Annotated in this window: 217 protein-coding genes, 4 tRNA genes, 1 pseudogene and 4 riboswitches (2 of these 226 only partly in view); of the genes and pseudogenes, 92 read left to right on the top strand and 130 right to left on the bottom strand. The window is 71.2% G+C overall.

The annotated features are described in order from the left end of the window. The 3 genes from Q8791_RS02040 to Q8791_RS02050 form a co-directional block, all read right to left on the bottom strand. On the bottom strand, positions 1–1,753 hold the 5' portion of the coding sequence (locus Q8791_RS02040; RefSeq protein WP_330089831.1) for a PrsW family intramembrane metalloprotease. Its footprint begins 440 nt before the window's first position; 1,753 of the gene's 2,193 nt are visible here — the first part of the coding sequence; the start codon lies at positions 1,751–1,753; its stop codon lies beyond the left edge, outside the window. Between the two features lie 249 nt (positions 1,754–2,002). Next, positions 2,003–3,304 carry a methyltransferase family protein gene (locus Q8791_RS02045; protein WP_330089832.1) on the bottom strand — a complete coding sequence of 434 codons (1,302 nt, stop codon included), beginning with the start codon at positions 3,302–3,304 and terminating at the stop codon, positions 2,003–2,005. Further along, the gene (locus tag Q8791_RS02050; protein WP_330089833.1) at positions 3,301–4,266 is read right to left on the bottom strand and encodes a hypothetical protein; all 966 of its coding nucleotides are present in this window, start codon (positions 4,264–4,266) and stop codon (positions 3,301–3,303) included. The genes Q8791_RS02045 and Q8791_RS02050 overlap by 4 nt, the downstream gene beginning before the upstream one ends. Before the next feature lie 104 nt (positions 4,267–4,370). Here Q8791_RS02050 and Q8791_RS02055 point away from each other — a divergent pair, with 104 nt between their 5' ends. Further along, a complete protein-coding gene (locus Q8791_RS02055; protein ID WP_330089834.1) occupies positions 4,371–5,042 on the top strand; it encodes a TetR/AcrR family transcriptional regulator in 672 nt (223 codons plus the stop codon). After that, positions 5,039–5,575 (top strand): NUDIX hydrolase, encoded by a 537-nt coding sequence (locus Q8791_RS02060; protein WP_330089835.1) that lies wholly within the window; start codon positions 5,039–5,041, stop codon positions 5,573–5,575. The genes Q8791_RS02055 and Q8791_RS02060 overlap by 4 nt, the downstream gene beginning before the upstream one ends. A 30-nt stretch (positions 5,576–5,605) precedes the next feature. Here the strand turns inward: Q8791_RS02060 and Q8791_RS02065 are convergent, their stop codons facing one another. Continuing rightward, positions 5,606–6,139, bottom strand: coding sequence for a hypothetical protein (locus tag Q8791_RS02065; RefSeq protein ID WP_330089836.1), 534 nt, complete (start codon positions 6,137–6,139; stop codon positions 5,606–5,608). A 160-nt stretch (positions 6,140–6,299) separates the two neighbouring features. Further along, complete coding sequence (locus Q8791_RS02070) at positions 6,300–7,799, bottom strand: NAD(P)H-hydrate dehydratase (RefSeq protein ID WP_330089837.1); 1,500 nt, start codon at positions 7,797–7,799, stop codon at positions 6,300–6,302. Positions 7,800–7,953: 154 nt separating this feature from the next. Here Q8791_RS02070 and Q8791_RS02075 point away from each other — a divergent pair, with 154 nt between their 5' ends. Together Q8791_RS02075 and Q8791_RS02080 are read left to right on the top strand one after the other, a co-directional pair. After that, positions 7,954–8,913, top strand: a complete 960-nt coding sequence (locus Q8791_RS02075; protein ID WP_330089838.1) for a peptidoglycan recognition protein family protein — start codon at positions 7,954–7,956, stop codon at positions 8,911–8,913. Between the two features lie 185 nt (positions 8,914–9,098). After that, complete coding sequence (locus tag Q8791_RS02080) at positions 9,099–9,554, top strand: hypothetical protein (RefSeq protein ID WP_330089839.1); 456 nt, start codon at positions 9,099–9,101, stop codon at positions 9,552–9,554. A 119-nt stretch (positions 9,555–9,673) separates the two neighbouring features. Here Q8791_RS02080 and Q8791_RS02085 read toward each other — a convergent pair whose 3' ends face one another. Next, positions 9,674–10,438, bottom strand: a complete 765-nt coding sequence (locus Q8791_RS02085) for a DUF4352 domain-containing protein (RefSeq protein WP_330089840.1) — start codon at positions 10,436–10,438, stop codon at positions 9,674–9,676. 637 nt (positions 10,439–11,075) lie between these two features. Between Q8791_RS02085 and Q8791_RS02090 the strand changes: the two genes are divergently transcribed. The 9 genes from Q8791_RS02090 (at position 11,076) to Q8791_RS02130 (ending at position 17,491) form a co-directional block, all read left to right on the top strand. Then, the gene (locus Q8791_RS02090) at positions 11,076–11,663 is read left to right on the top strand and encodes a hypothetical protein (protein WP_330089841.1); all 588 of its coding nucleotides are present in this window, start codon (positions 11,076–11,078) and stop codon (positions 11,661–11,663) included. Positions 11,664–11,897: 234 nt separating this feature from the next. Beyond that, positions 11,898–12,260, top strand: coding sequence for a hypothetical protein (locus tag Q8791_RS02095; protein ID WP_330089842.1), 363 nt, complete (start codon positions 11,898–11,900; stop codon positions 12,258–12,260). Next, positions 12,253–12,678, top strand: coding sequence for a hypothetical protein (locus Q8791_RS02100; protein ID WP_330089843.1), 426 nt, complete (start codon positions 12,253–12,255; stop codon positions 12,676–12,678). The genes Q8791_RS02095 and Q8791_RS02100 overlap by 8 nt, the downstream gene beginning before the upstream one ends. A 75-nt stretch (positions 12,679–12,753) precedes the next feature. After that, positions 12,754–13,605 carry a sulfurtransferase gene (locus Q8791_RS02105; protein WP_330089844.1) on the top strand — a complete coding sequence of 284 codons (852 nt, stop codon included), beginning with the start codon at positions 12,754–12,756 and terminating at the stop codon, positions 13,603–13,605. 241 nt (positions 13,606–13,846) lie between these two features. Then, positions 13,847–14,452, top strand: coding sequence for a DUF4178 domain-containing protein (locus Q8791_RS02110; RefSeq protein ID WP_330089845.1), 606 nt, complete (start codon positions 13,847–13,849; stop codon positions 14,450–14,452). 7 nt (positions 14,453–14,459) lie between these two features. Further along, a complete protein-coding gene (locus Q8791_RS02115; RefSeq protein ID WP_330089846.1) occupies positions 14,460–14,993 on the top strand; it encodes a DUF2617 family protein in 534 nt (177 codons plus the stop codon). Further along, a complete protein-coding gene (locus Q8791_RS02120) occupies positions 14,990–15,355 on the top strand; it encodes a hypothetical protein (RefSeq protein WP_330089847.1) in 366 nt (121 codons plus the stop codon). The genes Q8791_RS02115 and Q8791_RS02120 overlap by 4 nt, the downstream gene beginning before the upstream one ends. A 71-nt stretch (positions 15,356–15,426) precedes the next feature. After that, positions 15,427–15,855, top strand: a complete 429-nt coding sequence (locus Q8791_RS02125; RefSeq protein ID WP_330089848.1) for a DUF350 domain-containing protein — start codon at positions 15,427–15,429, stop codon at positions 15,853–15,855. 70 nt (positions 15,856–15,925) lie between these two features. After that, on the top strand, positions 15,926–17,491 hold the full coding sequence (locus Q8791_RS02130) for a polyamine aminopropyltransferase (RefSeq protein WP_330089849.1): 1,566 nt from the start codon (positions 15,926–15,928) through the stop codon (positions 17,489–17,491). A gap of 536 nt (positions 17,492–18,027) precedes the next feature. On the opposite strand, the gene Q8791_RS02135 is transcribed toward Q8791_RS02130, so the two are convergent. The 6 genes from Q8791_RS02135 to Q8791_RS02160 form a co-directional block, all read right to left on the bottom strand. After that, the gene (locus tag Q8791_RS02135; RefSeq protein WP_330089850.1) at positions 18,028–19,452 is read right to left on the bottom strand and encodes an NAD(P)/FAD-dependent oxidoreductase; all 1,425 of its coding nucleotides are present in this window, start codon (positions 19,450–19,452) and stop codon (positions 18,028–18,030) included. 210 nt (positions 19,453–19,662) lie between these two features. Then, entirely contained in the window at positions 19,663–20,508 is an 846-nt protein-coding gene (locus tag Q8791_RS02140) for an ABC transporter permease (RefSeq protein ID WP_330089851.1), read from the bottom strand. Further along, positions 20,505–21,359, bottom strand: a complete 855-nt coding sequence (locus tag Q8791_RS02145; RefSeq protein ID WP_330089852.1) for an ABC transporter permease — start codon at positions 21,357–21,359, stop codon at positions 20,505–20,507. Before Q8791_RS02145 ends, Q8791_RS02140 begins: the two co-directional genes overlap by 4 nt. A 10-nt stretch (positions 21,360–21,369) precedes the next feature. Continuing rightward, a complete protein-coding gene (locus Q8791_RS02150; RefSeq protein WP_330089853.1) occupies positions 21,370–22,635 on the bottom strand; it encodes a polyamine ABC transporter substrate-binding protein in 1,266 nt (421 codons plus the stop codon). A gap of 247 nt (positions 22,636–22,882) precedes the next feature. After that, on the bottom strand, positions 22,883–24,037 hold the full coding sequence (locus Q8791_RS02155) for an ABC transporter ATP-binding protein (RefSeq protein WP_330089854.1): 1,155 nt from the start codon (positions 24,035–24,037) through the stop codon (positions 22,883–22,885). A 161-nt stretch (positions 24,038–24,198) separates the two neighbouring features. Continuing rightward, entirely contained in the window at positions 24,199–25,638 is a 1,440-nt protein-coding gene (locus Q8791_RS02160) for a gamma-aminobutyraldehyde dehydrogenase (protein ID WP_330089855.1), read from the bottom strand. Positions 25,639–25,876: 238 nt separating this feature from the next. Here Q8791_RS02160 and Q8791_RS02165 point away from each other — a divergent pair, with 238 nt between their 5' ends. Beyond that, entirely contained in the window at positions 25,877–27,253 is a 1,377-nt protein-coding gene (locus Q8791_RS02165) for an aspartate aminotransferase family protein (RefSeq protein ID WP_330089856.1), read from the top strand. Between the two features lie 67 nt (positions 27,254–27,320). Here Q8791_RS02165 and Q8791_RS02170 read toward each other — a convergent pair whose 3' ends face one another. After that, entirely contained in the window at positions 27,321–27,779 is a 459-nt protein-coding gene (locus tag Q8791_RS02170; protein WP_330089857.1) for a flavodoxin family protein, read from the bottom strand. Positions 27,780–27,964: 185 nt separating this feature from the next. On the opposite strand from Q8791_RS02170, the gene Q8791_RS02175 reads away from it, so the two are divergent. From Q8791_RS02175 to Q8791_RS02225, 11 genes are all read left to right on the top strand, one after another. Beyond that, positions 27,965–28,792 carry a hypothetical protein gene (locus Q8791_RS02175; RefSeq protein WP_330089858.1) on the top strand — a complete coding sequence of 276 codons (828 nt, stop codon included), beginning with the start codon at positions 27,965–27,967 and terminating at the stop codon, positions 28,790–28,792. Between the two features lie 386 nt (positions 28,793–29,178). After that, positions 29,179–30,021 (top strand): nitrilase-related carbon-nitrogen hydrolase, encoded by an 843-nt coding sequence (locus Q8791_RS02180; protein ID WP_330089859.1) that lies wholly within the window; start codon positions 29,179–29,181, stop codon positions 30,019–30,021. Positions 30,022–30,037: 16 nt separating this feature from the next. After that, on the top strand, positions 30,038–31,444 hold the full coding sequence (hydA, locus tag Q8791_RS02185; protein ID WP_330089860.1) for a dihydropyrimidinase: 1,407 nt from the start codon (positions 30,038–30,040) through the stop codon (positions 31,442–31,444). Between the two features lie 19 nt (positions 31,445–31,463). After that, positions 31,464–32,471 carry a TIGR03842 family LLM class F420-dependent oxidoreductase gene (locus tag Q8791_RS02190; RefSeq protein WP_330089861.1) on the top strand — a complete coding sequence of 336 codons (1,008 nt, stop codon included), beginning with the start codon at positions 31,464–31,466 and terminating at the stop codon, positions 32,469–32,471. A gap of 361 nt (positions 32,472–32,832) precedes the next feature. Continuing rightward, positions 32,833–34,428 (top strand): NCS1 family nucleobase:cation symporter-1, encoded by a 1,596-nt coding sequence (locus Q8791_RS02195; RefSeq protein WP_330089862.1) that lies wholly within the window; start codon positions 32,833–32,835, stop codon positions 34,426–34,428. A 457-nt stretch (positions 34,429–34,885) separates the two neighbouring features. After that, positions 34,886–35,194, top strand: coding sequence for a glycosyltransferase family protein (locus Q8791_RS02200; RefSeq protein WP_330089863.1), 309 nt, complete (start codon positions 34,886–34,888; stop codon positions 35,192–35,194). Next, positions 35,191–37,224 carry a glycerophosphotransferase gene (locus tag Q8791_RS02205; RefSeq protein ID WP_330089864.1) on the top strand — a complete coding sequence of 678 codons (2,034 nt, stop codon included), beginning with the start codon at positions 35,191–35,193 and terminating at the stop codon, positions 37,222–37,224. The genes Q8791_RS02200 and Q8791_RS02205 overlap by 4 nt, the downstream gene beginning before the upstream one ends. Positions 37,225–37,701: 477 nt before the next feature. Further along, positions 37,702–39,168, top strand: a complete 1,467-nt coding sequence (locus Q8791_RS02210; RefSeq protein WP_330089865.1) for a bifunctional cytidylyltransferase/SDR family oxidoreductase — start codon at positions 37,702–37,704, stop codon at positions 39,166–39,168. Beyond that, positions 39,165–41,243, top strand: coding sequence for a glycerophosphotransferase (locus tag Q8791_RS02215; protein WP_330089866.1), 2,079 nt, complete (start codon positions 39,165–39,167; stop codon positions 41,241–41,243). Before Q8791_RS02210 ends, Q8791_RS02215 begins: the two co-directional genes overlap by 4 nt. Positions 41,244–41,283: 40 nt before the next feature. Continuing rightward, complete coding sequence (locus tag Q8791_RS02220; RefSeq protein ID WP_330089867.1) at positions 41,284–44,019, top strand: CDP-glycerol glycerophosphotransferase family protein; 2,736 nt, start codon at positions 41,284–41,286, stop codon at positions 44,017–44,019. A 618-nt stretch (positions 44,020–44,637) separates the two neighbouring features. Beyond that, entirely contained in the window at positions 44,638–46,728 is a 2,091-nt protein-coding gene (locus Q8791_RS02225) for an acyltransferase family protein (RefSeq protein ID WP_330090132.1), read from the top strand. Positions 46,729–46,794: 66 nt separating this feature from the next. On the opposite strand, the gene Q8791_RS02230 is transcribed toward Q8791_RS02225, so the two are convergent. The 8 genes from Q8791_RS02230 to rplM form a co-directional block, all read right to left on the bottom strand. After that, positions 46,795–48,048, bottom strand: coding sequence for a DUF6716 putative glycosyltransferase (locus Q8791_RS02230; RefSeq protein ID WP_330089868.1), 1,254 nt, complete (start codon positions 48,046–48,048; stop codon positions 46,795–46,797). Beyond that, the gene (locus Q8791_RS02235; protein ID WP_330089869.1) at positions 48,038–48,268 is read right to left on the bottom strand and encodes a hypothetical protein; all 231 of its coding nucleotides are present in this window, start codon (positions 48,266–48,268) and stop codon (positions 48,038–48,040) included. The genes Q8791_RS02230 and Q8791_RS02235 overlap by 11 nt, the downstream gene beginning before the upstream one ends. A 402-nt stretch (positions 48,269–48,670) precedes the next feature. Beyond that, on the bottom strand, positions 48,671–49,435 hold the full coding sequence (locus Q8791_RS02240; protein ID WP_330089870.1) for a crotonase/enoyl-CoA hydratase family protein: 765 nt from the start codon (positions 49,433–49,435) through the stop codon (positions 48,671–48,673). Positions 49,436–49,444: 9 nt separating this feature from the next. Further along, the gene (locus tag Q8791_RS02245; RefSeq protein ID WP_330089871.1) at positions 49,445–50,218 is read right to left on the bottom strand and encodes an SDR family NAD(P)-dependent oxidoreductase; all 774 of its coding nucleotides are present in this window, start codon (positions 50,216–50,218) and stop codon (positions 49,445–49,447) included. Positions 50,219–50,320: 102 nt separating this feature from the next. Further along, entirely contained in the window at positions 50,321–51,349 is a 1,029-nt protein-coding gene (locus tag Q8791_RS02250) for an ROK family glucokinase (protein ID WP_330089872.1), read from the bottom strand. A gap of 144 nt (positions 51,350–51,493) precedes the next feature. Further along, the gene (glmM, locus tag Q8791_RS02255) at positions 51,494–52,834 is read right to left on the bottom strand and encodes a phosphoglucosamine mutase (protein ID WP_330089873.1); all 1,341 of its coding nucleotides are present in this window, start codon (positions 52,832–52,834) and stop codon (positions 51,494–51,496) included. A gap of 158 nt (positions 52,835–52,992) precedes the next feature. Further along, positions 52,993–53,502: a 30S ribosomal protein S9 gene (gene rpsI, locus Q8791_RS02260; protein WP_330089874.1), complete on the bottom strand. Its 510-nt coding sequence runs from the start codon at positions 53,500–53,502 to the stop codon at positions 52,993–52,995. Positions 53,503–53,539: 37 nt separating this feature from the next. After that, the gene (gene rplM, locus Q8791_RS02265) at positions 53,540–53,989 is read right to left on the bottom strand and encodes a 50S ribosomal protein L13 (protein ID WP_330089875.1); all 450 of its coding nucleotides are present in this window, start codon (positions 53,987–53,989) and stop codon (positions 53,540–53,542) included. Positions 53,990–55,448: 1,459 nt separating this feature from the next. Between rplM and Q8791_RS02270 the strand changes: the two genes are divergently transcribed. Further along, on the top strand, positions 55,449–56,288 hold the full coding sequence (locus Q8791_RS02270; protein ID WP_330089876.1) for a flagellar basal body-associated FliL family protein: 840 nt from the start codon (positions 55,449–55,451) through the stop codon (positions 56,286–56,288). Positions 56,289–56,748: 460 nt separating this feature from the next. Here Q8791_RS02270 and truA read toward each other — a convergent pair whose 3' ends face one another. The 41 genes from truA to rplJ all read right to left on the bottom strand — a co-directional run bounded on the left by truA (position 56,749) and on the right by rplJ (position 92,759). After that, a complete protein-coding gene (gene truA / locus Q8791_RS02275) occupies positions 56,749–57,609 on the bottom strand; it encodes a tRNA pseudouridine(38-40) synthase TruA (protein ID WP_330090133.1) in 861 nt (286 codons plus the stop codon). Positions 57,610–57,969: 360 nt separating this feature from the next. Next, positions 57,970–58,461, bottom strand: a complete 492-nt coding sequence (gene rplQ, locus Q8791_RS02280; protein ID WP_330089877.1) for a 50S ribosomal protein L17 — start codon at positions 58,459–58,461, stop codon at positions 57,970–57,972. Between the two features lie 70 nt (positions 58,462–58,531). Beyond that, on the bottom strand, positions 58,532–59,554 hold the full coding sequence (locus Q8791_RS02285; protein WP_267946670.1) for a DNA-directed RNA polymerase subunit alpha: 1,023 nt from the start codon (positions 59,552–59,554) through the stop codon (positions 58,532–58,534). Positions 59,555–59,738: 184 nt separating this feature from the next. Further along, positions 59,739–60,143 (bottom strand): 30S ribosomal protein S11, encoded by a 405-nt coding sequence (gene rpsK / locus Q8791_RS02290; RefSeq protein WP_053616319.1) that lies wholly within the window; start codon positions 60,141–60,143, stop codon positions 59,739–59,741. 65 nt (positions 60,144–60,208) lie between these two features. Continuing rightward, positions 60,209–60,589 (bottom strand): 30S ribosomal protein S13, encoded by a 381-nt coding sequence (rpsM, locus tag Q8791_RS02295; RefSeq protein WP_267946671.1) that lies wholly within the window; start codon positions 60,587–60,589, stop codon positions 60,209–60,211. Positions 60,590–60,804: 215 nt separating this feature from the next. Continuing rightward, positions 60,805–60,918 carry a 50S ribosomal protein L36 gene (rpmJ, locus tag Q8791_RS02300; RefSeq protein WP_082206327.1) on the bottom strand — a complete coding sequence of 38 codons (114 nt, stop codon included), beginning with the start codon at positions 60,916–60,918 and terminating at the stop codon, positions 60,805–60,807. Between the two features lie 54 nt (positions 60,919–60,972). After that, on the bottom strand, positions 60,973–61,194 hold the full coding sequence (gene infA / locus Q8791_RS02305) for a translation initiation factor IF-1 (RefSeq protein WP_013156135.1): 222 nt from the start codon (positions 61,192–61,194) through the stop codon (positions 60,973–60,975). Positions 61,195–61,601: 407 nt separating this feature from the next. Then, a complete protein-coding gene (locus Q8791_RS02310) occupies positions 61,602–62,066 on the bottom strand; it encodes a DUF1707 domain-containing protein (protein WP_330089878.1) in 465 nt (154 codons plus the stop codon). 68 nt (positions 62,067–62,134) lie between these two features. Next, positions 62,135–62,959, bottom strand: coding sequence for a type I methionyl aminopeptidase (gene map, locus Q8791_RS02315; RefSeq protein ID WP_330089879.1), 825 nt, complete (start codon positions 62,957–62,959; stop codon positions 62,135–62,137). Then, on the bottom strand, positions 62,959–63,624 hold the full coding sequence (locus Q8791_RS02320) for an adenylate kinase (RefSeq protein WP_330089880.1): 666 nt from the start codon (positions 63,622–63,624) through the stop codon (positions 62,959–62,961). The genes map and Q8791_RS02320 overlap by 1 nt, the downstream gene beginning before the upstream one ends. Next, positions 63,625–64,938 (bottom strand): preprotein translocase subunit SecY, encoded by a 1,314-nt coding sequence (gene secY / locus Q8791_RS02325; protein WP_330089881.1) that lies wholly within the window; start codon positions 64,936–64,938, stop codon positions 63,625–63,627. Positions 64,939–65,220: 282 nt separating this feature from the next. Next, positions 65,221–65,685 (bottom strand): 50S ribosomal protein L15, encoded by a 465-nt coding sequence (gene rplO / locus Q8791_RS02330; RefSeq protein ID WP_330089882.1) that lies wholly within the window; start codon positions 65,683–65,685, stop codon positions 65,221–65,223. Next, positions 65,682–65,867, bottom strand: coding sequence for a 50S ribosomal protein L30 (gene rpmD, locus Q8791_RS02335; RefSeq protein WP_073700506.1), 186 nt, complete (start codon positions 65,865–65,867; stop codon positions 65,682–65,684). Before rpmD ends, rplO begins: the two co-directional genes overlap by 4 nt. A 2-nt stretch (positions 65,868–65,869) precedes the next feature. Further along, positions 65,870–66,472 (bottom strand): 30S ribosomal protein S5, encoded by a 603-nt coding sequence (rpsE, locus tag Q8791_RS02340; protein WP_267946677.1) that lies wholly within the window; start codon positions 66,470–66,472, stop codon positions 65,870–65,872. Positions 66,473–66,521: 49 nt separating this feature from the next. Next, a complete protein-coding gene (gene rplR / locus Q8791_RS02345) occupies positions 66,522–66,902 on the bottom strand; it encodes a 50S ribosomal protein L18 (protein ID WP_330089883.1) in 381 nt (126 codons plus the stop codon). Between the two features lie 2 nt (positions 66,903–66,904). Then, on the bottom strand, positions 66,905–67,441 hold the full coding sequence (gene rplF / locus Q8791_RS02350; RefSeq protein ID WP_267946679.1) for a 50S ribosomal protein L6: 537 nt from the start codon (positions 67,439–67,441) through the stop codon (positions 66,905–66,907). Positions 67,442–67,457: 16 nt separating this feature from the next. Beyond that, the gene (rpsH, locus tag Q8791_RS02355; RefSeq protein ID WP_267946680.1) at positions 67,458–67,856 is read right to left on the bottom strand and encodes a 30S ribosomal protein S8; all 399 of its coding nucleotides are present in this window, start codon (positions 67,854–67,856) and stop codon (positions 67,458–67,460) included. 282 nt (positions 67,857–68,138) lie between these two features. Beyond that, positions 68,139–68,324 (bottom strand): type Z 30S ribosomal protein S14, encoded by a 186-nt coding sequence (locus tag Q8791_RS02360; protein WP_267946681.1) that lies wholly within the window; start codon positions 68,322–68,324, stop codon positions 68,139–68,141. Between the two features lie 13 nt (positions 68,325–68,337). After that, complete coding sequence (gene rplE, locus Q8791_RS02365; RefSeq protein ID WP_330089884.1) at positions 68,338–68,913, bottom strand: 50S ribosomal protein L5; 576 nt, start codon at positions 68,911–68,913, stop codon at positions 68,338–68,340. Further along, positions 68,913–69,218, bottom strand: coding sequence for a 50S ribosomal protein L24 (gene rplX / locus Q8791_RS02370; RefSeq protein ID WP_267946683.1), 306 nt, complete (start codon positions 69,216–69,218; stop codon positions 68,913–68,915). The genes rplE and rplX overlap by 1 nt, the downstream gene beginning before the upstream one ends. 3 nt (positions 69,219–69,221) lie before the next feature. After that, positions 69,222–69,590, bottom strand: coding sequence for a 50S ribosomal protein L14 (rplN, locus tag Q8791_RS02375; protein WP_013156121.1), 369 nt, complete (start codon positions 69,588–69,590; stop codon positions 69,222–69,224). A gap of 107 nt (positions 69,591–69,697) precedes the next feature. Continuing rightward, entirely contained in the window at positions 69,698–69,970 is a 273-nt protein-coding gene (gene rpsQ, locus Q8791_RS02380) for a 30S ribosomal protein S17 (RefSeq protein ID WP_267946684.1), read from the bottom strand. Next, positions 69,967–70,221, bottom strand: a complete 255-nt coding sequence (gene rpmC / locus Q8791_RS02385; protein ID WP_267946685.1) for a 50S ribosomal protein L29 — start codon at positions 70,219–70,221, stop codon at positions 69,967–69,969. Before rpmC ends, rpsQ begins: the two co-directional genes overlap by 4 nt. Further along, positions 70,221–70,634, bottom strand: coding sequence for a 50S ribosomal protein L16 (gene rplP / locus Q8791_RS02390; protein ID WP_330089885.1), 414 nt, complete (start codon positions 70,632–70,634; stop codon positions 70,221–70,223). The genes rpmC and rplP overlap by 1 nt, the downstream gene beginning before the upstream one ends. A 3-nt stretch (positions 70,635–70,637) precedes the next feature. Beyond that, a complete protein-coding gene (gene rpsC / locus Q8791_RS02395) occupies positions 70,638–71,444 on the bottom strand; it encodes a 30S ribosomal protein S3 (RefSeq protein WP_330089886.1) in 807 nt (268 codons plus the stop codon). Further along, positions 71,444–71,812 carry a 50S ribosomal protein L22 gene (gene rplV / locus Q8791_RS02400; protein ID WP_267950527.1) on the bottom strand — a complete coding sequence of 123 codons (369 nt, stop codon included), beginning with the start codon at positions 71,810–71,812 and terminating at the stop codon, positions 71,444–71,446. The genes rpsC and rplV overlap by 1 nt, the downstream gene beginning before the upstream one ends. 72 nt (positions 71,813–71,884) lie before the next feature. Then, entirely contained in the window at positions 71,885–72,163 is a 279-nt protein-coding gene (gene rpsS / locus Q8791_RS02405; RefSeq protein ID WP_053616300.1) for a 30S ribosomal protein S19, read from the bottom strand. A gap of 12 nt (positions 72,164–72,175) precedes the next feature. Next, entirely contained in the window at positions 72,176–73,015 is an 840-nt protein-coding gene (gene rplB / locus Q8791_RS02410; protein WP_330089887.1) for a 50S ribosomal protein L2, read from the bottom strand. Positions 73,016–73,072: 57 nt separating this feature from the next. Next, positions 73,073–73,363 carry a 50S ribosomal protein L23 gene (gene rplW, locus Q8791_RS02415; RefSeq protein ID WP_330089888.1) on the bottom strand — a complete coding sequence of 97 codons (291 nt, stop codon included), beginning with the start codon at positions 73,361–73,363 and terminating at the stop codon, positions 73,073–73,075. Beyond that, positions 73,360–74,031, bottom strand: a complete 672-nt coding sequence (gene rplD / locus Q8791_RS02420; RefSeq protein WP_330089889.1) for a 50S ribosomal protein L4 — start codon at positions 74,029–74,031, stop codon at positions 73,360–73,362. Before rplD ends, rplW begins: the two co-directional genes overlap by 4 nt. Before the next feature lie 3 nt (positions 74,032–74,034). After that, positions 74,035–74,685, bottom strand: coding sequence for a 50S ribosomal protein L3 (rplC, locus tag Q8791_RS02425; protein WP_330089890.1), 651 nt, complete (start codon positions 74,683–74,685; stop codon positions 74,035–74,037). 12 nt (positions 74,686–74,697) lie between these two features. Beyond that, positions 74,698–75,006 carry a 30S ribosomal protein S10 gene (gene rpsJ / locus Q8791_RS02430; protein WP_013156110.1) on the bottom strand — a complete coding sequence of 103 codons (309 nt, stop codon included), beginning with the start codon at positions 75,004–75,006 and terminating at the stop codon, positions 74,698–74,700. Between the two features lie 255 nt (positions 75,007–75,261). After that, positions 75,262–76,455, bottom strand: a complete 1,194-nt coding sequence (gene tuf, locus Q8791_RS02435; RefSeq protein ID WP_330089891.1) for an elongation factor Tu — start codon at positions 76,453–76,455, stop codon at positions 75,262–75,264. Between the two features lie 80 nt (positions 76,456–76,535). Next, the gene (gene fusA, locus Q8791_RS02440) at positions 76,536–78,650 is read right to left on the bottom strand and encodes an elongation factor G (protein WP_330089892.1); all 2,115 of its coding nucleotides are present in this window, start codon (positions 78,648–78,650) and stop codon (positions 76,536–76,538) included. Positions 78,651–78,695: 45 nt separating this feature from the next. Next, complete coding sequence (gene rpsG, locus Q8791_RS02445) at positions 78,696–79,166, bottom strand: 30S ribosomal protein S7 (RefSeq protein ID WP_267946694.1); 471 nt, start codon at positions 79,164–79,166, stop codon at positions 78,696–78,698. Between the two features lies 1 nt (position 79,167). Beyond that, positions 79,168–79,539, bottom strand: coding sequence for a 30S ribosomal protein S12 (gene rpsL / locus Q8791_RS02450; protein WP_014912437.1), 372 nt, complete (start codon positions 79,537–79,539; stop codon positions 79,168–79,170). Between the two features lie 467 nt (positions 79,540–80,006). Further along, positions 80,007–83,126, bottom strand: coding sequence for a hypothetical protein (locus Q8791_RS02455; protein WP_330089893.1), 3,120 nt, complete (start codon positions 83,124–83,126; stop codon positions 80,007–80,009). Positions 83,127–83,249: 123 nt separating this feature from the next. Then, on the bottom strand, positions 83,250–87,128 hold the full coding sequence (locus tag Q8791_RS02460) for a DNA-directed RNA polymerase subunit beta' (protein ID WP_330089894.1): 3,879 nt from the start codon (positions 87,126–87,128) through the stop codon (positions 83,250–83,252). Positions 87,129–87,162: 34 nt separating this feature from the next. Then, positions 87,163–90,630: a DNA-directed RNA polymerase subunit beta gene (gene rpoB, locus Q8791_RS02465; protein WP_330089895.1), complete on the bottom strand. Its 3,468-nt coding sequence runs from the start codon at positions 90,628–90,630 to the stop codon at positions 87,163–87,165. A 1,120-nt stretch (positions 90,631–91,750) separates the two neighbouring features. Next, on the bottom strand, positions 91,751–92,134 hold the full coding sequence (gene rplL, locus Q8791_RS02470; RefSeq protein ID WP_330089896.1) for a 50S ribosomal protein L7/L12: 384 nt from the start codon (positions 92,132–92,134) through the stop codon (positions 91,751–91,753). 97 nt (positions 92,135–92,231) lie between these two features. Continuing rightward, entirely contained in the window at positions 92,232–92,759 is a 528-nt protein-coding gene (gene rplJ / locus Q8791_RS02475) for a 50S ribosomal protein L10 (RefSeq protein WP_330089897.1), read from the bottom strand. Positions 92,760–93,327: 568 nt separating this feature from the next. Between rplJ and Q8791_RS02480 the strand changes: the two genes are divergently transcribed. Beyond that, the gene (locus Q8791_RS02480; protein ID WP_330089898.1) at positions 93,328–94,170 is read left to right on the top strand and encodes a LolA-like protein; all 843 of its coding nucleotides are present in this window, start codon (positions 93,328–93,330) and stop codon (positions 94,168–94,170) included. Positions 94,171–94,255: 85 nt separating this feature from the next. Here Q8791_RS02480 and rplA read toward each other — a convergent pair whose 3' ends face one another. The 5 genes from rplA to Q8791_RS02505 form a co-directional block, all read right to left on the bottom strand. Then, a complete protein-coding gene (gene rplA, locus Q8791_RS02485) occupies positions 94,256–94,933 on the bottom strand; it encodes a 50S ribosomal protein L1 (protein ID WP_330089899.1) in 678 nt (225 codons plus the stop codon). A 122-nt stretch (positions 94,934–95,055) separates the two neighbouring features. Then, positions 95,056–95,484, bottom strand: coding sequence for a 50S ribosomal protein L11 (rplK, locus tag Q8791_RS02490; RefSeq protein WP_330089900.1), 429 nt, complete (start codon positions 95,482–95,484; stop codon positions 95,056–95,058). 287 nt (positions 95,485–95,771) lie between these two features. Continuing rightward, a complete protein-coding gene (gene nusG, locus Q8791_RS02495; protein ID WP_330089901.1) occupies positions 95,772–96,584 on the bottom strand; it encodes a transcription termination/antitermination protein NusG in 813 nt (270 codons plus the stop codon). Positions 96,585–96,753: 169 nt separating this feature from the next. After that, positions 96,754–97,008 (bottom strand): preprotein translocase subunit SecE, encoded by a 255-nt coding sequence (gene secE / locus Q8791_RS02500; protein ID WP_330089902.1) that lies wholly within the window; start codon positions 97,006–97,008, stop codon positions 96,754–96,756. Positions 97,009–97,108: 100 nt separating this feature from the next. Then, positions 97,109–97,181: transfer RNA gene (locus tag Q8791_RS02505), tRNA-Trp, on the bottom strand. Positions 97,182–97,388: 207 nt separating this feature from the next. Between Q8791_RS02505 and Q8791_RS02510 the strand changes: the two genes are divergently transcribed. Both Q8791_RS02510 and Q8791_RS02515 read left to right on the top strand, forming a co-directional pair. Then, entirely contained in the window at positions 97,389–98,597 is a 1,209-nt protein-coding gene (locus Q8791_RS02510; RefSeq protein WP_330089903.1) for a pyridoxal phosphate-dependent aminotransferase, read from the top strand. A gap of 248 nt (positions 98,598–98,845) precedes the next feature. Further along, positions 98,846–99,919 (top strand): adenosine deaminase, encoded by a 1,074-nt coding sequence (locus Q8791_RS02515; RefSeq protein ID WP_330089904.1) that lies wholly within the window; start codon positions 98,846–98,848, stop codon positions 99,917–99,919. Here Q8791_RS02515 and Q8791_RS02520 read toward each other — a convergent pair. The 16 genes from Q8791_RS02520 to Q8791_RS02595 form a co-directional block, all read right to left on the bottom strand. Further along, positions 99,882–100,475 (bottom strand): TMEM165/GDT1 family protein, encoded by a 594-nt coding sequence (locus Q8791_RS02520; RefSeq protein WP_330089905.1) that lies wholly within the window; start codon positions 100,473–100,475, stop codon positions 99,882–99,884. The two genes, Q8791_RS02515 and Q8791_RS02520, sit on opposite strands and share 38 nt — an antisense overlap. 396 nt (positions 100,476–100,871) lie before the next feature. Next, complete coding sequence (locus Q8791_RS02525) at positions 100,872–101,981, bottom strand: UDP-N-acetylmuramate dehydrogenase (RefSeq protein ID WP_330089906.1); 1,110 nt, start codon at positions 101,979–101,981, stop codon at positions 100,872–100,874. A 27-nt stretch (positions 101,982–102,008) separates the two neighbouring features. After that, positions 102,009–102,434: a MaoC family dehydratase gene (locus Q8791_RS02530; RefSeq protein ID WP_330089907.1), complete on the bottom strand. Its 426-nt coding sequence runs from the start codon at positions 102,432–102,434 to the stop codon at positions 102,009–102,011. Between the two features lie 31 nt (positions 102,435–102,465). Beyond that, positions 102,466–102,909, bottom strand: a complete 444-nt coding sequence (locus tag Q8791_RS02535) for a MaoC family dehydratase N-terminal domain-containing protein (protein WP_330089908.1) — start codon at positions 102,907–102,909, stop codon at positions 102,466–102,468. Between the two features lie 134 nt (positions 102,910–103,043). Then, positions 103,044–103,208 (bottom strand): 50S ribosomal protein L33, encoded by a 165-nt coding sequence (gene rpmG, locus Q8791_RS02540; protein WP_013156089.1) that lies wholly within the window; start codon positions 103,206–103,208, stop codon positions 103,044–103,046. Positions 103,209–103,310: 102 nt separating this feature from the next. Further along, positions 103,311–103,386, bottom strand: a tRNA-Met gene (locus Q8791_RS02545). A gap of 100 nt (positions 103,387–103,486) precedes the next feature. Then, a tRNA-Thr gene (locus Q8791_RS02550) sits at positions 103,487–103,562 on the bottom strand. Between the two features lie 228 nt (positions 103,563–103,790). Next, positions 103,791–105,893 (bottom strand): AAA family ATPase, encoded by a 2,103-nt coding sequence (locus Q8791_RS02555; protein ID WP_407941940.1) that lies wholly within the window; start codon positions 105,891–105,893, stop codon positions 103,791–103,793. Between the two features lie 160 nt (positions 105,894–106,053). Then, a complete protein-coding gene (locus tag Q8791_RS02560; protein ID WP_330089909.1) occupies positions 106,054–110,724 on the bottom strand; it encodes an SbcC/MukB-like Walker B domain-containing protein in 4,671 nt (1,556 codons plus the stop codon). After that, the gene (locus Q8791_RS02565) at positions 110,678–112,060 is read right to left on the bottom strand and encodes a TIGR02678 family protein (RefSeq protein WP_330089910.1); all 1,383 of its coding nucleotides are present in this window, start codon (positions 112,058–112,060) and stop codon (positions 110,678–110,680) included. Before Q8791_RS02565 ends, Q8791_RS02560 begins: the two co-directional genes overlap by 47 nt. Beyond that, a complete protein-coding gene (locus Q8791_RS02570) occupies positions 112,060–113,157 on the bottom strand; it encodes a DUF2397 family protein (protein WP_330089911.1) in 1,098 nt (365 codons plus the stop codon). The genes Q8791_RS02565 and Q8791_RS02570 overlap by 1 nt, the downstream gene beginning before the upstream one ends. Before the next feature lie 202 nt (positions 113,158–113,359). Beyond that, positions 113,360–113,887: a hypothetical protein gene (locus tag Q8791_RS02575; protein WP_330089912.1), complete on the bottom strand. Its 528-nt coding sequence runs from the start codon at positions 113,885–113,887 to the stop codon at positions 113,360–113,362. A gap of 179 nt (positions 113,888–114,066) precedes the next feature. Beyond that, the gene (locus tag Q8791_RS02580) at positions 114,067–114,312 is read right to left on the bottom strand and encodes a hypothetical protein (RefSeq protein ID WP_330089913.1); all 246 of its coding nucleotides are present in this window, start codon (positions 114,310–114,312) and stop codon (positions 114,067–114,069) included. Between the two features lie 12 nt (positions 114,313–114,324). Then, entirely contained in the window at positions 114,325–114,579 is a 255-nt protein-coding gene (locus Q8791_RS02585) for a hypothetical protein (RefSeq protein WP_330089914.1), read from the bottom strand. A 12-nt stretch (positions 114,580–114,591) separates the two neighbouring features. Next, positions 114,592–114,843, bottom strand: coding sequence for a hypothetical protein (locus Q8791_RS02590; protein ID WP_330089915.1), 252 nt, complete (start codon positions 114,841–114,843; stop codon positions 114,592–114,594). A gap of 56 nt (positions 114,844–114,899) precedes the next feature. Beyond that, complete coding sequence (locus Q8791_RS02595) at positions 114,900–115,145, bottom strand: hypothetical protein (protein ID WP_330089916.1); 246 nt, start codon at positions 115,143–115,145, stop codon at positions 114,900–114,902. 1,125 nt (positions 115,146–116,270) lie between these two features. Between Q8791_RS02595 and Q8791_RS02600 the strand changes: the two genes are divergently transcribed. The 3 genes from Q8791_RS02600 to Q8791_RS02610 all read left to right on the top strand — a co-directional run bounded on the left by Q8791_RS02600 (position 116,271) and on the right by Q8791_RS02610 (position 119,468). Further along, entirely contained in the window at positions 116,271–117,386 is a 1,116-nt protein-coding gene (locus Q8791_RS02600; protein ID WP_330089917.1) for an MrcB family domain-containing protein, read from the top strand. Between the two features lie 729 nt (positions 117,387–118,115). Further along, positions 118,116–118,598 (top strand): TIR domain-containing protein, encoded by a 483-nt coding sequence (locus tag Q8791_RS02605; protein ID WP_330089918.1) that lies wholly within the window; start codon positions 118,116–118,118, stop codon positions 118,596–118,598. Between the two features lie 9 nt (positions 118,599–118,607). Next, complete coding sequence (locus tag Q8791_RS02610; RefSeq protein ID WP_330089919.1) at positions 118,608–119,468, top strand: HIT family protein; 861 nt, start codon at positions 118,608–118,610, stop codon at positions 119,466–119,468. Positions 119,469–119,497: 29 nt separating this feature from the next. On the opposite strand, the gene Q8791_RS02615 is transcribed toward Q8791_RS02610, so the two are convergent. Next, positions 119,498–119,929, bottom strand: coding sequence for an NUDIX hydrolase (locus Q8791_RS02615; RefSeq protein WP_330089920.1), 432 nt, complete (start codon positions 119,927–119,929; stop codon positions 119,498–119,500). After that, complete coding sequence (locus tag Q8791_RS02620) at positions 119,926–120,696, bottom strand: GntR family transcriptional regulator (protein ID WP_330089921.1); 771 nt, start codon at positions 120,694–120,696, stop codon at positions 119,926–119,928. Before Q8791_RS02620 ends, Q8791_RS02615 begins: the two co-directional genes overlap by 4 nt. Positions 120,697–120,925: 229 nt before the next feature. Between Q8791_RS02620 and Q8791_RS02625 the strand changes: the two genes are divergently transcribed. From Q8791_RS02625 to Q8791_RS02700, 16 genes are all read left to right on the top strand, one after another. Further along, a complete protein-coding gene (locus Q8791_RS02625; protein WP_330089922.1) occupies positions 120,926–121,201 on the top strand; it encodes a WhiB family transcriptional regulator in 276 nt (91 codons plus the stop codon). Positions 121,202–121,221: 20 nt separating this feature from the next. Then, positions 121,222–121,791 carry an NUDIX hydrolase gene (locus Q8791_RS02630; RefSeq protein WP_330089923.1) on the top strand — a complete coding sequence of 190 codons (570 nt, stop codon included), beginning with the start codon at positions 121,222–121,224 and terminating at the stop codon, positions 121,789–121,791. A 94-nt stretch (positions 121,792–121,885) separates the two neighbouring features. Next, positions 121,886–122,047: a hypothetical protein gene (locus tag Q8791_RS02635; RefSeq protein WP_330089924.1), complete on the top strand. Its 162-nt coding sequence runs from the start codon at positions 121,886–121,888 to the stop codon at positions 122,045–122,047. A 123-nt stretch (positions 122,048–122,170) separates the two neighbouring features. Then, positions 122,171–122,635, top strand: coding sequence for a transcriptional regulator (locus Q8791_RS02640; protein ID WP_330089925.1), 465 nt, complete (start codon positions 122,171–122,173; stop codon positions 122,633–122,635). Continuing rightward, positions 122,635–122,832 (top strand): hypothetical protein, encoded by a 198-nt coding sequence (locus Q8791_RS02645; protein WP_330089926.1) that lies wholly within the window; start codon positions 122,635–122,637, stop codon positions 122,830–122,832. Before Q8791_RS02640 ends, Q8791_RS02645 begins: the two co-directional genes overlap by 1 nt. After that, positions 122,829–123,251, top strand: a complete 423-nt coding sequence (locus Q8791_RS02650; protein WP_330089927.1) for a hypothetical protein — start codon at positions 122,829–122,831, stop codon at positions 123,249–123,251. Before Q8791_RS02645 ends, Q8791_RS02650 begins: the two co-directional genes overlap by 4 nt. A gap of 3 nt (positions 123,252–123,254) precedes the next feature. Continuing rightward, positions 123,255–123,461, top strand: coding sequence for a hypothetical protein (locus Q8791_RS02655; RefSeq protein WP_330089928.1), 207 nt, complete (start codon positions 123,255–123,257; stop codon positions 123,459–123,461). Next, a complete protein-coding gene (locus tag Q8791_RS02660; RefSeq protein ID WP_330089929.1) occupies positions 123,458–124,762 on the top strand; it encodes a hypothetical protein in 1,305 nt (434 codons plus the stop codon). The genes Q8791_RS02655 and Q8791_RS02660 overlap by 4 nt, the downstream gene beginning before the upstream one ends. Beyond that, the gene (locus tag Q8791_RS02665; protein ID WP_330089930.1) at positions 124,759–125,052 is read left to right on the top strand and encodes a hypothetical protein; all 294 of its coding nucleotides are present in this window, start codon (positions 124,759–124,761) and stop codon (positions 125,050–125,052) included. Before Q8791_RS02660 ends, Q8791_RS02665 begins: the two co-directional genes overlap by 4 nt. Next, complete coding sequence (locus tag Q8791_RS02670; protein ID WP_330089931.1) at positions 125,052–125,228, top strand: hypothetical protein; 177 nt, start codon at positions 125,052–125,054, stop codon at positions 125,226–125,228. Before Q8791_RS02665 ends, Q8791_RS02670 begins: the two co-directional genes overlap by 1 nt. An 83-nt stretch (positions 125,229–125,311) precedes the next feature. Then, a complete protein-coding gene (locus tag Q8791_RS02675; RefSeq protein WP_330089932.1) occupies positions 125,312–127,519 on the top strand; it encodes an FtsK/SpoIIIE domain-containing protein in 2,208 nt (735 codons plus the stop codon). A 261-nt stretch (positions 127,520–127,780) separates the two neighbouring features. Further along, the gene (locus Q8791_RS02680) at positions 127,781–128,197 is read left to right on the top strand and encodes an RRQRL motif-containing zinc-binding protein (protein ID WP_330089933.1); all 417 of its coding nucleotides are present in this window, start codon (positions 127,781–127,783) and stop codon (positions 128,195–128,197) included. Beyond that, positions 128,194–129,105, top strand: a complete 912-nt coding sequence (locus Q8791_RS02685) for a bifunctional DNA primase/polymerase (protein ID WP_330089934.1) — start codon at positions 128,194–128,196, stop codon at positions 129,103–129,105. The genes Q8791_RS02680 and Q8791_RS02685 overlap by 4 nt, the downstream gene beginning before the upstream one ends. After that, positions 129,102–130,607 carry a YfjI family protein gene (locus Q8791_RS02690; protein ID WP_330089935.1) on the top strand — a complete coding sequence of 502 codons (1,506 nt, stop codon included), beginning with the start codon at positions 129,102–129,104 and terminating at the stop codon, positions 130,605–130,607. The genes Q8791_RS02685 and Q8791_RS02690 overlap by 4 nt, the downstream gene beginning before the upstream one ends. Positions 130,608–130,655: 48 nt before the next feature. Further along, a complete protein-coding gene (locus Q8791_RS02695; protein WP_330089936.1) occupies positions 130,656–130,871 on the top strand; it encodes a helix-turn-helix transcriptional regulator in 216 nt (71 codons plus the stop codon). Then, positions 130,871–132,280 carry a tyrosine-type recombinase/integrase gene (locus Q8791_RS02700; protein ID WP_330089937.1) on the top strand — a complete coding sequence of 470 codons (1,410 nt, stop codon included), beginning with the start codon at positions 130,871–130,873 and terminating at the stop codon, positions 132,278–132,280. The genes Q8791_RS02695 and Q8791_RS02700 overlap by 1 nt, the downstream gene beginning before the upstream one ends. A gap of 112 nt (positions 132,281–132,392) precedes the next feature. Here Q8791_RS02700 and Q8791_RS02705 read toward each other — a convergent pair. After that, positions 132,393–132,474: transfer RNA gene (locus Q8791_RS02705), tRNA-Tyr, on the bottom strand. 237 nt (positions 132,475–132,711) lie between these two features. On the opposite strand from Q8791_RS02705, the gene Q8791_RS02710 reads away from it, so the two are divergent. Beyond that, positions 132,712–133,209, top strand: a complete 498-nt coding sequence (locus Q8791_RS02710) for a YajQ family cyclic di-GMP-binding protein (protein WP_330089938.1) — start codon at positions 132,712–132,714, stop codon at positions 133,207–133,209. A gap of 82 nt (positions 133,210–133,291) precedes the next feature. On the opposite strand, the gene Q8791_RS02715 is transcribed toward Q8791_RS02710, so the two are convergent. Then, positions 133,292–134,155 (bottom strand): M48 family metalloprotease, encoded by an 864-nt coding sequence (locus tag Q8791_RS02715; RefSeq protein WP_330089939.1) that lies wholly within the window; start codon positions 134,153–134,155, stop codon positions 133,292–133,294. A 496-nt stretch (positions 134,156–134,651) separates the two neighbouring features. On the opposite strand from Q8791_RS02715, the gene Q8791_RS02720 reads away from it, so the two are divergent. From Q8791_RS02720 to Q8791_RS02745, 6 genes are all read left to right on the top strand, one after another. After that, positions 134,652–136,502: a 2-oxoacid:acceptor oxidoreductase subunit alpha gene (locus Q8791_RS02720; protein WP_330089940.1), complete on the top strand. Its 1,851-nt coding sequence runs from the start codon at positions 134,652–134,654 to the stop codon at positions 136,500–136,502. A 70-nt stretch (positions 136,503–136,572) separates the two neighbouring features. Next, positions 136,573–137,559: a 2-oxoacid:ferredoxin oxidoreductase subunit beta gene (locus Q8791_RS02725; RefSeq protein ID WP_330090135.1), complete on the top strand. Its 987-nt coding sequence runs from the start codon at positions 136,573–136,575 to the stop codon at positions 137,557–137,559. An 88-nt stretch (positions 137,560–137,647) separates the two neighbouring features. Further along, a complete protein-coding gene (locus Q8791_RS02730; RefSeq protein ID WP_330089941.1) occupies positions 137,648–138,316 on the top strand; it encodes an SDR family oxidoreductase in 669 nt (222 codons plus the stop codon). Between the two features lie 196 nt (positions 138,317–138,512). Continuing rightward, positions 138,513–139,031 carry a hypothetical protein gene (locus Q8791_RS02735; protein WP_330089942.1) on the top strand — a complete coding sequence of 173 codons (519 nt, stop codon included), beginning with the start codon at positions 138,513–138,515 and terminating at the stop codon, positions 139,029–139,031. 329 nt (positions 139,032–139,360) lie between these two features. Then, a complete protein-coding gene (locus Q8791_RS02740) occupies positions 139,361–139,573 on the top strand; it encodes a hypothetical protein (RefSeq protein ID WP_330089943.1) in 213 nt (70 codons plus the stop codon). Positions 139,574–139,662: 89 nt separating this feature from the next. Then, the gene (locus Q8791_RS02745) at positions 139,663–139,875 is read left to right on the top strand and encodes a hypothetical protein (protein ID WP_330089944.1); all 213 of its coding nucleotides are present in this window, start codon (positions 139,663–139,665) and stop codon (positions 139,873–139,875) included. A gap of 176 nt (positions 139,876–140,051) precedes the next feature. Here the strand turns inward: Q8791_RS02745 and Q8791_RS02750 are convergent, their stop codons facing one another. Beyond that, positions 140,052–140,594, bottom strand: coding sequence for a GNAT family N-acetyltransferase (locus tag Q8791_RS02750; protein ID WP_330090136.1), 543 nt, complete (start codon positions 140,592–140,594; stop codon positions 140,052–140,054). Between the two features lie 304 nt (positions 140,595–140,898). Between Q8791_RS02750 and sigJ the strand changes: the two genes are divergently transcribed. Together sigJ and Q8791_RS02760 are read left to right on the top strand one after the other, a co-directional pair. Continuing rightward, entirely contained in the window at positions 140,899–141,807 is a 909-nt protein-coding gene (gene sigJ, locus Q8791_RS02755; RefSeq protein WP_330089945.1) for an RNA polymerase sigma factor SigJ, read from the top strand. 4 nt (positions 141,808–141,811) lie between these two features. Further along, positions 141,812–142,966, top strand: coding sequence for an FAD-dependent oxidoreductase (locus tag Q8791_RS02760; RefSeq protein WP_330089946.1), 1,155 nt, complete (start codon positions 141,812–141,814; stop codon positions 142,964–142,966). 43 nt (positions 142,967–143,009) lie between these two features. On the opposite strand, the gene Q8791_RS02765 is transcribed toward Q8791_RS02760, so the two are convergent. Further along, entirely contained in the window at positions 143,010–143,378 is a 369-nt protein-coding gene (locus Q8791_RS02765) for a VOC family protein (RefSeq protein WP_330089947.1), read from the bottom strand. A 161-nt stretch (positions 143,379–143,539) separates the two neighbouring features. Between Q8791_RS02765 and Q8791_RS02770 the strand changes: the two genes are divergently transcribed. Then, entirely contained in the window at positions 143,540–144,160 is a 621-nt protein-coding gene (locus tag Q8791_RS02770; protein ID WP_330089948.1) for a Uma2 family endonuclease, read from the top strand. Here the strand turns inward: Q8791_RS02770 and Q8791_RS02775 are convergent. Together Q8791_RS02775 and Q8791_RS02780 are read right to left on the bottom strand one after the other, a co-directional pair. After that, positions 144,142–144,828, bottom strand: coding sequence for a response regulator (locus tag Q8791_RS02775; protein ID WP_330089949.1), 687 nt, complete (start codon positions 144,826–144,828; stop codon positions 144,142–144,144). The genes Q8791_RS02770 and Q8791_RS02775 overlap by 19 nt on opposite strands. After that, complete coding sequence (locus Q8791_RS02780) at positions 144,825–146,486, bottom strand: sensor histidine kinase (protein WP_330089950.1); 1,662 nt, start codon at positions 146,484–146,486, stop codon at positions 144,825–144,827. Before Q8791_RS02780 ends, Q8791_RS02775 begins: the two co-directional genes overlap by 4 nt. A 210-nt stretch (positions 146,487–146,696) precedes the next feature. Here Q8791_RS02780 and Q8791_RS02785 point away from each other — a divergent pair, with 210 nt between their 5' ends. The 5 genes from Q8791_RS02785 (at position 146,697) to Q8791_RS02805 (ending at position 151,078) form a co-directional block, all read left to right on the top strand. Continuing rightward, positions 146,697–147,689 (top strand): Bug family tripartite tricarboxylate transporter substrate binding protein, encoded by a 993-nt coding sequence (locus Q8791_RS02785; protein ID WP_330089951.1) that lies wholly within the window; start codon positions 146,697–146,699, stop codon positions 147,687–147,689. Beyond that, a complete protein-coding gene (locus Q8791_RS02790) occupies positions 147,686–148,381 on the top strand; it encodes a tripartite tricarboxylate transporter TctB family protein (protein ID WP_330089952.1) in 696 nt (231 codons plus the stop codon). Before Q8791_RS02785 ends, Q8791_RS02790 begins: the two co-directional genes overlap by 4 nt. Beyond that, a complete protein-coding gene (locus Q8791_RS02795) occupies positions 148,381–149,937 on the top strand; it encodes a tripartite tricarboxylate transporter permease (protein ID WP_330089953.1) in 1,557 nt (518 codons plus the stop codon). Before Q8791_RS02790 ends, Q8791_RS02795 begins: the two co-directional genes overlap by 1 nt. 135 nt (positions 149,938–150,072) lie before the next feature. Next, positions 150,073–150,522 carry a helix-turn-helix domain-containing protein gene (locus Q8791_RS02800; RefSeq protein ID WP_330089954.1) on the top strand — a complete coding sequence of 150 codons (450 nt, stop codon included), beginning with the start codon at positions 150,073–150,075 and terminating at the stop codon, positions 150,520–150,522. A gap of 1 nt (position 150,523) precedes the next feature. After that, the gene (locus tag Q8791_RS02805; RefSeq protein WP_330089955.1) at positions 150,524–151,078 is read left to right on the top strand and encodes a PIN domain-containing protein; all 555 of its coding nucleotides are present in this window, start codon (positions 150,524–150,526) and stop codon (positions 151,076–151,078) included. Positions 151,079–151,245: 167 nt separating this feature from the next. Here Q8791_RS02805 and Q8791_RS02810 read toward each other — a convergent pair whose 3' ends face one another. The 3 genes from Q8791_RS02810 to Q8791_RS02820 all read right to left on the bottom strand — a co-directional run bounded on the left by Q8791_RS02810 (position 151,246) and on the right by Q8791_RS02820 (position 154,581). Continuing rightward, positions 151,246–152,382 carry a hypothetical protein gene (locus tag Q8791_RS02810; RefSeq protein WP_330089956.1) on the bottom strand — a complete coding sequence of 379 codons (1,137 nt, stop codon included), beginning with the start codon at positions 152,380–152,382 and terminating at the stop codon, positions 151,246–151,248. Positions 152,383–152,545: 163 nt separating this feature from the next. After that, a complete protein-coding gene (locus Q8791_RS02815; RefSeq protein ID WP_330089957.1) occupies positions 152,546–153,919 on the bottom strand; it encodes a sensor histidine kinase in 1,374 nt (457 codons plus the stop codon). Next, the gene (locus tag Q8791_RS02820; protein ID WP_330089958.1) at positions 153,916–154,581 is read right to left on the bottom strand and encodes a response regulator transcription factor; all 666 of its coding nucleotides are present in this window, start codon (positions 154,579–154,581) and stop codon (positions 153,916–153,918) included. Before Q8791_RS02820 ends, Q8791_RS02815 begins: the two co-directional genes overlap by 4 nt. Positions 154,582–154,742: 161 nt before the next feature. Between Q8791_RS02820 and Q8791_RS02825 the strand changes: the two genes are divergently transcribed. The 5 genes from Q8791_RS02825 (at position 154,743) to cobM (ending at position 159,824) form a co-directional block, all read left to right on the top strand. After that, positions 154,743–155,465, top strand: a complete 723-nt coding sequence (locus Q8791_RS02825; protein ID WP_330089959.1) for a PepSY domain-containing protein — start codon at positions 154,743–154,745, stop codon at positions 155,463–155,465. Positions 155,466–155,685: 220 nt separating this feature from the next. Beyond that, positions 155,686–155,888, top strand: a riboswitch (cobalamin riboswitch). 54 nt (positions 155,889–155,942) lie between these two features. After that, positions 155,943–156,884: a nitrite reductase gene (locus Q8791_RS02830; protein WP_330089960.1), complete on the top strand. Its 942-nt coding sequence runs from the start codon at positions 155,943–155,945 to the stop codon at positions 156,882–156,884. Further along, complete coding sequence (locus Q8791_RS02835) at positions 156,881–157,546, top strand: precorrin-8X methylmutase (protein ID WP_330089961.1); 666 nt, start codon at positions 156,881–156,883, stop codon at positions 157,544–157,546. Before Q8791_RS02830 ends, Q8791_RS02835 begins: the two co-directional genes overlap by 4 nt. After that, complete coding sequence (locus tag Q8791_RS02840; RefSeq protein WP_330089962.1) at positions 157,543–159,057, top strand: precorrin-2 C(20)-methyltransferase; 1,515 nt, start codon at positions 157,543–157,545, stop codon at positions 159,055–159,057. Before Q8791_RS02835 ends, Q8791_RS02840 begins: the two co-directional genes overlap by 4 nt. Beyond that, positions 159,042–159,824 carry a precorrin-4 C(11)-methyltransferase gene (cobM, locus tag Q8791_RS02845; RefSeq protein WP_330089963.1) on the top strand — a complete coding sequence of 261 codons (783 nt, stop codon included), beginning with the start codon at positions 159,042–159,044 and terminating at the stop codon, positions 159,822–159,824. The genes Q8791_RS02840 and cobM overlap by 16 nt, the downstream gene beginning before the upstream one ends. Here cobM and cbiE read toward each other — a convergent pair. Beyond that, complete coding sequence (gene cbiE, locus Q8791_RS02850) at positions 159,807–161,045, bottom strand: precorrin-6y C5,15-methyltransferase (decarboxylating) subunit CbiE (protein WP_330089964.1); 1,239 nt, start codon at positions 161,043–161,045, stop codon at positions 159,807–159,809. The genes cobM and cbiE overlap by 18 nt on opposite strands. A 56-nt stretch (positions 161,046–161,101) precedes the next feature. Then, positions 161,102–161,239, top strand: a riboswitch (cobalamin riboswitch). 27 nt (positions 161,240–161,266) lie between these two features. Here cbiE and Q8791_RS02855 point away from each other — a divergent pair. The 3 genes from Q8791_RS02855 to Q8791_RS02865 all read left to right on the top strand — a co-directional run bounded on the left by Q8791_RS02855 (position 161,267) and on the right by Q8791_RS02865 (position 166,421). Next, entirely contained in the window at positions 161,267–163,348 is a 2,082-nt protein-coding gene (locus Q8791_RS02855) for a VWA domain-containing protein (protein ID WP_407941941.1), read from the top strand. Beyond that, entirely contained in the window at positions 163,348–163,962 is a 615-nt protein-coding gene (gene cobO, locus Q8791_RS02860; RefSeq protein ID WP_330089965.1) for a cob(I)yrinic acid a,c-diamide adenosyltransferase, read from the top strand. Before Q8791_RS02855 ends, cobO begins: the two co-directional genes overlap by 1 nt. Before the next feature lie 77 nt (positions 163,963–164,039). Then, a complete protein-coding gene (locus Q8791_RS02865) occupies positions 164,040–166,421 on the top strand; it encodes a cobyrinate a,c-diamide synthase (protein ID WP_330090138.1) in 2,382 nt (793 codons plus the stop codon). 51 nt (positions 166,422–166,472) lie between these two features. Here Q8791_RS02865 and Q8791_RS02870 read toward each other — a convergent pair whose 3' ends face one another. The 8 genes and pseudogenes from Q8791_RS02870 to Q8791_RS02905 form a co-directional block, all read right to left on the bottom strand. Continuing rightward, positions 166,473–167,183, bottom strand: a complete 711-nt coding sequence (locus Q8791_RS02870) for a cobalt-precorrin-6A reductase (protein WP_330090139.1) — start codon at positions 167,181–167,183, stop codon at positions 166,473–166,475. Positions 167,184–167,405: 222 nt separating this feature from the next. Further along, positions 167,406–168,770: pseudogene (locus Q8791_RS02875) on the bottom strand (cobyric acid synthase); the annotation flags it as partial. Then, positions 168,767–169,492 carry a precorrin-6A synthase (deacetylating) gene (gene cobF, locus Q8791_RS02880; RefSeq protein ID WP_330089966.1) on the bottom strand — a complete coding sequence of 242 codons (726 nt, stop codon included), beginning with the start codon at positions 169,490–169,492 and terminating at the stop codon, positions 168,767–168,769. The pseudogene Q8791_RS02875 and the gene cobF, both read right to left, overlap by 4 nt. Then, on the bottom strand, positions 169,489–173,076 hold the full coding sequence (gene cobN, locus Q8791_RS02885; RefSeq protein ID WP_330089967.1) for a cobaltochelatase subunit CobN: 3,588 nt from the start codon (positions 173,074–173,076) through the stop codon (positions 169,489–169,491). The genes cobF and cobN overlap by 4 nt, the downstream gene beginning before the upstream one ends. Next, positions 173,060–173,223: riboswitch (cobalamin riboswitch) on the bottom strand. Its footprint overlaps the gene before it by 17 nt. Before the next feature lie 39 nt (positions 173,224–173,262). Beyond that, on the bottom strand, positions 173,263–174,081 hold the full coding sequence (locus Q8791_RS02890) for an ABC transporter ATP-binding protein (RefSeq protein ID WP_330089968.1): 819 nt from the start codon (positions 174,079–174,081) through the stop codon (positions 173,263–173,265). After that, a complete protein-coding gene (locus tag Q8791_RS02895; RefSeq protein WP_330089969.1) occupies positions 174,078–175,094 on the bottom strand; it encodes a FecCD family ABC transporter permease in 1,017 nt (338 codons plus the stop codon). The genes Q8791_RS02890 and Q8791_RS02895 overlap by 4 nt, the downstream gene beginning before the upstream one ends. Then, positions 175,091–176,149 (bottom strand): ABC transporter substrate-binding protein, encoded by a 1,059-nt coding sequence (locus Q8791_RS02900; protein WP_330089970.1) that lies wholly within the window; start codon positions 176,147–176,149, stop codon positions 175,091–175,093. Before Q8791_RS02900 ends, Q8791_RS02895 begins: the two co-directional genes overlap by 4 nt. Positions 176,150–176,209: 60 nt before the next feature. Beyond that, a riboswitch (cobalamin riboswitch) is annotated at positions 176,210–176,420 on the bottom strand. A 306-nt stretch (positions 176,421–176,726) separates the two neighbouring features. Next, positions 176,727–177,557 (bottom strand): helix-turn-helix transcriptional regulator, encoded by an 831-nt coding sequence (locus Q8791_RS02905; RefSeq protein WP_330089971.1) that lies wholly within the window; start codon positions 177,555–177,557, stop codon positions 176,727–176,729. Between the two features lie 103 nt (positions 177,558–177,660). On the opposite strand from Q8791_RS02905, the gene Q8791_RS02910 reads away from it, so the two are divergent. Beyond that, on the top strand, positions 177,661–177,984 hold the full coding sequence (locus Q8791_RS02910) for a putative quinol monooxygenase (protein ID WP_330089972.1): 324 nt from the start codon (positions 177,661–177,663) through the stop codon (positions 177,982–177,984). Positions 177,985–178,116: 132 nt separating this feature from the next. Further along, positions 178,117–179,145: an NAD-dependent epimerase/dehydratase family protein gene (locus tag Q8791_RS02915; protein ID WP_330089973.1), complete on the top strand. Its 1,029-nt coding sequence runs from the start codon at positions 178,117–178,119 to the stop codon at positions 179,143–179,145. 297 nt (positions 179,146–179,442) lie between these two features. Here the strand turns inward: Q8791_RS02915 and Q8791_RS02920 are convergent, their stop codons facing one another. After that, positions 179,443–182,217, bottom strand: coding sequence for a helix-turn-helix transcriptional regulator (locus tag Q8791_RS02920; protein WP_330089974.1), 2,775 nt, complete (start codon positions 182,215–182,217; stop codon positions 179,443–179,445). A 202-nt stretch (positions 182,218–182,419) separates the two neighbouring features. Between Q8791_RS02920 and Q8791_RS02925 the strand changes: the two genes are divergently transcribed. From Q8791_RS02925 to Q8791_RS02940, 4 genes are all read left to right on the top strand, one after another. Then, positions 182,420–182,806 carry a winged helix-turn-helix transcriptional regulator gene (locus tag Q8791_RS02925; RefSeq protein ID WP_330089975.1) on the top strand — a complete coding sequence of 129 codons (387 nt, stop codon included), beginning with the start codon at positions 182,420–182,422 and terminating at the stop codon, positions 182,804–182,806. A 519-nt stretch (positions 182,807–183,325) separates the two neighbouring features. Then, complete coding sequence (locus Q8791_RS02930) at positions 183,326–184,429, top strand: NAD(P)-dependent alcohol dehydrogenase (RefSeq protein WP_330089976.1); 1,104 nt, start codon at positions 183,326–183,328, stop codon at positions 184,427–184,429. A 77-nt stretch (positions 184,430–184,506) separates the two neighbouring features. Then, positions 184,507–185,589, top strand: coding sequence for an MBL fold metallo-hydrolase (locus Q8791_RS02935; protein WP_330089977.1), 1,083 nt, complete (start codon positions 184,507–184,509; stop codon positions 185,587–185,589). 237 nt (positions 185,590–185,826) lie between these two features. After that, complete coding sequence (locus tag Q8791_RS02940) at positions 185,827–186,333, top strand: DUF6924 domain-containing protein (protein WP_330089978.1); 507 nt, start codon at positions 185,827–185,829, stop codon at positions 186,331–186,333. Positions 186,334–186,457: 124 nt separating this feature from the next. Here Q8791_RS02940 and msrA read toward each other — a convergent pair whose 3' ends face one another. Continuing rightward, complete coding sequence (msrA, locus tag Q8791_RS02945) at positions 186,458–187,114, bottom strand: peptide-methionine (S)-S-oxide reductase MsrA (protein WP_330089979.1); 657 nt, start codon at positions 187,112–187,114, stop codon at positions 186,458–186,460. A 142-nt stretch (positions 187,115–187,256) separates the two neighbouring features. Here msrA and rarD point away from each other — a divergent pair, with 142 nt between their 5' ends. The 3 genes from rarD to Q8791_RS02960 all read left to right on the top strand — a co-directional run bounded on the left by rarD (position 187,257) and on the right by Q8791_RS02960 (position 190,788). Further along, the gene (gene rarD / locus Q8791_RS02950) at positions 187,257–188,222 is read left to right on the top strand and encodes an EamA family transporter RarD (RefSeq protein WP_330089980.1); all 966 of its coding nucleotides are present in this window, start codon (positions 187,257–187,259) and stop codon (positions 188,220–188,222) included. A 124-nt stretch (positions 188,223–188,346) separates the two neighbouring features. Beyond that, positions 188,347–189,288 carry a flagellar associated protein gene (locus Q8791_RS02955; protein ID WP_330089981.1) on the top strand — a complete coding sequence of 314 codons (942 nt, stop codon included), beginning with the start codon at positions 188,347–188,349 and terminating at the stop codon, positions 189,286–189,288. Between the two features lie 207 nt (positions 189,289–189,495). After that, a complete protein-coding gene (locus Q8791_RS02960; RefSeq protein ID WP_330089982.1) occupies positions 189,496–190,788 on the top strand; it encodes a hypothetical protein in 1,293 nt (430 codons plus the stop codon). Between the two features lie 166 nt (positions 190,789–190,954). Here the strand turns inward: Q8791_RS02960 and Q8791_RS02965 are convergent, their stop codons facing one another. From Q8791_RS02965 to Q8791_RS03045, 17 genes are all read right to left on the bottom strand, one after another. Continuing rightward, the gene (locus tag Q8791_RS02965; RefSeq protein WP_330089983.1) at positions 190,955–191,959 is read right to left on the bottom strand and encodes a polyprenyl synthetase family protein; all 1,005 of its coding nucleotides are present in this window, start codon (positions 191,957–191,959) and stop codon (positions 190,955–190,957) included. 217 nt (positions 191,960–192,176) lie between these two features. Continuing rightward, positions 192,177–193,817: an NADH-quinone oxidoreductase subunit NuoN gene (nuoN, locus tag Q8791_RS02970; protein WP_330090140.1), complete on the bottom strand. Its 1,641-nt coding sequence runs from the start codon at positions 193,815–193,817 to the stop codon at positions 192,177–192,179. Positions 193,818–193,825: 8 nt separating this feature from the next. Next, complete coding sequence (locus Q8791_RS02975; RefSeq protein WP_330089984.1) at positions 193,826–195,493, bottom strand: NADH-quinone oxidoreductase subunit M; 1,668 nt, start codon at positions 195,491–195,493, stop codon at positions 193,826–193,828. 3 nt (positions 195,494–195,496) lie between these two features. Next, the gene (gene nuoL, locus Q8791_RS02980) at positions 195,497–197,440 is read right to left on the bottom strand and encodes an NADH-quinone oxidoreductase subunit L (RefSeq protein WP_330090141.1); all 1,944 of its coding nucleotides are present in this window, start codon (positions 197,438–197,440) and stop codon (positions 195,497–195,499) included. Positions 197,441–197,454: 14 nt separating this feature from the next. After that, a complete protein-coding gene (gene nuoK, locus Q8791_RS02985; RefSeq protein WP_013156051.1) occupies positions 197,455–197,754 on the bottom strand; it encodes an NADH-quinone oxidoreductase subunit NuoK in 300 nt (99 codons plus the stop codon). After that, positions 197,742–198,734, bottom strand: coding sequence for an NADH-quinone oxidoreductase subunit J (locus Q8791_RS02990; RefSeq protein WP_330089985.1), 993 nt, complete (start codon positions 198,732–198,734; stop codon positions 197,742–197,744). Before Q8791_RS02990 ends, nuoK begins: the two co-directional genes overlap by 13 nt. Further along, entirely contained in the window at positions 198,731–199,282 is a 552-nt protein-coding gene (gene nuoI, locus Q8791_RS02995) for an NADH-quinone oxidoreductase subunit NuoI (protein WP_330089986.1), read from the bottom strand. The genes Q8791_RS02990 and nuoI overlap by 4 nt, the downstream gene beginning before the upstream one ends. Beyond that, a complete protein-coding gene (gene nuoH, locus Q8791_RS03000; protein ID WP_330089987.1) occupies positions 199,275–200,642 on the bottom strand; it encodes an NADH-quinone oxidoreductase subunit NuoH in 1,368 nt (455 codons plus the stop codon). The genes nuoI and nuoH overlap by 8 nt, the downstream gene beginning before the upstream one ends. Beyond that, a complete protein-coding gene (locus tag Q8791_RS03005) occupies positions 200,639–203,119 on the bottom strand; it encodes an NADH-quinone oxidoreductase subunit G (RefSeq protein WP_330089988.1) in 2,481 nt (826 codons plus the stop codon). Before Q8791_RS03005 ends, nuoH begins: the two co-directional genes overlap by 4 nt. Then, positions 203,116–204,435, bottom strand: coding sequence for an NADH-quinone oxidoreductase subunit NuoF (nuoF, locus tag Q8791_RS03010; protein ID WP_330089989.1), 1,320 nt, complete (start codon positions 204,433–204,435; stop codon positions 203,116–203,118). The genes Q8791_RS03005 and nuoF overlap by 4 nt, the downstream gene beginning before the upstream one ends. Then, the gene (nuoE, locus tag Q8791_RS03015; protein WP_330089990.1) at positions 204,432–205,175 is read right to left on the bottom strand and encodes an NADH-quinone oxidoreductase subunit NuoE; all 744 of its coding nucleotides are present in this window, start codon (positions 205,173–205,175) and stop codon (positions 204,432–204,434) included. Before nuoE ends, nuoF begins: the two co-directional genes overlap by 4 nt. Further along, positions 205,172–206,467, bottom strand: a complete 1,296-nt coding sequence (locus Q8791_RS03020; protein ID WP_330089991.1) for an NADH-quinone oxidoreductase subunit D — start codon at positions 206,465–206,467, stop codon at positions 205,172–205,174. The genes nuoE and Q8791_RS03020 overlap by 4 nt, the downstream gene beginning before the upstream one ends. A 43-nt stretch (positions 206,468–206,510) precedes the next feature. Next, on the bottom strand, positions 206,511–207,242 hold the full coding sequence (locus Q8791_RS03025) for an NADH-quinone oxidoreductase subunit C (protein WP_330089992.1): 732 nt from the start codon (positions 207,240–207,242) through the stop codon (positions 206,511–206,513). A 1-nt stretch (position 207,243) separates the two neighbouring features. Then, a complete protein-coding gene (locus Q8791_RS03030) occupies positions 207,244–207,789 on the bottom strand; it encodes a NuoB/complex I 20 kDa subunit family protein (protein ID WP_330089993.1) in 546 nt (181 codons plus the stop codon). 100 nt (positions 207,790–207,889) lie between these two features. Beyond that, entirely contained in the window at positions 207,890–208,249 is a 360-nt protein-coding gene (locus Q8791_RS03035) for an NADH-quinone oxidoreductase subunit A (protein ID WP_017601065.1), read from the bottom strand. A 201-nt stretch (positions 208,250–208,450) separates the two neighbouring features. Further along, on the bottom strand, positions 208,451–209,755 hold the full coding sequence (locus tag Q8791_RS03040) for a geranylgeranyl reductase family protein (RefSeq protein ID WP_330089994.1): 1,305 nt from the start codon (positions 209,753–209,755) through the stop codon (positions 208,451–208,453). A gap of 429 nt (positions 209,756–210,184) precedes the next feature. Continuing rightward, positions 210,185–210,895, bottom strand: a complete 711-nt coding sequence (locus tag Q8791_RS03045) for a demethylmenaquinone methyltransferase (protein WP_330089995.1) — start codon at positions 210,893–210,895, stop codon at positions 210,185–210,187. 341 nt (positions 210,896–211,236) lie between these two features. Between Q8791_RS03045 and Q8791_RS03050 the strand changes: the two genes are divergently transcribed. The 4 genes from Q8791_RS03050 (at position 211,237) to Q8791_RS03065 (ending at position 217,107) form a co-directional block, all read left to right on the top strand. Then, positions 211,237–211,944 carry a DUF6507 family protein gene (locus Q8791_RS03050; protein ID WP_330089996.1) on the top strand — a complete coding sequence of 236 codons (708 nt, stop codon included), beginning with the start codon at positions 211,237–211,239 and terminating at the stop codon, positions 211,942–211,944. Between the two features lie 98 nt (positions 211,945–212,042). Then, positions 212,043–215,288, top strand: a complete 3,246-nt coding sequence (locus Q8791_RS03055; protein WP_407941949.1) for a hypothetical protein — start codon at positions 212,043–212,045, stop codon at positions 215,286–215,288. After that, the gene (locus tag Q8791_RS03060; RefSeq protein WP_330089998.1) at positions 215,285–216,184 is read left to right on the top strand and encodes an immunity 49 family protein; all 900 of its coding nucleotides are present in this window, start codon (positions 215,285–215,287) and stop codon (positions 216,182–216,184) included. The genes Q8791_RS03055 and Q8791_RS03060 overlap by 4 nt, the downstream gene beginning before the upstream one ends. A 179-nt stretch (positions 216,185–216,363) precedes the next feature. Continuing rightward, a complete protein-coding gene (locus Q8791_RS03065; RefSeq protein WP_330089999.1) occupies positions 216,364–217,107 on the top strand; it encodes a hypothetical protein in 744 nt (247 codons plus the stop codon). Between the two features lie 118 nt (positions 217,108–217,225). On the opposite strand, the gene Q8791_RS03070 is transcribed toward Q8791_RS03065, so the two are convergent. Further along, complete coding sequence (locus Q8791_RS03070) at positions 217,226–217,576, bottom strand: MerR family DNA-binding transcriptional regulator (protein WP_407941942.1); 351 nt, start codon at positions 217,574–217,576, stop codon at positions 217,226–217,228. A gap of 10 nt (positions 217,577–217,586) precedes the next feature. After that, positions 217,587–218,111 (bottom strand): ATP-binding protein, encoded by a 525-nt coding sequence (locus Q8791_RS03075; protein ID WP_330090000.1) that lies wholly within the window; start codon positions 218,109–218,111, stop codon positions 217,587–217,589. Between the two features lie 180 nt (positions 218,112–218,291). Between Q8791_RS03075 and Q8791_RS03080 the strand changes: the two genes are divergently transcribed. Genes Q8791_RS03080 through Q8791_RS03090 form a run of 3 tightly spaced genes read left to right on the top strand, consistent with a single transcriptional unit; the run spans position 218,292 to position 219,488 of the window. Next, a complete protein-coding gene (locus Q8791_RS03080) occupies positions 218,292–219,119 on the top strand; it encodes a helix-turn-helix domain-containing protein (RefSeq protein ID WP_330090001.1) in 828 nt (275 codons plus the stop codon). Beyond that, positions 219,106–219,291, top strand: coding sequence for a DUF397 domain-containing protein (locus Q8791_RS03085; RefSeq protein ID WP_330090002.1), 186 nt, complete (start codon positions 219,106–219,108; stop codon positions 219,289–219,291). The genes Q8791_RS03080 and Q8791_RS03085 overlap by 14 nt, the downstream gene beginning before the upstream one ends. A gap of 23 nt (positions 219,292–219,314) precedes the next feature. Next, positions 219,315–219,488: a DUF397 domain-containing protein gene (locus Q8791_RS03090; RefSeq protein WP_330090003.1), complete on the top strand. Its 174-nt coding sequence runs from the start codon at positions 219,315–219,317 to the stop codon at positions 219,486–219,488. 132 nt (positions 219,489–219,620) lie between these two features. Here the strand turns inward: Q8791_RS03090 and Q8791_RS03095 are convergent, their stop codons facing one another. Further along, positions 219,621–220,430, bottom strand: a complete 810-nt coding sequence (locus Q8791_RS03095; protein ID WP_330090004.1) for a DUF1963 domain-containing protein — start codon at positions 220,428–220,430, stop codon at positions 219,621–219,623. Positions 220,431–220,752: 322 nt separating this feature from the next. Between Q8791_RS03095 and Q8791_RS03100 the strand changes: the two genes are divergently transcribed. Beyond that, positions 220,753–221,253 carry a hypothetical protein gene (locus Q8791_RS03100; protein WP_330090005.1) on the top strand — a complete coding sequence of 167 codons (501 nt, stop codon included), beginning with the start codon at positions 220,753–220,755 and terminating at the stop codon, positions 221,251–221,253. Next, complete coding sequence (locus Q8791_RS03105; RefSeq protein ID WP_330090006.1) at positions 221,250–221,726, top strand: ATP-binding protein; 477 nt, start codon at positions 221,250–221,252, stop codon at positions 221,724–221,726. Before Q8791_RS03100 ends, Q8791_RS03105 begins: the two co-directional genes overlap by 4 nt. Positions 221,727–221,882: 156 nt before the next feature. Here Q8791_RS03105 and Q8791_RS03110 read toward each other — a convergent pair whose 3' ends face one another. Then, positions 221,883–222,632, bottom strand: coding sequence for an alpha/beta fold hydrolase (locus Q8791_RS03110; protein ID WP_330090007.1), 750 nt, complete (start codon positions 222,630–222,632; stop codon positions 221,883–221,885). Positions 222,633–222,690: 58 nt separating this feature from the next. Between Q8791_RS03110 and Q8791_RS03115 the strand changes: the two genes are divergently transcribed. From Q8791_RS03115 to Q8791_RS03125, 3 genes are all read left to right on the top strand, one after another. Then, complete coding sequence (locus Q8791_RS03115) at positions 222,691–223,275, top strand: TetR/AcrR family transcriptional regulator (RefSeq protein WP_330090008.1); 585 nt, start codon at positions 222,691–222,693, stop codon at positions 223,273–223,275. 343 nt (positions 223,276–223,618) lie between these two features. Continuing rightward, complete coding sequence (locus Q8791_RS03120; RefSeq protein ID WP_330090009.1) at positions 223,619–223,918, top strand: hypothetical protein; 300 nt, start codon at positions 223,619–223,621, stop codon at positions 223,916–223,918. Between the two features lie 205 nt (positions 223,919–224,123). Next, positions 224,124–226,079, top strand: a complete 1,956-nt coding sequence (locus Q8791_RS03125; RefSeq protein ID WP_330090010.1) for a rhamnogalacturonan lyase — start codon at positions 224,124–224,126, stop codon at positions 226,077–226,079. Positions 226,080–226,233: 154 nt separating this feature from the next. On the opposite strand, the gene Q8791_RS03130 is transcribed toward Q8791_RS03125, so the two are convergent. From Q8791_RS03130 to Q8791_RS03145, 4 genes are all read right to left on the bottom strand, one after another. Then, positions 226,234–227,010, bottom strand: coding sequence for a DUF1963 domain-containing protein (locus tag Q8791_RS03130; protein WP_330090011.1), 777 nt, complete (start codon positions 227,008–227,010; stop codon positions 226,234–226,236). Between the two features lie 59 nt (positions 227,011–227,069). Continuing rightward, entirely contained in the window at positions 227,070–227,498 is a 429-nt protein-coding gene (locus Q8791_RS03135) for a hypothetical protein (protein WP_330090012.1), read from the bottom strand. Between the two features lie 41 nt (positions 227,499–227,539). Further along, positions 227,540–230,197, bottom strand: a complete 2,658-nt coding sequence (locus Q8791_RS03140) for a hypothetical protein (protein WP_330090013.1) — start codon at positions 230,195–230,197, stop codon at positions 227,540–227,542. Between the two features lie 247 nt (positions 230,198–230,444). Then, a protein-coding gene (locus Q8791_RS03145; protein ID WP_330090014.1) for a DUF6507 family protein crosses the window boundary here: on the bottom strand, positions 230,445–230,686 show its 3' portion. 106 nt of this gene lie beyond the right edge of the window; only the last 242 of its 348 coding nucleotides appear in the window; its start codon lies beyond the right edge, outside the window — the gene reads right to left on this strand; it ends in the stop codon at positions 230,445–230,447.

Genomic DNA, 230,686 nt, shown 5'->3' on the forward strand with positions numbered 1-230,686 from the left:
CCTGGGAGGGGTGGCTCCGCCAGGGGCGTCCGGCCGACCGGGCCTCCGCCATCGCGTTGGCCCTGCGCCGGCGGAGGAACCGCCACGTGTCGCAGAGGGCGGCGGGGCCGCGCCGGGCGGCGATCGCCGACACCGCGAACTCGTGGACGATCGTGGACAGCGTCGTGGCGAGCGTGACCGGCAGGTCCACCCAGGACAGTGCCAGCCGCCGGAAGACGGGGGCGATGTCCGCGGGGATCCGCACCCTCATCGCCACGGACCTGCCGCGCGCCCGGCGGCGCAGCCCCGCCAGCGGGGGCCGGCCGGGAAGGGGCGGGGTGGACTCGGCCGCGGTGCCGATCGTCCGGTAGTCCATGGCCACGGCGCACAGCAGGAGCGCGACCAGCAGCCACGGGGTGAGGACGCCGCCGCCGAGCAGGCCGTGCACGAACCCGGACACCGGGTGGAGGGCCGCGTTGGCCAGCACGGCGTTCAGGTTGAGGTGTTCGAGGAACGCGGCGGTGAACGCGACCGGGGGCAGCAGCCACAGCCACGCCCCGTAGCGGCGGCCGACGACGGCGAGCCCGACGGCCGCCCCGATCAGTCCGGTGGTGACGGCGTGGCCGGAGAAGACCGCCAGGACGGCGCCCGCCCCGTCGGTGACGGTGCTGCCGCCCGGCAGGAGGAACCCGCCGGCGCCGGGCCGGTCGCCCCCGCCGGTGGAGACCCCGGTGAGCAGGTGCTCGGCGAGCTGGAAACCTGCGCCGGACGCGGCGGCCAGCAGCAGGAAGTCGACGGCCGCCAGGCGGCGCAGACGCCGCCGGGCCACCAGTCCGAGCAGGAGGAGCGGCACGAGCTTGCCGAGTTCCTCCACCGCCACCGCGACGTAGGTGTAGCCGACGACCCCGTAGGGGTCGACTCCCAGGAGCCGGACGACGGCGGACTCGGCGAGGGCGAGCGGCCACAGCAGGAGTGCGCCGAGGGCGGCCACCCGCAGCAGGGTCGCGAAGGAGACGGTGCGCGACCGGGCGGGCCAGGCCAGCTGGAACAGCAGCACGAAGGCCGTGGCCAGGGCGGGGAGGGCGGTGCCGAGGCTGGGGACGAACAGCGGCGAGACCAGCAGCGCGACGACCATCAGCCACCCCCAGGCCCCGCGGAGGGCGCGCAGCGCGCTGACGGCGCGCGGGGAGCGCTCGCGGGCGCGGTCGGCCCGGTGCGCGAGGCGTTCGGGGAGGTCGGGACCGGGGCCGCGCGGGTTGCGGGCGTGCCGGGCCCCGAGCTCGGAGCAGTTGTAGAGCAGGGCGGCCCGGGTGAGGACGGGGCCGCCCTCGACGCGGGCCCTGTTGCCGAAGTGGACCCGCGCCTGGGGGATGTCGGCGCCGACGAGTTCGCGGACGAAGTCGGCGGGCCCGGCGGCGACGGTGAGCTCGTCGGCGGTGACCAGGACGGCGGCGGAGAAGTCCTCCACACAGACGAGGAAGTCGGTGGGGGCGGGCCCCCATCCCCGGATGAGGTCGATCAGGGTGTCGGTGTCGAGGGGGACCTCGGTGACGGGGTCGTACGAGAACTCGGGCCGGGTCCGGCACACCAGGAGCCGGTCGACGCCCATGGCGCGTCCCGCCGAGACGATCGCACGGATGAGGTTGCGGTCCCGGGGCACGAGGAAGGGCGTGGTGACCTTGCCGTCGACCCTGATCCACTGGGGGTCGAGCTCGGTCGCTCCGGCACAGACGCGCAGGACGAGGTCCCGCGCGAGCATGGCCTGTTCTTCCATCGACGTCCTCGTGCCGTGCGGGGGGCGGATGCGGGGGCCGGTCCCGCCCCTTCCGGACGGAACGACCCGACCGAGCATAACGGGGAGGGGCGCCGGCGGAAGAGGCGCTGTTCGGCATTGTGGCCGTGCTGTCATGCGGCGCGCCCGCCCCGGGGAGCGCACGCCGACCGCCCCACCCGGCCCTCCCCCGTCGGACGCCGTGGTCCGCGGCTCCGGCCTGAGCGCCTCCGATTCCCGGCGCCCCCGCCGTCACCTCGCGGTACCGGACCGGACGGCCGCCGCCCCTTGTGCGTCCGGGGCGTCGCGTACGCCGCGCGACGCTCGGGGCCCCGCCCCGAAGGCGTCGGCGCACAGCTGCCCGGCCTGGCGCAGGACGGGCAGGTCGAGGGCCCAGCCGACGAACGCCCACCCGAGGTGGAGGTGGTCCAGCGCCCTCGCCAGCGCCGCCACCCCGCTCCAGCGGAGTCCGTCGGGGGTCTCGTAGGTGAGGCGGTACAGGACCTCGGGGTGCTCCGCCGCCGGCCGGAGCCGCAGGGCCACGGGCGACCGGGCGGAGATCCAGCCCCCGACGCCGCGGCACATGTCGCAGTCGGCCGCAACGTAGAGGGTTCCCGGCGCCCGGCCGGGCCAGGGGCGCCACCGCGGCAACCAGGGGCGCACGCCCGCGCGGTAGGCCTCCCAGTCCCTGCCGAAGGCCCGGTGCAGCTGCCCGCCCTCGTGCCAGGTCGCGAACCCCGCGCCGTAGCCGAACGCGACCAGGGCGCCGACCAGCAGACGGAGGTCCCCCGTCACCGGCACGAGCACCAGGTAGGCGGCGGCGACGGTGATCTGCATGGGGTTGCGGACGTAGGCGTAGGGGCCGCTGGTGACCAGCGCGGACGGCGGGTCGTAGGGCAGCGGGGTGCCGCCCCCCACCCGGGCGAACTCGCGGGCCGCCGCCAGGCCCGGCAGGCACACCGCCGCGAGGACCTGCGCGGCGACGAGGGCGCCCCCCGGGCCGGGGACGGCGTCCAGCGCGAACAGCGGCAGGCCGATCATGAGCCCGAAGGCCAGGGCGGCCTGCGCCCACATCCGGGCCCGGACCAGCTGGCCGCGCCGGGTCCAGTGGGCCAGCAGGAGCGCGGGGATCAGGCACAGTGCCGAGCCGACGAACTCGCCGATCAGCCAGAGCGGTCCGAGGACCACCACGGGTTCGGCGAGCGGCATGACGATCACGTCGACCCACACGAGCAGGCCGGTGAGCAGGGGGACCGGGAGGAGTCGGAGCATCAGCGCGGGGAGGGAGCCCCACAGGACCGCCCAGGCGATCAGCAGGTCGACGGGCATGCCGCGCCACACGGCCCCCTCGGCGTGGAAGGTCCACCAGCCCGCGTGCGTCGCGTACAGGTTGAGCGGGACGAGCGTGAGCAGCGCCCACGCCCCGGCCACGATCATGGAGGCGACCTCGCGCGGCCGGGGCGCGCGCCACGCGCACAGCGCGGCCAGGAACAGCAGCGGGACGAACAGGCCGATGCCGCGCACGAGCGCCGCCGGGACCTCCGGTGCCGTCACGCCCCCTCCTCCGCGATCGCGTCCCGGAAGGTGGTCGCGAGGTAGTCGGCGGCCAGGTCGGTCGTGTACGACTGGATCGGCCCGAAGTACCAGGACGGCTCATAGGTGCGCTCGTACTCGATGGTCCAGGTCAGCCGGGTGCCGTCGCCCTCCCTCGACCACACGGCCTCCGCGCGGCGCATGTCCATCCAGTTCGCGAACGTCGTGTCGCGGACCACGTCGAAGACCACGCGGCCGCCGTCCGCGTCCGACTCGCTCTCCGCGACCTCCAGCTCCAGGTCGCGCGGGGTGGGCTCGGAGCCGATCCGGAGGACGCGCCTCGGGGTGAAGTCGACGACGCGGACGTCTCCGGTCCCCAGACCCTCCCCCGTCGCCCGGACGGGGTGCGGGAAGGGGACGGCGCGCAGGAAGAGGGCGTCGGGGGCCGCGTACGGGGGCGGGGCTGCCAGGGCCGCGGCGACCTGCTCCGGTTCCGCGTCGATCAGCACGGACCCCTCGCCCTGGTCGGCCCTGGGCAGGAGGGTCGTCCCGGCGACGCCCTCCAGGGCGAGGGCGAAGAGGACCGGCACGCCCAGCAGGGCGTGGCGTCCGCCCCTGCCGCCGGCGCCGAAGGACTTCGCCGTCCAGGCCACCAGTCCGGCGATCCCGTACAGCAAGGGCGCGGCGATCACCAGGCACACCGTGCCCTCGCCGAGCAGGGCTGCGGCCAGGGCGAGTCCGACGGTGGTGACGGCCATCGCGACACCCGTCGCGCTCCGCGCCCGCACGGTGAAGACGACGATCAGGGCGATGACCGCGGGGAGGCCGACGTAGAACAGCGAGGTCTGGTCGAGCCCGCCCCAGCGGTTCACCCGCAGGGCCAGGAGCCCGGCGAAGGCCGCGAGGAGGAAGGCGGCGAGCGTCCAACGGGCCCTGGCGGGGACGTTGCCCGGGAACGCTTCGGGTTCGTTGCTTCGAGACATGGGGGGCACCCTTCAGCAAGCGGTTAAATCACTCGGTTTAATCACTTGATTAAACCGTATGATGAACACACCCCGGACGACAAGGGGGCAACACGAGGAGGAGCATGGCCAGGAGCGGCGGAGGACGGCGGACGAGCGAGGAGACCAAGGAGCGGCTGCTCGACGCGGCCTGCGCGGTACTGCGCGAGGAGGGGTACTCGGGGGCGTCCGCCCGTGCCATCGCCACACGCGCCGAGGCCAACTCGGCGCTGGTCTTCTACCACTTCGGCGGCGTCGACCAGCTCCTGCTGGCCGCGCTGGACCGGTCCAGCGCCGAGCGCATGGCCATGTACCGCGAGATCGCCGGGAGCGCGCACACCCTGGAGGAACTCGTGGAGGCGGCCACCCGCATCTACCGGACCGACCTCGAACGCGGCTACATCACCGAGTTCTCCGAGCTCGTGGCGGCCGCCGTCACCAAGCCCGAACTGCGCACGGAGATCCGCGACCGCTCCGAGCCGTGGATCGCGTTCATCGAGCACGAGTGGAACCGGGTCGTGGGCGGGTCCGCCCTCGGCAGGCTGCTGCCCGCACGGGAGGTGGCCTACGGGGCGATCACGTTCTACCTGGGGGTCAACCTGTTCTCCGTACTCGACGAGGACCGCACCCGCACCGAGGCGGTCTTCGAGCTGGCCGAGGAACTGGCACCGCGCGCCAAGCTCCTCACCCTGCGCCTCCCCCGCCGCAACCGCGACGTAGGCTGGTCGGCGGCGGACCAGGAGGAGGAAGACGCATGAGCGGTGGCAGCGGCACGGGCGCAGGCGGGGCGGACCACGGGACCACGCACGGCGTGGCGGTGGCTCCGGGGATCGACTTCCCCGACACCTCCGACGGGCGGACCCACGTGGCGGGCGCGGTCATCGTCGACGACCGGGGGCGGATCTTCGCCCAGCGGCGCTCCGCGACCCGCAAGGTGTTCCCGCACTGCTGGGACATCGTCGGCGGACACGTCGAGGAGGGGGAGACCATGCTCGACGGCCTCGCCCGCGAGGTCGAGGAGGAGACCGGGTGGAGGCTCTCCGGCGTGCTGGCCGAGCTGTACGAGCTCGACTGGGACCCGGGCGACGGCGTCACCAGGCACGAGGTCGACTACCTGGTGCGGGTCGAGGGGGACCTCTCGGCACCCCGGCTCGAACCGGGCAAGCACACCGAGTACATGTGGGTGGACGAGTCCCTCGTCCACAGGCTGCGCGACGAACGCGACCCGGGCGACTACTTCATCACCGACATCGTGCAGCGCGGCCTCGACGCCGCACGCCCCCGCGACTGACCGCGCACGGTACGGCGCGACCGCCCCGGCTCAGGCGCCGCCTCGCCCGGACCCCCCGGCGTAGGACCGGACCGTCGCCGCCATCAGTCCGAGCACCGCGGCCCCGACCACGCCGTGGTACCACCTCCAGCCCACACCGACACCGACGAAGCCGTCCACGACAAGGGTCACCGCTCCGGCGCCGACGCCGACCAGCAGGACGGCGAGCGCCGGGAACATGAGCACCCGCGGTAGCCGGCGTCCCGCGGAGGTCGCCGTCGCCACCACGAGCGCGGCGCACAGCACGCCGGTCGCCACCGCCAGCCACTGCGTCAGCGCGGGGTCCATCATCTGCTCGGCGTAGCGCTCGTGCTCGCCCGCGGACACCGCGGGACCGCTCGGGAACCCGAGCCTGCCCTGCGCCGCGTAGACGGCCTTCCCCGCGGCGTAGCCGAGGAGGACCGCCGCCAGCGAGTACGCCGGCCAACGGGCCCGCCCTCCGGGGGCCGCGTTGCCCGCGGGCGTTCCACGCCGGGCGGGCCCTGTCCCCTCCGGCGCGTGCGCCGGTCCTCCGGTGTCCGTCATGGCAGCGAGTCTGGCCCTCCGGTGACGGTCGCCGCCTCCCGCCCGCGGGGGAGTCGGCTCCCTTCTCCGGGGGACCCGGCCGGCCCCCGGACCCCATGGGCCCCGTGGACGCCGGTGGACGGCGCACCTCGGTGAAGGGGCGCCGCCCCGGGACCGGCCGTCACACGCGGCGGCTCCGGGAGAGCTCGGCCACGGCGAGCGGCAGGGCGTCGAGCAGGTCGGACGCGCTGATCGGTGCGCCGCCACGGGCCAGCGAGGCGGCGCGTCCGTGCAGGTAGGCGCCGCACATCGCGGCCTCGCGGGCGGGCAGGCCCGACGCCAGGAGCGCGCCGACCGACCCCGCCAGCACGTCGCCGGACCCGGCGGTGGCCAGCAGCGGCGTCCCCGTCGGGTTGGCGACCGCGGGAGCGCCCGGGTGCGCGACCACGGTGGTGGAGCCCTTGAGCAGGACGGTGCACCGGAACCTGTCGGCGGCGCGGGCCGCGTGCTCCAGGCGGCGCGCCTCCACGTCGGCCCGGTCCGCGTCCAGCAGGCGCGCCAGCTCGCCCGCGTGCGGGGTCAGGAGCGTGTGCGCCGTCCGTTCGCGGAGCAGCCCGGCGAGCGGACCGCCGCCGTCGCCGGTGAGGAGGGTCAGCCCGTCGGCGTCGACCAGCACCGGCACGTCGCTGTCCAGCAAGGCCCGGAGCTCGTCGGCGTTGGCGGGATGGGTGCCGCGCCCGGGTCCGATGACGGCGGCGGCGACCCGGCCCGGTGACAGGTCGGTGCTGCTCTGCGGGTCGCGGAAGTCGGCGACGGCCTCCGGCCAGCGGCCGATCACCTGGTCGGCGACGCCCTTCCCGCCTCCGAAGCGGACCATGCCGACCCCGGTGCGCAGCGCACCGCCGACGCACAGGACGGCCGCGCCGCGGTAGGGGTCGGAGCCCGCGCGCACCGCGAGGACGCCCCGGCGGTACTTGTCCGACTCCGCGCCCGGGGTCGGCAGGAGGGAGGCGATGTCCACAGCCTGTGGACAGACGAGCCCGGGCCCGGGCAGCTCCGGCCCCAGCCCGATGTCCGCCAGGCGCACACGGCCCGCCCGCTCCGCCCCGGGATCGACGAACAGGCCCGGCTTGTGGGTGCCGAACGTGACCGTGGCGTCGGCGCGGACCGCGGCCCCGACCACCTCCCCCGTGTCCGCGTCGACCCCGCTGGGCACGTCGACGGCGACGACCGGGACGGGGGCGTTCGAGGCGAGCACCGCCAGGGCGGCGTGCGGTTCGCGCAGGCCGCCGCGCCCGCCGATGCCGACGAGCCCGTCGACGATCAGGTCGGCGTCGAACATCTCGGCCCCGTCCGCCTCGCCGTCGGCGAACTTCCGGACCCGCCCGCCCGCGGAGCGCAGGGCGCCGACACCGCCCTCGTGGGCGCTCCCTCCGGCGAGCAGGGCGCGCACCGCGGCGCCCCGCGCGGCGAGGAGGGCCCCCGCGTAGAGGGCGTCGCCCCCGTTGTCGCCGCCGCCGACCAGGAGGACGACCCTCGACCCGTACACACGGGGCAGGAGGCGGACGCACTCGGCCGCGAGTCCCGCCGCGGCCCTGCGCATGAGCGCCCCGTCGGGGACGCGCGCCATGAGCGCGTACTCGGCTTCGCGGACGACGCTGACGGTGTGTGCTGAGAACACCGGCTACCTCCAGAGCGATGGGTCGGCCCCCATCGTGTCGCAGGAGTGACGCGTGGGGCGGCCACCGCCACACCTGGAGTTCCAGGTCACGGATTTTCAACCGGATGTCATCATTTCACTACCCTTCGGAGTGTTGCCTTGCCACAATGGACGCATGCCTCGACCGAGCAAATACGTGTCCCGGTCCGACCTCGGCTGGGGGACCTCCCCGGCCGACAAGGCCAACCCCCGATCCGGACTGGTCATCCACTACGACAGCGCCGACCAGGGCCTCGCCGACAAGAACCACTCGTCGTGCGTCTCCTACTGGCGCAACACCCGTTCGTTCCACACAGGCCCCTCGCGCGGCTGGGCCGACATCGGATATTCCTTTATGGCCTGCCCTCACGGATATGTCCTGGAAGGTCGCGGTCTCTACCGCACCCAGGCAGCCCAACCGGGGGGCAACTCCTCCCACTACTCCGTGACCCTGGCCACCGGTCCGAAGGACCCCATCCCCGCCGCGCAGATCAACGCCGTCCGGCAACTGCGCCAGTGGCTCATGGAGCCCGACACCTCCATCTCCGGCAAGGTGCTCGGCCACCGCGACTTCATCTCCACCTCGTGCCCCGGGGAGAAGGCCTACGCGCTCGTCAAGGACGGCACCTTCGCCAAGAAGCCCGACGAATCCGAGGGAGAGGACGACATGCCCCGACATCGTAGGTTCGAGAAGGACAACTCACAGGAGCTGGAGCCCGGCACGTGGGCCAGCCTGAGGTTCGACCGCCGCCACGACGGCCACACCGGCGACCTCTACGCGCTCGTGGGCCCGGAGGAACCGGACGGCGCGCTCTACGACTTCTCCGTGGGCGTCACCGTCGAGGGCCTGGGGTCGGGAACCGAGGTGCAGCTGCGCGCCACCGAGTACGAGCCCGACGGCGAGGGCGGCTGGAAGGTCGCCCGCAACCGTCCCATCGAGAGCCCGGTGCAGGCCGCCGGAAACGGCCACTTCACCTACGCGTGGAAGGGCAACCTCGCCAAGGGCAGGCGGGTCCGTGTACGGGTCGCCCAGTTCGGTGACTCGATCGCGCAGCTCACGTCGGCCACGGCAGAGGTCTTCTACTGGCCCAAGTGATCCCGGGAGCCCCCTCACCGGCTGTGCGCGGCCCGGTCCCACGGGTCCGGGCCGCACCCCTGTCGGCGAACAGGCCTCGTGCCGACGCACCCGGCCACTCGGCGCGGGCGGTCCGGCGCACACGGCGGGGTACCGGTCCGGGACACGGGCGACCGGGGTTGTTGCCCGTAGGCCCTCCGGAGCCGATGCTGGCGGGAGGATCCGCCGCCGACCCCGAGGACGCCGCCATGCCGGGCCACCACGGCTACCAGAAGGACACCGCTCTCATCCTGGCACCGCGCCAGTGGCACGACCTCCGGTTCGACCGCCGTGACGACGGCGGGACCGGTGTCCGGGCGCTGGCCGGGACGGACGACTCCGACGGCCTCCTCTACGACCTCGCGCTGGGGGTCACCCTCGCCGGGATCACCCCCGGAACCGAGGTGCAGCTGCGCGCCGTGGAGTTCGCGTCCGACGGCACGGTGTTCCGGGAGCGACCCGTCGGGAGCGCCGTCCACGCGGTCGGGCGCGGACGGTTCACGTACGCGTGGAAGGACGCGCTGGAGGCGGGCCTGTGGGTGGGCGTCAGGGTCGCCCAGTTCGGCCGGGCCGACGCGCACCTGACCGCGGCGGAGGCCTCGGTCCTCGTCTGGCCCCGGTAGCGCCGGGACGCGGACCCCGACCCCCCGGCGCCCCGCGCGGCGGCGGCCCCGAAAGGAAGGGAACGCCCCGGCCGCGAGCGAAGCGCGGCCGGGGCGTCCCCGTGTTCTGCCCGGTCGGGTCAGCCGACCGGGATGACGATCGGCTCCCGCATTCCGAAGCTCGGGTCGAACCGGAGCTCCGCGACGGTCACCTCGCCCACCGTGGCGAGCTGTCCGGAGACGCTGTCGCCCGGTTCCACGGAGACGGCCTCCATCGGGGTGATGTCGGCGAAGATCGTCTCGGCCCAGTCGTCGCGCTCGGTGCCGTCGTCCAGCACGAAGGTGAAGTAGATCGGGTTGACGTCCACCGCCTCGGACGAGTTGTTGGTGATCTCCACGTCCACCACCGTGTAGGTGGTGTCGTCGAGGACGTCGCCGGCGGTGCCGGTCTGGGTGGCGGTCGCGGTGATGCCGCTCTCGTCGGTGACGGGCTCCTCAGCGGGTGAGGACTCGGTGTCGTCCGACGTCTCCGCCTCCGAGGCGGAGGACGTCTCGGGCTGCGCGGGCGTGTCCCCGCCGCTTCCCGACAGGGAGGCGATGATGACGATGACGACGATCGCGATGATCACCAGGCCCAGGCACCCGCCGACGCCGATGCCGACCTTGGCGCCGGTGGACATGCCCTTCTTGGGCGGGGGCCCGTAGGGCGGCTGTCCGCCGGGGGGCATGTCGTAGGGGGGCTGCCCGCCGGGAGGTCCGCCGTAGGGCGGCTGGCCTCCGGTGGGACCGTAGGGGGGCTGACCGCCGGTGGGACCGTAGGGCGGCTGTCCACCGGGGGGAGGGCCCTGCGGGGGCTGGCCGTAGGGCGGCTGTTGAGGGCCCGAGGGGTATTGGGGATAGGACACGGGGTTGCTCCGGCTCTCGTGCACGATGCGGTGGAAGAGGATGTACCGCCTGCACCGTGCACCGTTGGGGGAACACGTGCGGCTGCGAGGACGATATCCGACATGCCCGCACCGTGGTTCTCCTGCTCCCCCGTCTGGTCCGACCGTTTCCGGCGGTCGTCACAGGCGGGAACGCCGTCGCCCCGGACGGATCCGTCGGGGGCGCCGGACGCGGGCACGGTACGGCACGGTGTTCGATGCCGCTCGGCCCTGTGAGGTTCTCCACGGCCGGGGCCGGCGTGGCACGGAGCGCGGTGCGCCGCCGCTCAGGGCCCGGCCCCACCGCTCCCCGGTGTCGGCGGGCCCGCGGCACGTAGCACCGCGCACCGCAGGGTCGACAACCGTCGAACAGAGGGCGGTGGCCCAGTGCAGAGGGGTTGTGTCGCGACCGACGCGCAACGGTTGGTGCGTCCTGGGAACGGGCGTGCCGCCTGGGCGCGAAGGTGTCCGAGAGTGGCCAAACCGGCCGATACGGCCACGCCGTCGGCCCCCCACCGGCTACGCTCGCCCTCCAGCCGCGCATCCCCCGCTCGCCGCACGGCGCACATTTCCGCGGCCCCGCTCGCCGCTCCGCACTCTTCAGACTCGGAGCTCCCCCATGTCCTACGGACCCTATGGACAGACGCCCCCGCCCCAGCCCCCGAAGAAGGGCATGTCCACCGGCTCGAAGATCGGCCTCGGCTGCGGAGGCTGCCTCGGCGTCTCCCTGCTCCTGTTCCTCTTCGTGGGCTGCGTCGCCGTCATCGGCTCCGACACCCCCACCGACTCCTCCCCGCCGCCCGCCGCCTCCTCGCAGGAGGAGGTCGACGAAGCCGCGGCGGCGGACGCGGAGGAGGAGCCCGCCGAGGAGTCCGGCGTCACCATGACCGCCACCCACGCGGGAACGGTCGGCGACACCATCGACAGCACGACCTACACGGCGATCGACATCGTCGTCGTCAACGACTCGGACGCGGATCTGGACGTCAACCCGATCAACTTCAACGCGATCCTCGCCGACGGCACGGTCGTCTCCGACTGGGCCGACACGATCTTCGCGGACATCGACCCCATCGACACCGTGACCCTCCGCCCCGGCCAGCGCGCCGAGGGGCAGATCGCCCTCGTGGGGGAGGTCGACGTGGCCACCGTCGAGATGGGCGACATCCTCGGCCTGGGCGACCCGGTCGTCGCCGAGGTCCAGTAGGGCCCCGCACGTGAAGGCGCCCCGGTGCGGTGTGCGACCACCGCGCCGGGGCCGGTTCCACCACCCGGCCCGATCGAGGACCTCAGGCCGCCGTCGCGTCTTCGCAGGTCAGCCGCGTATTCGACCCTGGTTACGGGCTGGGGTCGCGCTGTACTACCGTGTGTCGTACACGAGTGTCGTGGGAGAGCGGACCGCTGACATGGGCGGACGCGGCGGAGTGCGAGCGGAGGCGGCGTGGTCGACTGGCTGACCATGACGATTCAGATGGTGTCGCTGGCGATGGCCGGATGGTGCCTGGTCTCGACCTTCCGCGACCAGCCCATGGTGGTCCCCCACCTGGTCGGCATGGGTGTCCTGTGGCTTCTCGTCCTCGGGCAGGTGGCTGCCACCACCGTCACCGTGGTCGGCGGCGACCGTCCCGCCGAGACGGCCATGTTCGTGTCCTACCTGGCGACGGTGGCGCTGCTGCCGCCCGCGTGCGCCGTGTGGGGCTTCATGGAGCGGAGCAAGTGGGGCCCCGCGGTGATCGCCTTCGCGTGCCTGATCCTGCCCGTCCTGTTCGTCCGCCTCGAACAGCTCTGGAGCCCCGTTGTCTGAGACGTCCGCACCCACCACCGCCAGGACACTGCGCACCGGCCCCGGCCGGCTCCTGGTCGCCGTGTACGGCGTGTTCGCGCTCGCCGCGACCGCGCGGGGGAGCTACCAGCTGGCCACCAGGTTCGACGAGGCGCCGACGGCGTACGCGCTGTCGCTGTTCGCCGGGATCGTCTACCTGGTGGCGGCGGTCGGCCTGGCCCGTGCCGGGCGGACCTCGCGCCTGGTCGCGCTGGTCTCGTGCGCCGTCGAGATGGCGGGCGTCCTCGTCGTGGGGACGGCGAGCGTGTTCTGGCCGTCGGTCTTCCCCGAGGACACGGTGTGGTCGGGCTTCGGCAGCGGCTACCTGTTCATCCCGCTGGTGCTGCCGGCGCTGGGGCTGTGGTGGATCCTGCGGGTGCACCGCCTGGACCGGGGCTGACCAGGCCGGAGTTCGTCCGCGGTACCGGGTCCGGACCCGGTGTGCCGCGAGCGGCGGAGGGTTAGGCTGTCGCCCATGTCCGAACCCTTGACCCTTCCGGTGGCCGTGTCGGCCGACTGGCTCCGCGAGCACCGCGACCAGGTGGTCGTCGTCGACTCGCGCTGGTACCTCGACGGCCGTTCCGGCCGTGACGCCTACCGCGCCGGGCACCTGCCCGGCGCGGTCTTCGCGGACGTGGACACCGATCTGGCGGCCCCGGCGGGCCCCGGAGCCGGCCGCCACCCGCTGCCGTCCCCCGCCGACTTCGCCGACGCCCTCGGCCGTCTCGGCGTCGGCGACGCCGCGTCCGTGGTCGTCTACGACGACGCCGGGGGCTCCGTCGCCGCCCGCCTGGTGTGGATGCTCCGCGCTCTGGGGACGCCCGCCGCGTTCCTCGACGGCGGCCTGCGGTCGTGGACCGGCGAGCTGGAGGAGGGGGAGGCCGTCCCCCCGCCCGCACACCGGACCGCGCGTCCCTGGCCCTCCGACCTGGTCGTGGACACCGACACCGTCAGGGCGGAGTCGGGCGACCCCGGGAGCCTGCTCGTCGACGCCCGCGCGTACGGCCGCTTCACCGGTGAGCAGCCCGCCCCCGTCGACGCCCGCCCCGGACACGTGCCGGGCGCCCGCAGCGCCGAGTGGACCGGGAACCTGGACGGCGACGGGTTCCTCGCAGCCCCGGAGGTGCTGCGCGAGCGCTTCGCCGCTCTGGGCGCCGACTCCGCCCGGACCGTCACCGCGTACTGCGGTTCGGGGGTCACGGCCTGCCACGACCTGCTGGCCCTCGAACACGCGGGGTACGCCGGCGCCCGCCTGTACCCGGGGTCGTGGAGCCTCTGGGGCGCCGACGACTCGCTTCCCGCGGAGACCGGCGACCCCGGCGCCTGAGGGTCCGGCCGTCCGCGGGGCCCGCCGCGCGGACGGCCCCCCGCCGTCCCGTTCCGACCACGCACCGTCGCGACCTGTCCTGATCCGGCCGCGGGCGGAACCGGCACCCCCTTTCCGGCGTCCGACCAGTCAGTAGGATTGCCCGGCCGGGCGAACGGCGCGGACGGGGCACGCCTACGAGACCCCTCACCCCCTCTCCCCTCACCCCGCACCCCCGCGTCCCACCGCGAAACGAGGAACCTTGTCCATCGAACTCGTGCTCCTGCTCATCGTCGTCATCGTCGCCGCCGTGGTCGGTGTCGTGATCTACGCCCAGCGCTCCAAGCAGCGGGACGCGGCGCCGCAGCAGCCCGCCGCCCCCCGGGACCCCTTCGCCGAACAGGGCGACAGCGCCGCGGGGGACCCCCGCACGATCAAGGCCGGGGACATGATCGACTGGGGCACCGAGCGGACCTGGATCCGCGGCACCCTGCGCCTGTCCGAGGGCGGCTACGTCTGGTCCGAGCACTTCCTGGAGGTCGAGGGCGGCAAGCGCTGGCTCTCGGTCGAGGAGGACCCGGACGTCGAGCTCGCACTGTGGTCCGGGCGTCCCGACCTGGAGTTGACCCCGCACTCCAAGACCATCGAACTGGAGGGCGTCACCTACCGGCTCCAGGAGAAGGGCAGCGGCTCCTACCGCTCCGAGGGCACCACCGGCCTGAAGTCGCAGGGCGGTCTCGACTACGCCGACTACGAGTCCTCCGACGGCCTTCTCCTGTCGTTCGAGCGGTTCGACCACGGAGGCTGGGAGGCCAGCACCGGCACCAAGGTCGCCGCCGGCACCTTCACCATCTACCCGGGGAGCTGACCGGCACGTGCGCGCGAGCATCAGCGCCCCCTTCGTCGACACCGGTGCGGACGACCTGGTCTGGACCCTGGGCCACCCGTTGGCCGATGCGCTGGCCGCCCGTGCCCTGCCTGTGGCGGGCGCCCGGGTCGAGCTGCGCGTCCTGGGCGCCTCACACCAGGTCGTCGTGACACCGGAGTCCGGTGAGGGTGCCCTGGTGGAGACGGTCGCCTGCCTGCCGGGCCTGCCCGGCGGGCTCCCCGGGCGCGCGGAGCGCCCCGAACGGGGCGGCTACCGTTTCGACTCCCTCGTGGAGTCCCTCACGCGGGACGAACTGTCCCGGCGGGTGGAAGGGCTCCACCGCGAGGTGGCCGACTCCGCCGGCGGGCTCCTCGTCGCCTTCCCGGGCGACCCCCTGGCGGTCACCGCCCTGCACCTGGCCGCCCCCGGTGGGAACCCCCTCCGGTGGCGTACCTGGCACGCCTACCCGCAGACCGGCGAACTGGTGACGACCACCTCGACGATGACCACACCCCCCAGTCCGGAGAGATCCGCACCATGAACGCATACGAGCAATCCCACGAGAACAGGAACAAGATCATCACGGTGTTCGTCGTCATCGGCGCCATCCTCCTGATCCTGATTCTGCTCAGTGCCTGCAACAGCAACAGCAGTAACAACAGCAACTACTGCCCCGACGACGACGTCGTCGCCGTCGAGGGATACGACGACGATGACTGCGAGGGATCCTCCGGTTCCTCCGGCGGCGGTGGCGGCGGGTTCTTCTTCTTCGGCGGGACCGGCGGCGGCAGCAGTTACAACAACAACAACGGCAGCGGTTACAACAGCGGAAGCAACAACTACCGCGACAACAGCGGCAGCGGCAGCAGTTACCGCGGCGGCGGCAGCAGCTTCGGCAAGTAGCCCCCGCGCCTCCGGGCGCCCCGCCCCCACGGCACCCTCATCACGTCACCCCCTCACCAGCGGACAGGACCATGAACGAGATCCTCTTCAACTCCCTCGCAGCCCTCGCCTACGGCGGCGTGGGCATCGTCATCCTCGTGGCGGGCTACCTGATCACCGACCTGATCACCCCCGGCAAGCTGCACGAGCTGATCTGGGAGAACCGCAACCGCAACGCCGTGCTGCTCGTGTCCGCCAACACGCTCGGCTCGGCCATCATCGTCGTGTCGGCGATCCTGTCCAGCGACTCCGAGATCGGTCTGGGCGCCGGGCTGCTCTCGGCCGCCGTCTACGGCGCGATCGGCCTGGGCGTCATGGCCCTGTCGTTCCTGCTGATCGACCTGATCATCCCCGCGAAGATCGCCCAGATCATCAGCAACGACGAGCCGCACCCGGCCACCTGGGTGAGCGCCACCGCGCACGTGTCGATCGCCCTGGTCGTCGCAGCCGCCCTCACCTGAGCCCCCGGGACGACACGGCCCCTGCCCCCGGCCAGCACCCCACCTGCACCACCACACGAAGGCGCCCGCGTTGACTGAGACCACGACCCGCACCCGGTACCGACTCCCGGTCTCGGCCAGGGCCGCCCGGTTCCTGGTGCTGCTGGCGGTGTTCATCTGCGCCGCCTGCGGCCTCGTGTACGAGCTGGCGCTCGTCGCGATCGGCAGCTACCTGCTGGGCAACACCATCACCCAGGCCTCCGTGGTGCTGTCGGTCATGGTGTTCGCCATGGGTGTGGGTTCGCTGCTGTCCAAGCGCTTCCAGGCCAGTCCCGCGGTGTCGTTCGCAGTGATCGAGGGCCTGCTCTCCCTGGTCGGCGGCCTGTCGGTGCTCCTGCTGTACGGGGCGTTCGCCTGGTTCTCCGCCTACCAGCCCGCTCTGGTGGTGCTGTCGTTCGTCATCGGCCTGCTCATCGGCATGGAGATCCCCCTGCTGATGACGCTGATCCAGCGGATCCGCAGGCAGGAGGCCTCGGAGGCGGTCGCGGACCTGTTCGCGGCCGACTACGTGGGCGGGCTGATCGGCGGCCTGGCCTTCCCGTTCCTGCTGCTGCCGCTCCTGGGCCTGCCCAGGGGGGCGCTGGTCGTGGGCGCGCTCAACGCCGTGGTGGGCGTCGCGGTGGTGCTGTGGCTGTTCCGGTCGGAGCTGACCCGGCGCGCGTACGCGGGGCTGGGCCTCGGCCTGGTCCTCATCGTCGCGGTGCTCGGCCTGGCCTACGTGTACGCCGACCGGTTCGAGGTGGACGCCCGCCAGGCGATGTACCGGGATCCGATCGTGCACGCCGAGCGTTCCGAGTACCAGGAGATCGTGGTCACGCGGTCCCTGGACGGCGAGGACGTGCGGATGTTCCTCAACGGGAGCCTCCAGTTCTCGACCCTGGACGAGTACCGCTACCACGAGTCGCTCATCCACCCGGCGATGGACGGCCCGCACGGGGACGTGCTGGTGCTGGGCGGCGGTGACGGCCTGGCCCTGCGGGAGATCCTGGCCTACGACGACGTGTCCTCGGTGACGCTGGTGGACCTGGATCCGGCGGTGGTCGAGCTGGCGTCCACGGACCCGGTGATCACCGGCCTGAACGAGGACTCGTTCGAGGATCCGAGGGTGGAGGTGGTCAACACCGACGCCTTCCAGTGGCTGCGGGAGAACGGCGAGAAGTTCAACGTGGTCGTCGCGGACCTGCCGGACGGCGACGACGTGGCCACCTCGAAGCTGTACTCGGTGGAGTTCTACTCGCTCCTGCGGCACGCGCTGGGCGACGGGGGCCGCCTGGTGGTGCAGGCGGGTTCGCCGTTCTTCGCACCCGACGCCTTCTGGAGCGTGGACCGCTCGCTGGAGGAGGTGGGGTTCGAGACCACCCCGTACAACGTGGACGTGCCGAGCTTCGGGAACTGGGGCTTCTACCTGGCGGCTGTCGGGGACGCCCCCGAGCTGCGCGTCCCGGGCGACGCGCCGCCGCTGCGGTTCCTGGACGGACCCCTGCTGACCGCGGCGCAGGTGTTCCCGATGGACCGGCGGGAGAGCGACGCCGAGGAGTCGACCCTGATGCACCCGCGGGTGATGGCCTACCACCAGGGCTCCTGGCGCGGCTACTGACGCTCGGCCGGTGCCCGCTCGGGCCCGGGTCCCGGCGCGGCCCCGGGAGTGCCCTCCCGGGGAGTGAACACCGCGCGGCCTGGAACTGTGGGCCAGTGGGCGGCCACGCGGTGGGTCTGGAGCGGGGGCGGCGGTCGTGCCGAGCGTTCCCACGCAGCGTCGCGACCTGGTCCATCCTGACCCGGAACCGCGGTGCGGCGCGAACGCCACGCCGCCTCCGCCGCGGCGCCGACCAAGCCCTTACCCAGACTTACCGCCGCTTGTCCGACAGATGGGGTGACGGCCCGGTCCGGGACCGGTGTCCGGGTCCTGCCCCCGCGGGCCCGGACCGGCCCGAAGCGCAGGCCCCGGACGACGCCTCCCGGCCGACGGGGGGTTCCCGGGGCCGTGTGCCCGACCTCCTGCCCGGCTCGCGTCCGCCTCCCGCCGCCTCCGCGCTGGTGCGGAACCGCAGGGCCCGACGTCGCACAGCGTCCTGCCGGAGAGCGCCCGGACGGGCGCCCACCGGCCCGGCAGCCTGCGGAGGAACACCTCTCCTAGCTGTCGAAGCCCATGCCCATGGCGTCGAGGCCCCGCAGCCACAGGTTGCGGCGTCCGCCGTCGCGGTCCGCCGCTGCCGTGGCCCGCAGGGTCAGCTCGATGCCGAGGGAGCGGACGGGCTCGGGCGGGAAGGGCAGCGGCTTCTCCTTCACCATCCGCAGCCGCGTGCGCTCGGTGTCCAGCCCGTCGAGCCGGTCCAGCATCACCTGCGCGCCGAACCGTGTCGCGCCCACGCCGAGCCCCGTGTACCCGGCGGCGTAGGCCAGCCGCCCGCCGTACCCGGAGCCGAAGAAGGCCGCGAACCTGCTGCACGTGTCGATGACCCCGCCCCAGCTGTGGCTGAACCGCACGCCCTCCAGCTGGGGGAAGGTCGCGTGGAAGTGCTCGGCGAGCTTGCGGAAGGTCTCGGGGCGCTGGTCGAACTCCGGGCGCACCTTGCCGCCGTAGTGGTGGACGATGTCGTACCCGCCCCACAGGATGCGGTTGTCGGCGGTGAGCCGGTAGTAGTGGAAGAGGTTCGCGGAGTCCGAGACCCCCTGGCGTCCCTTCCAGCCCACCGATGCCATCTGCGCGTCGGTGAGCGGCTCCGTCGTCAGCGCGTAGTCGTAGACGGGGGCGAGGTAGTGCTTGAGCCGGCGCAGCGGGCCGGGGAAGGCGCCGGTCCCCCACGCGACCCTCGGCGCGTGCAGGGAGCCCCCCGCGGTCTCCAGGCGCAGTCCGACCGGAACGGACCTGATCGCGCGCACCGGGGTGTTCTCGAAGATCCGCACGCCCAGGCGCTCACAGGCGGCGCGGAGCCCCCACGCCAGTTTGGCCGGGTGGAGCATGGCGACCCCGCGCGGTTCGTACAGCGCGCCCGTGTAGGTGGGGGAGTCGATCTCCCGGCGGGTCCGCTCGGCGTCCCACACGCGGGCCGGGTGTCCGAGCGCGGTCATGGTCCTCGCGGCCTCGGCGAACCCCTCGGCCTGCCAGGGCTCGGTGGCGACCAGGACCTCTCCGGTGCGCTCGAACTCGCAGTCGATCCCGTAGCGGGCGACCGCCTCCTCGATGGCGTCGAGGTTGGCGACGCCCTGGCGTTCGAGCTCGTCGATCTCCTCGGGCCAGCGCTCGGCGCCGTTGTCGTGGCCGTGGGTGAGGCTTGCCGCGCAGAACCCGCCGTTGCGCCCTGAGGCCGCCCACCCGGCTGTGCGGGCCTCCACGAGGACCACGTGCCGGTCGGGGTCGCGTTCCTTGGCGAGGAGGGCTGTCCACAGCCCGCTGAACCCGGCGCCGACCACGACCAGGTCGGCGAACACGTCGCCCGCCAGCGCGGGTGCGGGGGCGGGGACGTCGTGGCCGGGGATGTCGGGGTCGAGCCAGAAGACCCGGGGGAGGGTCCCGGCCAGGGCCGTCGCCGCGCGCTCGGCTGCCGTGTCGGACATGGGTGTGGCTCCGTTCGTCTGTGGCGGTGTCCGCCGCGGTCCGGCGGACACGGGCGCCCCTGCCCGGCGCTCCCGGTCGGGGCGGGAACGCGGTCCGGCTGGGACGGATGGTGCCGGAACGCGTTCCCCGCCGCACGCGCGACACACCCCGGGCGGGGCGGGACGCGGTCCGGCCGCGGGCCGCCCGCGGTCGGCGGCCCCTCCGGCTCCCTACCCCCCGCCCCGGCGGCGGGCCAGCGCGATGTTGACCACGGCCATGATCAGCCCGACCGCGAAGAGCAGGGTTCCCATCACGTTGACCTGCGGGGGGATGCCCACGCGGGTGGCGCCCCAGATCCACAGCGGGAAGGTGGTGACGTCGCCGCTGACGAAGGTGGTGATGATGTAGTCGTCGATGGACAGGGCGAACGCCAGCAGCCCGCCCGCCATGATCGCGGGGAACAGCATGGGGAGGGTGACCAGCCGGAAGGTCTGCCACGGCCCGGCGCCGAGGTCGCGCGCCGCCTCCTCCAGCCTCGGGTCGAGGGTGATGACGCGGGCCCGCACCGTGATGGCGACGAACGACACGCAGAACATGACGTGCGCGACGACGGTCGTCCAGTAGCCGGTGGTCACGTTCATCATGAGGAACGTGGACAGCAGGGCGGCGCCGAGCACCACCTCGGGTGCGCTGATCGCCGCGAACATCACCAGGTTGGTGAGCTGCTTGCCCCGGAAGGAGAACCGCCCCAGGGCCAGGCCCAGCAGGGTGCCGAGCCCGCCCGCGACGACCATCGTCAGCAGGGCGATGGTCAGCGAGTTGGCCATCGCGTCGTTGAGGTCGGGGTAGGCGAACGCGTTCCGGTACCAGTGCAGGGTGAACCCCTGCCAGGTGGTGTTGTGCCGTCCGGCCGGGTCGTTGAAGCTGAACGCGACCATGAACGCGATCGGTGCGAACAGCCAGGCCAGTACGGCCCAGGTGTAGTAGCGGCCCCAGTCGGTGCGGCCCCGCCTCCGGGCCCTCCTGGGCGGGGGTGCGGCGGGCGGGCCGGCTGCGGTGCGGACGTCCGTGGTCACGCGTGCACCTCCATGACGCGTTCGGTGCCCAGTGCCCTGGCGTACGTGAAGATGCCGACGAGCAGCAGGCCCATGAGGACGAAGGTGATCGAGGCGGCGATCGGGTAGTTGTTGTTGACCAGGTACTGCGTCCGGATGACGTTGCCGATCATCGTGTTGTGCGTGCCGCCGAGCACCGACGCGTTGACGTAGTCGGCGCTGGTCGGGATGAAGGTCATCAGCACTCCCGCGAACACGCCGGGCAGGGACACCGGCAGGATCACCCGCGTGAACGCGTGCACCCGGTTGGCGTAGAGGTCGTGCGCGGCCTCGACCAGGTGGGGGTCCATGCGCTCCAGGACCGCGTAGATCGGCAGGACCATGAACGGCAGGAAGTTGTAGGCGAGGCCGAGGACGACCGCGGGGGCGGAGTTGAGCACGGCGAACCCCTCGGGGAGCAGCCCGATGTCCTTGAGCGGTCCGAGCACCACGCCGTTGTCGGACAGGAAGGCGCGCCAGGAGATGGTGCGCAGCACGAACGAGACGAAGAAGGGCAGGAGGATCAGCAGCAGGTAGGTGGACTTGTACGCGCCGCCGCGGAACGCGATCCAGTACGCCATCGGGTAGCCGACGGCGATGCACACGAGGGTGGCGCAGGCGCCGTAGGACAGGGAGCGCAGGATCTGCTCCCAGTAGTCCCCGATCGCGGTGGCGTAGTTGCCCACCGCGAAGGTCTGCTGGAAGCCGGTGATCACGTTCCCGGTGGTCAGCGACAGGGAGAGCATCCCGCCGATGGGCACCACGAAGAACAGCGCCAGCCAGGTCCAGGCGGGGAGCACCAGGACGTAGGGCGTGAGCTTTCGGTTTCTCATGGCGCGCCGCTCAGCTCTGGGTGACGGCCTGGAAGAGGCCGGAGAACTCGTCCTGCTGGTCGGTGTCCAGCACGACGAAGTTGTGGAGGTTCTGGTAGTCGCCCTCGGTGGGGAAGACCAGGCCGCTCTCGGACATCGCGCGGAGGGCGTCGGCGCGGTCGCCGTCGGAGTCCCCGTCGGCCCACTCGGCCAGCACCTCCTGGGCGTAGGGCACCGGCGAGATGTAGGAGATGTACTCGGTGAGGCCCGCGGCGATCTCCGGCTCGTAGAGGAAGTTCATCAGTTCGACCGCGTCCACCGGCGCCCGCGTGGTGAACGGGAGCATGAGGTTGTCGGTCCAGAGGGTGGCGCCCTCGTCGGGGATGACGAACTCCAGGTTCGTGCCCTCCTCGGAGTTCTGCTGGTAGATGTCGCCGGACCAGGCCATGGTGATCCACAGGTCGCCGTTGGTGAGCGGCTGGATGAAGTCCTGGTCGTAGTAGGCGCGCACCACTCCCGAGTCGCGCTGTTCGCGGAGCTTCTCCGCGGCGGCCTCCCAGTCCTCGCGCGTGGACTCGCCGGGCGCGACCCCGTTGGCGAGGAGGCCGAAGTTGGCGATCTCCTGCGGGTCGGCGAACATGCCGACCTTGCCCTCGAACGCGGGGTCCCACAGGTCCTGGACGCTGGTGATCTCCCGGTCGACGTACTCGGGGTTGTAGGCGATGCCGGTGATGCCGGAGGCGTAGGGGACCGTGTACCTGTTGCCCGGGTCGTAGGTGCTGTTCTTGTAGACCTCCCCCGCGTACTCCGCGAAGTTGGGCAGCCTGGTGTGGTCGAGCGGCACCAGGTAGCCGAGTTCGATGAGCCTGGCGAGTTCGAAGCCGTTGGGCAGGACCATGAGGTCGTAGCCGATGTCGTCCCCCGCGGCGAGCTTGGGCTGGATCTGCCCGAAGAACGAGGCGGCCTCCTGGACGTCCTCCTTGTAGTCCACGGCGATGCCGGTGGCCTCGGTGAACTGCGTGATCTGGGTGCGCTCGGCGTCCATGTAGAGGGGCCAGTTGGCCCACCGGAGGTCGCCGGTGCGCTCCTTGTCCGCCCAGAAGTCCTCGTCCTCGGCGGGGTCGCGCTGCTGGCCGCCGACCCCGCAGGCGGACAGGGCGAGCACGGCCGCCGCGGCGCCGCCCGCCTGGAGGGTGCGACGGCGGGTGGGCCCGGGGAGTGCCAGGGGACTGCGGCGGGCCCGGGTGAGTCCGCGCAGGAGGGCGGGGTTCAGGCGGGGGCGCGGTCGGTTGTTCATGTCGTCGTTCCCTACTTCGGTTCTTCCGGGGGTGTCCGCCGGGGGGTGTGGCGGTGCGGGGACGGTGGGGCGCGGACCCGCGGCGGTGCGGGTCCGGGTTCCGCGGTACGCGGGCGGGCGCCGGGGCGGTGGGGGTGCCGTGGCGACCCGCGGCGGTCGGGGGCGGAACTGCGGGAGCGACCGGGCGGCCGGTACCGGGGGCGGCGTTCGGGGGCGGGCGGGCCCCTCCGCGGGAGGAGCCCGGCGGTCAGGTGGGGAGCGCGTAGGAGTGCTGCGGGTGCCAGGACAGCCAGACCTTCTGGCCGCGCACGGCGACGGGCGCCGAGCCGGAGGCGTTCTGCTGGTAGACGGTGATCGCCTCCCCTCCCCCGACGTCCACCTGGTAGTGGGTGGCCGCGCCCGTGTACACGGTCTCGGTGACGGTGCCGGGGACACGGCTGACGTCGCCTCCGGGCCGTTCGGTGCCGATGCGGACCTTCTCGGGTCGCACGGTCAGGTGGAGGTGGGATCCGGTGGTGACCGTTCCGGGCAGCTCGGCGACCAGGGCGGTGGCTCCGTCTCCGACCTCCACCGTCCACACGTCGGCGCCGGCTCCGCGGACCACTCCGCGGAGGAGGTTGCTGGTGCCGATGAAGTCGGCGACGAACCGGCTGGCCGGACGCTCGTAGATCTCGGAGGGGGTGCCGAGCTGTTCGACGGCGCCGTCGTTCATCACGGCGATCCGGTCGGACATGGTGAGCGCCTCGCCCTGGTCGTGGGTGACGTAGACGAAGGTGATGCCGACCTCGCGCTGGATGCGTTTGAGCTCGACCTGCATGGACTGGCGGAGCTTGAGGTCGAGGGCGCCGAGGGGTTCGTCGAGGAGCAGGGCTCCGGGCTGGTTGACCAGCGCGCGGGCGAGGGCGACCCGCTGCTGTTGTCCGCCGGAGAGCTGGGAGGGGCGGTGCCGCGCCCGGTGGCCGAGTTCGACCAGGTCGAGCATCTCCGCCACCCGGCGGGCGGTCTCCGGCTTGGGGACCCCCTTGCGCCTGAGCCCGAACGCGACGTTGTCCGCGACGCTCATGTGCGGGAAGAGCGCGTAGCTCTGGAAGACCATGTTGACGTCGCGGTGGTTGGCGGGCACACCGGTGACGTCGCGGCCGTCGAGGCGGACGACCCCGCGGGTGGGGTCCTCGAAGCCCGCGATCATGCGCATGGTCGTGGTCTTGCCGCAGCCGGACGGGCCGAGCAGTGAGAAGAACTCCCCGCGTGCGATGGCCAGGTCGACGCCGTTGACCGCGTTGACCGACTCCGCACCGGACCGGAAGGACTTGACCACGCCCTCCAGAGCGATCGCGGGCTCCTGGGCAGGGGCGGTGTCCGCTGGGTGTGCCTCGGGGTGCGTGGTGTTGGTGGGGGCCATGTGGGGGTTCCTGTCAGTCGCTCGTCTCTCGGTGCGCTCGCGTGCGCACCTCGGGGTGGGGAGGGCCGGGCGGCGGTCCCGCGGCCGTCGCCGCTGCCCGGGTCGTTCACCTGCGGCGGTGGGCCCGTGCCGGGGCCGCGCCGGGCGGCCCCGGCCGCGCGTCACTCGCCGATGTAGCTCATGACGTGCTTGACCCGGGTGTACTCCTCGAAGGAGTACGAGGACAGGTCCTTGCCGTAGCCGGAGTGCTTGAACCCGCCGTGCGGCATCTCCGCCGTGATGGGGATGTGCGTGTTGATCCACACGCAGCCGAAGTCCAGTCGGCGCGAGACCCGCAGCGCGCGGGCGTGGTCCCTGGTCCAGACGCTGGAGGCCAGGCCGTACTCGACGGAGTTGGCCCAGGCGACGGCGGTGTCCTCGTCGGTGAAGCGCTGCACGGTGATGACCGGGCCGAAGATCTCGTCGGTGACCAGCTCGTCCCCCTGTCGGAGCCCGGACACCACGGTCGGGGCGTAGAAGTAGCCCTCGCCGCCGACCCGGGATCCTCCCGCGAGGACCTCGGCGTGGTCGGGCGCGCGGTCCAGGAACCCGCTGACGCGCTCCAGCTGGCCCGCGTTGTTGACGGGGCCGTAGGCGGCGTCCGGGTTGCTCGGCGGCCCGGTGACGGTGCCGCGCGCCTGCTCGGCGAGGGCGGCGGCGAGGTCGTCGTGGACGCCCGGGGCGGCGAGCACCCGTGTCGCGGCGGTGCAGTCCTGTCCGGCGTTGAAGTACCCGGCCTCGGCGATGCCCGCGGCGGCGCGTTCGACGTCGGCGTCGTCGAAGACGATCACCGGGGCCTTGCCGCCCAGTTCGAGGTGGAGGCGCTTGAGGTCCCTGGAGCCGGCCTGGGCGACCTCGTACCCGGCCCGGGTGGAGCCGGTGAGGGAGATGAGCCGGGGGGTCGGGTGGTCCACGAGGGCGCGGCCGGTGTCGCGGTCGCCCGCGACGACGTTGAACACCCCGGCGGGGAGGAACTCCGCGGCGATCTCCGCCAGCAGGAGGGTGGACACCGGGGTGGTGTCGGAGGGCTTGAGGACGATGGTGTTGCCCGCCGCCAGGGCCGGCCCGATCTTCCACGACGCCATGGCCATGGGGTAGTTCCACGGGGTGATCTGGCCGACCGGGCCCAGGGGCTCGCGCCGGATCCAGGAGGTGTGGTCGGCGAGGTACTCCCCGGCGGCGCGCCCCTCCAGGTTGCGGGTGGCGCCCGCGAAGAAGCGCAGGGCGTCGAGGACCTGGCCGATCTCCTCGGTGCGGGTGAGCCCGACGGGTTTGCCGCAGTTGCGGACCTCGGCGGCGACCAGGTCGTCGGCGCGCTCCTCGACCCGGTCCGCGAACTTGTTGAGCGCGATCTGGCGGTCGGCCGGCGTCCAGTCGCGCCACCCGTCGTCGAAGGCGTTCCGGGCGGCTCGGAAAGCGTTGTCGACGTCTTCGGCGGTGGACACCGGCGCGGTCGCGAAGACCTTCCCGGTGGCCGGGTCGACGAGGTCGCTGCGGATTCCGTCGGCCGTGTCCACGTACTCGCCGTTGACGAAGTTGCGCAGGTGGTCCAGTCCGGTCACTCGGGCTCCCCGGGGTCGGGCGCGTGTCGGTGCGCGCGCGGCTGTGAACCGTCACACTGCCACCCGACATCGGGGATATCAAGGGATCTCAAGGGATTCCGTTGTAAAGATTGGATTTCCCGACGGATACTTGACATAAGCCGCTCCAGTGCCACTATTTCTATTGAGGGGGTCCGGCAGAGACCCACGGGTCGACCCACGCGGTCCCCGCACCACACAGCGATCTTGGGAGCACCAAGTGGCAGCGCACCTGAGCCCGGAGCAACTCCAGCGGGCCGCCAAGGACCACCTGTGGATGCACTTCACGGAGATGGCCGCCTACGACGACGCGGACGTCCCCGTCATCACCAGGGGTGAGGGGGTCCACGTCTACGACACCGCCGGGAAGAGGTACCTCGACGGCCTGGCGGGGCTCTTCGTCTCCCAGGTGGGGCACGGCCGCACCGAGATCGCCGACGCCATCGCCGAGCAGGCCCGGGAACTGGCCTACTTCCCCATCTGGACCTACGCCCACCCCCGGGCGATCGAGCTGGCCGACCGGCTCGCGGGCCTGGCGCCCGGCGACCTCGACCGGGTGTTCTTCACCACCAGCGGATCCGAGGCCGTGGAATCCGCGTGGAAGCTGGCACGCCAGTACTTCAAGGCGATCGGCGAACCCACGCGCCACAAGGTGATCAGCAGGAGGATCGCCTACCACGGGTCCAGCCTCGGAGCGCTGTCGGTCACCGGCCTCCAGGCGATCAAGACTCCGTTCGAGCCGCTGGTGCCGAGCACCGTCCAGGTGCCGAACACGAACCTGTACCGGGCCCCCGTCCACGGGGACGACCCGGAGGCGTTCGGCCGCTGGGCCGCCGACCAGATCGAGGAGGCGATCCTCCAGAACGGGCCCGAGACGGTCGCCGCCGTGTTCGTCGAGCCGGTGCAGAACTCCGGCGGCTGCTTCCCGCCGCCTCCCGGCTACCTCCGGCGCGTCCGCGAGATCTGCGACCGGCACGGCGTCCTCATGGTCTCCGACGAGGTCATCTGCGCCTTCGGCAGGCTGGGCGAGTACTTCGGGGCGACCAAGTACGGCTACCTGCCCGACATGATCACCTTCGCCAAGGGCGCCACCAGCGGCTACGTCCCGCTCGGCGGTCTCATCGCCCGCGAGCGGCTGATGGAGCCGTTCAAGGAGGAGGGTGCGTCCTTCCTGCACGGCGTGACCTTCGCGGGGCACCCCGTGGCCGCGGCCGCCGCGCTCGCCAACCTCGACCTGTTCGAGAGCGAGGGCATCCTCGACAACGTGCGGGAGAACGCGCCGGTGTTCCGCGCCACACTGGAGCGGCTTCTCGACCTGCCGATCGTCGGCGACGTCCGGGGGGACGGGTTCTTCTACGGGATCGAACTCGTCAAGGACAAGGCGACCAAGGAGACCTTCACCGGCGACGAGGCGCAGCGGCTCCTCAAGGGCTTCCTGTCGGGGGCGCTGTTCGACGCGGGCCTGATCTGTCGAGCCGACGACCGAGGCGAACCCGTCGTGCAGTTGTCGCCCCCGCTGACCTGCGGACCGGCGGAGTTCGACGAGATCGAGCGGATCCTGCGCAAGGTCCTCACGGACGCCTGGAACCAGCTCTAGGGCTCACCGGCGCGGCCCCGTCCGGCCGGCCCCGCGCTCCGGGGCCGGCCGGACGGGACGGCCCAGGTCAGCCCCTCTCCTGGGCGGCGAGCGCGGTGACGGCTCCCAGTTCCCAGCAGGCCTCGCGGGCGGCGGCCTCGGGGCGGCCGGTGACCGTGACCGGCGGGCGGTGGCGCTCCCATCCGATGCCCTTCGCGATCGACTCCACGGCGCGGACGGCTCCCGCCGTGTCGTTGTCCCCGTGCACGTAGAGGGAGTACGGCAGCCCCTCGGTCTCCCCCTGGGCGGGGTAGAAGACCGTGTCGAAGAAGACCTTGAGCGCGCCGGACATGTAGCCGATGTTGGCGGGGGTCCCCAGGACCAGCGCGTCGGCCGCGAGCAGGTCGCTGACGGTCGCGGACAGTGCCGCCTTCGACCGAACCTCCACCCCTTCGATATCGTCGTCGCGGGCACCGTCGAGCACGGCTCCCAACATCTCCCGGGTGGCGGGTGAGACCGTGTGGTGAACGATGAGCAATCGTGCCATGCCCCCACAGTAGACAGTCGGACGCGACTCGAACCGTCTGCCTCCAGCCGACGTCTCAAACAGCACGGGCAAGACGGCCCGGCCGCCTCCCGACCCGCCCGCAGCAGAAAGCCAGGACCACCATGAGTCAGCCTCCTCCCCCGAACGGCCCGTTTCCGGGACCCCCGACCGGTGGCCAGCCGCCCATGGGCCCTCCGCCCGGCGGGCCCTACGGTCCCGGCGGCCCGTCCGACGGTTACCCGAGCGGCCCGTACGGCCCTCCCGGCGGTGACCCGTCCGGGCCCTACGGACCCCCCGGCGGCGACCTCTACGGTCCTCCCGGAGGCGACCCCTACGGTCACCCCGGCGGCGACCCGTACGGTCCTCCCGGAGGAGGCGCGTACGGTCCTCCCGGCGGCCCCGGAGGCCCCGGAGGCCCGGGCGGGCCCTACGGCCCCCCGCCCCCCTACGGCCCCGGCCCGCAGGGTCCGAAGAAGTCCTCTCCGTGGCTGTGGGTCGGCCTGGGCTGCGGCGGCCTGTTCGTCATCGGCGTCATCCTCGTGGTGCTCATCGCGTTCGTCTTCAACGACAGGGGCGAGCCGAGCGGCGGCTCCACGACGATCACGAGCGAGAGCCCCGACGAGGGGTCGGGCCAGTCCGGCGGATCCGGCGAGGCCATCGAGCACAACGGCATCACCTACACGATCACCGGAACCGAGACCACCGACGAGGTCGAGGGCTACACGCCCTCCGGCGAGTACCTCATCGTGCACCTCGACGTCGCGTACGCGGGCACCGACACGTTCTGGCGTGACGAGCAGCACGTGTACACGTCCTCCGGCCAGGCCATCGAGGAGGACTACGACGCCACCCGCGAACTCGGCGACTCCATGTGGAACGACCTGCCCACCGACGGCAGCCCTGTGAGCGTGAGCATCGTCTTCGACGTGCCGTCGGCAGGCGACATCACCCACATCGGGCTGAGCTCGGAGACGTACGGCGGGGACGAGGTCGAGGTGGAACTCAACCCCTGACGCGTGCCCGCCCCCGCGTGTGCCGCACGGGGGCGGGGCCCGACCGGGGCCGCCGGAAACCCTTCCGGCGGCCCTTCGTCGTGCCCGCCCCACCGATCCGGCAGCGGACATGTGGAGACACATGAAATTCCTCGTCGAAACGGCGGGAAACCTGTGACTTCCTCTGAATTGTTTTCACCCGAGAAAGGACATTGTCTCCCTGTTGGGCACGATCGCGAAATCAGGAAACACCGACTTATCACATGAGCGGGGATGTCGAACGTTGACCCCCCGTTCCCCTCTTCTCTAAGGTGCGACTCTCACGCGCACCGCCCGCCGCGCCGACCGCCCGACCAACCGCGCGAGCAGGGCGCATGCGGTCCCACCAGCCGAGGAGCGAGGGAACCATGCCGCACAACGTCCGTGCCGCGCTCGTCCAGACAGAATGGACGGGCGACACCGAATCCGTACTCGCGGCCCACGAGAAGTACGCGCGCGACGCGGCGGCGCAAGGCGCCCGCGTCATCGGTTTCCAGGAGGTGTTCAACGCACCCTACTTCTGCCAGGTGCAGGAGGCCGAGCACTACCGCTGGGCGGAATCCGTGCCCGACGGGCCCACCGTCACACGGTTCAGCGCCCTGGCCCGGGAACTGAACATGGTGATGGTGCTTCCGGTCTTCGAGATCGAGAAGCCCGGCTTCTACTACAACACCGCCGCCGTCGTCGACGCGGACGGCACCTATCTCGGCAAGTACCGCAAGCACCACATCCCGCAGGTCAAGGGCTTCTGGGAGAAGTACTACTTCCGCCCCGGCAACCTCGGATGGCCCGTGTTCGACACCGCCGTCGGCCGTGTCGGGGTCTACATCTGCTACGACCGCCACTTCCCGGAGGGGTGGCGGGCGCTCGGCCTGGCCGGGGCCCAACTGGTGTACAACCCGTCCGCGACCAGCCGCGGCCTGTCCGGCTACCTGTGGAAGCTCGAACAACCCGCCGCCGCGGTGGCCAACGAGTACTTCGTCGCCGCCATCAACCGCGTGGGCGTGGAGGAGTACGGCGACAACGACTTCTACGGCAGCAGCTACTTCGTGGACCCGCGCGGCCAGTTCGTGGGCGACGTCGCCTCCGACACCGCGTCCGAGCTGGTCGTCCGCGACCTCGACTTCGACCTGATCGACGAGGTCCGCCGGCAGTGGGCGTTCTACCGGGACCGCCGCCCGGACGCCTACGGTCCGCTGGTCGAGGGCTGAGGCGGGGAGGAGACCCATGGAACGCACCGTCATCAGCGGCGGCCTCGTCGTCACCGCCTCCGAGGAGGTGGAGGCCGACGTCCTCGTCGAGGGCGAGAGGGTCGCCGCCCTCGCCCTGCGCGGCGGCGACACCGCCCGCTCCTGGGCCGACAGCGGGGCCCGCACCATCGACGCCACCGGACACTACGTGGTCCCGGGCGGGGTCGACGGCCACACCCACATGGAGATGCCCTTCGGCGGCACCTACTCCGCCGACACCTTCGAGACCGGAACCCGCGCCGCCGCGTGGGGCGGCACGACCACGATCGTCGACTTCGCCATCCAGGGCCGGGGACAGTCGGTCCGCGCGGGGGTGGACGCGTGGATGGCCAAGGCCGACGGCAGGTGTGCGATCGACTACGCCTTCCACGCCATCCTGTCCGATGTCGACGAGTCCTCCCTGAAGGAGATGGACGTCCTGGTGGACGAGGGCGTCACCTCGTTCAAGCTGTTCATGGCCTATCCCGGCGTGTTCTACAGCGACGACGGCCAGATCCTCCGCGCCATGCAGCGCGGCGCCTCCAACGGCGCGCTGACCATGGTGCACGCCGAGAACGGCATCGCCATCGACGTGCTGGTCGAGCAGGCCCTCTCCGAGGGCAGGACCGACCCCCGCCACCACGGGGAGGTCCGCAAGGCCCTCCTGGAGTCGGAGGCCACGCACCGCGCCATCCAGCTCGCCCGCGTCGCCGGGGCGCCCCTGTACGTGGTGCACGTGTCCGCCCGCGAGGCGGTGGAGGAACTGGCGCGGGCCCGGGACATGGGCCTCAACGTGTTCGGGGAGACCTGTCCGCAGTACCTGTTCCTGTCCTCCGACAACCTGGCCGAGCCCGGCTTCGAGGGCGCCAAGTACGTGTGCTCCACGCCGCTGCGCCCCCGGGAGCACCAGGAGCACCTGTGGAGGGCCCTGCGCACGAACGACCTGTCCGTGGTCTCCACCGACCACTGCCCGTTCTGCTTCAGCGGCCAGAAGGACCTGGGCGTCGGCGACTTCTCCAAGATCCCCAACGGCATGCCCGGGGTGGAGCACCGGATGGACCTGTTGCACCAGGCGGTGGTCGAGGGCCGCATCGACCGGCGCCGGTGGATCGAGATCGCCTGCGCCACACCGGCACGCATGTTCGGCCTCTACCCGTCCAAGGGCACGATCTCGCCGGGCGCGGACGCCGACATCGTCGTCTACGACCCCGGGGCCGAACAGGTCCTCTCGGCCGGGACCCACCACATGAACGTCGACTACTCGGCGTACGAGGGCAGACGGGTCACGGGCAGGGCCCGCACGGTCCTGTCACGCGGCCGCGTCGTCGTGGACGGCGGCGCCTACCTGGGCGAGGCCGGGCACGGCCGGTACGTCCCCCGGTCCACCTGCCAGTACCTGATCTGACCGCCCCAGAGGAGACCACATGGACATTGGACTCGTCCTCCAGACCGACCCGCCCGCCGACCTGCTGGTCGAAAGGATGGTGCGCGCCGAGGCCCACGGCTTCACCCACGGGTGGACGTTCGACTCGGTGGTGCTCTGGCAGGAGCCGTTCGTCATCTACAGCCGCATCCTGGAACGCACGAAGAAGCTGGTGGTCGGTCCGATGGTGACCAACCCGAGTACGCGTTCCTGGGAGGTGACCGCCTCCCTGTTCGCCACCCTGAACGACATGTACGGGAACCGGACGGTGTGCGGGAGCGGCCGGGGCGACTCGGCGATGCGGGTGGCGGGGCGCCGGCCGGCGACGCTCGACCACCTCTCCCAGGCGATGCGGGTGATCAAGGACCTCGCCGAGGGCCGGGAGACGGTGGTGGACGGCACGCCCATGCGCCTGCAGTGGGTCCGCGACGGCTCCCTGCCGGTGTGGATGGGGGCCTACGGGCCGAAGGCGCTGAACCTGGTGGGACGCCAGGCCGACGGGTTCATCCTCCAGTTGGCCGACCCGTACCTGATCGAGTGGATGGTCGCCGCGGTACGGGCGGCGGCGGCCGAGGCCGGGCGCGACCCGAGCGCGGTGAAGGTGTGCGTGGCGGCGCCCGCCTACGTGACCGACGGCTCCCCCGAGGGCCTGGTGCACGCCCGCAAGCAGTGCCGCTGGTTCGGCGGGATGGTCGGCAACCACGTCGCCGACCTCGTGTCGCGGTACGGCGACTCCGGCGCGGTGCCGCAGGAGCTGACCGACTACGTCCGGACGCGCAGCGGCTACGACTACACCCACCACGGGCGTGTGGGGAACCCCGACACCGACTTCGTCCCGGACGCGATCGTGGACCGGTTCTGCCTGGTGGGTCCGGTGGAGGAGCACGTCGCGAAGCTGAAGCTCCTGCAGGACGCGGGGGTGGACCAGTTCGCGGTCTACGCGATGCACGACGACGTGGACGGGGTCATCGACACCTACGGTCGCGACGTCGTCCCCGCCCTGTCCTGATCCCCGGGAGCACCTGACCGGCGGTCCGGGCCCCGGAGCCGCTGCTCCGGGGCCCGGTCCGGACGGCGCCGCACGGAGGCGGGCGGTGCGACGGAACGCGGCCCTCCCGCGGCCGCCCGGTCAGCGGGGCCGCGCCCGCAGACCGCCGGGCACGTGCCCCTCTCCCGCGCCACCGGACCGCCGGGGGCTGGTCGGGGAGGCACGTGAAGGGGCGTCACCGCACCCCGGGTGACGTGCGAGGATATTCGATGGCCTAGGCAGAATCCGGACCTTCCGCGCATTCCGGCGGGCCCGCTCTCCGTGGGCTCAGCGCCGCGTCCACAACCTGCTCCTCGTCAGCACCACCGAAACCAGGTGTCCCGTGACCCACTCCCCACCGTCTCCGGAAACCGTCGTCGTCACCCATCCCGACGGCCGTGTGTCCCTGACCGAGGGTTCCTCCCTCCCCGAGAGCCCCTTCGTCAACAGCGACCTCCAACCGGTCCCGATCTCCCGACGCGACTGGGGCACCGGCAGCTTCACCGCCCTGTGGGTGAGCATGTCGGTCAGCATCCCGGCGTGGACCCTCGCCAGCGGCCTGATCGCGGCCGGCATGGACTGGCGGCAGGCGATGCTCGCCGTCGTCCTGGGCAACCTCGTCGTGCTGCTGCCGATGGTGCTGACCGGTCACGCGGGCGCCAAGTACGGCATCCCCTTCCCGGTGTTCGCCCGCGCCGCGTTCGGACTGCGCGGCGCCAACCTGCCGGCCCTGCTGCGCGGCGCGGTGGCGTGCGGCTGGTACGGCATCCAGACCTGGGTCGGCGGCCAGGGCGTGTACGTCCTCGTCGGCCGCCTGCTCGGCGACGGGTGGACCGGCGCCGCCGTGGTCGGCGGCAACCCGTGGACCCTGTGGCTGTCCTTCGGCCTGTTCTGGGTGGCCCAGCTCGGGATCATCCTGTGGGGCATGGAGGGTGTCCGCCGCGTCCAGGTGTGGGCGGCCCCGCTCATGATCGTCGGGGGCGTCGCCCTGCTGGTGTGGATGGCCCTGGAGGCGGGAGGCCTGGCGCCGATGCTCTCCCTGGACAGCGGCGAGTCCCTGGACTGGGGCCCGTCCTTCTGGGCGCTGTTCTTCCCGTCGCTGATGGGTGTCATCGGCTACTGGGCGACGCTCACCCTGAACATCAGCGACTTCACCCGGTTCTCCGCGTCGCAGCGCTCCCAGGTCGTGGGCCAGACGCTGGGCCTGCCCACCACGATGACCCTGTTCTCGCTGCTGGCCGTGATGGTCACGGCGGGCACCGCCTCGGTCTACGGCGAGCCGCTGTGGAACCCGATCGACATCGTCGCGCAGATGGGCAGCGGGCTCGGCCTGCTCTTCGCGGTCTTCATCGTGCTCCTCGCGACGATCTCCACCAACATCGCCGCGAACCTGGTCGGCCCGGCCTACGACCTGGCCAACCTGAAGCCGCGCCTGATCAGCTTCCGCACGGGGGCGGTCATCACGTGCTTCCTCAGCGTGCTGATCTTCCCGTGGCGGCTGCTGGAGAACGAGAACGTGTACATCTTCACGTGGCTCGGCACCGTGGGCGGCGTCCTCGGCACCGTCGCGGGCATCCTGCTCGCCGACTACTGGCTGCTGCGCCGCACCAGGATGAACCTGGCCGCGCTGTACGAGCGCGGCTCGGAGTACTGGTACACGAACGGGTGGAACTGGCGCGCGCTCGTGGCGTTCGGCGTCGGCACCCTGCTCGCCGTGGGCGGGTCGCACTCGCCCGAGGGTTCGGGCCCGTTCCCGACCGACGGCCTGATCCCGTTCCTCGCTCCGCTGGCCGACTACGGCTGGCTGGTCGGCCTGGTCAGCGCACTGCTGCTGCACTGGGCTCTGGGCGTGGCCTTCCCCGACCGCAACGGCCGTGCGGGTCGGGCCGCCGCGGAGTCCGGGGAGTCCGGGGAGTCCGGGGAGTCCGCGACGGTCTGAGCCGACCGCCTGTCCGACAGCGCCCGGGGGGCCGCGCCGACGTCCGGCGCGGCCCCCCGGCGTGTGCCCGGCGGCCGTGCCGCACAGCCCCCCACGCGTGATCGGGACGTGACCGTGCCGGGAGCGCGCGGGAGGCCGGCGTCACCCGGCGTTCGCGCGTCCGGCCAGTTCGGAGGCGCCCCACGGGGTGTCGGGCCTCCAGGGGGGGCGCGAACGCCCCGAAGACGGCGGCCGAACCGGGACAACCGGAACATGGTCCGACCCGTCCTCACTACCGTCACACTCCGAACACGGGGCGAAGACGACGAAAACGACAGATGGACTCCGGGCGGATCCGATCACCCCCTGTCGCAGGGGGCGCGTCCGCCACTCGGCCTCACGTACGTGACCAGTGCGCTGTTCCCCCAAGGTCGGGCACGGGTTCCCATCGCACACCACAGCGAACAGGGAGACGACCTTGCCTGATACCCCCCGCCCACACCCGGTCCCCGTCCCCGCGACCCGCACGGTCGCCGTCGTCCTCGCGGGCGGCAGCGGCCGGGGCTTCGGTCCGGCCGCCCCGGAGCAGCTGCTCGAGATCGCCGGGAAGTCGATCCCGGAGCACACGCTCGCGATCTTCGAGACGGCGCCCCGGGTGGAGAAGGTCGCCCGCACGTCCCCGGACGTGCTCCTGTCCGACGTGACCGGACACGTGGTCGACGTCCGCCGCGAGGACCCGCCGGGGATCGGCGCCTCGGGAGCCCGGGAAGCCGAGGCGGTCCGGTGAACCACCTCGCGCGCATCGGCGTGGACAGGACGGCACTGCTCGTCCTCGCCGTCATGGGACTGTCGTTCCTCCTCCAGGCGGTCGAGGTCGTCATGGCCCAGGTGTGGCTCTTCGGCGTGCTCGCCGTGGTGCTGTACGCCACGGAGTGGCTGGTCTCCCAGAGGGTGCCCGTGCTCACCAAGGTGCTGAGCCGTATCCGCATCGGACTGACGGTGCGGGTGCTGCTGCGGCAGATACTCCTGCTGGGCCTGTTCGCGTCCGTCGGCGCGACCGGCACCGCCGCCTACTGGTGGACGGTCGGCGGCATGGCCGTGTTCTTCGTCCTGACCCTGGCGTACGACCTCCTGAGGCTCCAGACGCTGCGGCGGGCACGGCTCCCCGTGGGAACCCGAAACCTGGACCTGTCGGGTCTTCGCCTGCCGACTGTGCCCGGGTTCCTGCGCCCCCTGTCGATGACCCGGGTGTTCCTGGCCGACGTGCCCCTGGTGTTCGGCGGTATCGGCTTCCTGCTGGGAGGCCCGTCCTGGCTCGCCGCGGGCGGCTCGTCGCTGACCGTGGCGGCCGCGCTGGCCGCCGTCGTGGCGACCGCCCCCGCGTTCCTGGCGCACCTGCGCATGCCCTCGGACGAGGAGGTCATCACGGCCGTCGGCGAACGGCTGAGCGAGTACCACCCGGACGTCGCCCTGTACTTCACCTTCGGGGTCGGCTCCCAGAACGGCGTCTACCAGGCGAACATGTGGCTGGAGGCACTGGAGCGCATCGACCGGCGGACCGTGGTCGTCTTCCGCGAACACGCCAACCTGCCGCACCTGGCGCCCACCTCCCTCCCGGTGGTGTGTGTGCCGCGCGCCGACGATCTGGCCGCCCTGGACCTGTCCACGGTCCGGGTGGCGCTCTACCCCGGCAACGCGGGCAAGAACATCCACCTCGTGCAGCGGGCGGAGATCAAGCACGTGTTCGTCGGCCACGGCGACAGCGACAAGCTGCCCAGCAGCAACCGCGTGAGCCGGATCTTCGACGAGATCTGGGTCGCCGGCCGCGGCGGCCGGGAGCGCTACCAGCGGGTGCGGCACGCGATCGACGACCGGGACGTGGTCGAGGTCGGGCGACCGCAGCTGGTCGAGGTGACCGGGCCGCGCCCCCCGCGGGAGCGAGCGGTGCCCACCGTCCTCTACGCGCCGACCTGGGAGGGCGTGGACGACAACAACTACCTCACCTCGGCCGACACGGTGGGGTCGGAGCTCGTGGAGCGGCTGTTGGCGGGGCCCGGTCCGGTCCGGGTGGTCTACAAACCCCACCCCCTGCTGGGCAAACGGTCGTCGGGGGCCGCGGCCGCGCACCGCCGGATCATGGACATGGTGGAGCGCGCCAACGACCGGCTGGAGCCGGTGGCCGCGGACGACCTCCGCGAGCTGGACGGGCTGCGGCGTCGGATCGAGGAGTTCCAGGAGGGGGCCGCGTCGAGGTCCCTGACCGAGGCGGAGATCGCCGACCACCGGGCCGTGGTCGCGCGATGGCACGAGCTGTACTGGACGTCGGCCGGACCGCTGCGGCACCACGTGGTGACCGGGACGCTGCCGTCGCTGTTCTCGTGCTTCAACCAGGCCGACGTGATGGTGAGCGACATCTCCAGCGTCGTCGCGGACTTCGTCGCCAGCGGCAAGCCGTACGCGGTCGCCGACCTGTGGGACCTGGGCGACGACGAGTTCCGGCGGCAGTACCCGTCCGCCGGTGCGGGGTACGTGCTGAGGCCGGGGCTGGTGGGATTGGACACCCTCCTGGCCGCGGGGCGCGCTCCTGCGGACGACGCCCTGGCCGAGCGCCGGGTGGTGCTCCGCGAGTACCTTCTGGGGCCGGACGAACCGGACGCGCAGTCCAGGTTCGGTGCCGCTGTGGACGACCTGTACGCACGGGCCGTACGGGACTTCCCCCTGGGCACGGTCGCCGCGCCGATCCCGGCGGACCCGTTCACCCCTGTTCCTGAGCGGATGGTGCATATCACACAGGAGGAGGGGGCCTCGGCGGGTTAGGTAGTGTTCACCTGTGTGTTGACCACTTCGTGAACGAAACCGGCCGTTCGGGCGAACCGTTCCGGAGGGGAGCGGCGTTAGCCCAGGAGTCGGCCCAGGAGGCCCGCTCCGCGTATCCGGCGCGGGTCCCGCGCTCCGTTCACGCCGTGGTCACCGGCCGTCCTCCCCGTCGTGGCGGGGGGCGGGCGATGTCACACGAACAGGGGCCGCAGGACACTCGAACCAGACCGAAGCGACCAGAACGAACTACAACTCTCGTCCGATCCCGGGTAAACCCCGGGGCGGGCACGGCCGTCAACGTGACGCCGAAGCATCCACCTTCATCCAGACAACGCACACATGTCATGAAGTGACGCGCATCCCCCGCGCGGGCCCTGCCCCCTCCCGCGTTTCCCACCCCTCCACACGCCGGCCCCCACCGGGACCGCGTGTCCGGGCCGTCGTTCGACATCTCGCGTTTCGACGGGAGACACCACCTTGCCTCACACCTCCGCGCGCCCGACGTCCGCGTCGGCGCACCGCACCGTAGCCGTCGTCCTGGCGGGCGGCAGCGGCCAGCGCATCGGTCTGGCCACCCCGAAGCAGCTGCTCAAGATCGCCGGGAAGTCGATCCTGGAGCACACGCTCGCGATCTTCGAGCAGGCTCCGAGGGTCGACGAGGTCGTCGTGATGATGAACCCCGGGTTCGTCTCCGACGCGGAGGCGATCGTCCAGAGGGCGGGGCTGTCCAAGGTCACCCGAGTGCTGCCCGGCGGCACCTCCCGCAACGCCACCACCCAGCTGGCCCTCGACGCCCTCGCCCACCTGCCGGCCGACACGACCAACCTCCTCTTCCACGACGCCGTGCGCCCGATGCTGTCCCAGCGCGTCATCGACGACTGCGTCACCGCCCTGGAGTCCTTCCACGCGGTGGACGTGGCGATCCCGTCCTCGGACACGATCATCGAGGTGGACGACGACGTCATCACCGACGTCCCCGTCCGCTCCCGGCTGCGCCGCGGCCAGACCCCGCAGGGCTTCCGCCTCGCCACCATCCGCGACGCCTACGTCAAGGCGTGGGACGACCCCGGGTTCGAGGCGACCGACGACTGCTCCGTCGTCCTGCGCTACTCGCCCGACGTCCCGATCCACGTGGTCGCCGGCGAGGAGCAGAACATGAAGGTCACCCAGCCGGTGGACATCTTCATCGCCGACAAGCTGTTCCAGCTCGCCTCCTCCGCCACCCCCGAGTTCTCCGACGAGGACTACGCCAGACGGCTCACGGGGGCCACCGTCGTCGTGTTCGGCGGCAGCTACGGCATCGGCGCGGGCGTGGCCGACCTCGCGGAGAAGCACGGCGCGCGCGTGTTCCGCTACTCGCGGGGCGCGACCCGCACCAACGTCGCCAACCCCGACGACGTCGCCGCGGCCCTGGAACAGGCCCACTCCGCCACCGGCCGGGTCGACTTCGTGGTCAACACCGCGGGCGTGCTGCGGATCGGCCGCCTGGACAAGACCGACCCGGAGACCATCGAGGAGGCCCTGCGGGTCAACTACCTCGCCCCGGTCCACATCGCCCGCGCCGCCTTCCCGTACCTGGCGCAGACCGGAGGACAGCTCCTGCTGTACACCTCCAGCTCCTACACGCGCGGGCGGGGCGAGTACAGCCTCTACTCGTCCACCAAGGCGGCCACGGTCAACCTCACCCAGGCCCTGGCCGACGAGTGGTCCCAGGACGGGGTGCGCATCAACTGCATCAACCCCGAGCGCACGCAGACCCCGATGCGCACCAACGCCTTCGGGGACGAACCCGCCGGAAGCCTCCTCAGCGCGGAGAAGGTCGCCCGCACGTCCGTCGACGTGCTCCTGTCCGACCTGACCGGACACGTCGTCGACGTCCGCCGCGAGGACCCGCCCGGCGCCGTGAACAGCGCCTCCCGCAACGAGACGGAGGGCGCGAAGTGAGCAAGTTCAAGGACCTCGGCAGGGAGACCGTCATCGGGTCCGTCCTGCTCGGCCTGACCTATCTGGTCATGCTCGCGGGCGTGATCACCGGCCTGTGGTGGGTCTTCCTCCTCGGGGCGGCCGGCAGCTACGCCATGGACGCCCTCCTCCTGCACCGGCTGCCCGAGCTGGCCAAGCTCGTCCAGCAGATCCGTCTGGGCATCACCCCGCGGGCCCTGCTGCGCCAGCTGCTCGCCCTGGGCCTGCTCATCACCACGCCCACGGCCACCTCCACCGGCATCGGCATGGTCCTGCTGACCTGCCTGGTGCTGTTCGGGCTCCAGCTGGTGTGCGGTGTCACCGCCCGGCTGCTGCGCATCCGCCGCCGCCTGCCGATCGTCACCCGCAACATCGACCTGGGCCCCCTGCGCATCCCCGACAGCCCGCCCATGGTGCTCGTGCGCGAGCCCATGAGCCGCCTGCTGCCGCTGGACGCCTTCCTCGTCGCCGGCGCCGTCGCCTACGTGGCCGCGGGCGCCGTCTGGGCCGTCGTGGCCGGAGCGGTCGTGTCCGTGTCACTCACCGTGCTCGCCCTGGCGCTGTTCGGGTGGTACCTGGTGAAGGCCCGGACCATCCCCGAACCCGAGCGGGTCATGGAGTTCACCCAGTCCTGGCTCGACTCCTACCGTCCCGAGGTCGTCCTGTACTTCTCGGGTTCGGCGGACTCCGCCTACCAGGTCAACATGTGGCTGGAGGCGGTGGCGGCCCTGCCGCGCCGCTCGGTGGTCGTCCTGCGCGAGCGGGTCATCGCCGCGCAACTCGCGCCGACCCCGGTGCCGGTGCTGTGCGTGCCCACCTCCACCGACCTGATGGCACTGGACTTCGGCCCGGCGCGCGTGGCCCTCTACCCGGCCAACACCGGCAAGAACATCCACATGCTGCGCAACCCGATGCTCGGCCACGTGTTCGTCGGCCACGGCGACAGCGACAAGATCGCCAGCATCAACCCGTTCAGCAAGGTCTACGACGAGGTGTGGACCGCCGGACGGGCCGGGCGCGACCGCTACGACCGCGCCGGAGTGGGGGTGCGCGACGACGAGATCGTGGAGGTCGGCCGCCCCCAGCTCGACGCGATCCGCACCGACACCGCCCCCAACACCGTGCGCAGCGTCCTGTACGCCCCGACCTGGGAGGGGTGGACCGACGAGCCCGGCAACACGTCCCTGACCGACGCGGGCCCCCAGCTGATCCGGACCCTGCTGGCCGCCGAGCCGCGCGTGCGCGTCCTGTACAAGCCGCACCCCTTCACCGGGGTACGGTCCGCGGCCGCCCGGAACGCGCACCGCCGCATCGTCGCGATGATCGAGGAGGCCAACCGGTCGGTGGCCGGGAACGGCGACCAGCGCCCCACCGGGGAGCTCACCTCCCTCGAACGGCGGCTGGCCGCCTTCGACACCGACAACGGCGCCACCGACGAGGCCCACAACTCGCGCGAGGAGGGCACCGCCGACCCCGGCGCCGCGGCCGAGCTCCAGAAGCTGTCCGAGGAGTGGCACCGGGTGTACTGGGACGGCCGCGCCGACACCGAACACCTGGTCATCCAGGGTCCGCGACCGACCCTCTACTCGTGCTTCAACCAGGCCGACCTGCTCATCAGCGACATCTCCAGCGTCGTCGCCGACTTCATCGCCACCGAGAAGCCCTACGCCATCACCAACTGCGAGGGCATCACCGACGGGGAGTTCCAGGACAAGCACCCCACCTCCAGCGCCGCGTACATGCTCGCGCCGGACGGGGGCGGCCTGGACGCCGCGCTGGCCGCCGTGCACTCGGCCTCGGCCGACCCCCTGGCCGGGGACCGCACCGGGCTCAAGACCTACCTGCTCGGCCCCGGCGAGCCCGACTCCCAGTCGCGTTTCGCGAACGCCGTCGAGGAGCTGTACCGGCGCACGAGCGACCGGCACCCGGTCGGCTCCGGGGCCGCGGGAGCGGACGGCGCCGACTCGCCGTCGGCGTCCGAGGACGAGTCGCCCACCCGGCCGGCACCCGCCTCCGGCACCCCGTCCGCGACGGACACCGCTCCCGCGCGCGTGTGACGCACCGTCCACCGCGCTTCTGAAAGGAACCTGACAACCCATGGCCGGAGCAAAGCGCACGGTCCCCGAGGAACTCCAGCGCCTCATGCGCTACCTGCCCGAGTCGGACGACGACGAGCGGGCACGCTTCCTCACCGCCGCCGACGCCTTCGTCGGCGGCTCGGCCCCCGGCGACCTGAGCGGTTTCTCCCCGCTGACCAGGGTCAAGCTGTGGCTGGCCAAGGAGCACCGGCTGGGCGACCTGGAGACGGTCATCAGGTACGAGCGGGACAACCCGCAGGCCCACCTGGTGCGAGGGCGCCTGTCACCGTCGGTCGAGGTGCCCGGCATCGCGCCGGCCTCCCTGCCCAGGGAGGTCACGCGACTCAAGAACTCCGAGATGCCGCTGGTCACCAAGCTGACCGACATGACCTGGGTGGAGGGACGCCTGCGCGTGCGCGGGTACGCGTACGTGCGCAACGTGCCCGTCGAGTCGGCGCCGCGCGTACCCGCGATGGCCTGGCTCACCGACGCCGGTTCGCGCCGGCGTGTGGTGGTCCGCGTGACCCCCAGGCACGAGCCGCGCGCCACGGCCGACTCCAAGCAGGCGCTGCACTGCTACGACTGGGCCGGGTTCGAGCTGTTCGTCGACCCGGCCAAGCTGCGCGGGAGCCACGGCTGGAACCCCTCCACCTGGTCGCTGACGCTGGGTGTGTGGGCGTCCGGCAGACCCCACAGGGGCGGTGTGGTCCCGGGCGACATCGGTCCCGCGGGCCACCAGCACGCCCACCGCCTGGACGGGTCCACCCGCTGGGTGAGCGTGTTCCGCAAGAAGCGGCTGGAGTTCGAGATCCAGGCGGTCGAGGCCGAACTCGTCGCGCACTCCCTCGACGCCGACCTGCTCACCCTCGGGGTTCGCGGTCCGGCGGAACGGCCGGTCGAACGCCTCGTCCTCTCCCACGGTCCCGCCGGTGAGCCGGTGGAGCTGGAGTACGCGGCCGAGGCGGACGGGCCGAACGGCCGCCGCCGCGTCACCGTTCCCCTGTCCGACCTGTCCGTGGCCGACTCCGAGGCCACCCGCGAAGTCCGCGCCCACGCCGTGGTCGGCGGGAACCGGGTGCCGGTGGTCGTCGCCGAGGGCGTGCTCTCCCGGGCCCACCCCACCGCGGGCGGCCGGGAGATCGAGGTGGGCGTCACCGCCGTGGACACCCTCGTCCTGCACGACCGCGCCCGCCAGCCCGTGGTGGACGCGATGGAGTGGGTGGACGGCGGACTGGTCCTGTCCGGCTCCTACACGGGCCCGGACCGGGACCGCGTGATGGTGCTGCGGCACGGCGAGCGGTTCGAGGAGGTCTCCGTGCCGGTGGAGGTCGCCGACGGGCGCTTCCGCGCCGTGGTCGACCCCGAGCACCACGACTCCCACGGCGACAGCCTGCCCCTGCGCAAGGGCCGCTGGTACATGTCGTTCCGCTCCGTCCAGGACTGGGACGACTCCCACGACGTGCCGGTGAAGATCAGGCACGACCTGGTGCCGCGGCTCCCGCTCGTCCACGAGGGCGCCAGGCGCTCCTACTCCGTGGACCACCGGTTCCACGACCGCGTGTTCCTGGCCCCGGCGCACCCGCTGGACGACTCCGAGAAGGGGGCCTACCGGCAGCGGGTGCTGCGCGAGGCGTTCACCGCGGAGCAGAAGGCCCAGCCGCTGCGCGAGGCGGTGTTCTACAACAGCTTCGGAGGCAAGCAGTTCTCGGACTCGCCGCGCGCCGTGTACGAGGAGCTGGTGCGGCGGGGCGTGGAGGTCGAGCACCTGTGGTCGGTCGACGACCAGCAGGTGACCCTGCCTGCGGGCGTCGTCCCCGTGGAGTGGCACAGCCGCGAGTGGTACGAGGCGCTGGCACGCAGCCGGTACGTGGTCACGAACGTCGGCATCGGCGACTGGTTCGTGCGCCGCGAGGGGCAGACGGTCGTGCAGACCTGGCACGGCACCCCGCTCAAGAAGATCGGCGCGGACCTGCTCGGCACCCCGAAGGCGAACCGTGCGTACATCGCGAGCCTGCCGCACCGGTCGCGGCAGTGGGACTTCCTGGTCTCGCCGAACTCGTTCACCACGCCCATCATGCGAGGGGCGTTCCGCTGCGAGACGGAGATCCTGGAGGCGGGCTACCCGCGCAACGACGTGTTCCACGCCCCCGACCGCGAGGAGCGCGCCGAGCGGACCCGCAAGCTCCTGGGCATCCCCGACGGCAAGAAGGTCGTCCTCTACGCGCCGACCTGGCGCGACGACCAGCGGTACGGGGGGACCCGCTTCAAGCTCGACCTCCGGATCGACCTGGAGGCGGCCCAGCGGGAGCTGGCCGACGACCACGTGCTGCTGTTCCGCAAGCACCCGAAGGTCCTGGACAGCATCCCCGGCGCCGGCCAGGGGTTCGTCTGGGACGTGTCCAAGTACCCGGACATCGCCGACCTGTACCTGATCACGGACGTGCTGATCACCGACTACTCCTCGGTGTTCTTCGACTTCGCCCACTCGGGCAGGCCGATGCTGTTCTTCACCTACGACCTGGAGCACTACCGCGACACCCTGCGCGGCTTCTACTTCGACATGACCGCGCGGGCCCCGGGGCCGCTGATCAAGACCTCGGAGGAGCTGATCGGCGCGATCCGGGACATCGGGCCCGTCACCGAGGAGTACCGGGAGCAGTACGAGGAGTTCGTCCGCGACTTCTGCCACCCCTCGGACGGCCAGGCCACCCGCAGGGTCGTCGACCGCATGCTGGGCGGCGGCAGCGGCAGCTAGCCCCGTACCTCTTCACGGCTGTGGGCCCCTCCGTCGGAGGGGCCCACAGCCGTTCGAGGGGTCGGGCCCCGTTCCGGGGACTCGGGAGGACGGTGCCGCCCGGCACCCCGGCACCCCGGCACCCCGGCACCCCGGCACCCCGGCACCCCGGCACCCCGGCACCCCGGCACCCCGGCACCCCGGCACCCCGGCACCCCGGCACCCCGGCACCGAAAGTGTGACCCAGGGCACGCGTTCCCGCAGTTCAGGGCTACGCATTCACACTGATTCCATCTCGACTCGACAACGGGAACCGCCCAACTCGCGGTGCACCGACCGCTCCCGCCGATACTGGACCCGCAGGGCTTCCCTCCGGGCGCCGTCATCCCCGGGGCGTCGTCTCCGCCGCGGACGCACCGGCGCGCGGACCCGGTGGTCCCGAGCCCGGGCCTCCCACCGGCCCCCCGGAGCGGGGGCTTCGGCGGCTGCCCCTGACCCACCTCTGTCGAGTTCCGAGGCTGATCCGCACCCGTGTCCCTTCCCGCCCTCTTCCGCCGCTCGAGCACCACCGGCGCCACCGGCGCCAAGAGCCCTGGACGCCCCGTCGACCACGTCCGAGGAGGCGGACGCCGCGCCGACATCGAGGGGCTGCGTGCCGTCGCCGCCCTGCTGATCGCCGTCTACCACATCTGGTTCGGCACGGTCTCCGGCGGTGTCGACGTCTTCCTCCTGCTCACCGGGTTCCTGATCACAGGCTCACTGGTCCGGACGATGGAGCGCGACGGGCGGATCGGCTTCGGGGCGTTCTGGGCCAGGCTGGTCAAGCGGCTCTTCCCGGCGGGGGCGGTGGTGCTCGCCGCCGTGTTGATCGGCGCCCACCTGTTCCTGCCGCGTTCGCGGTGGACGGGCGTCATCGCGGAGGTGCAGGCGTCGGCGCTGTACGTCGGCAACTGGCACCTGGCGCTGGACTCGGTCGACTACATGGCGGAGAACGCGGCCGCCAGTCCTGTCCAGCACTTCTGGTCGCTGGCGGTGCAGGGGCAGTTCTACCTGTTGTGGCCGCTCCTGATCGCGGCGGCGGGCCTGCTCGCGGCGCGGTGGGGGCTCAGCGTCCGCGCCACCGCGCTGGTCGCGGTGGGGGCTGTGCTGGCCGTGTCGTTCGGGTACTCGCTGTGGATCACGGCGACCGAGCCCGTGTGGGCGTACTTCGACACAGGCGCACGGTTGTGGGAGCCCGCCCTGGGCGGTGTGCTCGCGCTGGTCGTCCACCGGGTACGGCTTCCCCGGTGGCTGCGGACCACCGCGGGGTGGCTCGGCCTGGCGGCCCTGGCGGCCTGCGGGGCGGTGATCGGCGACGCGCTCCCCTACCCCGGCGTCGCGTCCCTGTGGCCGACGTCCGCCGCGGTGCTGGTCGTGGTGGCGGGTGCGGGCGGCGACGGCGCCCCGCCGTGGGCGAACCGGCTGCTGGGACTGCGCCCGCTCACCTGGCTGGGCGGCCACGCCTACACGCTGTTCCTGTGGCACTGGCCCGTGCTGGTGTTCTACCTGGAGATCACCGGCCAGGTCCGCCCGTCGCTGCCCGGCGGCCTCCTCGTCCTGGGCCTGTCGTTCGCGGCGGCGCTGGCCACGAGCCGGGTGGTGGACGGTGGCGTGGGGCGGCTGACACGCGCGCGAAGCGCCCCGTCGTGGTCGCTGGCCGCCGGCGTGCTGTTCGTCGTCCCCGTGCTGGCCGCCGGGCTGGTGTGGAGCGAGTCCATCGAGCAGGGCCGCAGGATGCGCCTGGAGCTGAGCTCGGACCCGCTCTCCTACCCGGGGGCCGCCGTGCACCTGAGCCCGGAGCTCCGGGCCAACCTGCCCGCGCTGCCCGTGTACCCGGACACGACCACGGTCGTGCGGGACACCATCGACCAGACCTCCGAGTGCAACTCGCTGCTGCCGGACACGGAGATGCGCAGGTGCGTGTTCGGTGACTCCGGCGCGGACTACACGGTGGTGCTGACCGGGAGTTCGCACGCCCGGCACTGGTTCCAGTCGCTGCTCCCCATCGCCGAACAGCACGGGTGGCGGCTGGTGGTGATGACCAAGAACGCCTGCCAGTTCAGCGCGGAGCCGCAGACCTACCGGGGCGAGCCCTTCTCCGAGTGCACCGTCTGGAACGAGCAGGTCATGGACGAGATCGCGCAGCTGCGGCCCGACGCCGTGTTCGCGCTGGGATCGCTGACCCGGGCCGGAGGGGGCACGGCTGAGCACGTGCCGCCCGGTTTCGTGGAGCGGTGGCGGCAGCTGGACGACCTGGGCGTGGACGTGGTCGCGGTCCGCGACACCCCCCGTTTCGGGTTCGACGTGGCCGAGTGCGTCGACCGCCACGGCCCCGGTAGCTGCACCGAGGAGCAGTCCTACTCGATGTCGCTCTCCTCCCCCTTCGGTGAGCTGGAGGACGTCCCCGGCAACACCCGGTTCCTGGACATGACCGACTACCTGTGCGAGAACGGCAGGTGCCACGGCGTCATCGGCAACCAGTTGGTGTACTACGACACCAACCACTTCTCCTACGCGTTCTCGACGTCCCTCGCGGTGGTCCTGGAGCCCCACCTCCTCGACGCGCTCGGGGGCGCCCCCGCGGACGGGGGCACCCTCGCCGAGGCGGCCGGCCACCCGTTCACCCCTGTCGGCGCCACGGGGGAGGAGGGGGAACGACCGGCGGTCATGAACGATCCACACCGGCAGTGACCGAAGAGGATTCCTTGTCCCGGTCGCGACCCCGGGCGCCGGGCCGCTGCTCCTGAGCCCGACCCCCTACCATCCCCCGAGCCGTGCGCGCAGGCCCCTGCGGGCGTCTCCGATGCCGCGCACCGCCCGGGACGGCACGCTCAGCCCCAGCAGCGCTCGGCGCCGGGCGGGGCGCCGGGCGGACGGGTCCAGGAGCGGGGGGTGTGCGCCCAGCCCGCCCCTGGACGCACGGGCCACCAGCACGGTGAGCCGGTCCACCCAGTCGTTGTCCGAGGCCGGATGGAAGTAGTTTCGCTCCGACCACTCCGGGTGCGGGGCGCGGAAGCGGACGGATCGCACGTCGTCGAGCGTGCCGAGGACCCCGCTGGCCTCGAACACCGTGCTGGTCTGCTCCGCGCCCGCGCCGACGTCGGTGAGGATCGCGACCGGGACGCCCGACGCGATCGCCTCGAGCGCGGCGGTCGAGCTGACGGTGACGAGTCCCCGGGCGCGTTCCAACTGGTCCGCCATGGCGCCCGTGCGGAACACGAGCGTGTGGTCGCGGGCGCGCTCCTCCTCCACCAGAGCCCGCCACAGGGCCTCGTAGTGGTGGAGTTCCCGGTGTGTCCGCGCCTCGTTCTCGCGCCCCCGCAGCTTGACCACGACCTCCAGGTCGGGTCGGTCCTCGGAGAGTTCGGCCAGCGCCACCAGGACGCGCTCCCGGTCCTGCCGGGTCTCGGGCACCCCGGCCTGGGCGGCGAACACCACCCGGTGGGGTCTGGCGCGGCGCTGCCGGGGCCGGGACAGGAACGGCAGCGTGGCCAGTCCCACCTCGCCGGTCGCGCCGAGCTTCTCGCCCAGCGCGGTGAACTCGGCGACCTCCCTGTGGCTGTGCAGGACGAACAGGTCGACCTGGGAGCGGTGGAACCAGGCCTTCTCCGTGGCCGGGACGGAGATGCCGGGCAGCGCGGAGACCAGGACGGGGCGGCGTGCGCCCCGCCTTGCGCGCCCGTGCAGCAGGATGTGCGTGAGGACGTCCACGACGGGCCCGGCGCAGTTGAGGATGACGACGTCGGGACGGCGGCGCCGGATGAGCCTGCGCAGCTCGGACGCGCTGAGCACAGGGATCCGGCGTCCGGACTGGCGGGTCCCTCGCACCGCGGCGCGGGTCTGCGCGGGCGAGGGCGCGATCGGCGACCGCACCACCGCCAGACCGACCGTGTGGTGGTCGGGCAGGGCGTCGAGCATGGCCGCCGAGAGCCTGACGCAGGAGTCGGAGTCCGCGACCGCGAGCACCGTCATGGGTGCGGCAGGGGCCGGAACGTCGGTGTCAGTGGCCAAGGTCGGCCTCCCTCACGTACGGGGCGGCGTCGGTGGACGGGTCGGCGCGCAGTTCCGCAGCGGTCTCCGCCGGCCCCCGGAGACCGGGCCCCAGCAGGATCCGGCCGACGTCGAGGAGGAGGCCCGCCGAGTGCGGCTCCGTGACGGGGAGCAGTTGGAGCGGAGACTCCACCCAGGCCGAGCCGTGCTCGGCGCCGTTGACCGTGATCGGTGTGGACACCTCCACAGGCTACACACGGAGGGTAGTCAAACAAAGACTCTGCGAAGTCCTGACTGTTGGTGGCCGGAGGCCGGGGCGGGGTTCCGCCTCAGCCCGGGCACCGCCCGGCCGCGGTCACCCGGGACCGCCCCGTCGGCCTGCGGGGCGTGAACCGGGGTCCGCCCCGGCCGCGTTCACCGCCCGTGAAGGGAGGTTCGAGCGCGGAGGCGCGGCGGTCGGCGGGTCGGCAAGGCCGTCGGGCGGCGCCCCGGGGACGGGACCGGCGGTCCCGGCCGGACCGGCCCGGGGGCGAACCCGGCAGACGCGCCGTCGCACCCACGGGGCCCTCCCACGGACGACCGTGGCGGCCGTCCCGGACGGGACGGCCGCCACGTCCGGAACCGGAGGCGTGGAGCGGTGGGGCTACTCGCCCTTCCAGACGGGGGCCCGCTTCTCGGCGAACGCCGCCGCCCCCTCCATCGCGTCCTGGCTGACGAACACGGGGCCCGCCAGCTCGTTCTGCCTCTCCCACATCTCCGCGGTGGACCAGTCGTCCGAGGAGGTGATGATCTCCTTGGACACCCTCACCGCCAGCGGACCGTTCGGGGTGATCCGCGCGGCCAGGGCCCGGGCCCCCTCCAGCGCCCCGCCGCTCTCGGTGACCTGGTTGACCAGGCCCAGCTCGGCCATCCGGGGGGCGCCGACGAAGTCCCCGGTCAGGGCGAACTCCATGGCGATGTTGCGCGGGATCCGGCGGTGCAGGCGCAGCAGCCCGCCCGCACCGGCGACCAGGCCGCGTTTGGCCTCGGGGATGCCGAAGGTGGCGTCCTCCGCGGCGACGACCAGGTCACAGGCCAGGACGGCCTCGAACCCGCCCGCCAGGGCGTAGCCCTCGACCGCGGCGATCAGCGGCTTGCCGGGGCCGCGCTCGGCGAACCCGCCGAACCCGCGCCCCTCCACCATCGGGACCTCGCCCCTCATGAAGGCCTTGAGGTCCATCCCCGCGCAGAAGGTGCCGCCCGCGCCGGTGATGATGCCGACGCTCAGGTCCTTGCGGGCGTCCAGGTCGTCGAGGGCTTCGGCGACCTGGGCGGCGACCGCGGCGTTGACCGCGTTCCTGGCCTCGGGCCGGTTGATGGTGATGACGGCGACGCCGTCCTCGGCCGTGTAGAGAACCTCGTCGGACACGGTGTCTCCCTACTTCGGCGGCATGCGGAGCGCGCCGTCGATGCGGACGACCTCTCCGTTGACGTAGCTGATCTCCAGAAGGGCCCGGGCCAGGCGGCCGAACTCGGCGGCGGTGCCGAGGCGCTTGGGGAAGGGGACCGGGGCGGCCAGGCGGGCCTTGAACTCGTCGGACTCGGGGCCCTCGCCGTAGATGGGGGTCTCCAGGATGCCGGGGGCGATCGTGTTGACCGTGATGCCGGCCGCCGCGAGGTCGCGGGCCGCCGGGAGGGTCATGCCGATGACGCCGCCCTTGGAGGAGGAGTAGGCGATCTGGCCGATCTGGCCCTCGATGCCGGCGAGCGAGGCGGTGTTGACGATCGAACCGCGCTCGCCGTCCTCGTTCAGGGGCTCGGTCTTGGCGATCTCGGCCGCGGACAGGCGCAGCACGTTGAAGGTACCGATGAGGTTGACCTGGATGACCTTCTGGTAGCTGTCCAGGTCGTGGGGGGTTCCGTGGCGGTCGACGGTACGGGTCGCCCAGCCGATCCCGGCGCAGGAGACCGCGACGCGGAAGGGCTTGCCCGTGTCGACGGCGGCCTGGACCGCGGCCTTGACCTGGTCCTCCCGGGAGACGTCGGTGGAGACGAAGACGCCGCCGATCTCCTTGGCGACGGCCTCCCCGCGTTCGGCGTTGAGGTCGGCGACGACGACGGTGGCGCCCGCCGCCGCGAGCTCCTTGGCGGTGGCCTCACCCAGGCCACTCGCGCCGCCCGAGACGAGGGCGGAGATTCCGTTCAGATCCATGGCCCGAACTCTACCGAGGATGTGACCCACGCACTAGAACCGGGTTCGGTTAATTGTGGGTAGCCTCCCCCGGGATCGACGAGACGGCACAGGCCCGGCGGATCATCCCCGTCCGAACCGCCCCAGGCGCCGCTGGCGGCGTCTCTGGTGCCACCGGGGAAGGCCCTCGCGGGCCAGGTCGGCCGCGCCGATCAACCCGGCCTCGTTCCCCAGGGCCGCCGCCGCGACCCGTGCGGTCGGCCGGTAGCCCCGCCCGGTCAGGGTCCTCTCGAACGCCGCCCGCGCCGGGGCGAGCAGCAGCTCCCCCGCCTCGGACACACCTCCGCCGATGATGAACAGTTCGGGGTCGAACGCCGCGGCCAGGTTGGCCAGACCCGCCCCCAGCCACTCCCCCGCGTCCTCCATGAGCTCCACGCACGCCCGGTCACCCTTGCGCGCCAGCTCGCTCACCAGCGGACCCGTGATCAGCCGGGCGTCGCCGCCCACCGCCTGGTGCAGTGTGCGGGCCACCGGTGACTCCGCCTCCACCAGCTCCCGCGCCTCCCGGGTCACCGCGTTCCCGCTGGCGTACTGCTCCCAGCACCCCCGGTTCCCGCACTCGCACCGGTGACCGCCCGGTACCACGGTCATGTGGCCGAACTCACCGGCCAGACCGTACCGGCCCCGGTGCAGTCGGCCGTCGAGCACCACCGCGCCGCCGATCCCCGTGCCCAGGTTCACCACCACGACGTGGTCCACGCCCTGCCCCGAGCCGGCGCGCACCTCCGCCCACGCGGAGGCGTTGGCGTCGTTCTCCACCACCACCGGCAGGCCGAGCCGCAGCGACAGCGCGTCGCGCAGCGGCTCCCGGCGCCAGGACAGGTGCGGGGCGAACAGCACGTTCGCGCGCCGCTCGTCCACGAACCCGGCCGCGCCCACCCCCACCGCGCGCACCGGGAACTCCCGGCGCAGGTCCTCCACCACGGACACGATCGTGTCCTCCACCACCGCGGGGCTCTTGCTGCGCTCGGGCGTCTCGGTGCGCAGGCGGGCGAGGATCCGCCCGCCGGGCGTCACCACGCCCGCCGCGACCTTCGTACCGCCGATGTCCACGCCGACCGTCAGGGCGTGCCCGTACCGCGTGTCCGCCATCGTGACCACTTCACCGGTTCCAGGGACCCGCACCGGAGAGGCGGGCCCGCCACACAGGAGAACGCGCACCCGGGCGACGACGTGCCCGGGTGCGCGTAGGAGGGACAGGGGTCAGGGGCTCCGACGGGAGCCCCGGAGGACCGCCTACCCCAGGGCGGAGCGGACCACCGCGGCCAGTTTCTCGGCCACGGCCGTCGCCTGCGCCTGCTCGGGCGCCTCCACCATGACCCTGACCTTGGGCTCGGTCCCGCTGGGCCGGATCAGCACCCGGCCGGTCTCGCCCAGCTCCGCCTCCGCGACGCGCACGGCGGACCACAGCTCCTCGGAGTCCTTCACCCGGGTTCTGTCCACGTCCGGGACGTTGATGAGCACCTGGGGCAGACGGGTCATCACCTTGGCCAGCTCGGCCAGCCCCTGCTGGCGGTGGGCCATCGCCGCCAGCAGGTGCAGGCCGGTCAGCACACCGTCGCCGGTCGTGGCATGGTCCAGCAGGATCACGTGCCCGGACTGCTCACCGCCCAGGCCGAACCCGCCGCGCTTCATCTCCTCCAGCACGTAGCGGTCGCCCACCGCGGTCTCCACCACGGCGATGCCCTCCCGCTCCATCGCCAGCTTCAGCCCCAGGTTGGACATGACCGTCACCACGAGGGTGTCCTCCGCGAGCTTCCCCGCGTCCTTGGCCTCGGTGGCCAGGATCGCGAGGATCTGGTCGCCGTCGACCACGACGCCCTCGGCGTCCACGGCCAGGCAGCGGTCGGCGTCGCCGTCGTTGGCGATGCCCGCGTCCGCGCCGTGCAGCCGGACGGCCTCCTGGAGCACGTCGAGGTGGGTGGAGCCGCAGCCCTCGTTGATGTTGTAACCGTCCGGCCGGTCCCCGATGGTGACGACCTCTGCGCCCGCCCGGCTCAGCGCCTCCGGGGCCACCGCTGTGGAGGCGCCGTTCGCGCAGTCCACCACGACCTTGAGGCCCTTGAGGCTGTGCGGGACCGACGCGAGCACGTGGGCGATGTAGCGCTCGGCGCCGTCGGCGGCCTCGCTGACCCGGCCGACCTGGTCGCCCACGGCGGGGGTCGAGGGCACGCCGAGCATGCCCTCGATCTCCTCCTCCAGGGCGTCCTCCAGCTTCTGGCCGCCCCCGGCGAAGAACTTGATGCCGTTGTCGGGGGCCGGGTTGTGGCTGGCCGAGAGCATCACGCCGAAGTCGGCGTCCAGCTCACCGGTGAGGAAGGCGACGGCCGGAGTGGGGAGGACCCCCACGCGGACCACGTCCACTCCGGTGCTCGCCAGACCGGCGACCACGGCCGCCTCCAGGAACTCACCGGAAGCGCGCGGGTCGCGGCCGACGACGGCCTTGGGCCGCCGCCCCGATCCGCTGTCGCGTGTCAGCACCCGTGCCGCCGCGATGGAGAGCTCCAGGGTCAGGGAGGCGGTCAGGTCCCGACCAGCGACACCGCGTACACCATCTGTTCCGAACAGCCGAGCCACAGGCGACCAGCCCCTTTCGCAAACGGCGCCGCGTCCGGCGCCGGTGAAGTACAGCGTGGCGGAAGCCACCGGAAAAACCAAAGACCCGCACGCCGCCCCCGAAGATGGGAACGGCGTACGGGCCGAAGCTCAGCCGAGCAGATGCCGGCGCATGAGCACTAGCGCTTGGAGAACTGGGGAGCCTTGCGCGCCTTCTTGAGACCGGCCTTCTTCCGCTCCACCTCACGGGAGTCACGGGTCAGGAAGCCGGCCTTCTTCAGGGTCGGGCGGTTGTTCTCCGGGTCCAGGGTCGCGAGCGCACGGGCGATGCCGTGGCGCAGCGCGCCGGCCTGGCCGCTGGTGCCGCCGCCGTCAAGACGCGCGAAGACGTCGTAGGCGCCGTCGAATCCGAGGGAGACGAACGGGTCCTTGATGGTCTGCTGGTGGACCTTGTCCGGGAAGTAGACCTCGAGCGGCTTGCCGTTGACCTTCCACTCGCCCGAACCGGGGGCGATGCGGACGCGGGCGACAGCCGACTTGCGGCGACCGGTGCCGGCGCTGGGGCCGGACGCGGTGGGGACGTAGGCGGCGACGGTCTCGTCGGACTCGCTGGTGTACTCGGAGGGGAACTCCTCCGGGTTGTCAGCGATCTCCTGCTCGACGTCTTCGATGCCGGTGGGCTCGACCACGGTTTTCCTCGTGCTCTCTGTGAAAGTCTGCGAACGCCTAGGCGGGCTGCTGGATCTTGGTGATGGCGAACGGAACCGGCTGCTGGGCCTGGTGCGGGTGCTCGGCGCCCGCGTACACCTTGAGCTTCTTGGCCATCTGACGGCCGAGGGAGCCCTTGGGCAGCATGCCCTTGACGGCCTTCTCGATGGCGCGCTCGGGGTTGTTCTCCAGCAGGTCGACGTACGCCACGGAGCGCAGACCACCGGGGTAGCCGGAGTGCCGGTAGGCCTTCTTCTGCTCCAGCTTCTTACCGGTCAGGGCGACCTTGTCGGCGTTCACGACGATCACGAAGTCGCCGGTGTCGATGTGGGGCGCGTAGTACGGCTTGTGCTTGCCCCGAAGGAGCGTGGCAACCTGGCTCGCCATACGCCCGAGCACGAGATCGGTAGCGTCGACAACGTGCCACTGACGCTGGACATCGCTTGGTTTGGGGCTGTATGTGCGCACGATCGTTTGCCTTCGCTTCTTCAGTCGGCTGCCCCATCCCGAAGGTGGGAAGGGGGACTCGTATACACACCCGCGGTTGCGGGGTGTTTGGCCGGGTGTCCCATGCCAATCACAGGACTCTCCGATGGTGAGTGCGCAGACGATGGTGCGTGGGTCGGCACCCGAATACGGGAGTTCGGGGCCCACGGCAACTCAACGCACAACGACGGAATACCCTACCTGGCCACCATAGCGCAGGTCAAAGCCAGCGAAAGGGCAGACCGGCAGGACCACGCTCGGCGGGAAAGCGCCGGCACGGGGTCACATCCGTGACCTCTCCGCCTTTTATTATGCCTCGTGCCGAGAGTACTTTGTCCTGTCCCCGTCCGCACGTTGGCTACGCTTGGCACCGAAAGGCCGGTCTCCGCCCGGAACGACGGGCGCCGACACGCCCCCAGGAGACGCCCGTCACGGACGCCGACACCACGGGAACCGGAACTGACGCCACAGAGCGGACCAGGCCGAGCGCCCGGTGGACCGCGGTCCAGTCCCATCCCCAGAGCCTTCGGAGACTCCCATCAGTACCCATCCGAACCAGCCGCAGTACGGACCCGACGGGCGACCCGTCGGACCGGAGGCCGGTGACGGCCAGGACCTGCTCGGGTCAGCGCCCCCCTATCCCGAGGGCCAGCATCCCACATCGGGGCCGCAGCAGCCGCACGGTGCGCCCGCGGGCGGTCGTCCTCCCCTTCCCCCGAACCACTTCCCGCCGCACGCCCAGCCCAGCGGCCCGCAGCCTCCCCCTCCGTACCCGCAGAGCGGTCCCCAGCAGGGGTTCCACGGCGGCCAGAACGGACCCGTGGGCCAGGGCGGCCCGAGCGGTCCCCCGCAGCAGCCGTACCCCGGCGGTCCCGTCGGCGCGCCGACGGGCGGCCAGCCCCCCATGCGCCCCGGCCAGCCTCCGTACGGGGCCCCCACCGGCGGGAACCTCCCTCCGCACGGCGCCCCGAGCGGTGGAAACCCGCCGCCCGCACCGGCGGACGGCAGACCCGGCGTGGGACATCTCACCCAGGGCGGGCCCCGTCCGGGGCAGACCCTTCCGCCGGGCGCCCTCCCCCACGGGCAGGGCGCGCCTCCCCTGCCCCCGCACGTCCAGGGACGCCCCGGGCCGCCCCCCGGGGCCCCGGTCCCCGGCGCCCCGGTCCCCGGTCGGCCGCAGCTTCCCCCCGGGCCGCAGGGCCCCCAGGGGCCGGTGCAGCCGCCGTACGGCGCACCCTCCGGCGGGAACCTCCCCCCGTACGGAGGCCCCGGCGCGGGCGGCCCGCTCCCCGCACCCGGCGGTCCCGGCGGTCCGGGCCTTCCCCCGGGCACCCTTCCGCCCGGCGGGCCGGCGGGACCCCAGCAGGCCTTCCAGGCGCCTCCTCGCGGCCCCGCACCCGAGGAGCCGGGGTCGGGTGACCCCGTGTTCCCCCCGGACGCCATGGGAGCCACTCAGAACATCCACGCGATCCCGGCCGCCCCCGGGAGCCGCGCCAACCGCCCCCTGTACCGGGACGAGGTCCCCGACGACGCGGGTGACGACACCGCGCAGTTCGACGTCCAGGGGATCAACGACTACGAGGACTACGACGACTACGCGGCCGGCGACGGCGGCTACGCGGACTCGCGGGCCAGGAAGCGCCGCGTCCTGATGATCGCCGGGTTCGCCGTTCTGCTGCTCGTCGCGGGCGGCGGGACGTTCCTCCTCGCCAGCGGCGGGGGAACCGACTCCGGCGGCGCGAGCGCCGCCACCGTCGCGAACGAGTCGGACGACCCGGGCGCGCTCGCACCGGAGGAGATCTTCCCCGAGAGCCTGGACGTCGACGGCGGCACGTTCACCCGCGTGGCCGTCGACGACGTCGAGGACTGCTCGGCGGGGGCGCACGGCGACTACGGCCAGGTCCTCGCCGACAACGAGTGCCGCCAGTTGGTCCGCGCCTCCTACCTCAGCGAGGACGAGGGGCACGCGGTGACCATCGGGGTCGCTGCGATGCCCACGGACGCGGAGGCGGCCACCGCCATGGAGGCCCAGGACCTCGTCGGCGCCCAGTGGTTCGCGGGTCTCGCGGGCGAGGAGGGCAGCCCCGCCGAGCGCCTCGGCCACGCGGGCGGCCACGGCAGCAGCGGCCAGTGGGGCCGGTACCTGCTCTTCGCCCTGGCCACCAACAGCGACGGTTCCGAGGAGGGGTCGGAGGAGAGCGACTCCGCCACCGAGCTGCGCGCCATCGGCGACGGCTTCCTGGAGGAGGCCTTCGGCACCCTCAGCGAGGACCGCGCCTGATCCGTCCTGAGCACGCGAAGGGGGCGCCCGGTCCGGGCGCCCCCTTCGCCGTGCGGGGCCGTCCACAGCCCGCGGGTCCTTCTTCCTCCGCGCGCCGCCCGGACCTACCGTGGAAAGCGGGGGGTCCCCGGGGTCACACCAGCCCGACCAGCCCCACCGCTCCCGACCCCGGCCGCCCGCACCCCGCACCCCGCACCCCGCACCCCGCACCCCGCACCCCGCACCCCGCACCCCGCACCCCGCACCCCGCACCCCGCCGGAGTGTCCCCCCGGCAGGTGTTCGGTTCGACGCGCGCAGTCCGTGCGATCCCTCGCCAGACGATGTGCGAGGTTCGACGCGGTCGTGCTTCACGAGCGCCGAGGCGTTCACGGGGTGGTCGCACCACGACGATCACCGGTTCCACCCCGCGATCGGCGGCCCTCCCGCCACCCGCGTACCCGACCTCCCGGGCCGGTAGACCTAGGCGGAGTGCCCCGGGCAGGGCAGCTCCCGGACCCGGCGGGTGGCCGTCGCCCGCGCGGCCAACTCCTCGTCCCCCGGGTAGCGCACCTCCTCCAGGCTCAGCCCCTGCGGGCCGACCACGTGCACCGAGGAGTCGCGCACGGCGGCGCCGAGCACCGTTCCCGGCCAGTCCGCGTCCCGGCGCCCGTCCCCCACCGCCAGGAGCGCCCCCACGAGGGCGCGCACCATGTTGTGGCAGAACGCGTCCGCCTGGATGGTGCCGCGCAGCAGGTGGGTGTCCACCCGCTCCCACTCCAGTCTCAGCAGTTCCCTGACGGTGGTGGCGCCCTCCCGCTTCTTGCAGAACGCGGCGAAGTCGTGCTCGCCCACCAGCCGCGCGGCGGCCTCGTTCATCAGCCCCTCGTCCAGCGGGCTCCTGTGCCACAGCACCGACCTGCGCAGCAGCGGGTCCACCCCGTAGGGCGCGTCGCTCACCTGGTACACGTAGCGCCGGTACAGCGGCGAGAAGCGCGCGTCGAACCCCGGCGGCGCCAACCGGACCCCGGTCACCCGCACGTCCTTGGGCAGGACCCCGGCGAGGCGGCGGAGCACCCGCTCCCCCTCGGCCTCCCAGGTGGCCGCCGGGATGTCGGCCTGCGCCACCTGCCCCCGGGAGTGGACCCCGGCGTCCGTGCGCCCCGCGCACGTCAGGGCCACGCGCGGCAGTCGGAGGACCCTCTCCAGGGCCGACTCCAGCTCGCCCTGGACAGTGCGGCGCGTGGGCTGTGTCGCCCACCCGGAGAAGTCCGTGCCGTCGTAGGAGATGTCCAGTCGGAGCCTCACCGTCGGCACCGCCCCGGACGCCTCCCCGGCTTCCACCGCCCCGGGCTCCTCCCCGGCCTCCAGAGCCCCGGACGCCTCTGCGGCGCCCGCCGCCACGGCCCCGGTGGCTGCGACCGCCCCGAAGCTCCCTGAGGCCCCAGGAGCCCCGCGGGCGCCATCGCCTCCCGGCGCCTCCCGCAACTCCGCCGCCGCGCCGCGCGGAGGCTCCTCCGCGGGCCCGGCCCCGGCCGTCGTGCCGTTCTCGTCCATCACACCCATCCGTTCATGCCACCGTCCGGAGGCGGCACGCCCCGCGTCCGCCCTCCGGGAAAAACACGAGTGCCCGACCCCCTGAGGGATCGGGCACTCGACGAGCGGTCGCACACACACAGGCAGTGCCCGCGCGCGCCATCCGCCCTACTTGCTCTCGGCGCTCTTCTCGGCGGCCTCGTCGGCCTCGGCGACCTCTTCGGTCTCCGTGGCCGCGGTCTCCTCGGCGGGGGCCTCGACGGGCTCCTCGACCGGGGCGGCAGCCGGAGCGGCGGGGGCGTTCAGCGCCTCGACCAGCTCGATGACCGCCATGGGGGCGTTGTCGCCCTTGCGCGGACCGATCTTGGTGATCCGGGTGTAGCCACCGGGACGGTTCTCGTAGCGCGGGCCGATCTCGGTGAACAGCTCGTGCACCACGGACTTGTCCGTGATCTTGGTGAGAACCTGGCGACGGGCGTGCAGGTCACCGCGCTTGCCGAGGGTGATCAGCTTCTCGGCGTACGGGCGCAGACGCTTGGCCTTGGCCTCGGTGGTGCGAATGCGGCCGTGCTGGAACAGCGAGGTCGCGAGGTTCGCCAGGATGTGCCGCTCGTGAGCGGGCCCGGAACCCAGACGGGCGCCCTTGGTAGGCGTGGGCATGGTGTCGTTCTCCTAGTGATGCGATCCGCGGCCGCACTCGGCCGGGGACCATGTGGGCGACGAAGGTCGGTTAGTACTGCTCCGTCTCGACGAAGGACTCGCCCTCGTCGTCGTCGGAGCTGTAGGAGTCGGCCGCCGTGCTGGGGTCGAATCCGGGCGGGGAGTCCTTCAGGGACAGGCCCATGTCGATGAGCTTCTGCTTGACCTCGTCGATGGACTTCGCACCGAAGTTGCGGATGTCCAACAGGTCCTGCTCGGAGCGGGCGACCAGCTCACCAACGCTGTGGATGCCCTCCCGCTTGAGGCAGTTGTACGACCGCACGGTGAGGTTGAGGTCCTCGATCGGCAGCGCCAGGTCCGCCGCGAGCGCGGCGTCCGTCGGCGACGGGCCCATGTCGATGCCCTCGGCGTCGACGTTGAGCTCCCGCGCCAGACCGAACAGCTCGACCAGGGTCTTGCCCGCGCTGGCGACCGCGTCACGGGGACGGATGGCCGGCTTGGTCTCGATGTCGACGATCAGGCGGTCGAAGTCGGTGCGCTGCTCGACACGGGTGGCCTCGACCTTGTAGGTCACACGCAGGACCGGCGAGTAGATGGAGTCGATCGGGATACGACCGATCTCCTGGCCGGCCTGCTTGTTCTGCGTCGCCGAGACGTAGCCGCGGCCGCGCTCGACCGTCAGCTCCATCTCCAGCTTGCCCTTGCCGTTGAGCGTGGCGATGTGCAACTCGGGGTTGTGCACCTCGACGCCGGCCGGCGGAGCGATGTCCGCCGCGGTGACGACGCCGGGGCCCTGCTTGCGCAGGTACATCAGCACGGGCTCGTCGTGCTCGGAGCTGACGACCAGGCCCTTGAGGTTGAGGATCATCTCCGTGACGTCCTCCTTGACACCGGGCACGGTGGTGAACTCGTGCTCGACGCCCTCGATGCGGATGCTGGTGACAGCCGCGCCGGGGATGGAGGACAGCAGGGTGCGCCGGAGCGAGTTACCGATGGTGTAGCCGAAACCCGGCTCCAGCGGCTCGATGACAAACCTCGAGCGCAGGTCCGAGATGACTTCCTCGGCGAGCGTGGGACGCTGTGCGATCAACATGGTCCGTGTTTTCCCTTCCACATGGCCGACCGCTATATGACGGCCACCGGATGGACGTTCCGCCGGAACGGCGGTGTCCACTACTCGGATTACTACCCAGCCCGCGCGGGCCCCAGCGGGGACCGCGCGGGATCAAGCACGACGCGGTGCCCTGGCGGCCGGAGCCGCGGGCACGCGCTGCCGATCAGACGCGGCGGCGCTTCGGCGGACGGCAGCCGTTGTGCGGAACCGGGGTGACGTCCTGGATGGAGCCCACCTCGAGGCCGGTCGCCTGGAGCGAACGGATGGCGGTCTCCCGGCCGGAGCCCGGGCCCTTCACGAAGACGTCCACCTTGCGGACGCCGTGCTCCTGCGCACGACGGGCAGCGGCCTCGGCGGCCATCTGCGCGGCGTACGGCGTCGACTTGCGCGAGCCCTTGAAGCCCACCTGTCCGGAGCTTGCCCACGCGATCACGGCACCGGTCGGGTCGGTGATGCTCACGATCGTGTTGTTGAACGTGCTCTTGATGTGAGCGTGTCCGTGGACAATGTTCTTCTTTTCCTTGCGGCGCACCTTGCGCGCAGCACCCTGACGGCCCTTAGGCGGCATTAGCGAAACTCCCAGAGATCATCGGTCCGTTGCTGTTCTCGGACGCGGTCGACAGTCCGAGCGGACTACTTCTTACCGGCCTTCTTCTTACCGGCCACGGTCTTCTTCTTGCCCTTGCGGGTACGCGCGTTGGTCTGCGTGCGCTGACCGCGGACGGGGAGCCCGCGACGGTGGCGGACGCCCTGGTAGCTACCGATCTCCATCTTGCGACGGATGTCGCCCTGCACCTCACGGCGCAGGTCGCCCTCGACCTGGTAGTTCGCACCGATCCACTCGCGCAGCTTGACCAGGTCCTCTTCGGACAGCTGGTGGACGCGCGTGTTGCCGTCGACGCCGGTCTGCTTCAGGGTTTCGAGCGCGCGGGTGCGGCCGATCCCGAAGATGTACGTGAGAGCGATCTCCACCCGCTTGTCGCGAGGGAGGTCAACGCCTTCAATACGTGCCATGTGGGCGAGACTCCATATCCATGCCCCGGAGGTCTGCCCCGTTCCACCCTCTCGTCGCCCAATCGACGAGGCCCCGGCCTCCGACCGGGGGTTATCCCCGGGCCACGTCGGCGCCGGGAATCGGAACAGGTTTTCGTTTTCACTGCACCCGGGAGGGAACACCTTCCCCGGCCGGGTTGTCGCGGTTCAGAAGCCGCGGCGAGCGACGGGGCTTGTCAGCCCTGGCGCTGCTTGTGCCGCGGGTCCGAGCAAATGACCATGATCCGACGGTTCCGTCGGATCACGCGGCACTTCGCGCAGATCTTCTTCACGCTCGGCTTGACCTTCATGGTGACTCCGAACTCATCACATCACTCATCCTGGGCCGTGCGGCCCACGACGGGCTACTTGTAGCGGTAAACGATGCGCCCGCGCGTGAGGTCGTACGGGCTCAGCTCCACGACCACACGGTCGTCGGGAAGAATACGGATGTAGTTCATCCGCATCTTGCCGCTGATGTGGGCGAGAACCTGGTGCCCGTTGTCGAGCTCTACCTTGAACATAGCGTTGGGTAGGGACTCGACAACGGAACCCTCGATCTCGATGGCGCCGTCTTTCTTTGCCATGTCCTCCACGCCTCGCTCATAGATTGGTTGATCAGGACAGTCCCGACGCTGACCCCAGTGGTCTCGCATGACGCGACGGCCCCGGCGACATCGGATGAACCGGATGTCGTCGACGCCAGGACACACTGGTAGTTCAGGCCAACTGCAAGAGCGTACGTCGGTGGGAAGACGTGGCACAAAGAAGGCAGACTGACCCAACAGCCCGCGTATGGGCAGTGACAGTCTATCGCCTTCGGGCAAGTGCTTCTGACCGGCGGGCAGAGAACCCTACACCGTCGCCCTCAGAGGGGGAACCGGCCTCGTCCCGCACCTCGGGACCGCGTCGGGAGTACTTTCGGCAACGCCCCCCGGGGCGGGTTTCTTCCCCGGAGCGGCCCGGGTGCCGCCGGCCCCGGTGGCCGGTACGCCTAGGGTGTGTGGTCCCCGTCCGGATGGCCGCGCTGCGAGGCCAGGACCCCGAAGGTCACCACACCCATCACGATGCCCCACGGCCCCAGCACCCACAGGAACCACGGGTAGTCGTAGTCGCTCGTGAGGAAGAGGATCAGCCAGATCACGAAGCACAGGATGTTGACCCCGGCGTACAGGATCCACGGCACCATCAGGGCCGGATCCCGCATGCTGATCGGAGGCGCGACCAGCGGCTCGTCCCGGAGCGGGGAGGCCCCGCGGAAGTCCGCCAGGTCGCGCTCGGGCAGGTCGCGGGTGACCGTGGCGAGCTCGTCCGCCGTACGGGACTTGTACACCCGCCCGAGCCGGTCGGTGAACTCCTCGTGGTCGAGCCGCCCCTGGGCGAAGTGCGCCTGGAGGAGCTGCGCGACACGGTCGCGTTCGGAGTCGGACGTTCGTATCGACGGCACCGGGTCGGACACTGCGCGCACCTCGCATCTTCACCCGTGAGTGGTCGCGACCCGCGCGCTGTGCGCGTGGGGCGGGGCCGCTACCAGGTTGGCTGAACGAACCCCATATGAGCCATTTTATCGCGGTTGGACTCCCGTGCGGTCAGGACCACGGGGCCCTCGGCGGTCACCGCGACCGTGTGCTCGAAGTGGGCCGCCCTCTTGCCGTCCTTCGTGACCACGGTCCAGCCGTCGTCCAGCTGGAGCACGTCGTGGTGCCCCAGGGTGGTCATCGGCTCGATCGCCAGGCACATGCCCTCGACGAGCCGCAGGCCGCGGCCCCGCTTGCCGTAGTTGAGCACGTGCGGGTCCATGTGCATCTCGGTGCCGATGCCGTGGCCGCCGTACTCCCGGACGTTGCCGTAGCCGCCGTTCTCGGAGATGTGGCCGCCGATCGCGAAGCCGATGTCGCCCAGGCGGTTGCCCGGCCGCATCTCCGCGATCCCCTGCCACATCGACTCCTCGCAGACCTCCATCATGCGGAGGTCCTCGGGCCGGCCCTCGCCCACGGCGACGGTGATCGCCGAGTCGCCGTGCCAGCCGTCCAGGATGGCCCCGCAGTCGATGGAGATGATGTCGCCCTCGGCCAGCACGCTCTCCGCGCTGGGGATGCCGTGGACGACCTCCTCGTTGACCGAGGCGCAGATGGAGCCCGGGAAGCCGTGGTAGCCCTTGAAGGAGGGCACCGCGCCGGCGTCCCGGATGACCTTCTCCGCCACGGAGTCGAGCTCCAGGGTGGACACTCCGGGCCGCACCGCGGCCCGGAGGGTGTCCAGGGCGCGGGCCACGACCTGGCCCGCCGCCCTCATCTTGGCGATCTGTTCCGGCGTCTTGATCTGCACGTCCGGCTCCGCCTTTCGAAACATCAGGAACTGGCCTTTCGGGCCTGCTCCTCGATGGCGGCCTTGGCCCGGGCCGTCACCGCGTCCACGGAGCCCGTGGCGGCGATGGTCGCCAGCAGCCCCTCGCGCTCGTAGAACTCCACCAGGGGCGCGGTCTGCTCGCGGTAGACCTTCAGGCGGTGCCTGATGGTCTCCTCGCGGTCGTCCTCGCGCTGGTACAGCGCGGCACCCTCGTGGTCGCACGCGCCCTCGGACTTCGGGGCGTCGTACTCGACGTGGTACACCCGGCCGCACTCGGGGCACGAACGGCGCCCCGAGAGCCGCTTGACGACCTCGTCCTCGTCCACCCTCAGCTCCAGGACGACGTCCAGGTGCGTCTTCAGGTCGGCCAGCATGCCCTTGAGCGTCTCGGCCTGCGGGACGTTGCGCGGGAAGCCGTCGAGCAGGAAGCCCACTGCGGCGTCGTCCTGCGCGAGCCGGTCCTTGACCATCGCGTTCGTGACCTCGTCGGGGACGAGGTCGCCACGGTCCATGTACTCCCTGGCCTTCTTGCCGAGCTCCGTGCCACCGCTGACGTTGGCCCGGAAGATGTCACCGGTGGACACCTTCGGGATCGACAGTTCCGACGCGAGGATCTGGGCCTGGGTGCCCTTGCCGGCCCCAGGCGGCCCCACCAATACTGCTCGCATTTATCGCAGAAAACCTTCGTAGTTCCTCTGCTGGAGGTGACTCTCGATCTGCTTCACCGTGTCCAGCCCGACACCGACCATGATCAGAATGCTCGTCCCGCCGAAGGGGAAATTCGCGTTGGCGCCGGTGGCACCGAGCGCGACCATCGGGAGAAGGGCGATCACACCCAGGTAGAGCGATCCGGGCGTCGTCAGCCTCGTCAGGACGTAGTCGAGGTACTCGGCGGTCGGACGCCCCGGTCGGATGCCCGGGATGAACCCACCGTACTTCTTCATGTTGTCGGCGACTTCAGTGGGGTTGAACGTAATCGCCACGTAGAAGAACGCGAACCCGATGATCATGACGAAGAACGTCGCCAGGTACACGGGGTGCGTGCCGGTGAGGAAGTAGGTCTGGATGAAGGTCACGACGGGGTTCGTGGAGTCCTGCCCCACCAGACCGACGACCAGCTGCGGGAGGTACAGCAGCGAGGAGGCGAAGATCACGGGGATGATGCCCGCCTGGTTGACCTTCAGCGGGATGTAGGTCGAGCTGCCGCCGTACATGCGGCGCCCCACCATGCGCTTGGCGTACTGCACCGGGATGCGGCGCTGCGCCTGCTCCATGAAGACGACCGCGGCGACGAGCACGAGGCCCGCGATGCAGATCAGGGTGAAGACCCAGATGGAGCGCTCCTCGAAGAGCCCCATGATGGAGGAGGGGAACATCGCGATGACCTGGGTGAAGATCAACAGCGACATACCGTTGCCGACGCCGCGCTCGGTGATCAGCTCACCGAACCACATGACGATGCCGGTACCGGCGGTCATCACGAACACGATCGTCACCAGGGTCAGGATGTCCTGGTTGGGCATGTAGGTACTGACCGGGATGGCCCCCTGGAACAGGGCGCCCGTCCTGGCCATCGCGACGATGCTGGTGGCCTGGAGGACCGCGAGCATCAGCGTGAGGTAGCGGGTGTATTGGGTGATCTTGCTCTGCCCCGACTGGCCCTCCTTCTTGAGGGCCTCCAGGCGGGGAATCACCACCGTCAGCAGGTTGATGATGATGCTCGCGGTGATGTAGGGCATGACTCCGAGCGCCAACACCGCCAGTTGCAACAGCGCGCCGCCGCTGAACAGGTTCACGAGCGCGTACACACCGCTCTGGTCGGCGGCTGTGACCGCCTCCATCTGGTCCCGGATCGCCGCGGAGTCGATACCCGGAGCGGGGATCACCGACCCCAGACGGAAGATCGTCAGGATGAACAGTGTGAACAGCAGCTTGTTACGCAGGTCGGGCGTGCGAAATGCACGGACGAACGCACCTAGCACGTCTCCTCCTGCGCGGCTTCGGCGGCGGAACGGGTTCCAGACATCGCGGCCGATCCTGAATCGTCGTAGAACGTCAGCAGCGGGCAGTCGCCCGTTGCTCGGAAGTATTCACAGTACGTCAAGCAGTGAGCTCAAACAGATGGCACTGTAACAGTGATCACGCGCCAGTTGCGGTCGGGAGTCATAACGATCACCCCTCACAACACATGGGGGCGCCCGCCAGCTGGTCTTTCACTGACCTGCCGGGCGGACGCCCCCAGTTGCGCATCTCGGGGAAGACCCCTACAGCTCGGTGACGGAGCCACCGGCAGCAGCGATCTTCTCCTTCGCGGCGCCGGAGAACGCGTTCGCGCTCACCTGCACGGCGACGGTGATCTCACCGGTGCCCAGAACCTTGACGAGCTGGTTCTTGCGAACCGCACCCTTGGCGACCAGGGCCTCGACGGTGACCTCGCCACCCTCGGGGAACAGCTCGCTCAGCTTGTCCAGGTTGACGACCTGGTAGGTCGTCTTGAACCGCGCGTTGCTGAAGCCCTTGAGCTTCGGCACCCGGCGGATGAGGGGCATCTGCCCGCCCTCGAAACCGGGACGGACGGTGTTACGAGCCTTCGTACCCTTGGTGCCCCGACCTGCGGTCTTACCCTTGGACGCCTCGCCACGGCCCTTGCGGGTCTTGGCCTTGTTGGAGCCCGGGGCGGGACGCAGGTGGTGCAGCTTGAGCAGCTCGTCGGGGTTGTAGTCGCTCATTCGGCAACCTCCTCGACAGAGACGAGGTGCGCGACGATCGTGATCTGCCCGCGAACCTCAGGGCGGTCCTCACGGACGGTGGACTTGCCGATCCGGCCGAGACCGAGCGACTGGAGAGCAGCGTGCTGCTTCTCCTTGCCGCCGATCTTGGAACGGGTCTGCGTGATCTTGAGCTTGGCCATGGTCAGGCTCCTGCCTTCGCCTCAGCACGAGCACGCAGCATGGCGGCCGGGGCGACGTCCTCGATCGGCAGGCCACGACGGGCGGCGATCTCCTCGGGCTGGTTGAGCCCCTTGAGAGCCGCCACGGTGGCGTGCACGATGTTGAGCGGGTTGGACGACCCGAGCGACTTGCTCAGGATGTCGTGGATGCCGGCGCACTCCAGCACGGCGCGCACGGGGCCGCCGGCGATGACGCCGGTACCCGGAGCGGCCGGACGGAGCAGGACGACGCCAGCGGCGTCCTCGCCCTGGACCCGGTGCACGATGGTGCCCTGGATGCGGGGGACGCGGAAGAAGTTCTTCTTCGCCTCCTCGACACCCTTGGCGATCGCGGCCGGAACTTCCTTGGCCTTGCCGTAACCGACACCGACCATCCCGTTGCCGTCACCGACGACGACGAGAGCGGTGAAGGAGAAGCGACGGCCGCCCTTGACGACCTTCGCGACCCGGTTGATGGTCACGACCTTCTCGATGTAGGAGACACCCTTGTCTGCGGCGCCGCCGCGGCGATCGTCACGGCGATCACGCCGCTCGCCACCGGCGCCGCGCCGCGGTGCTGCAGCCATCAGTGGTTCCTCTTCTCGTGATTGATCTTGCCCAGTACAGAGGTCATCGCTAGAACTCCAGCCCACCTTCGCGCGCCGCGTCGGCGAGCTTGGCGATACGGCCGGCGTACTGGTTTCCACCGCGGTCGAAAACGACGGCGGAGACCCCAGCGGCCTTGGCGCGCTCAGCGATGAGCTGACCGACCTTGGCGGACTTGTCGGACTTGGTGCCCTCGGCACCGCGCAGGTCGGCCTCGACGCTGGAGGCGGCGACCAGGGTGTGACCCCTGGTGTCGTCGATGACCTGCGCGACGATGTGCTTGGAGGAGCGGAACACGGCCAGGCGCGGACGCTCCGAGGTGCCCACGACCTTCTTGCGGACGCGGAACTGGCGGCGCGCACGGGAGGTGGCGCTCTTGGCGGTCCGCTTGCGGCCCACGGTGATACCCATGGCTACTTACCAGCCTTTCCGGCCTTGCGGCGGATGTGCTCGCCCTGGTACCGCACGCCCTTGGCCTTGTACGGGTCCGGCTTGCGCAGGCTGCGGATGTTCGCGGCGACCTGGCCCACCAGCTGCTTGTCGATGCCCTCCACGTGGAGGATCGTCGGCTTCTCGACGCGGAAGGTGATGCCCTGCGGGGGCTCGACCACGACGGGGTGGCTGTAGCCCAGCGAGAACTCCAGGTTGGAGCCGCGGGCCTGGACGCGGTAACCCACGCCGTGGATCTCCAGCGTCTTCGTGTAGCCCTTGGAGACACCCTCGGTGAGGTTCGCGACCAGTGCACGGGTCAGACCGTGCAGCGACCGGTTCTCCGGCTTGTCGTCGGGACGCGCAACCGTGACGACCCCGTCCTCGAAGGAAACGGTGATCGGCTCGGCGACGGTGTGCTTCAGTTCGCCCTTCGGCCCCTTGACAGTGACGTCTTGCCCGTTAATCGTGACTTCGACGCCCTTGGGGACCGAGAGCGGCAGTCGACCGATTCGCGACATGCTTCAGTCTCTCCCTCTACCAGACGTAGGCGAGGACTTCGCCGCCCACGCCGCGCTTCTTGGCCTGCTTGTCAGTCATCAGGCCACCGGACGTCGAAATGATCGCCACACCGAGGCCACCCAGCACCCGCGGGAGGTTCTCCTTCTTGGCGTACACCCGCAGACCGGGCTTGGAGACCCGGCGGATGCCCGCGATCGAACGCTCTCGGGTGGGGCCGTACTTCAGGTCCAGGACGAGGCTCTTGCCCACAGGGGCCTCCTCGGTCCGGTGGCCCTGAATGAAGCCCTCCTGCTGGAGGATCTCGGCGATGTGCGCCTTGATCTTGGAATACGGCATCGCCACGGTGTCGTGGTAAGCCGAATTCGCGTTACGCAGACGCGTGAGCATGTCTGCGATCGGGTCGGTCATCGTCATGGCCGACTGGCCCTTCCTCACCGCGGTTTCCGAGTGCGGGCTTTCCCAGAGCCTGCCCTCCCACGGGTCTCCCCGTGGAGGTGCACAAACGGACCTACGGCGTGGTCGTGGGCACCGCTGTCCCTCGCGGGACTGCCGTGCCCTGATGGTTGGATGTTGCTGGACCGATGACCGCGTCGGGCGGTCACGGACACTGTCGAGCCACCAAGGGGTGGCGGTTCGGGGGGCCGAACCCAGGGCGCTCCCCTCAGGGAGTGAGCGCCTGGTCGGCCCCGCCGGAAACTACCAGCTCGACTTGGTGATACCGGGCAGCTCGCCGCGGTGAGCCATCTCGCGGAAGCAGATACGGCAGAGGCCGAACTTCCGGTAGACGGCGCGCGGGCGACCGCACCGTGAGCATCGAGTATACGCGCGGACGCTGAACTTCGGCTTCCGCTGCGCCTTGGCGATCAGGGACTTCTTGGCCATGTGTGCTTACCCCTCAGGCTTCCTTGAACGGGAAACCGAGCCGCTTGAGCAGGCTGCGGCCCTGTTCGTCGGTCGTGGCCGTGGTGACAACCGTGATGTCCATCCCACGCTGCCGGTCGACCTTGTCCGGGTCCACCTCGTGGAACATGACCTGCTCGGTCAGCCCGAAGGTGTAGTTGCCGTTCCCGTCGAACTGCTTCGGGGAAAGGCCACGGAAGTCCCGGATACGGGGCAGAGCCAGCGAGAGCAGCCGGTCGAGGAACTCCCACATCCGGTCGCCGCGCAGCGTGACGCTGGCGCCGATCGGCTGACCCTCGCGCAGCTTGAACTGCGCGATGGAGTTCTTGGCCCGGTTGATCCGAGGCTTCTGGCCGGTGATCGCCGAGATGTCGGCGATCGCGCCCTGGATCAGCTTCGCGTCACGAGCCGCCTCGCCGACACCCATGTTGACCACGATCTTCGTGAGACCGGGGACCTGCATGATGTTGGCGATCTCGTGCTCTTCCTTCAGAGCAGCGACGATCTCGTTACGGTACTTCTCCTTGAGCCGCGGCATCGGAGGGGCCGTGATGTCGTTGGTAACCGTCATCAGATGTCCTTACCGGTGCGACGGGAGACGCGAACCTTGGTTCCGTCGTCCTCGAAGCGGTAGCCGACCCGAGAGGGCTTGCCGTCCTCCGCGAGCGCGATGTTGCTCACGTGGATCGGGGCCTCCTTCGTGACGACCTCGCCCTGCTGGCCGCCCGCCGGGTTCGCCTTCCTGTGCTTCTTGACCAGGTTGACGCCCTCGACGACGACACGGTCTTCCTTCGGCAGGGCCTTGACGACCTTGCCGGTGGCACCCTTGTCCTTGCCGGCGAGGACGATGACCTCGTCGCCAGTTTTGATCTTCATCGCTCAGAGCACCTCCGGCGCCAGCGAAATGATGCGCATGTACTTCTTGTCACGCAGCTCGCGGCCCACCGGGCCGAAGATGCGGGTGCCTCGCGGGTCCCCACCGTCCTTGATGAGCACGGCAGCGTTCTCATCGAAGCGGATGTAGGAGCCGTCGGGCCGGCGGCGCTCCTTGACGGTGCGCACGACAACGGCCTTGACGACGTCGCCCTTCTTGACTCCAGCGCCAGGCAGGGCGTCCTTCACCGTGGCGACGATCGTGTCGCCGATCCCGGCGTAGCGCCGACCAGAGCCACCGAGAACACGGATGGTGAGGATCTCCTTGGCACCCGTGTTGTCGGCGACCTTGAGTCGCGACTCCTGCTGAATCACGTCTGCTCCTGATGTGATGCGTGCGGTCCACTGCCGCACGGCTAGGTGGTCTCACCCCTCGCGCTGGCGGCCGACAACGTGTGTCGGCCGCCGAACGCAGGCTGGGGTTACTTAGCCTTCTCCAGGATCTCCACGACGCGCCAACGCTTCGTCGCGGAGAGCGGCCGGGTCTCCATCACTCGGACCCGGTCGCCGACGCCACAGGAGTTCGCCTCGTCGTGCGCCTTGTACTTGGTCGTCCGACGGATGACCTTGCCGTACATGGCGTGCTTGATGCGGTCCTCGACCTCGACAACGACGGTCTTGTCCATCTTGTCGCTGACGACGTAGCCCTCGCGCACCTTGCGGTAGTTACGAGTCGCGGTCTGGTTCTCACTCATTCGGCTGCTTCCTTCGTCTCCTCAGCCGACTCACCAGACAGCGGGGCGATGCCCAGCTCGTGCTCACGCATGACCGTGTAGATCCGCGCGATCTCGCGCTTGACGGTACGCAGACGGCTGTGGTTGTCGAGCTGGCCGGTGGCGGCCTGGAAGCGGAGGTTGAAGAGCTCTTCCTTGGCTTCCTTGAGCTTGGCGACCAGGTCCTCGACGGACTGGTCCCGGAGCTCATGGGCAGTCACGGACTTCGCCATCACTCCCCCTCCCGCTTAACAAACTTGCACTTCATCGGGAGCTTGTGCATGGCACGGCGCATCGCCTCCTTGGCGATGTCCTCGGGCACGCCCGACAGCTCGAACATCACGCGACCGGGCTTGACCGGCGCGACCCACCACTCGGGTGAACCCTTACCGGAGCCCATGCGGACCTCGGCGGGCTTCTTCGTCAGCGGGCGGTCCGGGAAGATGTTGATCCACACCTTGCCGCCACGCTTGATGTGACGCGTCATAGCGATACGAGCGGACTCGATCTGACGGTTGGTGACGTACGCCGACTCCAGAGCCTGGATGCCGAACTCGCCGAAACTGACCGTCGTTCCGCCCTTGGCCTTACCGCGCAGATCCGGGTGGTGCTGCTTGCGGTACTTGACCTTACGAGGAATAAGCACTGGTCAGCTCCCCTCGGGCTTTGCGGACTCGGCCGGAGCCTTGGCCTCGGCACCCTGCGGCTGACCGCCGCCGGCACCGCCACGACGACGACGCTGCGGACGCTCGCGGCGCTGACCGCCGCCACCGCCGCCACCGCCGCCGGCGGAACGCTGGGCGGCCTGGGCCGCCTCGCGCTCGGCGCGGGTCACGGGAGCGTCACCCTTGTAGATCCACACCTTGACGCCGATGCGGCCGAACGTCGTACGGGCCTCGAAGAAGCCGTAGTCGATGTCCGCACGCAGCGTGTGCAGCGGGACCCGGCCCTCGCGGTAGAACTCCGAGCGGGACATCTCGGCCCCACCCAGGCGTCCACCGCACTGGATACGGATGCCCTTGGCACCGCTCTTCATCGCGCTCTGCATCGCCTTGCGCATCGCGCGGCGGAACGCCACACGGCTGCTCAGCTGCTCGGCGACGCCCTGGGCGACGAGCTGCGCGTCGACCTCGGGGTTCTTGACCTCGAAGACGTTGAGCTGAACCTGCTTGGCGGTCAGCTTCTCCAGGTCGGTCCGGATTCGATCGGCCTCGACGCCGCGGCGGCCGATGACGATGCCCGGCCGGGCGGTGTAGACGTCCACGCGGACACGGTCACGGGTGCGCTCGATCTCGACCTTGGAGATGCCCGCGCGCTCCATGCCACGGGTCAGCATCCGACGGATCGCAACGTCTTCCTTGACGTAGTCCTTGTAGGACTTGTCGGCGTACCAGCGGCTCTTGAAGTCCGTGGTGATGCCGAGGCGGAACCCGTGCGGGTTTACCTTCTGCCCCACTATCGGGTCCTTTCCTTCGTCTTGGACGAGGCGCCCGAGCGCTCAGCGACGACCACGGTGATGTGGCTCGTACGCTTCGTCACCCGGAAGGCGCGGCCGAAGCCTCGCGGTCGAATGCGCTTCAGGGTCGGACCCTCGTCCACCCATGCGCCCTCGACCACCAGCGTCTCGCGGTCCAGCTTGTCGTTGTGCTCAGCGTTGGCGATGGCACTAGCCAGCACCTTGCCAACAGGCTCGCTCGCCGACTGGGGCGCGAACCGGAGCACCGCCTGTGCCTCGTCAGCGGGCAACCCGCGAATAAGGTCCACCACCCGGCGGGCCTTCCGGGGCGTAACACGGACGAACCGTGCCTGTGCCCTCGTTCCCATCGCTTTTCCCTCGCTCACGGAAATTCATCTCCACTCACCGTGGAGAAATGGTTCGTTCTCCTGCTGCAACCGCTAACGGCGGCTACGGCGGTCTTCCTTGACGTGGCTACGGAAAGTACGCGTGGGAGCGAACTCACCGAGCTTGTGGCCGACCATCGACTCGGACACGAACACGGGGACGTGCTTGCGGCCATCGTGGACGGCGATCGTGTGACCGATCATCTCCGGGACGATCATGGACCGCCGGGACCACGTCTTGATGACGTTCTTGGTCCCCTTCTCGTTCTGAACTTCCACCTTCTTGATGAGGTGGTCGTCGACGAAGGGACCCTTCTTAAGGCTACGTGGCATCAGACGTGCTCCTTACCGCTTCTTCTTACCGCTACGCCGACGCCGCACGATCAGCTTGTCGCTGGCCTTGTTCTTGGCCCGGGTCCGGCCTTCCTTCTTGCCCCAGGGGCTGACCGGGTGTCGTCCACCGGAGGTCTTGCCCTCACCACCACCGTGCGGGTGGTCGACCGGGTTCATCACGACACCGCGGACGGTCGGGCGCTTGCCCTTCCAGCGGTTACGACCGGCCTTGCCCCAGTTGATGTTGGACTGCTCGGCGTTGCCGACCTGCCCAACGGTGGCGCGGCAGGTGATCTCCACCATGCGCATCTCACCGGAGGGCATACGCAGCGTGGCGTACCGGCCCTCCTTGGCGAGGAGCTGGATCTGGGAACCGGCGGAGCGGCCCAGCTTGGCGCCACCACCCGGCTTCAGCTCGACCGCGTGCACGAACGTACCCGTGGGGATGTTGCGCAGCGGGAGGCAGTTGCCGGGCTTGATGTCGGACTGGGGGCCGTTCTCGACCCTGTCGCCCTGCTTGAGACCGGCGGGTGCCAGGATGTAGCGCTTCTCACCGTCCACGTAGTGGAGCAGTGCGATGCGAGCGGTGCGGTTCGGGTCGTACTCGATGTGAGCGACCTTGGCCGGCACGCCGTCCTTGTCGTGACGACGGAAGTCGATCACGCGGTAGGCGCGCTTGTGGCCACCACCCTGGTGACGGGTCGTGATACGGCCGTGGCCGTTACGCCCGCCCTTGGAGTGCAGAGGACGCACCAGGGACTTCTCCGGCTCCGAGCGCGTGATCTCGACGAAGTCGCTCACGCTGGAACCGCGACGACCCGGTGTCGTCGGCTTGTACTTACGAATGCCCATCTTCTTCGCGCATTCCTTTACGTGTTGCTTGGTGTGTAGCGGTCAGACCCGGAAAGGTCACCGACCGAAGATGTCGATCCGGTCGCCCTCGGCGAGGCCGACGATCGCGCGCTTCGTGTCAGGACGCTTCCCGAAACCGAAACGGGTCCGCTTGCGCTTGCCCTTCCGGTTGATCGTGTTCACGCTCGTGACCTTCACCTCGAAGATCTTCTCGATCGCGATCTTGATCTGGGTCTTGTTGGCGTCGGGCTTGACGATGAACGTGTACTTGTTCTCGTCCATGAGCCCGTAGCTCTTCTCGGAGATCACCGGCTCGACGATGATGTCCCGGTGGTCGGCGATCCTCACTGGTCGTCCTCCTCGGACTGAGCGGCCTTGGAGGTGCCGGCCGCGTGGGCCAGGAACTCGGCGTAGCCCGCCTCGGTGAAGACCACGTCGTCCGAGTAGAGGACGTCGTAGGTGTTCACCTGGTTCGCGTCGAGGATGTGCACCTCTTCGAGGTTGCGCAGGGCGCGCCGGTTGTGCTCGTCGTCGCGGGCCAGGACAACCAGGACCTTGTCGGACTCGGTGACCTGACGCAGCGCCTTCAGAGCGTTCTGCGTGAGCTTGCTGCCCGCGTCCTCGGCCACGAAGTGGCTGATGACGTGGATACGGCCGTGCGTGGCCCGGTCCGAGAGGGCTGCGCGCAGGGCGGCGGCCTTCATCTTCTTCGGGGTGCGCTGGCTGTAGTCGCGCGGCTGCGGTCCGTGGACCGTGCCACCGCCGGTGTACTGAGGGGCGCGGATGGAACCCTGACGGGCCCGGCCGGTGCCCTTCTGGCGGTACGGCTTCTTGCCACCGCCGCGAACCTCGCCGCGGGTCTTGGTGGCGTGGGTGCCCTGGCGGCCGGCGGCCAGCTGAGCGTTCACGACCTGGTGCAGGAGCGGAATGCTGACCTGCTGGGCGAAGACGCTCTCAGGCAGCTCGACACTGCCCTGAGCGGCGCCCTCGGGGTTCTTGACCTCGATCTGGGCCATGGCTTACTTGTCCCCCTTCACAGCGGTGCGGACGAGCACCAGACCGCCGTTGGGACCGGGGACAGCACCCTTGACCAGGATGAGGCCCTTCTCCGCGTCCACAGAGTGAACGGTCAGGTTCTGGACGGTCTTGCGCACGTTGCCCATGCGCCCTGCCATCCGCATGCCCTTGAAAACGCGGCCGGGCGTGGCGCAGCCGCCGATGGAACCGGGCGAGCGGTGCTTGCGCTGGGTACCGTGCGAGGCGGAGAGACCACGGAAACCGTGGCGCTTCATCACACCCGCGAAGCCCTTGCCCTTGCTCTTGCCCGTGACGTCGACCGTCTGGCCGCTCTCGAAGCTGTCCACGGCGACCTCCTGGCCGAGCGTGTACTCGGAGGCGTCGGTCGTGCGGACCTCGACGTAGTGCCGGCGCGGGGTCAGGTCGTTCTTGCGCAGGTAGTCGCCGAGAGGCTTGTTGACCTTGCGCGGGTTGATCTGCCCGTAGCCCAGCTGGATAGCCGAGTAGCCATCGGTGTCCGGAGTCCGGATGCGGCTCACGACGCACGGACCGGCCTTCAGAACCGTCACAGGCACCATCTTGCCCGCGTCGTCGAAGACCTGGGTCATGCCGAGCTTTTCGCCCAGAACTCCCTTGATCTGCTTGGTGGCCATGTCAGTGCGTCCTTAAAGCTTGATCTCGATGTCAACGCCAGCCGGGAGGTCGAGTCGCATGAGCGAGTCGACCGTCTTCGGCGTGGGGTCGATGATGTCGATCAGCCGCTTGTGGGTGCGCATCTCGAAGTGCTCGCGCGAGTCCTTGTACTTGTGCGGCGATCGGATAACGCAGTAAACGTTCTTTTCCGTCGGCAGCGGCACCGGGCCCGCGACCTGTGCGCCAGTTCGCGTCACAGTCTCAACGATCTTGCGCGCCGAGCTGTCGATGACCTCGTGGTCATAGGCCTTTAGCCGAATGCGGATCTTCTGTCCCGCCATATGGCCTGTTCGTCCTTCGCTTCAGTGTCCGTAACGGTGATCTGTCCCGGTCACAGAAGCCCAGGCCTGACGGAATCCGCCGTGTGGCCGTGAGCCCCTATTCCCTTGAGAAACCGCAACAGGGCTTGCCCCTGCGGTGCGTCACCGTCACAGTGCCCGATGACGTCTTGTGTGTGCGGTGGGCGGACCGTGCGAGCACGGTCTCGCCCACCACGCCGGGGGCGGCTCCTCAGGGGGCCGCCCCCGGCATGCGTACTACTTGAGGATCTTGGTGACGCGACCCGCGCCCACGGTGCGGCCACCCTCACGGATGGCGAACCGCAGACCGTCTTCCATCGCGACCGGCTGGATCAGGTTGACGGTCATCTCGGTGTTGTCACCGGGCATGACCATCTCCGTGCCCTCCGGCAGCGTCACGACGCCGGTGACGTCGGTGGTGCGGAAGTAGAACTGCGGGCGGTAGTTGTTGAAGAACGGCGTGTGCCGTCCGCCCTCGTCCTTGGACAGGATGACGACGTTCGCCTCGAACTCCGTGTGCGGGGTGGTCGTGCCGGGCTTGATCACGACCTGGCCGCGCTCGACGTCCTCGCGCTTGATGCCGCGCAGGAGCAGCCCGACGTTGTCGCCGGCCTGGCCCTGGTCGAGCAGCTTGCGGAACATCTCAACACCGGTGACGGTGGTGGTCTGCTTGTCGTCCTTGATACCGACGATGTCGACGGTCTCGTTGACGTTCACGATGCCGCGCTCGATACGACCGGTGACGACGGTGCCGCGACCGGTGATCGAGAAGACGTCCTCGATGGGCATGAGGAACGGCTTGTCCGTGTCACGCTCGGGCTCGGGGATGTAGGTGTCCACGGTGCTCATGAGCTCCAGGACGGACTTGCCCCACTCCTCGTCGCCCTCCAGCGCCTTGAGCGCGGAGACCTTGGTGACGGGAACGTCGTCGCCGGGGAACTCGTACTCGCTGAGGAGCTCACGGACCTCGAGCTCGACGAGCTCGAAGATCTCCTCGTCGTCGACCATGTCGGACTTGTTCAGAGCCACGACGATGTACGGCACGCCGACCTGGCGGGCCAGGAGCACGTGCTCCTTGGTCTGCGGCATCGGGCCGTCGGTCGCGGCCACGACCAGGATGGCGCCGTCCATCTGCGCGGCACCCGTGATCATGTTCTTCACGTAGTCGGCGTGGCCGGGGCAGTCGACGTGGGCGTAGTGACGCGCCTCGGTCTGGTACTCGACGTGGGCGACGGAGATCGTGATACCGCGCTCGCGCTCCTCAGGAGCGTTGTCGATGTCCTCGAACGGCGTGAACGGGTTCAGGTCCGGGTACGCGTCGTGCAGCACCTTGGTGATGGCCGCGGTCAGCGTGGTCTTGCCGTGGTCAATGTGACCGATGGTGCCGATGTTGACGTGCGGCTTAGTCCGCTCGAACTTTGCTTTCGCCACTGGATGTCTCCTAGACGTACAGAGCTATCTGGTGCTCGCCCCCCGCGTGGACGGGGAGCGAGCCGGTTACGTGTTCGCGGCTATTCGCCGCGAACCTTCGCCACAATTTCTTGGGCGACAGCGGACGGAACCTCCGCGTAGGAGTCGAACACCATCGAGTAGTTGGCGCGACCCTGGGTACGGCTGCGCAGGTCACCCACGTAGCCGAACATTTCAGAGAGGGGTACCTGGGCCTTGACGATGCGGACGCCGGAACGCTCGTCCATGGACTGAATCTGTCCACGGCGGGAGTTCAGGTCGCCGATCACGTCACCCATGTACTCCTCAGGGGTGGTGACCTCCACGGCCATGACCGGCTCGAGAAGAGTCGGCTTCGCGAGCCTGACGGCCTCCTTGAAGGCCATCGAACCCGCGGTCTTGAAGGCCATCTCGGAGGAGTCGACCTCGTGGTACTGGCCGTCCTGGAGCGTCACCTTGACGCCGACGAGCGGGTAGTGCGCGAGCACACCCAGCTCAGCGGCCTCCTGGGCACCGGCGTCGACCGACGGGATGTACTCCCGCGGGATGCGTCCACCGGTGACCGCGTTGACGAACTCGTAGCCGGAGGCGTCGCCGCCCTCGACGATCAGGGGCTCGACGTCGATCTTGACCTTGGCGAACTGGCCCGACCCACCGGTCTGCTTCTTGTGGGTGTAGACGTGGCCTTCGACCTTCTTGCGAATGGTCTCGCGGTAGGCCACCTGGGGCTTACCGATGTTCGCCTCGACCTTGAACTCGTCGCGCATGCGGTTGACGAGGACCTCGAGGTGCAGCTCGCCCATACCGGAGATGACGGTCTGACCGGTCTGGTCGTCGGTCGCGACCTGGAACGAGGGGTCCTCGTCCGCGAGACGCTGGATCGCGATGCCCAGCTTCTCCTGGTCGCTCTTGGTCTTGGGCTCGATGGCCACCTCGATGACCGGAGCCGGGAACGTCATGGACTCCAGGACGATCGGAGCCGCCTGGTCGCACAGCGTCTCGCCGGTCGTGGTGTCCTTCAGACCCATGACCGCGACGATGTCGCCCGCGCCGGCCTCGCCGATCTCCTCACGCTTGTTGGAGTGCATGCGGTAGATCTTGCCGATCCGCTCCTTGCGGCCCTTGAGACTGTTCAGCACCGCGGTGCCGGTCACAAGGACGCCGGAGTAGATGCGCACGTAGGTCAGCTTGCCCAGGTGCGGGTCGCTCATGATCTTGAAGACCAGGGCGGACATCGGCTCGTCGACGCTCGGCTTGCGGGAGAGCTTGGTCTCCTCGGTCTCGTCCTTGGGGTCGTGGCCCTCGATGGCGTCCACGTCCAGGGGCGAGGGGAGGTACGCCGTGACCGCGTCGAGCAGGGGCTGGACGCCCTTGTTCTTGAACGCGGTGCCGCACACGATCGGGATCGCGGTACCGGCGATGGTCGCGCGGCGGATGGCCGGGACCAGCTGCTCCACGGTGGGCTCCTTGCCCTCCAGGTACAGCTCCATGATCGAGTCGTCGGCCTCGGCCAGCACCTCGATGAACGCCTCGCGGGCTTCGCGAGCGGCCTCCGCGTGGGTGTCGGGGATGTCGACCGTGTCGTACATCTCGCCGAGCGCGGCCTCCTCGTTCCAGACGTAGGCCTTCATCAGGACCAGGTCGATGACGCCCTTGAAGTCGCTCTCGGCACCGATCGGCAGCTGGATGGGCATGGCGTTCGCGCCGAGGCGCTCACGGAACATGTCGACACAGCGCTGGAACTCGGCGCCGATCTTGTCCATCTTGTTGACGAAGCAGATACGCGGAACGCCATAGCGGTCAGCCTGACGCCAGACCTGCTCGGACTGGGGCTCGACGCCTTCCTTGGCGTCGAACACCGCGACGGCACCGTCGAGGACACGCAGCGACCGCTCGACCTCGACCGTGAAGTCGACGTGGCCGGGCGTGTCGATGATGTTGATCGTGTGGTCGTCCCAGTGCGTGGTGGTAGCAGCCGAGGTAATGGTGATACCCCGCTCCTGCTCCTCCTTCATCCAGTCCATCGTGGCGGCGCCATCGTGGACCTCACCCACCTTGTGGGTCACACCGGTGTAGTAGAGGATCCGCTCAGTCGTGGTGGTCTTGCCCGCGTCGATGTGGGCCATAATCCCGATGTTGCGGACCTTGGCCAGGTCAAGCGCAGTCTTAGCAGCCATGAGGCTCGTCTTCCCTCGGTCTCAAGGAATCGAATCGCCGCGGGGTTACCAGCGGTAGTGGGCGAAGGCCTTGTTCGACTCGGCCATCTTGTGCGTGTCCTCACGCTTCTTGACAGCCGCGCCGAGACCGTTGCTGGCGTCGACCAGCTCGTTCATCAGACGCTCGGTCATGGTCTTCTCACGACGCTGACGCGCGTAGGAGACCAGCCAGCGCAGGGCCAGCGTGGTGGACCGGGAGGCGCGAACCTCGACCGGCACCTGGTAGGTCGCGCCACCGACACGGCGGCTGCGGACCTCCAGCGCGGGCTTGACGTTGTCCAGGGCTCGCTTCAGAACGACGAGCGGGTCCTGGCTGGTCTTCTCGCGAGCGCCCTCGAGGGCGTCGTAGACGACGCTCTGAGCGATGGAGCGCTTGCCGTCGAGGAGCACCTTGTTGATGAGTGCGGTGACGAGCGGCGAGCCGTAGACCGGGTCGGTGATGAGCTGGCGCTTCGGCGCCGGGCCCTTGCGCGGCATCTTACTTCTCCTTCTTGGCGCCGTAGTGGCTACGCGCCTGCTTGCGGCCCCGGACACCCTGGGTGTCGAGCGAACCGCGGACAATTCGGTAGCGGACACCCGGCAGGTCCTTCACACGACCACCGCGAACGAGCACGATGCTGTGCTCCTGGAGGTTGTGACCAATGCCGGGAATGTAGGCCGTGACCTCGATGCCACTGCTCAGCTTGACGCGAGCGACCTTACGCAGAGCGGAGTTCGGCTTCTTCGGCGTAGTGGTGTAGACACGCGTGCACACACCACGACGCTGCGGACTCCCCTTCAGCGCCGGGGTCTTGTTCTTTGCGACCTTGTCCTGTCGGCCCTTGCGGACCAGCTGCTGGATGGTGGGCACCGCGTCTCCGTCTTCCTCGTGACCTACGCCGGTTCTCGTAGCCGATATCGCTATTGACCTGCTGAATTTCCCGAACCTCCCCGACCCACGTGGTCGGGCGTGTCGCGCTGGTTGTCGCGCACAGCAAAAAACCGAACACATCCGGCCGGAGGCCGATCATGGGAGGGGGTTCACTTGCGTGGCGCGCCCTACGTCCTCACCTGGTGGGACCGGGGCGCCGCACACACACGTGTGACCCGTCGACTCACGGGCACAATCACACAGGCTACCGTTTACCGTCTGGGCGGTCAAAACGGTGTGCGACATGGCGAGAATCATGGAACCGGTTCTCGCGTAGCCGTGGGTCACCGCCAGTCTACGCGCTCCCGGGGGCGCTTCGCCCAGGGGTCCCCCGGATACCGTTGGTGGGCGGCCGAAACCGGCGGCCGCTCCCCCGGACCCATTGTGGTGGAGGAGCGGCCCCGGCGCTACAGGACCAGCCAGATCGCGACGGAGATCACCGTCACCAGGATGCCGAGCACCGCGAACACCGTGCCGACGGTGATCAGGCCCAGGCCGTCCAGCTCCCCCCGCGAGGCGCGGATCGCCTTCTTGGCCTTGGGACCGGTGATCAGGAGCGCGAGGAGCGCCGTGACCAGACCGATGCCGGGGAGCAGGGACGCGATGCCCAGCCACAGGGTGACGGTCGCCCCCCGCTCGGTGTCCGGCAGGAAGTCGATGCTGTCGTAGCCGGGGTACGGGTCGCCGAGCTCTCCGCCCAGGGGGCGGTCCACGAAGCCGGGGAAGTCCTCGGCGATGCGGTCCTTGCGGCGCCTGCGCGAGGCGGGCGCCTCCGGCATTCCGTAGTCGGCCGGGGTGAAGCCGTCGTCGTACTCGCTCTCACCGGACGGCTCGGGCTCGTCGTGCTCCCAGGTGTCCTCGGGGATGCTGGGCGCCTCGAACACCTGCGTGGCGCCGTCGGGGACGTCGTCGTCGGCGAAGCCCCCACGGCGTGCCGGGGCGTCCTGCGGTTCCTCGTCCGCGAACCCGCCGGCCTCCCTGGACCGGGCGCGCGACTGCATGTCGGCGATCGCGGCCAGGGGGTCGTCCGACGCCGGGACGGAGGTCCGCCCCTCGTCGGCGCCGGTCCCGTCCCAGCGGTCGTCCGCGTCCGGATCCTGGTCGGCCGAGCTCCATTCGGAGGGTTCGGGGTCCGTGGCGGAACCGCCCCAGGTGTTCCTGTCCGGTGTCCCCGCGGACTCGCGTCGGCGCTCCTCGGCCTCGCGGACCACGTCGGGGAGCCGGGGGTCGTTGCGGTCGAACGCCCAGGTGTTGCCGCTCCCCGAGCCGAGGGTGCTCTGGTCGGGGGTCGGCGGCGACAGTTCGTCGTCGTAGCCGTCGGTCCACGACTCGTTGGTCCCCGCGCCGGACCACGTGTCACCGGTGTCCCGGGCGGGCGCCCAGGAGTCCAGGTCGTTCGTCTCGGTGGACGTGGACCTCCAGGAGTCGCCGTCCGGCCCGGCGGTGGCGCCGTCGGGCGCGTCCCAGGCGGCGTCGGAGGGCGCGCCGCGGTCGGCGGAGGCCCCCCAGGAGTCCGATCCGAGTTCGTCGTCGTCCCAGGACCGGCCGCCGTCGGCGGTGGCACGGGTGTCGTACGGCGCGCCGTACGTTTCGGCCCCGTGACGGGCAGCGGCGTTCCAGGAGTCGGGTCCGGTCCCCGCGGAGCCGTCGACCGGGGCGTCGGCCCCCCAGTCGGCCGTACCGCGGTCGTCGGAGAGCTCGTCGTCCCAGAGAGGGGCCGCCGGGGCGGCTCCGGCCCGGTCCGCCGTCGTGTCGGAGGCCGTGGCGCCCGTGCCCCATCCGGCGGAGTCGGTGCCCCGGTCCTCGTCCCAGGGGCGGTCCGCGGAGTCGGCGGCACGGTAACCGGAGGGTGCGTCGTCCCAGGGCCGGTCCGAGCCGCCCGCGGGTGCGTCGTCCCAGGAGCGGTCCCCTCCTTCGGCGGAGGGCTTCCAGGAGTCGGTCGGTCCACCGCCGAGCCCGTCGTTCCACGGGCGGGTGTCGGACGCCAGGGGGTCGGACGCGCCGAACCCGGAGGAGGCCGCGCCTCCCACCGGGGCGTCGGGCGACCAGCGCTCGGGGTCGTCGGAGCGGCCGGCCGGGGCGTCGTCTCCCCAGGTGTCCCGGACCGGCTCGCCGACACCGCCCAGGGCGGGGTCGGGTTCCCAGGACCGGGTCTCGGGGGAGGTGCCCGGTGTCCAGGCGTCGTCGTCCCGGCCGGGGGCCGGAGCCCACGTCTCGGGGCCGCCGGCGCCCGCAGGCTCGTCGTCCCAGGGACGGGCGTCGGACGCGTCGGCGTCGGACGCCACGCGGTCGGGTGCGCCGAACCCGGAGGAGGCCGTACCGCCCTCCGGGGCCCCGGGGGTCCAGTGGCCGGTGTCGTGGTCGTCGGGGCGCCCGGCGGGAGCGTCGGCTCCCCAGGGGGCCCCGGCACGCTCGTCGGGTCGGCTGTCCGGGTCCCACGCGCCCCGGCCGCGCTCGTCCGTCCCGCCCAGCGGAGCGTCTGCGTCCCACGCGGCGGAACCGCGCGAGGCATCGGCGTCCCACGCGGCGGAACCGCGCGAGGCATCGGGCTCCCACGCCGCGGAACCGCGGGGGGCGTCGGCGTCCCACGCCGCGGGACCCTCCGCGGGTGCGGCGGAGCCGCTGCGGTCGTCGGGCGCGTCGTCCCAGGGGCGGGCGTCGCCGACCGGGTCCGGTGTCCAGGCCTCGGCGTCCCGGGCGGGGGCCGGGGCCCATGCCTCCCGGTCCTCCTCCCCGAAGCCGCGCTCGGGGGCGTCGGTACGCCACGCGTCGTGGTCCGGTGCGTCGGAGCTGTCCGCCGGGGCGCCGCCCCAGGCGTCTCCTGCGCGTTCGCCGGCCCCTGCGGCGGGGCCGTCCTGGCCCCACGTGTCCCGGCCGCGCTCGTCGGCCCCGCCCAGCGGGGCGTCGGCGTCCCACGCGGCGGAACCGCGCGGCGCGCCGAGGGGATCGTCGTCCCTCCAGGCGTCGGAGGCCCGGTCCTGGCCGGAGTACCCGGCGCCGTGGAAGGCCCCCTCACCCGGGGCTGCGGACTGCGCGTCGTTCAGGCCCGTCGGCCACACGTCCTCCCGGTCGGCGGGCGCGTCCGCTCCGCCGACGGTCCTGTCCGTCCGGGGAGCGGCCCAGGAGTCCATGCGACCGCCGGGTCCCTCGGCCGGGTCCTCGGACGGGAGGGGGACCTGGGCGCTGGCCGCCACACTGGGCAGGCTGGGCTCCTCCTGCTCCCCCGGCACCCGGGTCAGCGGCTGGTACGACGACAGCCCCGCCCCCGGGTAGGAGATCGAGTTCGACGTCGCGGAACCCCCGGACGGCGGACCGCCCAGCGCCTCCGGGTACGGCTCGACCAGGGCCGGGCGCGACGCGCTCAGCCCCGCGTAACCCCCGCTGTCGGGGAACACCGTCTCGGTGTTCTCCTCGGCTTCCTCACCCTCGAGCGGGTCCTGGTACTCCGACTGCGTGCGGTAGCGGTTCTCGCTCGGCTTGAACCAGTCCCCCGCACCGGAGTCCCGTCCGCCCCCGTGTTCAGTCATGCCTCTCCCGCCGGCGCAGTAGCGCCGTCTCCCCGTCCGCCTGAGCGGATCCTGTACGCGGAACGGCGGCGGCACCGCTCCCGGTCGGGAGTGGCTGGCCGCCGCCGTCAGTTCAAACCGCTTCTACCGGTTGTACGGCCCGAAGTCGTACTCCTCCAGCGGGACGGCCTCGCCGGATCCCTGACCGAAGGTGTACTCGCTCGGCTCCTCGTACCCGGAGACCGAGTACATCGAGGCCTTCGCCTCCTCGGTGGGCTCCACCCGGATGTTGCGGTACTGCGGAATACCGGTACCGGCCGGGATGAGCTTACCGATGATGACGTTCTCCTTGAGGCCGAGCAGCGGGTCGCTCTTGCCGTGGATGGCGTTCTCGGTGAGCACCCGGGTGGTCTCCTGGAAGGAGGCCGCCGACAGCCAGGACTCCGTGGCCAGCGAGGCCTTGGTGATCCCCAGCAGCACCGGGCGTCCGGCCGCGGGCTGTCCGCCCTCGGAGACGACCCGGCGGTTGATCCGCTCGAACTTCGGCCGCTCGACCATCTCACCGGGCAGGAGTTCGGTGTCGCCGGACTCCAGGATGTTCACCCGCTTGAGCATCTGGCGGACGATGATCTCGATGTGCTTGTCGTGGATGGACACACCCTGCGACTTGTACACCTCCTGGACCTCCGACACGAGGTGCTGCTGCACCGCGCGCGGGCCCTGGATGCGAAGAACCTCGTGCGGGTTGATCGCACCCTGGATCAGCTGCTGGCCGACCGTGACGTGGTCGCCGTCGCTGATGAGGAGCTGCGCACGCATCGGGACCGGGTAGGCGATCTCGTCCGTGCCGTCGTCGGGAATGACGACGATCTTGCGGCTCTTCTCGGTGTCGTCGATCCGGACCCGGCCCTCCATCTCGGAGATCGGGGCCACACCCTTGGGGATGCGGGCCTCGAAGAGCTCCTGGACACGGGGCAGACCGTGCGTGATGTCCTGACCGGCGGAACCGCCCATGTGGAAGGTACGCATGGTCAGCTGGGTGCCGGGCTCACCGATGGACTGGGCCGCGATGATGCCGATCGCCTCGCCGACGTCCACCGGCTTGCCGGTCGCCATGGAGCGGCCGTAGCAGGTGGTGCAGACGCCGATCTTGGCCTCGCAGGTCAGCGACGAGCGGATGCGCACCCGGGTGAACCCGGCCGCGATCAGCGTGTCGATGTTCTGCTCGGAGGTGTCGCTCAGCGTGGGCAGGACGACCTTGCCGTCCGCTCCCACAGCGTCCTCGGAGAGGGTGCGGCCGAAACCGGTGTTCTCGACGTTGTGCTTGCGCACGACGACGCCGGCGGCGTTCTTCTCACCGATCTCGTGCCAGATCGAACGGTCCGTGCCGCAGTCGATCTCGCGGACGATGACGTCCTGCGCGACGTCCACCAGACGACGGGTCAGGTAACCCGAGTCGGCGGTACGCAGCGCGGTGTCCGCCAGGCCCTTGCGCTGACCGTGCGTGGAGATGAAGTACTCCAGCACCGACAGGCCCTCACGGTAGGAGGACTTGATCGGACGCGGGATCGTCTCACCCTTGGTGTTGGAGACCAGGCCGCGGATACCCGCGATCTGGCGCACCTGCATCGGGTTGCCTCGGGCGCCGGACTGGACCATCATCCACACCGGGTTGTCGGCGGGGAAGTTGTCCTCCATGTTCTGCGCGACCTCGGCGGTGGCCTGGGTCCACACCTCGGTGAGCTCCTGGCGGCGCTCGTCGTCGGTGATGAGACCGCGGTCGTACTCGCGCTGGATCTTGTCGGCCTTGCGCTCGTACCCCTCGAGGATCTCCGCCTTGCGCGGCGGCGCGACGACGTCCTCGATACCGATGGTCAGGCCGGACCTGGTGGCCCAGTGGTAGCCCGCGTCCTTCAGGGCGTCCAGGGTCGTGGCGACCTGGACCTTGGGGTAGTTCTCGGCGAGGTCGTTGACCAGGACCGAGACCTGCTTCTTGCCCACCTGGAAGTTGACGTACGGGTAGTCGACCGGGGTGGTCTCGTTGAAGAGGTAACGCCCCAGGGTCGTCTCCAGGACGTACACGTCGCCCTGCTGCCAGCCCTCCGGAGGCGTCCAGTCCTTCGGCGCCGGGGCGCCGTCGGCGATCCGCAGGCGGATCTTCGCCTGCAGGTCGAGGTCGCCCAGGTCGTAGGCCATGATCGCCTCGGCCGGGGAGCGGAACGCACGTCCCTCGCCCCTGGCGTCGGTCTTCTCCGTCGTCAGGTAGAACAGGCCGATGATCATGTCCTGGGTGGGCATGGTCACGGGCTTGCCGTCGGACGGCTTGAGGATGTTGTTGGTCGCCAGCATCAGCAGCCGCGCCTCGGCCTGGGCCTCGGCGGACAGCGGCAGGTGCACGGCCATCTGGTCACCGTCGAAGTCGGCGTTGAACGCCGTGCAGACGAGCGGGTGGATCTGGATGGCCTTGCCCTCGACCAGCTGCGGCTCGAAGGCCTGGATGCCCAGGCGGTGCAGGGTCGGTGCGCGGTTGAGCAGCACCGGGTGCTCGGTGATGACCTCTTCGAGCACGTCCCACACGACGGGGCGGGACCGCTCCACCATGCGCTTGGCGCTCTTGATGTTCTGCGCGTGGTTCAGGTCGACCAGGCGCTTCATCACGAACGGCTTGAAGAGCTCCAGGGCCATCTGCTTGGGCAGACCGCACTGGTGCAGCTTCAGCTGCGGGCCGACGACGATGACCGAACGGCCGGAGTAGTCGACGCGCTTGCCGAGCAGGTTCTGACGGAAACGGCCCTGCTTGCCCTTGAGCATGTCGGACAGCGACTTGAGCGGGCGGTTACCGGGACCGGTGACCGGGCGTCCGCGGCGGCCGTTGTCGAACAGTGCGTCGACGGCCTCCTGGAGCATCCGCTTCTCGTTGTTGACGATAATCTCGGGCGCGCCCAGGTCGAGCAGCCGCTTGAGGCGGTTGTTCCGGTTGATGACGCGGCGGTACAGGTCGTTGAGGTCGGAGGTCGCGAAGCGGCCACCGTCCAGCTGCACCATCGGACGCAGGTCCGGCGGGATGACCGGGATGCAGTCCAGCACCATGCCCATGGGGCTGTTGGTGGTGTTGAGGAACGCCGAGACGACCTTGAGCCGCTTCAGGGCGCGGGCCTTCTTCTGGCCCTTGCCGGTGCGGATGGTCTCGCGGAGCTTCTCGGCCTCCACGTCCAGCTCGAAGTTGGCGAGCCGGTCCTGGATGGCCTGGGCGCCCATGCCGCCGCGGAAGTACTTCCCGAAGCGGTCCCGCATCTCGCGGTAGAGCATCTCGTCGCCCTCGAGGTCCTGGACCTTGAGGTTCTTGAACCGGTTCCAGACCTCGTCGAGGCGGTCGATCTCGCGCTGGGCGCGGTCGCGGAGCTGGCGCATCTCGCGCTCGGCGCCCTCGCGGACCTTGCGTCGCGCGTCGCCCTTGGCACCCTGCTCCTCGAGCTCGGCCAGGTCGGCCTCGAGCTTGCGGTGCCGCTCCTCGATGGTGGAGTCGCGCCGCTGCTCCAGGTGCTGCTTCTCGACGGAGATACGCGCTTCCAGCGACTGGAGGTCGCGCTCGCGGGCCTCGGTGTCCACCCACGTGACCATGTAGGCGGCGAAGTAGATGATCTTCTCGAGATCCTTCGGCGCCAGGTCCAGCAGGTAGCCCAGGCGGGAGGGCACGCCCTTGAAGTACCAGATGTGCGTGACGGGAGCGGCCAGCTCGATGTGGCCCATCCGCTCGCGACGCACCTTGGCACGGGTCACCTCGACGCCGCAGCGCTCACAGATGATGCCCTTGAAGCGGACGCGCTTGTACTTGCCGCAGTAGCACTCCCAGTCCCGGGTCGGACCGAAGATCTTCTCGCAGAAGAGTCCGTCCTTCTCGGGCTTGAGGGTCCGGTAGTTGATGGTTTCGGGCTTCTTGACCTCGCCGTGTGACCACTGGCGGATGTCGTCGGCGGTGGCGAGGCCAATCCGCAGCTCGTCGAAGAAGTTGACGTCGAGCACTTAATTCGTCCCCTGCTCTCGAAATCCGCGGAAGTTAGACCTCTTCGACACTGCTGGGCTCTCGCCGCCCCAGGTCGATTCCCAGTTCTTCCGCCGCGCGGAAGACGTCCTCGTCACTGTCCCGCATCTCGATGGACATACCGTCACTGGACAGCACCTCCACGTTCAGACAGAGCGACTGCATCTCCTTGATGAGCACCTTGAAGGACTCAGGGATACCCGGCTCGGGGATGTTCTCGCCCTTGACGATGGCCTCGTAGACCTTGACCCGGCCCACCACGTCGTCGGACTTGATGGTGAGCAGCTCCTGGAGCGCGTAGGCGGCACCGTATGCCTCCAGCGCCCACACCTCCATCTCACCGAAGCGCTGGCCGCCGAACTGCGCCTTACCGCCCAGCGGCTGCTGGGTGATCATGGAGTACGGGCCGGTGGAGCGCGCGTGGATCTTGTCGTCCACGAGGTGGTGGAGCTTCAGGATGTACTTGTAGCCGACGGAGATCGGCTCGGCGAACGGCTCACCGGTGCGGCCGTCGAACAGCCGCGCCTTGCCGTCGCTGTTGATGAGGCGGTTGCCGTCCTTGTTCGGACGCACCGACTGGATGAGCCCGCTGAGCTCGTCACCGTGCAGGCCGTCGAAGACCGGGGTGGCGACGCGCGAGTTCGGCTGGACGTCGGTCGCGCCGATCGCGTGGAGCGACTTCTGCCACTCCTCCTCCACCCCCTCGACGAGCCAGCCGTTCTTGGCCAGCCACCCGAGGTGGACCTCCAGGACCTGGCCGACGTTCATCCGGCCGGGCACGCCCAGCGGGTTGAGGATGATGTCGACCGGGGTGCCGTCCTCCAGGAAGGGCATGTCCTCCTGCGGCAGGATCTTGGAGATGACGCCCTTGTTGCCGTGGCGGCCGGCGAGCTTGTCGCCGTCGGTGATCTTGCGCTTCTGCGCCACGTAGACGCGGACCATCTCGTTGACGCCGGGGGCGAGCTCGTCGCCCTCCTCGCGGCTGAAGACGCGAACGCCGATGACCTTGCCGGTCTCGCCGTGCGGCACCTTCAGGGAGGTGTCGCGGACCTCGCGGGCCTTCTCACCGAAGATGGCGCGCAGCAGGCGCTCCTCCGGGGTCAGCTCGGTCTCGCCCTTGGGCGTGACCTTGCCGACGAGGATGTCGCCGTCCACGACCTCGGCGCCGATGCGGATGATGCCCCGGTCGTCGAGGTCGGCGAGGACCTCCTCGCTGACGTTGGGGATCTCGCGGGTGATCTCCTCCGGGCCCAGCTTGGTGTCGCGGGCGTCGACCTCGTGCTCCTCGATGTGGATCGAGGAGAGGACGTCGTCCTGCACCAGGCGCTGGGAGAGGATGATCGCGTCCTCGTAGTTGTGGCCCTCCCACGACATGTAGGCCACGAGCAGGTTCTTGCCGAGCGACATCTCACCCTGGTCGGTGGAGGGTCCGTCGGCGAGGACCTGGTTGGCCTCGACCCGCTGGCCCTCGGTGACGATCGGGCGCTGGTTGAAGCAGGTGCCCTGGTTGGAGCGCTGGAACTTGCCCATGCGGTACGTCTTGCGCGTGCCGTCGTCGGCCATGATGGTCGCGTAGTCGGCGGTGACGTCCTCGACGACGCCGGCCTTCTCGTTGAGGATGACCTCACCGGCGTCGGTGGCGGCGCGGTACTCCATGCCGGTGCCGACGAACGGCGACTCGGCGCGCAGCAGCGGCACGGCCTGGCGCTGCATGTTGGAGCCCATGAGCGCGCGGTTGGCGTCGTCGTGCTCCAGGAACGGGATCATGGCGGTGGCGACCGACACCATCTGGCGCGGCGACACGTCCATGTAGTCGACCTCGTCGGTGCTGACCTGCTCGAACTCCCCGCCCTTACGGCGCACGAGCACACCGGCCTCGGCGAAGGTGCCGTCCGGGTTCAGCGGCGTGTTGGCCTGCGCGATGACGTACAGGTCCTCCTCGTCCGCGGTGAGGTAGTCGACCTGCTCGGAGATGTGCCCGTCGATGATCTTCCGGTACGGGGTCTCCACGAAACCGAAGGAGTTGACCCGCCCGTAGCCCGCCAGGGAGCCGATCAGACCGATGTTGGGACCCTCGGGGGTCTCGATCGGGCACATGCGGCCGTAGTGGGAGGGGTGGACGTCACGGACCTCGAAGCCCGCGCGCTCACGGGACAGACCGCCCGGACCCAGCGCCGAGAGGCGGCGCTTGTGGGTCAGGCCCGCGAGCGGGTTGGTCTGGTCCATGAACTGGGACAGCTGCGAGGTGCCGAAGAACTCCTTGATGGAGGCGACGACCGGGCGGATGTTGATCAGGGTCTGCGGCGTGATCGCCTCGACGTCCTGGGTGGTCATCCGCTCGCGGACCACGCGCTCCATGCGGGCCAGGCCCAGGCGGACCTGGTTCTGGATGAGCTCGCCGACGGTGCGCAGACGGCGGTTGCCGAAGTGGTCGATGTCGTCGGTCTCGATCGGGCGGAGGCCGTTGACGGTCTCCTTCTCCACCTCGCCCGCGTGCAGGCGGACCATGTAGTCGATCGTGGCGACGATGTCGTCCTCGGTCAGCGTGCCCTGCGTGTAGTCGGCGTCGAGGCCGAGCTTCTTGTTGATCTTGTAGCGGCCGACCTTGGCCAGGTCGTAGCGCTTGGGGTTGAAGTAGAGGTTCTCCAACAGCGCCTGGGCCGACTCCTTCGTGGGCGGCTCTCCGGGGCGCAGCTTGCGGTAGATGTCCAGCAGCGCGTCGTCGGTGCCCGCCGTGGGGTCCTTCTCCAGCGTGTTGCGGATGGACTCGTACTGGCCGAACCGCTCCAGGATCTGGTCGGTGGTCCAGCCCAGCGCCTTGAGCAGGACGGTGACGCCCTGCTTGCGCTTGCGGTCGATGCGGACGCCGACGAAGTCGCGCTTGTCGACCTCGAACTCCAGCCAGGCACCGCGGGACGGGATGACCTTGCAGCCGAAGAGGTCCTTGTCGGTGGTCTTGTCGACGGACCGGTCGAAGTAGACACCCGGGGAGCGGACCAGCTGGGACACGACGACGCGCTCGGTGCCGTTGATGATGAAGGTGCCCTTGACGGTCATGAGCGGGAAGTCGCCCATGAACACCGTCTGGCTCTTGATCTCACCGGTGTCGTTGTTGATGAACTCCGCCGTGACGAACATCGGGGCGGAGTAGGTCATGTCCTTGTCCTTGCACTCCTCCTCGGAGTACTTGGGCGGCTCGAACCGGTGGTCACGGAACGAAAGGGACATCGTGCCCGAGAAGTCCTCGATCGGGCTGATCTCCTCGAAGATCTCTTCGAGACCGGACTGCTCCGGAACGTCCTTGCGGCCGGCGTTTCGGGCCGTCTCGACCCGGGTCTTCCACTTGTCGTTGCCCAGCAGCCAGTCGAACGACTCGGTCTGCAGGGCCAGAAGGTTCGGAACCTCGAGGGGTTCCTGGATACGGGCGAAAGAAACGCGGTGCGGACCAAGGGCGTTAGCGGAGGCGTTGCGCGAGGCTGCCAACAGGGGTCCTTCCGAAGGCTTGTGGCGGTTGAAGCGCGCACGCCAGACGATCCGTCACGAGAAGGACCGCCGCAACGCGGTTGAGACGGTCACATCGAGCGGGTGACGGGCCACCGTATGTCCAGAAATGGGATGGGTGGCAGCCGTGCACCGGCACAGGGATCACCAAAGGGCAGCGCAAAAGAGCAGTGTAGCCGAACACCACACCGCTGTCCACTCACGGTCCACAGCGCAACTCACGACACCGGCAGGATCACCCGTGAAGGGCGATCCGTCAAGCCCGGCCGTCGTCCCGCACCGCCCGTGGCGGAGAACCTCCGCCCGTGGCCCCGCACCCTCCGCCGTCTCCGGCGCCGGGTGCCCGGCCTCGTGCCGTCCGGCCGTCGGCTCCCCCGGGGGGAGCTCGCCGGTCACGCACCGACCCGGTCCGTCGCCCTCAGCAACCCTCACGGGACCGCCCTCGACCGAGATCGAAGGACTGACGCGCCTGCCCTGGCACCAGGGGGTTGTGAGCCTGACGGACACCGGAAAAGGTTCCCCCGCGGGGGGCTGGTAAACCCTCTCCCGAGGCCTCGTCGGGATTCCCGGGACGGGAGATTACCGCGTTCGGGGGACAGTTCGCACACGTGCCCCCTGACCTGGATCTCCCGGACGGCCCCAGCTTCGCACACACGGCGGAGGGAACAGCGGCGGAACACGGCGCGCCCCCGGACCCGGGACCTTGGTCGCACGCGCTCGGGACCAGGGACCCTCCCCCGCGGGCCCGCGGGGGCCGCCCGACGCGGGCGGCGGGGTGGGGCGGGGCGGGGGCCGGGGCCGCGCAGGGGGCGGGACGGGGAGTGCCGGGGAGGCGTACGGGGCGGGAGAGCGCGGAGGGGGCGGACGCGGGACCGGCGATGCGGCCGGGCCCGCGGCAGGGGGCGGTGAACGGACCCGCGGTCGGGAGCGACGGGGAGGGGACGGGAGGCGGTGGCCGGCCCCGGGAGCGGGGCGGCAGGAGGACGGCGGGGCCTGCGACCCCGGCGGGTCCGGGTTCCGGGGAACACGAACGCGGCCGCCCCTCCGGAGGGAGGGACGGCCGCGCGCAGCAGACCAGCGGGCCCGTACGGCCCGCGGAGGACTACTTGAGGGTGATGGTGGCGCCGGCGCCCTCGAGAGCGGCCTTGGCCTTCTCAGCGGCTTCCTTGTTGACGCCCTCGAGGAGCGGCTTCGGAGCGCTGTCGACGAGGTCCTTGGCCTCCTTGAGGCCCAGGCTCGTGAGGCTGCGGACCTCCTTGATGACCTGGATCTTCTTGTCACCGGCGGACTCGAGGACGACGTCGAACTCGTCCTTCTCCTCGGCCTCGGCCGGAGCGGCACCCGCGGGGCCGGCGACGGCGACGGCGGCCGGGGCGGCGGCGGTGACGTCGAACTTCTCCTCGAAGAGCTTCACGAAGTCGGCCAGCTCGAGAAGGGTCATGCCCTCGAACGCGGTAAGCAGGTCTTCGTTGCTGAGCTTCGCCATGATGCGGTTTCTCTTTCTCTACAGACACGCGCGCCTGTCGGCATCACGTGCGAGCCTTCGGCGGGGCGCCCTCGGCGCCCGCCGCGGTTCAAAAGGTTCAGGCAGCTTCCTGGGAACGCTTGTCCGCCAAGGCCTGCGCGAGGCGCACGGTCTTGGAGGGAAGCGCCTGGAAGACGGCGGCGGCCTGGCCCTGCTTGGCCTTGAGCGCGCCGGCAAGCTTCGCGAGGAGAACCTCGCGGGACTCCAGGTCGGCCAGCTTGGTGATGTCCTCGGCGCTCATCGACTTGCCGTCGATGATGCCGCCCTTGATCACCAGGGGCGTGTTCGCCTTCGAGAAGTCGCGCAGACCCTTGGCGGCCTCGACCACGTCACCGTGGACGAAGGCGATGGCGGACGGGCCCACCAGAAGATCCTGGATCTCCTGGTCGACGCCGGCCTCCTTCACCGCGATCTTGGTCAGCGTGTTCTTGACGATGCGAAAACGCGCGTTCTGGCCGAGGCTGTTGCGCAGGTCGGTGATCTGCGCGACAGTGAGCCCCCGGTATTCGGTCAGCACAGCGCCGTTCGAACCACGGAATTCCTCCGTGAGTTCGGCGACCGCGGCTGCCTTGTCCGGCCTCGCCATGGGACTCCTTCCAACATTGACTTCGACCCCACGCCTGACGGCGGGGTATCCCGCACCCTGCGGGGAGGAGCCGGAACGAACCTGCTCCCCCTCCGGCCACGGAGCCCGGTGGACTGCCGGTACCGATCGGTGCGGGTACGCACGCCGGTCGGTTCCCAAGGACTCGCACGATCGGCGTCAGCACGAGAAAAAGCCCCGAGCGCCAGGCGCACGGGGCACGACCGCGTTCTCTCGGCGCGGAGTGCGCGCCCGGAACGGGAAAGCTCTAGTGACACCTGCGCGGGCGCCCATCGCGGATGGGTCCTTGGGCCACCCCTGCGGGTGACGACCAGCGGTCTTCGGTAGGCCCCATCGTATCGGACACCGGGGAGTGCTCGCCCCGCAGGGCCGGGGAGCCGGTGTGATCGCGCCCACCCGCCGGCCGCACGGGAACCGTCCGCGGCACGTACCCGTCAGAGCAGCGACCACGAACAATCGACCGATTTGTCCGTTGCCCGTGGCAGCATGACCGTTGGGCACCCCGCTTCCGGACGTGCCCGTCCCCCACTCGAGGAAAGCAGAACCCTTCGTGAAGACGCGCACTCCGGCCCTGATCACCGCGGGCACCCTCGCCCTGGCCCTCACCGCCTGCGGTGGCGGGGCCCCCGAGGAGACCACCGAGGCCGAGGCGGTGGAGGAGACCGAGGCGGGCGGCGGAGGCATCGCCGACCTGCTCTCCAAGCTCAGCGAGAACACCCAGGACGTCACCAACTACACGCTGGACCTGGACCTGACCATGCCCGACCCCGAGCTCGGCGAGATCGACCTGACCATGACCTACGAGGTCATGGACGACCCCGAGGCCGCGCAGGTCACCATGGTGATGCCCTTCCTCGGCGACATGCTCCTGGAGCTCGCGGCCATGGGCGGGGAGGTCCCCGACCTGACCGCGGAGGAACTCGGCACGACCGTCCTCATCGTCCCCGCCGAGGGCGAGTCCCTGATGTCCAACCACAACGGGCTCCACGAGGTCGACACCCCCTGGGCCCGCGGTGTCCAGGACACGGCCGACTTCGCCCCCGAGGAGATGTTCGACATCTCCGCCCTGCCCGACCTCGTCGGCGCGTTCGCCGAGATCGACCAGATCGAGGAGGCCGGCACCGAGGAGATCAGCGGCGTCGAGACCACCCTCGTCGAGGGGACGATGACGTCCGAGGAGATCGACGCCCTGGACGCCGAGCAGCAGCTCGCGGTGCAGGAGCTGATCGGCGACGTCAGCGAGTCCGTCGACGTGTCCATCTGGATCGACGGCGACGGCTTCCCGATGCGCCTGGACTTCTCCGACGAGGAGGCCGACATCTCGATGGTCTTCTCCGCCCTGGGCGAGACCTCCTTCGAGATCCCCGGCGAGGACGAGATCACCGACCTGTAGTGGTCGCCCCCACGGGAACGGCCCCCGGGTCCACACGGTGGACTCGGGGGCCGTTCGCGTCTGCGCGGCGGCTACGCGAAGTGCCTCAGGCGTCGAGCGGGATGCTCGGGCCCATGGTCGTGCTGACCACGGCCTTCTTGATGTAGCGGCCCTTGGCGGCGGACGGCTTGAGGCGGTTCACCTCGTCGATCGCGGCCTGGTAGTTCTCCAGGAGCTGCTGCTCGCCGAAGGAGGCCTTGCCGATGATGAAGTGCAGGTTCCCGTGGCGGTCCACGCGGAACTCGATCTTGCCGCCCTTGATGTCGGTCACGGCCTTGGCCACGTCCGGGGTGACGGTGCCCGTCTTCGGGTTCGGCATCAGACCACGCGGACCGAGCACGCGGCCCAGGCGGCCGACCTTGCCCATGAGGTCCGGGGTGGCGACGACGGCGTCGAAGTCGGTGTAGCCCTTGGCGACCTTCTCGATCATCTCGTCGTCGCCGATGATGTCGGCGCCAGCGGCGAGAGCCTGCTCGGCACGCTCACCGGTCGCGAAGACCAGGACCCGAGCGGTCTTGCCGGTGCCGTGCGGCAGGTTCACTGTGCCACGGACCATCTGGTCGGCCTTGCGCGGGTCGACACCCAGGCGCAGAGCGACCTCGACGGTCGAGTCGAACTTGGCGCTGGCGGTCTCCTTGGCGAGCTTCACGGCCTCGGCGGGGCCGTGGAGCTTGTCGCGGTCCACCAGCTCGCTGGCTTTGCGGTGGTTCTTGCTGCGCTTCACGCTGTTCTCCTAGGGAACGTGTGGTCGTCGGGCCAGCGCCTGGCCCTGCCACGGTGGTTCTTGTACGTCGAGCGTCCCCGGTCGCCCCGGCCCGCAGGGGGTCGGCGCCACCGTGCGGGGGGCTACTTGACCTCGATGCCCATCGAACGGGCGGTGCCGGCGACGATCTTGGACGCGGCCTCGATGTCGTCGGTGTTGAGGTCGGGCAGCTTGGTCTGCGCGATCTCGCGGACCTGCTCGGCGGTGATGGAACCAGCCGTGCTGCGACCCGGGTCGGTGGCGGCCTTGTCCAGCCCGGCGGCCTTCAGGATCAGCTTCGGCGCCGGAGGCGTCTTGGTGACGAAGGTGAAGGAACGGTCCTCGTAGATGGAGATCTCTACGGGGATGACGTTGCCGCGCTGGGACTCCGTGGCAGCGTTGTACTGCTTGCAGAAGTCCATGATGTTGACGCCGTGCGGACCGAGAGCGGTACCAACGGGCGGCGCCGGGGTCGCCTGACCGGCGGGGAGCTGCACCTTGACGAGTGCGGCCAGTTTCTTCTTCGGAGGCATATCGGGTCCTTTGCCTGATCTGCGTTGTGTGCTGGTCCCTTGCCTCCCTGACGGCGCCGGGCGGTCGTGGAGATCGCGGCGGCACCGCTGCCGAAGGAGGCGCGACCCCGTGCGTGAACGGCACGGGGCGACGGCCCGCCGGAACCTGGCGGGCCGTGACGTGCCCTGCCTGGACGGGGCACGAGAGTGGGTCCACCACGAGGGTGGACCCACCAAGTCTATGTCGCCGTGACGAGTGCCTTGACGGCCGTCGGCGGGCACGGCGCCCCGCCGGCCGGCGGCCCGGGTCAGATCTTGGCGACCTGGGTGAAGGACAGCTCGACCGGCGTCTCGCGGCCGAAGATCGACACGAGCACCTTGAGCTTCTGGGTGTCCGGGTTGATCTCGCTGACCGTGGCGGGCAGCGTCGCGAACGGGCCCTCCATGACCGTGACGGACTCGCCGATCTCGTAGGCCACGTCGGAGCGGACCTCGCCGCCGGACCTGGTCTTCTGCGCCTGCTCCGGCTCCTGCTCCGGCTCGGGGGCGAGGAGCTTGGCGACCTCGGTCAGGCTCAGCGGGGCGGGCTTGTTGGACAGGCCCACGAATCCGGTGACGCCGGGGGTGTTGCGAATCGCCGACCAGGACTCGTCGGTCAGGTCCATGCGGACGAGCACGTAGCCGGGCAGGACCTTCTCGGTGACCTGCTGGCGCTTGCCGCTCTTGACCTCGGTGACCTCGTGCTCGGGCACCTCGACCTGGAAGATGTAGTCCTCCATGTTGAGGGACTGGGTGCGGCTCTCGACGTTGGCCTTGACCCGCTTCTCGTAGCCCGCGTAGGTGTGCACGACGTACCAGTCGCCGGGCAGCAGGACCAGCTCGTTCTTGAACTCCTCGACGGGGTCCAGGCGCGGGGCCTCCTCGGCCTCCTCCTCGCCCTCGTCGCCGTCGGCGTCCTCGGTGGTGCTCTCGTCCGCGTCACCGGTCAGATCAGGGCTGTCGGCGTCGGCCTTGTCGGCCGCGTCCTCGGACAGCTCGCCCGCCAGGCCGGTCTCTTCCGCAGACGACTGATCCGGCTCCTCATCGGGGAAGTCGTCAGAGGTCAGTGGGGACTCGGACACGGCTGCTCTTTCTCTCGTCGGATGCGCTCTGCGAAGCGACGCACGCCGAACAGCGGTCTGCGTCGAACCCAGTCATGCCAGCTTACGGTCTCTCCGGGCGGCGCGGGACCAACGCGCGCACGAGCAGGGCCGCGCCCCGGTGATGGGAGGCGCGGCCCGGAAGTGTGGGTCAGACGCCCGCCGGGCGGCCGAAGGTGCCGTAGAGCCAGGTGACGGCCTCGCCGAATCCCCAGTCGAGGAGCGAGACGTAACCGAGGACGACGACCACGAAGACGAGGACCACGATGGTGTAGGTCACCAGCTCGCGGCGCGTGGGCCAGCGAACCTTGCGCAGCTCACCGACGACCTGCTTGGTGAACGTCACCGGACCGGTACGACGCTTCGGCTCCTTGTCGGGCTTCGCGTCGGCGTCAGTCTGTGTCACCTGGGGTCCTTAGGGTCGCGGGCTGCCAGAAATCCCCGTAGTTCCGATGCCCCGTGCGGAGTGGCGACCCGGAGGTCGCCGCTCCGCGCGTGCGGACTTGCAGGGCAGGAGGGACTCGAACCCCCAACCGCCGGTTTTGGAGACCGGTGCTCTACCAATTGAGCCACTGCCCTTGACGGAAACTGCGCTCCCACCATAGCCGGTCGCTGCGCGCTACGCACACTGCGTGCCCGCAAACGCGTGGACCACGACCGTTCGGCGCGACCGAGTGTATGCCCTTTCGGGCGATCTGGACAAACCGGTTGGGGCCCCGCCGCCGGGCGGTCCGTGCCGCCGGGGAGCCTCCACCTGCGGGGGACCCGCGTGACACCATGGGGGCCATGACTGACCGACCCCGTGTCTCTGCACGTATCAGCGCCATCTCCGAGTCCGCCACCCTCGCCGTGGACGCCAGGGCCAAGGCCATGAAGGCGGAGGGCCGTCCCGTCATCGGCTTCGGCGCGGGGGAGCCCGACTTCCCGACCCCCGACTACATCGTCGAGGCGGCCGTCGCGGCGGCGCGCGAGCCGCGGTTCCACCGCTACACGCCGGCGGGCGGCCTCCCCGAGCTGCGCAGGGCCATCGCCGAGAAGACGGTGCGGGACTCCGGCTACGAGGTCGACCCCGCGCAGGTCCTGGTGACCAACGGCGGCAAGCAGGCCATCTACGAGGCCTTCGCCGCGATGCTGGACCCGGGCGACGAGGTCGTCGTCATCGCCCCGTACTGGACCACCTACCCCGAGTCGATCAAGCTCGCGGGCGGTGTGCCGGTCTTCGTCGTCACCGACGAGAGCACCGGCTACATGGCCGACGTGGAGCAGCTGGAGGCCGCGCGCACCGAGCGCACCAAGGTCCTGGTGTTCGTGTCCCCCTCCAACCCCACGGGCGCCGTCTACCCGCGCGAGGAGGTCCGGGCGATCGGCCGGTGGGCGGACGCGCACGGCCTGTGGGTGCTCACCGACGAGATCTACGAGCACCTGGTGTACGGCGACGCCGAGTTCACCTCCCTGCCCGTGGAGGTGCCCGAGATCGCCGACCGCACCGTCGTCGTCAACGGCGTGGCCAAGACCTACGCCATGACCGGCTGGCGCGTGGGGTGGATCATCGGGCCGAAGGACGTCGTCAAGGCCGCGGCCAACCTCCAGTCGCACGCCACCTCGAACGTCGCCAACGTCTCGCAGGCCGCCGCCCTGGCCGCCGTCTCCGGCGACCTGGCCGCCGTGGAGAGGATGCGGGAGGCGTTCGACCGCCGCCGCAGGACGATCGTCCGGATGCTCAACGAGATCGACGGCGTGGTCTGCCCGGAACCGCAGGGCGCGTTCTACGCGTATCCGTCCGTGAAGGGCGTGCTCGGCAAGGAGATCCGCGGCCGGACGCCGCGGACCTCCGCCGAGCTGGCCGAGCTCATCCTGGAGGAGGCCGAGGTCGCGGTCGTGTCCGGCGAGGCCTTCGGGACCCCTGGCTACCTGCGCCTGTCCTACGCGCTGAGCGACGAGGACCTGGCGGAGGGCGTGGGCCGGATCCAGAAGCTGCTGGCCGAGGCGCGGTAGCGGAGGGCTCCTCCGCGGGCCCGCGCGAGCGCGCCCCGGGCACGAGGCGCCTCCGCGGCGGCACCGCCCTCAGAGGCACCTCGTGGGCGCGCCCCGGACCCCTGTCCGGGGCGCGCCCGCGTCCTCCCCGGTCAGGGCGGGTCGCCCGGGCCCCGGAACCACATGCGGGCCTCCTCCCGGGCCCCTTCCGGACGGGCAAGTACGGTGTCCTGGCACCGGGGGCGCCCGTCATACGGCAGGCTTGGTTCATGGAGACACCGACCACCGCTCGCCGATTGGACCGGCTGCCCAAAGCCCACCTGCACCTGCACTTCACCGGCTCGATGAGGCACTCGACCCTGGTCGAGCTGGCCGCCGAGCGCGGGGTACACCTGCCCCAGGCCCTGGTCGAGGAGTGGCCTCCCCGACTCCGCGCCACGGACGAACGCGGATGGTTCCGCTTCCAGCGCCTGTACGACATCGCCCGTTCGGTGCTGCGGAAGCCGGAGGACATGTACCGGCTGCTGCGCGAGGCCGCCGAGGACGAGCGGGCCGCCGGGTCCGCCTGGCTGGAGATCCAGGTCGACCCCAGCGGGTACGCGGCCCTGTTCGACGGGCTCACCGCCACCCTGGAGCTGATCCTGGACGCGGCACGCGCCGCCGAGCGCGACACCGGGGTGGCGATCGGCCTGATGGTGGCCGCCAACCGGACCAGACACCCCCTGGACGCGAAGGCGCTGGCCCGGCTGGCCAGGCAGTACGCGGGCAAGGGGGTCGTGTCGTTCGGGCTGAACAACGACGAGCGGCGCGGCCGGGCCCGCGAGTTCGAGGGCGCCTTCCGGATCGCCCGCCGGGCCGGTCTGCTGTCCACGCCCCACGGGGGCGAGCTCCAGGGCCCGCGCAGCGTGCGCGAGTGCCTGGACGAGCTGAGCGCCGACCGGGTGGGGCACGGCGTCCGCGCCGTGGAGGATCCGTACCTGGTGGAGCGGATCGCCACCCAGGAGGTGACCCTGGAGATCTGCCCGACCTCCAACGTCGGCCTGGGCGTGTACGAGGACCTGGATCACCTGCCTCTGCGCAGGCTCTTCGACGCGGGCGCCCCGATCGCACTGGGGACCGACGACCCCCTGCTGTTCGGCCCCCGCCTGGTGGAGCAGTACCGGATCGCGCGCGAGGTGTTCGGCTTCTCCGACGCCGAGCTGGCCGTGCTGGCCGGGATGTCCATCCGCGGTTCGGGCGCGCCGGACTCGTTGAAGAAGGAGCTGCTGGGCGGGGTGGAGGCCTGGCTGTCCTCGGAGCCGGAGCCTACGACAGGAGCATCCACGCCCCCTGGGCGAGCATGACGGCTCCTGCGCCGAAGAACAGGACGGAGGCGCCGATCTGGATGGCCCGCTCAGGGAGCTTCTTGCCGAGGACCGCGCCGATGGCGATGGCGATGGCGTCGGCGGCGACCATGCCGACGGTCGAGCCGATCCAGACGGGGAGCCAGTGGTGCTGGGTGCCGACCGTGATGGTGGCGAGCATGGTCTTGTCGCCGAGTTCGGCGACGAGGAAGACCACGAAGACGGTCATGAACGCGGAGCGGATGCGCCTGGAGGCGGCGCGCGCCTCGTCCTTCTCGGACATCTCGTCGCCGCGCAGGGTCCAGAACCCGAAGAAGAGGAAGGCCGCGCCGGCGACGAGCGTGAGCCAGTCGGTGGGGATGGCGGCGCCCAGGACCTCCGCGAGGAAGACGCTCCCGGCGTGCACGACGAGGGTGGCCGCGGTGATGCCGAGGATGACCGTGAGGGCGCGGTAGCGGGTGGCCAGTGACATCGCGACGAGTTGGGTCTTGTCACCCATTTCGGCGATGAAGATGGCGATGGCGCTGAAGCCGAGGCCCGCAAGAAAAGGAGTCACGCTTTTCCCTCCGTACGAGGTGGTCGGGGCGGAAGGAGGCGGAGCACACACCTTCAACCCGGTCGTCTGGAACCGGGTCAAAGGTCTCGTCCGCCCGCCGCACCGACTCGGACCCCGTGTGACCGGGGCGTCCTCGTCAGGTCGGGCTCGTACGACCGGGCCGCCGGGCGGCCAGTGTGTCGATCGCACGCATTGGGGACTACTCCCCTTCGACACCCGTACTTTATGCCGAAGGAGCGATGAATGGCAATTCATCGCCCCTGCGCATTTGTTTATTCGGAGTGACTGCGAAAGGAGTTGGGCGCCCCGAACTTCTTTCTTGGGGAAAGGCCACTCTGTTATTCGGCGGGCCGTCCCGCCCGCCCCGGGACCGGCGCGGTGGCCGGTCCACCGGGGTCAGAGCGAGACGCCGACCATGACCGGTTCGTTGACCAGCCGGACGCCGAAGGCCTCCTCGACGCCGTCGCGGACGTCGCGGGCGAGTGCCAGGAGGTCCTCGGTGGTGGGCGAGGCGGTGAACGTGGTGAGGGCGAGGACGTGCTTGGAGGAGATGCGCGCCGTCCCCCTCGCGTGGCCGCGGAACCCCGCCCTGTCGATGAGCCAGGCGGCGGACAGCTTGACGTTGCCCTGCCCGTCGGGGTGCCCGGGCATCTCTGTGTCCGCTCCGAGCCGTTTCGCGGCCCGCGCGCGCACGGCGGCGAACTCCTCGGCGGTGACCACGGGGTTGGTGAAGAAGGACCCGGCGCTGCGGGTGTCGGGGTCGTCGGGGTCCAGGACCATGCCCTTGCCCCTGCGCAGGCCCAGGACGGTGTCCCTGGCCCCCGCCAGCGGCACCCTGTCCCCGGCCCGGGCGCCCAGGGTCCGGGCGACCTCGGCGTAGGCGATCGGGCGGCTGAGCTTGCCTCGGCGGAGGGCGAAGACGACCTCGCACACCACGTACCGGTCGTCGCCCTTGAAGGCGCTGTCGCGGTAGGTGAAGCCGCACTCGGCGTTCGTCATGACGCGCCGCTCGCCTGACCGGCGGTCGTAGACGAGCACCTCGCGGACGGTCTGGCTGACGTCCTGGCCGTAGGCTCCGACGTTCTGGATGGGGGTGGAGCCGACCCGGCCGGGGATCCCGGACAGGAACTCCAGCCCGTTGAGGCCCTCGGCGACGGTGCGCTCCACGAGCGGGTCCCACTCGACGCCCGCCTCGGCGCGCAGCAGCACGACGGGTTCGCCGGTCTCGGGGTCGCTGTCACCGGTCTCCTCGAAGGAGACCCCGGGGGTGTCCACGAGGACCACGGTGCCCGGGAATCCGTCGTCGGAGACGACCAGGTTGCTGCCGCCGCCCAGGATGAGGACGGGCTCTCCGGCGGCGTCCGCCTCGGCGACCGCCGCGACCAGCTCATCGGTCGTGCGGGCGGTCCGGGAGGTGGTGGCCGGACCGCCGAGGCCGAGCGTGGTGTGGTCGCAGAGCCAGAGGACCTGGTTCTCGGGGACCTCGTTCTCGGGGACTGTGGACACGGTTACCTCGCTGCTTCGCTACTGCCGTCAGGCCAGGCGGACGACGGCTTTGGACTGCACCAGGACCTTCGCGCCGCCGGAGCGGGCGGTCAGCAGGACCGTGACGGTGCCGTCGTCGTTCTTGGACTTGACCTTGCCGCCGACGGTGATCTCGGCGCCCTCGTCGTCGTCCGGGACGACGACGGGCGCGGAGAAGCGCACCGAGTAGTCGACGACGCTTCCGGGGTCGCCGGACCAGTCGGTGAGCACCCGCGCCGCCTCGGCCATCGTGAACATGCCGTGCGCGATCACGTCGGGGAGGCCGACGGACTTGGCGAAGCGCTCGTTCCAGTGGATGGGGTTGAAGTCGCCGGAGGCGCCCGCGTAGCGGACGAGGTCCAGGCGGCGGACCGGGAAGGTCCGCTCGGGCAGCTCGGTGCCGACCTCGACGTCGGCGTGGCTCAGCCTGCTCACGATCGCGTTCCTCACGTTCCTGTGGATGGGGTCACTCGCCGCGCACGACGAGCATCATCGTGGTGGTGACCACGTGTTCGCCGTCGGCGTTGTCGGCCACGGTCTCCAGGGTGAGCAGCTCGTTGCCGCCGAGGGACTTGATGCCGGTGATGCGGGTGACGCTGCTGAGGACGTCACCGGCGTGCAGGGGGCGGCTGTAGTGGAAGCTCTGGTCACCGTGCACGACACGGGAGAAGTCGACGCCCAGCTCGGGGTCGGCGATGGCCTGCGCGGAGCCGGCCATGCCCAGGATCACCGGGAAGGTGGGCGGCGCGATCACGTCGGGGTACCCGGCGGCCTTGGCGGAGGCGGCGTCGGTGTACACCGGGTTGGGGTCGTTGACCGCCTCGGCGAACTCCCGGATCTTGCCCCGGGTCACCTCGTAGGACTCCGGCGCGGGGTACTCCCGGCCGAGGTAGTCAGGGTTGATCGCCACGCTCTCCCTCTCCTGGTTCTGCAACGCGGGCCGGAGGGGCCCGGATACGCGAACAGCCCGGTGAGCGGATCGCTCACCGGGCTGGAAGTCTATGAGAAGCTCACGTCGGCCTCAGCCGCGCCGCTCGCGAGGACCTAGCGGGTCTCGCGGTGCTCGTTGTGCTTGCGGCAGTTCGGGCAGAACTTCTTGATCGCGAGCCGGTCGGGGGTGTTCCGACGGTTCTTGCGCGTGATGTAGTTACGGTGATTGCACTCCTGGCAGGCCAGGGTGATCTTCGGCCTCACGTCTGTGGCAGCCACTTCGGAGTGCCTTTCTCGCTGGAAACATTACGTAGTGCGCAGTAGAACACTGCAAAGCGCCCGCGACGACCCCTGAGAACAGTGTCCCAGGGGTCAACGGGTTGGTAGCGGGGGCCGGACTTGAACCGACGACACAGCGATTATGAGCCGCTTGCTCTACCGACTGAGCTACCCCGCCCCGATCAACGGAACCCGGCCCCCGTGGGGACCGGTCCCGGTTCAGGCCGGTAGATGCTCCACCGGCCACCCACCTGAGTGGACCGGACCTCGTCAAGTGGTGGAGCCCCTTTACGGAATCGAACCGTAGACCTTCTCCTTACCATGGAGACGCTCTGCCGACTGAGCTAAAGGGGCGCGCTGTGGGGCTTGTGTCGACCGCCCCGGGGGTGTTGCCCCCTTGCGCTGGTCATGACTATACAGGGATTCGGGGGTGGTCTGCCAAATCAAGTGCCCTCGCGACCCCGGTGGACCGGCCCCACTGCGGGAAACCCCTGTTGGGAGCCGGTTTTCGCCGAGTCCGGGAGACCTGGTGTGATCCGGGCCGCGCCGGACGCCCGCGCCCGGGGGCCCTGCGGCCGGGCCTCAGACCATCCCGTCGGACACCCACACGTTGGACATGGCGTCCCGGTTGAGGGTGCGGATGGTGGCGGGCAGACCGAGCCTGCGCAGGGCGTCCGAGAGCCGGGTGTCGTGCGTGAACACGATCAGCTGGCGGTGGCGCCCCACCTCCGCCAGGACCGAGGACAGACCCTCCACGGTCTCGGTGTCCATCGCCTGGACCGGGTCGTCGAGCAGCAGGAACCCGAACGGGTTGCCGTCCACCAGGGTGCGCGGCAGGCAGATGGACAGTGCCAGGGCCTGGAACTCGCCCTGGCTGAGCAGGCCGGGCGCACTGGTCTGGTCGTCGACCCCGTCCACCGTCACGTCCACCTCGACACGGCGCCGGGCCCCGCGCCCGATCAGCCGCATGCCCTGGAGGTCGATGTGGCGTTCCTGGCGCAGCCTGAACCACACCTGCTCGGCCTGTGAGGCGACCGGTCCGAGCCGTTCTGCCCTCAGGCCCCGCGCCTGGTCGGCCAACCAGTTGAGCGCCGCCTCGGCGCTGTTGAGGACCTCCCTGGCGCGGAGGGCGTCCTGGGCGTCGTCCAGCCAGCCCGCGAGCCTCTCGGCGAGGTCGCCCCATCCTCCGCTGGGGTCCTCCAGCCGCTCGGTCGCCTCCCGGCGCGCGCTGATGGCGGCGGTGCGGAGCCTGCGGCCGATCGACTCGATGTGCTCTGCCAGGTCGCCGAGGTCGGTGATGTCGGATCCGGACTCCCACAGGGCCCACACCTGGCCCAGCTCGCTCTCCGGCGGCAGCCACCCGGGCGTCGGCGAGAGCAGGAAGCGGGCCTGGTCGCGGGCGGCCGTGGCGCGCTCGTAGGCGGCCGAGGCGGAGGCGGCCTGGGTCCGCAGGGTCCTCAGCTGGGCGTTGGCCCTGCGGACCCAGTCGGCACCGAGGGCCCCGGGGGCCGAACAGGTGGGGCAGGTGCTGTCGGAGGGGTGGCGCTTGTGGTGTTCCAGCGCCTGTTCGAGGAGCTGGACGACGCCGTGGGCGTGGTCGCCCTTGCTGCCCGCCGCCATGGCGAGTTCCATGCCGGCGCCGCGCAGCTCGTTGACGACGTCGGCGATGACGGTGCGCTCGGGGACCGAGAGCCGCCGCAGGCGCCGCAGGACGACGTGCAGGGCCGGGTCGCTGGGGCCGTCGTCGGCGGCGATCCTGCGGAGGGCCTCGATGTCGAGGTGCTGTCCGCCGAGGAGGTGGACGGCCTGGGCGGCGCGGGGGTCGCCGGAGGCGCGCAGGGCGTCGAGCAGGTGGCCCAGCTCGCGCGAGGGCCGGTCGCGGCGCTTGGCCAGGGCGTCGCAGACCTTGGCGAGCCTGCGCTCGGCCTCGGCCAGCCCGGTGAGGCCGAGGAGGGCCGTGAGGGTGTCGTAGAGCTCGGCGGAGCGCCCCGTGACGGTGCGGCCGAGTTCGTCGTAGGAGAGGAAGGGGCGGTAGCGGACGAGGCTCTCGCCCCAGTCCAGGGTGCGGAGCGGTGCCACCTCGCCGTTGGGCCGGACGACCTCGCCGCGCGCGGACCGCACGCTCTCGCCGGTCCAGCGGCGGCTGATGCGGGTGGGGCCCTCGTCGCCGGCGACGAGGATGTCGACGGTCGCCTCGGTGCGTTCGTCGTAGTGCAGGTTGCGCCAGCCGTCCCTCCAGCCGGTGGGCATGGCGTCCCAGCGGGGGTTGCGGCCGGTGAGGGCCGCCTCGGCGGCCTCCGCGAAGCTGGACTTGCCGGAGCCGTTGCGGCCGACGATGACGGTGAGTCCGGGGCCGGGCGGGAAGGTGAGCTCGGAGGGGCGGCCGATCCCGCGGAAGCCCTGGACCCGGATGCCGGTGAGGTACGAGCGCCGGACCCGGCCCGGGGGCGCCTGGGGTGCCTGGGGCGTGCCGGAGACCGCGTCGGGGATGTGCTCGCCGTCGAGGAGCGCGGCGAGGGCGTCCTCGCCCCACAGGGCGGCGGTGACCCATGACCGGATCTCCCGCGGCAGTCCTGAGGCCGCCAGGGCGTCCAGGAGCGCGGTCGTGGTGGGGTCGTCCCCGGCCGACGGGGCGCTCTGCGCGTCCGGACCGCCTCCGTCGAACGTCTCGGGTACCCGAGTCACCTTCGTCACCCCGCTCTGTTGTCGTTGCCGCACCAGCAGACTAGGACAGGTGGGGAGGAAGCGTTCGTGGTTCGCCCCCGCGGGTTCCGGCCGCCCGGACCGGACCCCGCCCGTGCAGGGGGGTTCGGGCGCCCCGGGGCCCGGACGTGACCCGCATTACTCACACGCCGACCAGGCGCCTCCTGCTGCCGTCCCACGTGAAGTGCATCGTCGCGATACCCGGGACGTTCGGGTCGCGCAGGCACTCGTAGATGTTGAGGCTCGGCACGCTGGCGAAGCAGCCCCACACCCGTTCCGAGGTCAGGACGAAGTCCAGGTCCAGCTCGACGAGCAGGCCCAGGAGGCGCCCGTGGGTGGGCTCGTCCACCTTCGCGAACGCGTCGTCCAGCAGGATGAGCCTGGGCGCCCAGGGCGCGCGTGCGGCGAGGGCGTCGAAGTGGGCCGCCGCCGCGGCGAACAGCACCAGGTAGGCGACCACGCGCTGCTCGCCCTGGCTGAGGGCGGTGCGGTGGCCCAGGCGCCGTTCCTCGCCCGCCCCGTCGGTCACGTACACGGTGAACGTGAACCAGGACCTGTAGTCGAGCGCGGCCCGCAGCTGGGCGCCGCCGGTGGCGGTCGGGTCCAGGCGGCGGATCGCCTCGATGCAGCGGCGCAGGGCGTCGCGCAGGCGGGTGGTCTGGACGCGGGTGCGCTCCTCGGCGGGCGTCGCCAGGAGCGGGACGACGGCCTCGATGTCGGCGCCCGCGTCGGGGGCCAGGCGCCAGTCAAGGCGGACCCCGAGCCCGGCGGAGGTGGTGACGTCCTTGAGGACGTCGTTCATGGTGGTGATGAGGGCCCGGGCCTCGTCGATCTGGCGGGCCAGGTGGCCGGCCAGCTCCCCGAGCAGGTGGCGCTCGAAGGCCTCCTCCTCGGCGACCGCGACGGCCTCGTCGGCGCGGGTGACGGAGGCGGTGATCCGCTCGGCGTAGGCGGTGACGTCGTGGGCGCCGTCCTCGTCGTGGACGGTGAGGCGCTTGAGCCCGCGCGGCTCGCTGAGCTCGCTGCGGGTCTGCGCCCACCCGGCGGAGGTGAGCAGGCGGTGCAGGTCCTCGCGGCTGCTGAGGATGGCGCTGTCGTCCACCTCGGGCGCTCCGGCCTCCTCCTGGGCGGAGAGGCCGTCCTCCAGGTGCCCGACGAAGGCGTCCAGGAGGGCGAGTCTGGCGTCCGGGCCGAGCGAGGACGCGGCGGGGTCGGGCTGCGGGTCGGCGGGCGACTCCACCCTGGTGCCCCCGTGGGGTGCGGAGTGGGCGAGGTAGGCGGCGAGGTGGCCGTCGTCCGCGGCGCAGGCGTCCAGGCCCGCCGCGCGCAGCAGGACGGCGTCGGGCACGTCGGTGTCGTCGATCCCGGTGCCGCCCGGGAGGGAGACCGCCAGGATCAGCCGCTCCCCCGCGCCGAGGGCACGGCGCACCTGTTCGGCGCGCTCCTGGGTGGCGGCGACCAGGCGCGCCTCCGCGCTGACACGCTCGTCCCGGGCGCGCTGGGCGCCGCGTTCGAGTTCGGGCAGCCGCCGGGCCGCGTCCTCGGCCCTGGCCCTGACCTGGTCGCGGGCCGCGTCGATCTGCTCGCCGGGAACGCCCCTGGCCCGGTCGCCGAGCTCGAACTGGCGGCGGACGGTGATCATGTCGTCGATGGCGGCGGCCCGCGCGTCCTCGGCGAGGACGCGGTCCGTGCGGGCGGCGCGCCACCCGGCGACGTGGTGCTCGTGGTCCGCGAGCCCCCAGGCGAGGACGTCCAGGTCCTTGAGCCCCGAGCCGACGAGGACGCGCAGGTGGTCGAGGGCGCGCAGTGCGCTGTCCAGCTCGGCGCGGGCGCTCGGGAGCCCGTTCACGTCGGCCGAGGTGCGCAGGCTGGAGCGGATGTCGAGGAGTTCGGTCCGGCAGTCCTGCGCGGCGCGGTCCGCGGTCCCGTGGGCGCGGCGGGCGGCGGCGACGTCGTCGCGGGCGACGTCCAGGACGGCCCAGGCGCGGATGAGAGGGGCCGGGTCCGGCAGGCTCCGGGAGACCTCGAGGAGTTCGGCGTAGGACTGCTCGACGGCCCAGCGGCGCTCTCCGGCCTCCGCGAGCAGGGCCTCGGCGATGGCCATGCGCCGGTCGGTGTTGGCCGACTGGCGGTCGCGGGCGCGTTTGCGCGCGGCCTCGCCGATGTACTCGGGCTCGCTCTTGTCGTGGGCTCCGGAGGCCACGCCGAGGCGCCAGCCTCCGGTGAGCGACATGGAGCTGACGGTGGCGACGGAGCTGTCGCGCCGGTGCTTGGCCTCGTTGTCCTCGGTGGAGCCCGGGACGGGTTCGTCCTCGGAGTGCACGGCGATGGACGAGAGCAGGGTGCGGAGGCTGTCGTGGTTGACGCCGCGGTCGGGGGCCGCGACGGGGACGAGCACGTCGAGGAGGGTCCGCCCCTTGGCCTGCCGCGCGGGAGTGACCAGGAGGTCGCGGGTGCCGGGGTCCTGGAGGGAGCCGTCGGCCCGGATCCACCCGGCGAGCAGCCCGCTGGCCTCCAGCGCGGCCTCCAGGCCCGCCTGTTCGCGGGTGGTGAGGCCGTCGGCGAAGTCCACGGCGAGGTAGAGGGGGGCGCCGTCGCCCCGGGGGCGGGGGTAGGTGGCCCAGGGCGCCCGGTCGGGGGCGTGCTCGGCGTTCGCGGTGCGCCGCTCGGCCAGCTCGGCCAGCTCGTCGGAGAGCTGGCCCTCCTCGTTGAGGGCGACGTCGCGCCGGGCGCGCAGGTCCTCCAGGAGGGGGGCGACGGCGGTGTGCGCGAGCCGGGAGACCGTGGCGGGCACGTCGTGGTCGAGGACGCGCAGGGAGTCGGTGATGGGCAGCTCCACGCTGCCCTCCAGCTCGTGGACGGCGTCCCCGAGGGCGTGGGCGTGGCGGGAGTCGCGCAGGCGGGCGGCCCAGTCGCGGACTCCGTCGGCGTAGGCGGTGCTCTCCTCCCGCAGGGCCGCGATGGCGTCGCCCTCGCGCCCGTGGGCGTGTTCGAGGACGGCGTCCGCGCTCTCGGCCTCGCTGGTCAGGGCGACGAGGCGGCGGTCGGCCGCGGCCTCCGCGGTGGTGAGGCCGGTGAGGCGGGCGGCCAGGTCGGCGCGCTCGGCGGACCGCTCGCCGGCGATGGTGAGCTGGTCGTGGAGGCGGCCGAGGCGTTCGCGCAGGTCGTCGAGGTCGATGCCCTCGACGGGTTCGCGTTCGACGGCCTGCTCCAGCCCCTGGAGGTCGACACGGGTGGTGCTCTCGCGCGGTGCGTGGACGGTGTCGAGCGTGTCCGGGACGGCGCCGAGGACGGAGGGGTCGATTCCGGCGGCGGTGGCCGCCCGGGTGGCCTCGGCGTGGGTCTGGCGCAGGACGTCGAGCGCTCGGTGGATGGCCGCGGTGTCCTCGCCGAGCCGTTCGACGGTGTGCCGCTCGGCCCGTTCGGCGTGCTCGGCGGCGACCCAGGCGGCCTCGGCGGCACGGATGTAGGCGCCGACGGCGGCGTCGTAGGCGCGGCGTTCGTTGCCGGTGGCGGTGGCCGCGTTGTTCTTGGCGGCTGCCAGGGTGCCGTCGTCGGCCTCGGCCGTGTCGCGGGTGCGGCGGGCCTGGTCGCGCTCCTCGGAGATCTGGCTCTCCGCGGTGATGAGGCGGTCGAGTTCCGCGCGCAGGCGCTCGGTCTCGGCGGTCCGCCGGGTGGCGGCGTCGAGTTGTTCGCGGACCTCGGAGGCGCGGGACCGGAGCGCGTGGACCAGGTAGCCGCGGTAGTCGTCGAGGAAGGCGGTGACCCCGGCCCCGGCCGCGGTCAGGGCGGTCTTCTCCGCGCGGGCCTGTTCGAGGTCGGCGATGTTGCGGGCGACCTCGTCCAGGACCGACTCGTCCATGGGCGGGAGGGCCTCGGAGAGGACTCCGACGAGTTCACCCGCCTCCAGGCGGTCGCCGATGGTGGGGCGCCGGAGCCGGTAGAGGAGGTGGATGAGGTTGCGGTAGCGGACGGAGTCGTCGATGCCGAACAGGTCGTGCATCACGCGTGCCCGGTAGGGGACGGCGCTGGTGAAGCAGTTGTCCGCGCCGATCTCCGAGCGGAGCCGGTCGACGGGCTTGGGGCGGCCGTCGGTGACGAGTTCGAGGTCGTGCCCGACCCTCTGGTCGGTGACGAAGAACACGCACCGCGGATCGGAGTCGCCGACGGCCATGACGGCGGCGCCGAGGGTCAGGTGGCGTGGCCGACCCTCCGCGGTGTCCTGCCCGGACTCCTCGCCGGCGTGGTCGGCTCCGGGCGCCGCGACCGCGGCGAGGAGCGCGGACGCGCTGGTGGGCCCGGTGGCGGCGAGCAGGGCGGAGGCGCTGTTGGGCCCGGTGCCCGCGCGGACGGCTGCGTCGAGGCCGCGGTCGCCGCGGTCGGTGGTGAACTCGACCCACAGGTAGCCCAGGCGGGTGACGGGGCCGGTGTCGCCGTCGGGTCCGGCCGCGTCGACGGCGGCCTCCTCCTCGGGTCCCCCGAGCAGGTCGGGGCCGGTCTCGTCCGACGCGGGCAGGCGTCCGGCCCGGGGGTCGTCGGCCATGAGCCAGCGCAGGCTGGTGCGGTTGGTGCCGGTGGTGTCCAGGCGGCGCACGTCGCCGTCCAGCAGGAACGGGAGCAGCATCTCGAGCGCCTTGGACTTGCCCGCGCCGTTGCGTCCGCGCAGCAGGAGGCGGCCCTCGGCGAAGTCGAGGACGTGGTCGTCGTACTGCCAGACGTTGCGGATGCCCGCGCGTTCGAGGCGGTAGCGCGGGGTGTCGGCGGGGTCAGCCGGAACTGCCCCCGGGGCCTCGCTGGTCTCCTGTGTCACCACTGGTCGCGCTCACCTTCTCGTTCGCCACCGCTTGCAGCACGGACGTCACCCGGCTCAGGTCGCCTCGGGGATCGGCGGGAGCTTCGGGCGGACCGTCGTCGTCGCCGGACCCCCGCACCGGGGCGGGGTGTGTCCGGCTCTCTTCGTCATTGTCCTGGATTGGGGGGATGCGCTCGTCCACGTCGGCCCCGTAGCGGGCGGCGGCGGCCGTGAGCCTCCACTCCCCGGGGCCCCCGCGCAGGAGGCCGAGGTCGGTCAGCAGGTCCGTGACACGGGTGTGGAGCCGCTCCGGGTCGGGCACCTCGGGTCCGGCGGTGCGGGCCCACTCCGCTCGCGCGGGGGCCTCCGCTCCGCCCAGGGCGTCCAGCGCGGCGCGGAGCTCCCGGTCGGGGACGGGGACGGAGGTCGCGGGGAGACCGGGGTGCAGGCGGCCGGAGAGGTGCCGGACCAGGGCGAGCGCGACCTGGCCGACGGGGTCGTCGTCGGGGAAGGCGGGGCGGGCCCCGGCCTCGTCGGGCATCACCAGGGCGACGCCCTCGGCCCGCACCTCGACGTCGCATCCGAGCAGGTTGCCGAGCGCGGCGGCGGCCCGCCACTGGTGGGCGGCGAGCCTGTCCCGCTGGCGGTCGGGCAGCTCCTCCCGGTAGACCACGGCGGTCTCGGCGAGGAGGCGGCGCAGGGCGGTCTCGCCCTGCTGCTCGCTGTCGGGGTCGGTGTCCGCGGAGTCCGCGAGGAAGGACCCGGGGTCGTCGGAGGCCTGCGGCAGGTGGGCCGCGACCGCGCGGACGACCTGGGTGTGCGGCCGGACTGCCGGGTCGGCGCCGGCGTCGGCCCGGTGGTCGGCGATGCGTCCGGTGGTCTCGGTGAGGGCGCCGAGCCCCACCAGGTGGTCCAGGGCCGCGCAGTACGCACGGCGCTCGCCGAGCCCGCGGCCGGGGTCCGCGTCGATCCCGGCCTCGTGGGCGGCGGCACGGACCCGGAGGGCGAGGGCGCGGACGGTGGTGGGCGCCGTCTCCTCGACCAGGACGGCCAGGATCAGGGCGAGGTAGGTGTGGGTGCGCGGGGTGAATCGGGCGCCGTTCGCGCGGGTGAACCGGTGGCCGACCTCGGCGACGAGCCCGCGTTTGACCAGGCGGGCGTGGGCGTCGGAGACGTCGAGCCGGTACCCGAGCACGCGCTGGAAGCGCTGGGCGAGCCACTCGGCGTGCGAGCGCACGAGGGACAGCTCTGCCGGGTGGGCGCCCTGGGTGAGCAGGGGGTGCGCCAGGAGGGCGCGCGCCGCGGTCTGGCGTTCGCCGATGAGCGCGGCGTCCTCGCTGTAGGTGTCCGTCTCCATCACCCCCATGGTCGGGTCCGGGACGGATCGCCGGACAGGTCGATCGCCCCGGTGGTTTCGACGTCCGGATCCGGCCCTGGGAGGTTACCGCTGGATTCGGGGGCCTCGGCGGGAGTTCCGGACGGGTCCCCGACCGTATCCGGTCCGGCTCGCCGGGCGTCGGCCGCGGGAGCTCCCCCGGACGCGTGCGCCGCGGCGTCGTCGGGGGTCCCCGGGCCCGCAGGCTCCGCGGGGCCGGGCTCCGCCCCGTCGGCGCCGGTCGGCGCCGGGTCGGAGGCGCCGGTCGGCGCGTCCGTGGTGGCGGGGAGTCCGCGGGCCGGGATCAGGGGATCCGGGTCCGCGGAGCCTCCGGCCGACAGGGCGGTGTACGGGGCCGCGGGGCCCGCGAGGAGCGAGCCGGGGTAGGACGGCGTCCACGGCTTCGGCTCGAAGGGCGCCGAGAGCTCGTCCTCCTCGACGGTGTGCTGGTCGTAGGAGGTGACGCGCAGGCGGAGCCCCTCCAGCGTCAGTTCCCCTCCCTCGCCCCGGATGGTGACCTCGGCTCCCGGTGCGGCGCTGACGTGCAGGCGCAGGGAGAACTCCAGGTCACCGGCGGACGCGGGACGCCGGCTGGCGTCCCCCGAGCCGAGGGCCGCGGTGAGGAGTTCCATGAGGACCTCCATTCCGGCGCCCGACAGGTCCAGGCGTGCTCGTCGCGGGGTGGGATCGGTGAGTAGTGCTCGGATCTGGGAGGCGCCCGCACGGCGCCAGTGGGCGGAGGACTCCGCCGCGTCGCGCAGCCGCGCCTGCTGTGCGCGGTGGTCGCGGACGGGTTCGGGCAGTCGGGTGCCGGGGTGCTCGGTCACGGTGCTGCGATCGGGTTCCGCCTGCCACCAGCTGGTGGTCGCGGCGACGCCCTCGTCCGTGCGGCCCTCCAGGTGGAGGGCCGGATGCAGGCCGTAGGCCGCGGTCGCGAGGGCGTCGGCCCGGTCGGGGTCGGCCTCCTCGAACCAGGTGGCCAGGCGCAGCAGAGCGGCGCGGCCGTGCCGCGGCCCCGGTCGTCCGCCGGAGCCCTGTACGTCGTCCGCGCGGCTGTCCGCACGCTGGTTGAGTCCCACAACTCAGCAGACTAGAGACCTCCGGGGCGCGCCACGCCCGGTTCCGGACTCTCCGGTCCCGGCCGACGGCCACTACCACCCACTCTGATCAGGCGCTTTGTGCATTTTCGGAACTTTCGGACGATTCTTGGGGCCCGGGATCGAGGCGAACCCCACCCGGCCTCGTCGCCCCGGGGCCGCCGGTCGGTCCGGACCGCCCGCGTCATTCGGCGTTCGGCAGGGAGAGGCGACCGCCGTCGGCGTCCTGCAGGGCCTGGCGCACCTCCGGCGTCATGTCCTCGTCGTACTCGGTGATCGTGTACGTCGAGAAGTACGCGGTGCCGTTCACGTCCACCGGGTCGCCGAGTTCGACCTGGACGCCGTAGGGCTCGTTCTGGCACTCCTGGTCCATGCACCAGGTCCCGGACAGCTCCGCCTCGCCCCTCGCGGTCTCGTCCGACCACTCGGTCCACTCCAGGTCGGAGAAGGTGGTGAACTCCGTCGCGACGTAGTCGACGGGGCGCCGGTCGTCGAACCCGTTCTCGTCGCCGTACATGTTGAGGACGTGGGCGCCCTCGCCCCCCTCGGCCCCCGCGCCCGGATCGCCCTCCCCCTCGCTCGCCCGGTCCTCCGGGCTCTCCGTCGCCTGCGGGGCTGCGGTTCCCTCGGGCAGCTGCGGGGTGGTCTCCTGCTGGCCGCACGCGGAGACCGCCAGCAGCAGGACCACTCCGGTCAGGATCACGCGCTTCATCTCGCCTCTCGCCTCCTCCGTCGGGGCCGGGTCCGGCCCCGGCCGGCCCGCACGGGGACGTCCGGGACCCGCCGGCCGGCGACCTGCGTCGAGGCCCCCCGGCGGATGCCGGAGGGCCTCGACCTACTGCTTCGTTACGTCAGTGTGGGGCCGAGGCCCCGCCACACGAGGTGTGGGTCCTAGTCGATGTTGGTGCTCGACGGCCCGTTGATGCAGTCGCCCGTGGTCTGCGGCGACAGGATCGGGATGTTGGCTCCGACCAGGCCCACGGCCAGCTCGGTGTTGCAGAGCTGAACGGGGACCAGCTGCAGGTTCTGGTTGAACTGCTGGTCACCACCGTGAGAGGCGGAGGCCGGTGCGGCGGCGAGCATCGCACCCAGGGCGACGCCGGCGATGGCGGTCGCGGCAGCGAACTTACGCAGCATGCTGGCCTCCTGCTAGTCGATGTTGGTGCTGATCGGGCCGTTGACGCAGTCGCCCGTGGTCTGCGGCGACAGGATCGGCACGTTGACGCCCGCCAGGAGACCGACGGCCAGCTCGGTGTTGCAGAGCTGAACGGGGATGGCCTGCAGGTTCTGGTTGTACTGCTGGTCGCCGCCGTGCGAACCGGAGGCGGAGGCCGGGGAGGCCGCGAGCATGGCGCCCAGGGCGATTCCGGCGATGGCGGTGGCAGTCGTGATCTTGCGCAGCATGTCAGGAATCCCCTAGTCGATGTTGGTGCTGATCGGGCCGTTGACGCAGTCGCCGGTGGTCTGCGGCGAGAGGATCGGCACGTTGACGCCGATCAGGCCGACGGCGGCGCTGGTGTTGCAGAGCTGAACCGGGACCAGCTGGAGGTTCTGGTTGTACTGCTGGTCGCCACCGTGCGAACCGGAGGCGGAGGCCGGGGATCCGGTAAGGACGACACCGAGAGCGGCACCAGCGATGAGACCGGCAACGCCGAGCTTGCGCAGCATTGAATTACCCTTCAGTGGAATGTGGAATATCGTCGCGGTCGGACGAATTACCGGAACTAGCTGATGTTGGTGCCGACAGGGCCGTTCACGCAGTCGCCCGTGGTCTGCGGCGACAGGATCGGCACGGTCACGGCGACCAGACCGACGCTGCCGGTCAGGTTGCAGGACTGGATCGGGACCAGCTGGAGGTTCTGGTTGAACTGCTGGTCACCACCGTGCGAAGCGTGAGCGGGAGCCCCCATGAGGAGAACGCCCATCGCGGCACCGGCGACCAGGCCAGCAGCGGCCAACTTCTTGATCATGTTTCCCCCGGGAAATCAATACGGGTGCTGACAGAAAAAGACTCAGGCGCTTGTTGCACCTGTGTCGCGGTGGACTGGGGCAATCATCATCCGGCCCCTGTTTTTTGTCAACGCCGAAACCCCGGAATCACTTTGTCCATATTGTCGCGAGAATTCTTTTTGTTTCGTTCGCGAATATATCCATTGGCGCTCTTTTTGTGCGACACGCACAAAGGCCTGACTCCCGGACAAGGGGTGGCCGTACCGGCGAAGTGGACACACCCGCCGCTAGCACCACACGAGCGACGCGACCCGAACCCCGGAACACCCGGAGGATCGGAGAAACCGCAGTTCAGGGCCGAGTCGACCGAGCACCCGCCAACCGATGGAGGACCCTTCGAGGCAAAGAAACCCCGTTACCTCCCCGTGTCCTTACCGCGATGAATTCGCGATCGCCCGAATCCCCGACCCCCGAGGGCCCGGGGCCACAACACCCGAAACCGCCCCGGGGCCCGTCGGCCGCACGCCCCACGGGCTGCGGGACCGCGCGAGCGCCCGGAACCCGCGGAGGAGCCGGCTGCGAGCCGAAGGGGCGTGGAGATGGCCGTGCGGGCCGGAAGGGGCGAGGAGGGCCTGTGGGGGCCGGAAGGCCGTCCGGAGGAGCCCGGGACGGCCTCAGGCCGCCAGGACCCCGCCCCGGGCGGCGGGGCGGCGGGGCGGCGGGGCGACTCCGGAGTGCGGGACCCGGACACACGACGAGACCCCGGCACCTGATGGTGCCGGGGTCTCGATCCCACTGTGGCAGGTGAAGGATTCGAACCTTCGAAGGCTAAGCCGACGGATTTACAGAGGTCTCCCACTTCGAGCCCCTTAGGCATCCTGACCTGGTCATACGTCCGCTTCAGGGCGTGTCCCGTCGCAGCCGTCCCGCCAGGGTCCCGAAACAGGCCCTCAGGCGGCCTCTCGGCGCAACGATCGGGAGCACGATGGATCACCCCGGAGCGACTCGGTTCGTCCACCAGAAGCCATCTCAGAGAGACGTTTTGTGATCTACGCCACTACCCCTCTTCCCTGTCGACTCCCGCCGACGGAACGGGCCGGCACCCGACCCTCCTGTTGTCGGTGCGCTTCCCTAGGCTCGATCTCGTGGACGAGACCATGATCGAGATCCTTGACCTTCAGAAGCAGTGGAGCGCCAAGAACACCGAGGCGATGAAGAGCCGCGGGGTTCTGGTGCGCAAGACATTCGCGCATCAGCTCCGTCAGCACATCCCGGCCTTGGCGACCGCACTGGGTGTGCCTGAGCCCGAGGTGGATGTGGAGGGGCGTGACGGAACAGGGCTGAAGACGGAGGTCCCTTGGACTCGGGTCTACCTCCCAGAACGTTCTCCCCACGCAACGGAGGGTTGGTACCTGGTCTACCTTTTCGGCGCCAAGGGGGACCGGGTCTACCTGTCCCTGATCCAGGGCACCAGCCGCTGGACAGGTGCGCACTTCGAGGCACGCAGTCCCAAGGAACTCGTGAAGCGCGTGGCATGGGCCCGCCCACTCCTGAAGGAGCTGCTCACCGAACGCGACGACCTCGTTGAAGCCATCGACCTCCAATCGGAGAATTCGAAGGTGGCCCCTCGATACGCGGCGGGCAGCGTGATCGCGATCGAGTACGACCGGTCCGACATGCCGGCTGAGGCCACTCTGGTCGAAGACCTGCTGTACATGGCCCGTCTCCTCCGCGCGATCCACCATGGGGAGGACACGGCTTCTCACGTACCGGGGGACGCTCCCCCCGAGGTGTTGGACGCCACCGATGCGGCTGCCAAGACCGCCGGACGTCGGACGAAGGCCGGCAAGGGCCAAGGGTTCCGGCTGAGCGCTCATGATCGGCGGGCGCTGGAGTTGCACAGCGTCGGCATGGCCACCGCCTACTTCGAAGCCGACGGGTGGACAGTCAAGGATGTCGGGGCCAAGGAGTCCTACGACCTGCTGCTGACGCGAGGGGACGAACGCCTGCACGTGGAGGTGAAGGGAACCACGTCGGAGGGCAGCCAGGTGATCCTCACACGCGCCGAAGTCGAGAACCAGCGCAAACTCGCCCCCGCGAACGCTCTCGTGGTCGTCCACTCGATCCACCTGGATCGGAGCGTGTCACCCTCCATTGCGAGTGGGGGGACCCTGCACTGCACTTCACCTTGGGAGATCGAGGAGGAGGATCTGACTGTCGTCTCGTACGTCTACCGTTCGGGCGTTCCTCAGGTCCCCTGACTCACTCTCCTCGCTCTCCCCCAGTTCGCCACCGCCTGGGGTGCCGACCCCGGCCGCAGTGGTGGTGCGTGACGCTGTCGCCCTGAGACCAAAACATCGGTAAGTCGCAGCGATGTCCGCCCTCGGGGAGGTACCAGTCCCCGCCGCAGAACCTGCAGAACCCACAGAACCGACGTTTGCGCACTTCGGAGCACTGAAGCACTGAACCGCAGAACGCCGCAATACTCCCGCAGAACCGCAGATCCCCCTCTTACTGGAGGGGGTTCTGCGGTTCTGCGGAGGTTCTGTGAGGTTCTGCGATTCTGACTCACAGGTCACCTGAACTGGGAGGACGGAGGTTCTGCAGGTTCTGCAGGTTCTGCGGCGGAGATCCAGACATCGCCTGGGCAAGGCAGCTTGATCGACTAACCAGCAAGCTCCTCCGGATCCCGAGCCGTTCTCCATGATGGAGTTGGAAAGTTACTTTCACACAAGATCAAAAGCCCAAAACCTTCTACGAACCCTTTTTGTATCCGCGTGAGCACTCAACGTGTTTTTTGAACTCATCTTGAAAAATTTCTCATGAAGAAGCTGGATTTTTGTCCAGACCTGGAGTCCATCATGCCCCCTTGTACTCTTTTTTCGTGTTTCATCTACCAGCATCGAGTCCTTCGATGCGGTACTTTGTAACAGCCTGCCCGCAAGAAGCGAGCAGAGATTCCCCCTTAGCACAATGGAGCCTGATCCCCTATGGCAAAGACCGTTTTTTTCAGTTTTCACTACCAGCGCGATGTTCACCGGGTTCAGCTCGTACGTCAGATCAATGCACTTGAAGGGCAGCCTCTGCTGAATTCACAGACTTGGGAGGAGGTGCGCCGACAAGGCTCCGCCGCTATCCAAAAGTGGATTGACGATCAGATGGCTTATAAGAAGGCTGTGATTGTTCTAGTTGGCAAGGAAACCGCAGAAAGGCCCTGGGTGAAATACGAGATCGAACGAGCCTGGTCTATCAAAAAGCCCCTTCTGGGAGTTAGGATTCACGGAATCTCTTCCATGGGGGATGTCGACGGCCCAGGTGCCAACCCGTTCGAAAAGGCAGATATCGATGGCGGCCAAGTTCCACTGTTCGACCCGACAGCCATCGGCTTGTCAGGAAAGATCAACTCCCAGGCCACCTACGGAAACATCTCGCGGAACCTTACCTCCTGGTCCGAACAGGGCGCGACCAGGTAGGGTTGCCTAATGACCCACGAGATATGCCCATTCTGCTTGATCGTTCAGGGGAAAGATCCTAGCGCCAGAATCGTCTACGACGATGGCGAGGTTTTAGCTTTCTTTCCACTGAAACCTGCTACTCGTGGGCATACTCTCTTGATACCTCAGCGGCATGTTCCGGATATTTGGAATCTGACTGAGTCAGAGGCTCGGTCCTTGGCTGCGGCTTCGTTGGAAGTATCCCAGGCACTGCGCTCTGCTGTAGACCTCGAAGGCCTAAACGTCATCCAGTCCAACGGCGAAGCTGCCACTCAGACTGTTCATCATCTGCACGTTCATCTGGTTCCTCGTTGGAAAGATGACGGGATGACATTGATCTGGCCGGAGGAGGGGGCCGAAGTGGATGAACAACTAGACCACACGCTCAAGAAAGTCCAAGGGAAAATCCCTCCCCAACTAGCATACGACGTCGATCCCGAGGACCGCCGACAACATCTGTCGTTCATCCAGTCAGTCGTAACGCGTATGTCACAAGCATCGTCTTCCGCCAAGACTTGGCTATTGCCGATTGTAACGGCAGCCTACGGGTATGCCATTACCAGGAATGCAGAAACAGTAGTCCTTCTAGGCCTAGGCGCAGTCCTAGTTTTCGGATTTCTGGATGCCAACTACCTGAAGCAGGAGCGTGCATTTCGAAGGCTTTACGACAAGGTCGCCTCCGGCGCAAGAATTCCGCATTTCTCCATGAACCCTTCACTTGCAGCACCCGACGGGAACCGGGTCAACTACTGGCCGGATCGCGAGGACATCCTGTCCTGGGCGATCGCACCCGTCTATGGACCACTCCTAGCAATAGGAGTTTTCCTCTTTTTCCTGATACTGCTCTGAAGTAAGATCCACACAAGAATATTACTGCCCTACAACAAGATACTCCCGTTGTGAACTCTGACACGGGGGCCATCCTTTACTAGCGCATCTTCAATGCGGATGCCTCGCGCTTCTGGACAAAGCGCGATGGCATCTTCGCACGAGAGCCACTCGGCGAAAATCGACTCGCTACTGGTACGCAACTCTCCTCCAAGTGGCTCACAGAGGAAAGCCAGAGAAACCACACCGAGCTTCATGTTCTTGTAGACGCCAGTGAGCCGGAGAGGCTTCGCCTCAATTCCAGTCTCTTCACGGACTTCCCGCACTACACACTGCTCCGGAGTTTCCTCTAACTCCATCACGCCCCCAGGCGGCACCCAACGGCCGTCGTCGGACCGCTTGATCACAAGAACTTTACCGTCATCAGGGCGGATAACAACACCGGTCACACTTACGCTGTGTCGGGGCGTCTCTTCGGTCATGACTTCGTGTCCTGTTCCCATGCGTAGGTGAGCTTCCACTGAAGAGCAGCCAGGACGTTCAGGCATGTCTCGACGGGGTGATCGTCTTGGTCGAAGGCGGTCCGAAGGATGGCAAATACCGGTTGTCCAGCCGAGATGTTCAGGAAGTCCGCTTCATCCTGCTTGGCCCCCCGGACTTCAATGTCTTCGGTGAAGCGAACTGGACCGAAACCCCGTTCGGCAATTCGTGCGTACATCCCGCTGGGGCCCGTGTCTGGCTTGGCAATATCAACGCCGCCGGCCACGCTCATCGGAATGTAGGAAGCTGCGATCTGTATCGGCTTGTCCTCCGCGTACATGTGCCGCTTGCGCAGCAACGCCTGCTCGGATTCTCCGAGGTGAAGAACCTCAGCAATGTCCGCGGGTGCGTCGACGGCGTCGCACGTGACCAGCTCTGTGCGTGAAGTTCGCCCGGCCTTGGTGAGCTCCTCTGCGAAGCTGCTTCCAGCGGGGCGGCTGCGGTAGTCCTTGTCGATGCGGCGGACTCGCTTGACCGTGGGGACCTCAAGGACGACAGAGCCTTTGCCGTGCTCCGTCCGGATCAGGCCTTCGGACCGGAGCATCGCCATAGCCCGGCTGATCGAACTCTGGTTCAGGTCGTACTCGCGCGCTAGCTCCGGCTGGCTGGGGAGCGATGTTCCCGCTGGGTACTCCCCGCGTTTGATGGCATCGCGCAGCAGCTCAGCCACCTGCTTGTACCGGGCCTTCGGTGCTTCGAGGCTGCCCATCGGGCCTCCGCCTTCCGACATAAGTGTGGACTCCTCACCGTAGCCGGACCATGGCCACGGTGTAGCTACACCACCTCCCCTGCCATGGTCGGACAAGAGCCGAGCAACTTATTGCATATGTCTTGACGCTTATGACATAAGTGCGTACCGTCGAAGACACAGCAACCCGGTGCCCTGCTTCATAGCCGCCAGCAGGGCCCAGGCACCGCTCTGACACCAAGGAGGTTCTGTGCTCAGCACGTCGCAGATCCGTACCGCGATCGGTGAACAGGTCGTCCCCTGCACCGACCAGTCCGATCTCTTCTTCGAGCCCGACACCAGCGACCGGTTCGGCGAAAAGCCCGCCGCCAGGGAGATGCGCGAGCGCTCCGCCCGCACCCTGTGCCTCTCCTGCCCCGCCCGGGACCTGTGCCTGGAACTGGCCCTGCGCGAGAAGCCCGCCGCCGGCATCTGGGCCGGGTTCTCCTCCGAGGAGATCACCGACTACCTGCGAGAGGCCGCCTGACCATGACTACGAACACGGACATGAACACAACCGCCACTCGGTGCTGCGGAACCAGCGTGGGAGCCCGGGTGCGCCGACGCACCAACAACGGCTGGGAGTACCTGCTCATCGGCCGCGCCTGGTGGCCCATCGGACAGGCCCCCGTTGCCGGACACGTCTACGACGCGCACACCGACGTCATCGATGCCCTGGTCGCAGAGATGCACGAGGAGGTCGGTCTGGAAGTCGTCTCCTATGAGCTGCTCCACGAGGTTCGTCTGACCAACCTGTGCATGAGCCTTCCGGCCGCTCCGGTTGCGGGCCACCACTGGTGGCTCTACGACGTGGAGGCTTCCGGGGAGCTGCACCCGGACCCCGAGGAGACCACCGGTGCCCGCTGGGTGTCCGCCGCCGAGCTTCAGCGACTGGCCGACATCACGACCTTCCACGCGCTGGCCGGACGGCCCGCCCGCACCCTGCCCCACGAGGCGCTGGAAGCCGTCTGGGTGACCCACTTCGCCGCGACCGGCGACATCCGCGCCACCCCCGCTGCTCTGGGGGCCGTCGAGCGGCTCTACAGCACCCCGCCGGACGAGTACTGGCTCGGTTGAGCCCCTGTAGCACCTCCGTGTGATGGCGGTGCCGCCCTTCGGGGTGGTGCCGGGACCGCACGGTCCACCCTCGACAACTCGCGAAGGAGCCCCTGTGAGCAGCAAGAAGATCAAGTCCATCGAGACCACCGGCGACGTCACCACGATCACCTACGAGGACGGCACCACCGAGACGCAGACGAAGACCGTGAAGGCCGACCGGATGGACGGCGTCACCATGACGATCCGCCCGCCGAAGGGCTGGGGCCGGAAGTAGCCCGCCCTCCCGTGGCCCCTGCTTCGTAGCCGCCAGCAGGGGACACACCCGCCGCTTGACGCGGCCCCGGCTCGTACCGCCAAGCACCCGCCGGGGCCGCAACTCCCGCAAAGGAGCAGATAGATGATCGCAGACCCGACCGTCTTCGCCGTAGCGTTCGCGGCGTACTTCGCCGCCCACCAGGTGGGCGACCACTGGGTTCAGTCCTCCTGTCAGGCCGCCTCCAAGGGCGGAACCGGGCGGGCCGCCCGCGCCGCGTGCGCCAAGCACGTGCTCTCGCTGACCGCTACCAAGCTGCTGTTCCTCGTCCCCGTGGTGCTGCTGCTGGGGTTGAGCGTGCACCCGTTGGCCGCGGTCGCTGCGTTGACGGTGGACGGTGTCTCCCACTACTGGGCCGACCGCCGCACCACGCTGGCGCGGCTGGCCGACCGGCTCGGACTGGGCAGCTTCTACCGACTGGGCAGCCCCCGCCCCGGACACGACGACAACCCCACCCTCGGCACCGGCGCCTACGCCCTCGACCAGTCCTGGCACATCGCCTTCTTGTTCGTGGGCGCCCTGATCACCGCGATCGGAGGGACCGCCTGATGACCGCTCTCGCTGCCCTCGCGCTGACCGTCCTGGTGCTGCTGGCCGTCTCCGGCGCCGCCACCCAGCTGGCCAAGGCCCGCAAGGCCCTGCGCTCCCGCCGCCGCAAGGCAGCCCGCCGGATGAGCACCGCTCTGGGACCGCAGACCGTGGCCCGCACCCGCCGCAAGACCGCCCAGAAGGGGAACCGCCGATGAGCCTCCAACCCGCTCTGATCGAGGCCCTGCGTACCTGGGCGTCCGGGTACTGCGCCGACCAGGCTGCCGTCGACCTCCTCATCACCCACGAGGAATGGCTCCACCGGCCCGACTTCCACCGCCTCATGGAACCCACGTTCAACGTCAACGGGACGCCGATCACCATCATCGACTGGGAACGGGTCAGCGCCGCCGTGAACGCAGGCGACCTGCCCGCGTCATCCTCCGCCCTGTCGGTGCTGCGCATCGCGCTGTCCCTGGCGGTCGGAGAACCGGTCGACCTCGGAGACGCCCTGACCGGGTTGGACGCCACCAACACCGCCGCCGTCGCCACCGCCGTGGTCACCGCGGCGCAGGCAGACCGGGTCACGGTCACGCTCGCTGCCCGTCAGCTCCCGAGCTGGCTCCGGGAGGGCTGACCGGTGACCACCGCCCACATGATCCAGGCCGTCGGTGTCCTCGCGCTGCTCGCGGTGCTGCTGCTGGCCCTGGTCGTGGTCGTGCTCCGGCTGGCGGCCCTGCCGCTGGCCGGGGCGGCTCTGGCCCTGGACCACACCGCCGCCCTCGTGGCCCGCCCGCTGCCCCCCATGCCCGTGCGCGCTCACCACCAGGAAGGAGGTTCCCGGTGACTTCCCAGCAGGACACCAAGTCCAACCCCAAGCAGGACACCACCACCGACACCGAGACGATCCGCCGCGAGCTGGCCGATGAGCGCGCCACCGCGGAGGCCCGTACCGCCGACCGTCTGGCCCGGCTCAGGTCACGCCAGGACGCGATCCGCAAGGAACGCCGCATACGCCAAGGGGCACTGCGGGAGAAGGCCGCTGACCGGCTGCGCAAGGCCAAAGCTGCCGCAGACGTGCGCGGTACCGCCGAGTCCCGCGCCCTGCGGGTCTCCCGCACCCGCGCCCTGTCCCTGCTCGTGCTGCTCCCCGTGTTGGCGGCCTTCGGGATCTGGTCGACCGCCGGCGTCCACGCCGGGGTCACCGCCATGACCGGCACCGCCGAAGGCACCCCGATGTGGTGGGCGCTGTGGCTGCTGGAACCCGCACTGATCACCGCGGTGGGGTGGATCATCCTGTGCCGTAGCTGGCTGTCCACCTCCGGCGGCGCTCTCGGCGAACAGGCCGACAAGATCATGGCCGGAGCGCTGGGTGTGTCGATCGTGCTCAACGCGATCGGGCACTGGCCGGACGCCCTGTCCTGGCAGGGAGTGGGCGGGTTGGTCGCCCACTCGCTGGGGCCGATCGGCGCCGCCACCACCGCCCACCTGATCGGGCTGATCGAAACCGCTGTCACCAAGGCCAAGCCCACCGAGGGTGCCCCGCTCCTGGACGACCTCGACATCACCGCAGAGCACCCGTCGGAGGGTGGGGAGAGCGCTGTCGAAGGCACCTCGCAGACGACGGTCGAGAGCGCCCCGACAACGCCAGTGGTGGACCGTTCCCGGCTTCCCGAGCGCGCTTTCGAGGTGCCCGCCGGAGCGGTTCAGCTTCCCGTGGTGCGGTGCTCCCTCCCCTCCCCTGGGAAGAAGGCGCCCGCCGCGATCGAGGCCGCTCCCGAGCGCCCCGTTGAGAGCGACCGCCGTTCGGTGCCTGAGCAGGGCAAACAGCGGGTTTCAGAAGCACCCGCCAAGACCCGCTCCGACAAGGGCCGCAAGCTGCCCAAGGCCGCGACTCCGTCTGCCGCTGAGCAGCCCGTCCGGGCGCTCTCGGACGCCGACCTGCTCGACCGACTCGCCGCGATGATCGCCGCCGGGGAGCTGCCCGAGGGTGCTTCCGTGCGCCGCGTGCAGACCGCTCTCGGGTGCGGCTTCGAGCGCGCCAAGCGGGTGCTGTCGATGCGCGAGGAGAGCACCGAGACCGTCACCGCACCCACTCGTCTGACTGCCGTCCACACGCCCGCTGAGGAGAAGGAGAGCGCCGCATGAGCCCGAACGAGAACCCCTTGGAACTGACCGCCCTGGTCGCCCGCGTCATCCACGGCATCAAGCACATGCCCGCCGGTCACCTGGTTCTCCGAGCCGCCGTCCTGGCGGTCTTCACCGCCACGACCGTCTGGGTCTCCACCGGCCCCGACCTGTTCGGCTCCCTGGCCGGGACCCTGCTCACCGCGAGCACCGCCGCCGTCATCTCGCTGGAGCTGTACACCGCCGCGCTGATGTGCGAGCAGGACGCCGATCCCCAGGGCGACACCGACGAGTTCGGGACGGCCGCCTGATGGGTTGGTTGTTCGGCCCCAAGACCTACGAGTCGTTCGTGCAGTCCTACGCCCTCGCAGACGGTTCGTACGCCTTCCAGGCCAGGTGCGAGTGCGGCTACTTCTCTGACGTGTACCTGCACGACCAGGGGTTCGTGGAGGACCTGCGGGAGAACCACGCCGTCACCCACCAGTAGCCCAGTCCGAGTACGGGGCGGCAGCCCACATCCGCCAAGACACGGCTGCCGCCCCACCCCACCAGCAGTGAGGAGCTTCCAGCATGAGCCACCCCGAACCCCACGACGACCGCACTGCCGGTGAGAACGTCGTGGCCTTCCCCACCCGCCCCGCGATCGGTGCCGTCCCCGCCCCCGAACCGGACCGCGTCGAGCGCATCGATCCCGCCGACGTCGAAGTCCTGGACGAGAGTGACACCCAGCTCGTCAAGCGTGTGGACGACCTGCCCGTGGAGAAGGACGGCTTCCTGGAGAGTCGCCGCGCCCGGATCAGCCAGGCCCCCGACCTGATTCCCTCCTACCTGCGCAACCCCGACGAGTTCACGGCCGCAGCCCGGTTCCTGGTCGAGTACTACGCCCGGGTCAGCGCCTACCAGGCCACCCGCTCCCCGATCTACCTGCTCAAGCTGATGGGACGCGCCCCGCGCGGGGCCGGACGGGCCATCGCCGTATGGGGACAGTGGGCCTTCGACACTGAGGCCAACGAACTGCGCAAGTCCGCCGCTGGCAGCTCCCGCACGAGCGAATACATGATGCTCTCCCGTCAGCACACCGCCCGGGTCCGCGCACGGCTCCTCTCCTCCCTGATCGTGGCTCTGGGAGTCACGACCGTGGGCGCCGTGGCCCTGGCCTCAGCTCCGGCCTGGGCGTCGATGTCGGGGATCATCGCGATGCTGGCCCTGTTCGGGGCCGGCGGACGCAAGGCCGACGCCAAGCCGATCATCGACCGGTGGACCTCCCCCCACCTGCAAAGGGCTCTGACCTCCGAGGAGATCAGCGAGGCACTGGACGCCATCGGCATCAAGGGGTCCATCAGCTTCGCCCACCCCATCCAGACCGACGGCCCCGGCTGGCGCGCTGAGATCGACCTGCCCAAGGGGTCCACCTCCGAGAAGGTCATGGACAAGCGCCAGGACCTGGCCGGTGCCATGCGCCGCCCCGTCACCACCGTCTGGCCCAGCTCCGACCCGAACGAACACCCCGCCCGACTCAACCTCTGGGTGGCCAAGCGCGACCCCGCCAAGGAGCCCCGCCGCATCTGGCCGCTGATGAACGGTGGCCAGGCGGACCTGTTCAAGCCCATCCCGCTGGGCTGGGACCCCAGGGGCAACCTGGTCACGCTCAACCTCATGTACTCCAACCTCATCGTCGGAGGCATCCCTGGCTCCGGAAAGACCTCCGCCGCCTTGGCCGTGGCCCTCGGAGTGGCCCTGGACCCCAAGGCCCAGCTCTGGGTCTACGAACTCAAGGGCTCCGGCGACCTGGGATCGGTCAAGCCCGTATGCCACCGCTACGTCTCCGGCGACGACGACGAAGACATCGAGGACACCGTCAAGGGCCTGCGCGCGGCCAACGCCGAACAGAAGCGGCGCAAGAAGTTCATCCAGTCCCTGCCGGTCAACGAGGTGGCCGACGGCCGCCGCACCTCCAAGGAGCTGGCCGCCAAGTACCCCAAGCAGAACCTGGACCCCATGGTCGTCATCGTCGACGAAGCCCAGGAGCTGTTCACCCACGAGGAGTACGGCAAGGAAGCCGAAGTCCTGTGCCGACGCCTGATCAAGAAGGCCCGCGCCTACGGCATCATCCTGATCCTGCTCACCCAGGACCCCGACGCCGCATCCCTGCCCCCCAGCGTGTCCCGCAACGCCGGCACTCGCCTGTGTCTGGCCGTCATGGACTGGCGCGCCAACAACAACGTGCTGGGCACGGGCGCCTTCGCCCGCGGCCTGCGCGCCACCGACATCAGCGCCAACGAGGTCGGCACCGGCATCCTGGCCAAGCAGCGCGACCACTGGACCGTCCGTGCCGCCTTCATCAAGCAGACCGAGGCCGAAGAGATCGGCAAGCGCGCCCTGGCCCTGCGCACCGCCGCCGGGACCCTGACCGGCGAAGCAGCGGGCGAAGAGGTCGAGTACGCCGACACCAGCACCGTGGTCGACCACCTGCGCGCGGTCTGGCCCGACGGCGCCGCCTCTGTGCACTCCCATCGGCTCGTCGAGGCCCTGGCCAAATTCCGCGCCGACCTGTACGGCCCCTGGGTCGAGACCGACAAGCCCCTTGAGGAGATGACCGACGAAGAGGCACGCGAGGCCCGTACCGCCAGCTCCACCGCCCTGACCAACGCGCTCCGGGACCACAAGATCCCCACACGCCAGATCACCATCCGGGAGTGCTGCGGCGGTGCCAAGGGAGTGCGCTACAACGACCTCCCCGCCGAGCGCGCCGACGACGAAGACGAAGCCGACGAATGACTGTCTGAGCCGGTTTCGAGGCAGGGTCCGGTTTCACCCTGAGCCCGAAACCGGTTTCGACCCCGATATCGACCCAGAGGCCCTGTGAGCTGCACTGATTTCGGGTTTCGACCCTCTGCTGACACCCCACGAAGACGCAAAAAATGCGGCCTCGGTGCATAGCCGCCAAGCAACCACCGAGACCGCGCTCCCAGAAGGAACACCAACCGAACTACCGGAAGGCACCACCATCATGCCCGACGTGTACACGGAGGTCACCCCGTGACCTCTCCCCGCTTCCTCGACCCCGGCGGCTCCCGGTACGGGATGCCGACCTACCCATGGGGCATGGCTTGGACCGCCGCTGAGGACATGGCCACCCTCAAGCAGCTGGCCGTCATGGGCCTGCGCCCCGGCAGCAGCCACCCGGACGCCCAGCTGATGTGGCGCTCCCGCCGTGCCAGGAACGGGGTCCACACCGCCGCCCTGTACCGGATCAGCGAGGCCCAGCCCAAGGACGAGTTCACTGAGGCTCGCGCCCGCGGCCTGGCCGCCGCGATGCGCGCCCGCCGCACCTGCCCGACCTGCCCGACCTGCCGCCAGGTGTTCGTCTACGTCATCCCCACCTCGCTCGGGGAGTGCCCGGCCTGCCATGAGGGCGGCACCCCCGAAGCGTGGGAGCTGGCGGTGGCAGCATGAGCGCTCCGACGAACGTCCTGCCCTACGCTCTGGCTGCCGCCCGCCGCGGCTGGCACGTCTTCCCGCTGCGAACCCGCGCCAAGCGGCCTGTGCGTACCTTCACCGACTGGGAGCGGCACGCCACCCGCGACGAAGGCGCCATCACTGCCTATTGGGGAGCCCACCCCGCCCACAACCTCGCGGTCGCGTGCGGGCCCTCCGGCCTGGTGGTCGTCGACCTCGATACCCCCAAGGACGGCGAGACCCCGCCGCCGGAGTGGGCGCGTCCCGGCATCGCCGCCGGAGCGGACGTCCTCGCGGCGCTCGCTGAGGAGCACGCCGACGGTGACACGGCGTTCCTGGACACGTTCACCGTGACCACCCGCCGGGGCGGCACCCACCTGTACTACACGGCGCCCTCGGGCGCCGCCTACCGCAACACCTCGGGCCGGTTGGGGTGGCTGATCGACACCCGTGCCACCGGTGGCTACGTCGTCGGTCCCGGCTCCTACGTGGCCGACGCCGTCGGCCGCGGCCCCTACACCGTCGCCAACCCCGCCGACACGGCCCCGCTGCCCGGATGGCTGGCAACCCTGCTGGAACCCGCCCGCCGCCGACCGGTCACCTCCGGGCAGGTCCACCAGGCTCTCGTGAGCAGCCCCGGGATGGCCACGTACGTTACCCGGGCCCTGCGTGGAGAGGTCGACCGAGTATTGGCTGCCAAGGAGGGCACCCGCAACGACACGCTCAACGTCGCGGCGTTCGCGGTCGGCACCCTGGTCGGGGCCGGGATGCTCCCCAAGCACTTGGCAGAGGACACCCTGACGGCCGCCGGAGTCCAGATCGGTTTGGACGAGTCCGAGTGTGAGGACACCGTGCGCAGCGGCATCCAGGCCGGAATCCGCCGCCCCCGGGGAGCCGCCGCGTGAGCGCCCACGACGGCCGCCAGGACACCGGGCAGGGGTGGGACGCCCCCACCCCGCTCGGTGCCCGCAACGCCCTTCCCGGCTTCCCTGCCGAGTGCCTGCCCGGCTGGATGTCGAGGTTCGTCCTGGCACTGGCTGAGGAGACCCAGACCCCGGTGGACGCCGCCGGGTGCGTGGCCCTGGCCGCGCTCTCCACCGCCGCCGGCGGACGCGCCATCGTCCAGGTGCGCGGCACCTACACCGAGCCGGTGAACCTGTTCACGGTCGTGGCTCTACCGCCCGCCTCGCGCAAGTCGGCGGTGTTCCGCGCCATCACCTCCCCGATCCTCAAGGTCGAGGCGGAGCTGGCGGAGCGGATCAAGCCGCAGATCGTGGAAGCCGAGTTGACCCGGGCGGTGGCCGCCGGTGTGGCGGAGAAGGCCAAGTCCAAGGCCATCACCACCAAGGGCGCCCCGGACGCCCTGGCGGACGCCTCGGACGCCGCGGCCGCGATCGAGGACATCAAGATCCCCGCCCTGCCACAGCTGGTCGCCGACGACGTCACGCCTGAGACCGCCGCGACGATCCTGTGCGACCAGGGCGGCAGGCTGGCCGTGCTCTCGGCCGAGGGCGGGATCTTCCAGATCCTCGCGGGCCGCTACAGCGGCTCCCCGAACTTCGACCTGTTCCTGAAAGGCCACGCCGGGGACATGCTGCGGGTCGACCGCAAGGGCCGCTCCGAGCACGTGGAATCCGCGATCCTCACCCTGGGCCTGGCTGTGCAGCCGGACGTGATCCGCGAGATCGCGACCGGCCCCGGGTTCCGCGGCAAGGGCCTGCTGGGCCGGTTCCTGTACGCGCTGCCCGAGTCCAACATCGGCGCCCGCAACGTCGACCCCGACCCGGTGCCGGCAGAGGTCGCCGCCGCCTATGAGGAGCGGCTGATGCGCATGGTCACGCACCTGTTCGACTGGACAGACCCCCAGGTCCTCCAGCTCTCGCCCGAGGCCGACGAACTCCGCCTCGACTACGCCCGTCAGCTGGAACCGCGCCTGCACCCGCGACTCGGGGACCTGGGCCACATGTCCGACTGGGCGGGCAAGTCCGTGGGCGCGATCATCCGGATCGCCGCCCTGCTCCACCTTGCAGACAACCCCGTCGACGGCTACCGGCTCCCGATCAGCGCCGACACCATGACGGCCGCGATCCGGATCGGGGAGTACTTCACCGCCCACGCCGAAGCAGCCTTCGACCACATGGGCGCCGACCCGGAGGTGGAGCGCGCCCGCCAGGTCCTGGACTGGATCACGCGGAAGAAGCCCGCCCGGTTCACCGTCCGCGAGGCGTTCTCCGGTCTGCCGCGCGGCACCTTTCCCAAGGTCGCCGACGTCCTGCCGTCCCTGGAACTACTGGAGGGCTACGGCTGGATCGCGATGGAGCCCCCGCCCCCGCGTAACCCGAAGGGAGGACGACCGCCCTCACCCGCCTACCAGATTCACCCGCAGATCAGCGGCCCCGGCGCATAGCCGCCAAGCAACCACCGGGACCGCATCACCCAGAAGGAGAACAGCACCATGGCGAAGAACTCGATCCCGCGCCCCCGGACCCCCGACCCCCTGCTCACGCTCCCCGAAGTCCTCGCGGAGCTGAAGGTCCCCCGCTCGACCTTCGACGACTGGCGTAAGAAGGGCCTCGCGCCCCGACACTGCAAGCTTCCCAACGGGCAGCTGCGTATCCGTCAGAGCGACCTCGACAGCTGGCTGTCGGACCGTATGGATGAGGTCGCCTGATGTCCTACTCCAACGACGTCGACTTCTACCGACTCGCCAGGAAGAAGCGCCGGCGCGGCCACGGCGTGCGCTGGGTGGTCGCCGGTCGAGAGTTCTCGAAGTGGTTCACCACCGAGGCACTGGCCGACAACGAGCGCACGAAGTTGAAGCAGGCCGCCAAGGACGGCGAGTCCTTCTGCACGGAGACCGGCCAGCCGGAATCGGTCGCGCGGGAGCTGAAGGCCGTCAGCTTCTACGACCTCGCGTGCGAGTTCACCGACCTGAAGTGGGCGAAGGCCGCTGCTAAGACCCGGCAGGGAACCTCCGAGGCGTTCGCCGTCCTGACTCCCGTTCTGGTCAAGTCCACTCGGGGTATGCCCGATCCTCAGGTGGTGCGCGACGCCCTCTACCAGTGGGCGTTCCACACCGAGCGCCGCAAGGCGGGGCCGCCCCCCGGGGAGCACGAGAAGGCCATCGCGTGGATCCGGGGCGCCTCTCTGAAGGTCACCGAGCTTGACGCTCCCGGTCGCCGCTCAGAGCTGATCAGGAAGGCTCTGGACGCGTTGGCGCTCCGGATGGACGGCAAGCCCGCCGCGGCCAAGACCGTCGCCCGCAAGCGGGCTGCGCTCTCCGGCCTGCTGAACTACGCGGTGGAGAAGGACATCTTCCCGGCCAGTCCGTTGGGCAAGGTGTCGTGGGAACGGCCGAAGACCACGAACCAGGTGGACCGCCGACGGCTCCCCAGCCCCGAACTGGTGGATCGCCTGCTGTCCGTCGTGGAGGAGGAGCGGCCGGACCTGGTGGCGTTCTACGCCTGCGCCTACTACGCCATGATGCGTCCCGGGGAGATCGTGGCCCTCGACCGCGAGGCGTGCACGTCCCTGCCCTCGACCGGCTGGGGCAGCCTGTCCTTCGAGGACTCCTCTCCGAGGTCGGGCAGTGGGTGGACCGACTCGGGGACCACGCACGACGACCGCCAGCTCAAGCACCGCGCGGAGAAGGAGACACGGCACGTCCCGATCCCGCCCCGTCTGGTGCGCCTTCTCCGGCGCCACCTCGACGAGTTCGTGGAAGCCGGACAGGACCACCTGTTCCGCGGTAAGCGGGGAGGGCCGCTGAGTGAGAGCACCTACGGCCGTGTCTGGCAGCAGGTTCGTCGGAAGGCGCTCACCGCGAAGCAGCTCAGGACGGAGCTTGCCGGCAGGGTCTACGACCTGCGTGGCGCGGGCATCTCGCTGGGCCTCAACGCAGGGGTGCCGGTGCCCGTCCTCGCGGAGCGCGCGGGGCACAGTCCGGCTGTGCTGATGAACGTCTACGCCGGATGCCTCGAAGGGCGGGATCAGCTCTGGAACGAGCGTCTGGAGGCCGCCTTCGACGGGACGGACCCGGAGCCCGGATCGGCGGATGACACGCCGGGAGAAGCGGCCTGAGAAGTGTCCCGCCACTGTCCCGGGGACAGTCGTGAACGGCCGGGAACGACCGGGAACGCAAAAGACCCCGGTGGCCAGCGTTGTAGCTGGTCACCGGGGTCTTTTCCCAGGGTGGCAGGTGAAGGATTCGAACCTTCGAAGGCTAAGCCGACGGATTTACAGTCCGCTCCCATTGGCCGCTCGGGCAACCTGCCTGGGCTGCGGCGACGGTGTTCGTCGCGGCGCATGAACGAGAATAGCGGATGATCCGCCCGAACCTGTAATCGATAACCGGGGGCGCGTCCCGAGCAGGCCCTTCGGCCACCCTGAGCAGGTCACGGCTAAGCTCTGAAGCCTGCCCGGGCCGGGATCCCGGCCCGGGCGTACGTGTACCCACACGGGCGCCCACCGGGCGCCCGCGATCCATGAGACCAAGCGGGATGTGAGCGAACGTGGCCGCCGAATCCAGTTTCGACGTCGTGTCCAAACTCGACCGTCAGGAGGTCGACAACTCCCTCAACCAGACGGGCAAGGAGCTGGCCCAGCGGTTCGACTTCAAGGGCACCGGGACCACCATCGCCTGGCAGGGCGAGGACGGGATCGAGATCAGGAGCACCTCGGAGGAGCGGGCGAACGCCGCCCTGGAGGTGTTCAAGGAGAAGCTGATCAAGCGCAAGCTCTCCCTGAAGATCCTCGACCCCGCCGAGGAGCCCAAGATCTCCGGCAAGGAGTACCGCCTTCCGATCGGCCTCAAGGAGGGCATCACCTCCGAGGACGCCAAGAAGATCTCCAAGCTGATCCGTGACGAGGGCCCCAAGGGCGTCAAGGCGCAGATCCAGGGCGACGAGTTGCGCGTCAGCTCGAAGAAGAAGGACGACCTCCAGGCCGCCCAGAACCTCATCAAGGAGAAGGACTTCGACCTGGCGCTCCAGTTCGTCAACTACCGGTAGCCGGCGGTCGGCGGCGCCCGGAGCGGAACGGCCGCCTCTCCGTCGCGGGGAGGGCGGCCGCCGCCGTGCCGGGACCGGGCCCCTACCGGCCCATGTCCCACTGGCGGCGCAGGTCGCGCAACCGCCGGACGCGCTCGTCCGTGGGGGGGTGGGCGGCGAACAGCCGCCCCACCCCGGTCGGGAACGGGTTGGTCGTCATCACGTGCGCCGAGGCCAGGAGGGCGCGGTCGCGGGGCAGCGGGTACCGCTGTGCCCCCTCCTCCAGCTTGAGCAGCGCCTCGGCCAGCGCGACCGGGTCCCCGGTCAGTTCGGCGGCCTTCTCGTCGGCGCGGAACTCGCGGCGTCGGCCCACGCCGAAGTAGACGACCAGGGCGGCGAGCGGAGCCAGCGCCGCCATCATCAGACCGCCCAGCAGGTTGGGCATGTCCGTCTCCTCGGACTCCCCCAGCGGGAGCAGGAACGTCACCAGCGTCATCGCGGTGATGACCGCGGTCAGGGTCGCCGCCACCGAGCTGATGAGCGTGTCGTGCGAGCGGATGTGCGCCAGTTCGTGGGCGATCACACCGCGCAGCTCCCGCTCGTCGAGGGTGCGCAGGAGCCCCGTGGTGCAGCAGAGCGCGGCCCGGCGCGGGCTGCTGCCCGCGGCGAAGGCGTTGGGTGAGCGGATCGGCGACAGGTACAGCCTGGGCATGGGCTGTCGGGCGGCGGTGGCCAGTTCCCGGACGATCCGGTAGAGCTCGGGCCGCTCGATCTCGCTGACCGGGCGGGCCCGCATGGCGCGCAGCGCCAGCGACTCCCCGAACAGGTAGACGAGCACCCCGGCGCCGACCACCAGGGTCACGGAGAACTGGGCGCCCTTCTCGGAGCCGCACAGCCAGCCGACGGCGACGACGAGGACGGCGACCCCGACGAACAGACCGACCGCACGGGCCACGTTGACGTGCACGCCGCCACCTCCTCGCTCAGCCGGTCCTCGACCATGAATGCGTACATCGTGACAAACGTGCGGGTCGGCGTCTTGCGTTCCCCATGTGACGGGCTGTCGGTCACATCCCGGTTGCGGATTCCCTTCCTCCACCCCCCGAGGACCCCGGTGTGACAATCGCCACCCGGCCGCTGTCCGGCCGCATGCGACGACCTATAGTGCGAACGTGGCCCTTATCACTCCGAACACCAGGCCGACGAGGCGTCGCCCCGTCATGATCCCGGGGTTCGGGGAGCCGTGTCGTTGAAGGCAGGCCCCTTCACGACCCGGCAGTCGCGGTGTGACCGCGCCATGCGAGTCCGGGTTGGCGCACCCGGCGAGCGCGAGGGCCGCGAACGCTGTCCCATGCCCCCGAGCCAGACATCCGTCCCGCGGCGGTGTGATCCGGACGGGGGATGACACCCGAGCGCCGCCGCCCGTCACGACCGGCGGCTCACCAAGGAGGTCGTCGATCTCAGTGGCCAAACAGATCGAACAGCTCGACCGCGTCATCATCCGTTTCGCCGGCGACTCCGGCGACGGCATGCAGCTGACCGGAGACCGCTTCACCCAGGAGACCGCGTCGTTCGGCAACGACCTGTCGACCCTTCCGAACTTCCCCGCGGAGATCCGCGCGCCCGCCGGCACCCTTCCGGGGGTGTCCAGCTTCCAGCTGCACTTCGCCGACCACGACATCGTGACCCCGGGCGACGCCCCCGACGTCCTCGTGGCCATGAACCCCGCCGCCCTCATGGCGAACCTGGGCGACCTGCCCAGGGGCGCGACCGTGATCGTCAACACCGACGAGTTCTCCGGGCGGAGCCTGGCCAAGGTCGGTTTCTCCGGGGACCCGCTCACCGACGGCACCCTCGACGGCTTCAAGGTGAGCGCGGTGGCGCTGACGTCGATGACGGTGGAGGCACTGGCCGGTTCCCACCTGTCCAGGAAGGACGCGCAGCGGGCCAAGAACATGTTCGCCCTGGGCCTGCTGTCGTGGATGTACAACCGGCCGACGGAGGGGACGACGTCCTTCCTGGAGTCGAAGTTCGCCGGAAAGCCGGACATCCTGGCGGCGAACCTGACGGCGTTCCGGGCGGGGTGGAACTTCGGTGAGACCACCGAGGACTTCGCCGTCTCCTACGAGGTCAAACCCGCCCGGCTCCCCTCGGGCACCTACCGGAACATCACCGGGAACCTGGCGCTGGCCTACGGGCTGATCGCGGGTTCCACGCGGTCGGGTCTGCCGCTGTTCCTGGGCTCGTACCCGATCACCCCGGCGTCGGACATCCTGCACGAGCTGGCCAGGCACAAGCGGTTCGGGGTGCGTACGTTCCAGGCCGAGGACGAGATCGCCGGGGTGGGGGCCGCCCTGGGCGCGGCCTTCGGCGGATCGCTGGGGGTGACCACCACCTCCGGGCCGGGCATGGTCCTCAAGCAGGAGACGGTCGGGCTGGCGGTGATGACCGAGCTGCCGCTGCTGATCATCGACGTGCAGCGGGCCGGGCCGAGCACCGGCATGCCGACCAAGACGGAGCAGACCGACCTGCTGATGGCCCTGTACGGGCGCAACGGCGAGTCGCCGGTCCCCGTGGTGGCGCCGTCCTCCCCCGCGGACTGCTTCGACGCCGCCGTGGAGGCGACCAGGTTGGCGGTCACGTACCGCACCCCGGTGATCGTCCTCTCGGACGGGTACCTGGCCAACGGGTCGGAGCCGTGGCGGCTGCCGGAGGTGTCGGACCTGCCGGTGATCGAACCGGGGTTCGCGACCGAGCCGAACGGCCCCGACGGCTCGTTCCTGCCGTACAAGCGGGACGAGGAGACCCTCGCCCGCCCGTGGGCGGTTCCGGGTACCGCGGGGCTGGAGCACCGCATCGGCGGCATCGAGAAGCACGCCGAGTCCGGTGACATCTCGTACACGCCCGCCAACCACGACCTGATGGTGCGGACCCGCCAGGCCAAGATCGACGCCATCGCCCGGGACATCCCCCCGCTGGCGGTGGACGACCCCGACGGCGCGGCCGACGTGCTGGTGCTCGGTTGGGGAGGCACGTACGGGTCGATCACCGCCGCGGTGCGCCGGGTACGCCGCGCGGGCGGCCGGGTGGCGCAGGCGCACCTGCGGCACCTCAACCCTTTCCCTGCCGATCTGGGCGAGGTGCTGGCCCGGTACGAGCGTGTGGTGGTGCCGGAGATCAACCTGGGCCAGCTGGCCCTGCTGCTGCGCGGCAGGTTCCTGGTCGACGTCATCGGCTACAACAGGGTCCGCGGCCTGCCGTTCAAGGCTGAGGAGCTCGCGGATGTGCTTCAGGAGGTCATCGACCGTGACTGACGACGCGAACGGCCCGGCGGGCGGCTTCGGAGGGCTGAGGCTGGTCCCGAGGACGGACACCGCCTACAGGATGAAGGACTTCAGGTCCGACCAGGAGGTGCGCTGGTGCCCGGGGTGCGGCGACTACGCGATCCTGGCCGCCTTCCAGTCCTTCCTTCCCGAACTGGGGGTGCCCCGCGAGAACATCGTGATGGTGTCGGGGATCGGCTGCTCCTCCCGCTTCCCCTACTACCTGAGCACCTACGGCGTGCACTCGATCCACGGGCGCGCCCCGGCGATCGCCACGGGCCTGGCGTCCAGCCGCCCGGACCTGTCGGTGTGGGTGGTGACCGGTGACGGCGACGGGCTGTCCATCGGCGGCAACCACCTGATCCACGCGCTGCGCCGCAACGTCAACATCAACATCCTGCTGTTCAACAACCGGATCTACGGGCTGACCAAGGGCCAGTACTCCCCCACCTCGGAGCCCGGGAAGATCACCAAGTCCTCGCCGGCGGGCTCACTGGACCACCCCTTCAACCCGGTGTCGCTGGCGCTGGGCGCGGAGGCCTCGTTCGTCGCCCGGACCGTCGACTCCGACCGCAAGCACCTCACGTCGGTGCTGAGGGCGGCGGCCGACCACCCGGGGGCGTCGTTCGTGGAGATCTACCAGAACTGCCCGATCTTCAACGACGACGCGTTCGAGCCGCTGAAGGACCCGGCCGCCCGGGACACCAGGCTGCTGCGCCTGGAGCACGGCGAGCCGCTGCGGCTCGGCCCCGACCGGGGCGTGGTCGCCGACGGGTTCGGCGGGCTGGAGGTCGTGGACGCGGACGCGGTGGACGAGGACCGGCTGATCCGGCACGACGCGCACCGCGAGGACCCGGGGTACGCGTTCGCGCTGTCCCGGCTGGACCGGCCCGCGTTCGAGCACGTGCCGATCGGGGTGTTCAGGGACGTGCGCCGTCCCGCCTACGACGACCTGTTGAACGGGCAGGTCGCGGACGCGCGGGCGGAACACGGCGACGGCGATCTGGCGGCGCTGCTGGCCGGCGGGGACACCTGGACCGTCGGGTAGGGGCCGCGCACAGGTTCCTCCCGGGCCCCGCGCGGACTCGCGCGCGGGGCCCGGGGGTCCTCCGCCGCGAAGGGCATACGCTTCCCCCATGCGTATCGTCATCGCCGGGGGACACGGGAAGATCGCACTGCTGCTGGCCAGGAGACTGGCCGACCGCGGGGACGAGCCCGTCGCCCTCATCCGCAATCCCGACCACTCACAGGACGTCGTCGACGCCGGGGCCGAACCGGTCGTGATCGACCTGGAGACGGCCACCGTCACCGAGCTGACCGAGAGGATCATGAACGCCGACGGCGTCGTGTTCGCCGCGGGGGCAGGTCCCGGCAGCGGTCCCGCCCGCAAGGACACGGTGGACCACAAGGCGGCGGTGCTGACCGCCGACGCCGCCTCGCTCGCGGGGGTGCGGCGCCTGGTCCAGGTCTCGGCCATCGGGGTGGACGACCCGCTGCCCGCGGACACGGACCCCGACGGGGCGTGGGCCGCCTATGTGGAGGCCAAGCGCGCCGCCGACGCCGACCTGCGGGAGCGCAGCCTGGAGCTGGACTGGACGATCCTGCGCCCGGGTCGGCTGACCGACGAGCCCGGCACCGGGAAGGTGTCGCTCGGCGCGGAGGTCGAACGCGACTCGGTGACGCGTGAGGACGTGGCCGCGGTGATCGTTGCCGTCCTGGACGAACCGGAGACCGTCGGGAGGGTTCTCAACCTGGTGAACGGTGAGACGCCCGTCGTCGAGGCCGTCCGCGACACCGCGTCCTGAACCGCCGCTCCGACGGCCGCCGACCGGGAGGGATCCCGGTCGGCGGCCGCTTCGGTCCCTCTGTGGCCAGACAGGTCCGCACGAGGCATGATGGGAGCGGATCCCGGCGGAGTCCCGCCACGGCGGACGCGGATGACCGGGTAGCACCCCGACGGGTACGGCAAGCTCCACGCTGAGCAGATGGGGACGGTTATTCATGAGCGTCACGCAGGTCGTGAGGGACAGCACGGTCGTCGAACACGCCAAGGTCGCGGCGCAGCAGAAGCGCCGCATGTTCATCATCCAGCTGGAGGTGAACGCCTACGACGAGCCCTCCAGCAAGCTGCGCCCCGGACTGACCCGCATCCTGGAGGGGATCGAGGAGGCCGGCTGGCGGCTGGACCTCATCACCCCGGGCGACGAGGGCGACAAGCCCGCGCGCCTGTTCATCTTCCGCCCGGACCCCGACGTCAAGAAGGACGGGGAGGACAAGGCGCAGGCCCAGCAGCAGCAGGCGCCCTCCGGCCAGCAGCAGTCGTACCAGCACCCGCCGACGGGGGCACAGCAGCCGGACCCGTACGCGGGTTACGGACAGCAGCCCGGCTACGGGCAGCAGCAGTACCCGGGGTACGACCAGCAGCAGTACCCGGGCTACGGGCAGCCGCAGCCGGGGTACGGGCAGCAGCCGGGCTACGGCCAGCAGTACCCGGGATACGGGCAGCAGCAGGGCTGGTAGCGCTCTCGGCGCGCGTCAGGGGGACGTCGCCCACGAGGTTCGGGGCCCGCACGGTGGACACACCGCGCGGGCCTTTTTCATGCCCGATGTCTGGATACGAGGCGATTCCGATGCATTCGTCAGGGGCGGAATTCGGCCGTGCTTTCGGTTCAGTAACACGATGACTACATCTCGGGGCGACATGTCCGCTATGTCAGTAATGAAGCCGAAGAAAGTCCGAGGAAACTCTGAACTCTTCCTGCGAAGTACACCACGCATGCGATTGGCTACGCTAAGTTATTTCCGGCGGCTACCGCTGCAGCGTTATGAACTTCCGAAAGGCATCAGCCATGACCCGTATCGCCAAGGTTTCCGGCTTCGTGCTGGCCGCCGGCCTCGCCTTCGGTGCCTTCACCGGCACCGCCGCCGCGGACAACAACGCCGACGTCCAGAACGTCACGATCCCGATCTGCATCGACGTCCTGAAGGCCTCCGGCGTCAGCGGCGCCGGCTGCAACGTTGTCAGCTGGGAGTCCACCAGCGGCATCGCCATCGACGACTAGCACACCGTCGAACACAGGCCTGGAAACGCGGGGCCGCGCAGCCCCGTCAGCACAACCCAACACACCGCGAACCGAAAAGGACCAACACCATGAAGCGCATCGCCACCGTCTCCGGTCTCCTCCTCGCCACCGGCCTCGCCTTCGGCGCCATGACCGGGACCGCCGCCGCGGACAACAACGCCAACATCCAGAACGTGACCGTGCCGATCTGCGCCGAGGTCCTCGCCTTCTCCGGCTTCGACCTGGGCGGCTGCAACGTGATCTCCAAGGACTCCACCTCCGGTATCGCCATCGACGACTAGTCGCGTACCCCTCACCGGGCACGGGACCTCCGGACCTCTCCGTCCCCCGGAGCCATCCGGAAGTCCCCCGCCACCCGGACCATGTGGGGTGGACGCGGGGCGCGGCACCTTCCGCGCCCCGCGTCCTGCTTTTCCCGGGGAGTCCGCACGCGCCACGGCCGGGGCGCGTGCCCGGGTCAGGGGCGGGAACCGCAGGCGCGCAGCTCGACGCCCTCCACGGGGTCGGTGGCCAGCCGGGCGTGCGTGCCCGTGTCGAACCGCTCGGTGCCGTAGCGCAGCTTCTGCCGCTCCGTCCCCTCCGGTCGGTATCCCGCCCGGCACGCCGCCAGGCACGAGCCCGGGTTGTTCAGCCGGTGGCCCAGCTCCAGGCGGAACAGGTCCAGCTCGGCGAAGGCGAACGAGGAGACCAGGAGCGCCCCGGCCGTCGCCACGCCCCTCCCCCGCGCCTCCGCGTGCGTCCAGTACGACACCCAGCCGAGGTCGTGCGCCCTGCTGGTGACCGACACCTGCGCGTGCCCCAGGGGCGGACCGTCGCCCTCGACGATCGCGAACCCGAACGCCGTCCCCTCCCGCGCCAGGTCCAGGCGCCGGTCGATCCACCCGGCGGCCTCGTCCGGCGTGGTCGACGGTTCGGGGTCCTGCCACGCCAGCTCCGGATCCCCGAAGGCCTCCAGCACCCTGGCGGCGTCCCCCGCCTCCCACTCACGCAGTCGGTACACCACGCGGCACCCCTTTCTCCTGTGCGGACCGCATCACGCTACCCCTGGTCACGGCCCTGTCCACGGGCGGGGCGGGACCGCGGCGCCGACCGGGGCACGGCCGTCGGCGGGCGGGGCTGCGGCGGACCGGCGCCGCGCCACAGGGCGGGCGGTCGGGGTCGCGCCGGGCCGGGCCCCGAGTCCGGAGCGGCGCTCCACCGGGCGCGGAGCAGGGGGCGGGGGCGGAGGCGAGGGCTGGCGCGCCGGCGGGAAACGGGCCCGGGAGGCATGTCACGCCGGACGGGGGGTGATACGTCTACCTGACATGACGACCGATGTCTTCGAAGAGCACCGCTCCCTCCTGACCGGTGTCGCCTACCGGATCCTCGGCAGCGCCTCCGACGCGGAGGACGTGGTCCAGGAGGCCTGGCTGCGCTGGTCCACCGTCGATCCGGGGCGGGTCGACGATCCGCGCGCCTACCTCGTCACCGTCACCTCCCGCCTCTCCATCGACCGGCTGCGCAGCGCCCGGTCCCGCCGCGAGTCCTACGTCGGCGAGTGGCTGCCCGAACCCGTCAGCGAGGCCCCGGACGGCGCCGCGCGGGCCGAGATGGCCGACTCGGTCGAGTTCGCGCTCCTCGTGGTCCTGGAGACCCTGACCCCCCTCGAACGGGCCGTGTTCGTGCTGCGCGAGGCCTTCCAGTTCCCCTACGCGGAGATCGCCCGGGTCATCGGGCGGGAGGAGGCCGCCACGCGGCAGCTGGCCCGTCGGGCCCGCGACCACGTCCAGGAGAGGAGGCCCCGGTTCGAGGCCGACCCGGCCGCCCGGCGCCGGATCACCGAGCGGTTCCTCGGCGCCTGTATGGAGGGGGACCTCGCGGGTCTGACCGGTCTGCTCGCCGAGGACGCCACCCTGGTCGGAGACGGCGGGGGCAAGGCCAAGGCCCCCCTGCGGGTTCTGGAGGGCGCGTCGAAGGTGGGCCGGTTCCTGGCGTCCCTGCCGGGCAACGCGGACAGGTTCTTCGCGTCGCTCGGGATCGCCTCCCCGGTGCCCTGGGACGAGATCCGGTTCGAGGTCACCGAGGTCAACGGCGGCCCCGCGGCGGCCGTCTCGTTCGGCAGCCGGGTGGTGGCGCTGGTCGTGCTGGAGGTGGTCGACGACCGGGTCCAGCACGTGTACCTGGTGGCCAATCCCGACAAGATGTCACGCCTGCGGACACCGGATCCGTCGTAGGGGTATGGATATCACCGTTGTGGGCGGTGGCCTCGCCGGACTGACCGCGGCCATCGCCGGCGCCGAGAAGGGCGCGAACGTCACCCTGCTGGAGGCGCACCGGACCCTGGGCGGGCGTGCCCGCGCCACCGAACCGCCGTACGTCGCCAACGAGGGGCCCCACGTCCTGTACGGCGACGGGGCGCCCTACCGGTGGCTGGCCGGGCGCGGCCTGCTCCCGCCCCGCCTGCGCCTTCCCGCGCGGGCTCTGGCGGGGGTCCGGTTCCGCCACCGGGGGCGGCTCGGCGCGCCGCCGGTCGGGCTCCTGCGCGCCGCCGCCCGGCGCGGGTTGCGTGCCCCGCACGACCGGGACTTCGGGTCGTGGGGGCGGGAGCGGTTCGGTGCGGAGACCACCGGGACGATCGCGAGCATGATGGGCGTGGCGCTCTTCGACGCGGACCCCTCCAGGCTGTCGGCGGAGTTCGTCTGGGACAGGTTCCTGCGGGTGACCACCCCGGCCTGGCCCTCCGCCCGCTACATGGTCGGCGGCTGGACGCCGCTGGTGGAGTGGATGGCCGCCCGGGCCCGGGAACGCGGGGTGCGGATCGCGACGGGTGCCAGGGTGGACTCCCTCGACTCGCTCCCCGCCGGCCCGGTCATCGTGGCGACGTCGCTGGCGGCGGCCCGCTCGCTCCTCGGGGACGACTCCCTGGAGTGGGAGAGCGGGCACACCCTCATGGTGGACCTGGGGCTGCGCCGGGGACGGGATCCCTTCATCGTCTTCGACGGCGACGAGTGCGGTTTCCTGGAGCGCTACACGGAGGTGGACCGCACCCTCGCGCCGGAGGGCGAGGAGCTTGTGCAGGCCCAGGTGCCGGTGCGCGCCGGCGAGTCCCGGGCGGAGTGCGCGGAGCGGCTGGAGCGGCTGCTGGACCTGTCCCTCCCCCGCTGGAGGGACAGGGTGACGTGGCGTCGCGACCAGGTCGCGCGGGGGCGCACCGGGGCGCTGGACCTGCCGGGCCGCACCTGGCGGGACCGTCCCGCGGTCGATCGCGGGGACGGCGTCTACCTGGCGGGTGACTCGGTGGCCGCGCCGGGCCTGCTCGGGGAGGTGGCGTTCACCAGTGCGGTCGCCGCCGCCGACGCGGCGACGAGCAGGAGCGGGGTCGGGGCGTCCTGATCCCGGTCGGAGGACCGCGGCTGCCTCCGCCCGGCGGCGGACCTCAGGCGGGTCCGTGGGAGACGGCCTCGACGTTGTTGCCGTCGGGGTCGCGCACGAAGGCGCCGTAGTAGTTCTCGTGGTACTCCGGCCACATCCTCGGTTCGTGCAGGACCTCCGCTCCGACCACCACGGCTGCCGAGAAGAAGGCGACCACCGCCGCCCGGTCGGGGGCGGCGAAGGCGATGTGCACCTCGCGGTTGCCGGACCCGCTGGTGAGCGGACCGACCCAGAACCGGGGTCGGTCCGTGCCGTAACCGACGACGTCCCCGAAGTCGAGGAGGCGCCGACCGCCCAAGGGGGCGAGGACCGCGTCGTAGAAGGCGAGAGCCGCCGCCGGGTCGCTGACCTGGACACTCAGGTGATCCAACATGCCGCGAGTGTGGCACGCGCGGTCGGACGTTCGCGGGCGGTGACGGCCGGTTTCATGAAAATCACCTGCGCCGCTTCGGACTTCTCCGGTGAAACCCGCCGGTAACAGAGCGTGAGGCCGGATACTGGCGGTCATGAACACGAGGAGGCAGTAGGTCTGTCATGACTACCAGGCATCCGGAAGTACCCGAACGAGGCCTGACCGTGGACGACCTGGCCGACACACCGGACGACGGGCGCCGGTACGAGCTGGTCGACGGGCGGCTTGACGTGTCACCGGCTCCCATGTCCAAGCACTTCCGGGCGGCGAACCGCCTCTCCACCCATCTCAACAACCTCTGCCGCGGCGAGTTCGAGATAGGGGAGAACCCCGGCCTCAACCTGAACTCAGAGCGAACGCACCACCGCATCCCGGACCTGGCCGTCTTCGACTACGACCCTCCGGAACAGGGGTACTTCGACGTGCCCCCTCTTCTGGCCGTCGAGATCGTTTCTCCCGAGAGCGTCCTGAGGGACAACCACACCAAACGCCACGAGTACGCCGCGTTCGGGATCCACTCCTACTGGATCATCAACGCTCTCGCGGACAAGGTCGGCCTAGTGGAACTGCGCCTGGAGAACGGGGTCTACCAGGAGGTGGCCCAGGTCTACGGCGAGGAGGTCTTCGAGACCGACGTCCCGTTCCCCATCAGGCTCGTGCCGCACTGGCTGACGGCCAACGGCCCTTGGATGGCACACATCGGCGGCGACGTGCCCGAGGAGGGTCAGGCGACCCAGCGGTAGAGGTGTTCCGGACGGCCCGCCGAGCCGTAGCGCATGCGCAGCTCGGCGCGGCCGTCCGCGCACAGGTGCTCCAGGTAGCGGCGGGCCGTCACGCGGGACACACCGGCCCGCTCGGCGACCTCCGAGGCCGACACCTCGTCCGGGGCGTCGCGCAGCACCCCCGCGACGAGGTCGACGGTGGCCGAGGTCAGGCCCTTGGGCAGCGACCTGGCCGCGGGCGGGCGCAGGAGCCCGAACAGCCGGTCCACGTCCTGTTGGGTGGCCTCCCCGAAGGCGTCCATCTGCCGCCGCGCCACCGCGTAGCGCTCCAGCTGGTCGCGCAGCGCGCTCAGCGGGAACGGTTTGAGCAGGTAGTGCACGGCCCCGCCGTGCAGGGCCGACCGGACCTGGGCGATGTCGCGCACCGCGGTGATCATCAGGAAGTCGGTCTGCTGGGGCGCCGCACCGGCCACCGACGCGCGCAGGGCCCGCATCACCGAGATCCCGGAGGCGTCGGGCAGGTGCAGGTCGAGCAGGACCAGGTCGGGCCGGTGGCCGTGGATCTGGGTGAGGGCGGCCGCGGCCGTGTGCGCGACCCCCACCACGGAGAACCCGGGCAGCGACTCCACCAGCTCCTGGTGGTTGCGGGCCACGCGTACGTCGTCGTCGACGACGAGGACGCGGATCACGACGGCACCACCGCCGCCGGTACGGGCAGGCAGGCGGTGAACACCGCGCCCTCGTCGGCGTCGGGCGCCTCCATCTCGACACTTCCCTCTCTGCTCTCGCACACCTGTTTCACGAGCGCGAGTCCGAGCCCGCGCGTGCCGCCGTCCCGGGAGGCCTTGGTGGTGAACCCGAGCCGGAAGATCTCCTCCGCCACGTCGTCGGCCACCCCCTGCCCGGAGTCGGTCACCCGGATCTCCAACAGGTCGTGGGGCAGCCCGCTGTCGGCGGTGTGCAGGCGCACCATCAGTTCCACCCACCCGTGCGGGGTCGACGCCACCGCGTCGAGCGCGTTGTCGACCAGGTTCCCGAGGACGAGCAGTGCGTCGGAGCGTACCTTCCTGTCGAGCGCGGGAACACTCGTCATCGGGGACAGCCGCAGGTCGACGCCCATCTCGGACGCCTGAGCCGACTTGGCGATGGTCAGTGCGGCCACGCCTGGGTCGCAGACGTGCTCGGAGATGTCCGTGCTGGTGCGGGTGTGCGTCGCGGACAGGTCGGCCAGGTAGGACCGGGCCTCGTCGTAGGCGCCGAGTTCGAGCAGCCCCGCGACGGTGTGCACACGGTTCGCGAACTCGTGGGTCTGTGCGCGCAGCCCCCGGGTGACGGTGCGGGCACCGTCGAGTTCGCCGGTGAGCCGGTCCAGCTCGGTGCGGTCCCGGAGCGTGACGACGGCGCCCGCGTCCTCTCCGCGCACACGGACCGGCATCCGGTTGGCGACCAGGATGCGGTTCCCGGCGAGCAGGAGGCGGTCGTCCCCGGGGTCGTCGCCGGAGACGATGTCGCGGACCCGCTCGGACAGCCCGAGTTCGTCGAGGTGGCGGCCCTCGGCGTCGTCGGGCAGGCCGAGCATGTCCCGCACGGGCGGGTTGGCCAGGACGAGGCGGTCGGCGCGGTCCACCGCGAGAACGCCCTCGCGGACCGCGTAGAGCAGGGCCTCCCGGCTTTCCAGGAGTGCGGTGATGTCGGCGGGTTCGAGCCCGTAGGTCTTGGTCCTGACCTGGCGGGAGAGCACCCACGCCCCGCACACTCCGAGGACCAGGACGACGGCGACCATGCCGAGGATCGCCGGGACGGACTCGCGGGCCTCGGTGGCGGCGCTGGAGGTCAGTATGCCGAGGGAGACGTAGCCGACCACCTCGCCGCGGGCGTCGCCGCCGTTGACCGAGCCGCCGCCGGAGAACACGGGGATCTTGGCGCGGACGGTGCGCCCCTGCGTCCCCTCCTCCACGCCGCTCCACTCGACGCCCTCCGCAGCCGGACCGGGCGGGGTGGACACGGTCCGCCCGATGAGGTCCTTGTCGGGGTGGGTGTGCCGGATCCCGTCGGGCGAGGCGATGACCACGAAGTCGGCGCCGGTGGCGGCGGAGACGTGGTCGGCGATCGGGTCGAGGACGACACTCGGCTCGGAGGACCGGAGGCCGTCGGCGACCTCGGGCATGACGGCGACGGACCGGGCCACGCTCAGGACCCGTTCAGAGTACTGGCGGTCCGTGGCCCGGTCGAGGTGGACCGCCCAGAGGGTGCCGACGGCGGCCAGGGCCACCGTGAGCAGGAGCACGTAGCCGATGAACAGGGAGCCTGTGAGCGAGAGACGGCCGCGCGCGGTGTGCGTCGTCATGTGTCCTCCAGTCGCCTGCGCCGGGGTGCGGGGTCCCGGCCGGGCAAACGCCCAGGTGGGCGTGTCACGAACAATACGACCAATATGACTCCAGTTTTAACAAAGATCTGACATGGGCGTGCCCCGGGTCACACTGTGGCCTGGATCTCCTCGACGCCAGGGCGCCGGGGAGGCATGTGAGGCCCTGGACGATCGAAGAGGAGAGCACCCATGCGCGATCGCGGCGTGCTGTTCCGCGTGGGAGGCGGGTTGTGTGCCCTCCTCCTCGTGGGGACGGCGCTGTTCGACGTGCGGCAGAGCGCGGCGTCGGGGAGCGGCGAGCAGGAGAAGCTCCTGCTGATCGCCCCCGCCGGACCCGGCGGAGGCTGGGACACGCTGGCCCGTGAGATGCAGAACGGGCTGCGCGAGGAGGACCTGCGCTTCAACGTCGAGGTGCGCAACGCGGAGGGCGCGGGCGGCACCATCGGCCTGGCGCAGACCGCGGGCCGCGAGGGGCAGGCCAACGTCCTGACGATGACGGGCCTGGGCATGGTCGGCGCGGTGGAGACCACCGGTTCGCCGTACACGATGGAGGATTCGACCCCCATCGCCCAGCTGGCGTCGGAGTACCTGGCCGTGGTCGTTCCCGCCGACTCCCCCTACGAGTCGCTGGACGACCTGGCCGAGGACTGGCGCGACCGGTCCGGGACGCTGGCCGTCTCGGGCGGTTCGATGGGCGGGGTGGACCAGATCTTCGCCGCGCAGGTGGCGCAGTCCATGGACATCGCCCCCGGGGAGATCAACTATCTGCCGTACTCGGGCGGCGGCGAGGTGCTGACCTCGCTGCTGTCGGGCACGTCGGAGGTCGGTTTCGGAACGCTGGGCGACTTCAGCGACCAGGTGGAGGACGGCGGCCCGCTCCGCGCGCTGGCCATCTCCTCCCCCGAGCGGCTGGACGGGGTGGAGATCCCCACCATCGTCGAGCAGGGCTACGGCGTGGAGATGTCGAACTGGCGGGGCGTCATCGCCCCTCCCGGGCTGACCGAGGAGGAGGCCGACCGGCTGGAGGTGCTGGTGCGGGACCTGCTGGCCACGGAGGCCTGGGCGAGCACCCTGGAGCGCAACCGGTGGACCGACACCTTCCAGTCGCGTGAGGACTTCGAGGAGTTCCTCGACGCCGAGGTGTCCCTGACGCAGGAGACCGTAGAGGAGTTGGGGCTGTGACGGCCAACAGCGAGCAGTCGGTCTCCGGGACCGCCGGGGACCGCGGGTCGGTCTCCGCCTCCGGGCCGGAGGAGGCGACCGCGACCGCCGGGGTGGACGGGGCGGCCGTGGCCGCGCCCGCGGCTCCGGAGGACACGACGGACACGGGGGCTCCGGAGCACGGGGCCGGCACGGACGCCACGGCGGCCGAGACGGAACCGGACCCGGAGACCGCACCGTGGAGCGGGCCGGCCATGTGGGTCGTCCCCGCCCTGGTGGCCGTCGTGGGGGCGGTCTGCGTGTGGGGCGCGTTCACCATCGAGGCCCCGCCCAACGCCACACGGCCCGGGCCGGCGGCGTTCCCCGGAGCGATCGGCGCCCTGCTGCTGGTCGTCGCCGCGCTCCTGACCCTGGTCAACGTGCGCAACCTCCGGTCGGGCGCGGGCTCCGCCGGGAACGCCCTGGCGTGGTTCGAGGGCCGCCCGGTGCTGATCATCCTGGCCGGTCTGGTGGTGCACGTCGCCGTGCTGGAGTTCGTGGGCTGGCTGCTCGCGGGGGCCCTGCTGTTCTGGGTGGTGGCCTACGCGTTCGGCGCCCGCGCCTACTTGCGTGACGCCGTGGTGGCGCTGTCGATGTCCGCTGCCGTACAGGTCGGCTTCTCGCTCGGTCTCGGGCTGAGCCTGCCCGGCGGTTTCCTGGAGTTGGTGCTCTGATGGATGCTCTCCCCCTCCTGCTCGACGGGTTGGTCTCCGCACTGACCCCGCAGAACCTCGTGTGGGCCTTCCTCGGTGTGCTTCTCGGCACCGCCGTGGGGGTGCTGCCGGGTCTGGGCTCGGCGATGGCGGTGGCGCTGCTGCTGCCCGTGACGTTCCGGCTCGACCCGACGAGCGCCCTGATCCTGTTCGCGGGCGTGTACTACGGCGGCATGTTCGGCGGGGCGACCACGTCGATCCTGCTGAACACCCCCGGTCAGGCGTCGTCGATCGCCACCACCTACGAGGGCCACAAGATGGCTCTCAAGGGCCGGGCCGCCCAGGCGTTGGGCACCGCGGTCATCGGCTCGTTCGTGGCGAGCATGATCGGCACGATGGTGGTGGCCCTGTTCGCCCCGGTCATGGTGTCCCTGGCACTGAACTTCGGCCCGGGCGAGTACTTCGCCCTGACCGTGTTCTCGTTCGTGGCCGTCGCCGCGGTCGTGTCCGGATCGGTGCTGCGCGGGCTGGCCTCGCTGCTCATCGGCCTGGCGATCGGCATGGTCGGCATCGACAGCCAGAGCGGTAGCGCTCGCTTCGACTTCGGATCCTCGGCCATGCTGGACGGGATCGACATCGTCATCGTCACCGTCGGCCTGCTCGCCCTCGGCGAGGTGATGTACGTGGCGGCCCGCGGCAGGACCGGGGCCGACCTCTCCGCGATCCGCACCGGCCGCGCGTGGCTGAGCCGGCGGGACTGGGCCCGGTCGTGGAAGCCGTGGCTGCGCGGCACCGCTCTGGGCAGCGCGTTCGGTCCGATCCCGGGCAGCGGCGCGGAGATCCCGACCTTCCTGTCCCTGGGTCTGGAGCGCAAGCTGGCCGAGCGCCGTGCGAAGCGCAGGGGTGTGCGGAACGAGTTCGGCGAGGGTGCGATCGAGGGTGTGGCCGGTCCGGAGGCCGCGAACAACTCCAGTGCGGCGGGCACGATGGTGCCGCTGCTGGGGCTGGGTCTGCCGACGTCGGCGACCGCCGCGATCATGCTGGCGGCGTTCCAGCAGTACGGCCTCCAGCCGGGGCCCGTGCTGTTCGAGCGCAACGCGGACCTGGTGTGGACGCTCCTGGCGAGCCTGCTGATCGGCAGCGTCATGCTGCTGGTCATCAACCTGCCGTTCGCGCCGCTGTGGGCGAAGCTGCTGAAGCTGCCCAAGCCGTACCTGTACGCGGGCATCACGCTGTTCTCCGTGCTGGCGGTGTACGCGATCAACACGTCGGTGGTGCACCTGGTGATGCTGCTGTGCGTGGCGCTGCTCGGCCTGGCCATGCGGACGTTCGGTGTCCCGGTGGCGCCCGCGCTCATCGGTGTCGTGCTCGGCCCGATCGCGGAGACCGAGTTCCGACGGGCGCTGGCCGCCTCGTCGGGCGACCCGACGATCCTGGTCGGCAGCGGGATCTCGATCACCCTGTACGTGCTGGTTCTGCTGGCCGCCGTGATCCCGGTGATCGCCCACCTGCGGCGCCGCCGGGCCGAGCGGACGTCGGCGGCCGCGGTCGAGCGGGACACCGCGGACCTCGGCTGACCCCTCCGCCCGCGACCTTCCCTCCGCGGCCCCCGGCACCGTCCGCCGGGGGCCGCTCCTCGTCTGTTTCGCTTATTGCGTTTGTTGCGTTTGTTGCGGATAATGCGAGGAGGAAGTCCAGATGGAGGAGGGCCAGTGACCGTACTGTCGAGCCGACCGGACGCGCAGGAGGCACGTGCCGCGCACAGCGCCCTCGCACGAGTGCGCAGATACCTCCAGGAGCATCCCGAGGAACTGACCACCGTGCCCGTCCTCGTGGAGGACAGCCGCGAGGAACTCGTCCTGCCGCGTTCGGCGGTCGAACTGCTCGCGGGGGTGCTCGCGCACATGGCAGCCGGGCGGGGCGTCTCGGTGGTGCCCTCCCACGCCGAGCTGACGACGCAGGAGTCCGCGGACATGCTGAACGTCTCCAGGCCCTACCTCATCGGCCTGTTGGAGACGGGTGAGATCGAGTACCGAAAGGTGGGCACCCACCGCCGGGTACGAGCGGACTCACTCATGGACTACCTTCGCCGGGATGACCAGCGGCGCCGCGAGGCCGCCGACGAGCTCTCCGCCATGACACGGGAACTGGGACTCGACTGACATGCCCTTCGTCGTTGTCTACGACGCGAACGTCCTCTACCCCAGTACCCTGCGCGACCTCCTCATTCGCGTGGCCAGAGGCGGTCTGGTCCAGGCCAAGTGGACACAGAGGATTCTCGACGAGGTCTTCGACAACCTCGGGAGGAACCGGCCGGACATCCCCCCGGAGAAGCTCGCCCGGACCCGGGAACTGATGATCCGGGCCGTCAGGGACTGTCTGGTCATGGATTTCGAGCCGCTCGTCGACGCTCTCGTACTTCCCGACCCCGACGACAGGCATGTGCTCGCGGCAGCTGTTCGGGCGCACGCCCAGGTCATCGTGACCTGGGACCTCGGTGACTTCCCCGCCCGGGCACTGGCCCCCTGGGGTGTCGAGGCGCGGAGCCCCGACGCGTTCCTGCTCGACCAGATCCATCTGAACCGGAAGGTGGTGTGGTCCTGCGTTCAGCAGATCGCCGACTCGTGGCGGGACCCGCCCGCCACGGTGGACGACGTCCTGTCCAGCCTGGAGCGTGACCGTCTGACTCAGACCGTCGCGGAACTCCAGTCCGAATAGCCCCCGGCACCGTCCGCCGGGGGCCGCTCCTCGTCCGGGTCCCGGCAGCGCCGGTGATCCGTGCCCGCCGTCCCTGCCCGGGGCGGCGGGCACGGGTCGTGCAGGAGGCCCCCGCCTCCCTCCCGGGGGAGGTGACCGGGGGCGACGTCGCCCCCGGTCAGCGCGGGTCAGTCGGCCGGCGGCGGGTCGGGTGCGGTGCCGTTCTCCAGGGCGTGGAGCCGTGTGCAGGCGTACTCCGGCTCGGGACCTCCGCCGCGCGGGACCGCCCGTGTCTCCTCCCCCGTGCCTCCGGGGACGGTTGCGGGTGCGGGGAGGGCCCCGGGCAGACTGCGGTGGCCGGGCTCGCCGGGCGCGGTCAGCAGGAACACCTGCCGTCGGCCCTCGTTCCGGCCGTCCCCGAGCGAGGCCTCGATCGTCTCCGCGATCCTGCGGTCCCACGGGTCCCGGGTGCGGCGCAGCCGGATCGCGCCGCGTTCGGTCCACTCCACGTTGTCCCGGCGCAGGAGGACCCGGGGGATCTCCGGGGCGATCGCCCCGGCGACGCGGAAGGCCAGGTACTCGACCCCGGGGAAGGCCCGGCCCGCCCGCGCGACGTGGGCGCGGCTCCGTTCGTAGAGGGGCAGCGCGCCGGGCTCGGACACCACCAGCGTGTCGTCGGTCGTGACGGGGCGCCGGGAGTACACGTCCATGGTCCGGCTGCGGCGTTCGAGCCAGCGCCCGGCCGCGGGGTCGACGAACCCCGCGAGCGCGGCGACCTGGCGGACCTCGAACGGGAAGTCGATGTTGAGCACCGAGTCGTGGTGGGCGATCCGGTTGCGGAACCGGCGGACCCCCTCCGCGGCGGCGGCCACCTCCGACCTCCTCCCCGAGGATCCGGGGAAGGCGCGGTGCAGGCAGGCCCGCCACAGTTCCTCGTAGCCGGGCCCGAGCATGCCGGACCAGAAACCGAAGCTCATCGCGGCGACGATCTGGTCCCGTGTCTCCCGGCCCTCCTGGCGGAGCCGCTCACGGACGTAGCCCGACGCCACGACCGCGTACTCGACGCCGGGCACGGGGCTCAGGAACCACGGGATGCCGCGTTCCGCCTCACGGAAGTGGGCCCGGAGCACCCCGTCCATGCTCCCTCTGAGCAGGACCTCCAGGTGGGCGACGTCCTCGAAGGCCGCCGCGGCGACGTGCGCGCCCCACTCGTACAGGGCGAGGGCCCTGGCCGGGTCTCCCCCGGTCAGCGCCAGGTAGGGCGCGAGGCGCGGTGCGGGGATCAGGTTCAGGACTGCGTCGGTGTCTGCTTCGACGGAGGACATTGGCCGATGCTACTGTCCGGGGGAACGCCCCAGTGCCGCCTCTGCTGACATGCGCCTGGGGCTTTTTCGTTCCCGGCGCGGACGGCCGCTCCCCCGCTGCTCGGAGCCTCTTGCGGGGCCTCCCCCTCGCGCCCCGGCCGCGGCTCGGCGCTCCTCCGGCCGCTCAGGCCGTGGCCCGGGGCAGGGTGATCGCGACGCGGGTGCCGGAGGGCCCGCTGTCGATCGCCACCCGGCCGCCCTGGGCCTCGACCAGGGAGCTCACGACCGCCAGCCCCAGGCCGGAGATGCGTCCCGCGCCCTCGGAGCGCGAGGTGACGAACGGCTCGAACACGTGCGGCAGCAGCCGCGGGTCGATGCCCGGCCCGTCGTCGGACACGGTGAGGACGAGGGAGTCGCCCTCACCGTGGGCGGTGACGGTGGCGCGTGTGCCCTCCGGGTTGTGGTCGACGACGTTCGCGACCAGGTTGGCCAGGCACTGCTCCAGGCGCGACTGGTCGCCGAGCAGGACGTCCGGCGGCGGGTCCTCCAGGGTGGCCGCGTCCGCGTAGGGCAGGGCGTCCAGGCGCGCGCGCACGGCGTGGAACAGGTCGGGCAGGAACACGGCCTCCACGCGGACGTCGATCTCGTCGCCGCCCCGGGCGACGGCCATGAGGTCCTCCAGGACCCGGCGCAGGCGGTCGAGTTCGGCGCGCACGACCGCGGCGTCGGCCGTCCCCAGCAGCTCCAGGTGCCCCTCGGCGACGGCGAGGGGGGTGCGCACCTCGTGGGAGATCGCGGCCAGGTAGCGGCGCCGGTTGGTGTCGGCCTGCTCGATGCGCACCAGCATCTGGTTGATCTCGGTGGCGAGTTCGGCGATCTCGTCGCGGGTGGAGGGCACCGGTACGCGGGTGTCCAGGTCCGCGGGGGAGATGGCCTTGGCCGCTTCGGAGACCTCCCGGACGGGCGACAGGGTCCGCCGCACCACCAGCCACAGCACGATGCCGCCCCCGACGACGCCGACGGATCCGGCGAGCGCGGAGAGCAGCAGGACCGTGGCGGCCGTGTCCCGGGTGGAGTCGAGCGGGGCGACGACGGTGACGACGGCGATGGCGTCCCCGGCGTCGTCGAGGACCGCGGTGTCGAGCACCCGGACCGGTCCGGCGTCGGTGTCGAGGGTGCGGATCGTCCCCGGCTCCGGGTCGGGGGCGTCGCCGCCGCGCATCAGCCCGGCGACGCGCGTGGGTCCCCCCGTGCTCTGGAGCCGCGTGCCGTCGGCGGTCACCAGCGTCACGTGTCGGGCGCCGCTGGGGCGCACGGCGAGTGCCTGCCGCGCGGCGCGCTCCGCCTCGGGGCCCGAGAGGACCCCGTCGAGTCCGGCCGCGGCGGGGACCTGTTCGGCGAGGGCGTCTCCGACCAGAGCCGACTCCTCCCGGAGGAGGCGGTCGATGTCGTTCAGGCCCGACACCCGCACGAGTTCGTAGGTGAGGAGGGCGACGCCGCCGATGACGAGGGCCATGACGAGCAGCGACCGCAGGACGACGCGTCCGGTGAGGCTCACCGGGCACCGCCCGCGAGCCGGTAGCCCGCTCCGCGAACCGTCTCGATGCGTCCTGGGCCGAGCTTGCGGCGCAGCTGGCTGACGTAGACCTCGACCACGTTGGAGGCCCCGTCGAAGTTGTATCCCCAGACCCGGTCCAGCAGCTGGGGCTGGGAGAACACCTGTGCGGGGTGGCGGATGAGCACTTCCAGGAGGCCGAACTCGCGGGCCGACAGGTTGACGGTGCGGCCCTCGACCGAGGCGGTGCGGGCTCCGAGGTCGAGCACGACGCCGCCGGCCGCCAGGACGTCGCCGCGCTCCTGGCCGCCGGTGCGCAGGCGTGCCCGCACCCGGGCCAGGAGTTCGCTCACGCTGAAGGGCTTGACCATGTAGTCGTCGGCCCCGGCGTCGAGGTTGGCCACCCGGTCGCTGACGGCGTCCTTGGCGGTGAGCACGATCACCGGCACCGAGGGGCGGCGCTGCCGCAGCCGGCGCAGCACCTCCTCGCCGGGGATGCCGGGCAGTCCGAGGTCCAGGACGACGAGGTCGACGTCGGGCGACAGGGCCATCGTCAGCCCGTCGATCCCGTCCCCGGCCGCGAGCACCTGGTACCCGGCCGTCTCCAGTCCGCGCCGCACGAAGGAGACGATGCCCTCCTCGTCCTCCACCACCAGAATCGCCAACGCCGTGTCCTCTCCGCCCCGTGGTCCCCCCTTACCTTGGCAGGGACCGCTGAACCGTTCCTGAGCGCCACATGAAGACGTTCTTCAGGTGGCTTTCAGGCCGCCATCATCTCGCCGTCGGATGCTGGAGGCAGTAGACACCTTCGAGCAAGGGAACACCGATGCAGCGCACGACCGTCATCATCCTCTCCTCCGCCGCGGCCGCCGGGCTGCTGGCCGTCGGCACGATCGGCTACCTGGTGGTGGACGACCCCGAGCAGCAGGTCGACTCGATCCAGCTCACCGGCGTGACCACCGGTTCCGCCCCCGGGGCGAACGGGGCGAGCGCGTCCGAGAAGAACCCGACCTCGACGCAGTCGGTCGACGGTCTGGAGCAGCTCGTGGGCGAGCTGCGCGCCGACGGGGACGGCGACGACACGGACGACTGGTCGGTGTCCGGTGTCGAGGTCGACTTCGGCCCCGAGGAGTGGCTGCTCACGGCGCCGGAGCTGGAGGACTTCGACGGGAACGGCACCGTCGAGCCGCTCCTGGACGAACTGCGCGGGCTGGAGGGCACCGAGGTGACGCTCGGCGTGCGCTACGAGGCCGACGACGACCGCGACGACGCCGACGTGTACACCGTCAACGGGCTGGCCTTCCGGGACACCGACAGCGGCCCGGCGCCCTGGCAGAACACCGGCGGGCAGACGGAGGCCGACCGCGACACGGTGTCCGCGAACGCCGCCGAGGCGGTCGGCGAGGGCGCCCGCACCGTCGAGGTCGAGCGCCAGGACGAGGACGGCTGGGACGGCTGGGACGCCGAGGTGCTCGACGCCGACGGCCAGGAGTACGAGGTGATCCTGGACGTGGCCGGTGAGGTCGTCGACGTGCGCGCCGAGGACTGACGGCCGGGGACCCCGTGCGGCTGCTCCGCGGACCGTCCCCGCCACCCGCACGGTCGGGGCCCCGTCCTCCTGGGAGGGCGGGGCTCCTTTCCCGTCGTCCGGTGCCGGAGCCCCGGGGGCGCGGCCGGTCGCACGACCCGGTACCGGTCGGATCAGGGGGCCGCCGCAGGGGGTCGGCACGTCGGGGCGAAGTCCCCCCGCAGCAGGCCGGAGAGGGTCGGGTACCCTCGTCGGGCCAGTCGAACTCCACTTCGTGGGGCAGGGAACCCGGTGGGACTCCGGGACTGACGCGCAGCGGTGAGGATGACGGGCGGGCACGTCCGGGGAGCGTTCCCCGGGACAGCCACTGGGGCAACGCCCCGGGAAGGCGCTCCGCACCGGTCGACTCCGAGTCCGAAGACCTGCTGGCACCGGCGGTCACGGTCCGCCGGGTCACCCGCGGGCTCCGCGCACGAGTCCCCGACCAGAAGGACGCCCATGTCCCCCGCCGGTTCTCCCCCTTCCACGCGCCGCACGCGTCGCGACCGCTGCCCCGGCGTGCTGAGACCCTGGCCCGCCGAGGACGGCCTGCTGGTCCGGCTCCGGCTCATCGGCGGCCGGATCGGCGCCTCCTCGCTGCTCGCCCTCGCCGCGGTGGCCGACCGGTACGGCACCGGTCGTATCCACGTCACCGGCCGCGCGAACCTGCAACTGCGCGCCCTGCCGGGGGACGCGGGACGCCTGGGGCCCGAGGTGGTCCGGGCCCTGGCGGAGACCGGGCTGCTGCCCTCCCCCAGCCACGAACTCGTGCGCAACGTGATGGTCTCCCCGGGCACGGGCACGGGCGCGGTCCCGGCGGACCCCGGCGGGACCGTGCCGGGCGGGGGCCGGGCCGACCTGCGCCCCGTCGCCTCGGAGCTGGACACGATGCTGTGCTCCGTCCCGCGCCGCGCCGACCTGCCCGGGCGTTTCCTGTTCGTCCTGGACGACGGGCGCGGCGACCTGATCGACCACCCCTGTGACCTGGGGATCGTCGCCCTGGACCGGAGCGTCGCCCAGCTGAGGTTCGGGGAGCACTGGGGTCCGCTCGTGCCGATCGACGAGGCGCCCGCCGCGCTCCTGCGCCTGGCGGACGGGTTCCTGGAGCGCAGCGGGGAGGGGCCCGCCGCGCCGTGGCACGTCGCCGAGCTCCCGGCCCCGCTGACCGGACCGGAGGTACCGGACCGGCGGCTTCCGTCCCCCGCCCCGCCGCTGCCGTACGGTCCGCTGCCCGGGGGCGCGCGGCACGTGCGTGTGCCCGACGAGGGCCTGGACCGCCCGGCCGCCGAGGCGCTCGCCGAGGAGGCGCTCGCCGCCGAGCCCGGCGAACTCTTCGTCACGCCCTGGCGCGGCGTTCTCGTCCCGGGAAGCCCCGCTTCCCGAACGGGGGAGGCGCGGTGACCGCCCCCCGACGGCCGAACCGGCACTACGACTACATCGACGACGGGCCCGCGATCTACACGGACTCCTTCGCCCTCATCCGGGAGGAGGCCGAGCTCGGGCACCTGCCCGCCGACGCGGAGCGGCTCGCCGTGCGGATGATCCACGGCACCGGCCAGGTCGACCTCGCCGAGGACCTGGTGGTCCACCCCGGCCTGGTGTCCGCGGCGCGCTCCGCCCTGCGGGCCGGGGCCCCGATCCTGTGCGACGCGCGCATGGTGGCCAGCGGCGTGACCGCGAGCCGCCTTCCGTGCGGCAACGAGGTGCTCTGCTTCCTGGGCGACGAACGCGTCCCCGGCCTCGCCGCCGCGTGGGGCACCACGCGCAGCGCCGCCGCGGTGTCCCTGTGGGAACCGCTCCTGGAGGGCGCCGTGGTCGCCGTCGGCAACGCGCCCACCGCCCTCTTCCACCTGATGGAGATGGTGGCGGACGGGGCGCCGCGCCCTGCCGCGATCGTCGGCTGCCCCGTCGGTTTCGTGGGGGCCGCCGAGTCCAAGCAGGCGCTGACGGAGTTCGGGGAGCGGTTCGGCGCCGACATCCCCTACGTGACCGCCCGCGGCCGCCGCGGCGGCTCCGCGATGACCTGTTCCGCTCTCAACGCACTCGCCAAGGAGGAGGAGTGACCGGACGTTTCCACGGCGTGGGTGTCGGCCCCGGCGACCCCGAGCTGATCACCCTCAAGGCCGCCCGGCTCATCGCCGCGGCCGACGTCGTCGCCTACCACGCCGGAGTCGGCAAGGCCTCCAACGCCCGCCGCATCGCCGCGTCGCTGATCCCGGGTTCCGCGGTCGAGGAACAGCTCACCTACCCGGTCACCACCGGCACGACCGACCATCCGGGCGGGTACACGGGGGTGCTGGCCGACTTCTACGAGGAGTCCGCCGCCCGGCTGGCCGCGCACCTGGACGCCGGCCGCGACGTCGTGCTCCTCTCCGAGGGCGACCCGCTGTTCTACGGCTCGTACATGTACATGCACGACCGGTTGTCCGAGCGGTACGGGACGGAGATCGTGCCCGGGGTCCCGGCGTTCGCCGCGGCCACGGCGGTGGCGGCGGCCCCGCTGGCCCGGCAGACCGACGTGCTCACCGTGCTGCCCGGGACCCTCCCCGAGCCGGAGCTGGCCCGCCGCCTGGCCGACACCGACGCCGCGGTGGTCATGAAGCTGGGCCGGACGTTCCCCGCGGTGCGCCGGGCGCTGGAGTCCGCCGGGCGGCTGGAGCACGCCGTGTACGTGGAGCGCGCCTCCATGGACGGGGAGCGGCGGCTGCCCGTGGCCGAGGTCGATCCGGCGACGGTCCCGTACTTCTCCCTGATCCTGGTCACCGGGGACAGCCGCAACGGCAGGCGGTCCCGGGACCGGGCCGCGGCGGAGACCGCGGTCGCGGAGACCGCCGGTCCGGCAGCCGAGCTGCTGGTCGTCGGTCTGGGGCCGGGCCCCGGCCGCTGGCTCACCCCGGAGGCCTCCGAGGCGCTGGCCGGGGTGGACCACGTGGTGGGTTACGGCCCCTACGTGGACCGCGTCCCGCAGCGCCCCGGCCTGACCCGGCACGCCTCCGGCAACACCGTCGAGATCGACCGCGCCCGCCTCGCCCTCGGGCTCGCCCGTGACGGTGGGAGGGTGGCCGTGGTCTCGGGCGGGGACGCCGGGGTGTTCGGGATGGCCACCGCGGTGTTCGAGGCGGCTGAGGACCCCGCCTACCGGGGCGTCCCGATCCGGGTGCTGCCGGGCGTCAGCGCCGTGCAGGCGGTCGCGGCCCGGGCGGGCGCCCCCGTCGGCGGTGACTTCGCGGTGATGAGCCTGTCGGACCGGCTCAAGCCCTGGGAGGTGATCGAACGCCGTCTGCGGGCCGTCGCCGAGGCAGACCTGGCGCTGGCGATCTACAATCCGGCCTCGCGCTCGCGCACCGAGCAGATCGCCACCGCCCGCGAGGTCCTGCTGGAGCACCGCAAGCCCGACACCGTGGTCGTCGTCGGACGGAGCATCGGCAGGGAGGGCGAGTCCTTGGAGGTGACCACGCTCGGGGAACTCGACCCCGCCGGCGTCGACATGCGCTGCCTGCTCATCGTCGGCGCCTCCGGCACCCGCGTCTCCGGGGCGGGCCGGGTCTGGACACCGAGGTGGGTGCAGCCGTGACCGTGCACTTCGTGGGGGCGGGTCCCGGCGCCGCCGACCTGCTCACCGTCCGCGCCACGCGCATGCTCAACGCGGCCGACGTCGTCCTCTACCCCGGCACGTACCTCGACCCCGGGGTCCTCGCCCACTGCGCGCCCGGAGCCGAACTGGTCGACACCCAGGGCCTGGACCTGGACCGCATCACCGAGCGCCTGGTCGCCGCGCACGCCGGGGGCGGCGACGTCGTACGGCTGACCTCCGGGGACCCCTCGCTGTACTCGGCGCTGGCCGAGCAGACCCGGAGGCTCGACGCGCACGGGGTCCCGTGGGACGTCACCCCCGGGGTGCCCGCCTACGCGGCCGCCTCGGCCCTGGTGGGCCGGGAGCTGACCGTGCCGCTGGTGGCCCAGTCGGTGGTGCTGACCCGGACCGCCGCCCGGTCGACGGCGATGCCGGACACCGAGTCGCTGGGCGCGTTCGCGGCGACCCGGGCCACGCTGGTGCTGCACCTGGCGATCCGGCGGGTGCGGGAGCTCATGGCCGAGATCGTCCCCGCGTACGGCGCGGACTGTCCCGTGGTGGTCGTGTACCGGGCCAGCCAGCCCGAGGAGGCGGTGCTGCGCGGGACGGTCTCCACCATCGCCGGGCTGGTGGAGGAGGCGGGGCTCCGGCAGGCGGCGGTGGTCCTGGTCGGGCAGGCGCTCGACCCCGCGGGGGGCGGGGAGTCCTACCTGTACGACCCCGCGCGCCCCAGGGGGGCCGGCCCCTCGTCAGTCGCTCCCGGGTGACTTCGCCAGGCACCACTGGGTGACGGTGCGGGCGGGGGTCCATCCGGTGAACGCGCCGATGGGCGCGGCGGTCTCCACCGCGATGCGGGTCAGCTCCCCGCCGTGGCGCCGGTGGGCCTCCGCGAGCAGCCCCTCGGTCTCCAGCGTCACACCGTGCACCACGAGCCGTCCGCCCGGTCCCAGCGCGTCCAGGCAGGTGTCGAGCACGCCCGGCAGGGTCGCGCCGCCGCCGACGAAGACCGCGTCGGGAGGGTCCAGCCCCTTCAGAGCGTCCGGCGCACGGCCGGCGACCACGCGCAGGCCCGGGACGCCGAGCCGGTCCGCGTTGCGGCCGATCCGCGCGGCGCGCCCGGTGTCGGCCTCCACCGCCGTGGCCGTGCACGAGGGGTGGGCGCGCATCCACTCGACGGCGACCGAGCCCGCGCCCGCGCCGACGTCCCACAGGTGCCGGCCGGGGGAGGGCGCCAGCCGGGCGAGCGCCGAGGCGCGCAGGTCCCGCTTGGTGAGCTGGCCGTCGTGCTCGAACGCGTCGTCGGGCAGCCCGGCGACCAGCCCGCAGCCCGGCGGCCCTGAGAGCTCCAACGCCAGCACGTGCAGTTGGGGGGCCTCCTCCGGAGGGGCCCCGAGCCAGTCGTGCGCCGTGCCCTCCAGCCGCGACTCCGCGTCCGCCCCCAGGTCGCCGAGGACGGTCATCCGGCTGCCGCCGTAGCCCGCGCCGACCAGCAGGGCGGCGACCGTCCCGGGGGTGGCGGCGCCCGGGGAGAGCACCAGGACACGGCGGCCGGGGGCCAAGCCGCGCATCAGCAGGTGCGGATCGCGCCCCACCAGGGACAGCACCGCGCACCCCTCCGCCGCCCACCCCATCCGGGCGCGGGCCAGGGCGACCGAGGAGACGGCCGGTTCCACGCGCACCGCGTCCGCTCCGAGCAGTTCGATCAGCGTGCTGCCGATGCCCGACACCAGCGGGTCGCCGGAGGCCAGCGCGACGGCGCCGCGGTCCCCGAGGGAGGCGAGCAGGTCCGGCAGGCCCTCGCGCAGCGGGGAGGGCCAGACCAGGCGCCGCTGGGTCGGGGCCTGCGGCAGCATGGCGAGGTGCCTGCGCCCGCCCAGCACCGTGTCGGCCGCCAGGACCAGCCCTCGCAGCCTCTCGGGCACGCCTGACCATCCGTCGGCGCCGATGCCGACGACGGTGATTCGGGGAGGGGACATCTCGACCTTCATGGGCAGGACGCTATCGTGGCGGCCGAAGGTGTGAGGTGCCCCGGCGGCCCAGCCATCGGAAACGGTGGGGACGGCGTCCGGGGAGAATCTGGGAAGCCCGGTGAGACTCCGGCACAGGCCCGCTGCGGTGAGCCGAGCCTCCGTGACAGGAGGACTCGGTAAGTCCGAAGACCGGCCCCGCACCCGCCCATGACCGATGGCGAAACGAGCGGGAGCCTCACATGCCATTGCGGACGTCCCACTATCCCTTCTCGGCGATCGTCGGCTGCGACGCCGAACCGCTCGACGACCTGGGCCTGGCCCTGGTCCTGGCCAGCGTCTCCCCGGAGATCGGCGGCGTCCTGGTCCGCGGCCAGAAGGGCACCGCCAAGTCCACCGCGGTGCGGGCCCTGGCCCCCCTCCTGCCCCCGGTCGAGGTCTACCGGGGGGACCGCTTCTCCGTCGACCCCGCCGACACCGCGCAGGAGTCGCCGGACGGCCCCTTCCCGCCCGGCACGGCCGTGGAGAGCCGCCCGGTGCGCCTGGTCGAGCTCCCGGTGGGCGCCACCGAGGACCGCGTCCTGGGTTCGCTGCACCTGGAGCAGGCGCTCACGCACGGCCGGGTCGCCTACGAGCCCGGGCTGCTGGCGCGCAGCCACCGCGGCCTCCTGTACGTGGACGAGGTCAACCTGCTCCACGACCACCTGGTCGACCTCCTCCTGGACGCCGCCGCGACCGGCCGGGTGACCGTGGAGCGCGACGGGTTCTCCGTGGAGCACGCCGCGAGGTTCCTGCTCATCGGGACGATGAACCCCGAGGAGGGCGAGCTGCGCCCGCAGCTCCTGGACCGGTTCGGGCTGACCGTCGAGGTCGCCGCGCCCTCCGACCCCGCCGCACGCGTGGAGGTGGTCCGCAGGCGTATGGCCTACGACGCCGACGCCGACGCCTTCTCCGACCGGTACGACCTGGCCGAGAAGGCCCTCGCCGCGCGCATCGCCGCGGCCCGTGAGACCGTCGGGCGCGCACGGCTGTCCGACGCCGCGCTGCTGAAGATCGCGCAGGTGTGCGCGGCGTTCGAGGTCGACGGCCTGCGCGCCGACATCGTGACCGCGCGCACGGCTCTGGCGCACGCCGCCTGGGAGGGCCGGACCTCGGTCTCCCTGGCCGACATCCGCCGCGCGGCCCTGCTGGCCCTGCCGCACCGGCGCCGGCGCAACCCCTTCGACGCGCCGGGGCTCGACGAGGACCTCCTGGACCGCGTCCTGGGGGACGAGGAGCCGCCCCCGGACGACCCAGGACCGCCGGAAGGCTCCGACGGCTCCGGTGACCCCGCCGGCCCCGACGGGGGCGGCGCACCCGACACCGCCGGTCCGGAGGGGGACCCCTCCCCGGACACCGGCGCGGACGGACCGGAGCAGTCCACCGCGCCGCCCCGGGATCCGGAGGGCTTCCGCGAACCGGAGGCCTCCCAGGAGGCGGAGGAGCCGGAGGGGGGCGGGGCCGGGCCCCGGCCCGGCACCACGGTCGGGGCGGGCGCCCCGTACCGCCCCCGGACCTTCACCGCGCGGGGCACGGGGGTCGGCGCCGACGGTCGGCGCAGTCGCGCGGTCGGCGCGCGGGGCCGCCGGATCGGGGCCGAACCGCCCGGCGGGGGCTCAGGCGGTTCGCTCCACCTGGTCGAGACCGTCAAGGCCGCGGCCTCCCGCCCGCACGGCGGCGGCCGGATCGGCCTGCTCCCCCGCGACCTGCGCGTCGCGGTGCGCGAGGGCCAGGAGAGCAACCTGGTGCTGTTCTGCGTCGACGCCTCCGGTTCCATGGCGGCGCGCAAGCGCATGGGCGAGGTCAAGACCGCCATCCTGTCGCTGCTCCTGGACGCCTACCGGCGCCGCGACAAGGTCGGCCTCGTGACCTTCCGGGGCGCGAGGGCCGAGCTGGTGCTGCCCCCGACCCGTTCGGTGGACACCGCCGCCGCCCGCCTGGACGAACTGCCCGCCGGGGGGCGCACCCCGCTCGCCGAGGGCCTGCTGGAGGCCGCCCGGGTCCTGCGGCGCGAGCGCCTGCGCGACCCGAGGCAGCGTCCGCTGCTCGTCCTGGTGACCGACGGCCGGGCCACCGGCGGCCGGGGTGCGGTCGGCCGCTCGCTGGAGGCCGCCGACCACGTCGCCGGCCTGGGCGTGGCCACCGTCGTCGTGGACGGCGAGTCCGGCCCGCTGCGCCTGGGCCTGGCCGCCGCCCTCGCCGCCCGGATGGGCGCCGAACACCTGCCCGTGGACGAGGTCAGCGCTGACGCGCTGGGAAACGCCGTGAGAGAGAGGGCCGCCTGATGCCCCAGGGCATACCGTCCGTCGTCCCCGACGACGGGCTCACCACCCGCCAGCGCCGCAACCAGCCGGTGCTCGCCGTCCACACCGGGGACGGCAAGGGCAAGTCGACCGCCGCGTTCGGGCTCGCGCTGCGCGGCTGGAACCAGGGCTGGCGGATCGGCGTGTTCCAGTTCGTGAAGTCGGCGAAGTGGCGCATCGGCGAGCAGACCGTGCTCGAACGCCTGGGGAGGCTCCACGAGGAGACCGGCGAGGGCGGCCCCGTGGAGTGGCACAAGATGGGCTCGGGCTGGTCCTGGAGCCGCCGCCGGGGCAGCGCCGAGGACCACGCCGCGGACGCGGCCGAGGGCTGGGCGGAGATCAGGCGCAGGCTCGCCGAGCAGACGCACGACCTGCTCATCCTCGACGAGTTCACCTACCCGATCAACTGGGGCTGGGTCGACGTCGAGGACGTCGTGGCCGCCCTGCGCGACCGTCCGGGCCGCCAGCACGTGATCATCACGGGCCGCCGCGCCGCCCCCGAACTCCTGGAGGCGGCGGACCTGGTCACCGAGATGGCCAAGGTCAAGCACCCGATGGACGCGGGCCGCAAGGGCCAGCGGGGGATCGAGTGGTGAGGCCCCCCGCGGCCCCGGAACCGGCGGGGTCGCAGGGGGCGGCCTCCCCGGCACGGCCGACGGCCCTGCCGAGGCTGATGGTCGCCGCGCCCATGACCGGGCAGGGCAAGACCACGGTCGCCGCCGGGCTGATGGCCGCGCTCCGCGACGCCGGGCTCTCCGTCAGCGGCCACAAGGTCGGCCCGGACTACATCGACCCCGGGTACCACGCCCTGGCCACCGGCCGCCCCGGCCGCAACCTCGACCCCCACCTCGTCGGCGAGGAGCGGGTGGCGCCGCTGCTCCTGCACGGGGCCCGGGGCGCGGACGCGGCCGTCGTCGAGGGGGTGATGGGCCTGCACGACGGGCGGATCGGCGCCGACGGCTTCGCCTCCTCCGCGCACGTCGCGGCCCTGACCCGCACTCCGGTGGTGCTGGTCGTGGACGTGTCCCGCATGTCCCGGTCGGTGGGGGCGCTGGTGGCGGGCATGGCCGCCTACGACCCGGCGGTCGAGGTCGTCGGGGTGATCCTCAACAAGGCCGGTTCGGCGCGCAACGTCGCCGAGATCACCCGCGCGGTCGGCCCGCCCGTCCTCGGCGTGGTCCCCCGCGACGAGCGGATCACCAGCCCCTCCCGCCACCTCGGACTCGTCCCGGCGTCGGAGCGGGAGGACTCGGCACGGGTGGTCGAGCGGCTCGGCGAGCACATCGCGGGCCATGTCGACCTGGACGCCCTGCTGGAGGCGGCCCGCTCCGCGCCCGCGCTGGACGCCCGCCCCTGGGACCCGGCCGCGGAGGCGGCGGCCCCGGGCACGGGCCCGCGCCCGGTGGTCGCGGTGGCCGGGGGCCGGACCTTCACCTTCCGCTACACCGAGACCGAGGAGCTGCTCACCGCCGCCGGGTGCGAGGTCGTCGCGTTCGACCCCCTGGAGGACACGGGCCTGCCCGCCGGTACCCGGGGCGTCTACCTGGGCGGCGGCTTCCCCGAGGTGTACGCGGGCGAGCTCGCCGCGAACCGGGGTCTGCTGGCCGAGCTGCGCGAGGCGGTCCGCAGCGGGGTCCCGACCGTCGCGGAGTGCGCGGGGCTGCTCTACCTCGCCGACGCGCTCGACGGCCACGCCATGGCGGGGGCCGTCCCGGCGGACGCCCGCATGACGGAGCGGCTCACCCTGCGCTACCCCGAGGCGGTCTCGCCCGGGGACACCCTGCTGACCCGGGCCGGGGAGAGGGTCACCGGCCACGAGTTCCACCGCACGGCCCTGACCCCCGGGCACGGGGACCGCCCGGCCTGGGAGGTCGACGGCACGCCGGAGGGTTTCGCCTCCCCGACCCTGCACGCCTCCTACCTGCACGTGCACTGGGCCGGGCACCCGAAGCTCGCGCGAAGGTTCGCCGAGGCGGTGCGCGGCGCTCCGGCGCCGGCGCCCGCGGGGCGCTCCCCCGCCGCCAGGGGGGCCGTCACCGGGACCCGGCCGGTGGCCGATCCGCTGCGCCACCACGGCGACGTCGAGGCGCGCGGCGGCATGCTCGACTTCGCCGTCAACGTCTACCCGGGGGGACGGCCCGCCTGGCTCGAACGGGCCCTGCGCGGGAGCCTGGACCACGCGGACGTCTACCCCGACCCCGCACCCGCGTGCGAGGCCGTCGCGCGCCGCCACGCCCGGCGGCCCGCCGAGGTCCTGCCGACGGCGGGCGCGGCCGAGGCGTTCACCCTGATCGCCCGGCTGCGGCCGTGGCGCCGTCCCGTCGTCGTGCACCCCCAGTTCACCGAGCCGCACGCGGCTCTGGAGCAGGCGGGGCACTCCGTCACCCCCGTGCTGTGCCCCGAGGGCGGCGGCTTCGCCCTCGACCCCGCCGCCGTCCCCGAGGACGCGGACCTGGTGGTGGTCGGCAACCCCACCAACCCCACCGGTGTCCTGCACCCGGCGTCGGTGGTGCGGGGGCTGTGCCGGCCCGGTCGGCTGGTCGTGGTGGACGAGGCGTTCATGGACGCCCTGCCGGGGGAGCCGGAGTCCTTGGCCGGTGAGCGGCGCGGGGGCCTGGTGGTGCTGCGCAGCCTCACCAAGCACTGGTCGGTCCCGGGGATCCGCGCCGGGTACGTGATCGGCGACGAGGCCGTCGTGCGCGACCTGGCCCGGGTGCAGACGCCCTGGTCGGTGTCCGCGCCCGCCGTCGCCGCCACCGTCGCCTGCATGAGCGCCGAAGCGGGAGCGGAGGCGGAGCGCCGCGCGGAGGAGTTCGGTGACTGGCGCACCGGCCTGGAGGCGGGGCTGCGCGGGGCGGGGATCGGGTTCGTGCCCTCCCGGGCGCCCTTCGTGCTGGTGAAGGCGGGTGAAGGGGTCCACGCCCGGCTGCGCGGCCAGGGCATCGCCGTGCGCCGGGCCGACACCTTCCCGGGCCTGGACGCCTCCTGGGTGCGCGTGGCCGTGCGCCCGCCCGAGACCGCGCGCAAGCTGATCGCCGCCCTCGTGGCGGGGTGACCGGGCTCCCGCGCTCCCCTTCCGGCGGTCCCGCCCCTGGGCCGGGGAGGCTCACACCAGACCGGTCACCCAGTCGAAGGCGTCCGCCACCTCGTGGACGGTGGGCACGCCCCGGGGGCCGGGCGGGCGCCGCACCACCACGACCGGAGTGCCGAGCCGGGCGGCGGCCTCCATCTTCGGCCAGGTGTAGGAGCCCCCGGAGTCCTTGGTGACGAGTACGTCCGCCCGGTGCCCGGCCATCAGTTCCAGCTCATCGGCGAGGTGGTACGGGCCCCGGCTGGTCACCAGCCGCCAGGCGGCGGGGAGTTCGAGCCCGGGCACGTCCACCACCCGGGCCAGGACCGCGCGCTCGCCCAGGGCGGGCACGAAACGGGCCAGCTCCTGGCGGCCGACGGTCACGAACGGCCGCTCGCCGAGCCCGGCCGCCGCGTCCGCCGCCTCCTCGTGGGTGTCGGCGTAACGCCAGGCCGGGTCCGGTTCCCACCCCGGACGCTCCAACCGCAGCAGCGGCAGGTCCGTGCAGGCGGCGGCCGCGTTGGCGGTCATCCCGAGCGCGAAGGGGTGGGTGGCGTCCACGACCGCGTCGTAGTCGGCCAGTGCCGCGCGCAGCCCGGCCACCCCGCCGAACCCGCCGATCCTGACACCGCCCACCGGCAGGCGGGGTCTGGCCACCCGTCCGGCCAGCGACGTGGTCACGTCCACGCCCGCCCCGACCAGCAGGGCGGCCAGTTCGCGGGCCTCGGACGTACCGCCCAGGAGCAGGAGCTTCGGAGGGGAAGGGCTGCGCCGGGGCCGTCCGTCGAGGGCGGGGGCGGGTGACGAAGGGGGAGAGTCCGCCGCCGCGGACCGACCGTCGGGGGCGGGGGACGGGAGGGCGGCTCCCGGACCGAGCAGGGGGAGTCCGGCGGGAGCCCCCTCGCGGGCCAGCCCGAGCAGGGCGTCGAGGTCGAGGTGGCGCTCCGCGAGGTCGGCGAGCAGGTCCATGCGGCGCTCGCGCGCCGCGGAGAAGTCCGTCCCCGACGGCCCGTACCCCAGCGTCCGGGCGAGGAAGGCCGCCCGGAAGGCGTCGCCCTCCAGGCTGCCGTGCCACATGGTCCCGAAGACGTGGCCCGAACGCGCTCCGCCCAGGAACCGCTCCGCGCCCCCGCCCACCGTGATCCGGCCGTGGTGGATCTCGTAGCCGCTCGCGGGCGCGCCCAGGGCCTCGCCCTCGGGCAGGCGGAGGACCTTGTCGGCGGTGAACTCGGTGCGCACGTCGAGGAGGCCCAGCCCTTCCGCGGACGAACCCGGCGCGGCCTCGACCCCCTCGGGGTCGGTGACGGTGTGCCCGAGCATCTGGAACCCGCCGCAGACGCCGAGCAGCGGGCGCCCCCGGCGGACGTGTCCGGTGATCGCCTCGTCCAGACCGCGCGAACGCAGCCAGGCCAGGTCGGCGAGAGTGGAGCGGGTGCCCGGCAGCACCACGAGGTCGGCGTCGGCGATGTCGCGCGGTCCGGAGGCGAAGACCACGTCGAGCCCGGGTTCCAGGCCGAGCGCGTCCACGTCGGTGAAGTTGCTGATCCGGGGCAGGCGCACCACCGCCACCCTCGACGACGCCTCCCCGCCGGACCGCCGCCCGTCCAGGTCGAGGGCGTCCTCGGAGTCCATCCACAGCCCGGGGTCCCACGGCAGGGTCCCGAACACCCGGCGGCCGGTGATCCGTTCGAGGTCGTCCAGTCCCGGCTGGAGCAGGGCGCGGTCGCCGCGGAACTTGTTGACCACGAAACCGGCGATCAGCGCCTGGTCGCCGGGGTCCAGCAGCGCCACCGTCCCGTACATCGCGGCGAACACCCCGCCCCGGTCGATGTCGCCGACCACGACCGCGGGCATCCCCGCGTGGCGGGCCAGGCCCATGTTCACGTAGTCGCCCGCGCGCAGGTTGATCTCGGCGGGGCTGCCCGCGCCCTCGGCGACGACCACGTCGTGGCGGGAGGACAGGTCGTCGAAGGCCGCGTGCGCGGCCTCGGCCAGGTGGCGCCGTCCCGCCTCCCAGTCGGAGGAGGACACCTCCCCGGCGGGGTGGCCGAGCAGCACGGCGTGGCTGCGCCGGTCGCTGCCCGGTTTGAGCAGCACCGGGTTCATCGCGGGCTCGGGCTCGGCGCGGGCGGCCAGCGCCTGCACCCACTGGGCGCGGCCGATCTCCGCCGGGCGCCCGTCCGGTCCGAGGCAGACCATCGAGTTGTTGGACATGTTCTGCGCCTTGTACGGCGCCACCCGCACGCCCCGGCGGGCGAAGGCCCGGCACAGGGCGGTGGTGACCACGCTCTTGCCCGCGTCGGAGGTGGTCCCGGCGACCAGGATCCCCGTCACTCCGGCCTCCTCAGCAGCGCGGTGTCCATCATCCAGCCGGCCTTCTCCCTGGCCCGCCGGCGGGCCGCCCCGATCTCGGGCAGCACCTCGCCCACCCGTCCGGCGACCAGTTCCTCGGAGTCGGCGCCCAGGTTGGCGCCCCACCAGAGGGACCAGTCCTCCAGTCCCTCGAACCCGTGCCGCCCGCCGAGCATGACCACGATGTTGTCCTGCCCCGCCCCGACGGCCTCGCCCAGCCGCCGCGCCGGGGTGACGTGCACCGGGCGGCCGACCTCGTGCAGCACGATCCGGTGCCGGGCGGCCAGGACCTGGGGCGCGCTGATCCCGGGAAGCACGTCGTAGTCCGGTTCGACGTGCCCGCGCTCGGCGATCCGCCGCACGATCCGCAGGGTGGAGTCGTACAGGGAGGGGTCGCCCCAGACCAGGAAGGCCGCGGTGCCGCCGCGCTCGCCGAGCACCCGCTCGAAGGCGGCCACGCGGGCCTCGTGCCAGTCGGCGACCGCCGCCGGGTAGTCGGCGGGGTCGTCGCGGTCGCGCTCGGGGTCGGCCACGGTGACCAGCGGGACCCCGAAGGCGTCGCAGACGGCCCGGCGCAGGGCCAGCAGCCCGTCGTCCGCCCCCTTGTCGACGGCCACCGCGTAGTCGCACTCCCGCAGGGCCTCGGCGACCTCGCCGGTGACGTGCTGGGGTCCCATGCCGATCCCCAGGATCCGCACCCTCACTCGGACCGCTCCTCCAGGTCCCCCTCGACCTCCAGGTAGACCTCGGTGAGGGCCTCCAGGGTGGCCGGGTCCGGCTCCGCCCACAGCCCGCGCCGCGCGGCCTCGTGCAGGCGCTCGACGATGCCGTGCAGCGCCCAGGGGTTGGAGCGGCGCAGGAACTCCTGGGTCTCGGCGTCCAGCACGTACTCGGCGGCGAGCTTCTCGTACATCCAGTCGTGCACGACCCCGGCCGTGGCGTCGAAGCCGAACAGGTAGTCGACGGTCGCCGCCAGCTCGAAGGCGCCCTTGTAGCCGTGCCGCCGCATGGCCGCGATCCAGCGCGGGTTGACCACCCGGGCGCGGAACACCCGGGCGGTCTCGTCCGCCAGGGGCCGTGTGCGTACCGCGTCGGGCGAGGTGGAGTCGCCGACGTAGGCCTTGGGGTCGGCCCCGCTGAGGGCGCGCACGGTGGCGATCATGCCGCCGTGGTACTGGAAGTAGTCGTCGGAGTCGGCGATGTCGTGCTCGGCGCTGTCGATGTTCTTCGCCGCGACCTTGATCCGGCGGTAGTTGGCCCGCATGTCGTCGGCTGCGGGCGCACCGTCGAGGTCGCGACCGTACGCGAAACCGCCCCAGGCCGTGTAGACCTCGGCGAGGTCGCGGTCGTCGCGCCAGTTGCCGGACTCCACGACCTGGAGGATGCCCGCACCGTAGGAGCCCGGGGCGGAGCCGAAGATCCGGGTGGTGGCGCGGCGCAGGTCGCCGTGCCCGGCCAGGTCGGCGTTCGTGTGGGCGCGCACGTAGTTCTGCTCCTCCGGCTCGTCGAGTCCGGCGACGAGGCCGACCGCGTCGTCCAGCATCGCGACCACATGGGGGAACGCGTCGCGGAAGAAGCCGGAGATGCGCACCGTGACGTCGATGCGCGGGCGTCCCAGCTCTTCCAACGGCACGACGTGGAGCCGGCCGACCCTGCGGGAGGCCTCGTCCCACTCGGGGCGGACTCCGAGCAGGGCCAGCACCTCGGCGATGTCGTCGCCGGAGGTGCGCATCGCGGAGGTGCCCCACACGGACAGGCCGACCGACTCCGGGTAGGCGCCGGTCTCGTCCAGGTGGCGGCGCAGCAGGGACTCGGCCATGGCCTGGCCGGTCTGCCAGGCGAGCCGGGAGGGGACCGCGCGCGGGTCGACCGTGTAGAAGTTGCGGCCGGTCGGCAGCACGTTGACCAGTCCCCGCAGCGGGGAGCCGGACGGGCCCGCCGGGACGAAACCGCCGTTCAGGGCGTGCAGGACGTGGTCGATCTCGTCGGTGGTGCGGGCCAGCCGGGGCACCACCTGCTCGGCGGCGAACTCCAGGACGCGGCGCACCGCGGGGTCGTCGTGCAGGTCCTGCGCGGCGGCCGGGTCCCACCCGGCGGCCTCCATCCGCTCGACGAGGCCGCGAGCCAGCGCCTCGACCGCGTCGACCTCGTGGGTGGGCGCGTCCTCCTTCAGTCCGAGGGCGGCCCGCAGGCCGGGCACCGCACCGCCGACGCCTCCCCAGACCTGGGCGGCGCGGAGCACGGACAGGACCAGGTTCACCCTGGCCACGCCCTGCGGCGCCGCCCCCAGCACGTGCAGGCCGTCGCGGATCTGGGTGTCCTTGATCTCGCACAGCCAGCCGTCGACGTGCAGCAGGAAGTCGTCGAACTCCTCGTCGTCGGGCCGCTCGTCCAGACCGAGGTCGCGGTGCATCTCGGCGGCGCGCATCAGGGCCCAGATCTCGCCGCGGACCGCGGGCAGCTTGGCCGGGTCCATCGCCGCGATGTTGGCGTGCTCGTCCAGGAGCTGCTCCAGGCGCGCGATGTCGCCGTAGCTCTCCGCCCGGGCCATCGGGGGGATGAGGTGGTCGACGACCGTGGCGTGGGCGCGGCGTTTGGCCTGGGCCCCTTCGCCCGGGTCGTTGACCAGGAACGGGTAGATCAGCGGGAGGTCGCCCAGGGCCGCGTCGGTGGCGCAGGCGGCGGAGAGCGCGGCGTTCTTCCCGGGCAGCCACTCCAGGGAGCCGTGCTTGCCCAGGTGCACGACGGCGTGCGCCCCGAACCCGTGCTCCAGCCAGCGGTAGGCCGCCAGGTAGTGGTGGCTGGGGGCCAGGTCGGGGTCGTGGTAGATCGCGATCGGGTTCTCGCCGAACCCGCGCGGGGGCTGGACGAGCACGACGACGTTGCCCGCCCGGAGGGCGGCCAGCACGAGTTCGCCCTGGTCGTTGACGTAGAGCTTGCCGGGCGCGGCGCCCCACGCCTCGGCCATCGCCTCCTTCAGGGCCGGGTCCAGGTCGCGGGTCCAGGCGGCGTACTGCTCGGGGGTGATGCGGACGTGGGCCTCGGTGAGCTGGACGGAGGTCAGCCAGTCCTCGTCCTGGCCGCCCGCCTCGATCAGGGCGTGGATCAGGGCGTCGCCCGCCTCCGTCTCGTCGGGCAGGTCCAACCCGGGCAGGGCGCCGGGGTCGCCCAGGTCGTAGCCCTCCCGGCGCAGGCGACGCAGCAGGCGCACCAGGGAGCGGGGGGTGTCGAGCCCGACGGCGTTGCCGATGCGCGCGTGCTTGGTGGGGTAGGCGGACAGGACCACGGCGATCCGCTTCTCGGCGGGCGGCACGTACCGGAGCCGGGCGTGGGCGGCGGCGGTTCCGGCCAGCCGTGTGCAGCGCTCGGGGTCGGCGACGTAGCGGGGCAGCCCGTCGCTGTCGATCTCCTTGAAGGAGAACGGCACCGTGATGATGCGGCCGTCGAACTCGGGGATGGCGATCTGGGTGGCCGAGTCGAGCGGGGTGACCCCGTCGTCGGACCCCTCCCAGTCCGCGCGCGAACTGGTCAGGCACAGGCCCTGGAGGACGGGGATGTCCAGGGCGGCCATGCGCTCCACGTCCCAGGCCTCGTCGCCGCCCGCGCTCGCGGACGCGGGCACGCTGCCGCCCGCCGCGAGGACCGTGACCACCAGGGCGTCGAGGCCGCCGAGCGCCTCGTAGAGGTCGTCGGGGGCCGAGCGCAGCGACCCGGCGAAGACGGGGACGCCCACGGCCCGGCCTGTCGCGTCGACGGCGTCGGCGAGGGCGTGGGCGAACGCGGTGTTGCCGCCCGCCTCGTGGGCCCGGTAGTAGAGGACGCCCACCTTGGGGAGGGCCGGGTCGTGCGGCCGCTCGCGCTCGGCGAAGCCCCACGGCGGGAGCGCCGACGGGGGCTCGAAGCCCTCTCCGGTCAGCAGCACGGTGTCCGACAGGAAGGCGTGCAGGCGGCCGAGGTTGGCCGGTCCGCCCTCGGCGAGGTAGCGGTGGGCCTCGGTCGCCACCCCGATGGGCACGGTGGAGTGCTCCATGAGCTCGGCGCTGGGATGCTGCTCGCCGCTGAGCACCACCAGGGGCGTGCCCCGTTCGCGGACGGCGGCCAGGCCGGGCCAGAGGTCGTGCGAGGAGCCCAGCAGGCGCACCACCACGAGGTCGGCGCGCTCGACGGCTCCGGTGAGTTCGGCGTCGGAGGTGCGGGACGGGTTGGCCCACAGGTAGGCGGCGCCGCTGGCCCTCGCGGACAGCAGGTCGGTGTCGGACGTGGACAGCAGAGCGATCCGGACCGTCATGGCCGGACTCCTCCCTCGGGGTTCTCGCCCCATCGGCGGTCGGACTGCCCGGGCCAGTGTCTGGCTGCACCCCTGAACGGGGTGTCACAGTGGCGGAACCGCCCCGGAATCGCACCGGGTTCCTGTACCACGAGCAAAGGATTCACACTGTAGCCGGGAGGGCCGTCCCCGGTCCCGGCGGGGACGTCAGGAGCGGCGGGCCCCCTCCTCGGGGACGGCGCCCCGGCGCAGGAAGCGGACCACGGGGCCGTCGGTCCCCGGGGTGACCTCCGCCGGGACCCCGTACACCTCGGCGATGAGGGCGGAGGTCAGGACCCGGGAGGGCGTCCCCTCGGCGACCGCCCGGCCTCCCTGGAGGACGATCAGGCGGTCGCAGTACATTGCCGCCAGGTTGAGGTCGTGCAGGGCGATCACAGTGGTCACCGGCAGGCCCGTGACCAGCTCCAGCAGGTCGAGCTGGTACTGGATGTCGAGGTGGTTGGTGGGTTCGTCGAGCAGGAGCTCCCCGGGTTCCTGGGCCAGGGCCCGGGCGATCTGGGCGCGCTGGCGCTCGCCGCCGGACAGGGTGTGCCAGGATTGTTCGGCCCGGTCCGCCAGCCCGGTGCGTTCGAGCGCCCGCGCGACGGCCTCCAGGTCGGCCGGGGCCATGGGCGTCCAGGGCCGGCGGTGCGGGATGCGTCCCAGGGCCACCACCTCGCGGACCGTCAACTCGGTCTGGGTGTGCGCCTGCTGCTGGACGGTGGCCACGCGCCGTGCCACGGCCCGGCGGCCGACCCGGTTCAGCGGCCGTCCGTCCAGGGTGACCACGCCGGCGGAGGGTCCGAGCACCCCGGCGAGCAGCCTCAGCAGGGTGGACTTGCCCGACCCGTTGGGGCCGAGCAGGCCGACGGTCTCCCCCGGCCGGGGCGCGAGGGTGACACCGTCGACCACGAGCCGGCCGCCGAGCCCGAGGCTGACCCGGTCGGCGCGCAGCCCCTCCACCGGGGCCCGGACGGAGTCGTTCACGTCTTCCTCCTCACGCGGTACAGCACGGCGACGAAGGCGGGCACCCCGATGAGGGAGGTGACCACCCCCACCGGGATCTCCTGCGGGTCCAGCGCGGTCCGGGCGACCGTGTCCACCCACACCAGGAAGACCGCCCCCGCCAGGGCGGTGACCGGCAGCAGCCGGGCGTGGGAGGAACCGGTGAGGGCCCGTGCGGCGTGCGGCAGGACCAGCCCCACGAAGCCGATCGCGCCCGCGGAGCTGACCAGCACCGCGGTGAGCAGCGCGGTGACGCTCAGCATCAGTACGCGGGTCCGGCCCACCTGGACGCCCAGGTTCGCCGCGGCCTCCTCGCCGAAGGCGAAGGCGTCCAGGGTGGTGGTGTTGGCGAGGCAGACGGCGAGCACGAGGCACAGCACCGCGGTGCACAGGAGCACATCGGTCCATCCGGCGCCGCTGAGGGAGCCCAGCAGCCAGAACAGCACCGCTCGCGTGGTGTCGGCGTTCGCCGAGGTCAGCACGATGAACGAGGTCAGTGCCGAGAACAGCTGCATGGCCGCGACCCCGGACAGAACGACGCGGTCCATGCTCCCGCCGAGGCTGTGGCTGAGCAGCATCACCATGCCGAAGGAGAGCAGCGCGCCCGCGAAGGCCCCCGCCGGGAGCGAGACCGCTCCGACGCCCCAGCCGAGCACGGTCACGACGACCGCCCCGGTGGAGGCGCCGGAGGAGACCCCGAGCACGAAGGGGTCCGCCAGCGGGTTGCGGAGCAGGGACTGCATCACCGCGCCGCACACGGCCAGGCCGGCCCCGCAGACCGCGGCGAGCAGGGTGCGGGGCATGCGCAGGTTCCACACGATGCCCTCGCGCAACGGCGTCAGAGGGCTCACGCCCCACCCGAACCGGGCGGCGGCCGACCTCCAGACCTCGGCCGGGGTGATGTCGGCGGGCCCGATGGTGACGGCGACCGAGACCGACAGTCCGAGGAGCAGCAGGCCGGAGGTGATGAGGAGCGCCGGACGCGCACCGCTCAACGGACGTACCCGAGCTCGCGCAGGCCGTCGGCGACCAGCTCGATGCCCTCGACCGTGCGGATCGAGGGGTTCATCGCCTGGCCGCTGAGCAGGACGTACCGCTCCTCGCGCACGGCGGTGAGGTTGCGGGTGGCCGGATTGTCCTCCAGGAACTCGATCTTGGCCGCCGCGGTCTCCGCCGTCTGGGAGTCGCGGGTCAGGTCGCCGAGCACGATGACGTCGGGATCGCGGTCCGCGACGGTCTCCCAGTTGATCTGGGGCCACTCGCTGTGGGTGTCGTCGAAGGCGTTCTGCGCACCGACGGCGCTGGTGATGGCGCCGGGGGCGCCGCAGCAGCCCGCGAGGTAGGGCGACTGCGCGTTGGCGAACCAGTACATGAGGGAGACGTCCTCGACCTCCAGGTCCTCGGTCGCGGCGTCCACCCGGAGCCGGAGCCCGTCGACCAGTTCCTCCCCGCGCTCCTCGACCCCGAAGGCCTCGGCCAGGTCGTGGATCTCGCCGTAGACGGCCTCCAGTGTGAGCGGCTCGCTCCGGGAGCCGTCCCCGCCGCCCTCGTTGTCCTTGCCGGTGGCGCAGTCGGTCGGGGAGGTGTACGCGGGCACGCCCAGCTCCTCGAACTGTTCACGGGTGGCGACGCCGCCGGCGCCGAGTGTGGAGACGAAGGAGGCGGTCACGAAGTCGGGTTCGGCTTCCAGGACCCGCTCGAAGGAGGGGCTGTTCTCGGCCAGCCGCGGGATGTCCGCCTCGGCCTCCTCCAGCCCCTCCATGATCGGGTCGGTCCAGGTGGCGGTGCCGACCACCCGGTCCTCCAGTCCCAGGGAGAGGAGGATCTCGGTGGTGCCCTGGTTGAGGGAGACCGCCCTCTGGGGAGGCGCGTCGAGGGTGACCTCGTGGCCGCAGTTGTCGATGGTGCGGGGGTATCCGGACCCCGCGGCCGCTTCGGTGCCGTCGCCGCCCGGGTCGCCCGGCCGTCCGCAGGCGGTGAGGGCGAGGAGGGGGACGAGCAGGAGGGCGAGGGAGGGGAGGGCGGAGGACGGGAGCGCGTGGCGCGACATGGGGATGCCTCGGGTGTCGGGACTCGAACGCGGAGCCTGGCATGGATGCGCCTCCGCGCACTCGACGCGGAGGGGCCAGCAGGTCTTCGGACTCGGGTTCCTCCGGACGGAGTGCCTTCCCAGGTCGGTGCCTCGCGGGCGTTTCCGTCCGCGCGCGTGTCCCAGTGGCTCGTGTACCCCGCCCGTCCCCCACACCGCTGCGCGTCAGCTCCGGATTCGCACCGGATTCCCTGACCACCTACGTGGTACGACTGGCCCCGGAAGGGTACCAAGGGCCTCGCGCGCCCTCCCGGGCGGGCGGGAGGGGGGCATGCGCGGCCCCGGCACGGCCGCCGCGGACCACCGCGCACCTCTCCCGCGAGCCCCCCTTCCGCCGCCGATGGCGGGCGAGCGCTCGCGCGGTTCCGCACCGGTCGGCCGCGCGCGACGTGCCGGAACGCCGTGGCGCATGGGCCGGGCCGGCCGGCTCGGTGCGGGCCGCACCCCACTCACCCACTCGCACTGTTGAGAATGCCGTGAAATGGGAGAACGCTCTGCGATCCGACTTCGCACCCCCGTGCCTCACAGGGATCGCGAGTCAGCTTTTCGAGCTCATTTCCTGGATGCCGATGGCGGACAGGAGATCGAGTTTGTTCCTGGCGTCCGCGTCGCGTGGGGTGTCCACCACGAGGCGGAGGTTCGTGCCCTGGGTGGTGAGCACATCGGAGTCGAAGGCGATGTCCCCCACTTCCGGATGCGCGACGATCTTGTGAGCGCCCTGGTGGTCGCCCACCGACCGGAGCTCCCAGAGTTCACGGAACCGGTGACTGCGGTTGAGCCTTGAGACCAACGCCCTGATGTCGGGGTCCTTCGCGTACCGGCTCGTCGTCGCGCGCAGGTCGGCGACCAGTGACTCCTCGAACGCGGCACGCTCCACAGGGGTCTGCCGGATGCGGGTCTCCCGGATCTCGAACTGGGAGATCAGGGCGTTGCGCTCATCGTCGCCATGCCTCGTGGGGTCGCCGAAGGTCGCCGCGAACAGCGGGTTCCAGTGCAGCAACTGCCAGGCGGCGTCGCACACCGCCACCGGGCTGTCGGCGAGCCGCTCCACGATCCGATGCACGCTGGCGGGGACGAGTCGCGGAATACGGTCCGGGTCTGCGGCGTGGCCGGCCAGGCGCAGGAGATGGGCCTGCTCATCGTCGGACAGCCGCAGTGCGCGGGCGAGGGCCGAGCAGACTTGCGCCGACGGCGTCGAGGCCCGGCCCTGTTCCAGCCGGACGACATACTCGACAGAGATTCCGGCCAGCTGCGCCAGTTCGCCCCGCCGCAGTCCGGCGACCCGGCGGGGGACATGGTGGGGCAGCCCGACGACGCCGGGGTCGAGCCGATCCCGCCAAGCCCTCAACGCGACACCGAGTTCGTTCATGGGCGCCATCCTCCCCCGCACTCGGCTGTCGTGGCGTGGTACCAGCTGTACCAGGAAGACCTGTGGCTTCCTCAGGACCTGCCGCGGGCCCACCATCGAGCTCATGGACAACACACCTGACCGCTATGTCACCGTGCTCCTGGAAGTTCGAGCGAAGCCCGGCAAGGAAGCCGAACTGAAGGCGTTCATCGCCGGTACCGTCACCGCCTCACGCAATGACCCGGGCAACATCGACTACGAGCCACATGAGGTGGAGGGCCGACCGGGCACCTTCATCGTTCTTGAGCGCTGGGACACGCACGAGGCGTTCGAAGGCCACCTGAGGGCCCCCCGGCGGCAGGCACTGGCGCCCCGGCTCCTGGAGCTGCTGGACGGATCGGCCGACGATGGCGTCCGCTTCCTGCGGCCGTTCCGTCCGGCGGATTGAGGCGCGCCGACCGCCGGGCCGAGAACGCCCGCCGGTCGTCTCGCGCCCATTCGCCACCGGTGCGATTCCCCGCACCCGCAGCGCACAGCAGATCGACTCACGACACAGCCATTGACGGCAATGGGAACTGGCATGGACATATTTCTCACCGGCGGCAGCGGTTTCGTCGGACAGCACTTCATCACCCGTCTGATCGCCGACGGCCATACGGTGTGGGCACTGGCCCGCAGTCCTGAGGCCGCGCGGCGAGTGGAGCGAGCCGGGGCGACGCCCGTCCTCGGCGATCTCACCGACCTGCGCGGACCGGATGACCGCCCCGGCGCCACGCCCACGGGGACGCCGCGACCGGCCCCGACCTGGCTGACCGTCCTGGACCGGTGTGAGGCGGTGATCCACTCGGCTGCCCGCATGGAGTTCTGGGGGCCGGACGCCGGATTCGAGCGGGACAACCACTGGCCGACCGTCTCCCTGTTCACCGCCGCGGCCTCCGCCGGCGTCAGGCGATTCGTGCTCATCAGCGCCGCCGCCGTGTCGACCGACCGGCGCAGCAAGCCTGTGGTGGTCTCCGAGGCGACGCCGACCGGTCGGCCGATCATCGCGTACGGCCGGGTCAAGCTCGCGACCGAGCGGGCTCTGGCGGACACCGCCACCCCGGGGATGACGCTGGTGACGCTGCGCCCACCGTTCATCTGGGGCCCGGGAATGGCGACGCTGCGCGACGCTGCGACCTCGGCCGCCGCCGGCCGGTTCGCCTGGATCGACGGCGGACGCCACGTCATGGACCTCGTCCACGTCGACAACCTCGCGACTGCGACGACAGCCGCGCTGAGCCGCGGCCGCGACCGCGGCGTCTACTACATCACCGACGGCGCTCCGATGCGGGTCCGGGAGTTCTTCGCCCCGGCCCTGGCGGCCATGGGCGCCGATGTCAGCCGCGCGCGCAGTGTCCCGCTCGCCGTCGCCTCGCCCGTCGCCGGGGTCCTCGACCGGGCATGGCGACTGCTGCGCCGCCCCACCCCGCCGCCGCTGCACAACTGGCTGGTGGCCATCATGGGGCGCGACCGCAGCTACGACATCGCCAGGGCCCGCGCCGACCTGGGCTACCAGCCGAGCGTGACCTTCTCCGCCGGGCTGGATGATCTGCGCACATCCGCGCGGTAGCCGCCGCCCCGCTCCCGAGAAACGGCCCCGGCGGAAATGAACCGACCCCCGGGAGTCGGACTGAGAAATGCAGTTCCGACTCCCGGGGGTCGGTTCGCAGAAACCGGAGACCTCTGCTTTTCGGCTCTCCTTCTGCTGGTCGACCCACGGCCTCGACTCGACCGGGTCGCACCGCTGCGACCTACCGGTCACGACCAGGGGCAGTCCCGGTTCACGGCCCTCCGTCCGCGCCCAACGCCTCCCCAGGGCAGCGGGCGCCGCACCGCCCGACCGCGACGCCCCGCACACCGGCGCGGCTCAACCCGGCTCCGGGCCGCCGTGGGTGCGCCCCAGCTCGGAGCGCGTGGTGATACCCAGCTTGGCGAACACGTTGCCGAGGTGGTGGCCCACGGTGCGGTGACTGATCCGCAGCTTCGCGGCGATCTCGCGGTTCGTCATCTGCTGAGCGGCCAGCCGGGCGATCCTGTGCTCCTGGGCGGTGAGTCGGACGTCTTTTCCGGCGTCGGGGCTCCCCCGGCGGCCGGGGGGACCTGTGAGGTCCCGTTCACGCCGCGCGCGCCGGCTCAGGGGCTCGGCCCCCAGGCGGTCGAACACCTCCAGGGCGCTCTCGAGGTGGACACGTGCGTCGGTCCGTCGGCGGCCCCGCCGCAACCACTCGCCGTAGAACAGCCGGGCGCGGGCGTGCAGGAGCGGTTGTGATCGTGTGCCGGGCACGTCGAGTGCGGCTTGGAAGGCGTCCTCGGCGCGGGGTCCGCCCAACAGCGCCTCGGCGGCGTACGCGGCGGAGCACGCCCACGGCGCTCCGGTGCGCCGCGCCCAGGCGTGCAACCGCCGCACCCGTTCCTCTGCCACGTCGAGCCGTCCCACGTGCACAGCGGCCTCGGCGGTGTCGAGCGCGGCCAGCAGCGCGAAGGTCGGGTGCATCGCACCGTGTCCGGGGTCGGCCAGGTGCAGCAGGGTGTCCAGCGCTTCCTCGGGACGCTCCTGGAACAGGCTCGTCATGCCGGTGATCCAGTAGGACGCCGCGCTCACCGCACGGCTTCCCCGCGGGAGCGCGGTCCGCAGCACGCGGTCGGCAGCCTCGGCGGCCCGGTGCTCGTCACCGCGCACGGCGGCGAGCCAGCCCAGGCAGTTGCGGCAGTGGGCGGCGATCTGGTCGGCGCCCACGTCCTCCGCCAGCCGCAACCCTTCCGCGGCCGCGGACTCCGACTCCGCCCAGCGGCCGGCGAAGCCGTCCATCGTCGCGGTATTGGCCAGGACGTCGGCGAGCCGGGCCGGTTCGAATCGCCGCCGCAGGTGCGGCGCTCGGCGGCGCAACGCCTCCCCCATCGCCGTGTCGATGCCCCAGACCACCGCGAGAGGAGCAGGCGGAAGCAACCGCAGCGGCGTCCTCCGCGCACGGGCGAGGGCGTCGGCGAAACCCGTCGAGTCGACCGGCGCGGTGTCGGCGGCCGGGTCGTCGCTCCACCAGGCCAGGAGGACGGACAGCCCGGCCTGCTCCTCGACGTCGAGTTCCAGCAGCGACTCCAGCGCCCTGGCCGCCAGATCGCTGCGTCCGGCCGCCCAGCCGGCGCGCATGGCCGTGGTGCCCAGCTCCAGCGCCGTACCCGGATCCTCGACCAGCTCCATGTCGGTGGTCAGGTAGTGGTGGGCCAGCTCGGGGGCGCCTCGAGACGACTCGATGACGCCCCGCAGGCCCAGGCTGCAGCGGGCGATGTGGGTACCCGGGGCCAACCGCTCCGCATCGTCGAGCAGGCGCTCCGCGGTGGTCGCCCACCCGGCGTCCCAGGCGGCCCGTGCGGCTCCGGCGAGCCGTCGGGAGGCGTCGATCGGCGCGGGTGAGAGTTCGGCGGCCCGCCGCAGCGCCCGTGCCTCCGCCGTCATGGCACCGCGGAGCCGGCAGTGGGCCGCGGTCCGTTCGAGCAGTCCGGCGACGTCCTCGTCGTGGTCGTGTGCCGCGGAGGCGAGGTGCCAGGCGTGCTCCTCCGCCTCGTCCGGCAGCGCGGCGGCCAGGGCCTGGTGCGCCCGCCGCCTCGCCGCGGCACCACAGCATTCGTAGACGGCTCTGCGCACGACGGGGTGGCGAAACCCCACTCGGTCGCCCCTCACGCGCAGCAGGCCCGCGTCCGCCGCCTCGTCCCAGGCGGTGTCGTCGACACCGGAAGCGCGGCCGGCCCGCCGCACCACGAGCAGGTCACCGTGGTCCTCGGCCGCCACGAGTACGGTGAGCAACCGCGCCGGGGGGCTCAGGGCCTCGATCGCGGCACGGAAGGCGCGACACAGCCGCGGCCCGATGGGCGGCCGAAGCCGGCCGGGGAGGGGTTCGGCCTCGTCGGGGCCCCAGTCGGCCCCGACCGACTCCAGCAGCGCCAGGGGGTTGCCCCCCGCTTCCTCGACCGCCGCCCGCACCACGGCCTCATCGGCGAGCGGGGCCGCGGTCGCGTGAAGGCGCCGCGCGCTCTGCTCGGCGAGGCCCTCGACCCGCACGTCGGGGATGCCCTCCCACGGCCGGGCGGCCGGGTCGCCGTGATCGGCCACCAGCACCACCATGGGATGCGCCGCCACACGCCGGGCGAGGATTCCCAGGCACCGAGCGCTGGCTCCGTCGAGCCACTGCGCGTCATCCAGCGAGACGAGGACGGGCCGCTCCGCGGCGATCGCGCAGAGCAGCGACAGCACGGCCGCCCCCACCGGGAGCGGGTTCGCCGACACCGCACCCGCTTCGAGCGCCGTACGCAATGCCACGCCCCCGGCCGTCGGCAGCGACTCCATCTGCGCGGCCACCGGTCGCAGCAGCCCGTGCAACCCGGCGAAGGGCAGGTCCGACTCCGACCGGGTGGCCCGGTGGCTGAGCCGGACGAAGTCCGCGGCCCGGTCGTGGGCGTAGCACAGCAGAGTGGACTTGCCGATGCCCGGTTCGCCCCACAGCGCGAGGGCGCCGCCCCTCCCGCCGCGTGCCCCCGAGAGAAGCCCGTCGAGGGCCGCGGTCTCCTCCTCGCGGCCGATCGGCTCCGCCACTACCGGGAGGACCACGGCTTCGGCTGTGTGCGTGTCGAAAGGCGGCGGGTTCATGGCGCTCGTTCGGCGGTGAGTGGCTGGGGAGCGGCACCGGTGAGCCGGTTCGGTCCGTGCCCCGGCGAGTGTCCCCGGTTCACGGTGACTCCCGGCGGATGGGATGCGTGTTCATGGCCCAAGACTGCCCAACGACCCCCTTCAACAACAAAACAGACATGACTCGGTCAGGAAAGATGACCCTGTCCAGTACCCTGCCCGCATGACCGGATCCCGACCGACCGACACGTCCGCGGCTCCCTCCGCCCGCAGTGGTGCGGGCGACGACTTCGCGTACATCGACGACGAGGTGTGCCGCAGCTTCCAGCGCTCGGTCGAGATCGTGGGCAGGAAGTGGACCGCCTCGGTGCTGCTGGCGTCCGTGCGGGGCGCCCGCAGGTTCGTCGAGTACCGCGCGTACGTTCCCGGCATCTCGAACCAGCTGCTGTCCCAGCGCCTGCGGGAACTGCAGACCCACGGGCTGATCGACCGGACGGTCATGCCGACCACCCCGGTGCAGATCCTGTACCGGCCCACCGAACGCGGTGCCGGGCTGATGCGCGTCCTGCACCCGCTCGTCGAGTGGAGCATCGAGAACGACCGGGAGTGACGGATCGCGACCGATAACGGCCGATGAGCCCGCGCGCCCCGGCCGCCCGGGACCGGGTGGCGGAGTCACCCGTGCGCCGGTAGGGGACCGTCCGCCCGGGATGTCGCTCCCCCTCGGGAACCACTGCCGCTGAGCCGCTCTCGGATCGCCCGTGTTCGACGGCGGCCTCGACCGCGGTGCCGATACGGTGCAGCGCCGCGAGCTCCCGCGTCCCGAGACCGTCGGTCAGATACTCGCGGACCGCCGCGACGTGCCCCGGTGCCGCCACCACCGCCTCGTAACCGGCCTCGGTCAGTGCCGGACCGCACAGGCGTGTCCCGCAACGCGCAGGCCGTGACCGATACGGCGACCGATTCGCAGACCCGAACGGCTGCCGTAGGTTCAGTCCCGCTCGAGGGTCTTTCGGCCCGCACCACACCGATTCCGGGAGTCGTCGATGAATACTGTCCTCGGTCGCTTCGGCGTCGGCGGGGCCTTGTGACAGGGCGACGCCGTACGACCACATGCGCGCTGGCCGCCGTGATCGAGAAGCAGGACGGGCCGTTCGAGTTCCGCGACATCGAGGTCGAGGAACCCCGGCCCGACGAGGTCCTGGTCCGCATGGTCGCGACCGGAATATGCGCGACCGACGCCCACGTGCGGGCCCAGCGGATGGCGACACCGCTGCCGGTGGTGTTGGGGCACGAGGGCGCGGGGGTCGTCGAACGCACGGGAAGCGCCGTCACCTCCGTCGCACCCGGTGATCACGTCGTGCTGTCCTTCCACTCGTGTGGACGGTGCAAGCCGTGCGTCTCCGGGCACGCGGCCTACTGCGACGACGTCTGGGCGGCGAACTTCGCGGGTGCCCGCCTGGACGGGTCGAACGGGCTGCACACCGTCGGTGGTCCCGGGACCGGTCCCGAACCCCGCGGACACTTCTTCGGGCAGTCCTCCTTCTCCACCTACGCCCTCACCCACCAGCGCAACACCATCAAGGTGCCCGCCGACCTGCCCCTCGAGGTCATGGCCCCGCTGGGCTGCGGTCTGCAAACGGGCGCCGGGGCCGTGCTCAAAGCCCTCGCCGTTCCGGTGGGCGCGTCTCTCGCCGTGTTCGGCGTGGGCGCCGTGGGCCTGGCGGCGGTCATGGCGGCGCGCGTCGCGGGTGCGGCCGTCATCGTGGCCGTCGACGTCGACGCCGACCGGCTCGCACTCGCGCGCGAACTGGGAGCGACCCACACCGTCGACCCCGGGCTGGTCGGGGACCTGGCAGCCGCGCTCCGCGCGATCGAGGAGCGCGGCATGGAGTACGTCCTGGACACGAGCGGCCGGGCGGAGAACCTCAACGCGGGTGTCGGCGCGTTGGCGCCCATGGGGCGGTTCGGCTTCGTGGCGTTCCACGAGGGCGCGGGCGCGGTGGTCGACGCGGGCCGCCTCGCGGCGGGCCAGTCGCTGCAAGGCATCATCCAGGGCGACGCCGTCTCGCCGCTGCTGATCAACGAACTCGCCGAACTCTACCGAGCGGGCCGGTTCCCGATCGACCGGCTGCTGTCCTTCTACGACTTCACCGACATCAACACCGCGTTCGACGACGCGGGCTCGGGTCGGATCACCAAGGCGGTCCTGCGGTTCACGTCACCGGAATAGCGCGGCCGTACAGTCGTGCGCCGCGCTGAGGACCGCATGTTCCACGAGAGCGAAGAGCAAGGAAGGGTATTTCACCAATGTGCCCCAGCGGCCAGAGAACCATCACCGTCGACAGCACCCCGGACTTCTACGGCATCGACCACTACGGTTTCCCCCGGGTCGGGGAGGACGACCCCTCCGACCCCGAGGGTTACTACCCCTCGTATCTGCAGAGTGAGCGCTTCCAGAAGTACGGCTACCACGTGGAGGAACTGCGCGACGGCTTCTACTGGGTCACCAGCGCCGGTTACGACGCCGCGTTCGTGGTGACCGGCGAGGGCGTGGTCGCCATCGACGCACCGCCGACGCTGGGCGAGAACATGCTGGCGGCGATCGAGGAGGTCACCGACCAACCGGTGACCCACGTGGTCTACAGCCACTGGCACGCCGACCACATCGGCGCCGCCTCCGTGTTCGGCCCCGACGTCGAGATCGTCGCCCACCGCATCACCAAGGAACTCCTGGAGCGGTTCCCCGACCCCAAGCGCCCGGTGCCGACGCGCACGTTCGAGAACGAGCACGTCCTCGACGTGGGCGGCGTGGAGCTGCACCTGTCCTACAAGGGCGAGAACCACTGCCCGGGGAACATCTTCGTCTACGCCCCCCGGCAGAAGGTGCTCACCGCTGTGGACATCCTGAGCCCGGGCTCCGTGACGTTCATGCACTGCGACGCCTCGCAGAACATCTCCGGCTGGTACGAGGCGCACTCCCAGATCCTCGAGTACGACTTCGACTTCTTCGTCGGCGGGCACCACATGCACTACGGCACCCGTGAGCAGGTCGAGCTGTGCGTCGAGTACTTCGCTGACGTGCTCGAAGGGGCCACCGCGGCGGTCGAGCGGTTCAGCGGCTCCGACGCGCTGGTCGACATTCTGGCCGGCGCCGGCCAGGACAGGGTCTTCGTCGGCACGGAGAACTGGATCAACTCCATGGGGAACTACGCCACCCGGCACGTACTGGAGAAGCGGACCGGCAACGGACAGCTGTGGTGGGAGCGCCTGGCGGGCGCCACCACCCAGACCAAATACCACGCCTACACGGTGCTGGAGTCGATCCGGTTGGAACGGCCCCGCCCCGACTACCGCATGCGCGGGACCAATCCCCCGCCCTTCCAGACCTGACGTGGCCGTGTGTGACAGGTGTGCGGTGCGGGCGGATCCCTACGGGCCGGCCGCACCGCACACCCCCTGCCGGTGCGGGCCGACGGCGCCCGTCCTCATCCGGGGTTCCCGGGGGCCCACCGGCGGCGGGGGTGGGTGGAGGGAGCCGGCGGCCGCAGCTCAGGGTGTCGGTTCCGGCCGCTACCTTCTTCCAGCAGACAGTTCCGACGCCCCCGTGGCACCCCCTGTGGAGCAGTGATGATTCCGGCACAGCCACGACTGCCCGAATACGACGAGTTCTCGGCCGTGATCTTCAGGACCGACTTCACCGACGAGGCCGCATGGACGCGGGTCGTCACCGAAGTGAAACTGTCCGCTGTGGACGACGCCGATCCTGAAAGGTCCTACACCGTCGTCGACGTACCCCTGCTGGGCGGTGCTGACAGCGAGACCGTTCCGGCTGTGCTCGCCGCGTGGCGGAAGGGGTGGGAACCCCCTGCGGTGGTGTTCATCGCCGACAGCACCACCATGAGCTCCGCCCTCTTTCCCCTTCTCGCCGTCACGACTCTGACCAGGGAGGACGCCCTTGATGACGAGGAGTATGAGGAAACGGTCGAGCACGGACCCGCCTTCCGGACCCTTCCCCGCGAGATCCACGCGATCCATGCCAACGTGGAGGGAGCCAACACGGGCTTCCAGGATTTCTCCTCCGCCGCGCACGAGGCCCCGGACGGAGTCTACCGCTCCTGCGGCGAGGACGACTGATGCGGGCGCCCGTCCGGCGCCGACGACCCGTCGGAGGGACCGGGGGGCCGTCCGCCGTCGGGCGGCTCCGGCGCACCGGGACCACGCCCGGCCGCGCTCCTGCGGCCGGGCCGGTCCCGGGCGGCTAGCCCACGACGCCGATCGGGCAGCTGGCGCCGGTGCCGCCGATGCCGCAGTACCCGTTGGGGTTCTTGGCGTCGGACAGGTACTGCTGGTGGTAGTCCTCGGCGAAGTAGAACGCCCTGAGCGGCGCGATCTCGGTGGTGATCGGTCCGTACCCGGCGGCGGTCAGCACCGGTTGGAAGGCGTCGCGGGTGGATTCGGCGACGGCCCGCTGGGCCTCGTCGTGGTAGTAGACCGCCGAACGGTACTGGGTGCCGATGTCGTTGCCCTGGCGCATCCCCTGGGTCGGGTCGTGGCCCTCCCAGAAGGCCTTGAGGACCTCGGCGTAGGTGATCCGCTCGGGGTCGAACACCACCCGCACCACCTCGGTGTGCCCGGTGAGCCCGGAGCAGACCTCCTCGTAGGTGGGGTTGGGCGTGTACCCGCCCGCGTAGCCGACGGCGGTGGTGATGACGCCGCGCTCGGCGCCGAGCCGCCAGAAGGTCCGCTCGGCCCCCCAGAAGCAGCCCATCGCCACGTCGGCGATCTCGCTGCCGTCGGGGTAGGGCGGGGTGAGTGGCGTGCCGAGCACGGTGTGCTCCGCGTGTACCGGCACCGGGGTGTCCCGGCCGGGCAGGGCACGCGCTGGGTCGACCATGGTCGCTTTTCTCCCGAACATGACTCCAGGCTATCCGCGGTCCGGGAACGGCGCACGGTCACGGTCCAACCTGTGGACATCCCCACCCCCCTCGACCTGGCACGCCCGGGAACCGCCGGATATAGGGCAGACACGCCCAATAATTCGTCCTACGATTGCGCACGTGCCAGAAAACAATCGCGGCGTCGCCCTCGGGGCGGGCGCCTTCCTCCTCTGGGGCTTCGCGGCCCTCTACTGGCCGTTCCTCTCCGCCTCCGAACCCAGCGAGATCCTGGCCCACCGCATGGTGTGGGCCCTGCTGGCGATGTGCGTGATCCTCCTCCTCGCCCGCCGGGGCTGGGGATGGCTCCCCGCGGTGCTGCGCAACCCCCGGCGCCTCCTCCCGGTCGCCGCCGCCGCGGTCCTGATCTCCCTCAACTGGTGGGGGTTCATCTACTCCGTCTCCGTCGAGCAGACCCTCCAGGCGTCACTGGCGTACTTCATCAACCCCCTGATGTCGGTGTGCCTGGGCGTGCTGCTGTTCTCCGAACGCCTGCGCACCGCCCAGTGGGTGGCGGTCGGCCTGGGCGTCCTCGCCGTGGTCGTGATGACCGTCGGCTACGGCGTGACGCCGTGGCTCGCCCTGCTCATGGCCTCCTCGTTCGCCGCGTACGGAGCGGTGAAGAAGTACGTCGACCTCGACGGGATGCAGAGCCTGACCGTCGAGACCCTGGTGATGTTCCTGCCCGCGCTGGGGTTCGTGGTCTACCTGGAGGCCACCGGCGCGGGGACCACGCTCTCGGTGTCGCCCGCCCACACGGCGCTGCTGGTCGGCGGCGGGTTCGTGACCGCGCTGCCCCTGCTTCTCTTCGGCGTCGCCGCCCGCCAGGTGCCGCTGAGCGTCATCGGCATGCTCCAGTACATCGCCCCGACCATGATGTTCTTCATCGGCTGGCTGATCCAGGGCGAGGAGATGCCGCTGGCCCGCTGGATCGGCTTCGCCCTGGTCTGGTCGGCGCTGTGCGTGTTCGTCGTCGACCAGCTGCGCGGCGCCCGCTCCCGCTCGCGCGCGCGAGCCAGGGCCCGGCAGGCACTCGCGGAGGAGGAGAAGGAGCCCGAGAGGTGCGCCCGCCCGGAATCCGAGGAGTGACCTGAACCCGGTTTCCCGGGTTTCGGAGAACAAAAACTACCCTGCGTGACGTTGTGCTAACGTCAGGTCGCGAGTCGGACCCCACCCCGGCTCCGACCAGGCCACACGTCCCGGAGGGTTCCGTATGCCCCGCACCAGCCGAACGGCACGCGCCCCGCGCGTCGCCTCGGCCGCGTGCGCCATGGTGCCCTCCCTGCTCGGTCTGCCGCTGCTCGTCGCCGCGTTCCTCGCCACCCTGTGGCTGTTCGGCGCGTCACCCGTCCACGCGGACGCGCTCGGCGGCACCCTCACCGGCGCCGTCGCGGAGACCGGGGCGGGCGCCCTGACCGGCGCCGGACCCGAGTCCCCTGAGAGCACCGGGGCGGAGGCGCCGAAGGAGGCCCGGACGCTCCGGCTCGACCGCCCCGGCTCCCTCGGCGAGGTCGTCCCGCGCCAGGTCGCCGAGCCGGTCGCCCAGACCCTCGACACCGTCGGACAGGGCCTCGGACAGCGCGGCGGCGACGAGTCAGCACTCCTGGGCGAGGCCGGTTGGCCTGTGGACGAGGTCCGCGAAGGGGCCCGCCGGGTCGTGGCGGACCTCGACCGGACCCGCCGGGACACCGCCCAGAACCTCCTCCTGCCCGCCGTCGACACCGCAGCCGGTCTCCCGGTCGCCCTGGCCCCCGAGGCCCGGAGCGACGAGGGAGCCCCCGCGACCGCCGACGAGCGCCGGGAGCGGCGCGGACGCGAGGACGCCCCGTCCTCCGCCGCGGAGGGCGCCTCGGGCGCGGACGCCCCCCTGTACGTCTTCGGGCAGTCCGCCGGGCCCGCGCTCGCGGCCCCCGCGCCCGAGGAGGCCGAGGCCCCCGGCGAGGCCGACGTCGCCGCCCCGGCCGCCCACGCGAACCAGGTGGCCGCCGGCTCCGCCGCGTCCGCCTCCGGCTCCGCCCCGGCTCCTGCCGTCGCGGGCTACCTCACGGCGTCGCCGGTCACGGCGCCGGCTCCCATCGCGGTCCTCCTGGCCTCCCGCTCACTGCACCCCGTGCCGAGCGGCCCCAGCGGCGACCCGACCGTCTCACCCGACTAGGGCGGTTCCTCCGCGCGGTGTCCCGTCCCGCGCGCGGACCGTTCCCAGCCCGGCTTCACGGCCGCACCTCCTGGGAGCTGACCTGAGTCCCGTGCCGTCGTTCACGTGATTCATGTCAGCCGGTGGTCCACCTCCGGCTCCGGCCGCCAGCGCTCCGCGCGCACGGCCTCCCCGAATGCACTGATCAGAGCTTCCGGAAGGAATTCCATGACGCAGGCCACCCGAGTCTCAGCCCGGACCGTCCTCCTCGTCGCGGGGACGGCGGGCTTCGTCGCCCTCGGCGCCGGGATCGCCGGTGCCGAGGGGCTCGACTCCCCCGTCCACGAGCTCGCGCCCACCGTCGAGCGGGCCCTCGTGGAGGGCGTCGCCCCCACCGTCAGCAGCCTGGCCCCCGAGGGGGTCGGCCCCATCGCGAACACCGCCCTGACCGAGCTCCAGGACAGCGCGCACAACCCGGACAAGCCCGCCCCCGACCTCGGCGCGATGATCCCCCAGGGCCGGGACGTCGCCACACCGCTCGGGACCGTCCCCAACCCGACCCCCGCCCTCGCCGACACCGTGTCCGGCGTCCAGGACGCCACCGGTCTGGACGGGAACCCCCACGACACCGTCGGGCACACCGCGGGCGCCGCCGTCGAGGAGGGCGCCCAGGAGGCCGGGGTGCTGCTGGAGGACACCGCGCGGGGAGCCGGGTCCAAGGCCGAGTCCACCGCGGTCGAGGTGCTGCCGCGGACCGTGGAGGCCGTCTACGGGCTGCGCGAGGAGGTCGACCTGCCCCGGGTGGGCGACGTCGCCCCGCTGCCCCAGTCCGCCGCGCTGCCCGACACCTCCGGACTGACGGCCCTGACGGGCGTCAACGGCCTCGACCAGATCGTGGACACGTCCGACCCGCTGGGCCAGGGCACCGTCCGGCAGAGCGCCGCCGCGCCCGCGATCCCGAACGTGTGGGACTTCGCCCACGTCTTCGGGCTGGAGACCCCCGACGGCCTCCAGGACGTCGTCGAGGCCACCCCCGTGACCGACGACAACTTCGTCAGCCTCGGCGAGGAGGAGGTGCTGGGCATGGTCGGCAACCGCAACCTCGACCACCCCCTCACCGTCCCCCAGGCCGCCCCCGCGGCCCCCGGCCTGCGCGACCTGGCCGACGCCGTCTTCACCGGCGCCACCACCGAGGGCATGACCGCCCTGGACGTGAGCGGCCCCCTGGCGGACGCGGAGCTGCCCCGCCTCCCCGGCACCGGCCTCGCCCCGGTGGACGAGACCCTACCCCAGACCGCGGGCACGGGCCTGCCCACCATCGCCGAGGGTGTGGAGACCGAGTCCGTGGAGGACCTCGTGGCGGGTCTGAGCCGGGGCACCGACCTGCTGAACGACCTCGACACCAGCAACCTGGTGTCCATCGAGGGCGGCACCGAGGAGCAGGAGGTCCCCTCGAACATGACCCAGCACCCGACCTTCACCGACCTGCCCGGCTCCGAGGCGCTGCCGGTCATCAGCTAGGAGCAGCCCGGCCGGACCGTGCGGCCGTCGGCGCCGCCCGCCAGGGGCGGCGCCGTCCCGTCGGGCCCCGGGTCCTGCGCAGCCGGAAGCCCCCGGCCCCGGATGTCCGGGGCTCGGGGGCTTCTCGTCGTCCGGGCGCGGGTGGGCGGGCCCGCCGGGTCGCCTGTCAGCCGGAGCGCTCGACCACGTAGTCGCAGAGCGCCTCGAAGGCGTGCCGGGCCGGCCCCTCGGGGAGGGTGGCCAGCTCGTCGCGGGCCTTGTCGGCCCAGCCCTGCAGGGTGGCCTCGGCCTCGGCCATGGCCGGGTGGACGCGGAGCAGCTTGAGCGCCTCCTCCGCCTCCTCCTCGCCCAGCGGGCGGCCGAGGAGCGACCTGAGCCGCGCGTCGGCGGGGTCGTCCGAGCGGAGCGCGTAGAACATCGGCAGGGTGAGCACGCCCTCGCGCAGGTCCGTGCCGGGGGTCTTGCCCGAGTCGGTGCTCTCGCTCGCGACGTCGAGGATGTCGTCGGAGAGCTGGAACGCCATGCCGAGGGCGTCGCACGCCCGGGTGACGGTTCCGGTCGTCTCGGGGTCGACCTTGCCGAACATGCCGCCGAACTCCGCCGACGACGCGATGAGCGACGCGGTCTTGTCGCTGATGACCCGCAGGTAGTGGTCCAGCGGTTCGGTGCCCTCGCTGGGGCCGGAGGTCTCCAGGATCTGGCCCTGGACGAGGCGGCCGAAGGTGACCGCCTGGAGCCGGACTGCCTCGGTGCCCAGGTCCGCGAGCATCTCGGAGGCCTTGGCGAACACGTAGTCGCCGGTGAGGATGGCGATGCTGTTGCCCCAGCGCTGGTTGGCGCTGGGCTCGCCCCGCCGCATGTCCGCCTCGTCCATGACGTCGTCGTGGTAGAGGGTCGCGACGTGGGTCAGCTCCACGACGGCCGCCGCGGGGATGAGGTCGGGGACCGTGGGGTCTCCGAAGTGGGCCGCGAGGAGTACGAGGGTCGCGCGGAAGCGCTTGCCGCCCGCCTCGAGCAGGTGGGAGGCAGCCTCGGACAGCAGGGGGTCACTGGACGCCACAGAATCCCTGAGCAGGTCCTCGACCTTCTCCAGGTTGTCCTGGACCTCCCGGGCGAGGGTCGGGTCGACTCTCGGCAGAGCGAGAAACCCGCTCGGGACAGCACCGCTCACCGTAAAGCTCCACCTGTTGAACGGGCACGCCGGCGGCCTCTCGGAGAAGCCCTCGGAGGAGGGCCGGAAGGCCGCCGTGTGCTCAGCACATGAACATGATCCGACTTGCCACGGTATCCGACCCGGAATGCTCAGCCAAAGCCACACCCGGATACACGGCGGCCGGATCCGGATCACCCTGGTTTCGTGGGTGACCCGGATCGCTGACCAGCTCCGACTACCTGCCGGTGTCCGTGGAGGCCTGGTCCACCATCACCGCGACCGGTTCGGGGCCGGTCTCCGAGGACGGGAGCAGGTTGTCCAGTACCGGACCGGGATACAGGCCGAGGAGCAGCGTCGCCGCCACGCCGATCGTGATGACACTGCCCGTGGCCGCGCCCGCGCGCACCACGGTGGGGCCGTCGCCCTCCGGATCCCGGAAGAACATCACAACGATGATCCGCACGTAGAAGAACGCGGTCACCGCGCTGCTCAGGACGCCGACGACCACCAGGGGCGTCGCCCCGGCCGAGACCGCGGCCTCGAACACCGCGAACTTGCCGATGAAACCGCTGGTCAGCGGGATCCCGGCGAAGGCCAGCAGGAACAGGGCGAGGGCGCCGGCGAGCGCCGGGGACCGGCGTCCGAATCCGGCCCACCGCTCCAGGTCGCCGAGCTCCTGACCGCCGTCCTTGGTGCGCACCAGGGTCACCACGGCGAACGCGCCGAGTGTCGTGAACCCGTAGGCCGCCAGGTAGAACATGGCGCCCGCGAGCCCGTCGGTGCTGTTGGCCACGACCGCCGTCAGGATGAACCCGGCGTGCACGACCGACGAGTACGCCAGCAGGCGCTTGATGTCCCGCTGGGTGACGGCGATGATCGCGGCGACGACCATCGTCAGGATCGCGACCGCCCACAGCATCGGTTCCCAGCTGGCCGCCGAGGTGCCGAACGGCACGAAGAACACCCGCAGCAGGGCGCCGAACGCGGCGACGAGCGTGCAGGAGGCCATGAGGGCAGTGATGGGGGTCGGGGCGCCCTGGTAGACGTCGGGCTTCCAGTTGTGGAAGGGCACGGCGCCGACCTTGAAGAGCAGCCCGATCGCGACGAGGCCGATGCCCATGAGCAGGAGCGGTTCGCCGTTGCTTCCCTCGCCCTGGAAGATCTCGGCTCCGCCGGCCTCCACGGCCGCGCGGATGGTGCCGAAGTTGACCGATCCGGCGTACCCGTAGACGAGGGCGATGCCGAACAGGAAGAACGCCGACGAGAACGCGCCGAGCAGGAAGTACTTGACCGCGGCTTCCTGGGAGAACAGGCGCCGCCGCCGTGCGAGCCCGCACAGCAGGTACAGCGGGAGGCTCATGACCTCCAGGGCGATGAACATCGTCAGGAAGTCGTTCGAGGCGGGGAACATGAGCATTCCCAGCACCGCGAACATGACCAGCGGGTACACCTCGGTGTGCTGGGAGCCCGCCATGATGTGCGCGCGCTCCTCCTCGCTGCCGGGGACCGTGGCGGCCTGGGCGGCGAACGCGTCCCGGCCGTCGCGGTTCTCGGCGATGAGCAGCAGGCTGACCAGCGCGAGCACGGTGATGGTGCCCTGGAAGAAGATCACCGTCCGGTCCACGGCGAGCACCCCGGCGGCGACGGTCACCCCCGCCTGGTCGTCGGGGAGCGTGCCGATCTGGAGCACGAGCAGGACGAACGTGGCCAGCAGCGCGAGCGCCGCCAGTCCGATCTGGACGCCGCGCCTGCGCCTGTTCGGCACGAACGCCTCGAACAGCACGCCCAGGACGCCCGCCGCGAACAGCGTGAGCAGCGGGGCGAGCAGCCACCAGTTGATCTCCGGCGGTCCCTCGGTGATGACGGGGAGGTCCATGTGGGGGATCACTCCTCGCCTCCTTCCTCAGAGGCCCCGTCCGCCCCGGCGCCCGAGGTGTCGGCGGTTCCGACCTCGACGGTGCGCTCGACGGCGGGGTTGATCACGTTGAGCAGTGGCTGGGGGTAGAGGCCGAACGCGATGATCAGCGCGAGCAGCGGGCCGACGGCCCACATCTCGCGCGGGGACAGGTCGCGCAGCCCGGACAGCCGGGCCGGGGTCTCGCCGGTCATGGTCCGCTGGTACATCCACAGGATGTAGAGCGCGGCCAGGACGACGCCGGACGCGGCGATGATCGCGGGGACGGGGTTGAACGCGTACACCCCGACGAACACCAGGAACTCGCTGACGAACGGGGCCAGGCCGGGCAGTGCCAGGCCCGCGAGTCCGGCGATGAGGAACACCCCGGCGAGCTTGGGCGCGACCTTCTGGACGCCACCGTAGTCCTCGATGAGCGACGAGCCGCGCCGGGCGACGAGGAAGCCCACGACGAGGAAGAGCGCGCCGGTCGCGAACCCGTGGTTGACCATGTAGAGGGCGGCTCCGGCCTGCGCCTGGGGCGTCAGGGCGAAGATGCCCAGGGTGATGAACCCGAAGTGCGACACGGACGTGTACGCGATCAGGCGCATCATGTCGCTCTGCCCGATGGCGAGGATCGCACCGTAGACGATGCTCACCAGGCTCAGCCCGACCACCGGCCACACGAACCAGGAGACGGCGGACGGGAACAGCTCCAGGCAGTAGCGGAGCATGCCGTAGGTGCCGACCTTGTCGAGCACGCCGACGAGCAGTACGGCGGTTCCGGGGCGCGAGGCGCCCGCCGCCGACGGCAGCCAGGTGTGCACGGGCCACATCGGCGCCTTGATGGCGAAGGCGATGAAGAAGCCGAGGAACAGCCACCGCGCGGTGCTCGGGTCGACCGCCGCGAGGGCGCTGCCCTCGCCGACGAGGTCGGTCCACAGGAAGCTTCCGCCGATGACGTACACGCCGATCACCGCGACCAGCATGATCAGTCCGCCGGCGAGGCTGTACAGCAGGAACTTGACGGCGGCCTTCGCCCTCTCCTCACCGCGCCCGTACCGGCCGATCATGAAGTAGACCGGGATGAGCATGGCTTCGAAGAACACGTAGAACAGGAAGACGTCGGTGGCGGCGAAGACGCCGATCATCATGGCTTCGAGCACCAGGATGAGCGCGAAGTAGCCGCGTCCGCCGTCCTCCCTGTCCTCGTTCTCGTTCCAGGCGGCGAGGATGACGAGCGGTACCAGGACCGCCGACATCAGGATCAGCGTCAGCGCGATCCCGTCGACGCCCAGCGCGAAGTGGACGCCGAAGCGCGGGATCCAGGGGTACACCTCCTCGAACTGGAGGCCGCCCGCCGCGGACGTGTCGAACCTCAGCGCCATGGCGGCGAGGACGACGAGGGTGAGCACCGAGAAGCCCAGCGCGATCCGCTTGGCGGTCTCGGCTGAGGACCCGGCGGACCCGGCGGCGGTCGTGCCCGCCGGAGCCCTGGTGGCGGTGGCCGTGGCGGCCCCGGCCTGGGCCGGGGTCGCCGCGGAGGCGGAGGCCCCCGTGGAGGCCGCGGCCTGTGTCGTCTTGACGCGCGGCAGCGCCCAGATGACGGCCGCGCCGATCACGGGGAGCGCGATCGCGATAGTGAGCCAGGGGATCATTGTCTAGAACCTCACAGCCAGCGTCGCGGCGACGATGACGGCGCCGAGGAGCATGGTGAGCGCGTACGTCCGGGCGAAGCCGGTCTGCGCCCTGCCCAACCCCCGGGAGGAGTCGCGCACGCCCGTGCCGAGCCCGTTGACCACGCCGTCGATGATCTTGTCCTCGACCACGACCAGGGCCCGGGTGAGGACCTGGCCGGGCCGCATCAGCAGGCCTTCGTTGATCTGGTTTCCGTACAGCTCCTCACGCGCGAAGGCGGTGACGAGGTTGGGCTCCGGCGCGGTCTTCGCCACCGGCTTGCGCAGGTAGACCGCCCAGGCGAGCGCCACACCCGCCACCATCACGGCCAGGGCCGCGATCCCGTAGGGGGCGGTGAACGCGTGCACCACGTCGAAGTGGTGCGGGTGGGCTCCGATGGACGGGGCCAGGAAGTTCGCGAACCGGTCGCCGAGGGTCATGAACCCGCCCAGGGCGACGGAGCCGATCGCGAGCACCACCATGGGAGCGGTCATGCTGACGGGCGACTCGTGCGGGTGCACGCCCTCCTCCCAGCGCTTCTCGCCGAAGAAGGTCATGAAGACCATCCGCGACATGTAGAAGGCGGTGAGCCCGGCGCCGACGATGACGGCGGTGCCGAGGACCATGCCCTGCGTGCCGCCGACGCCGAAGGCCGCGGAGATGATGCTCTCCTTGGTCCACCAGCCGGACAGCAGCGGGAACCCGATGATGGCCAGGTAGCCGAGGCCGAAGGTGGCGAAGGTGATCGGCATGGCCTTGCGGAGCGCGCCGTACCTGCGCATGTCCACGCCGTCGTTCATGGCGTGCATGACCGATCCGGCGCCGAGGAACAGCCCGGCCTTGAAGAAGCCGTGCGTGACCAGGTGGGCGATGGCGGCCACGTAGCCGACGGGGCCGAGCCCGGCGGCGAGGACCATCATGCCGATCTGGCTCATCGTGGACCCGGCGAGGGACTTCTTGATGTCGTCCTTGGCCGAGGCGATGATCCCGCCCGCGATCATCGTCGCGGCTCCCACGACGGTGACGACCGTCTGGGCGACGGGTGCGCCCTCGAAGACGGGTCCGGCGCGCACGATCAGGTACACGCCCGCGGTGACCATGGTGGCCGCGTGAATGAGCGCGGACACCGGGGTGGGGCCCTCCATGGCGTCCAGGAGCCAGGCCTGGAGCGGGAGCTGCGCGGACTTGCCGCACGCGCCGAGGAGCAGCAGCAGCCCGATCGCGAGGAGGACGCCGTCGCTCGCGCCGGGAACGGCCGCGAACACGTCGCTGAAGCTGACCGCGCCCAGGGCCGTGAACATGATCATGATGGCGACCAGCAGGCCGATGTCGCCGACCCGGTTGATCAGGAACGCCTTCTTGGCGGCGGTGGCCGCGGAGGGCTTGTACTGCCAGAACCCGATGAGCAGGTAGGACGCGAGGCCGACGCCCTCCCAGCCGAGGAACAGCAGGACGAAGTTGTCCGCGAGCACCAGCACGAGCATGGCGGCGACGAACAGGTTGAGGTAGGCGAAGAACCGCCGTTTGCCGGGGTCCTCGGACATGTAGCCGAGGGAGTAGATGTGGATGAGGGAGCCGACGAAGGTGATCAGCAGGACGAAGCTGATCGAGAGGGGGTCGACCAGCAGGTCGACCCCGGCGGAGAAGTCGCCGACGGCGAACCACTGGTACACGGGGACGGCGACGCTGCGGGCGTCGGCACTCCGGCCCAGGAGGTCGAACAGGGCCAGGGCCGCCCAGGCGAAGGCGGCGACCGGGAGGGCCGTGGCCAGCCAGGGCCCCCACCTGTCGGTTCGCCTTCCGCCGAGCAGCAGGATCGCCGCGCCCGCGAGCGGCAGGGCGATCAGCAGCCAGGCGTTCGACAGCACCGCGCTGTCGGCGGCGGTCGCCACCGCGGGTTCGGCGGCGAGGTACGCGTGAGATGTCACTGCCACGTCGCCTTCTAGTGCTTGAGCAGGTTCGCGTCATCGAGCGACGCGGACCTGCGGGTTCGGAAGATCTGCATGATGATCGCGAGGCCGACCACCACCTCGGCGGCGGCGACGACCATCACGAAGAACGCGATGACCTGGCCCTCGATGTCCCCGTGCATCCGGGCGAACGCGACGAACGCCAGGTTGCAGGCGTTGAGCATGAGCTCCACGCACATGAAGACGATGATCGCGTTGCGCCGGACGAGCACGCCGACGGCGCCGATGGTGAACAGCAGCGCCGCGAGGACGATGTAGTTCATCGGGTCCACGAGGACTCGACCTCCTGCCCGTTGCCGTTGCTGTTCTCGGTGCCGTCCGGGTCACCGTCGGGGTCTTCGGCGGTGCGGCCGTCGGGGCCCTCCCCGGTGTCGGGGACGGGCTCGCCCTCCTTGGAGCCGGCGGAGTCCGAGGCCGCTCCGGGCAGCGCGGGGCGGCCGGAGCGGACGTCCGCGGGGACCCGCGACTGGTACTCGGGGTCGCGTGCGGTGAGCACCGGGTTGAGCGAGAGCTGGGAGACCGTGCCGTCCGGCAGCAGCGCGGGCATGTCGATCGCGTTGTGCCGGGCGTAGGTGCCGGGTCCGGGCAGCGGGGTCGGGTGGTCGCCGCGGATGCGGTCCTCGGAGAACTCCCGCTGGGTGCGCCGCTTCTTGGTGCGGGCGGTGTGCGCGAGCACCATGGCGCCGAGGACGGCGGTGATGAGCAGCGCGCCGGTGGCCTCGAAGGCGACCACGTACCGCAGGAGCAGTTCGCCCGCGATCCACGGGATGGTGCCCCCGGCCGCCGCGGCGCCCGCGGCGATCCCGACCGGGTCGCCCACGGAGATGCGGGTGATGCCGGTGGCGAGGGCGCCGATGAAGGCGAGCGCGACGACGGCGGTCATGATCCGCTGTCCGCTGAGCGTCTCCACGAGGGAGTCGGCCGAGCTGACGCCGATGAGCATCAGCACGAACAGGAACAGCATCAGGACGGCGCCGGTGTAGACGACGATCTGGACGACCATCAGGAACGGCGCCGCGTTGATGCCGTAGAAGATGGCGAGGCCGACCATGGTCAGGGCCATGGACATGGCCGAGTGGACGGCCTTGCGCGAGAACACCACGCCGAGGGCGCCGAGGAGCACGACCGCGCCGAGGATCCAGAACGCGGAGGCCTCGCCGCCGGTGATGGGGGCGGCGAGGTACAGCGGGGCGTCCACGGGCGTGTCGAGCGGGAGCGGGATGCCGTGGTGGGAGTCGGAGAGCGGGTTCATCGGACCCCCTCCGCCGACTCCGCCGCGGCGTCCTGCGACCCGTGCTGGCCGCGCCCGGTGGCGTAGTAGTCCTGTTCGGTCTCGCCGAGGCGCATCGGGTGGGGCGGCTGCTCCATGCCCTCCTTGAGGGGGGCGAGCAGCTGCTCCTTCGTCCAGATCAGGCTCTGCCTGCTGGTGTCGGCCAGCTCGTACTCGTTGGTCATCGTGAGGGCGCGCGTGGGGCACGCCTCCACGCACAGCCCGCACAGGATGCAGCGCAGGTAGTTGATCTGGTAGACGCGACCGTAGCGCTCGCCGGGCGAGTACCGGTCGTCGTCGCTGTTGTCACCGGCCTCCACGTAGATGGCGTCGGCCGGGCAGGCCCAGGCGCACAGTTCGCACCCGATGCACTTCTCCAGGCCGTCGGCCCACCTGTTCAGCTGGTGACGGCCGTGGAAGCGCGGCGCCGTGGGGCGCTTGACCTCCGGGTATTCGACCGTCGGCACCTTCTTGAACATGGTGTGGAAGGTGACGCCGAATCCTTTGACGGGGTTGAGCCACTCAAGCACCGGAAACCTCCTCACCCTTCTTGTTGCTCTCGGCGGCGACCGGGGCCGTCCGCGGCGGTTCGGCGAGCACGCTGCTGCCGTAGTGCGGGGCGGTGCTGGGCGGCACCGGGAACCCGCCGAAGGCGGGCTCCTTGCGTGCGCGGCGCTGGTTGTCGGCGCGCAGGCGCGCCTCCTCGGCGCGTTCGCGGCGGACGAAGCGCGCCCAGGCCGTGAACGCGGCGATCGTGGCGGCGGAGAACGCGGCGACCACGAGGCCGATGACGATCGGCGACGCGTTGTCCAGGACGAGCATCCGGACGACGGCGACGGCGGTGATCCACACCAGCTGGATGGGGATGAGCACCTTCCAGCCGAGCTTCATCAGCTGGTCGTAGCGGACCCGGGGCAGGCTGCCGCGCGCCCAGATGAACAGGAACATGACGCAGAGGAACTTGAGCAGCCACCACAGGGCGGGCCACCAGCCCTCGTTGGCCCCGGGCAGGATCGCGGTCACCCCGGGCGGGGCGAGCCAGCCGCCGAGGAAGAGCGTGACGGACACGGCCGCGACCGTGCACATGTTCACGTACTCCGCGAGGAAGAACATCGTGAACTTCATGGACCCGTACTCGGTCATGAAGCCGCCGACGATCTCGCCCTCGCCCTCCGCGAGGTCGAAGGGGAGCCGGTTGGTCTCGCCGACCATCGTCACCAGGTAGATGAGGAAGGACGGCAGGAGCAGGACGGCGAACCAGAGCCCGCGCTGGGACTCGACGATCCCCGACGTGGTGAGGGTGCCGGACATGATGAAGACCGCGACGAAGGACAGGCCCATCGCGATCTCGTAGCTGATCACCTGCGCGGAGGCGCGGAGGCCGCCGAGCAGGGCGTACGGCGACTGGGACGCCCAGCCGCCGAGCACGAACCCGTACACGCCGAGCGCCGCGGTGGCCAGGACGACCAGGGCGGCGATGGGCAGGTCGGTGAGCTGGAGCGGGGTGAGGACCCCGAACATGTTCACCTCGGGCCCGATCGGGATGACCGAGAACGCGATGAACGCGGGCACGGCCGCGATGACCGGCGCGGCGATGTAGACGAACCGGTCCACCCCGCGCGGGATCAGGTCCTCCTTGAGGGAGAGCTTGATGCCGTCGAACAGGGACTGGAGGAGGCCGAAGGGGCCCATCCGGTTGGGTCCGTGGCGCTGCTGCATGCGGCCCATGACCTTGCGGTCGGCCATGATCATCATCAGCACGCAGATCATCAGGAAGACGAAGATCGCCAGGGCCTTGATCGTGGTGATCCACCACGGGTCGTTGCCGAAGGCGCCCAGGGTCTCCTCCGAGGCGAGCTGGACGACGCCCGTCTGGAGCGCGGGGCTCACTGCTGCCTCCCGGCGGTGTGGTGGGACGCGCCCAGGGAGCTGGGAGCGGACAGGAGGACCGTGTCGCCGGCGCCGCTGCCGAGGTCGCGGCGCACGTCGCAGCCGCGGGCGTTGGCCGGGAGCCAGACGACGCGGTCGGCGATGTCGGTGACGACGACCGGGACGGTGACGGAGCCGTCGGCGCCGGTGACGCTGAGCGTCCCGCCGTCGGGGACCCCGATCTCGTCGGCGGTGGTCCTGGACAGGTAGGCGCGGGGCGGCCGGGCGGTTCCGGCGAGGAACGGCTCGCCGTCCTCCATGCGCCCGGTGCCGAGCAGCTGCCGCCAGGTGGACAGGACGGCCTGTCCGGCCTCGGGCTCGGGCACGGGGACCGGTCGGGCGGACGGGCCGCTCTGGCGGTTCCCGGTCCACAGGCCCAGTTCCAGCAGCTCGCGGTAGGCGGAGCCGGCGTCGGGGAGGCCGAGGTGGACGTCCATGCTGTCCGCGACGGCGGAGAGGATCCGCAGGTCGGAGAGGGCGCCGGGCACCTTGAGCGCGTCGCCGAAGGGCCGGTGGCGGCCCTCCCAGTTGACGAAGGTGCCGGACTTCTCCGAGACGGCGGCGACGGGGAGGACCACGTCGGCGCGGTCGGTGACGTCGCTGGCGCGCAGTTCGAGGCTGACGATGAACGGCACCCTGGCCAGGGCCGCGCGGGCGGCGCCGGGGTCGGGCAGGTCGTCCAGGTCGACCCCGGCGATGACCAGGGCGTCGAGTTCACCGGCGGCGGCGGCCGCGATGATCGCCGCGGTGTCGCGACCGGCCCGTTCGGGCAGGGACCCGACGTTCCAGGCGCGGGCGACCTCGGCGCGGGCGGCGGGGTCGGCGGCGGGTCGTCCGCCGGGCAGCAGGCCCGGCAGCGCTCCGGCGTCGACGGCGCCGCGCTCCCCGGCGCGGCGCGGGACCCAGACGAGCCGGGCCCCGGTGCGCCGGGACAGGGCGGCGGCGGCGGTGAGCGCGCCGGGGACGGCGGCGAGCCGCTCTCCGGCGACGATGACCGCGCCCTCCTGTCCGAGGGCCTCCACGACGTCGGGGTGGTCGACGTCGAGGGCGTTGAGGACGCGGCCCTCGTCGCCGGGCACGGCGCGGACGAGCGTGCCCTCGGTCTTGGTCAGTCCCAGGCTGGCGTGCGAGGCGACCGAGTAGACCTTCAGCCCGCGCTTGCGGGACCCCTTGCGCAGGCGCAGGAACGTGGAGGGCGACTCGTCCTCCGGCTCGAACCCGGCCAGCAGCACGGCGGGCGCCTTCTCCAGGGCGGTGAAGTCCACGCCGACGGGGGTGCCCGCGACGTGGGCGGCCAGGAACGCGGACTCCTCTTCGGAGTGGTCCCGGGCGCGCATGTCCACGTCGTTGGTGCCGAGGGCGACGCGCGCGAACTTGGCGTAGGCGTAGGCGTCCTCGTAGGTGAGGCGCCCCCCGGTGAGGACGCCGACCCGGCCGCGCGCGGCGGCGAGGCCCTGTCCGGCGAGGGTGATCGCCTCGGACCAGGAGGCGAACTCCAGGGCCTTGGAGTCCTCGTCGCGGACGAGCGGGCGGGTGAGGCGGTCGGGCTGGGTGGCGTAGGTGAACGCCCACCGGCCCTTGTCGCAGTTCCACTCCTCGTTGACCTGCGGGTCGTCCCCGGCCAGGCGGCGGGTGACCTTGCCGCGGCGGTGGTCGGTGCGCTGGGCGCAGCCACCGGCGCAGTGCTCGCACACGCTGGGGGTGGACACCAGGTCGAAGGGGCGGGACCGGAACCTGTACGCGGAGCCGGTCAGGGCGCCCACCGGGCAGATCTGCACGGTGTTGCCGCTGAAGTAGGAGTTGAAGGCCTCGCCGTCGGCGATGCCGACCTGCTCCTGGGCGCCGCGCTCCATCAGCTCGATGAGCGGGTCCCCGGCGATCTGCGCGGCGAACCGGGTGCAGCGGGCGCACTGGATGCAGCGCTCCCGGTCGAGCAGCACCCCGGTGGACAGCGGGATCGGCTTGGGGAAGGTGCGCTTGATGTCGACGAAGCGCGTCTCGCCCTGCCCGGTGGACATGGCCTGGTTCTGGAGGGGGCACTCGCCGCCCTTGTCGCAGACCGGGCAGTCCAGCGGGTGGTTGATGAGCAGGAACTCCATGATCCCGCGCTGGGCCTTCTCCGCCACGGCGGAGGTGAGGTGGGTGTTGACCACCATCCCCTCCATGACCGTGATGGTGCAGGAGGCCTGGGGCTTGGGCATGCCGCGCCCGTTGCCCATGTCGGGGATCTCGACCAGGCACTGGCGGCAGGCGCCGACCGGGTCGAGGAGCGGGTGGTCGCAGAACCTCGGGATCTGGATGCCGAGGAGTTCGGCGGCCCGGATCAGGAGGGTGCCCTTGGGCACCTGGATCTGGAACCCGTCGATGGTGACGGTGATCAGGTCCTCGGGGGGCGGCGCTGGCGCCGATCCACCGGAGGAGTTGGAGGTGACGGTCACTGGTTCCCTCCCGTCGTGGCCGGGCGGTCGCCCCACAGGGTGGACTTGGCGTGGTCGAACGGGCAGCCGCCCTGTTCGACGTGGTCGATGTACTCCTGGCGGAAGTGCTTGATCGACGACATGACGGGGCTGGTCGCTCCGTCGCCGAGGGCGCAGAACGAGCGGCCGAGCAGGTTGTCGCAGATGTCGAGGAGCTTGTCGAGGTCGGCCTCGGTCCCCTCGCCGCGCTCGATGCGGTCCAGGACCTGGACCATCCAGTAGTTGCCCTCGCGGCAGGGCGTGCACTTGCCGCAGGACTCGTGCGCGTAGAAGGCGATCCACCGGCCGACGGCGCGGACCACGCAGGTGGTCTCGTCGAAGATCTGGAGCGCGCGGGTGCCGAGCATGGACCCGGCCGCGCCGACCGACTCGAAGTCGAGCGGGGTGTCCAGGTGCTCGTCGGTGAAGATGGGCGTGGAGGAGCCGCCGGGGGTCCAGAACTTGATCCGGTGCCCGGCGCGGACGCCGCCCGCCATGTCGAGGAGTTCGCGCAGGGTGATCCCGAGCGGCGCCTCGTACTGTCCGGGTGTGGTGACGTGGCCGGACAGGGAGAAGAAGCCGAATCCGGCGGACTTCTCGGTGCCCATGGACGTGAACCACTCGGCGCCGTTGCTGACGATGCCGGGGACGCTGGCGATGGACTCGACGTTGTTGACCACGGTGGGCGAGGCGTAGAGGCCGGCGACGGCGGGGAACGGCGGCTTGAGCCGGGGCTGGCCCCGGTAGCCCTCCAGGGAGTCCAGGAGGGCGGTCTCCTCACCGCAGATGTAGGCGCCCGCCCCGGCGTGGACGACGACGTCGAGGTCGAAGCCGCTGCCGAGGATGTTCCGGCCGAGGAGCCCGGCGTCGTAGGCGTCGGCGACGGCCTTGCGCAGGCGGCGGATGACGTGGACGACCTCGCCGCGCACGTAGATGAAGGCCTGCCGGGATTTGATCGCGTACGACGCGATCGCCACACCCTCCACCAGCACGTGCGGGTTGGCGAGCATGAGCGGGATGTCCTTGCAGGTGCCCGGCTCGGACTCGTCGGCGTTGACGACGAGGTAGCGCGGGTTGGGGTTGTCCTTGGGCAGGAAACCCCACTTCATCCCGGTGGGGAACCCGGCGCCGCCGCGGCCGCGCAGGCCGGACTGCTTGACCAGGTCCACGATGGCGTCGGGTTCCATGGTCAGGGCCTTGCGCAGCGCGTCGTAGCCGCCGGTGGCCTGGTACCCGTCGAGGGTGAAGGAGTCGGTGCGGTCCCAGTTCTGGGACAGGATCGGGGTCAGGGTGGTCACTTGGCGCCCTCCTCATCCTGGTCGCGGGTGGGAAGGTTCGCCGGGTCGGGCGCGGTCCAGCCGTTGCGCCTGGCCACGTCGAGTCCGGCGAGCGAGGCGCCCGCCGCCTGGACGCCCTCGCCGGCGCGTCCGTCGTCGAACCCGGCGAGCACCCGGGAGGCCTGCTTCCAGGTGCACAGGCTCGCGGGGCCGCGCGTGGGGGCGACGTCGTTGCCGAGCCGCAGGTCGTCGACGAGCTGCTTGGCGGTGTCGGGGGTCTGGTTGTCGAAGAACTCCCAGTTGACCATCACGACGGGGGCGAAGTCGCAGGCCGCGTTGCACTCCAGGTGCTCCAGCGTGACCTTGCCGTCGTCGGTGGTCCCGTTGTGGCCGACCCCGAGGTGCTCCTTGAGGGACGCGAAGATCTCGTCCCCGCCCATGACGGCGCACAGGGTGTTGGTGCACACCCCGACCTGGTAGTCGCCGCCGGGGCCGCGCCGGTACATGGTGTAGAACGTGGCGACCGCGTTGACCTCGGCGAGGGTGATGTCGAGCTGGTCGGCGCAGAAGCGCATCCCGGCCGTGCTCACGTGCCCCTCCTCGGACTGCACCAGGTGCAGCAGGGGGAGCAGGGCGGAGCGCTGCTTGGGGTAGCGGGCGATGATCTCCTTGGCGTCCGGTTCCAGACGGGCCGTGACCTCGTCGGGGAACCGCTCGCGGACGACCTCCGCGCCGTCGGGTGTGATGTCGTTCTGGCTCACCGGTCCACGCCTCCCATCACCGGGTCGATACTGGCCACGGCCGCGATGACGTCCGCCACCGTGCCGCCCTCGCACATGGCGGCGACGGCCTGGAGGTGCGTGAACGAGGGGTCGCGGAAGTGCACGCGGTGGGGGCGGGTGCCCCCGTCGCTGACCGCGTAGCAGCCGAGTTCGCCCTTGGCGCTCTCGACGGCCGCGTAGGCCTGACCGGCGGGCACCCGGAAGCCCTCGGTGACCAGCTTGAAGTGGTGGATGAGGGCTTCCATGGAGCCGCTCATGATGTGCGCGATGTGGTCGGGCGAGTTGCCCATCCCGTCGGGGCCGAGCGCGAGTTTGGCCGGCCAGCCGATCTTGGCGTCCTGGATCATCACCGGGCCGGTCCGGAGCTTGTCCAGGCACTGCTCGACGATCTTCAGGCTCTCCTCCATCTCGGCGATGCGCACCCGGTAGCGGGCGTACACGTCGCCGCCGTCGGAGACGGGGATGTCGAACTCGTAGCCCTCGTAGCCGCAGTAGGGCTTGGCCTTGCGCAGGTCGAAGGCGAGTCCGGAGGCGCGCGCCAGCGGCCCGGTGACGCCGAGCGCCATGCAGCCGGGCAGGTTGAGGTAGGCGACGTCCTTGGTGCGGGCGAGGTAGACGGGGTTCTCGTCCAGGAGCTTGCGCATCGTCTGGATGCGCTTGGGCATCTCCTTGAGCAGCTCCCGGATCTGGCCGACCGAGCCGGGCGGCAGGTCCTGGGCCACACCGCCGGGGCGGATGTAGGCGTGGTTCATCCTCAGGCCGGTGACCAGCTCGAAGATGTCCAGGATCATCTCGCGCTCACGGAACCCGTTGGTCATGACCGTGGTCGCGCCGAGCTCCATGCCGAACGTCGCCATCGCCACGAAGTGGGAGGCCATCCGGTTGAGCTCCATCATCATCACGCGGATGACGGTGGCGCGCTCGGGGATGCGCTCGGTGACGCCGAGCAGCTTCTCGACCGCCAGGCTGTACGCCGTCTCGTTGAAGAGCGGCGTCAGGTAGTCCATGCGGGTGACGAACGTGGTGCCCTGCGTCCACGTCCGGTACTCCATGTTCTTCTCGATACCGGTGTGCAGGTAGCCGATGGCGACGCGCGCCTCGGTGCACGTCTCACCGTCGAGGGTGAGGATCAGCCGGAGCACGCCGTGGGTGGACGGGTGCTGGGGGCCCATGTTGACGACGAGGCGTTCGGCGCTGGTGGCCTGCGCCTTCTCGATGACGTCGTCCCAGTCCCCGCCGGAGGCGTCGATGTAGTCCTCGGTGACGGTCATGCCGTGCCTCCCTTCGTGGCGGAGTGGCTGTGGGTGCTCGTGGTCACGAGTAGGACCTCCGCTCGTCCGGCGGGGGGATGGTGGCGCCCCGGTACTCGACGGGGATGCCGCCCAGCGGGTAGTCCTTGCGCTGGGGGTGGCCGTGCCAGTCGTCGGGCATCTGGATGCGGGTCAGCGCGGGGTGCCCGTCGAAGACGATGCCGAAGAAGTCCCAGGCCTCGCGCTCGTGCCAGTCGTTGGTCGGGTAGACCGACACGATCGACGGCACGTGCGGGTCGGCGTCGGGGCAGGTGGTCTCGACGCGGATCTCGCTGTTGTGGCTGATGGAGCGGAAGTGGTAGACCGCGTGCAGTTCCCGGCCGGTGTCGTCGAGGTAGTGCACGCCTGCCACCCCCGTGCACAGCTCGTAGCGCAGGGCCGGGTCGTCGCGCAGGACGCGCACCAGTTCCAGGAGGGCCTCGCGGCGCACGTGGAAGGTGAGTTCCCCGTACGCGACCTCGACGCGCTCGACAGCCCCTGCGTCGTCGCCCAGGGCGGCCTCCAGGTCGTCGGCCACCCGGTCGAAGTCCGCGGTGCGGGGGTCGTCGGGGTCGGTGAAGGGGCGCCGGCTGCTCCCGGGAGCGCTCCCCCTGACCAGGAGGCCCCCGAATCCGGAGGTGTCGCCCCCGGTGGAGCCGCCGAACATGCCGGTCCGTTTGATCGGAGCGGCCAGCCGCTCGCGGCCCTGCCTCTCGGGCAGGTTGGCGGCTTCCTCGTTGCGCTCTTTCTCGCTCATGTCAGTCCCTCGTCACCACGGGCAGCGACCGGCGGAGCATCCGCTCCTCGATCTCGGTGATCTCCAGCTCGCGGTGGGCGCCGAGCTTGGTGTTCTGGACCTTGTCGTGCAGCTTGAGCACGGCGTCGAGGAACATCTCCGGCCGCGGCGGGCAGCCCGGCAGGTAGATGTCGACCGGGACGATGTGGTCCACGCCCTGCACGATCGCGTAGTTGTTGAACATGCCGCCGCTGGAGGCGCACACGCCCATCGCGATGACCCACTTGGGCTCGGGCATCTGGTCGTAGATCTGGCGCAGGACGGGGGCCATCTTCTGGCTGACGCGTCCGGCGACGACCATGAGGTCGGCCTGGCGCGGGGTGGCGCCGAACTTCTCCATGCCGAACCGGGCCAGGTCGTAGTGGGGGCCGCCGACGGCCATCATCTCGATGGCGCAGCAGGCGAGGCCGAACGTGGCGGGCCACATGGAGCTCTTGCGGGCCAGGCCCACGACCTGCTCGACGGTCGTGAGCGCGATTCCGCTGGGGATTTTCTCTTCGAGTCCCATCAGCTGCGGACCTCCTCCGGGCTGGGCTGGGCGGGCCGGGTCTGGGCCGGGCGCGCGGTGGTCGGGACGCGGAGCGGAGTGCGTGTCCGCGGAACGCGGCCTAGTCCCATTCGAGGCCTCCGCGGCGCCACTCGTAGGCGTAGGCGATGGAGACGTTCACCAGGAAGAGGACGATCGCGACCAGTCCGAACCAGCCGAGGGCGTCGAAGTGGACCGCCCAGGGGATGAGGAAGATGATCTCGATGTCGAAGACGATGAACATCATGGCCGTCATGTAGTACTTGACGGTGAATCGGCCGCCGCCCGCGGGCTGCGGCGTCGGCTCGATGCCGCACTCGTAGGCCTGCATCTTGGCCCGGTTGTAGCGCTTGGGGCCCATGACGGCCCCGGCCACCATCGACACCACCACGAACGCGGCGCCGATCCCGCCGAGCACGAATATCGGTGTGTAGAGCTCCACGGGTCACCCTCCCTCTGGCTGGTCGGCACGCTCGCGCATGCTTGTGATTGCTTTCACTAGCTCATCTCTTCGGTCGTCCCGTGCTGTCCTGTTGTGGCGCCGGACCCGACCGCCCGGCCGTGTTGTCCCAGTGCTCCGCGCGTCCCGGTCTCCCGGGGCCCGGGCGCCCCCGTGGGGGAGGGCGCCCGGCCCGCGGATCCGCTAGGCCGCGGGGGCGATCCTGGTCAGGCCGTTGATGACCCGGTCCATGGCGTCGCCCTGCGTGGGATCGGTGAGGTTGGCGAGCATCTTCAGCGCGAACTTCATGAGGGTGCGCTGGCGCAGGCCGTACTTGGTCGCGTACTTCATGAACTCGGGCTGGCCGATGACCTTCACGAAGTAGCGTCCGAGCGTGTAGTAGCCGCCGTAGGTGTCGGCGAGCACGTCGGGGTAGCCCAGCAGGGTCCGTTCGCGGGTCTGCTGGGTGGTCCGCCCGTGTGCCTGCACGATGACGTCGGCCGCGATGTTCCCGGCCTCCATGGCGTAGGCGATGCCCTCGCCGTTGAAGGGGTTGACCATGCCGCCCGCGTCGCCGACGAGCATGAGCCCCCGCGAGTAGTGCGGGACCCGGTTGAAGCCCATGGGCAGGGCGGCGCCGCGGATGGCGCCCCGCTGGTTCTCCTCGGTGTAGCCCCACTCCTCTGGCATGGACTCGGTCCAGCGGCGGAGGAGCTTGCGGTAGTCCACGTCCTGGAAGGAGGCGGTGGAGTTGAGGATGCCCAGGCCGACGTTGCTGGTGCCGTCGCCGACGCCGAAGACCCAGCCGTAGCCGGGCAGGAGGACGTCCTTGTCGCCGCTCCTGTCCCACAGCTCCAGCCAGGACTCCAGGTAGTCGTCCTTGTGGCGGGGGCTCTCGAAGTAGGTGCGCACGGCCACGCCCATGGGGCGGTCGTCGCGCTTGCGGATGCCCATGGCGACGGACAGCCGGGAGGAGTTGCCGTCGGCGGCCACGACCAGCGGCGCCCGGAAGGTCACGGGCTCGCGGTCGGCGTTCTTGGCACGGACCCCGACGATGCGGTTGCTGCGCTCGTCCATGAGGGGGCCGGTGACGTTGGTGCGCTCCAGGAGCTTGGCTCCGGCGGAGACGGCACGGTTGACCAGGATCTGGTCGAAGTCGTAGCGGGTGCGGACGAGTCCGAAACCGGGGTAGGCGGCCAGGTCGGGCCAGGGGAGTTCGAGGCGGACGCCGGCGCCGACGATGCGCAGGCCGTGGTTCTTGATCCACCCCTCGTCCTCGAAGGTGATCCCCATGGCAATGAGCTGTTTCACCGCCCTCGGGGTCAGTCCGTCGCCGCAGACCTTCTCCCGGGGGAAGGCGGTCTTCTCCAGGAGCAGGACGTCGAGTCCTGCCTGGGCGAGGTAGTAGGCGGTGGTGGAACCGGAGGGGCCAGCGCCGACGACGATGACGTCGGCGTCGTACTCGGTCCGCTCCCGGCCTCTGGGAGAGGAGGTGGCTGTCTCGCTCACGGGTGGGTCCTCGACTGCTCGCGCGGTGCACCGTGGCGGGCCAGTGCGGGTTCGACCCGCTCACGGGGGATGGTATGGGTGTTTTGGGACTTCCGACATGTCCGGTATAGGGCCATGTGTCCTGCGCCTCGTAGCCTTGTGAAGCACTTCACAAGCCTCCTTTCCGCAGTCTAGACCCTCATGCGCCACGAGGCGACCCCCGGGGGGCATGCGAGACGCGTTATCCACAAACGGGATATTGCTCCCAGATAGCCACACTGCACACCGAAAGCCACCACCTTCTGACAAACGTGCAGCTCATGATTGTTTCCGACACCCCAAGAACCCCAGCGGCAACACAAAAAACCCGGAGAACAGAGCGTTCTCCGGGTTTTGCGCGCTTGTTAGCAATAAAGGAAGTATCGAACTTCCTGGGTGTTATGTCGGTTTCTACTTCTCCCGGAAACCACGGTGCAGGGCGACGATCCCCGTCGACAGGTTGCGCCACGCGACCCTCGACCAACCCGCGTCCTGGAGGTCGCGGGCGAGGTCGGCCTGCTTGGGCCAGGCCATGATCGACTCCGACAGGTAGTCGTAGGACTCCCCCCGGCCGGACACCGCGCCCGCGATCTTGGGCAGGGCCCCCATGAGGTAGGTGGAGTAGAGCTTGTCCACGAAGTCGACCGGGATGTGGCTGAACTCGCAGATCACCAGCCGGCCGCCGACCTTGGTCACCCGCAGCAGCTCCCGCAGGGCCTGGTCCACGTCGCTGACGTTGCGCAGACCGAAGGAGATCGTGACCGCGTCGAAGGTCTCGTCGGCGAAGGGCAGGCTGAGGGCGTCGCCCGCCACGAAGGTCACGCCGCCGGTGGAGGCCCCGCCCCGGCGCTTGGCGCCGGTGGTGAGCATGCCCAGGGAGAAGTCGCACGCGATGACGCGCGCGCCCTTCTTCACGAAGGACTCGGAGGACGTGCCGGTGCCCGCGGCGAGGTCCAGGACCAGTTCGCCGCTGTAGGCCTCGACGGCGTTGACGACGGCCTTCCGCCAGATCCTGTCCTGTCCCAGCGAGATGACGTCGTTGACGAGGTCGTAGTTTTCGGCGATGCCATCGAACATCGCCGCGACGTCCTGGGGCTTCTTGTCGAGCTTGGCGCGGGTCATGGCACAAGACTAAGGGTGCCCCCCGTGTCGCCGTGCCGCTCCCCCGCCCCGACCCGGCCCGATTCCTCGGCGCGGCGCCCCGACCTTTCCGGGCGCGCCCGCCCCGCGCCGACCCGTCCCGGCCTCCTGACCGCGGCGGGCACGCGCGGCACCCCTTCTGTCCGTGATGTCCGCGTCCGGATCCGGCCATGTCCGTACCGGCGGACCGCAGGGCCTGGGAATTCTCCCCGGACCGGGTGAACCCCTTGGTAGAAAGGGGTCCGGCAAGGGGATGAACCTTGAACCACGAACGATTCCGGTGCGTCCTACCTTGTGGAAGCGCGCCGCGGGAAGGGGTGGAGATGAAGTTCGACGTGGTCGATCCGAACGACGAGCAGGCCATCCTCGACGAGGAGGAGACCGGGGAGGGCGACCGGGAGGCGACGGACGCCCCCGGGACTCCCGAGGAGCCGCCGCGGCCCGGTGTCCACCCCCTGCTCGTCCAGGCCTCCCAGCGGATGCACACCAGACTCAGCGCGGACCTCGCCACCCTCGGCGCGAGCCTGCACCGCCTGCACGCCCACGTCGAGATCGCGCGGAGCCGGGAGGCCGCCGACGAGCCCGTCGCGCCGCCGCCCGCCAACTTCCGCGCCCACGTCTTCTCCCGCCCCCCCGCCCCCCACCCCCCGCCCTGGAAGGAGCCCCCCGTGTCCGCCTGGAACATCCTGCCGTCCGAGGTCGGCGGCGTCCTGACCACCGTCGCCGGATACATCGGTGAGGAGGGTGGCAGCGAGGGCCTGGTCGGCTCCATGACGGCGGCCGAAACCCTGCTGGAGAGCATCAGCTCCGAGGCGGACAGCGCGCCGATCAGTCTGGCCCTGGGTGAGTTCGCCGCCCACAACTTCAACCTCATGGGATCCATGGCCGGGGTGACGGTCAGCGCCGTCACGCACACCAGCGAAGCCGTCAACTACTACGTCCAGGGCAACCTGGACATGGCGGCCGAGGCGCAGGAGAACGCGGGTGTGGTCCCCGAGCCGGAGCGCCAGGGCCCCCTGCCCCAGCAGTAGCGGCGCCGGGCTCCGCGCCCCCGCCCCGGTCTCCTGCCCCGGAGGCCCCGACCCCGACTCACCTCCGGCCCCCGGATGGAGACAGCGCCGTGACCGAGATGTGCACGCCCAACGGCGGCCTCATCAACCCCGCCATGTTCCCCGTTCCCACAGCCGACCCCGGCGAGCTGGAGACCCTGGCGGGGCAGCTCCGCACGGCCGGCGAGACGGTGTCCGGGATCGGCGCGGACATCAAGAGCGGCTGGGGCGGCCTGTCCGGCAACTACACCGCACCCGAGACCGAGACGCTGCTCGCCGCGGTCGACTCCGTCGTGACGGACGGCGACGCGGTGGAGAGCTCGACGGGCAACGCGGCCACCGCCCTGGAGACCTTCGCCGAGTCGGTGCGGGACATCAAGTCGAAGTGGGCCACCCTCACGACCGACTCGAACACCTTCCTCAACTCCATCGACACCAGCAACGACGACTGGAAGAGTCCCGACCGCTTCTCTCAGGAGTGGTGGTTCGGCGGCGAGGCGCCCAAGGTCGCGGAACACCAGAGGCTGCTCGACCGCGCCGACGAACTGCGACGCGAGTACGAGCAGGCCGAACGGGACTGCGCGAACGGCATCAACGCCGACGTCGCCAACGGCACCGACTTCGTGCCCGCGGACGGGAGCGGCGGCCCGAACAAGCCGGGCGAGTACCAGCACGGGTTCGACGGGTACCTCGGGGACGTCGACATGGCGTGGGGCGGCTCGCAGTCGACCGACCACGGCTGGTGGGTGGACGCGGGGTCCGCGGTCAAGGACTTCTCGGTGGGGGTCGCCGAGGACGTCGGCGGCTTCCTCGGCATCCACAACTCCGAGGGCTGGTTCCAGGGCAGCTGGGGCTCCAACCTGTGGGAGTACCACGAGGGCAACCTCCAGTCGGCGGCGTCGCTGGTGGGCATGTACGACGCCGAGAACGACAGCTGGGGCTTCCAGGGCTGGGACCGCACCGCCGAGATCGCGGGAGGGGCGTGGAAGGACGCGGCGCACGCGGTGGTGCCGTGGGAGGAGTGGGGTGAGCGGCCCGGGTACGTCATCGGCACCGCCCTGCTCAACATCGGTGCGACGGTGGCCGGTGTGGCCCTGTCCGCGACCGGTGTCGGGGCGGTCGTCGGCGCCCCGCTGCTGGCGTGGCGCGGTTCGGCGATGCTCAACAAGATGGGCGGCGACGGACCGAGTGTGAGCACACCCGACATGCCCGAGTTCAACCTGGGCAACCTCAACCTCAGGCTCCCCGGCCGGTTCGGCGGCGGCGACTCGCCCACGTTCGACTTTGACATGGGCGACCTCGACACCAGCTCGTTCAGTCCGTCGCAGCTCGGCGAGATGCGGGCCGCGCTGGACCGGATCAACGGCGACAACTCCGGGGGCGCCGGTTCCCCGGACGGGACCCCGGACAACCGTCGGGTCACCCCCGTGAACGACGACGCGGACGCGGACCGTGGCAGCCGGCCCCGGGACGGCGACCCCACCGCGGACCAGCTCCAGGCCATGGACGACTTCCAGCGGATCGTGGAGAACCCCGACAACGCCGACTTCGGCCGGAACGTGACCCAGCGCCACCAGGCCGACATCGACGAGGTCGACCGCAACGCCAAGACCAGCCCCGGCCGTGAGGGCTCGTGGGAGGGCAACGACATCGAGTCCGACCGGCCCGACCTGGACGGCGACCGGTCCCGTGTGCCGGTCACGCCGCGCGGCGACACGATGGAGGCGGACCGGCCCCGCGACACCTCGCCGGAGGACGTGTACCGGCTCACGGGCACGGGCCCGCAGGACTTCGACACCCGGCCCGGCGGCGACCTCGGCTCCGGCGGCCCGGACATGCGGGACCGCACGCCCGCGGTCACCAACAGCGTCGACAACGGCAACGGCAACGGCGGCGACGCGCCGAACGGCGGAGACACCGGGAACACCAGGCCCGTCACGGGCGACGGCGACTCCGGTGGCAGCCGTTCCGGGACCCCGGGCTCCCCCGACTTCCACGGGGGCTCCGACGGGCACTCGGGCGGGGGCTCCGGCTCGGACGGCAACCGGGGCGACGGGGACGGCAGCGGCGACAGCGGCGGGAACGGCGACAACGGGGGGAACGGCGACGGCCGGCGTCCGCCGAGCCCGACCAACCTGGAGGAGTTCGAGAACCACACCTGGGGGGACAAGGACGACCCCGCCAACCAGCAGGCGTTCCGCGACGACCTGCAACGGCTCCTCAACGAGGACCAGAACGGCCGCGCGTACAACGACTTCTTCAAGGAGTACTACAAGGAGAACAACGGTCACCGGAAGCACGCGGACACCTATATCGGTCCGGATCTGTGGAAACTGCCGCAGATCAGCCGGGTGGACAGCAACAGCCCCTGGGTCCCGTTGGAGGCGGCCGAGCCGCCCAAGCCCCTCGGCGCCAGGACGGAGATGCGCCTCGACAACGGCTACTTCAGCAGGACCGACCTCACGACGGAGGAGCTGACCCGGCGCGACCGGCTCAGGACCGGCCTGAACGGCCTCGACAACCTCGCCCACGACAGGCGTGTCTCCATCAACGCCTCCATGAGGGCCAGGGACCACCTCGCGGCGATGGAGGATCTGCACGGCGAGTGGAAGAAGGACGGGCCCAACCACGAGAAGGTCGCCGAGGCCAAGAAGACCTACCAGGACGCGCAGAGCTACGCCACCAGGATCGCGGAGGACTTCGGCGAGGAGACCGCCAGGATCGGCGCGCGGCACGAGTTCAACGGCACGACCCTCCGCGACGGCAACGGCGACCCCGTGATGCGGCACGTCGTCGACGAGCGGGGCAGGACCGTCAGGGGGGACGACGGAAAGCCGCTGCTGACCGAGCACCAGCCGGACCTGAACGGCGCGGAGGAGATCAAGCCCTCGGAATTCGCTCCGGGCAACGGCAACGACCAGTTCGACCAGGTCTACCGCACCAGGGCTGGCGAGATCGTCATCGTCGAGGCCAAGAGCAGTACCAAGACCGAACTCAGCGAACGCACCGTCACGGGAGACGGGACGCCCAGGAGGGTGAGCCAGGGCACGCGCGCCTACCTGGAGGACATTCTCGACGCGATGGAGAAGCGGGGCGTCGGCGACAACGCCGCCGAGGCCGATCTCGCGCAGGAGATCCGGAGGAAGCTGCGGCAGGGCCGTGTCACGTACTCGTCGTTCAAGGGCGACCCGGTGGACGTCTACCGGCGGAACGACAACGGGACCTACGTCAAGGACGCCGACGGCAAGCGGGAGTGGACGGGAAACTCCCACGCCAACGGCTACGATCACCAGATCTTCGACATCTCCAAGAAGGAGGCCTCATGACCGTGTACGTCGCTCGCCACGACATGGACCCGGACAACACGGGGCTGCGGGTCACCGAAGCGGACCTCAAACGCCAGATCGGACGCCGGGAGGACCTGGTCGAGAGCACGGTCGACGACGCCTCGGAGATCGGGTCGTGCACGGGGCCCGCCTTCCTCGGCGCGGAGATCGCCCTGCTGCTCGATCCTCCGGCGCGCGACCTGGAGACCTGGGAGGCGTGGACCGTCGCGATGCAGTTCCACAACGCGGTGTTCGCGCTCTCCGAGGCGGAGAAGGACAGCACGGTCGAGTACCGGATCGACCAGCAGGTGCGCACCCTGACGTCCCCGGGGCTCCTCCACGCCGCCAACGTCGGCACCTGGGAGTCCGCGTTCTACCTCGCGGTCACCTGCCGCGCCAACGCCCACGCCGAGACCCTGTGCCGCGTCTCCCCGGACCGCCTGCGCCGCGCGGGAGAGGGCGGGGGGATCACGCACAACGAGTTCAGCTTCCACCTGGCCGCCGCGTGGCAGGCCTACGTCAACGGCACCCCCGACCTGGTACCCGAGCTCCGTCAGGCCATGGAGCTGTCCGACCCCCGCCGGGGCGCCTTCGGCGGCGAGTACCTGGACCTGGTCTCCTTCCCGCAGATGGACGTCTTCCGGCTCCTGCTGATGGGCGACGCGGCAGCCTTCAACGACGGCCTCGCCCAGGCCCTGGAGTCCTTCAAGCGCTACCAGACCCGTGAGGACGCCCCCGCCGGCGTCCACGGCGTGGTGCCCCTGGGACTCCTCGCGATCGCCTGCCTGGCCTACGACAAGGCCCGGACCACCCCGGACTTCACCCTCGACGTGGAATCCGAGTACCTGCCCAAGCACATCGTGGAACGCTCCTGGTACGGCGAGTTCCCCGTCTGATCCGAGAGGGGGCCGCCCCGGTGCGCGAGGGCCTGCGGCGGCCATGACCCCCTCCGCTCCCGACGCCCTGGCCCCGTAGCGGGCTGACGGCGGTCCTGCCACCCCGGAACTCTCCGGAACCGGATCACGGGTGCGCGGATCGTATTCGACGGACAGGAAGCGTCGGCCCGCCCCGGGCCGTGTCCGCCGACACCAGGGAGTGGCAGAGCATGGCCGAGGTCCGGTTGGAGATGGGTGAGCACCCGCTGTCCCCGCAGACGCGGGAACGGTTCCCCTGGGCGCGGAACCAGCCCCCGTACACCCGCGCCGAACTCAACCGGGTCGTGGCGGAGGCCGGTGCCATGAAGCAGGAGTGGAGGACCGTCCGAGACGGCCTCGACGGCCTCGTGCCGCGCCTGGAGGCCTCCGAACGGGCCGCGCGGGCGTCCGCCCCGGGTTCCCAGGGGTCGGCCGGGGAGATCGCGGGCTTCCTCTCCCGGGGCAGGATCCTGCTCGCGGCCGGGAACGATCCCGAGCGCCTGGCCGGATACGCCGGTGCGGGCAGCCGGACCCCCGGCGAGGTGGTTCGCCTCGTGCTCCAGGGTGTGCGGCCCGCCGACATGCGTGCGCTGAACGCCGTGGGCCGCATGCGCGCGGGGACCGAGACCCTGCGCGTGTCGCTCCTCGGCATGCGGGGTCTGCGCGACCGGATCGAACAGGCCGGGCCCCGGTGGCCGGGTTGGCACAGCGGATCTGAGGGGGCGGCTGCGGCGTCGACACAGGACACACCGTCGAGCGCCGTGGGCAGAGTCCTCGCGGACCCGGCGGGCCGACCCGTCGACGGTGCGCACCGGGCGGGGGGCTCCGCGTCCGCGGCCCCCTCGCCCCGGAAACACGACCTGTCGGGCGGCACCGAGCAGGGCCGGGGCCCCCGGTCCCGCTGACCTCCGGGGGTCGTGCGACTCGCCGCCGGGCGGCCCCTCCCCCGCCGGGGCCGCCCGCGTACCCCGGCCGTTCGGCCGGGTCCCGCCGGTCCCGCCCCCGATGGGGACCGGCGGGAGTTCAGTGCCCGGCGTCCAGGACCGCCATGAGACGGGCGATCTCGGCGGCCTCGTCGCACGCCCCGATCTCCAGGGCCCGGCAGTGGACCTGCCGCAGGGTGGCGACGACCTCCTCCAGCGGCGGCGTCGGCGCGGCCAGTTCGAGGACCATGCCCCTCGCGTAGCGCCGGTGTCCCCCGGGGGTGCGGAGCGAGGCGAGGCGCCCCTCCCCCTCCCAGCGGATGAGGGTCTTGGGGTCCACGCCGAGGATGCGCGCGGCCTCGCGCGGGGTCAGGAGTTCCCCGGCGTGCGGTGCGGAGTCCTCCGAGCCGTGCACCGGGCCCGGTTCCGTCCGCTCTCGTCTCGTCGTCACGGGCGGGTCCTCAGATCCGGGTTCGGGGCCGGTCCAGCTCGAACCACACGGTGGTGCGGTTCCGGTCGTGGAAGGTGCCCCAGCGGGCCGCCTGGGCGTGCACGAGGCGGAGCCCCAGACCTCCCTCCCTCTCCAGGTCGAGGGGGCGCATGTGCGGGCCGGCGGAGTCGTCGCGGCGCGGTCCCTGGTCGATGACCTTCACCTGGACGCGGTCCGGGAGCCGGTGGAGGGTGACGGTCACCTCGCCGCCCTCGTCTCCGCTGCGCGAGTGCGTGATGGCGTTGTTGAAGAGTTCGCTGACGAGGTACTGGGCGACGTCGGAGGTGGCGGGCGGCAGGACTGCGGCGATCCGTGCGCGCAGGACGGAGGCCTGTTCGGGGCGTCCGGGGACGGCCAGGGCGTGGCAGGTGGGAACCGGGCACGAGCGGTCGAGCACGAGGGGTGCGCGGTCGTCGGGGTCGGTGACCCGGCGGGGCAGGGGCTCGGGGCTGCCCCCGGCGTTGCGGTTCGGCACTATGCGGATGACTGGTCGCACCTGGATTCCCTCCCTGGGATGGCCACTACGCGCGTGGCCCGTGGCACCACCTTGGTGCCGCCCGTGGGCGGGTTCCAGCGAAATCACCGAACGGTCACACTTAGTCGTTGCACGCCCTATCGGGTCGTGTCCTGGACTTGCATGGGTCGTAGTGGCGATAACCCGGGAATGGGAGTCGTAGTGAGTCTCAAGGCCAACCCCAGGCGCAAGTCCCTGGGCAGGAAGATCGCGGCGGCCCGAAGCCAGGCCGGAATGACGCAGGGAGAGGTGGCTTTCGCGCTGAAGGTCGTGCAGTCCACCGTGTCCGCGTGGGAGAAGGGCAGGCGCGGGCTGCCGTCCGATCGTGCTGCTGAACTGGATGACCTATTCGATTCCGGAGGTGCGATAAACCGGGCCTGGAACTCGGCGAACGAGCCCGACGCACTACCGCCGTGGTACACGGAGGTCGGACAGTTGGAGCGGGAGGCCACCGAACTCCGGGAGTACCAACCGGTGATCTTTCCGGGACTGGTCCAGTGCGAGAACTACGCAAGAGGATTGCTCGCAGACACTGTTCCGTGGTTCTCGCCAAGAGAAATCGACCAGATGGTCACGCTGCGGATGGCTCGTCAGGGGGTTCTGGCGAGGCCGGAGAACCCTCCCCTGGTGTCGATCGTGATCGAGGAACCGGTACTCCGTCGAACCGTCCAAGGCGGCAAGGGCGTTCTTCGGGAACAGCTGGCAACCGTCGTCGGGCTGATAGAGAGGGGCGAAATCCGTTTCCAGGTCATCCCAGATGACGCGGAATGCCACCCTGGCGGATCGGGCCCCTTCCGTCTCTACACGTTCCCCGACAAGCCAGTAGTCGCATCAGCCGAACACATGGAAGGCGAGCAGCTCATGGATGGCATGATGCAGGTGCAACACTGCGCGACGCTCTTCGGTGTTCTCCAGGCCGAAGCTCTCTCGCCCCGTGCGAGCCGGGAACTCATCAGGAAGGTCAGGGAAGAACTCGATGACGAAGCGTGAGCCCTACTGGCACAAGAGCACCTACAGCGGTGGATCAGGAAGCTGCGTCGAGGTCGCGGAGGGGAAGGCTGTTCTGGTGCGTGACACCCAGAACCGCACCCTCGGACACATCGACTACACCGCCGAAGCGTGGGCATCATTCCTGCGCGGGGTGACCACCCACCGCGCCTGAGCCGACGAGGCAGAGGAGCCACCGTGAACGCCTGGCACAAGAGCACCTACAGCGGCGCAGCGGGCAGCTGTGTCGAAGTCGCTGAAGGAGAGTCGGTCCTGGTGCGCGACACCGAGAACCGCCCCCTCGGACACATCGACTACACCCCCGAGGCCTGGGCGGCGTTCCTCGGCTCCACCACCTCCCTCATCCCCTGATCCCGGACACGACGACGGCCGACCAGCCCGCTGGTCGGCCGTCCTCTCGATCACGCCCGATGACGGGGTGCCTCCGCCGCCGGACACCGTCCGGCTGACGGGCCGACGCCCTCACCCGCTGGGTTCACCTCGTCAGTGGTACTGCGACATGACCACTCTCGCGCCCGCGAAGTTCCTCTTCTCCAGGTCGCTGCGACGGATGATCCAGAACGGGCAGCCCTGGCAATCGGGGTCCGCCTGCATGGCGTACTGCGCCTGGGCCAGCAGGACCCACTCCTCCTTCGCCTTCTCCTCCGGTGACTGCATGATGGGCGGGTCCTGCGGGGAGTAGGCGTAGCCGCCCAGGAGCAGATCGACCCCCCACACCAGTTCCCGCTTGTCGTGGTGTTCCAGGCCGTACTGCCGGTAGACCTTTCGCACCTCCGGATCGTGGAGGGCATCGTCGTCGTCCGTCGGCAGACTCCGGATGGACCGGGCGTAGAGCGGGCGCGGGTCCGTGTGGGGGGTGGCCCAGTACGCGGCCGCTTCCTCGTCCTCGAACTCCTCGATGTCCTCGCGCAGGGGTTGGGGGGACCGTTCCTCCGTGAGCGTCCCTGCCGGGACGTGGACCACGTAGTCGCCGACGGCCGGCTCGTCGTCATCGAGCGGGTCGTGCTTGTTGGCGAAGAACAGCAGGTGGCCGTCCTCCGGCAGCGGGATGTCGAGGGCGTCCCGTGGAAGGGCCGCGCAGTCGACCGACGCGACGAAGTGCGGGTAGGAGCCCCATGCGGCGTCCGGGGGAAGGGAGGGAAGGCCCCCGTACTGCCCGGCCAGGACCCCGCCGCCCTCCGCCGAGGACGTCAGCTCGATCTGTGGGCGGGCGAGGCCGAGGGCCAGGTCGATGGCGTGTTCGGGCACCCCGGCCTCGCGGGCCGCCTCGCGATACTTGTCGGAACTGTCCATGCCGGACATGCTGCCCCCACCGGAGGACACTCCGCCGCGCTGCGCACCCGCCCCTGGAACCAGGCCCCCCGGAACCCGGTCGGCGGCCTTCGACCCCACCGCCCTTATCCCCTGATCACGGACATAACGACGGCCGACCGGCGAGCCGGTCGGCCGTTTTCTCAACTTTCCCCGCATTACTTTCCAGTACCTCCCCCCCCCCCCCCCCCGACCCCTTACTCTCTGACTCGAAAACCCAACTGCACCAAATGACCCCGCAACGGCTGAACACCGTTCGGGGTCGTGGCCAGCAACTCCACCCTTAAGAACAAGGATTGCCAGCATGCGCCAGTTTAGCGCTGCGGCCCTGCACCATGCCTTTCGGCTGGTCACGGCCCTCTTCGCCTCCCCTCGCGGACGCCACGCCTCCGCCGTCGTCGGACGCCGCCGCCGGTCCACCCGGGTCCGCCGCTACGCGCCCGTTCCCGTTCCGGCAGTCGCTCTTGCCCCGGTGACACCTCCACGCCCGGCCCTGCCCCTGGCTCCCCCGCGCCACACCGTCGAGGCCGAGGACGTCGCCCTCGTCCGGCCCTACTACGAAGCCCACGAGCGCGAAAGCGAACGGGCACTGCTCCGCGTCCAGTCCGAGGCCAGCGCCCGCCTCCACGGCTGGGTCCCCCGACCCCGCGCCTCCGGCGACCTCCTCGCCGCCCCGTCCCCGCTGCCCCTCTCGGCGTTCGGCCCGGCCCCCGCTGCCAGGACCGCCGTCCCGGAGAACTGGGACGACCTGGCCGCCACCCACGTGTGGGGCGGTCCGCGGGCCCGTCAGGGGGTCCCGGCATGAGGCCCCACGTCTTCTGGGAGCACCGCGTCTACCCCGGGCACCTGTCCGAACTGGGCGGGGTCCGCGAGGACCTCGCCGCCGACCTGGCCGGGTTCGACTCCGACACGGTGGACACGCTCACCCTCATCACCAGCGAACTCTTCGCCAACTGCTGCAAGTACACCGACTCCGGCCACGAGGACGGCGAGGTCCTGCGCGCGCTGTCCATGCCCGACCCGGGCACCCTCCGCGTGGGACTGTCCGACTTCGGCGGGGGAGGCGGCGTCCCCGCCGTCCCCCACCAGCGGACCGCCGACGAGTGGGACTGGGCCGAGGGGCAGCGCGGCCTGCTCATGGTCGAGAACCTGGCCGGGGCGTGGGGCCACCACCGCCTCGCCCCCTGGGCCGACCTGGGCACCCACGTGTGGGCGGCCCTGTCGGTCGATCCGACGGCGGTCCCGACCGGCCTGCGCCCGTACGTCTTCACCCGCTGAACCGCACCCGGGGAGCCCCCGTACCGCCCTCACCACACGGGGGCTCCCCTCCCGCCCGCGTCGCGGACCCGTGCGGGGGGGCGGGTCCCGCAATCGACTGCCCGCTCCCCGCACTGCCGCTGCCTGGGACACGTCGGCGGGTTTCCCGGCGAGGTCTCAGCTGTCCAGGGAGGACCAGAACCGCCGCAGGACGGCCGCGCCCCGCCCGGGGTCCTGGAGCATCCAGTAGTGGGTCAGTCCGTCCAGCTCCTCGAACCCGGCCCCCAGGCGCAGGGCCGTCTCCCGGTCCTGCTCCGGCTTCGCCATCGGGTCCCCGGTCGGCGCGAGCAGCAGCCCCGGCGCGTCGGCGGGGCCGTCGAAGTCCTGGCCCCAGTCCGCGTGGAAGTTGGGCCACGCCGACCGGTAGAGCGCCAGGATGGCCGCGCTCATCTCCTCGTCGTGGGCGGCGTCCACCTCCTGTGCCAGTTCAGCGCTCATGCCACGGGACCGGAGGGCTTCCCCGAAGGTGGCCCCGCTGCCGGGGACCGCCTCGCGGAACCCGGCCAGCGACTCCTCTCCCTCGGGGCTCTTCTGCCACAGCGTGGCCGCGTCGTGCCACTGGTACTCGGGGTGCCAGCCGTGGGCGACGTCGGAGACCCAGCTGCGGACCGGGACGTCGTAGGAGGAGACGACGCGCATGGCCAGGTGGGCGCCCCAGTCGTGTCCGACGAGGTCGACGGGCCCGCCGATGGCTCGCAGCTCCTCGGCCAGCCAGGCGGCGTAGTCCTCCTTGTCCCGCATGTGCGCCGGTCGTGCGCTGCCGAACCCGGGCAGCCGCAGGGCCGCACCGGGCTCGGGGAGGAGCGCCCGGACGCTGTTCCAGAGGGACGGTGTCTCGGGCACGCCGTGGACGAAGACGATGGTCATGCGGGCTCCCCACAAGGAAGTTGATAAGCTATCGATTTCACCGTAGCACGAAAAGTTGATGAGTTATCAGCTTTGCGGGTCCAGGGAGGCAGCCATGCGGGCGGACGTCGCGCGCAACAACCAGAAGATCTTCGAGAAGGCCCGGGAGGCGGTCGCCGCCGGAGAGACCGACCTCAAGCTCAACGAACTCGCCCGGCGGGCGGGTGTCGGCGTCGGAACGGTCTACCGCCTCTTTCCCACGCCCCGGGCGATGCTGGAGGCCGTGGTCGAGGAGGGCGTCATCGAGCTCAACCGGGTGGCGGCGGAGGCGGAGCTCGACCCCGATCCCCGTCGCGCCCTCGGCGACTTCCTCCGGGCGGCCCTGACCGCGGCACTCGACCAGCCCGGGCTGTTCGACGTCCTGATCACCCTCGACGACGAGCGGGAGACCCTGCGGGACGCCAAGGTCGAACTGGTCGGGGCGACCTCGCGGCTCCTCGCCCGCGCCCACACGCAGCCTCCCCTGACCGGGGAGAACATGCTGAAGCTGCTGTGCGGACTCATCCACGCGATCAGCGAGCACCCGGCCGACCGGCGCCAGGCCGCCGCCGACGCCTACCTGCTCCTCCTCCGGAACGGCCTGGTGTCCGCCCCCGCCACCTGAGGCCCCAGCCGCAACAAGAGCGGCAGCCCGAAAGCGCCCCCCACTCCCCGTGATCTTGTACTTATAGCTCACTTGGGGTGCCGAAACGAGCTATAAGTACAAGATCACGGAAGGAGAGGCTCCCCCTCCGGGCCCGCCCGGACCGAGCCGGGGCCACCCGAGCCCTCCGGAGCCACCCGCCAGCCGAGCCCGCGGCCACCTGGCCACCGGAGCACCTGGCCACCCGGTCGAAGGGAATTCGGCGGCTTGCCCCCCTATGCGGCGTGACCTGCGCCTCAGGCGTTCGACCGGCGGTTTCCAGACTTGCCAGCCAGGACATTACGTGCACACAACATCACTCGAAGTGATCGGAACGCACGTGAAGCGCACCCTGGCCGCGCTGGCCCTCACCTCCGCCACCACTCTGACCCTCGGGGCCGTCCCGGCGCAGGCCGCCAAGGGCGTTCTCGTCATCAACGGAACCGAGTTCCACAACCCCGTCGGCTGCTTCGACACGGACCGGTGGCCCCTCGTGGTCGACAACCGGACCGACGGCCCCGGCTACGTCTTCTCGGACCCCGGCTGCACCGGCAACTTCGTGATGGTGGTGGAGGAGGGCCGGCGGGAGACCTCCGAGATCGGCCAGAGCGTCTACCTCAGGTAGACACCCCGCCCACCCGCCGCCCGCCCCGCGAAAGCGGGGCGGGCGGCGGCTCGTCCGGCCACGGGGGATTCCCCCAGAGTCGCCGTCATGTTACGTTCTGCTTTCGACACGGGTTGGTAAGCGCTTACCGACGTGCTTCTCGACCACCCCCCGGCGGAACGGGGGTCGCACACTCCGTCTCCGCCTCCCCCGAGAGAAGGAACCCATGCCACCCCCCGCTCACCGACGGCGCCGGACCGCCGCCACGGCAGCCACCGCCACCGCGGCCGCACTCGCCCTGGGCGCCGGCGCGCTCGCCCTCACCGGGGCCGCCGACGAAGCCCCCGCCACGGCGGCGTCCGCCGCCACGCTCACCGCCGCCTCCGGCGCGGACCCCGTCGGGGCACGCCAGGCCGAACAGCTCGACCGCGGAGTGGTCAGCGTCGGCGGCCCCGACGGCAACCTCGTCACCTGGCGGCTCCTCGGCGGCGACGACCCCGGGACCGCGTTCAACGTCTACCGCGGCTCCGAGCTCATCACCCCCGAACCCCTCACCGGGGCGACCAACCACCTCGACGCCGACGCCCCCGCCGACGCCGTCTACACCGTCGCCGCGGTCGTCGGAGGCGAGGAGCAGGCCCCGTCGGGCCCCTCCCTCACCTTCGGCGACGGCTACCTCGACGTCCCCCTCGACCGCCCCGGGGGAGGCAGCGTCAACGGCTCCGACTACACCTACGACGCCAACGACGCCTCCGTGGGCGACCTCGACGGCGACGGCCGGTACGAGATCGTCCTCAAGTGGGACCCGACCAACGCCAAGGACAACTCCCAGAGCGGGCACACCGGCCCGGTGCTCATCGACGCCTACACGCTCGACGGCACCCGCCTGTGGCGCATCGACCTGGGCGTGAACATCCGCGCGGGCGCCCACTACACCCAGTTCCAGGTGTACGACTACGACGGCGACGGCAGCGCCGAGGTCGCCATGAAGACCGCCGACGGCACCCGGGACGGCGAGGGAACCGTCATCGGCGACTCCGGGGCAGACCACCGCAACTCCGGCGGGTACGTGCTCAGCGGACCCGAGTACCTGACCGTGTTCGAGGGCTCCACCGGCCGCGCCCTGGACACCGCCGACTACGTCCCCGGACGCGGCAGCGTCGCGGACTGGGGCGACGACTACGGCAACCGCGTCGACCGGTTCCTCGCCGGGACCGCCTACCTGGACGGCGAGAGCCCCAGCATGGTGTTCTCTCGCGGCTACTACACCCGCGCGGTCGTCGCCGCCTGGGACTTCCGCGACGGGGAACTGTCCCGGCGCTGGGTGTTCGACTCCGACGACTCCGGCAACGGGGGCTACGCCGGGCAGGGGTTCCACAGCCTGTCCATCGCCGACGCCGACGGCGACGGTCGCGACGAGGTCATGTTCGGCGCCGCCGCCATCGACGACGACGGCACCGGCCTGTGGGAGACCGGGCACGGGCACGGCGACGCCCTGCACGTCGGCGACTTCGTCCCCGACCGGCCCGGCCTGGAGGTGTACGGCGTCGGTGAGAACAGCGCCTCGCCGGACGCCTGGCTCGCGGACGCGGCCACCGGCGACGTGCTGTGGACCCTCGGCTCCGGCAACGACAACGGGCGCGGCGCGGCCGGGGACGTCTGGGCGGGGAGCCCGGGGGCCGAGTTCTGGTCCTCCAGCGTGTCCGGGCTGCGCGGCACCGACGGGGAGGAGGTCGGGCCGAAGCCGGGCTCGACCAACTTCCTGGTCTGGTGGGACGGCGACGGGAGCCGCGAACTGCTCGACCAGACCCGGATCGACAAGTACGACCCGGACGGGAGCACCCGCCTCCTCGACGGGGAGGGGGTCGCGTCGAACAACGGCACCAAGGCGACCCCCGCCCTGTCCGGCGACATCCTCGGCGACTGGCGCGAGGAGGTCGTGTGGCGCACCGGCGACAACACGGCCCTGAGGATCTACTCCACGCCGCACGAGACGGACCTGCGCGTCCCCACCCTCGTGCACGACACCCAGTACCGGGTGGCCCTGGCCTGGCAGAACACCGCCTACAACCAGCCGCCGCACCCGTCGTTCGCCCTCGGTGACGCGGCTGCGGAGGTCGTGGAGGGCGCCGGGCCGGCCGGGGGCTCCGGGGTGCCCTGGCCGGACATCCACCACCCCTGACCCGTGGGCGCCGTGACCCCGCCGGGTCCGGCGAAGCGCCGCGGCCCGGCCCCTCGCGGGGGCGGGCCGCGGTGCTGCCGGAGCTGCGGGGGTGTGGGGCGGGCCGACCGTCGGGCGGGTGCCGCCACAAGGCTGGCGGAACACCGCCACGACCTCAGTGGTAGGTCAGCGTCACCAGGGCCGCGGCGGCGAAGTTCTGGGCCTTGAGCTCGTCGCGCTGGATGATCCAGAACGGGCACGCGGTGAAGCCGGGGTCGTCGGGCATGTCGAGCTGGGCCTGGGCCAGCAGCACCCACCCTCCCTTCTCGTCCTCCGGGGAGGCACCCATGATCGGGGGGTCCTGCGGCGAGTAGGCGTATCCGCCCAGGTGCAGACTGTCGTCCCAGGCCAGCCTCGTGTGGTCATGGTCCTCAAGCCTGTACTCCGTGTACAGACGTCTGATCTCCGGGTGCGGGAGAACGGCGTCGTCGGCAGTCGTCGGAAGGCTCAGCACGACCCGGGCGTAGAGGGGTTGCGGGTCGATCGGGTCGAACGGGTCCTCGTCCATGCCTTCCGGAGGGGTTCGCTCCGTCGTGGCCGCCCCGGCCGGAACGTGGATCACACTGCCGGAATCGTTGAGGATGACCGCGCCCTCGGTATCGCTCCTGTCAGCGAAGAACAGCAGGTGCCCGTCCCGCGGCAGCGGGAGGTCGAACCCGTCCGAGGGGAGGGCGGCGCAGTCGACCGTCGCGACGAGGTCCAGACCGCTGTCCCACTCGACGCCCGCGGGGAGCGAGGGGAGGCCGCCGTACCGGCCGGCCAGGACACCGCCGTGCTCGCTCGACGGGCTCAGTTCGGTCTGGGGAAGGGCGAGGCGCTCGGCCAGGTCGATGGCGTGTTCGGGGACGCCGTTCCTGCGAGCCTCGTCGCGGTACGTCTGAAAGCTGTCCATGCCGGACATGCTGCCCCACCCGGCCGACACTCCGCGCCGCCCGGACAGCCCATCCCGCCCTACTCGGCTCCGCCCCGCGCGGATTCGATCTGCTCCCTCAACCAGTCAGGAATGAACTCCTCCGCCCGCGGGAAACTCTTGAGGTCATCGACAAAGCCCTCGGGATCAGGAGAAAAAGTGAAATCCGGATACTCATCGTAATTGAAGTCCACGCTGTAGCGAGAGGGACGCTCGATCGTGTACTTGACGGAGAACCACGTCCCTTTGCCCTCCTGGTACATCCCCGCACGCAACTTGGCAAGCTTCGACAGAACCGACACGGGACAACTCACCATTTCAGACGTCCCGTCCGAATATTCAGCCGTGAGACTATCAGTGGCATACCTGGCCACAGAGGAGTACTCGTACTCAAGACGTTCCCAACTCTCGGGAGCGAACCCAAGAAGTTCGCCACCGATCTCCTGCAGCATCTCCTGCTGCTCGATCATTCCCAAACCCCCCACAGGATGACGAGTCATTTTCTCCCCTTCTAATCAGCAGATATTTCCGGAAGATTTTCGTAACTGAGCCTTCGCTGCTTAACCCCGTTGAGCGACCATTCTACTACAATCATGCCCGGAGGTGGAGGGACCTCCAACCCCGTCACTGGATCTTTGATGGGCTTGAGATCGGGATCATCTACAGCCGTGACGCTGATTTCGATCTTCGGCGGCTTCGGCCCCGCATCCAGAATGGGCTGCCAGATAGCCATCTGACGCTCGTAGTCAGCCCCCAGGCCCCGCTCGAGAGAAGACTCGCTCCCGTCGAGCAGACCATCCCAGACCCATTCCACCCTTCGATAACTACCCTGGATCCCAGGACGGACCGCGCGCTCCTGGTTCACTGTATCCAGCATCACCATTTGATTCAGGCGCTCGCCTGGCCCACGGAATTCGCTCGACCCGAAAACATGCCCTCCGTTCCACTGAACACTTTCCCAGAGCTTCAGTTCTCCCGGACCCGGCGCCCTGCCATCGTTCTCAGCTCTGAAGGTTGCCTCCAGCTGTTCGTTCAGAAGCTCGAAATAACGCCTCCCCATCGCGTTGATTCTGGCTTGCTCCTTCCCATTCCTCTTCTGACGCCCATGCTCAAGCTCACCTTCCGCATGGAAAGGGCGACCGAACTCATTTGTCTGCCACATGTACTCCTTCTGACCCACCTTGACGACATAGGTGGCGTCTGGCCTGGGCAGCAAGAACTCTGGGTGTCTCGAAACCGGAGACTGACTCTCAGCTCGAATATCGAAGATCTTCCCATCGCTGTCCGTGAGGTAGGTGATCTGCGTGTCGCCGTTCCCGTCGACCAGGACATACTTTCTGTTCGGCTTCACTGCGAAATCATCCGAGTCACCGAACCTCTGGCCGCGCTCGGGGTATCCGTCCTGTCCCGGGGAGAGCGTTTCCACTCGTCTTCCCTGAGAGTCCGTTGGAACCGAGGGACCGCCGCTGTCACCGTTTGGTCCGTCGCTCGAACCCGCGCCGTGCGCGGGGAGACCACCGGGACGGCCTGTGCCGTCGCCACCGGAGCCGTGGCCCGCGCCGGCACCGTCAGAGTCGCCGGTCAGGGGGACGGTGCGGATGCCAGAGGTGCCGTCGCGGGGTGTGGATATCCGGTCGGTGGAGGCGGAATCCGGGTCGTGGGCGGCGGTGATGCGGAAGTCCGCGCCCTCACCGGGGCCGTCCGCGTCTGCGATCTCCCTCCCGTCGGCTCCGACGAGGGCCTGGTGCCGGGCGCGCAGCAGCTCGACGCGCCTGTCCGCGTCCATGCCGCTGTAGCGGTCCAGGTCGTCGGCGAGGTCGCCGACGCGCATCTCGTCCCCGCGACCGGCCGGGACCGTCGGGGCGGTCGCCCCCGCCCCGGGCCTGCCGCCCGTCCCACCCGGCCCGCCCGGCTCCGGGGCGCCCTCCACCACGGTCCAGTCGGCGAACCTCCCGAGCACCCCCAGCCTCATCTGCTCCAGGCGCAGGCCGATGTCGGCGGTGACGTCGGAGAGCCCGGCCCTGTCCCCGTCCAGCGCACCGGCCAGGCTGAACCCCGGCCTCGCAGCGGCCCCCGTCTCCCAGGCGACCTCCGGGCGGTCCAGCACGTCGACGTCGGGGATGTCGGGCCCGCCGCCGATCCGGCTGAGGAGCAGTCCGCCCCGGACCGGGAACGCCACCACGGTCAGCGCCAGGTTTCCGGCCCCCGTGGACACCGTGTACGCGGGCCGGTCCTCCCACTCGCGCCACGGGACCAGGTCGTGGCCGATCTCCGTCCACGCCGCCCCCGCGTTCGCCCGCCACGTCGCACCGGAGCGCTCCCCGGAGTCGAACGGGTTCATCCACCCGTCCTCGCCGTGCATCCCGACGAGTGCGCCGTACCCCTGGAACATCTCCTCCTTGTGGGTGAGGAAGTTGTCCCCGGCCTCGCCTGCGCTCGTGGCCCAGCCGCTGCCCTCGCGCCACAGGCCGGTCGCGGACACGGTGCTCACACCGAGGCCCCAGAGCATCCCGACGCCGAAGTTCTCCTGCTGCGCCACGAACGCGTCAGCCGCCCAGTCGAGGGGCCACGGCTTGGCGGACCCCGTGAGGTGGGCCCAGCTCTCCTCACCCGCGCGCTGCCACTCGGAGAACTCGGTGAGGTCGTAGACCGCGTCGGGGACGTCGCCCGGGTCGAGTCCGTAGACGATCTCCCCGGGCCCGGGGGCGCCCCCGCCCGCGGCCGTGTAGGTGCTGTTCCGGCCGTTCACCGAGGAGATGGCGGTGCCGCACTCCCTCTCCGCCTCCTGGAACTCCGCCCAGACGATGTTGGCCCACAGCTTCAGGTGGCGGTTCCGGTGGTAGTGGAGGGGGTTGAGCGCCCAGTACTCCTTGCCCCGCATCTCCTCGACGAAGGCCTCGGCGTCGTCCCTGATGGTGCGCAGCCGCGTCCGCGTGTTCTCCGCGGCCTCCGCGAACGTCTCCAGGGCGGTCACCACCGTGGTCACGTCCTCCAGGATGGTGTCGCCCTTGCGCGCGACGGGGCCCATCGCGGAGAAGAGGGTCTCCGCCTCGGGCGCGGTGTAGTGCGCCTGGAGTGCCTGCCACGAACTCTCGACCCCCGCGCCTCCCTCCGCGACCTCCTCCGCCGCCGCCCGGAGGTTGGCGGCGGCCGTCCGGAGGACCTCCACGGACGTTCCGGGGATGGGGATGGCGCCGGGGACGATCAGGACGGTGAAGTCGGTGTCGAGCGGCTGCTGGTTCCGCGGGTCGGGCTGAGGACTCATCACATCGACGGGGGGCACGGCAACTCCGGGGGTGTGGGGGAACTCCGGTGTCGGGCAGGGGCTCAGGGCGGCGCCGGGCGCCAGGGGCCGGACAGGGCATGACGGGGATCGTGCGGCGGGACCGGCGACGGGGTCGGGGCGGACGGCGGGGTCAGTGGGGGGCGTTCATCGGGTTCTCGACGTACGTGGCGTTCCCCTGGGCCTCCTCCGCCATCTCCAGGTCGCCGACGAGGTAGGCGTCGACGGCCAGGGCGCACCCCTCCAGGGCGGAGCCGGCGCGGTCGACCATCTCCTCGGCGAGGCCGCCGAAGTGTTCGAGGAAGTAGTACAGCTCGCTCTCGACGGGGCCGCTGCACGCCGCCGTGGCGGCGTTCAGGATCTCGTCTCCGGTGG

Source organism: Nocardiopsis codii (genome assembly GCF_036327455.1).
In the GTDB taxonomy this organism is placed as follows: Bacteria; Actinomycetota; Actinomycetes; order Streptosporangiales; family Streptosporangiaceae; genus Nocardiopsis; species Nocardiopsis codii.

Coding starts and splice junctions, on each gene's coding strand:
- Q8791_RS03045 (WP_330089995.1), bottom strand. CDS start 210,895: ATGACCCGCGCCAAGCTCGACAAGAAGCCCCAGGACGTCGCGGCGATG.
- Q8791_RS02770 (WP_330089948.1), top strand. CDS start 143,540: ATGACTACCAGGCATCCGGAAGTACCCGAACGAGGCCTGACCGTGGAC.
- Q8791_RS02830 (WP_330089960.1), top strand. CDS start 155,943: ATGTCCCCCGCCGGTTCTCCCCCTTCCACGCGCCGCACGCGTCGCGAC.
- Q8791_RS03100 (WP_330090005.1), top strand. CDS start 220,753: ATGCGCCAGTTTAGCGCTGCGGCCCTGCACCATGCCTTTCGGCTGGTC.
- Q8791_RS02645 (WP_330089926.1), top strand. CDS start 122,635: ATGACCGCTCTCGCTGCCCTCGCGCTGACCGTCCTGGTGCTGCTGGCC.
- Q8791_RS02575 (WP_330089912.1), bottom strand. CDS start 113,887: ATGAAGCGCGTGATCCTGACCGGAGTGGTCCTGCTGCTGGCGGTCTCC.
- Q8791_RS02730 (WP_330089941.1), top strand. CDS start 137,648: ATGCGTATCGTCATCGCCGGGGGACACGGGAAGATCGCACTGCTGCTG.
- Q8791_RS02050 (WP_330089833.1), bottom strand. CDS start 4,266: ATGTCTCGAAGCAACGAACCCGAAGCGTTCCCGGGCAACGTCCCCGCC.
- Q8791_RS02975 (WP_330089984.1), bottom strand. CDS start 195,493: ATGATCCCCTGGCTCACTATCGCGATCGCGCTCCCCGTGATCGGCGCG.
- rpsS (WP_053616300.1), bottom strand. CDS start 72,163: ATGCCACGTAGCCTTAAGAAGGGTCCCTTCGTCGACGACCACCTCATC.
- Q8791_RS02055 (WP_330089834.1), top strand. CDS start 4,371: ATGGCCAGGAGCGGCGGAGGACGGCGGACGAGCGAGGAGACCAAGGAG.
- nuoN (WP_330090140.1), bottom strand. CDS start 193,817: ATGGACCTCCCCGTCATCACCGAGGGACCGCCGGAGATCAACTGGTGG.
- Q8791_RS02650 (WP_330089927.1), top strand. CDS start 122,829: ATGAGCCTCCAACCCGCTCTGATCGAGGCCCTGCGTACCTGGGCGTCC.
- rplC (WP_330089890.1), bottom strand. CDS start 74,685: ATGGCCACCAAGCAGATCAAGGGAGTTCTGGGCGAAAAGCTCGGCATG.
- Q8791_RS02080 (WP_330089839.1), top strand. CDS start 9,099: ATGCTGGCGGGAGGATCCGCCGCCGACCCCGAGGACGCCGCCATGCCG.
- Q8791_RS02905 (WP_330089971.1), bottom strand. CDS start 177,557: ATGAACGAACTCGGTGTCGCGTTGAGGGCTTGGCGGGATCGGCTCGAC.
- Q8791_RS02590 (WP_330089915.1), bottom strand. CDS start 114,843: ATGCTGCGCAAGCTCGGCGTTGCCGGTCTCATCGCTGGTGCCGCTCTC.
- Q8791_RS02695 (WP_330089936.1), top strand. CDS start 130,656: ATGGCGAAGAACTCGATCCCGCGCCCCCGGACCCCCGACCCCCTGCTC.
- Q8791_RS02175 (WP_330089858.1), top strand. CDS start 27,965: ATGGGCCCTCCGCCCGGCGGGCCCTACGGTCCCGGCGGCCCGTCCGAC.
- rplQ (WP_330089877.1), bottom strand. CDS start 58,461: ATGCCCACGCCTACCAAGGGCGCCCGTCTGGGTTCCGGGCCCGCTCAC.
- Q8791_RS02580 (WP_330089913.1), bottom strand. CDS start 114,312: ATGCTGCGTAAGTTCGCTGCCGCGACCGCCATCGCCGGCGTCGCCCTG.
- Q8791_RS02135 (WP_330089850.1), bottom strand. CDS start 19,452: ATGTCCGACACGGCAGCCGAGCGCGCGGCGACGGCCCTGGCCGGGACC.
- Q8791_RS02180 (WP_330089859.1), top strand. CDS start 29,179: ATGCCGCACAACGTCCGTGCCGCGCTCGTCCAGACAGAATGGACGGGC.
- Q8791_RS02825 (WP_330089959.1), top strand. CDS start 154,743: ATGCAGCGCACGACCGTCATCATCCTCTCCTCCGCCGCGGCCGCCGGG.
- Q8791_RS03125 (WP_330090010.1), top strand. CDS start 224,124: ATGCCACCCCCCGCTCACCGACGGCGCCGGACCGCCGCCACGGCAGCC.
- Q8791_RS02510 (WP_330089903.1), top strand. CDS start 97,389: ATGACTGACCGACCCCGTGTCTCTGCACGTATCAGCGCCATCTCCGAG.
- Q8791_RS02805 (WP_330089955.1), top strand. CDS start 150,524: ATGCCCTTCGTCGTTGTCTACGACGCGAACGTCCTCTACCCCAGTACC.
- rpsM (WP_267946671.1), bottom strand. CDS start 60,589: ATGGCACGTATTGAAGGCGTTGACCTCCCTCGCGACAAGCGGGTGGAG.
- Q8791_RS02960 (WP_330089982.1), top strand. CDS start 189,496: ATGACGCAGGCCACCCGAGTCTCAGCCCGGACCGTCCTCCTCGTCGCG.
- Q8791_RS02220 (WP_330089867.1), top strand. CDS start 41,284: ATGGCCGGAGCAAAGCGCACGGTCCCCGAGGAACTCCAGCGCCTCATG.
- rplO (WP_330089882.1), bottom strand. CDS start 65,685: ATGAGCGACTACAACCCCGACGAGCTGCTCAAGCTGCACCACCTGCGT.
- Q8791_RS02725 (WP_330090135.1), top strand. CDS start 136,573: ATGAAGGACTTCAGGTCCGACCAGGAGGTGCGCTGGTGCCCGGGGTGC.
- rplR (WP_330089883.1), bottom strand. CDS start 66,902: ATGGGTATCACCGTGGGCCGCAAGCGGACCGCCAAGAGCGCCACCTCC.
- Q8791_RS02640 (WP_330089925.1), top strand. CDS start 122,171: ATGATCGCAGACCCGACCGTCTTCGCCGTAGCGTTCGCGGCGTACTTC.
- Q8791_RS02855 (WP_407941941.1), top strand. CDS start 161,267: ATGCCATTGCGGACGTCCCACTATCCCTTCTCGGCGATCGTCGGCTGC.
- Q8791_RS02245 (WP_330089871.1), bottom strand. CDS start 50,218: ATGGATCTGAACGGAATCTCCGCCCTCGTCTCGGGCGGCGCGAGTGGC.
- rpsE (WP_267946677.1), bottom strand. CDS start 66,472: ATGGCTGCAGCACCGCGGCGCGGCGCCGGTGGCGAGCGGCGTGATCGC.
- rpmJ (WP_082206327.1), bottom strand. CDS start 60,918: ATGAAGGTCAAGCCGAGCGTGAAGAAGATCTGCGCGAAGTGCCGCGTG.
- fusA (WP_330089892.1), bottom strand. CDS start 78,650: ATGGCTGCTAAGACTGCGCTTGACCTGGCCAAGGTCCGCAACATCGGG.
- Q8791_RS02515 (WP_330089904.1), top strand. CDS start 98,846: ATGGAGACACCGACCACCGCTCGCCGATTGGACCGGCTGCCCAAAGCC.
- Q8791_RS02320 (WP_330089880.1), bottom strand. CDS start 63,624: ATGCGAGCAGTATTGGTGGGGCCGCCTGGGGCCGGCAAGGGCACCCAG.
- Q8791_RS02605 (WP_330089918.1), top strand. CDS start 118,116: ATGGCAAAGACCGTTTTTTTCAGTTTTCACTACCAGCGCGATGTTCAC.
- Q8791_RS02270 (WP_330089876.1), top strand. CDS start 55,449: ATGGGAGCCACTCAGAACATCCACGCGATCCCGGCCGCCCCCGGGAGC.
- Q8791_RS02795 (WP_330089953.1), top strand. CDS start 148,381: ATGGATGCTCTCCCCCTCCTGCTCGACGGGTTGGTCTCCGCACTGACC.
- Q8791_RS03130 (WP_330090011.1), bottom strand. CDS start 227,010: ATGGACAGCTTTCAGACGTACCGCGACGAGGCTCGCAGGAACGGCGTC.
- Q8791_RS02810 (WP_330089956.1), bottom strand. CDS start 152,382: ATGTCCTCCGTCGAAGCAGACACCGACGCAGTCCTGAACCTGATCCCC.
- rplD (WP_330089889.1), bottom strand. CDS start 74,031: ATGGCCCAGATCGAGGTCAAGAACCCCGAGGGCGCCGCTCAGGGCAGT.
- Q8791_RS02585 (WP_330089914.1), bottom strand. CDS start 114,579: ATGCTGCGCAAGATCACGACTGCCACCGCCATCGCCGGAATCGCCCTG.
- rplB (WP_330089887.1), bottom strand. CDS start 73,015: ATGGGCATTCGTAAGTACAAGCCGACGACACCGGGTCGTCGCGGTTCC.
- Q8791_RS02360 (WP_267946681.1), bottom strand. CDS start 68,324: ATGGCCAAGAAGTCCCTGATCGCCAAGGCGCAGCGGAAGCCGAAGTTC.
- rplF (WP_267946679.1), bottom strand. CDS start 67,441: ATGTCGCGAATCGGTCGACTGCCGCTCTCGGTCCCCAAGGGCGTCGAA.
- Q8791_RS02685 (WP_330089934.1), top strand. CDS start 128,194: ATGAGCGCTCCGACGAACGTCCTGCCCTACGCTCTGGCTGCCGCCCGC.
- rplX (WP_267946683.1), bottom strand. CDS start 69,218: ATGAAGATCAAAACTGGCGACGAGGTCATCGTCCTCGCCGGCAAGGAC.
- Q8791_RS02065 (WP_330089836.1), bottom strand. CDS start 6,139: ATGACGGACACCGGAGGACCGGCGCACGCGCCGGAGGGGACAGGGCCC.
- Q8791_RS02955 (WP_330089981.1), top strand. CDS start 188,347: ATGCCCCGCACCAGCCGAACGGCACGCGCCCCGCGCGTCGCCTCGGCC.
- Q8791_RS02910 (WP_330089972.1), top strand. CDS start 177,661: ATGGACAACACACCTGACCGCTATGTCACCGTGCTCCTGGAAGTTCGA.
- Q8791_RS02765 (WP_330089947.1), bottom strand. CDS start 143,378: ATGTTGGATCACCTGAGTGTCCAGGTCAGCGACCCGGCGGCGGCTCTC.
- sigJ (WP_330089945.1), top strand. CDS start 140,899: ATGACGACCGATGTCTTCGAAGAGCACCGCTCCCTCCTGACCGGTGTC.
- Q8791_RS02105 (WP_330089844.1), top strand. CDS start 12,754: ATGTCCGAACCCTTGACCCTTCCGGTGGCCGTGTCGGCCGACTGGCTC.
- Q8791_RS02155 (WP_330089854.1), bottom strand. CDS start 24,037: ATGGCCCCCACCAACACCACGCACCCCGAGGCACACCCAGCGGACACC.
- Q8791_RS02745 (WP_330089944.1), top strand. CDS start 139,663: ATGAAGCGCATCGCCACCGTCTCCGGTCTCCTCCTCGCCACCGGCCTC.
- rplJ (WP_330089897.1), bottom strand. CDS start 92,759: ATGGCGAGGCCGGACAAGGCAGCCGCGGTCGCCGAACTCACGGAGGAA.
- rplK (WP_330089900.1), bottom strand. CDS start 95,484: ATGCCTCCGAAGAAGAAACTGGCCGCACTCGTCAAGGTGCAGCTCCCC.
- Q8791_RS02920 (WP_330089974.1), bottom strand. CDS start 182,217: ATGAACCCGCCGCCTTTCGACACGCACACAGCCGAAGCCGTGGTCCTC.
- cobO (WP_330089965.1), top strand. CDS start 163,348: ATGCCCCAGGGCATACCGTCCGTCGTCCCCGACGACGGGCTCACCACC.
- rpsG (WP_267946694.1), bottom strand. CDS start 79,166: ATGCCGCGCAAGGGCCCGGCGCCGAAGCGCCAGCTCATCACCGACCCG.
- rplE (WP_330089884.1), bottom strand. CDS start 68,913: ATGACGGTTACCAACGACATCACGGCCCCTCCGATGCCGCGGCTCAAG.
- Q8791_RS03105 (WP_330090006.1), top strand. CDS start 221,250: ATGAGGCCCCACGTCTTCTGGGAGCACCGCGTCTACCCCGGGCACCTG.
- rpmD (WP_073700506.1), bottom strand. CDS start 65,867: ATGGCCAAGCTCAAGATCACGCAGACCCGTTCCAAGATCGGCGGCAAG.
- Q8791_RS02670 (WP_330089931.1), top strand. CDS start 125,052: ATGGGTTGGTTGTTCGGCCCCAAGACCTACGAGTCGTTCGTGCAGTCC.
- Q8791_RS03135 (WP_330090012.1), bottom strand. CDS start 227,498: ATGATCGAGCAGCAGGAGATGCTGCAGGAGATCGGTGGCGAACTTCTT.
- Q8791_RS03085 (WP_330090002.1), top strand. CDS start 219,106: ATGACGAAGCGTGAGCCCTACTGGCACAAGAGCACCTACAGCGGTGGA.
- Q8791_RS02785 (WP_330089951.1), top strand. CDS start 146,697: ATGCGCGATCGCGGCGTGCTGTTCCGCGTGGGAGGCGGGTTGTGTGCC.
- rpsH (WP_267946680.1), bottom strand. CDS start 67,856: ATGACGATGACCGACCCGATCGCAGACATGCTCACGCGTCTGCGTAAC.
- rplL (WP_330089896.1), bottom strand. CDS start 92,134: ATGGCGAAGCTCAGCAACGAAGACCTGCTTACCGCGTTCGAGGGCATG.
- rpsK (WP_053616319.1), bottom strand. CDS start 60,143: ATGCCGCCTAAGGGCCGTCAGGGTGCTGCGCGCAAGGTGCGCCGCAAG.
- Q8791_RS02740 (WP_330089943.1), top strand. CDS start 139,361: ATGACCCGTATCGCCAAGGTTTCCGGCTTCGTGCTGGCCGCCGGCCTC.
- Q8791_RS02630 (WP_330089923.1), top strand. CDS start 121,222: ATGAACACAACCGCCACTCGGTGCTGCGGAACCAGCGTGGGAGCCCGG.
- Q8791_RS03050 (WP_330089996.1), top strand. CDS start 211,237: ATGAAGTTCGACGTGGTCGATCCGAACGACGAGCAGGCCATCCTCGAC.
- Q8791_RS02125 (WP_330089848.1), top strand. CDS start 15,427: ATGAACGAGATCCTCTTCAACTCCCTCGCAGCCCTCGCCTACGGCGGC.
- Q8791_RS02250 (WP_330089872.1), bottom strand. CDS start 51,349: ATGGCGGACACGCGGTACGGGCACGCCCTGACGGTCGGCGTGGACATC.
- Q8791_RS03095 (WP_330090004.1), bottom strand. CDS start 220,430: ATGGACAGTTCCGACAAGTATCGCGAGGCGGCCCGCGAGGCCGGGGTG.
- Q8791_RS02090 (WP_330089841.1), top strand. CDS start 11,076: ATGTCCTACGGACCCTATGGACAGACGCCCCCGCCCCAGCCCCCGAAG.
- rpsQ (WP_267946684.1), bottom strand. CDS start 69,970: ATGAGTGAGAACCAGACCGCGACTCGTAACTACCGCAAGGTGCGCGAG.
- Q8791_RS02900 (WP_330089970.1), bottom strand. CDS start 176,149: ATGTCGCGCCACGCGCTCCCGTCCTCCGCCCTCCCCTCCCTCGCCCTC.
- rpmC (WP_267946685.1), bottom strand. CDS start 70,221: ATGGCGAAGTCCGTGACTGCCCATGAGCTCCGGGACCAGTCCGTCGAG.
- Q8791_RS02915 (WP_330089973.1), top strand. CDS start 178,117: ATGGACATATTTCTCACCGGCGGCAGCGGTTTCGTCGGACAGCACTTC.
- Q8791_RS02060 (WP_330089835.1), top strand. CDS start 5,039: ATGAGCGGTGGCAGCGGCACGGGCGCAGGCGGGGCGGACCACGGGACC.
- Q8791_RS02170 (WP_330089857.1), bottom strand. CDS start 27,779: ATGGCACGATTGCTCATCGTTCACCACACGGTCTCACCCGCCACCCGG.
- Q8791_RS02940 (WP_330089978.1), top strand. CDS start 185,827: ATGATTCCGGCACAGCCACGACTGCCCGAATACGACGAGTTCTCGGCC.
- Q8791_RS02120 (WP_330089847.1), top strand. CDS start 14,990: ATGAACGCATACGAGCAATCCCACGAGAACAGGAACAAGATCATCACG.
- Q8791_RS02595 (WP_330089916.1), bottom strand. CDS start 115,145: ATGATCAAGAAGTTGGCCGCTGCTGGCCTGGTCGCCGGTGCCGCGATG.
- Q8791_RS02565 (WP_330089910.1), bottom strand. CDS start 112,060: ATGGAGACGGACACCTACAGCGAGGACGCCGCGCTCATCGGCGAACGC.
- Q8791_RS03055 (WP_407941949.1), top strand. CDS start 212,043: ATGTGCACGCCCAACGGCGGCCTCATCAACCCCGCCATGTTCCCCGTT.
- Q8791_RS03060 (WP_330089998.1), top strand. CDS start 215,285: ATGACCGTGTACGTCGCTCGCCACGACATGGACCCGGACAACACGGGG.
- Q8791_RS02285 (WP_267946670.1), bottom strand. CDS start 59,554: ATGTTGATCGCACAGCGTCCCACGCTCGCCGAGGAAGTCATCTCGGAC.
- Q8791_RS03115 (WP_330090008.1), top strand. CDS start 222,691: ATGAGTTATCAGCTTTGCGGGTCCAGGGAGGCAGCCATGCGGGCGGAC.
- map (WP_330089879.1), bottom strand. CDS start 62,959: ATGTTTCGAAAGGCGGAGCCGGACGTGCAGATCAAGACGCCGGAACAG.
- Q8791_RS02990 (WP_330089985.1), bottom strand. CDS start 198,734: ATGAACCCGCTCTCCGACTCCCACCACGGCATCCCGCTCCCGCTCGAC.
- Q8791_RS03020 (WP_330089991.1), bottom strand. CDS start 206,467: ATGACCGTCACCGAGGACTACATCGACGCCTCCGGCGGGGACTGGGAC.
- Q8791_RS03110 (WP_330090007.1), bottom strand. CDS start 222,632: ATGACCATCGTCTTCGTCCACGGCGTGCCCGAGACACCGTCCCTCTGG.
- Q8791_RS02700 (WP_330089937.1), top strand. CDS start 130,871: ATGTCCTACTCCAACGACGTCGACTTCTACCGACTCGCCAGGAAGAAG.
- Q8791_RS02075 (WP_330089838.1), top strand. CDS start 7,954: ATGCCTCGACCGAGCAAATACGTGTCCCGGTCCGACCTCGGCTGGGGG.
- Q8791_RS02665 (WP_330089930.1), top strand. CDS start 124,759: ATGAGCCCGAACGAGAACCCCTTGGAACTGACCGCCCTGGTCGCCCGC.
- cobN (WP_330089967.1), bottom strand. CDS start 173,076: ATGACGGTCCGGATCGCTCTGCTGTCCACGTCCGACACCGACCTGCTG.
- Q8791_RS03025 (WP_330089992.1), bottom strand. CDS start 207,242: ATGAGCGAGAAAGAGCGCAACGAGGAAGCCGCCAACCTGCCCGAGAGG.
- Q8791_RS02150 (WP_330089853.1), bottom strand. CDS start 22,635: ATGAACAACCGACCGCGCCCCCGCCTGAACCCCGCCCTCCTGCGCGGA.
- Q8791_RS02455 (WP_330089893.1), bottom strand. CDS start 83,126: ATGACTGAACACGGGGGCGGACGGGACTCCGGTGCGGGGGACTGGTTC.
- rpsJ (WP_013156110.1), bottom strand. CDS start 75,006: ATGGCGGGACAGAAGATCCGCATTCGGCTAAAGGCCTATGACCACGAG.
- infA (WP_013156135.1), bottom strand. CDS start 61,194: ATGGCAAAGAAAGACGGCGCCATCGAGATCGAGGGTTCCGTTGTCGAG.
- rplV (WP_267950527.1), bottom strand. CDS start 71,812: ATGGGAACGAGGGCACAGGCACGGTTCGTCCGTGTTACGCCCCGGAAG.
- Q8791_RS02735 (WP_330089942.1), top strand. CDS start 138,513: ATGAGCGTCACGCAGGTCGTGAGGGACAGCACGGTCGTCGAACACGCC.
- Q8791_RS02925 (WP_330089975.1), top strand. CDS start 182,420: ATGACCGGATCCCGACCGACCGACACGTCCGCGGCTCCCTCCGCCCGC.
- Q8791_RS03030 (WP_330089993.1), bottom strand. CDS start 207,789: ATGGGACTCGAAGAGAAAATCCCCAGCGGAATCGCGCTCACGACCGTC.
- Q8791_RS02190 (WP_330089861.1), top strand. CDS start 31,464: ATGGACATTGGACTCGTCCTCCAGACCGACCCGCCCGCCGACCTGCTG.
- Q8791_RS02865 (WP_330090138.1), top strand. CDS start 164,040: ATGGTCGCCGCGCCCATGACCGGGCAGGGCAAGACCACGGTCGCCGCC.
- Q8791_RS02760 (WP_330089946.1), top strand. CDS start 141,812: ATGGATATCACCGTTGTGGGCGGTGGCCTCGCCGGACTGACCGCGGCC.
- msrA (WP_330089979.1), bottom strand. CDS start 187,114: ATGTTCGGGAGAAAAGCGACCATGGTCGACCCAGCGCGTGCCCTGCCC.
- hydA (WP_330089860.1), top strand. CDS start 30,038: ATGGAACGCACCGTCATCAGCGGCGGCCTCGTCGTCACCGCCTCCGAG.
- Q8791_RS02935 (WP_330089977.1), top strand. CDS start 184,507: ATGTGCCCCAGCGGCCAGAGAACCATCACCGTCGACAGCACCCCGGAC.
- Q8791_RS02620 (WP_330089921.1), bottom strand. CDS start 120,696: ATGGGCAGCCTCGAAGCACCGAAGGCCCGGTACAAGCAGGTGGCTGAG.
- Q8791_RS02610 (WP_330089919.1), top strand. CDS start 118,608: ATGACCCACGAGATATGCCCATTCTGCTTGATCGTTCAGGGGAAAGAT.
- Q8791_RS02145 (WP_330089852.1), bottom strand. CDS start 21,359: ATGAGAAACCGAAAGCTCACGCCCTACGTCCTGGTGCTCCCCGCCTGG.
- Q8791_RS02780 (WP_330089950.1), bottom strand. CDS start 146,486: ATGACGACGCACACCGCGCGCGGCCGTCTCTCGCTCACAGGCTCCCTG.
- Q8791_RS02615 (WP_330089920.1), bottom strand. CDS start 119,929: ATGACCGAAGAGACGCCCCGACACAGCGTAAGTGTGACCGGTGTTGTT.
- Q8791_RS02675 (WP_330089932.1), top strand. CDS start 125,312: ATGAGCCACCCCGAACCCCACGACGACCGCACTGCCGGTGAGAACGTC.
- cbiE (WP_330089964.1), bottom strand. CDS start 161,045: ATGAAGGTCGAGATGTCCCCTCCCCGAATCACCGTCGTCGGCATCGGC.